Source organism: Variovorax sp. LjRoot130 (assembly GCF_964253755.1).
Taxonomy (GTDB): domain Bacteria; phylum Pseudomonadota; class Gammaproteobacteria; order Burkholderiales; family Burkholderiaceae_C; genus Variovorax.
In genome coordinates, this window is record NZ_CAXURM020000001.1 from 5,236,778 (window position 1) to 5,459,284 (window position 222,507).

General features: G+C 67.7%; 211 protein-coding genes and 2 pseudogenes (2 of these 213 only partly in view). 116 read left to right on the forward strand and 97 right to left on the reverse strand.

Annotated elements, in window-relative coordinates; translation table 11 throughout:
• On the reverse strand, positions 1-488 hold the 5' portion of the coding sequence (argE, locus tag ACSQ86_RS25990; RefSeq protein ID WP_436309882.1) for an acetylornithine deacetylase. 721 nt of this gene lie to the left of the window's left edge; 488 of the gene's 1,209 nt are visible here — the first part of the coding sequence; it begins with the start codon at positions 486-488; the stop codon falls past the left edge of the window.
• A gap of 107 nt (positions 489-595) precedes the next feature.
• Between argE and ACSQ86_RS25995 the strand changes: the two genes are divergently transcribed.
• The 3 genes from ACSQ86_RS25995 to ACSQ86_RS26005 are packed head-to-tail and all read left to right on the forward strand — an operon-like array spanning position 596 to position 4,162.
• Positions 596-1,798: a glycerophosphodiester phosphodiesterase gene (locus ACSQ86_RS25995; RefSeq protein ID WP_436309883.1), complete on the forward strand. Its 1,203-nt coding sequence runs from the start codon at positions 596-598 to the stop codon at positions 1,796-1,798.
• A 58-nt stretch (positions 1,799-1,856) separates the two neighbouring features.
• Positions 1,857-3,071 (forward strand): M20 aminoacylase family protein, encoded by a 1,215-nt coding sequence (locus tag ACSQ86_RS26000; RefSeq protein WP_436309884.1) that lies wholly within the window; start codon positions 1,857-1,859, stop codon positions 3,069-3,071.
• Positions 3,068-4,162: a M14 family metallopeptidase gene (locus tag ACSQ86_RS26005; RefSeq protein WP_436309885.1), complete on the forward strand. Its 1,095-nt coding sequence runs from the start codon at positions 3,068-3,070 to the stop codon at positions 4,160-4,162. The genes ACSQ86_RS26000 and ACSQ86_RS26005 overlap by 4 nt, the downstream gene beginning before the upstream one ends.
• Here the strand turns inward: ACSQ86_RS26005 and ACSQ86_RS26010 are convergent.
• Positions 4,159-4,932, reverse strand: a complete 774-nt coding sequence (locus ACSQ86_RS26010) for a type III pantothenate kinase (RefSeq protein ID WP_093108502.1) — start codon at positions 4,930-4,932, stop codon at positions 4,159-4,161. The two genes, ACSQ86_RS26005 and ACSQ86_RS26010, sit on opposite strands and share 4 nt — an antisense overlap.
• 118 nt (positions 4,933-5,050) lie before the next feature.
• Here ACSQ86_RS26010 and lysM point away from each other — a divergent pair, with 118 nt between their 5' ends.
• Positions 5,051-5,515 carry a peptidoglycan-binding protein LysM gene (gene lysM / locus ACSQ86_RS26015; protein ID WP_093108445.1) on the forward strand — a complete coding sequence of 155 codons (465 nt, stop codon included), beginning with the start codon at positions 5,051-5,053 and terminating at the stop codon, positions 5,513-5,515.
• 4 nt (positions 5,516-5,519) lie between these two features.
• Here the strand turns inward: lysM and ACSQ86_RS26020 are convergent, their stop codons facing one another.
• Complete coding sequence (locus tag ACSQ86_RS26020) at positions 5,520-5,984, reverse strand: rhodanese-like domain-containing protein (protein ID WP_436309886.1); 465 nt, start codon at positions 5,982-5,984, stop codon at positions 5,520-5,522.
• Positions 5,985-6,165: 181 nt separating this feature from the next.
• Here ACSQ86_RS26020 and ACSQ86_RS26025 point away from each other — a divergent pair, with 181 nt between their 5' ends.
• The 8 genes from ACSQ86_RS26025 to ACSQ86_RS26060 all read left to right on the forward strand — a co-directional run bounded on the left by ACSQ86_RS26025 (position 6,166) and on the right by ACSQ86_RS26060 (position 17,220).
• Positions 6,166-7,275 (forward strand): TRAP transporter substrate-binding protein, encoded by a 1,110-nt coding sequence (locus tag ACSQ86_RS26025; RefSeq protein WP_436309887.1) that lies wholly within the window; start codon positions 6,166-6,168, stop codon positions 7,273-7,275.
• An 82-nt stretch (positions 7,276-7,357) separates the two neighbouring features.
• Complete coding sequence (locus ACSQ86_RS26030; RefSeq protein ID WP_436309888.1) at positions 7,358-8,017, forward strand: TRAP transporter small permease subunit; 660 nt, start codon at positions 7,358-7,360, stop codon at positions 8,015-8,017.
• Positions 8,014-9,927, forward strand: coding sequence for a TRAP transporter large permease (locus ACSQ86_RS26035; protein WP_436309889.1), 1,914 nt, complete (start codon positions 8,014-8,016; stop codon positions 9,925-9,927). The genes ACSQ86_RS26030 and ACSQ86_RS26035 overlap by 4 nt, the downstream gene beginning before the upstream one ends.
• 10 nt (positions 9,928-9,937) lie before the next feature.
• Positions 9,938-10,897 carry an extracellular catalytic domain type 1 short-chain-length polyhydroxyalkanoate depolymerase gene (locus tag ACSQ86_RS26040; protein WP_436309890.1) on the forward strand — a complete coding sequence of 320 codons (960 nt, stop codon included), beginning with the start codon at positions 9,938-9,940 and terminating at the stop codon, positions 10,895-10,897.
• Between the two features lie 126 nt (positions 10,898-11,023).
• Positions 11,024-13,078, forward strand: coding sequence for a DUF6600 domain-containing protein (locus tag ACSQ86_RS26045; RefSeq protein ID WP_436309891.1), 2,055 nt, complete (start codon positions 11,024-11,026; stop codon positions 13,076-13,078).
• Positions 13,079-13,156: 78 nt separating this feature from the next.
• Positions 13,157-14,512 (forward strand): glutathione-disulfide reductase, encoded by a 1,356-nt coding sequence (gene gorA / locus ACSQ86_RS26050; RefSeq protein ID WP_436309892.1) that lies wholly within the window; start codon positions 13,157-13,159, stop codon positions 14,510-14,512.
• Positions 14,513-14,552: 40 nt separating this feature from the next.
• Positions 14,553-16,070: an AMP nucleosidase gene (locus ACSQ86_RS26055; protein ID WP_436305680.1), complete on the forward strand. Its 1,518-nt coding sequence runs from the start codon at positions 14,553-14,555 to the stop codon at positions 16,068-16,070.
• A gap of 139 nt (positions 16,071-16,209) precedes the next feature.
• Positions 16,210-17,220, forward strand: a complete 1,011-nt coding sequence (locus ACSQ86_RS26060; protein ID WP_436305681.1) for a Bug family tripartite tricarboxylate transporter substrate binding protein — start codon at positions 16,210-16,212, stop codon at positions 17,218-17,220.
• A 9-nt stretch (positions 17,221-17,229) separates the two neighbouring features.
• Here ACSQ86_RS26060 and ACSQ86_RS26065 read toward each other — a convergent pair whose 3' ends face one another.
• The gene (locus ACSQ86_RS26065) at positions 17,230-17,922 is read right to left on the reverse strand and encodes an ArsR/SmtB family transcription factor (RefSeq protein WP_436309893.1); all 693 of its coding nucleotides are present in this window, start codon (positions 17,920-17,922) and stop codon (positions 17,230-17,232) included.
• A gap of 51 nt (positions 17,923-17,973) precedes the next feature.
• On the opposite strand from ACSQ86_RS26065, the gene ACSQ86_RS26070 reads away from it, so the two are divergent.
• A complete protein-coding gene (locus ACSQ86_RS26070) occupies positions 17,974-19,128 on the forward strand; it encodes a cytochrome P450 (RefSeq protein WP_436305683.1) in 1,155 nt (384 codons plus the stop codon).
• A 6-nt stretch (positions 19,129-19,134) separates the two neighbouring features.
• On the opposite strand, the gene ACSQ86_RS26075 is transcribed toward ACSQ86_RS26070, so the two are convergent.
• Both ACSQ86_RS26075 and ACSQ86_RS26080 read right to left on the reverse strand, forming a co-directional pair.
• Positions 19,135-20,097 (reverse strand): flavin-nucleotide-binding protein, encoded by a 963-nt coding sequence (locus ACSQ86_RS26075; RefSeq protein ID WP_436309894.1) that lies wholly within the window; start codon positions 20,095-20,097, stop codon positions 19,135-19,137.
• Positions 20,094-20,735: a glutathione S-transferase family protein gene (locus tag ACSQ86_RS26080; protein WP_436309895.1), complete on the reverse strand. Its 642-nt coding sequence runs from the start codon at positions 20,733-20,735 to the stop codon at positions 20,094-20,096. The genes ACSQ86_RS26075 and ACSQ86_RS26080 overlap by 4 nt, the downstream gene beginning before the upstream one ends.
• A 109-nt stretch (positions 20,736-20,844) precedes the next feature.
• Between ACSQ86_RS26080 and ACSQ86_RS26085 the strand changes: the two genes are divergently transcribed.
• The 4 genes from ACSQ86_RS26085 to ACSQ86_RS26100 all read left to right on the forward strand — a co-directional run bounded on the left by ACSQ86_RS26085 (position 20,845) and on the right by ACSQ86_RS26100 (position 25,278).
• Complete coding sequence (locus ACSQ86_RS26085) at positions 20,845-21,729, forward strand: LysR family transcriptional regulator (RefSeq protein ID WP_093108431.1); 885 nt, start codon at positions 20,845-20,847, stop codon at positions 21,727-21,729.
• Positions 21,729-22,703: an ATP-binding cassette domain-containing protein gene (locus tag ACSQ86_RS26090; RefSeq protein WP_436305686.1), complete on the forward strand. Its 975-nt coding sequence runs from the start codon at positions 21,729-21,731 to the stop codon at positions 22,701-22,703. Before ACSQ86_RS26085 ends, ACSQ86_RS26090 begins: the two co-directional genes overlap by 1 nt.
• Before the next feature lie 15 nt (positions 22,704-22,718).
• Positions 22,719-23,561 carry an ABC transporter permease gene (locus ACSQ86_RS26095; protein ID WP_436305687.1) on the forward strand — a complete coding sequence of 281 codons (843 nt, stop codon included), beginning with the start codon at positions 22,719-22,721 and terminating at the stop codon, positions 23,559-23,561.
• 79 nt (positions 23,562-23,640) lie between these two features.
• Entirely contained in the window at positions 23,641-25,278 is a 1,638-nt protein-coding gene (locus tag ACSQ86_RS26100; protein WP_436309896.1) for a hypothetical protein, read from the forward strand.
• Here the strand turns inward: ACSQ86_RS26100 and ACSQ86_RS26105 are convergent.
• Complete coding sequence (locus ACSQ86_RS26105; RefSeq protein WP_436309897.1) at positions 25,275-26,186, reverse strand: LysR family transcriptional regulator; 912 nt, start codon at positions 26,184-26,186, stop codon at positions 25,275-25,277. The two genes, ACSQ86_RS26100 and ACSQ86_RS26105, sit on opposite strands and share 4 nt — an antisense overlap.
• A 91-nt stretch (positions 26,187-26,277) precedes the next feature.
• On the opposite strand from ACSQ86_RS26105, the gene ACSQ86_RS26110 reads away from it, so the two are divergent.
• The 3 genes from ACSQ86_RS26110 (at position 26,278) to ACSQ86_RS26120 (ending at position 29,395) form a co-directional block, all read left to right on the forward strand.
• Positions 26,278-27,309, forward strand: coding sequence for an NAD-dependent epimerase/dehydratase family protein (locus ACSQ86_RS26110; RefSeq protein ID WP_436309898.1), 1,032 nt, complete (start codon positions 26,278-26,280; stop codon positions 27,307-27,309).
• A 117-nt stretch (positions 27,310-27,426) separates the two neighbouring features.
• Entirely contained in the window at positions 27,427-28,188 is a 762-nt protein-coding gene (locus ACSQ86_RS26115; RefSeq protein WP_436309899.1) for an MHYT domain-containing protein, read from the forward strand.
• Positions 28,189-28,234: 46 nt separating this feature from the next.
• The gene (locus tag ACSQ86_RS26120) at positions 28,235-29,395 is read left to right on the forward strand and encodes an acyl-CoA dehydrogenase family protein (protein ID WP_436305692.1); all 1,161 of its coding nucleotides are present in this window, start codon (positions 28,235-28,237) and stop codon (positions 29,393-29,395) included.
• On the opposite strand, the gene ACSQ86_RS26125 is transcribed toward ACSQ86_RS26120, so the two are convergent.
• Positions 29,390-30,631 (reverse strand): DEAD/DEAH box helicase, encoded by a 1,242-nt coding sequence (locus tag ACSQ86_RS26125; protein WP_436309900.1) that lies wholly within the window; start codon positions 30,629-30,631, stop codon positions 29,390-29,392. The two genes, ACSQ86_RS26120 and ACSQ86_RS26125, sit on opposite strands and share 6 nt — an antisense overlap.
• A gap of 39 nt (positions 30,632-30,670) precedes the next feature.
• On the opposite strand from ACSQ86_RS26125, the gene ACSQ86_RS26130 reads away from it, so the two are divergent.
• The 4 genes from ACSQ86_RS26130 (at position 30,671) to ACSQ86_RS26145 (ending at position 33,662) form a co-directional block, all read left to right on the forward strand.
• Positions 30,671-30,886, forward strand: a complete 216-nt coding sequence (locus tag ACSQ86_RS26130; protein WP_436305694.1) for a DUF3820 family protein — start codon at positions 30,671-30,673, stop codon at positions 30,884-30,886.
• 185 nt (positions 30,887-31,071) lie between these two features.
• Positions 31,072-31,476, forward strand: a complete 405-nt coding sequence (locus ACSQ86_RS26135) for an RNA recognition motif domain-containing protein (RefSeq protein WP_436305695.1) — start codon at positions 31,072-31,074, stop codon at positions 31,474-31,476.
• Between the two features lie 172 nt (positions 31,477-31,648).
• Positions 31,649-32,137: a tripartite tricarboxylate transporter TctB family protein gene (locus ACSQ86_RS26140; RefSeq protein ID WP_093108420.1), complete on the forward strand. Its 489-nt coding sequence runs from the start codon at positions 31,649-31,651 to the stop codon at positions 32,135-32,137.
• 13 nt (positions 32,138-32,150) lie between these two features.
• Positions 32,151-33,662, forward strand: a complete 1,512-nt coding sequence (locus ACSQ86_RS26145; protein ID WP_093108419.1) for a tripartite tricarboxylate transporter permease — start codon at positions 32,151-32,153, stop codon at positions 33,660-33,662.
• On the opposite strand, the gene ACSQ86_RS26150 is transcribed toward ACSQ86_RS26145, so the two are convergent.
• Both ACSQ86_RS26150 and ACSQ86_RS26155 read right to left on the reverse strand, forming a co-directional pair.
• Positions 33,625-34,512, reverse strand: a complete 888-nt coding sequence (locus ACSQ86_RS26150) for an alpha/beta hydrolase (RefSeq protein WP_436309901.1) — start codon at positions 34,510-34,512, stop codon at positions 33,625-33,627. The genes ACSQ86_RS26145 and ACSQ86_RS26150 overlap by 38 nt on opposite strands.
• A gap of 14 nt (positions 34,513-34,526) precedes the next feature.
• Positions 34,527-35,231 carry a TetR/AcrR family transcriptional regulator gene (locus ACSQ86_RS26155; RefSeq protein ID WP_436309902.1) on the reverse strand — a complete coding sequence of 235 codons (705 nt, stop codon included), beginning with the start codon at positions 35,229-35,231 and terminating at the stop codon, positions 34,527-34,529.
• A 172-nt stretch (positions 35,232-35,403) separates the two neighbouring features.
• On the opposite strand from ACSQ86_RS26155, the gene ACSQ86_RS26160 reads away from it, so the two are divergent.
• The 17 genes and pseudogenes from ACSQ86_RS26160 (at position 35,404) to ACSQ86_RS26240 (ending at position 52,473) form a co-directional block, all read left to right on the forward strand.
• Entirely contained in the window at positions 35,404-36,270 is an 867-nt protein-coding gene (locus tag ACSQ86_RS26160) for a fumarylacetoacetate hydrolase family protein (RefSeq protein WP_436310305.1), read from the forward strand.
• A complete protein-coding gene (locus ACSQ86_RS26165) occupies positions 36,271-37,068 on the forward strand; it encodes an alpha/beta fold hydrolase (RefSeq protein WP_436309903.1) in 798 nt (265 codons plus the stop codon).
• Between the two features lie 2 nt (positions 37,069-37,070).
• Positions 37,071-38,360, forward strand: a complete 1,290-nt coding sequence (locus ACSQ86_RS26170; protein ID WP_436309904.1) for an amidohydrolase family protein — start codon at positions 37,071-37,073, stop codon at positions 38,358-38,360.
• Between the two features lie 10 nt (positions 38,361-38,370).
• On the forward strand, positions 38,371-39,654 hold the full coding sequence (locus ACSQ86_RS26175) for an amidohydrolase family protein (protein ID WP_436309905.1): 1,284 nt from the start codon (positions 38,371-38,373) through the stop codon (positions 39,652-39,654).
• Positions 39,651-40,598: a branched-chain amino acid ABC transporter permease gene (locus ACSQ86_RS26180; protein ID WP_436309906.1), complete on the forward strand. Its 948-nt coding sequence runs from the start codon at positions 39,651-39,653 to the stop codon at positions 40,596-40,598. Before ACSQ86_RS26175 ends, ACSQ86_RS26180 begins: the two co-directional genes overlap by 4 nt.
• 79 nt (positions 40,599-40,677) lie before the next feature.
• A complete protein-coding gene (locus ACSQ86_RS26185; RefSeq protein ID WP_436309907.1) occupies positions 40,678-41,811 on the forward strand; it encodes a branched-chain amino acid ABC transporter permease in 1,134 nt (377 codons plus the stop codon).
• Complete coding sequence (locus ACSQ86_RS26190) at positions 41,808-43,061, forward strand: ABC transporter substrate-binding protein (protein WP_436309908.1); 1,254 nt, start codon at positions 41,808-41,810, stop codon at positions 43,059-43,061. Before ACSQ86_RS26185 ends, ACSQ86_RS26190 begins: the two co-directional genes overlap by 4 nt.
• A gap of 13 nt (positions 43,062-43,074) precedes the next feature.
• The gene (locus ACSQ86_RS26195) at positions 43,075-43,863 is read left to right on the forward strand and encodes an ABC transporter ATP-binding protein (protein WP_436309909.1); all 789 of its coding nucleotides are present in this window, start codon (positions 43,075-43,077) and stop codon (positions 43,861-43,863) included.
• Positions 43,863-44,360 (forward strand): annotated as a pseudogene (locus ACSQ86_RS26200) (ABC transporter ATP-binding protein); the annotation flags it as partial. The gene ACSQ86_RS26195 and the pseudogene ACSQ86_RS26200, both read left to right, overlap by 1 nt.
• 516 nt (positions 44,361-44,876) lie before the next feature.
• Positions 44,877-46,115: a Tm-1-like ATP-binding domain-containing protein gene (locus tag ACSQ86_RS26205; protein ID WP_436310306.1), complete on the forward strand. Its 1,239-nt coding sequence runs from the start codon at positions 44,877-44,879 to the stop codon at positions 46,113-46,115.
• A gap of 17 nt (positions 46,116-46,132) precedes the next feature.
• The gene (locus ACSQ86_RS26210) at positions 46,133-46,963 is read left to right on the forward strand and encodes a phosphoenolpyruvate hydrolase family protein (RefSeq protein ID WP_436309910.1); all 831 of its coding nucleotides are present in this window, start codon (positions 46,133-46,135) and stop codon (positions 46,961-46,963) included.
• A gap of 15 nt (positions 46,964-46,978) precedes the next feature.
• Entirely contained in the window at positions 46,979-48,673 is a 1,695-nt protein-coding gene (locus ACSQ86_RS26215; RefSeq protein WP_436309911.1) for a flotillin family protein, read from the forward strand.
• Positions 48,674-48,676: 3 nt separating this feature from the next.
• Positions 48,677-49,117, forward strand: a complete 441-nt coding sequence (locus ACSQ86_RS26220) for an SRPBCC family protein (protein ID WP_436309912.1) — start codon at positions 48,677-48,679, stop codon at positions 49,115-49,117.
• 85 nt (positions 49,118-49,202) lie between these two features.
• Positions 49,203-50,669: an SRPBCC family protein gene (locus ACSQ86_RS26225; RefSeq protein WP_436309913.1), complete on the forward strand. Its 1,467-nt coding sequence runs from the start codon at positions 49,203-49,205 to the stop codon at positions 50,667-50,669.
• A gap of 16 nt (positions 50,670-50,685) precedes the next feature.
• Positions 50,686-51,063, forward strand: coding sequence for a VOC family protein (locus tag ACSQ86_RS26230; RefSeq protein WP_436305700.1), 378 nt, complete (start codon positions 50,686-50,688; stop codon positions 51,061-51,063).
• 73 nt (positions 51,064-51,136) lie between these two features.
• Positions 51,137-51,628, forward strand: a complete 492-nt coding sequence (locus ACSQ86_RS26235; protein WP_436294054.1) for an H-NS family nucleoid-associated regulatory protein — start codon at positions 51,137-51,139, stop codon at positions 51,626-51,628.
• A gap of 56 nt (positions 51,629-51,684) precedes the next feature.
• A complete protein-coding gene (locus ACSQ86_RS26240; RefSeq protein WP_436305702.1) occupies positions 51,685-52,473 on the forward strand; it encodes a class I SAM-dependent methyltransferase in 789 nt (262 codons plus the stop codon).
• Between the two features lie 678 nt (positions 52,474-53,151).
• Here the strand turns inward: ACSQ86_RS26240 and ACSQ86_RS26245 are convergent.
• The 4 genes from ACSQ86_RS26245 to ACSQ86_RS26260 all read right to left on the reverse strand — a co-directional run bounded on the left by ACSQ86_RS26245 (position 53,152) and on the right by ACSQ86_RS26260 (position 61,370).
• Positions 53,152-53,637 carry a hypothetical protein gene (locus ACSQ86_RS26245; protein ID WP_436305704.1) on the reverse strand — a complete coding sequence of 162 codons (486 nt, stop codon included), beginning with the start codon at positions 53,635-53,637 and terminating at the stop codon, positions 53,152-53,154.
• A gap of 501 nt (positions 53,638-54,138) precedes the next feature.
• A complete protein-coding gene (locus tag ACSQ86_RS26250) occupies positions 54,139-55,194 on the reverse strand; it encodes an adenylate/guanylate cyclase domain-containing protein (protein ID WP_436309914.1) in 1,056 nt (351 codons plus the stop codon).
• Positions 55,187-55,528, reverse strand: coding sequence for an Hpt domain-containing protein (locus ACSQ86_RS26255; protein ID WP_436305706.1), 342 nt, complete (start codon positions 55,526-55,528; stop codon positions 55,187-55,189). The genes ACSQ86_RS26250 and ACSQ86_RS26255 overlap by 8 nt, the downstream gene beginning before the upstream one ends.
• Before the next feature lie 13 nt (positions 55,529-55,541).
• The gene (locus ACSQ86_RS26260) at positions 55,542-61,370 is read right to left on the reverse strand and encodes a GAF domain-containing protein (RefSeq protein WP_436309915.1); all 5,829 of its coding nucleotides are present in this window, start codon (positions 61,368-61,370) and stop codon (positions 55,542-55,544) included.
• A 220-nt stretch (positions 61,371-61,590) separates the two neighbouring features.
• On the opposite strand from ACSQ86_RS26260, the gene ACSQ86_RS26265 reads away from it, so the two are divergent.
• Complete coding sequence (locus ACSQ86_RS26265; RefSeq protein ID WP_436305708.1) at positions 61,591-62,118, forward strand: hemerythrin domain-containing protein; 528 nt, start codon at positions 61,591-61,593, stop codon at positions 62,116-62,118.
• Positions 62,119-62,132: 14 nt separating this feature from the next.
• On the opposite strand, the gene ACSQ86_RS26270 is transcribed toward ACSQ86_RS26265, so the two are convergent.
• Both ACSQ86_RS26270 and ACSQ86_RS26275 read right to left on the reverse strand, forming a co-directional pair.
• The gene (locus ACSQ86_RS26270) at positions 62,133-63,110 is read right to left on the reverse strand and encodes a Bug family tripartite tricarboxylate transporter substrate binding protein (RefSeq protein WP_436309916.1); all 978 of its coding nucleotides are present in this window, start codon (positions 63,108-63,110) and stop codon (positions 62,133-62,135) included.
• A 17-nt stretch (positions 63,111-63,127) separates the two neighbouring features.
• Complete coding sequence (locus ACSQ86_RS26275) at positions 63,128-64,285, reverse strand: pyridoxal-phosphate dependent enzyme (protein WP_436305710.1); 1,158 nt, start codon at positions 64,283-64,285, stop codon at positions 63,128-63,130.
• A gap of 103 nt (positions 64,286-64,388) precedes the next feature.
• Between ACSQ86_RS26275 and ACSQ86_RS26280 the strand changes: the two genes are divergently transcribed.
• From ACSQ86_RS26280 to ACSQ86_RS26295, 4 genes and pseudogenes are all read left to right on the forward strand, one after another.
• Positions 64,389-65,309: a LysR substrate-binding domain-containing protein gene (locus ACSQ86_RS26280; protein ID WP_436309917.1), complete on the forward strand. Its 921-nt coding sequence runs from the start codon at positions 64,389-64,391 to the stop codon at positions 65,307-65,309.
• Between the two features lie 35 nt (positions 65,310-65,344).
• Positions 65,345-66,292, forward strand: coding sequence for a pseudouridine-5'-phosphate glycosidase (locus ACSQ86_RS26285; RefSeq protein ID WP_436310307.1), 948 nt, complete (start codon positions 65,345-65,347; stop codon positions 66,290-66,292).
• Positions 66,293-66,299: 7 nt separating this feature from the next.
• A pseudogene (locus ACSQ86_RS26290) lies at positions 66,300-66,452 on the forward strand (DUF4124 domain-containing protein); the annotation flags it as partial.
• Positions 66,453-66,503: 51 nt separating this feature from the next.
• Positions 66,504-66,833, forward strand: coding sequence for a hypothetical protein (locus tag ACSQ86_RS26295; RefSeq protein WP_436310324.1), 330 nt, complete (start codon positions 66,504-66,506; stop codon positions 66,831-66,833).
• A 12-nt stretch (positions 66,834-66,845) separates the two neighbouring features.
• On the opposite strand, the gene ACSQ86_RS26300 is transcribed toward ACSQ86_RS26295, so the two are convergent.
• The 9 genes from ACSQ86_RS26300 to purT all read right to left on the reverse strand — a co-directional run bounded on the left by ACSQ86_RS26300 (position 66,846) and on the right by purT (position 76,584).
• Positions 66,846-68,018 (reverse strand): ABC transporter substrate-binding protein, encoded by a 1,173-nt coding sequence (locus tag ACSQ86_RS26300; protein WP_436294043.1) that lies wholly within the window; start codon positions 68,016-68,018, stop codon positions 66,846-66,848.
• A 37-nt stretch (positions 68,019-68,055) separates the two neighbouring features.
• The gene (locus tag ACSQ86_RS26305) at positions 68,056-69,933 is read right to left on the reverse strand and encodes an AMP-dependent synthetase/ligase (protein WP_436305713.1); all 1,878 of its coding nucleotides are present in this window, start codon (positions 69,931-69,933) and stop codon (positions 68,056-68,058) included.
• Between the two features lie 4 nt (positions 69,934-69,937).
• A complete protein-coding gene (locus ACSQ86_RS26310) occupies positions 69,938-70,711 on the reverse strand; it encodes an ABC transporter ATP-binding protein (protein ID WP_436309918.1) in 774 nt (257 codons plus the stop codon).
• The gene (locus tag ACSQ86_RS26315; RefSeq protein ID WP_436294040.1) at positions 70,708-71,520 is read right to left on the reverse strand and encodes an ABC transporter ATP-binding protein; all 813 of its coding nucleotides are present in this window, start codon (positions 71,518-71,520) and stop codon (positions 70,708-70,710) included. Before ACSQ86_RS26315 ends, ACSQ86_RS26310 begins: the two co-directional genes overlap by 4 nt.
• Positions 71,517-72,593: a branched-chain amino acid ABC transporter permease gene (locus tag ACSQ86_RS26320; protein WP_436305714.1), complete on the reverse strand. Its 1,077-nt coding sequence runs from the start codon at positions 72,591-72,593 to the stop codon at positions 71,517-71,519. The genes ACSQ86_RS26315 and ACSQ86_RS26320 overlap by 4 nt, the downstream gene beginning before the upstream one ends.
• On the reverse strand, positions 72,594-73,469 hold the full coding sequence (locus ACSQ86_RS26325) for a branched-chain amino acid ABC transporter permease (protein ID WP_436294038.1): 876 nt from the start codon (positions 73,467-73,469) through the stop codon (positions 72,594-72,596).
• An 11-nt stretch (positions 73,470-73,480) separates the two neighbouring features.
• Positions 73,481-74,224, reverse strand: a complete 744-nt coding sequence (locus ACSQ86_RS26330) for a helix-turn-helix domain-containing protein (protein ID WP_436306361.1) — start codon at positions 74,222-74,224, stop codon at positions 73,481-73,483.
• A gap of 190 nt (positions 74,225-74,414) precedes the next feature.
• Positions 74,415-75,356 (reverse strand): alpha/beta hydrolase, encoded by a 942-nt coding sequence (locus ACSQ86_RS26335; RefSeq protein ID WP_436305715.1) that lies wholly within the window; start codon positions 75,354-75,356, stop codon positions 74,415-74,417.
• 25 nt (positions 75,357-75,381) lie between these two features.
• The gene (gene purT / locus ACSQ86_RS26340) at positions 75,382-76,584 is read right to left on the reverse strand and encodes a formate-dependent phosphoribosylglycinamide formyltransferase (RefSeq protein ID WP_436305716.1); all 1,203 of its coding nucleotides are present in this window, start codon (positions 76,582-76,584) and stop codon (positions 75,382-75,384) included.
• Positions 76,585-76,643: 59 nt separating this feature from the next.
• Between purT and ACSQ86_RS26345 the strand changes: the two genes are divergently transcribed.
• The 6 genes from ACSQ86_RS26345 (at position 76,644) to ACSQ86_RS26370 (ending at position 81,597) form a co-directional block, all read left to right on the forward strand.
• Positions 76,644-77,492, forward strand: a complete 849-nt coding sequence (locus tag ACSQ86_RS26345; RefSeq protein ID WP_436305717.1) for a 3-hydroxybutyryl-CoA dehydrogenase — start codon at positions 76,644-76,646, stop codon at positions 77,490-77,492.
• 7 nt (positions 77,493-77,499) lie between these two features.
• Complete coding sequence (locus ACSQ86_RS26350) at positions 77,500-78,315, forward strand: crotonase/enoyl-CoA hydratase family protein (RefSeq protein WP_436305718.1); 816 nt, start codon at positions 77,500-77,502, stop codon at positions 78,313-78,315.
• Between the two features lie 89 nt (positions 78,316-78,404).
• Complete coding sequence (locus ACSQ86_RS26355; protein ID WP_093108396.1) at positions 78,405-78,857, forward strand: MarR family winged helix-turn-helix transcriptional regulator; 453 nt, start codon at positions 78,405-78,407, stop codon at positions 78,855-78,857.
• A gap of 63 nt (positions 78,858-78,920) precedes the next feature.
• On the forward strand, positions 78,921-79,349 hold the full coding sequence (locus ACSQ86_RS26360) for an organic hydroperoxide resistance protein (protein ID WP_436294033.1): 429 nt from the start codon (positions 78,921-78,923) through the stop codon (positions 79,347-79,349).
• Positions 79,350-79,445: 96 nt separating this feature from the next.
• Entirely contained in the window at positions 79,446-80,561 is a 1,116-nt protein-coding gene (locus ACSQ86_RS26365) for a DUF2855 family protein (RefSeq protein WP_436309919.1), read from the forward strand.
• A 13-nt stretch (positions 80,562-80,574) separates the two neighbouring features.
• Positions 80,575-81,597: a serine/threonine protein kinase gene (locus tag ACSQ86_RS26370; RefSeq protein ID WP_436305720.1), complete on the forward strand. Its 1,023-nt coding sequence runs from the start codon at positions 80,575-80,577 to the stop codon at positions 81,595-81,597.
• A gap of 16 nt (positions 81,598-81,613) precedes the next feature.
• Here the strand turns inward: ACSQ86_RS26370 and ACSQ86_RS26375 are convergent, their stop codons facing one another.
• Both ACSQ86_RS26375 and htpG read right to left on the reverse strand, forming a co-directional pair.
• Positions 81,614-82,915, reverse strand: coding sequence for a cytochrome P450 (locus tag ACSQ86_RS26375; RefSeq protein WP_436309920.1), 1,302 nt, complete (start codon positions 82,913-82,915; stop codon positions 81,614-81,616).
• 2 nt (positions 82,916-82,917) lie between these two features.
• Positions 82,918-84,960, reverse strand: a complete 2,043-nt coding sequence (gene htpG / locus ACSQ86_RS26380) for a molecular chaperone HtpG (protein ID WP_436305722.1) — start codon at positions 84,958-84,960, stop codon at positions 82,918-82,920.
• 270 nt (positions 84,961-85,230) lie between these two features.
• Between htpG and ACSQ86_RS26385 the strand changes: the two genes are divergently transcribed.
• The 6 genes from ACSQ86_RS26385 to ACSQ86_RS26410 all read left to right on the forward strand — a co-directional run bounded on the left by ACSQ86_RS26385 (position 85,231) and on the right by ACSQ86_RS26410 (position 90,556).
• Positions 85,231-85,872, forward strand: coding sequence for a hypothetical protein (locus ACSQ86_RS26385; protein ID WP_436305723.1), 642 nt, complete (start codon positions 85,231-85,233; stop codon positions 85,870-85,872).
• A gap of 103 nt (positions 85,873-85,975) precedes the next feature.
• A complete protein-coding gene (locus ACSQ86_RS26390) occupies positions 85,976-86,623 on the forward strand; it encodes a hypothetical protein (RefSeq protein WP_436305724.1) in 648 nt (215 codons plus the stop codon).
• Positions 86,620-87,090 carry a hypothetical protein gene (locus ACSQ86_RS26395; RefSeq protein ID WP_436305725.1) on the forward strand — a complete coding sequence of 157 codons (471 nt, stop codon included), beginning with the start codon at positions 86,620-86,622 and terminating at the stop codon, positions 87,088-87,090. The genes ACSQ86_RS26390 and ACSQ86_RS26395 overlap by 4 nt, the downstream gene beginning before the upstream one ends.
• Positions 87,087-87,914 carry a hypothetical protein gene (locus tag ACSQ86_RS26400; RefSeq protein WP_436309921.1) on the forward strand — a complete coding sequence of 276 codons (828 nt, stop codon included), beginning with the start codon at positions 87,087-87,089 and terminating at the stop codon, positions 87,912-87,914. Before ACSQ86_RS26395 ends, ACSQ86_RS26400 begins: the two co-directional genes overlap by 4 nt.
• Positions 87,911-90,028: an SdrD B-like domain-containing protein gene (locus ACSQ86_RS26405; protein ID WP_436309922.1), complete on the forward strand. Its 2,118-nt coding sequence runs from the start codon at positions 87,911-87,913 to the stop codon at positions 90,026-90,028. The genes ACSQ86_RS26400 and ACSQ86_RS26405 overlap by 4 nt, the downstream gene beginning before the upstream one ends.
• A gap of 240 nt (positions 90,029-90,268) precedes the next feature.
• A complete protein-coding gene (locus ACSQ86_RS26410) occupies positions 90,269-90,556 on the forward strand; it encodes a hypothetical protein (protein ID WP_436305728.1) in 288 nt (95 codons plus the stop codon).
• Positions 90,557-90,562: 6 nt separating this feature from the next.
• On the opposite strand, the gene ACSQ86_RS26415 is transcribed toward ACSQ86_RS26410, so the two are convergent.
• From ACSQ86_RS26415 to ACSQ86_RS26435, 5 genes are all read right to left on the reverse strand, one after another.
• Positions 90,563-90,901, reverse strand: coding sequence for a hypothetical protein (locus ACSQ86_RS26415; protein ID WP_436294023.1), 339 nt, complete (start codon positions 90,899-90,901; stop codon positions 90,563-90,565).
• 77 nt (positions 90,902-90,978) lie between these two features.
• Positions 90,979-91,275 carry an SDR family NAD(P)-dependent oxidoreductase gene (locus tag ACSQ86_RS26420; RefSeq protein ID WP_436294022.1) on the reverse strand — a complete coding sequence of 99 codons (297 nt, stop codon included), beginning with the start codon at positions 91,273-91,275 and terminating at the stop codon, positions 90,979-90,981.
• Positions 91,276-91,294: 19 nt separating this feature from the next.
• Positions 91,295-92,323, reverse strand: a complete 1,029-nt coding sequence (locus ACSQ86_RS26425) for an MBL fold metallo-hydrolase (protein WP_436305730.1) — start codon at positions 92,321-92,323, stop codon at positions 91,295-91,297.
• 66 nt (positions 92,324-92,389) lie between these two features.
• Positions 92,390-92,761: a DUF4148 domain-containing protein gene (locus ACSQ86_RS26430; protein WP_436306362.1), complete on the reverse strand. Its 372-nt coding sequence runs from the start codon at positions 92,759-92,761 to the stop codon at positions 92,390-92,392.
• Positions 92,762-92,975: 214 nt separating this feature from the next.
• The gene (locus ACSQ86_RS26435) at positions 92,976-93,929 is read right to left on the reverse strand and encodes a LysR substrate-binding domain-containing protein (protein ID WP_436305731.1); all 954 of its coding nucleotides are present in this window, start codon (positions 93,927-93,929) and stop codon (positions 92,976-92,978) included.
• A 99-nt stretch (positions 93,930-94,028) separates the two neighbouring features.
• Between ACSQ86_RS26435 and ACSQ86_RS26440 the strand changes: the two genes are divergently transcribed.
• Genes ACSQ86_RS26440 through ACSQ86_RS26455 form a run of 4 tightly spaced genes read left to right on the forward strand, consistent with a single transcriptional unit; the run spans position 94,029 to position 97,992 of the window.
• Positions 94,029-94,406 (forward strand): c-type cytochrome, encoded by a 378-nt coding sequence (locus ACSQ86_RS26440; RefSeq protein ID WP_436309923.1) that lies wholly within the window; start codon positions 94,029-94,031, stop codon positions 94,404-94,406.
• A 16-nt stretch (positions 94,407-94,422) separates the two neighbouring features.
• Positions 94,423-95,265, forward strand: a complete 843-nt coding sequence (locus tag ACSQ86_RS26445; protein WP_436309924.1) for an SDR family oxidoreductase — start codon at positions 94,423-94,425, stop codon at positions 95,263-95,265.
• Positions 95,262-95,735: a (2Fe-2S)-binding protein gene (locus ACSQ86_RS26450; protein ID WP_436305734.1), complete on the forward strand. Its 474-nt coding sequence runs from the start codon at positions 95,262-95,264 to the stop codon at positions 95,733-95,735. Before ACSQ86_RS26445 ends, ACSQ86_RS26450 begins: the two co-directional genes overlap by 4 nt.
• Before the next feature lie 10 nt (positions 95,736-95,745).
• The gene (locus tag ACSQ86_RS26455; RefSeq protein ID WP_436309925.1) at positions 95,746-97,992 is read left to right on the forward strand and encodes a molybdopterin cofactor-binding domain-containing protein; all 2,247 of its coding nucleotides are present in this window, start codon (positions 95,746-95,748) and stop codon (positions 97,990-97,992) included.
• 5 nt (positions 97,993-97,997) lie between these two features.
• Here ACSQ86_RS26455 and ACSQ86_RS26460 read toward each other — a convergent pair whose 3' ends face one another.
• The 14 genes from ACSQ86_RS26460 to kdpF form a co-directional block, all read right to left on the reverse strand.
• Complete coding sequence (locus ACSQ86_RS26460; protein WP_436309926.1) at positions 97,998-99,203, reverse strand: OmpA family protein; 1,206 nt, start codon at positions 99,201-99,203, stop codon at positions 97,998-98,000.
• Entirely contained in the window at positions 99,200-100,810 is a 1,611-nt protein-coding gene (locus ACSQ86_RS26465; protein ID WP_436305737.1) for a serine/threonine protein kinase, read from the reverse strand. Before ACSQ86_RS26465 ends, ACSQ86_RS26460 begins: the two co-directional genes overlap by 4 nt.
• 98 nt (positions 100,811-100,908) lie before the next feature.
• Positions 100,909-102,282, reverse strand: coding sequence for a sensor histidine kinase (locus ACSQ86_RS26470; RefSeq protein WP_436309927.1), 1,374 nt, complete (start codon positions 102,280-102,282; stop codon positions 100,909-100,911).
• On the reverse strand, positions 102,279-102,938 hold the full coding sequence (locus ACSQ86_RS26475; RefSeq protein WP_436305740.1) for a response regulator: 660 nt from the start codon (positions 102,936-102,938) through the stop codon (positions 102,279-102,281). The genes ACSQ86_RS26470 and ACSQ86_RS26475 overlap by 4 nt, the downstream gene beginning before the upstream one ends.
• A 57-nt stretch (positions 102,939-102,995) precedes the next feature.
• Entirely contained in the window at positions 102,996-105,233 is a 2,238-nt protein-coding gene (locus ACSQ86_RS26480; protein WP_436305741.1) for a molybdopterin cofactor-binding domain-containing protein, read from the reverse strand.
• On the reverse strand, positions 105,230-105,727 hold the full coding sequence (locus ACSQ86_RS26485) for a (2Fe-2S)-binding protein (RefSeq protein WP_436305742.1): 498 nt from the start codon (positions 105,725-105,727) through the stop codon (positions 105,230-105,232). Before ACSQ86_RS26485 ends, ACSQ86_RS26480 begins: the two co-directional genes overlap by 4 nt.
• A 62-nt stretch (positions 105,728-105,789) precedes the next feature.
• The gene (locus tag ACSQ86_RS26490; RefSeq protein WP_436294010.1) at positions 105,790-106,557 is read right to left on the reverse strand and encodes a pseudouridine synthase; all 768 of its coding nucleotides are present in this window, start codon (positions 106,555-106,557) and stop codon (positions 105,790-105,792) included.
• A gap of 10 nt (positions 106,558-106,567) precedes the next feature.
• Positions 106,568-107,260 (reverse strand): two-component system response regulator KdpE, encoded by a 693-nt coding sequence (kdpE, locus tag ACSQ86_RS26495; RefSeq protein WP_436305743.1) that lies wholly within the window; start codon positions 107,258-107,260, stop codon positions 106,568-106,570.
• Between the two features lie 3 nt (positions 107,261-107,263).
• Positions 107,264-110,023 (reverse strand): DUF4118 domain-containing protein, encoded by a 2,760-nt coding sequence (locus ACSQ86_RS26500; RefSeq protein WP_436305744.1) that lies wholly within the window; start codon positions 110,021-110,023, stop codon positions 107,264-107,266.
• A 15-nt stretch (positions 110,024-110,038) separates the two neighbouring features.
• Positions 110,039-110,176: a hypothetical protein gene (locus tag ACSQ86_RS26505; RefSeq protein ID WP_170855629.1), complete on the reverse strand. Its 138-nt coding sequence runs from the start codon at positions 110,174-110,176 to the stop codon at positions 110,039-110,041.
• A gap of 16 nt (positions 110,177-110,192) precedes the next feature.
• Positions 110,193-110,765, reverse strand: coding sequence for a potassium-transporting ATPase subunit KdpC (kdpC, locus tag ACSQ86_RS26510; RefSeq protein WP_436305745.1), 573 nt, complete (start codon positions 110,763-110,765; stop codon positions 110,193-110,195).
• 16 nt (positions 110,766-110,781) lie between these two features.
• A complete protein-coding gene (kdpB, locus tag ACSQ86_RS26515) occupies positions 110,782-112,950 on the reverse strand; it encodes a potassium-transporting ATPase subunit KdpB (protein WP_436305746.1) in 2,169 nt (722 codons plus the stop codon).
• 11 nt (positions 112,951-112,961) lie between these two features.
• Entirely contained in the window at positions 112,962-114,764 is a 1,803-nt protein-coding gene (kdpA, locus tag ACSQ86_RS26520; RefSeq protein WP_436309928.1) for a potassium-transporting ATPase subunit KdpA, read from the reverse strand.
• Between the two features lies 1 nt (position 114,765).
• The gene (gene kdpF / locus ACSQ86_RS26525; RefSeq protein ID WP_436294005.1) at positions 114,766-114,864 is read right to left on the reverse strand and encodes a K(+)-transporting ATPase subunit F; all 99 of its coding nucleotides are present in this window, start codon (positions 114,862-114,864) and stop codon (positions 114,766-114,768) included.
• 272 nt (positions 114,865-115,136) lie between these two features.
• Here kdpF and ACSQ86_RS26530 point away from each other — a divergent pair, with 272 nt between their 5' ends.
• From ACSQ86_RS26530 to ACSQ86_RS26550, 5 genes are all read left to right on the forward strand, one after another.
• On the forward strand, positions 115,137-117,011 hold the full coding sequence (locus ACSQ86_RS26530) for a potassium transporter Kup (protein WP_093108365.1): 1,875 nt from the start codon (positions 115,137-115,139) through the stop codon (positions 117,009-117,011).
• Between the two features lie 138 nt (positions 117,012-117,149).
• A complete protein-coding gene (locus tag ACSQ86_RS26535) occupies positions 117,150-117,362 on the forward strand; it encodes a hypothetical protein (RefSeq protein ID WP_436309929.1) in 213 nt (70 codons plus the stop codon).
• A 149-nt stretch (positions 117,363-117,511) separates the two neighbouring features.
• Positions 117,512-118,474: a Bug family tripartite tricarboxylate transporter substrate binding protein gene (locus ACSQ86_RS26540; protein ID WP_436309930.1), complete on the forward strand. Its 963-nt coding sequence runs from the start codon at positions 117,512-117,514 to the stop codon at positions 118,472-118,474.
• Positions 118,475-118,476: 2 nt separating this feature from the next.
• Positions 118,477-119,328: a helix-turn-helix domain-containing protein gene (locus ACSQ86_RS26545; RefSeq protein WP_436309931.1), complete on the forward strand. Its 852-nt coding sequence runs from the start codon at positions 118,477-118,479 to the stop codon at positions 119,326-119,328.
• 64 nt (positions 119,329-119,392) lie between these two features.
• Complete coding sequence (locus ACSQ86_RS26550; RefSeq protein ID WP_436305751.1) at positions 119,393-120,097, forward strand: B3/B4 domain-containing protein; 705 nt, start codon at positions 119,393-119,395, stop codon at positions 120,095-120,097.
• A gap of 17 nt (positions 120,098-120,114) precedes the next feature.
• Here ACSQ86_RS26550 and ACSQ86_RS26555 read toward each other — a convergent pair whose 3' ends face one another.
• Complete coding sequence (locus tag ACSQ86_RS26555; RefSeq protein WP_436309932.1) at positions 120,115-120,879, reverse strand: SDR family NAD(P)-dependent oxidoreductase; 765 nt, start codon at positions 120,877-120,879, stop codon at positions 120,115-120,117.
• 97 nt (positions 120,880-120,976) lie between these two features.
• Here ACSQ86_RS26555 and ACSQ86_RS26560 point away from each other — a divergent pair, with 97 nt between their 5' ends.
• Positions 120,977-121,624 carry an SOS response-associated peptidase family protein gene (locus ACSQ86_RS26560; protein WP_436305753.1) on the forward strand — a complete coding sequence of 216 codons (648 nt, stop codon included), beginning with the start codon at positions 120,977-120,979 and terminating at the stop codon, positions 121,622-121,624.
• 4 nt (positions 121,625-121,628) lie between these two features.
• On the opposite strand, the gene ACSQ86_RS26565 is transcribed toward ACSQ86_RS26560, so the two are convergent.
• A complete protein-coding gene (locus ACSQ86_RS26565; RefSeq protein ID WP_436305754.1) occupies positions 121,629-122,369 on the reverse strand; it encodes a Crp/Fnr family transcriptional regulator in 741 nt (246 codons plus the stop codon).
• Positions 122,370-122,454: 85 nt separating this feature from the next.
• On the opposite strand from ACSQ86_RS26565, the gene ACSQ86_RS26570 reads away from it, so the two are divergent.
• The 12 genes from ACSQ86_RS26570 (at position 122,455) to ACSQ86_RS26625 (ending at position 134,927) form a co-directional block, all read left to right on the forward strand.
• Complete coding sequence (locus ACSQ86_RS26570; protein WP_436310308.1) at positions 122,455-124,407, forward strand: AMP-dependent synthetase/ligase; 1,953 nt, start codon at positions 122,455-122,457, stop codon at positions 124,405-124,407.
• A gap of 58 nt (positions 124,408-124,465) precedes the next feature.
• Positions 124,466-125,254: an ABC transporter ATP-binding protein gene (locus tag ACSQ86_RS26575; protein WP_436305755.1), complete on the forward strand. Its 789-nt coding sequence runs from the start codon at positions 124,466-124,468 to the stop codon at positions 125,252-125,254.
• 1 nt (position 125,255) lies between these two features.
• Positions 125,256-126,185, forward strand: coding sequence for a branched-chain amino acid ABC transporter permease (locus ACSQ86_RS26580; protein WP_093108355.1), 930 nt, complete (start codon positions 125,256-125,258; stop codon positions 126,183-126,185).
• A 2-nt stretch (positions 126,186-126,187) separates the two neighbouring features.
• Positions 126,188-127,264, forward strand: a complete 1,077-nt coding sequence (locus tag ACSQ86_RS26585; RefSeq protein ID WP_436305756.1) for a branched-chain amino acid ABC transporter permease — start codon at positions 126,188-126,190, stop codon at positions 127,262-127,264.
• Positions 127,265-127,331: 67 nt separating this feature from the next.
• Positions 127,332-128,660: an ABC transporter substrate-binding protein gene (locus tag ACSQ86_RS26590; RefSeq protein ID WP_436305757.1), complete on the forward strand. Its 1,329-nt coding sequence runs from the start codon at positions 127,332-127,334 to the stop codon at positions 128,658-128,660.
• Between the two features lie 13 nt (positions 128,661-128,673).
• Entirely contained in the window at positions 128,674-129,486 is an 813-nt protein-coding gene (locus tag ACSQ86_RS26595) for an ABC transporter ATP-binding protein (protein ID WP_436305758.1), read from the forward strand.
• Positions 129,483-130,730, forward strand: a complete 1,248-nt coding sequence (locus ACSQ86_RS26600; RefSeq protein WP_436305759.1) for a phenylacetate--CoA ligase family protein — start codon at positions 129,483-129,485, stop codon at positions 130,728-130,730. Before ACSQ86_RS26595 ends, ACSQ86_RS26600 begins: the two co-directional genes overlap by 4 nt.
• A 112-nt stretch (positions 130,731-130,842) precedes the next feature.
• Entirely contained in the window at positions 130,843-132,177 is a 1,335-nt protein-coding gene (locus tag ACSQ86_RS26605) for a cytosine deaminase (protein ID WP_436305760.1), read from the forward strand.
• Between the two features lie 133 nt (positions 132,178-132,310).
• Complete coding sequence (locus ACSQ86_RS26610; protein ID WP_436305761.1) at positions 132,311-132,784, forward strand: ferritin-like domain-containing protein; 474 nt, start codon at positions 132,311-132,313, stop codon at positions 132,782-132,784.
• A gap of 84 nt (positions 132,785-132,868) precedes the next feature.
• On the forward strand, positions 132,869-133,609 hold the full coding sequence (locus ACSQ86_RS26615; protein ID WP_436309933.1) for a helix-turn-helix transcriptional regulator: 741 nt from the start codon (positions 132,869-132,871) through the stop codon (positions 133,607-133,609).
• Positions 133,610-133,649: 40 nt separating this feature from the next.
• Entirely contained in the window at positions 133,650-134,531 is an 882-nt protein-coding gene (locus ACSQ86_RS26620) for a DMT family transporter (protein ID WP_436305763.1), read from the forward strand.
• Between the two features lie 111 nt (positions 134,532-134,642).
• Positions 134,643-134,927 carry a hypothetical protein gene (locus tag ACSQ86_RS26625; protein WP_436305764.1) on the forward strand — a complete coding sequence of 95 codons (285 nt, stop codon included), beginning with the start codon at positions 134,643-134,645 and terminating at the stop codon, positions 134,925-134,927.
• A 53-nt stretch (positions 134,928-134,980) separates the two neighbouring features.
• Here the strand turns inward: ACSQ86_RS26625 and ACSQ86_RS26630 are convergent, their stop codons facing one another.
• Genes ACSQ86_RS26630 through hglS form a run of 5 tightly spaced genes read right to left on the reverse strand, consistent with a single transcriptional unit; the run spans position 134,981 to position 140,230 of the window.
• Positions 134,981-135,661: an aspartate/glutamate racemase family protein gene (locus ACSQ86_RS26630; RefSeq protein WP_436305765.1), complete on the reverse strand. Its 681-nt coding sequence runs from the start codon at positions 135,659-135,661 to the stop codon at positions 134,981-134,983.
• A gap of 15 nt (positions 135,662-135,676) precedes the next feature.
• Positions 135,677-136,138: an Lrp/AsnC family transcriptional regulator gene (locus ACSQ86_RS26635; protein WP_436305766.1), complete on the reverse strand. Its 462-nt coding sequence runs from the start codon at positions 136,136-136,138 to the stop codon at positions 135,677-135,679.
• 58 nt (positions 136,139-136,196) lie between these two features.
• Positions 136,197-137,390 (reverse strand): PLP-dependent aminotransferase family protein, encoded by a 1,194-nt coding sequence (locus ACSQ86_RS26640; RefSeq protein ID WP_436309934.1) that lies wholly within the window; start codon positions 137,388-137,390, stop codon positions 136,197-136,199.
• A 9-nt stretch (positions 137,391-137,399) separates the two neighbouring features.
• Positions 137,400-138,836: an FAD-binding oxidoreductase gene (locus ACSQ86_RS26645; protein ID WP_436309935.1), complete on the reverse strand. Its 1,437-nt coding sequence runs from the start codon at positions 138,834-138,836 to the stop codon at positions 137,400-137,402.
• Positions 138,837-138,841: 5 nt separating this feature from the next.
• Positions 138,842-140,230 (reverse strand): 2-oxoadipate dioxygenase/decarboxylase HglS, encoded by a 1,389-nt coding sequence (hglS, locus tag ACSQ86_RS26650; RefSeq protein WP_436309936.1) that lies wholly within the window; start codon positions 140,228-140,230, stop codon positions 138,842-138,844.
• A 163-nt stretch (positions 140,231-140,393) separates the two neighbouring features.
• Between hglS and ACSQ86_RS26655 the strand changes: the two genes are divergently transcribed.
• Complete coding sequence (locus ACSQ86_RS26655) at positions 140,394-141,341, forward strand: LysR family transcriptional regulator (RefSeq protein WP_436306364.1); 948 nt, start codon at positions 140,394-140,396, stop codon at positions 141,339-141,341.
• On the opposite strand, the gene ACSQ86_RS26660 is transcribed toward ACSQ86_RS26655, so the two are convergent.
• The 4 genes from ACSQ86_RS26660 to ACSQ86_RS26675 all read right to left on the reverse strand — a co-directional run bounded on the left by ACSQ86_RS26660 (position 141,309) and on the right by ACSQ86_RS26675 (position 144,204).
• Entirely contained in the window at positions 141,309-141,683 is a 375-nt protein-coding gene (locus ACSQ86_RS26660; protein WP_436309937.1) for a GFA family protein, read from the reverse strand. The two genes, ACSQ86_RS26655 and ACSQ86_RS26660, sit on opposite strands and share 33 nt — an antisense overlap.
• Complete coding sequence (locus ACSQ86_RS26665) at positions 141,680-142,468, reverse strand: amino acid ABC transporter ATP-binding protein (RefSeq protein ID WP_436305770.1); 789 nt, start codon at positions 142,466-142,468, stop codon at positions 141,680-141,682. Before ACSQ86_RS26665 ends, ACSQ86_RS26660 begins: the two co-directional genes overlap by 4 nt.
• A 1-nt stretch (position 142,469) precedes the next feature.
• The gene (locus tag ACSQ86_RS26670; protein ID WP_244503918.1) at positions 142,470-143,177 is read right to left on the reverse strand and encodes an amino acid ABC transporter permease; all 708 of its coding nucleotides are present in this window, start codon (positions 143,175-143,177) and stop codon (positions 142,470-142,472) included.
• Positions 143,178-143,283: 106 nt separating this feature from the next.
• Positions 143,284-144,204 (reverse strand): transporter substrate-binding domain-containing protein, encoded by a 921-nt coding sequence (locus ACSQ86_RS26675; RefSeq protein WP_436305771.1) that lies wholly within the window; start codon positions 144,202-144,204, stop codon positions 143,284-143,286.
• 445 nt (positions 144,205-144,649) lie between these two features.
• Here ACSQ86_RS26675 and ACSQ86_RS26680 point away from each other — a divergent pair, with 445 nt between their 5' ends.
• The 6 genes from ACSQ86_RS26680 to ACSQ86_RS26705 all read left to right on the forward strand — a co-directional run bounded on the left by ACSQ86_RS26680 (position 144,650) and on the right by ACSQ86_RS26705 (position 152,645).
• Positions 144,650-145,786: a saccharopine dehydrogenase family protein gene (locus tag ACSQ86_RS26680; RefSeq protein ID WP_436305772.1), complete on the forward strand. Its 1,137-nt coding sequence runs from the start codon at positions 144,650-144,652 to the stop codon at positions 145,784-145,786.
• A 72-nt stretch (positions 145,787-145,858) separates the two neighbouring features.
• Positions 145,859-147,610: a thiamine pyrophosphate-binding protein gene (locus ACSQ86_RS26685; RefSeq protein ID WP_436305773.1), complete on the forward strand. Its 1,752-nt coding sequence runs from the start codon at positions 145,859-145,861 to the stop codon at positions 147,608-147,610.
• 54 nt (positions 147,611-147,664) lie between these two features.
• Entirely contained in the window at positions 147,665-149,170 is a 1,506-nt protein-coding gene (gene amaB / locus ACSQ86_RS26690) for an L-piperidine-6-carboxylate dehydrogenase (RefSeq protein WP_436309938.1), read from the forward strand.
• Positions 149,171-149,233: 63 nt separating this feature from the next.
• On the forward strand, positions 149,234-150,064 hold the full coding sequence (locus ACSQ86_RS26695) for a transporter substrate-binding domain-containing protein (protein ID WP_436305776.1): 831 nt from the start codon (positions 149,234-149,236) through the stop codon (positions 150,062-150,064).
• A gap of 68 nt (positions 150,065-150,132) precedes the next feature.
• The gene (locus ACSQ86_RS26700) at positions 150,133-151,248 is read left to right on the forward strand and encodes an enolase C-terminal domain-like protein (protein WP_436305777.1); all 1,116 of its coding nucleotides are present in this window, start codon (positions 150,133-150,135) and stop codon (positions 151,246-151,248) included.
• Between the two features lie 140 nt (positions 151,249-151,388).
• Positions 151,389-152,645, forward strand: a complete 1,257-nt coding sequence (locus tag ACSQ86_RS26705; RefSeq protein ID WP_436305778.1) for an NAD(P)/FAD-dependent oxidoreductase — start codon at positions 151,389-151,391, stop codon at positions 152,643-152,645.
• Between the two features lie 37 nt (positions 152,646-152,682).
• Here the strand turns inward: ACSQ86_RS26705 and ACSQ86_RS26710 are convergent, their stop codons facing one another.
• Genes ACSQ86_RS26710 through ACSQ86_RS26750 form a run of 9 tightly spaced genes read right to left on the reverse strand, consistent with a single transcriptional unit; the run spans position 152,683 to position 160,584 of the window.
• On the reverse strand, positions 152,683-153,372 hold the full coding sequence (locus ACSQ86_RS26710; RefSeq protein ID WP_436305779.1) for an alpha/beta hydrolase family protein: 690 nt from the start codon (positions 153,370-153,372) through the stop codon (positions 152,683-152,685).
• Positions 153,373-153,417: 45 nt separating this feature from the next.
• Positions 153,418-154,401 (reverse strand): dihydroxyacetone kinase subunit DhaK, encoded by a 984-nt coding sequence (dhaK, locus tag ACSQ86_RS26715; RefSeq protein WP_436305780.1) that lies wholly within the window; start codon positions 154,399-154,401, stop codon positions 153,418-153,420.
• On the reverse strand, positions 154,398-155,030 hold the full coding sequence (dhaL, locus tag ACSQ86_RS26720; protein WP_436305781.1) for a dihydroxyacetone kinase subunit DhaL: 633 nt from the start codon (positions 155,028-155,030) through the stop codon (positions 154,398-154,400). The genes dhaK (ACSQ86_RS26715) and dhaL overlap by 4 nt, the downstream gene beginning before the upstream one ends.
• On the reverse strand, positions 155,027-156,058 hold the full coding sequence (locus ACSQ86_RS26725; protein ID WP_436305782.1) for an ABC transporter ATP-binding protein: 1,032 nt from the start codon (positions 156,056-156,058) through the stop codon (positions 155,027-155,029). The genes dhaL and ACSQ86_RS26725 overlap by 4 nt, the downstream gene beginning before the upstream one ends.
• Positions 156,045-157,157: an ABC transporter ATP-binding protein gene (locus ACSQ86_RS26730; RefSeq protein ID WP_436305783.1), complete on the reverse strand. Its 1,113-nt coding sequence runs from the start codon at positions 157,155-157,157 to the stop codon at positions 156,045-156,047. Before ACSQ86_RS26730 ends, ACSQ86_RS26725 begins: the two co-directional genes overlap by 14 nt.
• 1 nt (position 157,158) lies before the next feature.
• Positions 157,159-157,329 (reverse strand): hypothetical protein, encoded by a 171-nt coding sequence (locus ACSQ86_RS26735; protein WP_170855626.1) that lies wholly within the window; start codon positions 157,327-157,329, stop codon positions 157,159-157,161.
• Positions 157,326-158,273 (reverse strand): carbohydrate ABC transporter permease, encoded by a 948-nt coding sequence (locus ACSQ86_RS26740; protein ID WP_093108327.1) that lies wholly within the window; start codon positions 158,271-158,273, stop codon positions 157,326-157,328. Before ACSQ86_RS26740 ends, ACSQ86_RS26735 begins: the two co-directional genes overlap by 4 nt.
• Complete coding sequence (locus tag ACSQ86_RS26745; protein ID WP_093108492.1) at positions 158,270-159,220, reverse strand: carbohydrate ABC transporter permease; 951 nt, start codon at positions 159,218-159,220, stop codon at positions 158,270-158,272. The genes ACSQ86_RS26740 and ACSQ86_RS26745 overlap by 4 nt, the downstream gene beginning before the upstream one ends.
• A 23-nt stretch (positions 159,221-159,243) precedes the next feature.
• Complete coding sequence (locus tag ACSQ86_RS26750) at positions 159,244-160,584, reverse strand: ABC transporter substrate-binding protein (protein WP_436305784.1); 1,341 nt, start codon at positions 160,582-160,584, stop codon at positions 159,244-159,246.
• Between the two features lie 165 nt (positions 160,585-160,749).
• Between ACSQ86_RS26750 and ACSQ86_RS26755 the strand changes: the two genes are divergently transcribed.
• The 10 genes from ACSQ86_RS26755 (at position 160,750) to ACSQ86_RS26800 (ending at position 169,799) form a co-directional block, all read left to right on the forward strand.
• On the forward strand, positions 160,750-161,781 hold the full coding sequence (locus ACSQ86_RS26755; RefSeq protein ID WP_436293976.1) for a LacI family DNA-binding transcriptional regulator: 1,032 nt from the start codon (positions 160,750-160,752) through the stop codon (positions 161,779-161,781).
• A 58-nt stretch (positions 161,782-161,839) separates the two neighbouring features.
• A complete protein-coding gene (gene dhaK, locus ACSQ86_RS26760; protein WP_436305785.1) occupies positions 161,840-162,826 on the forward strand; it encodes a dihydroxyacetone kinase subunit DhaK in 987 nt (328 codons plus the stop codon).
• 27 nt (positions 162,827-162,853) lie between these two features.
• Positions 162,854-163,885, forward strand: a complete 1,032-nt coding sequence (locus ACSQ86_RS26765; RefSeq protein WP_436305786.1) for a LacI family DNA-binding transcriptional regulator — start codon at positions 162,854-162,856, stop codon at positions 163,883-163,885.
• A gap of 120 nt (positions 163,886-164,005) precedes the next feature.
• Positions 164,006-164,992 (forward strand): Bug family tripartite tricarboxylate transporter substrate binding protein, encoded by a 987-nt coding sequence (locus tag ACSQ86_RS26770; RefSeq protein WP_436305787.1) that lies wholly within the window; start codon positions 164,006-164,008, stop codon positions 164,990-164,992.
• An 8-nt stretch (positions 164,993-165,000) separates the two neighbouring features.
• The gene (gene gudD, locus ACSQ86_RS26775; protein WP_436305788.1) at positions 165,001-166,335 is read left to right on the forward strand and encodes a glucarate dehydratase; all 1,335 of its coding nucleotides are present in this window, start codon (positions 165,001-165,003) and stop codon (positions 166,333-166,335) included.
• A gap of 22 nt (positions 166,336-166,357) precedes the next feature.
• Positions 166,358-167,149, forward strand: coding sequence for an HpcH/HpaI aldolase family protein (locus tag ACSQ86_RS26780; RefSeq protein WP_436309939.1), 792 nt, complete (start codon positions 166,358-166,360; stop codon positions 167,147-167,149).
• Positions 167,150-167,164: 15 nt separating this feature from the next.
• Positions 167,165-168,049, forward strand: a complete 885-nt coding sequence (locus ACSQ86_RS26785; RefSeq protein WP_436305790.1) for a 2-hydroxy-3-oxopropionate reductase — start codon at positions 167,165-167,167, stop codon at positions 168,047-168,049.
• Positions 168,050-168,095: 46 nt separating this feature from the next.
• Positions 168,096-169,148, forward strand: a complete 1,053-nt coding sequence (locus ACSQ86_RS26790; RefSeq protein ID WP_436305791.1) for an SMP-30/gluconolactonase/LRE family protein — start codon at positions 168,096-168,098, stop codon at positions 169,146-169,148.
• Between the two features lie 91 nt (positions 169,149-169,239).
• Positions 169,240-169,542, forward strand: coding sequence for a hypothetical protein (locus tag ACSQ86_RS26795; protein ID WP_436309940.1), 303 nt, complete (start codon positions 169,240-169,242; stop codon positions 169,540-169,542).
• Between the two features lie 8 nt (positions 169,543-169,550).
• Positions 169,551-169,799, forward strand: a complete 249-nt coding sequence (locus tag ACSQ86_RS26800; protein ID WP_436309941.1) for a hypothetical protein — start codon at positions 169,551-169,553, stop codon at positions 169,797-169,799.
• A 9-nt stretch (positions 169,800-169,808) separates the two neighbouring features.
• Here ACSQ86_RS26800 and ACSQ86_RS26805 read toward each other — a convergent pair whose 3' ends face one another.
• The 4 genes from ACSQ86_RS26805 to ACSQ86_RS26820 form a co-directional block, all read right to left on the reverse strand.
• Positions 169,809-170,810 (reverse strand): S1C family serine protease, encoded by a 1,002-nt coding sequence (locus ACSQ86_RS26805; RefSeq protein WP_436309942.1) that lies wholly within the window; start codon positions 170,808-170,810, stop codon positions 169,809-169,811.
• Between the two features lie 64 nt (positions 170,811-170,874).
• The gene (locus ACSQ86_RS26810) at positions 170,875-171,714 is read right to left on the reverse strand and encodes a pirin family protein (RefSeq protein ID WP_436309943.1); all 840 of its coding nucleotides are present in this window, start codon (positions 171,712-171,714) and stop codon (positions 170,875-170,877) included.
• Entirely contained in the window at positions 171,711-172,298 is a 588-nt protein-coding gene (locus ACSQ86_RS26815) for an NADPH-dependent FMN reductase (RefSeq protein ID WP_436293965.1), read from the reverse strand. Before ACSQ86_RS26815 ends, ACSQ86_RS26810 begins: the two co-directional genes overlap by 4 nt.
• Before the next feature lie 38 nt (positions 172,299-172,336).
• On the reverse strand, positions 172,337-172,714 hold the full coding sequence (locus tag ACSQ86_RS26820) for a DoxX family protein (protein ID WP_436309944.1): 378 nt from the start codon (positions 172,712-172,714) through the stop codon (positions 172,337-172,339).
• Between the two features lie 129 nt (positions 172,715-172,843).
• Here ACSQ86_RS26820 and ACSQ86_RS26825 point away from each other — a divergent pair, with 129 nt between their 5' ends.
• Positions 172,844-173,764, forward strand: a complete 921-nt coding sequence (locus ACSQ86_RS26825) for a LysR family transcriptional regulator (RefSeq protein WP_436309945.1) — start codon at positions 172,844-172,846, stop codon at positions 173,762-173,764.
• Here the strand turns inward: ACSQ86_RS26825 and katE are convergent.
• Complete coding sequence (katE, locus tag ACSQ86_RS26830; RefSeq protein ID WP_436309946.1) at positions 173,761-175,941, reverse strand: catalase HPII; 2,181 nt, start codon at positions 175,939-175,941, stop codon at positions 173,761-173,763. The genes ACSQ86_RS26825 and katE overlap by 4 nt on opposite strands.
• Positions 175,942-175,990: 49 nt before the next feature.
• Positions 175,991-176,137, reverse strand: coding sequence for a hypothetical protein (locus ACSQ86_RS26835; RefSeq protein WP_436309947.1), 147 nt, complete (start codon positions 176,135-176,137; stop codon positions 175,991-175,993).
• 303 nt (positions 176,138-176,440) lie between these two features.
• Between ACSQ86_RS26835 and ACSQ86_RS26840 the strand changes: the two genes are divergently transcribed.
• A complete protein-coding gene (locus ACSQ86_RS26840; RefSeq protein ID WP_436305801.1) occupies positions 176,441-177,256 on the forward strand; it encodes a transglutaminase-like domain-containing protein in 816 nt (271 codons plus the stop codon).
• Between the two features lie 4 nt (positions 177,257-177,260).
• Here ACSQ86_RS26840 and ligD read toward each other — a convergent pair whose 3' ends face one another.
• The 13 genes from ligD to ACSQ86_RS26905 form a co-directional block, all read right to left on the reverse strand.
• Positions 177,261-179,801 carry a DNA ligase D gene (gene ligD / locus ACSQ86_RS26845; protein ID WP_436309948.1) on the reverse strand — a complete coding sequence of 847 codons (2,541 nt, stop codon included), beginning with the start codon at positions 179,799-179,801 and terminating at the stop codon, positions 177,261-177,263.
• Between the two features lie 8 nt (positions 179,802-179,809).
• Positions 179,810-180,763: a Ku protein gene (locus ACSQ86_RS26850; RefSeq protein ID WP_436293959.1), complete on the reverse strand. Its 954-nt coding sequence runs from the start codon at positions 180,761-180,763 to the stop codon at positions 179,810-179,812.
• An 80-nt stretch (positions 180,764-180,843) separates the two neighbouring features.
• Positions 180,844-181,668 (reverse strand): amidohydrolase family protein, encoded by an 825-nt coding sequence (locus ACSQ86_RS26855; protein ID WP_436309949.1) that lies wholly within the window; start codon positions 181,666-181,668, stop codon positions 180,844-180,846.
• The gene (locus ACSQ86_RS26860) at positions 181,665-182,663 is read right to left on the reverse strand and encodes a hydroxyacid dehydrogenase (protein ID WP_436309950.1); all 999 of its coding nucleotides are present in this window, start codon (positions 182,661-182,663) and stop codon (positions 181,665-181,667) included. The genes ACSQ86_RS26855 and ACSQ86_RS26860 overlap by 4 nt, the downstream gene beginning before the upstream one ends.
• Positions 182,660-183,757 (reverse strand): LacI family DNA-binding transcriptional regulator, encoded by a 1,098-nt coding sequence (locus tag ACSQ86_RS26865; protein WP_436309951.1) that lies wholly within the window; start codon positions 183,755-183,757, stop codon positions 182,660-182,662. The genes ACSQ86_RS26860 and ACSQ86_RS26865 overlap by 4 nt, the downstream gene beginning before the upstream one ends.
• 17 nt (positions 183,758-183,774) lie before the next feature.
• Positions 183,775-185,646, reverse strand: a complete 1,872-nt coding sequence (locus ACSQ86_RS26870; protein ID WP_436309952.1) for a TRAP transporter large permease — start codon at positions 185,644-185,646, stop codon at positions 183,775-183,777.
• 4 nt (positions 185,647-185,650) lie between these two features.
• Positions 185,651-186,679 (reverse strand): TRAP transporter substrate-binding protein, encoded by a 1,029-nt coding sequence (locus tag ACSQ86_RS26875; RefSeq protein ID WP_436305809.1) that lies wholly within the window; start codon positions 186,677-186,679, stop codon positions 185,651-185,653.
• A 128-nt stretch (positions 186,680-186,807) separates the two neighbouring features.
• Positions 186,808-187,092 (reverse strand): hypothetical protein, encoded by a 285-nt coding sequence (locus tag ACSQ86_RS26880; RefSeq protein ID WP_436309953.1) that lies wholly within the window; start codon positions 187,090-187,092, stop codon positions 186,808-186,810.
• Positions 187,093-187,160: 68 nt separating this feature from the next.
• Positions 187,161-187,841: a response regulator gene (locus ACSQ86_RS26885; protein WP_436309954.1), complete on the reverse strand. Its 681-nt coding sequence runs from the start codon at positions 187,839-187,841 to the stop codon at positions 187,161-187,163.
• The gene (locus ACSQ86_RS26890) at positions 187,838-189,385 is read right to left on the reverse strand and encodes an ATP-binding protein (protein WP_436309955.1); all 1,548 of its coding nucleotides are present in this window, start codon (positions 189,383-189,385) and stop codon (positions 187,838-187,840) included. The genes ACSQ86_RS26885 and ACSQ86_RS26890 overlap by 4 nt, the downstream gene beginning before the upstream one ends.
• A 57-nt stretch (positions 189,386-189,442) precedes the next feature.
• On the reverse strand, positions 189,443-190,183 hold the full coding sequence (locus tag ACSQ86_RS26895) for a response regulator (RefSeq protein WP_436309956.1): 741 nt from the start codon (positions 190,181-190,183) through the stop codon (positions 189,443-189,445).
• Positions 190,184-190,202: 19 nt separating this feature from the next.
• A complete protein-coding gene (locus ACSQ86_RS26900) occupies positions 190,203-190,934 on the reverse strand; it encodes a nuclease-related domain-containing protein (protein WP_436309957.1) in 732 nt (243 codons plus the stop codon).
• A complete protein-coding gene (locus ACSQ86_RS26905) occupies positions 190,935-192,059 on the reverse strand; it encodes a hypothetical protein (protein ID WP_436309958.1) in 1,125 nt (374 codons plus the stop codon). It abuts the gene before it with no gap.
• A 344-nt stretch (positions 192,060-192,403) separates the two neighbouring features.
• Between ACSQ86_RS26905 and ACSQ86_RS26910 the strand changes: the two genes are divergently transcribed.
• A complete protein-coding gene (locus tag ACSQ86_RS26910) occupies positions 192,404-193,561 on the forward strand; it encodes a porin (RefSeq protein WP_436309959.1) in 1,158 nt (385 codons plus the stop codon).
• Between the two features lie 154 nt (positions 193,562-193,715).
• Here the strand turns inward: ACSQ86_RS26910 and pilQ are convergent, their stop codons facing one another.
• Positions 193,716-195,758, reverse strand: a complete 2,043-nt coding sequence (pilQ, locus tag ACSQ86_RS26915; protein WP_436310309.1) for a type IV pilus secretin PilQ — start codon at positions 195,756-195,758, stop codon at positions 193,716-193,718.
• 416 nt (positions 195,759-196,174) lie between these two features.
• Between pilQ and bamA the strand changes: the two genes are divergently transcribed.
• Both bamA and ACSQ86_RS26925 read left to right on the forward strand, forming a co-directional pair.
• A complete protein-coding gene (gene bamA, locus ACSQ86_RS26920) occupies positions 196,175-198,535 on the forward strand; it encodes an outer membrane protein assembly factor BamA (protein ID WP_436309960.1) in 2,361 nt (786 codons plus the stop codon).
• Positions 198,536-198,564: 29 nt separating this feature from the next.
• Positions 198,565-199,386 carry an intradiol ring-cleavage dioxygenase gene (locus ACSQ86_RS26925; protein WP_436309961.1) on the forward strand — a complete coding sequence of 274 codons (822 nt, stop codon included), beginning with the start codon at positions 198,565-198,567 and terminating at the stop codon, positions 199,384-199,386.
• Here the strand turns inward: ACSQ86_RS26925 and ACSQ86_RS26930 are convergent.
• The 3 genes from ACSQ86_RS26930 to ACSQ86_RS26940 all read right to left on the reverse strand — a co-directional run bounded on the left by ACSQ86_RS26930 (position 199,364) and on the right by ACSQ86_RS26940 (position 201,337).
• Positions 199,364-199,639, reverse strand: coding sequence for a hypothetical protein (locus ACSQ86_RS26930; protein ID WP_436309962.1), 276 nt, complete (start codon positions 199,637-199,639; stop codon positions 199,364-199,366). The genes ACSQ86_RS26925 and ACSQ86_RS26930 overlap by 23 nt on opposite strands.
• Positions 199,636-200,262: a sensor histidine kinase gene (locus tag ACSQ86_RS26935; protein ID WP_436309963.1), complete on the reverse strand. Its 627-nt coding sequence runs from the start codon at positions 200,260-200,262 to the stop codon at positions 199,636-199,638. The genes ACSQ86_RS26930 and ACSQ86_RS26935 overlap by 4 nt, the downstream gene beginning before the upstream one ends.
• Positions 200,263-200,347: 85 nt before the next feature.
• On the reverse strand, positions 200,348-201,337 hold the full coding sequence (locus ACSQ86_RS26940) for a succinylglutamate desuccinylase (RefSeq protein ID WP_436309964.1): 990 nt from the start codon (positions 201,335-201,337) through the stop codon (positions 200,348-200,350).
• Between the two features lie 92 nt (positions 201,338-201,429).
• On the opposite strand from ACSQ86_RS26940, the gene ACSQ86_RS26945 reads away from it, so the two are divergent.
• Complete coding sequence (locus tag ACSQ86_RS26945) at positions 201,430-201,693, forward strand: hypothetical protein (protein WP_436305820.1); 264 nt, start codon at positions 201,430-201,432, stop codon at positions 201,691-201,693.
• Here ACSQ86_RS26945 and rpe read toward each other — a convergent pair.
• Complete coding sequence (gene rpe / locus ACSQ86_RS26950; RefSeq protein ID WP_436309965.1) at positions 201,683-202,378, reverse strand: ribulose-phosphate 3-epimerase; 696 nt, start codon at positions 202,376-202,378, stop codon at positions 201,683-201,685. The genes ACSQ86_RS26945 and rpe overlap by 11 nt on opposite strands.
• A gap of 156 nt (positions 202,379-202,534) precedes the next feature.
• Between rpe and apaG the strand changes: the two genes are divergently transcribed.
• From apaG to ACSQ86_RS26980, 6 genes are all read left to right on the forward strand, one after another.
• Positions 202,535-202,930 (forward strand): Co2+/Mg2+ efflux protein ApaG, encoded by a 396-nt coding sequence (gene apaG, locus ACSQ86_RS26955; RefSeq protein WP_436305822.1) that lies wholly within the window; start codon positions 202,535-202,537, stop codon positions 202,928-202,930.
• A 64-nt stretch (positions 202,931-202,994) separates the two neighbouring features.
• Positions 202,995-204,263 carry a cation:proton antiporter gene (locus ACSQ86_RS26960; RefSeq protein ID WP_093110025.1) on the forward strand — a complete coding sequence of 423 codons (1,269 nt, stop codon included), beginning with the start codon at positions 202,995-202,997 and terminating at the stop codon, positions 204,261-204,263.
• A 74-nt stretch (positions 204,264-204,337) separates the two neighbouring features.
• Entirely contained in the window at positions 204,338-205,462 is a 1,125-nt protein-coding gene (locus ACSQ86_RS26965) for a YbdK family carboxylate-amine ligase (RefSeq protein ID WP_436310310.1), read from the forward strand.
• A gap of 7 nt (positions 205,463-205,469) precedes the next feature.
• Positions 205,470-206,450, forward strand: coding sequence for a thiamine-phosphate kinase (gene thiL / locus ACSQ86_RS26970; protein ID WP_436309966.1), 981 nt, complete (start codon positions 205,470-205,472; stop codon positions 206,448-206,450).
• Between the two features lie 119 nt (positions 206,451-206,569).
• Positions 206,570-207,487, forward strand: a complete 918-nt coding sequence (locus ACSQ86_RS26975; RefSeq protein WP_436305824.1) for an aspartyl/asparaginyl beta-hydroxylase domain-containing protein — start codon at positions 206,570-206,572, stop codon at positions 207,485-207,487.
• A gap of 111 nt (positions 207,488-207,598) precedes the next feature.
• Positions 207,599-208,435 (forward strand): HDOD domain-containing protein, encoded by an 837-nt coding sequence (locus ACSQ86_RS26980; protein ID WP_436309967.1) that lies wholly within the window; start codon positions 207,599-207,601, stop codon positions 208,433-208,435.
• A gap of 19 nt (positions 208,436-208,454) precedes the next feature.
• Here the strand turns inward: ACSQ86_RS26980 and ACSQ86_RS26985 are convergent, their stop codons facing one another.
• The gene (locus tag ACSQ86_RS26985; RefSeq protein ID WP_436309968.1) at positions 208,455-210,236 is read right to left on the reverse strand and encodes an ATP-binding response regulator; all 1,782 of its coding nucleotides are present in this window, start codon (positions 210,234-210,236) and stop codon (positions 208,455-208,457) included.
• Between the two features lie 32 nt (positions 210,237-210,268).
• Positions 210,269-210,892, reverse strand: a complete 624-nt coding sequence (locus tag ACSQ86_RS26990) for a response regulator (RefSeq protein ID WP_436305827.1) — start codon at positions 210,890-210,892, stop codon at positions 210,269-210,271.
• A gap of 147 nt (positions 210,893-211,039) precedes the next feature.
• Between ACSQ86_RS26990 and ACSQ86_RS26995 the strand changes: the two genes are divergently transcribed.
• The 5 genes from ACSQ86_RS26995 to ACSQ86_RS27015 all read left to right on the forward strand — a co-directional run bounded on the left by ACSQ86_RS26995 (position 211,040) and on the right by ACSQ86_RS27015 (position 213,265).
• The gene (locus tag ACSQ86_RS26995; RefSeq protein WP_093110019.1) at positions 211,040-211,315 is read left to right on the forward strand and encodes a hypothetical protein; all 276 of its coding nucleotides are present in this window, start codon (positions 211,040-211,042) and stop codon (positions 211,313-211,315) included.
• Between the two features lie 104 nt (positions 211,316-211,419).
• Positions 211,420-211,953, forward strand: coding sequence for a phosphatidylglycerophosphatase A family protein (locus ACSQ86_RS27000; protein ID WP_436292192.1), 534 nt, complete (start codon positions 211,420-211,422; stop codon positions 211,951-211,953).
• Positions 211,954-211,960: 7 nt separating this feature from the next.
• Positions 211,961-212,458: a CinA family protein gene (locus tag ACSQ86_RS27005; RefSeq protein ID WP_436309969.1), complete on the forward strand. Its 498-nt coding sequence runs from the start codon at positions 211,961-211,963 to the stop codon at positions 212,456-212,458.
• A 16-nt stretch (positions 212,459-212,474) separates the two neighbouring features.
• Positions 212,475-212,960 carry a nuclear transport factor 2 family protein gene (locus ACSQ86_RS27010; RefSeq protein WP_436309970.1) on the forward strand — a complete coding sequence of 162 codons (486 nt, stop codon included), beginning with the start codon at positions 212,475-212,477 and terminating at the stop codon, positions 212,958-212,960.
• Positions 212,957-213,265 (forward strand): GNAT family N-acetyltransferase, encoded by a 309-nt coding sequence (locus tag ACSQ86_RS27015; RefSeq protein ID WP_093110016.1) that lies wholly within the window; start codon positions 212,957-212,959, stop codon positions 213,263-213,265. The genes ACSQ86_RS27010 and ACSQ86_RS27015 overlap by 4 nt, the downstream gene beginning before the upstream one ends.
• On the opposite strand, the gene ACSQ86_RS27020 is transcribed toward ACSQ86_RS27015, so the two are convergent.
• Positions 213,255-214,439: an MFS transporter gene (locus tag ACSQ86_RS27020; protein WP_436310311.1), complete on the reverse strand. Its 1,185-nt coding sequence runs from the start codon at positions 214,437-214,439 to the stop codon at positions 213,255-213,257. The genes ACSQ86_RS27015 and ACSQ86_RS27020 overlap by 11 nt on opposite strands.
• Before the next feature lie 25 nt (positions 214,440-214,464).
• Positions 214,465-215,250, reverse strand: a complete 786-nt coding sequence (locus ACSQ86_RS27025) for a UPF0149 family protein (protein WP_436305831.1) — start codon at positions 215,248-215,250, stop codon at positions 214,465-214,467.
• Between ACSQ86_RS27025 and ACSQ86_RS27030 the strand changes: the two genes are divergently transcribed.
• Complete coding sequence (locus ACSQ86_RS27030; RefSeq protein WP_436309971.1) at positions 215,240-215,395, forward strand: hypothetical protein; 156 nt, start codon at positions 215,240-215,242, stop codon at positions 215,393-215,395. The genes ACSQ86_RS27025 and ACSQ86_RS27030 overlap by 11 nt on opposite strands.
• A complete protein-coding gene (locus tag ACSQ86_RS27035) occupies positions 215,392-216,309 on the forward strand; it encodes a hypothetical protein (protein WP_436305832.1) in 918 nt (305 codons plus the stop codon). Before ACSQ86_RS27030 ends, ACSQ86_RS27035 begins: the two co-directional genes overlap by 4 nt.
• A gap of 25 nt (positions 216,310-216,334) precedes the next feature.
• Here ACSQ86_RS27035 and ACSQ86_RS27040 read toward each other — a convergent pair whose 3' ends face one another.
• The 3 genes in view from ACSQ86_RS27040 to ACSQ86_RS27050 are tightly spaced (at most 32 nt apart) and all read right to left on the reverse strand, a layout consistent with a single transcriptional unit that may run on beyond the window.
• Positions 216,335-217,672 carry an HlyD family type I secretion periplasmic adaptor subunit gene (locus tag ACSQ86_RS27040; protein WP_436305833.1) on the reverse strand — a complete coding sequence of 446 codons (1,338 nt, stop codon included), beginning with the start codon at positions 217,670-217,672 and terminating at the stop codon, positions 216,335-216,337.
• On the reverse strand, positions 217,669-219,381 hold the full coding sequence (locus ACSQ86_RS27045; protein WP_436309972.1) for a type I secretion system permease/ATPase: 1,713 nt from the start codon (positions 219,379-219,381) through the stop codon (positions 217,669-217,671). The genes ACSQ86_RS27040 and ACSQ86_RS27045 overlap by 4 nt, the downstream gene beginning before the upstream one ends.
• Before the next feature lie 32 nt (positions 219,382-219,413).
• Positions 219,414-222,507, reverse strand: partial view of a VCBS domain-containing protein gene (locus ACSQ86_RS27050; RefSeq protein ID WP_436309973.1) — the 3' portion only. The gene runs 2,912 nt beyond the window's last position; the window shows 3,094 of its 6,006 coding nt (coding positions 2,913-6,006); the start codon falls outside the window, past its right edge — the gene reads right to left on this strand; it ends in the stop codon at positions 219,414-219,416.

Sequence of the window (222,507 nt, forward strand, 5' to 3'; positions counted from 1 at the left end):
ATTTCCTTGACGCCGAAACAGCCGACCTCCTCGTCGTAGCTAAAGGCGAAGTGCACCGCGAACGGCGACTCGCTTTCGATGAAGCGCTCGGCATTGGCCAGCGTGATCGCGATGAAGCTCTTCATGTCGGCCGACCCGCGGCCATAGAGGCGCGGCTCGGCATGCACCGCCTCGCCGTCATGGCCGTCCTGCGGCCAGTCCTGCACGGTGGCGGAGAGCGGGTCGACGCTCCAGTCCTGGCCGTCCCAGGGCACGGTGTCGGTATGGCCCGAAACGATGACGCCGGCCTTCTTGCCGGCGCCCAGCGTGGCGAACAGGTTGGCCTTGGTCTTGTCGGCGTTGTAGGTGAGCCGGCTGCGCACGCCCAGGCCGGCGAGGTGGTCGCGCGCGAAGTCGATCAGCTCCAGGTTGCTGTTGGCGCTCACGGTGTTCATGCGCACCAGCGTTTGCGCGAATTCGAGGCTGCGGGTGGAAAGCACATGGGACATGCGGACGATTGTCCCGGAAGTCCGGCCAGCCCGCCGCTGCCGCCGGGAAACTGTCACCGCATGGGAGTAGGCTGCGCTTTTTTTCAAACCGGATGGAGAAGAAGCTCATGACGCTATCGAAGATCGCGGCGACCGCACTGGCCGCAAGCGCCGCCCTCGGCCTGGCCGCCTGCAGCCTGCCGGGCACCGGCCCGTCGGGCAAGCTGCCCACGCTCGACGGCCAGCCGCCGCTGGTGGTGGCGCACCGCGGCGCCTCGGGCTTGCTGCCCGAGGAAACGCTGGAAGCCTATGCGCGCGCGATCGAACTCGGCGCCGACATGATCGAGATGGACCTGGTGTCGACCAAGGACGGCGTGCTGATCACGCGCCACGACCCCAACCTCGCGATCAGCACCGACGTCGCCAAGCGCCCCGAATTCGCGGCGCGCAAGAAGACCATCCAGGTCGACGGCGAAACCCAGACCGGCTGGTTCAGCAACGACTTCACGCTGGCCGAGATCAAGCGCCTCGGCGCGATCTCGACCGATGCCGAGCGGCCGCAGCAGTTCAACGGCCAGTACAAGGTGCCGACCTTCCAGGAAGTGATCGACCTGGCCAAGGCCAAGTCGCGCGAGACCGGCCGCACCATCGGCATCTATCCCGAGACCAAGAACCCGACCTACTTCCGCGACCTGGGCATGCCCATGGAAGACAAGCTGATCGCCATGCTCGAGGCCGCTGGCTGGAACAGCCGCACGGCGCCGGTGCTGGTGCAGTCCTTCGAGCCCGGCAGCCTCAAGTACATGAAGAGCAAGGGCCTGAAGACCCGGCTGATCCAGCTGATCGACGGCGACGGCATCGACATGAAGACCGGCGCCATGACCTACGCGGTGCCGGTGGACCGCCCCTACGAGTGGACCAAAGCCGGCGACAAGCGCAACTTCGACGTCATGGTCACGCCCGCGGGCCTGGCCGAGATCAAGACCTATGCCGACGGCATCGGCCCGTGGAAGCGCTACATCGTGAGCATCAAGGGCACCGTCGGCGCCGACGGCAAGCCGGTCGACGTCAACCGCGACGGCAAGGTCAACGATGCCGACGCCACCTCCACCGCGCCGACCAGCCTGGTGGCCGACGCGCACAAGGCCGGCTTGTTCGTGCACCCCTTCACCTTCCGCAACGAGTCGCGCCGGCTGGCAGCGGATTACAAGGGGGACGCGGCCAACGAGTACCTGGCCTACTACCGGCTCGGCGTCGACGGCGTCTTCACCGACTTCACCGACACCGCGTTGGCAGCCCGCCGCAGCTGGCTGAAGGAAACCGGCCGCTGAGTCGGATGAGGGGGCACGGTCTTTGCGAGCCTCTTGCGCAAAGCCTAGACTCGTGCCCATGAAACTCATCGATTCCCTCGTCACCGAGGCGGCCGGCATCGCCGCGGTTCGACGTGACTTGCATGCCCATCCCGAACTCTGCTTCCAGGAAGTGCGCACCGCCGACGTGGTGGCGGCCAAGCTCACCGAATGGGGCATCCCGATCCACCGCGGCCTCGGCACCACCGGCGTGGTCGGCATCGTCAAGAACGGCACCTGCACACGCGCCGTCGGCCTGCGCGCCGACATGGATGCGCTGCCGGTCACCGAGCTCAACACCTTCGCGCATGCGAGCAAGCACCCCGGCAAGATGCACGCCTGCGGCCACGACGGCCACACCGCGATGCTGCTGGCGGCGGCGCAGCATCTCGCCAAGCACCGCAACTTCGACGGCACGATCTACCTGATCTTCCAGCCCGCCGAAGAAGGCGGCGGCGGCGCGCGCGAGATGGTCAAGGAAGGGCTGTTCGAGCAGTTCCCGATGGAAGCCGTGTTCGGCATGCACAACTGGCCGGGCATGAAGGCCGGCCAGTTCGCGGTGAGCCCCGGGCCGGCCATGGCCTCGAGCAACGAGTTCACCATCACCATCCGCGGCAAGGGCGGCCATGCGGCGCTGCCGCACACCGGCATCGACCCGGTGCCGGTGGCCTGCGAGATGGTGCAGGCCTTCCAGACCATCATCACGCGAAACAAGAAGCCCACCGACGCGGGCGTGATCTCGGTCACGATGATCCATGCGGGCGAAGCCAACAACGTGATTCCCGACAGCTGCGAGCTCAAGGGCACGGTGCGCACCTTCACGCTGGAGGTGCTCGACCTGATCGAGGCGCGCATGCAGAAGATCGCCGAGCACGTGAGCGCGGCGCACGACGCGCAGTGCGAGTTCCGCTTCCACCGCAACTACCCGCCCACCATCAACACGGCCGACGAAGCGAACTTCGCCCGCCGCGTGATGGCCGGCATCGTCGGCGCGGACAACGTGCTGGTGCAGGAACCAGCGATGACGGCCGAGGACTTCGCCTTCATGCTGCTGGCCAAGCCGGGCGCCTATGCCTTCATCGGCAACGGCGACGGCAGCCACCGCGACATGCACCACGGCGGCGGGCCCTGCATGCTGCACAACGCGAGCTACGACTTCAACGACGATCTGATTCCGCTGGGCGCGACCTGCTGGGTCCGGCTGGCCGAAGAGTTCCTCCAGGGGCCGAAGGCGCCTGAAGAGACGGCCGCATGATCGGCGTCGGCGAGGCCTTCTCCCCTCGCTACGCGCAGGCACGCCAGAAGTTCCTGCAGGGTTGCGCGAGCGCGGGGCTGGCCATGCGCTCGCATGCCCATCCGCTCGAGGGGCGCGACGGCGAAGCGCTCGCGATGGATGTGGCGCTGGATGGCGAAGCGAAGGCCGAGAACCTGTTGATCGTGAGCAGCGCCTGCCACGGCGTCGAAGGCCACTGCGGCAGCGGCGTGCAGGTCTTCGCGCTGCACGATGCCGAGTGGCGCGAAAAGGCGCGCGACCAGGGCGTGGCCGTGCTGTACGTGCATGCGCTCAACCCGTACGGCTTCTCGTACAGCCGGCGCGTGACGCACGAGAACGTGGACCTGAACCGCAACTTCCTCGACTTCTCGCAGCCGCGGCCCGTCAACGAGGCGTACGCCAGCCTGCATCCGCTGCTGCTGCCGGACGAATGGCCGCCGACGCCGGCCAACCAGGCCGAGATCGGCAGTCTCATCGAACGCGAGGGCCTGGGCTTCTACCAGGCCGCCGTGACGCGCGGGCAGTACCAGTTTGCCGACGGCTTGTTCTACGGCGGCGTCGCGCCGACCTGGAGCAACAGGACCTTGCGCGAAGTGCTGCGCACCCACGCCGGTGGCGCGCGGCGCATCGGCTGGATCGATTTCCACACGGGCCTCGGCCCCAGCGGCATCGGCGAGCGCATCTTCGCCGGCAGGGACGACAAGGCCGCCTATGCGCGCGCCAATGCCTGGTGGGGCACGGCGGCGGCGCCGGTGACTTCGATGTACGACGGCTCGTCCACCTCCGCCTTTCTGACCGGCTTGATGTGCTATGCGCTCGACGACGAATGCCCGCAGGCCGAGCACACCTCGATCGCGCTCGAGTACGGCACCTTGTCCATGCTCGAAGTGACGCAGGCCCTGCGGGCCGATCACTGGCTCCACAAGCATCCGGAGGCGCCGGCCGAACTGGCCGCGGCCATCCGGTCGCAGATGCTGGAGACCTTCTACACGGACACGGATGCCTGGCGAGGGCAGGTCATCAGCCAGGCGCGCCAGGCGATGTTCCAGGCGGTGGACGGGCTGGCTTCTTAGGACGCCAACAGGCGCTCCTGCGCAATCACCAGCAATCCGTCCATGATCAACCCATCCACGAGCTCGAATTCCCCGTTCATGCTCGGCGCCATCTTCCAGGCCGCCCCGCCCGTCATGTAGCAGGCCGGCTCCACGCCGCAATGCGAGCGCACGTGCTGCACCATGCGCTCCACCGCCCCCGCGATCGCATAGGTGCCGCCGCTGGTCAGCGCATCGCTGGTGTTGGTGGGGAATTCGCGCACTTCACCGGTCGGCACGTGCAGGCCCGCGGTGCCCGATTCGAGTGCGCGCAGCATGATGCCGTGGCCCGGCAGGATCAGGCCGCCGAGGAACTTGCCGTTCGCATCCACGCCCTCGACCGTCACCGCGGTGCCGATCATCACCACCACCATCGGACGCGTCGGCCCCTGCGAGAGCATGCGGTGGCGCGCGCCGATCATCGCGACCCAGCGATCGGAGCCCAGGCGCGTCGGATGGTCATAGCCGTTCACGATGCCGGCTTCGGCGGCGCTCGAAACCACCCAGCGCGGGGAACAGTCGAAGCGCTCCACCACCTGCTCCTCGGCCCGCCGCCGCACCGTGTCGCCGGCCACCACGCAACCGAGCATCGAGGCCGGCGCGGGCAGGTCCGCCCAAGGGCCGTCGGCCAGCCGCTCGATATGGTCGAGAAACTCGGCACCGTGCGCCAGCAGCGACGCGCCCGGCCGCGCCGCATCGTAGAGGGACCACTTGAGGCGGGTGTTGCCGATGTCGATCGCGAGGAATGCCATGCGCGGCATTATTGCGAGTTCTTACGGGAGCTTGCACATGCGGCCGCAGCCTACGCGCGGCGGTCACTTTCCGACGGTACAGTGCCCTTCCGATCAACCAAGGCGCAAGGAGAACACCATGGGTTTGCTGAGTTTCATCAAAGAGGCGGGGGAAAAACTGTTCGGAGGCTCCTCGGCCCAGGCGGCGGAACCGGATGCCAACCAGAAGGCAGCCGCCGCGATCAAGACCTACATCGAGACCCAGAACCTGGGCCTGACCGGCTTGGAAGTGACTTACGTCGCCGCCTCGGGCGTGGTCACGCTCGCGGGCAACGCCCCCTCGCAGGAGGCCAGCGAAAAAGCATCGCTCGCGGCGGGCAACGTGGCCAACGTGAGCCAGGTCGACAACAAGCTGGTGGCACCCGCGGCCGATCCGGCGCAGTACCACGACGTGGTCAAGGGCGACACGCTGTCGGCCATCTCGAAGAAGTATTACGGCGATGCCAACAAGTACAACGCGATCTTCGAAGCCAACAAGCCGATGCTGAGCCACCCGGACAAGATCTACCCCGGTCAAAAACTCCGCATCCCTCCCCTCAAGTAAACGGTCAGTTCTGCTTCCAGGGCAAGCCGCGCAGGCGCCAGCCGCCTTTGCGCCCGCGATGGCCCTCGGCGTCGGCGTCGCCCTCGAAGCCTTCGAGGATGTTGTAGGCCTCCAGGCCTAGTTCGGTGGCGCGCCGCGCGGTCGAGATGGAACGCACGCCGCTGCGGCACAGCATCACAACCTTCTTGCCCGCCGGCACGGCAGCCTTGAGACCCTCGTCGAAACCGGCATTGAGCGCCATCCCCGGCCACTGCTTCCAGGCCAGACCCACCCCGCCGGGCACATAGCCCACCCATTCGCGCTCGGCATCGCTGCGCACGTCGACCAGCACCGCCTCGCCACCGGCGACCCACGCGTAGGCCTGCTCAGGCGTCACGTCGCCGGCATAGCCCTCGGCCGGCCGCACGCCCGCTCGTTCACCGGCTGGTGCGCTGCCTGCGCTGGTTGGGTTCGGGTCCGGCTGGGTCATGGCACTGTCATCCTTCTGTTCGCTAGGGTTACTGCTTAGAAGCGGGCGGTCTTTGCGTCAGAAGTCCGTTCCGCATCCCACGATTTTTCACCAGTTCGTGAAAACCCTCTTTGTCGCGAATGTTCACGTGTCAAAGATGGCAGTCTGGGGTTTTCCAGACATATCAACGGAGAAATACGCAATGACCGAGAACAAACCGAACCGCCGCCGCAGCCTGCTCAAAGGCGCAGCCGTGGCGGCCGGCGCCATGTCCGCGCCCATGGTCAGCATGGCGCAGACCGCGTCCTTCCGCTTCCAGAGCACCTGGCCCGCAAAGGACATCTTCCACGAGTACGCACAGGATTTCGCCAAGAAGGTCAATGACATGGCCGGCGGCCGCCTCAAGATCGAGGTGCTGCCCTCCGGCGCGGTGGTACCGGCCTTCCAGTTGCTGGAGGCGGTGAACAAGGGCACGCTCGATGGCGGCCACGGCGTGGTCGCCTACCACTACGGCAAGAACTCGGCACTGGCGCTCTGGGGCTCGGGCCCCGGCTTCGGCATGGACGCCAACACGGTGCTGGCCTGGCACAACTACGGCGGCGGCAAGGCGCTGCTCGACGAGATCTACAAGAGCCTGAACATGGAGGTGGTGTCCTATCTCTACGGCCCGATGCCGACGCAGCCGCTGGGCTGGTTCAAGAAGCCGGTGGCCAAGGTGGAAGACATGAAGGGCCTCAAGTTCCGCACCGTCGGGCTGGCGGTCGACGTGTTCACCGAGATGGGCACGGCCGTGAACCCCTTGCCGAGCAGCGAGATCGTGCCGGCGCTCGACCGGGGCCTGATCGACGCGGCCGAGTTCAACAACGCCTCCAGCGACCGCGTGCTCGGCTTCCCCGACGTGGTGAAGAACTGCATGCTGCAGAGCTTCCACCAGTCGAGCGAGCAGTTCGAGATCCTGTTCAACAAGGCGAAGTACGGTGCGTTGCCGCAGGAGCTCCGCTCGATCATCGACTACGCCGTGCAGGCGGCCAGCGCCGACATGAGCTGGAAGGCCGTGCAGCGCAATTCGCAGGACTACGCGGACATGAAGAAGGCCGGCATCAAGTTCTACAAGACGCCCGACGCCGTGCTGCGCGCCCAGCTCGCGGCCTGGGACAAGACCATCGCCAAGAAGGCCGAGGAGAACCCGCTCTTCAAGAAGGTGCTCGATTCGCAAAAAACCTTTGCCGAGCGTGCCCTGCAGTGGCAAAACGACTACAACGTCGACTTCAAGATGGCCTACAACCACTACTTCAGCAAGAAGAAGGCCTGAGCTTCAGGGGCCGCCGCTGCCATCAGCCATCCGGGCGTTTCCGGGTGGCTGATTTTTTTGATATGTGAATCTTCCGCGTTCCATGACCATTCAACGATTTCTCCACACCGTCGACCGCTTCAGCATGGTGGTGGGCAAGACCTTCTCCTGGCTCATCGTCGCGCTGATGCTGCTGGTGTGCGGCGAGGTCTTCAAGCGCTATGCGCTCAACGCGCCGACCGCGTGGATCTTCGACGCCAACAACATGCTCTACGGCACGCTCTTCATGATGGGCGGCGCCTACACCCTCGCGCAGGCGGGCCATGTGCGCGGCGACTTCTTCTACGGCAGCATGAAGCCACGCACCCAGGCGGCGCTCGACCTGGCGCTGTTCGCGCTGTTCTTCCTGCCCGGCGTGGTGGCGCTCACCTGGTCGGGCTGGACCTATTTCAATGACTCGCTCGCGATGCGCGAGCAGACCTTCAATGCCGACCCGATCCCGGTCTACCCCTTCAAGTTCGTGATTCCGGTCGCCGGCATCGTGCTGCTGCTGCAGGGCTTCGCCGAGATGGTGCGCTGCGTCGTCTGCCTCAAGACCGGCGAGTGGACGCCGCGCCTGAAGGATGCCGAGGAGATGGACGTGGTCGGCGAACAGCTCGCGAGCAGCAGCTACGTCGACGAGGCGGCCAAGCGCGAGGTGATGGAGCGGGCGAAGGACATCGAACACGCGGCCCAGCAGCGCAGCGCCGGGGGCCAGTCATGAGCGAAGCGGCACTCGGCCTGTCGATGCTGGGCCTGATCGTGGTGGTGATCATGCTCGGCTTCCCGACGGCGTTCACGCTGATGGGGCTGGGCATGTTCTTCGGCTTCATCGCGTTCTACGACCCGTCCGTGCCCTGGCTCGACAACAAGGTGTTCGACCTCATGGTGCAGCGCGCCTTCGGCGCGATGACCAACGAAACCCTGCTCTCGATACCGCTCTTCGTGCTGATGGGCTACGTGATGGAACGCGGCGCGCTGGTGGACAAGATGTTCCACAGCGTGCAGCTCGCCTTCCGCCGCGTGCCGGGCTCGCTGGCGGTCACGACGCTGATCGTGTGCACCTTCTGGGGCATCGCGAGCGGCCTGGTCGGCGCGGTGGTCGTGCTGATGGGCGTGATCGCGATGCGGCCGATGCTGAACGCCGGCTACGACACGCGGCTGGCGGCCGGCGTCATCACGGCCGGCGGCACGCTGGGTATCCTGATCCCGCCCTCGGTGATGATCATCGTGTACGCGGCCGTCGCCGGGCAGTCGGTGGTCAAGCTCTATGCGGCCGCGATGTTCCCGGGCTTCTTCCTGGCCTTTCTGTACCTGATCTACGTGATCGGCTGGGCCATGCTGCAGCCCAAGGTCGCGCCCAAGCTGCCGATCGACCAGCAGCGCGCGCCGGTCTCGCCCTGGGTCGCCCACCTCGCGGCCAGCTATTCGCCGCGCATGCTGCCGGCCCTGTTCGCCGCCGTGCTGGCGCCGGCGCGCGCCCTGCGCGGCAGCGTCGAGGGCATGAAGATCACCTGGGCGTTGCTGCTGCGCAACCTGCTCACCGCGCTGGTGCCGCTGGCGCTGACCGCGGTCATGCTGGGCGCCGTTTGGTGGTACGTGACGATCTATTCGCAGCAGGACAGCAATCCGGCCAGCCCGCCCGTCGCCACCCAATCGGCAGAGGCCGCGAAGGCCGGCGCGGGCGCATCGCTGCCCGAGCCGTCCGGCGGCGGACTGGCTGAGCCGCCCACGACCGAAGGCGCGCAGGAGCCGGAATCGTCCGGCGGCGTCGAGGAGCCGCCCGGCAGCGAAAGCGCCGCGCCACAGGCCCAGGAGGGCGGCCTGCAGCAACTGGGCGAAGCCGTCGACGCGCCGAAGACGGCGGCCGTGCCAGAGGCCTTCTACATCGGCTTCGCGGTAGCCTGCGCCTTCGCGCTCGTGCTTCTGGGCTGGTACTACTGGCGAATGGACGCGGAGCAGTTCGAGATCCTGCGCATGCTGGCCTCCTCGGTCATGCCGCTCGCGACGCTGACGCTGGTGGTGCTGGGCGTGATCCTGTTCGGCATCACGACCGCCACCGAATCGGCCGCGGTGGGCGCAGCAGGCGCCTTCCTGATGGCGTGGCAGGCCGGCACGCTGAACTTCAAGAAGATCAAGGAGGCGGTGTTCCTGACGCTCAAGACCACCTCCATGGTGTGCTGGCTGTTCGTCGGCTCGGCGCTGTTCTCGGCGGTCTTCGCGCTGCTCGGCGGACAGCGGATCATCGAGGAATGGGTGCTCGGGATGAACCTGAGCCCGCTGCAGTTCCTGCTCCTGTCGCAGGCGATCATCTTCATCCTGGGCTGGCCGCTCGAGTGGACCGAGATCATCGTGATCTTCGTGCCCATCTTCCTGCCCCTGCTGGCGCACTTCCAGATCGATCCACTGCTGTTCGGCGTGCTGATCTTCGTGAACCTGCAGGCGGCCTTCCTGTCGCCGCCGGTGGCGATGTCGGCCTTCTATCTGAAGGGCGTCTCGCCGCCGCATGTCACGATCAACCAGATTTTCGCGGGCATGATGCCGTACATGCTGATCGTGATCCTGTGCATGGTGTTCATGTACATCTGGCCGGGCCTGACGCTGTGGCTGCCGCAATACCTCTACGGGGGTTAGCCGACGCCTGATGGCTTCCCTGTTCGAAGAATTCAAGCGCCGCCTCGCGCAATGGGCCGGCGCCGTCCCGCACGCGCTGCGGCGCGCCGGGCTGCTGGTGCCTGCGCGCGAAGCCGAGGCCGACCAGTGGCTCGACGGCAGTTTCACGCACCAGCACCGCAGCATCGCCTACAAGCTCTTCGTCCCGGCCCGGAACACCGGCCAGCGGCGCCCGCTGCTGCTGATGCTGCACGGCTGTACGCAGGACCCGGATGACTTCGCAGCCGGCACGCAGATGAACCGGCTCGCCGCCGAGCGCGGTTTCCTGGTGCTCTACCCGACGCAGACGAAGCAGCACAACGCCGCGAGGTGCTGGAACTGGTTCCTGCCGCAGCACCAGCAGCGCGAGCGCGGCGAGCCGGCGCTCTTGGCCGCGCTCACGCGAGCGGTGATGGCGGAGCAGGCGGTCGATCCGGCGCGCGTCTACGTGGCGGGCCTCTCGGCCGGCGGCGCGATGGCCCACATCCTCGCTCGCACCCATCCTGAGCTCTTCGCCGCGGTCGGCGTGCACTCGGGCCTGCCGATCGGCGCGGCGAAAGACCTGATGTCGGCAATGGCCGCGATGAAGAACGGCGCGGCGGCCGCGACGGCGGGCCCGGTGCGGCCGACCATCGTCTTCCATGGCGATGCCGACGAGACGGTGCATCCGCGCAACGGCGAAGAGGTGGCGACGGCCGCGCTCGCCGCCGAGGCCGGCGGCGGCAGGCCGCAAGCGCACGAGACGCAAGGCCGGTCGAAGCAAGGCCGCGCCTATGCCCGCCGCACCTACGCCGATACCCATGGCCGCATCACGGTCGAGCACTGGCTGCTGCACGGCGCCGGCCACGCCTGGGCCGGCGGCAGCGCGGAGGGCTCGTTCACCGATCCCACCGGGCCGGACGCGAGCGCCGAAATGCTTCGCTTCTTTCTCTCGCATCCGCAGACGCCCTAGCCCGCCACCCGGCTCGCGCTTACATCAGGTTGCGCACCGGGCGCGATATTTCCAAAGCTTTGCAAAGCGGATGCCAGCGCCGGGCCCGCTCGCGCGTTAATAGGGACGTCACGAAGGGAACGACCCATGAAACACCGCACCACCTCGACGTCCGGCCGCCGCGCGGCCGGCTGGCTGCTGGGTCTGGCGCTGCTCTTCACCGGGCTTGCGGCCTTTGCCCAGCAGGATCCGCCGGGCCGCGTGGCCCGCCTCAATTTCCATCAAGGCACCATCAGCTTCTCGCCGGCCGGCGACGACAGCTGGTACGACGTGGTCCCGAACCGGCCGATCACCACCGGCGACCGCCTCTGGACCGACCGCAATGCCCGCGCCGAACTGCACGTGGGCTCCGCCACGCTGCGCCTGGACGACCAGACCAGCATCGCGGTGTCCGAACTCGACGACGACACCGCGCGCATCACGGCGCAGCAGGGCCGCCTGCAGCTGCGCGTGCGCGACGAGCTGGCGGGCCAGCGCCTCGAGATCGACACCGGCAACCTTGCCGTGGTGATCGACGCCCCCGGCGACTATCGCATCGAGGCCGACCCGGCTGCCGGCACCACGCGCGTGGCCATTGCCGCCGGCAGCGCCACGCTCTATGGCGAAGGCGGCGAATCGATGCCGCTCGGCGCGCGCCAGCAGCTCACGGTATCGGGGCGCAATCTGGCGACGGTGAGCGGTGGCCCAGTGCGCGCCGGCAACGACGCCTTCGAGCGCTGGGTGGCCGAGCGCGATCGCATCGAAGAGCAGTCGATCTCGGCGCGCTACGTCTCGCGCGAAGTGGTCGGCTACCAGCAGCTCGACAACTACGGCGACTGGCAGAACGTTCCCGAATACGGCAACGTCTGGTACCCGCGCAATGTGGACGCCGACTGGGCGCCCTATCGCGACGGCCAGTGGGTCAATGTGGCGCCCTGGGGCTGGACCTGGGTCGATGCCCAACCGTGGGGCTTTGCGCCTTCCCATTACGGCCGCTGGGCCCGCATCGGCTCGCGCTGGTGCTGGGTCCCGGGGCGGCCGAATGTGCGGCCGATCTATGCGCCGGCGCTGGTCGGCTTCGTGGGCGGCGCCAACATCGGCGGCGGCCGCAACGGCGTGGGCTGGTTCCCGCTCGCGCCGGGCGAGCCCTGGCGGCCGGGCTACCGCGCCAGCCAGCGCTACATCGACGAGGTCAATCGCGCGATCGCCTACCAGCAGCAACTGGCGCGCGCTGAGTACCTGCACCGCAACACGCCCGGTGCGCTCTCGCTGGTGCCAGTGGATATCTTCGGCCGCGGCCCCATCGCCCGGCGCGACTTCTTGCGCATGCCCGAGGACCGCATCGCGCACATGCAGGTCGCACCGGCGGCACCGATCCCGCCGCGCGGCGATCGCCACTTCGGCGGCTTCGGGCGCCCCGCCGCTTCGCTGCCGCCGCCTGCTTTTCAGGCACGACAGCAGCAGCAATTCCAGTTCGAGCAGGCACGGCAACAGCCCCAGGCACAGCAAGCGCAGCAACAGCTCCAGCAGCGCGCAGCACAGGCGCAGGCGCAGCAGCAACTTCAGTCGCAGCAGGCACAGCGCTTCCAACAGGCCCAGCAGTTGCAACAGGCGCAACAGGCGCAGCAACTCCAACAGGCGCAGCAACTTCAGCAGATGCAGCAACGCGACGGGCTGCGCCAGCAGCAACAGGAGCGCGCCGCGCAGGCACAGGCACAGGCACAGGCACAGCAGCAGATGCAGTTGCAGGCCACACGCCAGCAGCAGGAGATGCAGCAGCGTGCCGCTGCCCAGGCACAGGCCCAACAGATGCAACAGCAGCAGGCCTTGCGGGCACAGCAGCAAATGCAGGCGCAGCAACAGGCTCAACAGATGCAGCAGCTGCAACAGCAGCAGGCCCTGCGGGCACAGCAGCAGATGCAGGCGCAGCAACAACAGGCCCAGCAGATGCAGCAGTTGCAACAGCAGCAGGCCTTGCGCGCGCAGCAGCAGGTGCAGGCGCAGCAGCAGGCCCAGCAACACAACGCGATGCGCCAAGCGCAGGAAGCCCAGCAGCGTGCCTTGCAACAGCAACAGCAGCAGTTGCAGCAGCGCGCCGGCGATCCGCGTGTGCAGCAGCGCTGGACGTCGCGGGACTCCGCTCAGCAAGGCGATCGCCCCTGAGTGGGCCGCGGCCGATCACGAAACCCGCGCGCAGCAGCCGCTCCTTCGGCCGGCTACAGTCGGCCGCAAGGAGCACCCATGCGCACATTCGACTTCGACCTTTTCGTGATCGGCGGCGGCAGCGGCGGCGTGCGCGCGGCGCGCATGTCGGCCCAGCGCGGCGCTCGCGTGGCGCTGGCCGAATGCGCCGAGCTGGGCGGCACCTGCGTCAACGTCGGCTGCATTCCCAAGAAGCTCTACAGCTACGCCGCCGGCTATGCCGAATCCTTCGAGGAAGCCGCGGGCTTCGGCTGGCGGCTCGGTGAACCGCGCTTCGACTGGAACCGGCTCAAGGCCAATCGCGCACGCGAAATCACGCGGCTCAACGGCGTCTACCGCAGCCTGCTCGAAGGCGCCGGCGTCACGCTGATCCAGGGCTGGGCGCAACTGGCCGACGCCCAGACAGTGCAGATCGGCGAGAAGAAGCACACGGCGCGTCACGTGCTGGTCGCCACCGGCGGCATGCCCTTCGTACCGGAGGTGGCGGGGCGGGAGCACTTGGTGGTCTCCGACGCGATGTTCGACCTCGACCCTTTTCCGAAGCGGCTTCTGGTGGTGGGCGGCGGCTACATCGCCTGTGAGTTCGCCTCCATCTTCAACGGGCTGGGCGCCCAGGTCACGCAGCTGTACCGCGGCGCGCACCTGCTCAACGGCTTCGACGAGGACCTGCGCCAGTTCCTGGCCAAGGAGATGACGCGCACCGGCATCGACATCCGCTTCAACTGCGAGATCGACATGATCACGCGCACGGACAGCGGCCTGTGCGCGCTGCTCTCGCGCGGCCAGCGCGTCGAGGCCGACACCATCCTCTACGCGACCGGCCGCGTGCCCAACACGCAGGGCCTGGGCCTCGAAGCCGCCGGCGTTGCGCTCGACGAGCGCGGCGGCGTGGTGGTCGATGCGCATTACCGCAGCTCGGTGCCCTCGGTCCTTGCGGTGGGCGACGTGTCGACGCGGCAGCAGTTGACGCCGGTGGCGCTGGCCGAAGCCATGGTGGTGGTGGACACGCTCTTCGGCAAGGGACCGCGGCAGCTCGACTACGAATTCACGCCGACGGCCGTCTTCACCCATCCGAACATCGGCACCTGCGGCTACACCGAGGCCGCGGCGCGCGCCAAGTTCGGCAAGGTCAGCGTATTCAGCAGCGAGTTCAAGGCCCTGCGCCACACGCTCTCGGGGAGCGGTGAGCGCACCTTCATGAAGCTGATCGTCGACCGTGCCAGCGACCGCGTGGTCGGCCTGCACATGGTGGGCCCCGACGCGGGCGAGATCGTGCAGGGCTTCGCGGTCGCGATGCGTGCCGGCGCCACCAAGGCGATGTTCGACAGCACCATCGGCATCCACCCCACCGTTGCAGAGGAGTTCGTCACGATGCGGGAACCCATGCCAGGCTAGCCCCGCGCAAGTCGCCGCCGGCACGCTGCACAATGAGCGGATGCCCTACATGCCCGCCTTCGTCGCACCCGCCCGCTTCACCGACCCCGACGCAGCCCTCGAACAGGTGCGGCTCATCTACAACGGCGGCCTGCAGCACCTGCGCGACGCGATGCAGCGCTTCGTGGCCGGCGACAGCCTGGCCGGCCGCGTGCGCGCCTGCTACCCCTTCGTCCGCGTTCATACGCACACGGTCTCGCGTCGCACGCCGGCGGCCAACGCCTGGCTGAGCTACGGCTTCGTTGCCGGGCCGGGCCGCTATGAAACCACGCTGACGCGGCCCGATCTGTTCCACCGCTACTACCGCGAGCAGTTCCGGCTCTTGCTCGAGAACCACGAAGTCGAGCTCGAAGTCGGCACCAGCACGCAGCCGATCCCGGTCCACTTCTCCTTCGCCGAGAACGACCACATCGAAGGCACGATGAGCGCCGAGCGCCGCGCCCTGATGCGCGATGTCTTCGACCTGCCCGATCTCGGCGCCATGGACGACGGCATCGCCAACGGCACCTTCGAGCCCAAGCCCGGCGAGGCGCAGCCGCTCTCGCTCTTCACCGCGGCGCGCGTGGACTACTCGCTGCACCGGCTGCGCCACTACACCGGCACCGCGCCCGAGTGGTTCCAGAACTTCGTGCTCTTCACCAACTACCAGTTCTACATCGACGAGTTCGTGCGCCTCGGCCACGAAGCGATGACCGACGAGCAGAGCGAATACATTGCCTTCATCGAGCCCGGCAATGTGATCACGCGCCGGCGCGGGCTCGCGGCGGGTTCGAGCGGCACCTTCGGCGTGCTGCTCGACGGTACGCAAGGCACGCCGCCGGGGCGCCTGCCGCAGATGCCGGCCTACCACCTGGTGCGCGAGGACTACAGCGGGATCACGATGGTCAACATCGGCGTCGGCCCGGCCAATGCCAAGACCATCACCGACCACGTGGCGGTGCTGCGCCCGCACGCGTGGATGATGCTCGGCCACTGCGCCGGCCTGCGCCAGGGGCAGCAGCTCGGCGACTACGTGCTGGCCCACGCCTACGTGCGCGAGGACCACGTGCTCGACGAGGAGCTCCCGCTGTGGGTGCCGATCCCGGCGCTGTCCGAAATCCAGCTCGCGCTCGAGAAGGCGGTGGCCGACGTCACCGGCATGCAGGGCACGCAGCTCAAGAAGATCATGCGCACCGGCACGGTGGCCAGCACCGACAACCGCAACTGGGAGCTCTTGCCCGGCAACCAGCCGCAGCGGCGCTTCAGCCAGAGCCGCGCGGTGGCGCTCGACATGGAAAGCGCCACCATCGCGGCCAACGGTTTCCGCTTCCGCGTGCCCTACGGCACCCTGCTGTGCGTGAGCGACAAGCCGCTGCACGGCGAGATCAAGCTGCCCGGCATGGCCAACCAGTTCTACCGCGAGCGGGTGGAGCAGCACCTGCGCATCGGCATGGCCGCAATCGACGTGTTGCGCAGCGAAGGCTCGAGCCGGCTGCACAGCCGCAAGCTGCGCAGCTTCGCCGAAGTGGCCTTCCAGTAGGCGAAGCGCCGCTTTTCGAGATTTTTGTTGGCGCGAGACTGGCGTTTCCTCGCGACAGTCGTCACCGAACTCTGCGGGTCGTGGGCTAGGATTCCACCTGTCAGCAACAAATTGACACAATCTGTGTCCCCACTCCACCATGGTTGACCCGACGCGGCGCATCTTCACCTCGTGGCTCGCCGCCACCGCAGCCGGCGCCCTGCCGGCATCCGCATGGGCCCAGGCGGCACGGCCCGCGCCCGCCGCCGCAGCAGCAGCGACCGCCGCAGCAATCCCGCGCCTGCGCATCGTCATCCCGGCCAACGAAGGCGGCGGATGGGACCAGACCGGCCGCGCCCTCGGCGCCGCGCTGATCGCCGCCGGCGCGGTCGGCCAGATCGAGTACGAGAACATCGGCGGCAAGGGCGGCACCATCGGCCTCGCGCGCTACGTCGAGAAGTACGACGCCGACCCCGACACCCTGCTGATGAGCGGCATGGTGATGGTCGGTGCCGTGGCGCTGCAGAAGCCCCCCGTCGACATGAACCGCATCGCACCCGTGGCGCGGCTGACCAGCGACTACGAGATGGTGGTGGTCAAGAGCGACTCGCCGATCAAGACCGCGAAGGACCTGATCGCGAAGATGCGCGCCGAGCCCACCAGCGCCGCCATCGCCGGTGGCTCCGCCGGCGGGGTCGACCACATGTTCGCCGGCCTGCTGGCACGCGCGGCTGGCAACACCGCGGCACTCGTCTACCAGCCCTTCCCCGGCGGCGCCCAGGTGGTGTCGGCGGTGGAGTCCGGCCAGGCCGTCGCCGGCATTTCGGGCTACAGCGAGTTCAGCGAGCACATCGCCAGCGGCAAGCTGCGCGCGATCGGCGTGTCGTCGAAGAGCCCGTTCCAGGGTGTCCCGTCGGTACGGCAGCAGGGCGTGGACGCGGATCTCGCCAACTGGCGCGGCGTCTTCACCGGTCGCGCGGTGCCGCCGCAGCGCCAGGCCGCGCTGCTGGAAGCCGTGCGGCGCGCGGTGGCCACGGACGCCTGGCAAAAAACCATCAAGCGCAGCAATTGGGACAGCTACTGGATGGAAGGGAAGGACTTCAAGTCCTTTCTCGAACTGGACGTGGCAACGGCCGGCGTCCTGACCTACATCCTCAAGCTCAAAGCCTGAAGAAGTCCCTCACGCCAGGCCGAAGAGCTCCGGCATTTCGCGCTTTGCCTTGGGCGTAAGCGCGAGGGCCCGGCCGTCCAGTTCCTGGCGCACCCAGCCGCGCCGCAGCGACAGTTGCAGCCAGGCCGCGCCGAGCGCGCCGCCCAGGTGCGGCCGCCGCTCGCTCCAGTCGAGGCAGGCGCAGGCAAAACGCCGGCGCGAGCTGCGCGCGTTCTCGATGTCCAGCCCCAAGCTTTCTAGCGCCACCGCGCCTTCGGCCGTGAGCTCGTAGGCGCCGCCCTCCGCCGTCGCCTGCAGCCAGCCCTGCGCATGCAGCCGGTCGTGCAGCGCGACGCCGGCCGTGCCGGCCATGTGGTCGTAGCAGGTGCGCGCCGCACGCAGGCGGCTTGGTGCGGTCGGCTGGAATTCGCTGCGCGGCGCGCCGGCGACCACCAGCAGGCCTTCGAGCACGGCGGCGACCTCGCTGCCCGCAAGCCGGAAATAGCGGTGCTTGCCCTGCGCCACCGACTCCACCAGCCGCTGCTCCTTGAGCCGCGCCAGGTGCGCGCTCGCGGTGGAGGCCGCGACCTCGCCCACGGCCGCCAGCTCGGTCGCGGTGCGGGCGTGGCCGTCGAGCAGGCAGCACAGCATGCGCGCGCGGGCCGGTTCGGCGATGGCGCCGGCCAGGCGCGCCAGGTAGGTGTCGGCCGTGGATGCATCCATACTTCGATGCTAAGCGAAGTGTGTGCGTGCGGGAAGCATCACACTTCGGACATGAACCACGACATCGCCCCGCCAGCCGACGCCATCGCGGCCGTCACCCACCCCGACCCCTACCCCTGGTACGCCGTACTGCGCCAAGGACCCGCGCTGATCTACGACGAAGGCCTTCGCCTCTGGGTCGCGAGCCGTGCCGAGACCGTGCGCGAGCTGCTCGCCAACCCTGCGCTGCGCGTGCGGCCCGCGGCCGAGCCGGTGCCGCGCGCGATCGCGGGCACGCCGGCCGGCGAAGTGTTCGGCCGTCTCGTGCGCATGAACGACGGCGCGCCGCATGCCGCGCACAAGCCGGTGCTGCAGCGCGCGCTGGCCGGGCTCGATCTGCAGTCGGCGCACTCGGGCGTTCTGGAAGTCGCGACGCGAATGCCCGCCGCGTCGCTGTCCGACGCCTGCTTCGCGTTGCCGGTCGCGGGCGTTGCGCACCTGTTGGGCTTCGCCGACGAGGAGTTGCCGCGCATCTCGGACTGGATGCGCGACTTCGTCGCCTGCCTGTCGCCGCTGTCCACCGCGGCGCAGCTGCAGGCCGCGAGCGAGGCCGCGCAAGCGCTGATGGCGCGCTTCGAGCAGCTCGTCGCCGCGCAGCCCGCGCGCGACGGCAGCTTGTTGGCTGCGGTGCGCGCCCAGGCGCCGGACGACAACTCGCGCGCCCTGCTGGCCAACCTGGCCGGCCTGCTGTCGCAAACCTGCGAGGCCACGGCCGGCCTGCTGGGCAACAGCCTGGTGGCGCTCGCACGCGAGCCGGGGCTCGGCCGCACGATCGAATCGCAGCCCCAACTGTTGAACGCCCTCGTGCAGGAAGTCGCGCGACACGATCCCTCGGTGCAGAACACGCGCCGCTTCGTCGCCGAAACGACCCTCGTGGCAGGCACGGCACTCGCACCGGGCGATGCGGTGCTGCTGGTGCTGGGCGCCGCGAACCGCGACCCGGCGCTGAACCCCTCGCCGGCGATCTTCGAATTGGCGCGCCCCGATCGCCAGACCCTGGGTTTCGGCCATGGCCTCCACAACTGCCCCGGCCAGGCGCTGGCCTGCACCGTGGCAGCGGCGGGCGTGCAGGCGCTGCTGGCAGGCGGCGCCGACACCGCATCGCTGCGTGAACGCGGCTGGGATTACCGGCCCTCGGTCAACGCCCGCATCCCTGTCTTCCACTGAGCTGCTTCACACGGCTGCCGGCCAGCGTCCCGTCGCCTCCAGATGCGGCGACAGGGCCGCGGGCCCGAAGCGCAGCGGCAGCGCGGCCGGCGCATGCTGCGCGGCCACCACCTGCATGCGCAGCAAGCGCTTTGCGCCGGCGAATACAGCGACCTCTGGCCCGTCCCAGACGATCTGGGCCTTGACGAAGAGCTGCAGCAAATCGCCGGTCTCGAAATCGATGAACAACAGGCCGGCGACCGGATTGATCGCGATGTTGCCCAGGGTGTTGAAGAAGGTGTTCCCGACGAAGTCCGGCACCGTGAGCGTGTCCTCGCCGCTCAGCTGCACGAAGCCGGGGCGGCCGCCGCGGTGCGAGACGTCGATGCCATGGGCCGGCGAGCCTGCATCGCCGGCCGAAGGATGCGCAGTGGCGATGAAGAAGGTGTCGGCCGCGCGCACCATGCGCTTCGCCTTCATATCGAGCCGGTCGCTGCGGGGCCCGACATGCGCGTCCTGCGCACCGCCGACGAACAAGGGCTCGCGCGCCTGGATGTACTTGGGGCAGTTGCCGAAGCTCTGGCCCACCGCGACCGAGAAGCCCCGCGCGTCGACCGCGTCGACCACGCCGTTCATGCGATTGCGCCGGCGCGTGTGCGGCTCGATGCCGAGCAAGCCGATCGGCGCGCCGGGCGCGAGCGCGGCGCCCAGCGGGTCGTCCCGCAGCGGCCGCGCATCGATACGCAGGTGCATCGGGTCGGGCGAATGCGCAAAGCCCGGCGGCGCCGCCAGCGCGCTGGCCCAGGGACGGCCTTCGGCATCCAGGCTGCCCGCGATCAGGAAGGGCAACTGCGCGAAGAAGCTGCGGTGCTGGTCGGGCATGTGATCGCGGACCACGCGCGGGCCGATCTCGGCCATGCGTTGGCCGATGCCGGCGCGCGACTGCAGCGCACGCTCGCCCTCGTGCCAAGTGACGGCAGCGGCGTTCATGCTCTCAGCCCAATGCGCGACGCCACCATCGGCACGAAGCCCGGCAGCGCCTCGATGCGTGCCAGCCATTCGCGCACCTTCGGATAGGGCTCCAGCGACACATTGCCTTCGGGCACATGCGCGACGTAGCTGTAGTTGGCGATGTCGGCGAGCGTCGAAGCGTCGCCTGCGAGGAAGGGGCGGTCGCAGAGTTCGGCCTCCATCACTTTCAGCAGGTTGTGGGAGCGCGCGATCACGTCGGACGGGTCGGTGGCCAGGCCGAACAACACGATCACGCGCGCCATCGAAGGGCCTTGCGCCAGCGGCCCGGCCGCGACCGAGAGCCAGCGCTGCACCCGCGCCGCGCCGAGCGCGTCGCGCGGCAGCCAGCGCGATGGATCGGGTGCGTAGCGTTCGTTGAGGTAGAGCAGGATCGCGTTCGAATCGGCCAGCGTGACCTCGCCGTCCTCGATCACCGGCACCTGGCCGAAGGCGTTGCGGCGCAGGAACTCGGGGCTGCGCTGCGCGCGCGCTGCGAGATCGATCTCGACGACTTCGAAAGGCAGCCCGAGCAGTCCGAGGAACAGACGCACGCGGTGCGAGTGGCCGGAGATCGACGAGCTGTAGACCGTGATGGGGCGGGCGGGACGGGTGGGCATGGCTTTCTCCTGTCGGGTGGGTGGATGAAGCCGATTCTTCTTTGATACGTCCTTCGGAGTAATAGGCTTTCCAGTATTTCACTGCTGCGATTTCCGGTCTAATCGCCTCATGGACCGCCTCAAAGCCATGCAGACTTTCGTGCAGATCGCCGACCAGGGCAGTCTGACCAAGGCCGCCGATGCGCTGGACAGCTCGCTGCCCGCCGTCGTGCGCTCGCTGGCTGCGCTCGAAGCGCACCTCGGCGTGCGCCTGTTCCACCGCACGACGCGGCGCATCTCGCTGACCGAGGAAGGCCGTCGCTACCTCGACAGCGCACGCGAGGTGCTGGCCGCGGCCGATGCCGCCGACCGCGCGCTCACGGTCGATGCGGCTGAACCCGCCGGGCAGCTCACGGTCACTGCTCCGGTGTTGTTCGGCCACATGTACGTGGCGCCGGCGATCGTTCGCTTTCTCCAGCGCTACGACAAGATGCGCTGCAGCGTGCTCTTGCACGACCGCAATGTGAACCTGCTGGAGGAAGGTATCGATGTCGGCATCCGCATCAGCCCGCTCGAAGATTCGTCGCTGGTCGCGCAGCAGCTCGGCAGCATCCGCCGCGTGGTGGTCGCGAGCCCGGCTTACCTGCGGCAGCACGGCATCCCGCGGCATCCGCGCGAGCTGCTGAAGGCCAACTGCGTGCGCATCCATCCGAGCGCCCCGGTTCACTTCCGGGAGAACGGCCGGAGCTTCGCGGTCGCGGCCAAGGGCAACCTGGAGTTCAACCACATCGCGCCCGCGGTCGAGGCCTGCGCCGCAGGCATGGGTTTCGGCATGTTTTTCTCCTACCAGGTGCAGCCCTTCGTGGCGCAAAGGCGGCTTGCGATCGTGCTCGAGGAGTTCGAGCTGGAGCCAAGGCCGGTGAGCGTGATCTATCCGCACGCACGGCTGCTGCCGGCACGCACACGCGCCTTCATCGACTGGATGAAGAAGGAGTTCGAGGGGTTGCATCTTTGATGCGCGAAGGCGCCGCCCGCTTGCGCCACAATGCCGCGGTGCCCAGCCCTGCTTCCCCTCTTTTCCACGCCAGCCACCTGCACAAGCGCTACGGCGCGACCACCGTGGTCGACGACCTGTCCTTCGAGATCGCGCCCGGCGAGTGCCTCGGCGTGATCGGCCCCAACGGCGCCGGCAAGACCACCACCATCCGCATGTGCCTGGGGCTCACCACGCCCGACGGCGGCACGATCGATGCGCTCGGCGGGCTCTCGATGCCGCGCGATGCGCGCGCCATCAAGGCGCAGCTCGGCGTGGTGAGCCAGTTCGACACGCTCGACCCCGACTTCAGCTGCGCCGAGAACCTGATGGTCTACGCGCGCTACTTCGGCATGCGCCGCGCGCAGATCGCACCGCGCATTCCGCAGCTGCTCGAATTCGCGGCGCTCTCGCACAAGGCCGATGCGAGGCCGGGCGAGCTGTCCGGCGGCATGCGGCGGCGCCTGTCTCTCGCGCGCGCGCTGGTCAACGATCCGAAGCTGCTGATGCTCGACGAGCCCACCACCGGCCTCGATCCGCAGGCGCGGCACCTGATGTGGGAGCGGCTGCAGCTGCTGCTGCAGCAGGGCAAGTCGATCCTGCTCACCACGCACTTCATGGACGAGGCCGAGCGCCTGTGCTCGCGCTTGCTGGTGCTCGACCACGGCCGCAAGATCGCCGAAGGGCGGCCGCGCGACCTGATCGCCGAGCACCTGGAGCCCGACGTGGTCGAGGTGTACGGCAACGGTGCGCTCGGGCTCGCGCAATCGCCGCTGAAAGAGTTCGCGGCCCGCGTCGAGGTCAGCGGCGAAACGGTGTTCTTCTATACGCAGGATGCGCGCGGCCTGCTGGCAGCCTTGGCGAGCCACAGCGGCTTGCGTACCTTCCATCGACCTGCCAATCTGGAGGACCTGTTCCTCAAATTGACCGGCCGCCAGATCCGCGAAGACGGCTAGTCGGAGCACATCATCATGTCGAGTCCAGCTTCTTCTCTGCCGGGCGCTTCCCCCACCCCTCGAGCGCCGTCGGTCTGGCGACCGCCCGAGCTCTCGATGCGCTGGTGGCCCGTGTTCCTGCGCAACCTGCTGGTATGGCGCAAGCTCGCGATCCCGAGCCTGATCGGCAACATCGCCGAGCCGCTGATCTGGCTGGTGGCCTTCGGCTACGGCATGGGCGCGCTGGTCGGCCAAGTCGAGGTGGGCGGCAGCAGCGTGCCCTACATCCTGTTCCTCGCCAGCGGCTCGATCTGCATGAGCTCGATGAACGCGGCCTCCTTCGAGGCGCTGTACTCGGCCTTCTCGCGCATGCACGTGCAGAAGACCTGGGACGGCATCATGAACGCGCCGGTGGGGCTCGACGACGTGGTGCTGGCCGAGATGCTGTGGGCCGGCTTCAAGGCCATCTTCACGACCACCGCGATCCTGTTCGTGATGCTGGGGCTCGGCATCAGCCACAGCCCCAAGCTCCTCGTCGCCTGGTTCGTGCTGGCCGGCGTGGGGGTCACCTTCTCGTGCATCGCGCTGATCTTCAATGCGCTGGCGAAGGGCTACGACTTCTTCACCTATTACTTCACGCTCTTCATGACGCCGATGATGTTTCTCTCGGGCGTTTTCTTTCCGCTGGAGCAGTTGCCGGGGGCGGTGCGCGCAGTGGCTGGCTGGCTGCCGCTCGCCAGCGCGGTGGAGCTGGTGCGACCGCTGTTCATGGATCAATGGCCTGTGGATTGGTGGCGGCATGCGGTGGTGCTTGTGGTCTACACCGTGGTGTCGTTCTGGGTGGCACTGGCCTTGACGCGCAAGAGGTTCAGGGCCTGATCCTTGTCCCGAGGGTGACTGCAAAGCCCCCCTCGTCTTCTCCTAGACTCCCCCGGCGACCAAGAAAAGGAGACAACACATGCCGCGAATCCTCGACGCAGCGCTGCTCGCCTCGCTACTCATCCTCGGCGCCTGCACCACCACCGCCCCGCCCACCCGCCCCACGGGCTGGGCTCCGCCCGAAACGCTGGTCGCTCCCTCCTCCTTCAGCGGCGTCCACGGCCTGGCCGTCGACCGCCAGGGCCGCTTGCTCGCGGGCTCGGTGGTCAGCAACACGATGTGGGAAGTCGACCGCAACAGCGGCGCCGCCCGCGTACTGATCGAGGGCCTCGAAGGCCAGGCCGACGACATCGCGGTCGGGCCCAAGGGGGAACTCGCGTGGACCAACTACCTGATGGGCATGGTCCGCTACCGCGAGAGCGACGGCGCTCCGATGCGCGTGCTCGCCAAGGACCTGCCCGGCATCAACTCGCTCGACTTCGACCGCCGCAACGGCAAGCTCTACGCCTCGCAGGTGTTCCTCGGCGACGCGCTGTGGGAGATCGACATGGCGGGCCAGAAGCCGCCGCGCCTGATCAAGAAGGACATGGGCGGCTTCAACGGCTTCGAGGTCGGACCGGACGGCATGCTCTACGGCCCGCTGTGGTTCAAGGGCCAGGTCGTGAAGATCGATCCGGCCGACGGCCGGCTCACGGTGATCGCCGAGGGCTTCAAGATCCCGGCCGCCGCCAACCTCGACGGCAAGGGCAATCTGTGGGTGGTCGATACGAGGAGCGGCGAACTGGTGCGCGTCGATCTCTCGACCGGCCGCAAGACGGTCGCCAAGCAGCTCAAGCCCTCGCTCGACAACCTCGCCATTGCGCCCGACGGGACGATCTACGTCTCGAACATGGCCGACAACTCGGTCGAGGCCTTCAGCCCGGCGACCGGCGAGGTGCGCATGCTGACCAGCGGCAAGCTCGCGGTGCCGGCCGGCCTCAAGATCGACGGCAACGACTTGTGGGTGGCCGACATCTTCGGCTTCCGCCAGGTCGACGCGAAGACGGGCGCGGTGCGCGACATCTTCCGCATGCAGCGCGATCCGGAGCTCGAATACCCGTTCGGCGTGGGCCTGTCGGCCACCCACTTCGCGCTGTCGTCGTGGTTCACCGGCTCGGTGCAGCTGGTCGATCGCAAAACCTTCAAGACCACTGCGATGCTGCATGGCCTCAAGGCGCCGGTGGATGCAATTCCGATGCCCGACGGCAGCCTGATCTATGCCGAGATCGCGACCGGCAGCGTGACGCGCGCGAGCGGCCCCAAGTTCGAGACCCGGCAGGTGCTGGCCAGCGGGCTCGGCGGGCCGGTGCAGATGATCCTCGGGCGCGACGGCGCGCTCTACGTTACCGAAGCCGCGGGCAAGCTGACGCGCATTCCGCTCGACGCCAGCGCGCCGCTGCGTGCCATCGCTGATGGGTTGGCGCTGCCCGAAGGCCTGGCACAAACGCCCTGGGGCAGCTTCATCGTGGCCGAGAGCGCGGCGCGGCGGCTGGTGGAAATCGATCCCGCGAACGGCACGCGCCGCACCGTGGCCCAGAACCTGCCGATCGGCCTGGCCGGCGGGCCCGGCATGCCGCCGCCCTACGTGCCGACCGGGGTGGCGGTGGGCAGCGACGGCACCATCTACATGACGGCCGACCGCAACAACGCGCTCTACCGGATCCGGCCGCAGCGCTAGAGCGGGCGGCCTTCACCGCCGCTGCAGTAGGCGGACAGCGCTTTCACCAGGTGGCCGAAGGTCGTGCGCACGCGCCGCACGCGCCGCAGGTCCTCATGCATCGTGACCCAGGTTTCGAGATCGTGGGTGAACAGCTCGGGAAGCACCGGCACCAGCGCCGGGTCGCGCCTCGCCAGCGCCTTCTGGCAGATGCCGATGCCGAGTCCGGCCCGGATGGCGCCCAGTTGCGCCAGCTGGTTGTCGGCGCGGCAGCTGAACATCGCGCGGCGCAGATCCAGGCCCCGGGCTTGCAACGCGCGCAGGACACCGGTGTCGCGGTCGGGCCCGATCAGCGCGAAGCGGCCGAGCTCTTCGAGGGCGCGCGGCGTGCCGTGCTTCTCCAGATAGGCGGCCTTGGCAAAGAGGCCGAGCTGCACCGCGCCCACGTGCGTGGCGACGACCGCCGCCTGCGTGGGCCTCACCATGCGCACCGCGATGTCCGCCTCGTGCCGCAGCAGATCTTCGGTGCGGTTGGTCAGGCTGAGTTCGAACACCAGCCCCGGCTGCGCCTCCTGCAGCTCGGCCAGCACCGCGGGCAGCACCTCGGCGCCCATCACATCGCTCGCGGTGATGCGCACCGTGCCGAAGACAGCATCGGTGTCGGCTGAGGCCGCTCGTGCGAAGGCATCCGCGGCGGCCGCCATGGTTTCGGCATGGGCGCCAAGTTCGCGTGCGGCTTCGGTCGGCGAAAGACCGCTGGGCGAGCGCGTGAACAGCGCGACCCCGAGGGAGCGCTCCAACGCATCGAGCCGACGCCGCACTGTCGGTTGAACGACGTTGAGTGCTCTTGCCGCCGCGGAGAGGCTTCCTTCGCGCAGTACAGCGAGGAAGGCGCGCTGGTTTTCCCAGTCGAGATGACTTGTGCTCATACATTTGATACTAGCTGATAGCACCGCTATGACAATTGTGTTTAGTGCGAGCCGCCTCAAGAATCGAATCCTCGACGAAAGGAACAGCGAAATGGAACAAGGTACGGCATTGGTGCTCGGTGCGACGGGCGGTATCGGCGGCGAAACGGCGGCGGCCTTGCTGCGGCGCGGCTGGCAGGTGCGGGCGCTGGCCCGCGACCCGGTCCAGGCTGCGGCGCAATGGCCGGCCGGCCTGGCACAGCCGGAATGGGTGGCAGGCGATGCGCTCGACGCCGCGAGCGTGGTGGCGGCGGCGCGCGGCGCGGCGCTGATCGTCCACGCGGTCAATCCGCCCGGCTACCGCAACTGGGAGACGCTGGTGCTGCCGATGCTGGAGAGCACGATCCGGGCGGCCGAGGCTTCAGGCGCCCGCATCGTGCTGCCGGGCACGGTCTACAACTACGGGCCGGATGCATTCCCCGACATCGCCGAGAGCGCACCACAGCGTGCGCTGTCGCGCAAGGGCGCGATCCGCGTGCAGATGGAACAACGCCTGCGCGAGGCGGCGCAGCGTGGTGTGCGCACACTCATCGTTCGCGCCGGCGACTTCTTCGGGCCCAGGGCCCGCAACAACTGGTTCTCCCAGGGGCTGGTGAAGCCCGGCCAGGCGCTCGCGGCGATCAGCGACCCCGGACGACGCGGCGTCGGCCACCAATGGGCCTACCTGCCCGACGTGGCCGAAACCATCGTTCGCCTGGTCGAACGCGAAAGCGCGCTCGCGGTGTTCGATACCTTCCACATGAACGGCCACTGGGACGCGGACGGCACACAGATGCAGGCCGCTATCCGGCGCGCCAGCGGACGGCCGGAGTTGCCGGTCAAGCGCTTTCCCTGGTGGCTGCTGACGCTGGGCTCGCCCTTCGTGCCGATGTTTCGCGAGCTGCGTGAAATGCGCTACCTGTGGCAGCAGCCGGTGCGCCTGCGCAACACACGGCTGCTGTCGGTCCTGGGGACCGAGCCTCACACGCCGCTCGACCTCGCGGTCGGCGCCACGCTGGCCGGCCTGGGCTGTTTGCAAGTCGACGGCGTCAAGGCTCGAGCGCATCAAAAAGCGGCAATAAGTCACACGTCGGCATCGATCTGAATAACAAGCGCTTAATTTACTTACAGAAATAGCTGTTACAGACTGGCGCAGCCCTCGGGCGCCGCGTCGGTCTTCTCACGGGGCCGGCCTTTCTTGGTTTTTCTTGGAAGGAAAGTCATGGACCCCCTCATCGGCCAATTGCTGACCCCGAAATACGCCCTCGGGACGGTGGTGCTCTCCTACGTGATTTCGTTCTTCGGCTCCTTGCTGGCCCTCTTGTGCGCGAGAAAGATGGTCCGTGCCGACGGCACCGTGGACTTCGCCATGCTGGCCTCCGGCGCCGTGGCCCTGGGCGGCATCGGCATCTGGTCGATGCACTTCATCGGCATGGTGGCCTACCGCCTGCCCGTTCCCATTGCCTACAACGTGCCGCTCACCGTCATTTCCCTGGTGGCTGCGATCGTCATCTCCGGCATCGCCCTGTACCTGGCGGGCGGCAAACGCTTCAACGTCAAGGGCTGGGTCGCCGGCAGCCTGCTGGCGGCGGTGGGGGTCTGCGTGATGCACTACATGGGCATGTTCGCGATGAGCATGCGCGCGACGATGAGCCTCGACTGGAACGTCGTGGCGGGCTCGTTCGCCATCGCCGTCATCGCCGCCGCCTCGGCCCTGTGGCTGGCCTTCAACCTGACCGAGCTGACGCACCAGGTGGTGGCCGCCGCAGTGATGGGCGTGGCCGTCTGCTCGATGCACTACGTCGGCATGATGGCGGCCAGCATGGTTTGCATCGCACCCACGGCCCCGAGCGCCTTCGCCATCGGCGGCAGCAACATCGGCCTGGGCGTGTTCGGCATCGCGGGCACCGTGCTGATCTTCATCCTCTGGGTGGTGACGGGCCGCGCGATCGACAACTCGCCACGGGGCGCGGCGCACGCATAGCCAGTTTGCGCAAGCGGCGCGCCGCGCTGCGCGCCTAGAGTGGGGCATGCAGTACACCCACGAACACCTCGAGATCCAGAAGACGCTGCGGCGCTTCATCGACGAGGAGATCAACCCGCATGTCGACGCGTGGGAAGCGGCGGAGAGTTTTCCCGCGCACGAGGTGTTCAGGAAGCTCGGCGCGCTGGGCTTGCTCGGCCTGAACAAGCCGGAGGAATACGGCGGCGCCGGGCTCGACTACTCCTACGCGATGGCGCTGGCCGAGGCGCTCGGCCATGTGAGCTGCGGCGGCGTGCCGATGGCCATCGGCGTGCAGACCGACATGTGCACGCCGGCGCTCGCACGCTTCGGCAGCGACGCCCTGAGGCGCGAGTTCCTCGCACCCGCGATCGCCGGCGAGACGGTGGGCTGCATCGGCGTCAGCGAACCCGGCGCCGGCAGCGACGTGGCCGGGCTCAAAAGCCATGCGCGCAAGGACGGTGGCGACTACCTGATCACTGGGCAGAAGATGTGGATCACCAACAGCCTGCAGGCCGACTGGATGTGCATGCTCGTCAACACCAGCGACGGACCGGCGCACCGCAACAAGTCATTGGTCATCGTGCCGATGGACAGCCCCGGCATCGAAAAGGCGAAGAAGATCAAGAAGATCGGCATGCACTCGAGCGACACCGGCCTGATCTACTTCGACAACGTGCGCGTGCCGCAGCGCAACCGCATCGGCGAGGAAGGCCAGGGCTTCGTCTACCAGATGCAGCAATTCCAGGAGGAGCGCCTGTGGTGCGCCGCCAGCTCGCTCGAACCGATGGAAGCCTGCATCGCCGACACCATCGAGTGGGCGCAGCAGCGCAAGCTCTTCGGCGGCACATTGGCCGACCAGCAGTGGGTGCAGTTCAAGCTGGCCGAGCTCCAGACCGAAGTGGAGGCCTTGCGCGCGCTGACCTACCGCGCCTGCGACCTCCATGTGCAGGGCGAAGACGTGACCGCGCTGGCCTCGATGGCCAAGCTCAAGTGCGGGCGCCTCACGCGCGAGGTGGCCGACACCTGCTTGCAGTTCTGGGGCGGCATGGGCTTCACCTGGGAGAACCGTGTGTCGCGCCTGTACCGCGACGGCCGGCTGGCCTCGATCGGCGGCGGCGCCGACGAGGTGATGCTGGGCATCCTGGCCAAGACCATGGGGATCGCAAAGCGGCCACCGCAGTCATGATGCGGATGCTTTGGCCGCCCTCAGCTTGTCTTTCTTGCTCGGCCTCTTTCCCTTGACGCCGCCGTTGCTGTCCGGCGCTCTTGCAGGCGCTTGGGTTTCCACCGGCTCGAAGCCCGCCACCCGCTCCCGCGGCACGTTCAGGCCCTGGCGCTTCTCGATGAGCCTGAAATGCGCCTCGCTGTCCGCGCTCACGAAGCTCAGCGCCACGCCGCTCTCGCCGGCACGGCCCGTGCGCCCGATGCGGTGCACGTAATCGACGGCCGAGCGCGGCAGGTCGTAGTTCACCACCGCCGGCAGCTGCACCACGTCGATGCCGCGCGCCGCGAGGTCGGTGGCGACCACCACCTTCACCCTCGAAGCCTTGAAGTCGGTCAATACCTGCGTGCGCTTGCCCTGGCTCAGCACGCCGTGGAAGGGTTCGGCATCGATGCCGGCCTTGCGCAGCTTGTCGGCCACGATCTCGGCCGCGTGCTTGGTGGCGACGAAGACCAGCACCCGCGCCCAGCCCTCGTGCTGGACCAGGTGGCGCAGCAGCTGCGTGCGCCGTCCGGCATCGACCTCGATCGCGCGCTGCAGGATGGCGGGCGCTTCGGCCGGTTCGGCCTGCACCTCGACGCGCACCGGCTCGCGCAACAGCCCCTCGGCCAGCGAACGCACCGCCTGCGGGAAGGTGGCCGAGAACAGCAGGTTCTGGCGCTCTGCCGGCAAGAGCGCGAGGATGCGCGCGAGCTCGTCGGCAAAACCGAGGTCCAACAGCCGGTCGGCCTCATCGAGCACCAGCATCGACACCGAGGAGAGCTTCAGCGCGCGATGGTCGACCAGGTCCAGCAGCCGGCCCGGCGTGGCGACCATGACATCGGCGCCGCCGCGCAGCGCCATCATCTGCGGATTGATGGAGACACCGCCGAACGCGACCGCGATCTTGAGCGACGACGCCAGATGCTGCGCCAGGCCACGCATCGACTCCCCGACCTGCGCGGCGAGCTCGCGCGTCGGCACCAGGATCAGCGCCCGCAGCCGGCGCGGCGCGGTCGGGCGCTCGCTCGCGAGGCGCTGCAGCAGCGGCAGCGAGAAGGCGGCCGTCTTGCCGGATCCGGTCTGGGCCGCGCCCAGGATGTCGCGTCCCTGCAGAATCGGCGGAATGACCGCGGCCTGGATGGCGGTGGGTGCGGCATAGCCCTTGTCGGCCGCGGCGCGCGCCATGGCAGGATCGAGGCCCAGAGAGCTGAATGGCATGAATGAGAAAGTTGGAGCGAGTGAAGGAGCATAGCCAGCATGACGCCCGATGACCTCGAACGCCTGGTCACGCTCGAAATGCCCTTCGGCAAGCACAAGGGCTGCGTGATCGCCGACCTGCCGGGCAACTACCTCCAGTGGTTCGCGCGCGAGGGCTTTCCCAAGGGCGAGATCGGCCGCCTGCTGGCGCTGATGCACGAGATCGACCACAACGGGTTGAGGGCCCTGCTGGCCCCGCTGCGCAGGCCGCGTTAACCCTTAATAAAAGCATTTCTGACAAATTCAGAATAGTGAACGACAATACCGGGGCGTCCTGGCATTTTTTCTGCCAAAGACGTGATCCGGTGATCGGTCAGTTTCGCGCCACAGCGCTGTTTTAGTTTGTTGTGATACAGGGACTCCATCGCTTTGTTTTGTTGGTTTGAATTAGGAGTCCTTCCATGGGCAAGAAACTTTACGTAGGCAACCTCGCTTACTCCGTGCGCGACGACACACTCGAACAGGCTTTCGGCCAGTACGGCTCGGTCGCCAGTGCCAAGGTCATGATGGAACGCGACAGCGGTCGCTCCAAGGGCTTCGGCTTCGTCGAAATGAGCAGCGACGCGGAAGCGCTCGCAGCCATCGAAGGCCTGAACGGCCAATCCCTCGAAGGCCGCAGCCTGACCGTCAATGAAGCCCGTCCGATGGAGCCCCGTTCGCCCGGCGGCTTCGGCGGCGGCGGTGGCCGCAGCGGCGGCGGTGGTTACGGCGGCGGCGGTGGTGGCGGCTACGGCGGCGGCGGTGGCGGCAATCGCAGCGGCGGTGGCGGCTACGGCGGCGGTGGCGGTGGCCGCGGCGGCTACTAAGCACATACCTCACGCTTCACAGCGTCGATGAAAAGGCTCCTTCGGGAGCCTTTTTCGTTGCGGCCGCGACAGGGAGAGAAGGGCCGATACGTGGAAGTCCGTACAGTACTGGTCAGCAAGCAGTCAGGCACGGGCGACGACCCTCGGGTGCACATCAACGAGGGTCGAGACAATGCGCATCAAGAGTCAGGCTGACTTCTATTCGGGAGTCATGTTCACCGCGGTGGGAGGGGCCTTCGCCATCGGCGCCACCACCTACAACATCGGCGACGGCGCCCGCATGGGGCCCGGCTACTTCCCGCTCATGCTGGGGATTCTGCTGGCGATCCTGGGCGCCGCGATCATATTCCAGGCGCTGGTGGTCGAGACCAACGACGGCGACAAGATCGGCAAATGGGCCTGGAAGCCACTCGCCTTCGTGCTCGGCGCCAACCTCGCCTTCGGCGTGCTGCTGGGCGGCCTGCCCAGCATCGGGCTGCCGGCGATGGGAATGATCCTCGCGATCTACGCGCTGACCATCATCTCCAGCCTGGCCGGCGCGCATTTCAAGCTGCGCGACGTGCTGATTCTTTCGACCATCCTGGCGGCCGGCAGCTACGTGGCCTTCATCTGGGCGCTCAAGCTCCAGATCCAGGTCTGGCCCACTTTCATTTCGGGCTGAGGACCGGCGCACCATGGATCTGATTCACAACCTGGCGACCGGCTTCGGCGTCGCCTTCACCTTCACCAACCTGCTGTACTGCCTGGTGGGTTGCATCCTGGGCACGCTGATCGGCGTGCTGCCCGGCATCGGCCCGGTCGCGACGATCGCGATGCTGCTGCCGGCCACCTACGCGCTGCCGCCCGTGTCGGCGCTGATCATGCTGGCCGGCATCTACTACGGCGCACAGTACGGCGGCTCGACCACCGCGATCCTGGTCAACCTGCCGGGCGAGTCCTCATCGGTCGTGACCTGCATCGACGGCTACCAGATGGCGCGGCAGGGCCGCGCCGGTCCGGCGCTGGCGGCCGCGGGCCTGGGCTCCTTCTTCGCGGGCTGCGTCGGCACGCTGATCCTTGCGGCCTTCGCGCCACCCTTGACCGAGCTGGCCTTCAAGTTCGGCCCGGCCGAGTACTTCTCGCTGATGATCCTGGGCCTGATCGGCGCCGTGGTGCTGGCCTCGGGCTCGCTGCTCAAGGCGGTCGCGATGATCGTGCTGGGCCTCCTGCTCGGCATCGTCGGCACCGACGTCAACTCGGGCGTGGCGCGCTACAGCTTCGACATTCCGGAGCTCACCGACGGCATCGGCTTCGTGGTGATCGCCATGGGCGTGTTCGGCTACGGCGAGATCATCGGCAACCTCTCGCAGCCCGACGACGAGCGCGAAGTGTTCACCTCCAAGGTCAAGGGCCTGTGGCCGACCAAGGAGGACTTCAAGAACATGGCGCCCGCGGTGCTGCGCGGCACCACGCTGGGCTCGGCGCTGGGCATCCTGCCGGGCGGCGGCGCGCTGCTGGCGGCCTTCGCGGCCTATGCGCTCGAGAAGAAGATCAAGATGCGCCCCGGCGAAATCGCCTTCGGCAAGGGCAACATCCGCGGCGTGGCCTCGCCCGAGTCGGCCAACAACGCCGGCGCGCAGACCTCCTTCATCCCGCTGCTCACGCTGGGCATTCCGCCCAACGCGGTGATGGCGCTGATGGTCGGCGCGATGACCATCCACAACATCCAGCCCGGCCCGCAGGTGATGACCAGCAACCCCGAGCTGTTCTGGGGCCTGATCGCCTCGATGTGGATCGGCAACGCGATGCTCATCATCCTGAACCTGCCGCTGATCGGGATGTGGATCAAGCTCTTGACCGTGCCCTACAAGTTCCTGTTCCCGGCCATCGTGCTGTTCTGCGCGATTGGCGTGTACTCGACCAACAACAACACCTTCGACGTCTGGATGGTCGCTATCTTCGGCTTCGTCGGCTACCTCTTCCTCAAGCTGCGCACCGAGCCGGCCCCGCTGCTGCTGGGCTTCATCCTCGGCCCGATGATGGAAGAGAACCTGCGCCGCGCGCTGCTGCTGTCACGCGGAACCTGGAGCGTGTTCGTCACGCGGCCGTTGTCGGCCGGGTTGCTGGTGGCGGCGCTGGCGCTGCTGGGCATCGTGCTGCTGCCCTCGATCAAGGCGAAGCGGCAAGAGGCTTTCGTCGAGGACTGAGCAGTCCCAGCAGTTGCAAGGCCCGCCGATGCGTTGGCGAGTGCGGGTCCGCCAGCTCGTTGAGCACGTCCATGTGGTTGCGCTGCGGAACGCGTTCTGCAGCGATGACGACGCGCGGACCCCAAGCCTGCGAGATCAGCGCCGCCTGCCGCAGAAACTCCTCACTCTCGTCGCCGCCGACCACCGTCACCAGCGATCCGCGCGACGGCGGTGGCATCGCGGCCGGGCTCAGGCGCTGCGCCGATGCTGCGCTCAGGCATAGGTCTGGAGCCAGGAAGGGCGCGTGCCGCAGCGGTTCGAGCTCGTACAGCCCCGAGATGGCCAGCGCCGACTTCACCAGGTCCGCAGGCAGGTCGGGCGCCACGGCGCGCCAGTCGCAGGCCAGCAGCATCGTTGCCAGGTGTCCGCCCGCGGAGTGGCCGGCCACCACGATGCGCTCGGGATCGCCGCCGTGTTCCGCCGCATGCCGATAGACCCAGACCAGTGCCTGCACGAGCTGCAGCGGGATGTGCTCGATGCTGACTGCCGGGCACAGCGCATAGTTCGCCAGCACCACCATCGCCCCGGCATCGACGAAGGGCGGGGCCACGAAGCTCTGGTCGCGCTTGTCCAGAGCACGCCAGTAGCCGCCGTGGATGTACACCAGCACCGGCGCACCGGGACGCACGGCCGGATGCACATCAAGGCGCTCGCTGGCGTCGTCGCCGTATGCGAGATCGCACACCCAGCCGGGCAGCTCGTAGGCCCTGGCCGAGGCATCGGCCCAATGCTTCAGGATCGAAGGATGCTCGGGAATGCGCGCGCGGTTGTTGTATTGCGCATCGAACCAGGCAGGCGATGGGCGGCGCACGACGGTCCCCGCGCTCAGCGCCGCTTCGCGGTGGCCGCGACGGCCTTCGCGCCGTTCACGCGGACTGCGCGCGGCGCGGGCTTCTGGTCGGATTCGCGCAGCGCCGCATCGATCAGCGCATCGGCCATCCACAGTGCCGTGCGCTCGACTTCGCGATCGCGCAGGCCCCAGATGTCCTTCAGGATCACATAGGGCTCGATGCCGTAGACCACCGAGAGCGCATGGTGCAGCCGGTCCCGCACAGCCGGCCGCAACTGTGGCGCGAGCGGCTCGATCGCATGCTGGAGGATGCGCACGCGGTGGCCGCGGCGATAGGGCTCCTCCTCCAGCAGCCCGGCGCGCTCGAGCGCCCACTGCTCCAGCGACAGCTGCGCGGCCGCGCGCAGCTGGGCCTCGAATTCCTTGAAGCGCGGAAAGGTCTGCGCGAACAGTTCGTGCACCCGCTCGCGGCCGCTCGGGTTGTCGGAGGCGAGCTTGCGCACCGGCCCGAGCGAGCTGTCGATCACCGCGGTGATCAATGCACTGCGACTCGGAAAGTAGCGGTAGGCCGTGGCGCGCGACACCTTCGAGCGCGCCGCCGCCTCGGCGACCGAAGGGATGTGGCCGTTCTGGCGAATGATGTCCATGGCGGTGTCGAGCAGGAGCTTGAAGGTGGCCGCCTTGACGCCGCGCTCGGGCGGCAACGGGGGTTCGCTCAGCTTGTGCTTCAGTCGCGCCATGGGGTTTGTACGGAGTGCCGAAGGGCTGGGCTTCGCTTGTGGAGGTCTGAGGTCGGCACGTATGATGCACCGATCCCGATTTGAGACGCAAGTCTCAAAATGGGCAGTTCCCTGATCTCGAGGCGGCCGGTGCCACCGGCAAGAACCGCGAGACATGATGGAGACAAATGCGATGCGCTTGGCCAGCTGGAGTTGGGGCGGACGCGATCACGTGGGCACGATCTCGCCGGACGGGCGTGAGGCCACGCCGCTTGCCGTGCGCGACGCATCGCTGGGCGCCCTGCCGCTGATCCAGGCGCTCGCGCGCCACGAGCCGCTGCCGCAGCCTTCCGGCGCGCGGCTGCCGGTCGAGGTGCTCACGCTGCGCGCGCCGCTGCCGCGCCCGCTGCGCAGCCTGTTCTGCATCGGGCGCAACTACCGCGCGCACGCCACCGAACTCGCGAGCACGGTGTTCCGCGAGACCATGCCCGAGAAAGACCCGTGGCCGATCGTCTTCGGCAAGCTGGGCGAATGCGTGGTCGGGCCGCATGACGTGGTGCGCCTGCCCTCGCCCGCCACCTCGGTGCAGATCGACTACGAATCGGAGCTGGCCGTGGTCATCGGCCGCGGCGGGCGCGACATCCCGCGCTCGCGCGCGATGGACCATGTGTTCGGCTACACGATCGTCAACGACGTGACCGCGCGCGACGTGCAGATGCGCCACCAGCAATGGGAGCTGGGCAAGAGCTTCGACGGCTTCTGCCCGATGGGACCGTGGATCGTGACCACCGACGAGGTCGACGGCCGCGCGACGCGCGTGCGCGGCTGGGTCAACGGCGCGCTGCGCCAGGACGGTCTGACGAAGGACATGATCTTCGACATCCCCACGCTGATCGAGACCTGCTCGCGCGGCATCACGCTGCATGCGGGCGACGTGATCGCGACCGGCACGCCGGCCGGCGTGGGCATGGGTCAGACGCCGCCGCAGTGGCTGAAGTCCGGCGATCTCATGCGCATCGAGATCGACGGCCTGGGTGTGATCGAGAACAGGTTCGAATAGATGACCTTCCAGTTGATCGACCGCATCGCGGTGGAAGAGGAAGGCGAAGGCCCTGCCGTCGTCTGCGTGCACGGCCTGGGCGGCAGCTCGAACACTTACACGCCGCTGATGCCGGCGCTGGCGCGGCATCGCGTGATCCGCGTCGACCTGCCGGGCAGCGGACGCTCGCAGCGGGCCGAGGGCGCGCTCTCGATCGAGCGCTATGTCGAAGCGCTGCTCGCCGTTTGCGAGCGGCTGAAGGTCACGCGGGCCCACTGGATCGGGCATTCGATGGGCACCATCGTCTGCCAGCACATCGCCGCCGGCCATCCGAAGCTGGCGGCCAGCGTCGCGCTGTTCGGGCCGCTGATCGCGCCACCGGACGCCGCCCGTACCGCCATGCAGGCCCGCGCGGCGAAAGCACGTGAGGGCCCGGCCGGCATGCACGAGATCACCCAGTCGCTGCTGCAGGCGGCGATCTCCGCGGACACGCGCCAGCGCCTTCCGCTGGCCGTGGCCTTCGTGCGCGAGAGCCTGATGCGGCAGGACGGCGAAGCCTATGCGCGCAGCTGCGAGGCGCTCGCCGGCGCGCAAGCCGCGGCGGTGGAGCGCATCGAAGCGCCCGTGCTGCTGGTCACCGGCAACGAGGACGGCGTGGCGCCGCCGCAGGCGGTGCGCGCTATGGCCGACAAGCTGCACAACGCGGCCAGCAAGCGCGTGGTGGTGCTGCCGCGCTGCGGCCACTGGACGCCGGTCGAGCGTCCGGAGGAATGCCAGCGCGAGCTGCGCGACTTCCTGGCAGACAACGCGAGGAGCTGAACATGGCCGATGTGATGTTCACCAACGTGCGCATCTTCGACGGCGGCGGCGAGGCCCCCTTCACCGGCGACGTGCTGGTGCAGGGCAATCGCATCGCGCGCGTCGTGCCGACCGGCTACGGCGCCCGTTCCGCGCCGGTGATGGGCGCGCAGTTGATCGACGGCGCCGGTGCCTTCCTGATGCCGGGCATGGTGGAGGCGCACACGCATTTCTCGTGGAACGACCAGCCCAGCCTCGACGCGATCCAGCGCATGCCGCCCGAAGAGCACATCCTGTGGTGCGCCGAAGTCGCGAAGCGCTACCTCGACATGGGCTGGACCAGCTGCGTCGGCGCCGCGGCGGCCAAGCCGCGGCTCGACGTGGTGATCCGCAACGCGATCGCCGACGGCACCATCGTCGGCCCGCGCTACCTGGCCGCCAGCCAGGAAATCACCGTGCCCGGCGGCCTCGGCGACACCACGCAGCCGCACCTGCCGCAGCCCGAGTTCGCCTTCGGCGCGGTGGTCAGCGGTGTCGAGGAGATGCGGCGCTGCGTGCGCATGTTCGTCAAGTACGGCGTCGACTCGCTGAAGATCAATCTCTCGGGCGAGTCGATCACCGGCATGCCGAGCGAGATGAGTCAGTTCACCGAAGAGGAGATCGCGGTCTGCGTGCAGGAGGCCAAGGCCTGGGGCAAGCGCGTCGCGGCGCATGCGCGCTCCACCTGGTCGATCAAGCAGTGCGTGAAGCAGGGCATCGAGGTGATCTACCACGCCAGCTTCACCGACGAAGAAGCGCTCGACATGCTCGAGGAGCACAAGTTCGAGCACTTCATCGCGCCGGGGCTGGCCTGGCTCATCAACACCTGCCATCACGCGAGCGAATGGGGCCTGACGCCCGAGGTCACGCGCAAGATGGGCTACCACCGCGAGCTCGAAGCCGCGGTCGAGAGCATGCGTGCGATGCGCAAGCGCGGCATCCGCATCCTGCCCGGCGGCGACTACGGCTTCGCGTGGACGCCGCACGGCACCAACGCGAAGGACCTCGAGTACTTCGTCAAGTACGTCGGCATGAGCACGATGGAAGCGCTCTTGTCGGCCACCGCCTGGGGCGGCCCGATGATGCGCATGGGCAAGGTGCTCGGCTACATCCGCGAGGGCTACCTGGCCGACATCCTGCTGATCGACGGCGACCCGCTGGCCGACATCAGCGTGCTGCAGGACAAGACCCGGATCCTGGCCGTGATGAAGGACGGCGAGTTCCACCGCGCGCCGCCGGTGCGGCGCACCCAGCCGACGCGCTGGGCTGCCTAGGAGAACCACGATGGCCGATGTCGTCTTCACCAACGTTCGCATCCTCGACGGCACGGGCCAGAACCCCTACACCGGCAGCGTGCTGGTGCGCGGCAACCGCATCCGCCAGGTCGGCCGCAGCACGGCGCCGATCGCGCCGGGCGGCGCCATGGTGGTCGACGGCGCCGGCGCCACGCTGATGCCCGGCCTGTGCGAGGCCCACACGCACTTCTCGTGGAACGACGCGGCCACGCTCGCAGCGATCCAGCGCATGCCGCTGGAGGAACACGTGCTCTGGTGCGCCAAGGTCGCCAAGCGCTATCTGGAGGCCGGCTTCACCTCCTGCGTCGGCGCGGCCTGCGCCAAGCCGCGGCTGGACGTGGTGATCCGCAACGCCATCAACGCCGGCCAGATTCCCGGGCCACGCTATCTGGCCGCGAGTCAGGAGATCACCGTGCCCGGCGGCCTCGGCGACGAGACCTTGCCGCACCTGCCCTTCCCCGAATTCAGCTTCGGCGTGAACGTGAACTCGGCCGACGAGATGCGCAAGGTCGTGCGCATGTTCCTCAAGTACGGCGTCGATTCGATCAAGCTCAATCTCTCGGGCGACAACTTCACGCCCGACTCGCCGGCCGAGACCACCTGGATGAGCGATGCCGAGGTGCACGCCGCTATGGAGGAAGTGCGGGTGCGCGGCAAGCGCGGCACCGCGCATGCGCGCTCGGCGGCCTCGGTCAAGCAGGCGCTGCGCCACGGCATCGACGTGATCTACCACGCCAGCTTCACCGACGAGGAGACGCTCGACATGCTCGAGGCCGCGAAGGAGCGCGTCTTCGTCGCGCCGGGCATCGCGATCATTTACGCGATGCTGCACGAGGCCGCGCCCTACGGCATCACGCACGAGAAGGCGGTCGCCATGGGTTACCAGATCGAGTGGGATGCGGCGCTCGAATCGCTCAAGGCCATGCACCGGCGTGGCGTGCGCATCCTGCCCGGCGGCGACTACGGCTTCGCCTTCACGCCGCATTGCCAGAACGCGCGCGACCTGGAGTTCTTCGTCAAGTACCTGGGCTTCACGCCGGCCGAGGCGATCCGCTCCGCCACGGTCTACGGCGGCCAGATCATGATGCGCGGCCACGAGCTCGGCGCCATCCAGGACGGCTACCTGGCCGACCTGCTGCTGGTCGACGGCGACCCGCTCGCCAACCTCGCCATCCTGCGCGATCCGAAGCGCATCCTCGCGGTGATGAAGGACGGCGAGTTCGCCAAAGCGCCGGAGATCGCGTCGCAGCGGGCGTGGGAGCGCGCTGCATGACGAAGAAGGCCCGCTGGCTGCTCTGGCTGCTGGTAGGCGGCCCGATCCTCGCGTTTTCGCTCTGGGCGCTCATCGACAACGCCCGCCTCTACCTCGTCACGCTACTCAACGGCTTGACGCTCGCCTCGCTGTACTTCATCGTCGCCAGCGGTTTCACGCTGGTCTTCGGGCTGATGCGCAACGTCAACCTCGCGCACGGTTCGCTGTACCTGCTCGGCGGCTATGTCGGCTACGTGGTCGCGAACCACACCGGCTGGTGGATCCTCGCGGTGGCGGCCGGCTTCGCCGCGGCGGCGATCGCCGGGCTCCTGATCCAGTGGCTGATCCTGCGCCACATGCAGGGCCAGGAACTGCGCCAGACGCTGGTGACGATCGGCCTCTCGATCGTGATCGCCGACGTGCTGCTGTGGATCTTCACCGGCCAGGTGCACCAGCTCGAAGCGCCGGCCTGGCTGCAGGGGCCGATCCGCGACATCCCGCTGATCCGCGCGTATTCCGCCTACCGGCTCAGCCTGCTCGGCTTCGGCATCCTGATCGGCGTCGGGCTGTGGTGGCTGCTGAACCGCACGCGGGTCGGCATGATGATCCGCGCCGGCGTCGACGACCGCGCGATGCTCGCCGCCGCCGGCGTCAACGTGAACCGCGTGTTCGCGATCACCTTCATGCTCGGCGCCGGGCTGGCCGGCTTCGGCGGCGTGATCGGCGCGGTCGAGCTGTCGATGGTGCCGGGCGAGGACATCCGGCTGCTGCTCGCCTCCTTGATCGTCGTGATCGTCGGCGGCATGGGCAGCGTCGTCGGCGCCGCGATCGGCGCAGTGATCCTCGGCCTCGCGGAAACCTACGGCCTGGCCTACGCGCCGACCTACAGCGTGGTCTTCACCTTCGGCATCCTGATCCTCGTGCTCGCCTTCCGGCCGCGCGGGATCATGGGGAGGGCGTCATGAGTGCCGCGCCGGGCCGCCCCAAGCAAGCGAACGTCCCCTTGGGGGACCGGCGCCGGTACTCCGGCGACGAGGGGCTCACATGAGTGCCGCGCGCTGGCGGCGGGCGATGAATGCGCGCGGCACCGTGGCGCCGCCGCCGCGCCCGGCGCCTGCCGTGTCCCTCCGGACCGTTCCCTCGCAGCCCATCGACAACGCACGACGCTGGATCGATGCGCTGCGCGAGCACATCGGGCCGCACCACATCGTCGTGCTCGCCGGCCTGCTGGTCCTCCCGTTCGTCGCCTCGCCCTTCTTCACCTTCCAGGTCGCCGCGCAGGCGCTGGTGCTCGGGCTGATCGCGCTGTCCCTGACCTTTCTGGCCGGCTACGGCGGCATGGTGTCGCTGGCGCAGATGACGGTGGCCGGCATCGCCGGCTATGCGCTCGCGGTGCTCGGCACCAGCAGCAGCGCCGAGATCAGCCTCGGCTGGCCGTGGTGGGCCGCAGTGCCGTTCGCACTCCTCATCGCCACCATCGCCGCGACCTTGATCGGCTGGCTCTCGGTGCGCACCGAAGGCATCTACACGATCATGATCACGCTGGCGATCGGTGTCGCGTTCTACTACCTGGTGCTGCAGAACTACAGCCTCTTCAACGGCTTCCAGGGCCTGCGCGAACTGAAACCGCCGACCGTCTTCGGCATCACCTGGCGCGACCCGCTGCCCTTCTACTTCCTCGCGCTGGCCTGGTCGCTCGGCGGCTACCTGCTGGTGCGCTGGATCGTGCGCACGCCCTTCGGCATCGCGCTGCAGGGCATCCGCGACAACCCGCGGCGCATGCGCGCGCTCGGCTTCCACGTGGTCGCGCACCGCGTGGCCGCCTATGCGCTGGCCGGCGCGATCGCGGCGGTCGGCGGCATCCTGCTCGCCTGGTACAACGCGCTGATGTCGCCGGGTTCGGTCGGCACCTCCTGGCTCATCAACATCCTCGTGATCGCGGTGCTCGGCGGCATGCGGCACCCGATCGGCGCCTTCCTCGGCGCGCTGGTCTTCGTGCTCTTGCAGACCTTCGCGATCGACCTGATCGACCGCGAGCGCTTCAACCTCGTGATCGGCGGCGTGTTCCTCGCCATCGTGCTTTTTTCCCCCGACGGCCTGCTCGGACTGTGGGCGATGTTGCGCTCGCGTTTAGCACCGAGACCAGGCTTGACTTCCAACCAAAGGAGACAACCGTGAACGTGAACAAGCGACTCTGGGTTCGTTCGATGTTGGGTGCGGCCGCCGCGGCGGCGCTGGCCGGTGGCGCATGGGCGCAGGGCCAGCCGGTCAAGATAGGCCTGCTGGCCACGCTCGAAGGGCCGTTCGCGGCCGGCGGCGCGGACGGCATGCGCGGCGCCGAGCTGGCGGTCAAGCAGCGCGGCGGCACGGTGGCCGGCCGCAAGATCGAGGTCATCAAGGCGAGCTCGGACGCCAAGCCCGACGTCGCGGTCAACGCGACGCGCAAGCTCGTGGAGCAGGACAAGGTCGACATCATGGTCGGCCCGCTGTCGGGCGGTGAAGGCATCGCGGTCAAGGACTATTCCAAGACCCAGCCGCAGGTGACCTTCATCAACGGCGCCTCCGGCGCGCAGTCGACCACGCTGGTCAACCCGAGCCCGAACTTCTTCCGCTTCAACACCGAGGGCGCGCAGTGGATGGTGGGCCTCGGCAAGGCGGCGCTGGCCAAGGGCTACAAGCGCACGATGGTGATCGCCGAGGACTACGCGTTCCCCTACTCGCAGGTGCAGGGCTTCATGGCCGAGTACTGCAAGGCCGGCGGCAAGGTGCCCGAGAAGGCCTGGGTGCCGCTGGGCGGCAAGGACTACTCGTCGGTGATCGCGAAGATCCCGAAGGACGTCGATGCGCTGCTGGTCGTGCTCGGCGGCGCCGATGCGGTCAACTTCCTGACCCAGTACGAGAACGCGGGCGGCGACAAGCCGATACTCGGCGGCTCGATCACCGTCAGCCAAGACATTCTGAACTACAAGGGCAAGCGCCGCGACTCGCTGATCGGCACGCTGTCGGCCGGACCGCTTGCCGACGCCTACGACGGCGCGGACTGGAAGGCCTTCGTCTCCGACTATCAAAAGAACTACCCGGTATCGGCCGGCGGCTACCCGAGCCCGAGCCTGTTCGCCTACGTCTACTACGTCAACATGAAGGCGGCGCTCGACGGGCTGGCCGCGGTCAACGGCGACCTCTCGAACAACCAGGCGAAGTTGCGCGATGCGCTGGCCAAGATGACCTTGAAGACGCCGAACGGCGACGTCAAGCTCGACGCCAACCGCCAGGCGATCGGCACCACCTTCGTCACCGAGGTGGTGAAGGACGCGCAGGGCAACCTATTCAACAAGGTGCACAGCAAGGTCGACAACGTCAATCAGCTGCTGGGCATGAAGCCGGACGAGTTCAAGATCGGCTCGCGCGACGTGCCGAGCTGCCCGTAAGCGAAAGGCGCCGGTGGCTTCCGTCACGTCCATCGCCAGGCCGCCCGCACCGCTCGCGTCCAGCGACGCGCTGGTGTTGGCCGGCGTCACGCGGACCTTCGGCGCGCTGCGGGCGGTCGACGACATCTCTTTCGCGGTCGCCGCAGGGCAGAAGTACGCGGTGCTCGGCTCCAACGGGGCCGGCAAGACCACGCTCTTCAACGCCATCACCGGCGACTTCCCGCCCACCGCCGGGCGGATCCGCTTCTTCGGTGAGGACATCACCGAGCTGCCGCCCTACGAACGCATCCGCAAGGGCTTGCGGCGCACCTACCAGTCCTCGTTGCTGTTTCGCGAGCTGACGGTGCGCGACAACCTGTTCCTCGCAGTGCGCGGGGTTGCCAGCGGCCGCTTCAGCTGCTGGCGGCCGCGCGCGACCGACGCGTCCATGGTCGCGACACAGGACCTGCTCGAACGCTCGCGCCTGGCCCACATCGCGAACGAGCGCGTCGCCAATCTGGCCCATGGCCAGCAGCGCCAGCTGGAGATCGGCATGGCGTTGGCCGGCGCGCCGCGCCTGATCCTGTTCGACGAACCGGCCGCGGGCCTGTCGCCGGCCGAGCGCCGCGAGCTCGTCGCGCTGCTGCGCTCGCTGCCTGCGCACATGAGCTTCGTCCTGATCGAGCACGACCTCGACATCGCCTTGCGCGTGGTCGACAGAGTCACCGTGATGCACAACGGGCGCGAGCTTCGCACCGGCAGTCCCGGCGAGATCGAGAACGACGCGCAGGTGCAGGCGATCTACATGGGGAGCCGGCACTGATGACCTGGTTCCGCGCCAAGCACGACAACGCGAGCAGCGGCAGCGCGCCGGCGCTCGCGATCGAATCGCTCGACGTCTTCTACGGCCGCGCCCATGCGCTGCAGGGCGTGAGCCTGACGCTGGAACGCGGCGTGCTCGGCATCGTCGGCCGCAACGGCATGGGGAAGACCACGCTGTGCAACGCGCTCACCGGGCTGGTGCCGGCGCGCGGCAGCATAAGGCTCGCGGGCGAGGAGATCCTCGGCCTGGCGCCGAACGAGATCACGAAGCGTGGCATCGCCTACGTGCCGCAGGGACGACGCGTGTGGCCCTCGCTCTCGGTCGACGAGACGCTGCGCCTGGTCGCCGTCCGGCGGCGCGAAGTCGACCGCATCTACGCCATGTTCCCGCGCCTCGCCGAACGCCGCGGCCACGGCGGTGCGCAACTCTCCGGCGGCGAGCAGCAGATGCTCGCGATCGGGCGCGCGCTGCTGCTGGACCCGAAGCTGCTGGTGATGGACGAGCCCACCGAGGGGCTGGCGCCGGTGATCGTCGAGCAGGTGGCGCAGGCGCTGCGCGATCTCGCGACCGAAGGCAGGATCGCGGTGCTCCTGATCGAGCAGAACCTCGGCGTGGCGATCTCGGTGGCCGACCGGATCGGCGTGATGGTCAACGGCCGCATCGCGCAGCAGATGCCGATCGCCCAGCTCGCCGGCGATCGCGAGCTGCAGGAGCGCCTGCTCGGCGTGCGCTCGAACGGCCATGACGAGGAAGCCGGGCTCGGCGCCGCGGACGGCGGCATCGAGCAGCCCGCGCCCACGCAGGTGTTCACCGTGCGCCGCGCGCATGGCGAGGGCGCGCCTTCGCTCGACGATCTGGCGCCCAGCAGGGTGCGCGGCTTCACGCGCTGGAACGCCGGCGGCACGGCCGCGCCCGTGGTCGACATCGCGCGGGTCGCGCCACTACCGCCCGCAGCGCCGGCATCGGCCATTGCGCCGCCCCCGCCTCCGGCCGCATCGCCCCGGGTCTTCGACTTGCCCGTCGCCGCCAGCAGCGCTCGCGCGGCCTACGTGGCCGGCACCTTCGACACCAAGGGCCGCGAGCTGTTCTTCCTGCGCCAGTGCCTGGAGCGCTCGGGCCTGCGCGTGGTCACGGTCGACCTGTCGACCTCCGGCCGGACCTCGTCGGCCAGCGTGCATCCGCGCGAGGTGGCGCGCCACCACCCGCAAGGCGAGTCGGCCGTTTTCAGCGGCGACCGCGGCAGCGCGACCGCTGCGATGGCGCTCGCCTTCGAAGCCTTCGTGCAGACGCGGCGCGACCTCGGCGGCATCATCTCCGCCGGCGGTTCCGGCAACACCTCGATGGCCACCCAGGGCATGCGCGCACTGCCGATCGGCGTGCCGAAGATGATGGTCTCGACCATGGCCAGCGGCGACACACGGCCCTACGTGGGTCCGAGCGACATCTGCATGATGTACTCGGTCACCGACGTGCAGGGCATCCATCGCATCAGCGAATGCGTGCTTGCCAACGCCGCGAACGCGCTGGCCGGAATGATCGCCCACCCGCCGGTCCGCTCGACCTCCAGCAAGCCGGCAATCGGCCTCACGATGTTCGGCGTGACGACGCCCTGCGTGCAGGCGGTCACGAAGCGCCTCGAGGACAGCTACGACTGCCTGGTGTTTCATGCCACCGGCGTCGGCGGCCAGTCGATGGAAAAGCTCGCCGACTCGGGCATGCTCGCCGGCGTGATCGACGTCTCGACGACCGAGATCGCGGACGAGATCGCAGGCGGCGTGCTCTCGGCCGGCGCGGCGCGCATGGACGTGTTCGCGCGCCATGCGCTGCCCTATGTCGGTTCCTGCGGCGCGCTGGACATGGTGAACTTCGGCGCCTGGGACACGGTGCCCGAGCGCTTCAAGGCGCGCAAGCTTTACCGCCACAACCCGACCGTGACGCTGATGCGGACCACGGCCGACGAATGCCGCGCCATCGGCGAGTTCATTGCCGCCAAGCTCAATGCGATGCGCGGACCGGTGCGCTTCCTGATTCCCGAGGGCGGCGTCTCCGCGATCGACCGGCCGGGTCAGCCCTTCCACGACCCGGAGGCCGACCGGGCGCTGTTCGCCGCGATCGAGCAATCCTTCCGAAGCGGCATCGACCGCAAGCTGCAGCGCTTGCCGCTGCATATCAACGACGAGGCCTTTGCCGACGCGCTGGTCAGTGCGTGGTATGAGGTGTCCAGACCCACGGCCGGCGCACGGCGCGCCTGATCACACACGACCCGACCATGCCCCGCATCGCCAGAACGACACTGCTCGAACGCTTCCGCGCCAAAATCGCCGCCGGCCGGCCGATCATCGGCGGCGGCGCCGGCACCGGCCTGTCGGCGAAGTGCGAGGAAGCCGGCGGCATCGACCTGATCGTGATCTACAACTCGGGCCGCTACCGCATGGCCGGCCGCGGCTCGCTCGCGGGCCTGCTGGCCTACGGCAACGCGAACCAGATCGTCTGCGAGATGGCGCACGAGGTGCTGCCGGCGGTGAGGAACACGCCGGTGCTGGCGGGCGTCAATGGCACCGACCCGTTCATGATCCCGGAGGAGTTCCTGCAGCGGCTGATCGGCCTCGGCTTCTCGGGCGTTCAGAACTTCCCGACCGTCGGGCTGATCGACGGCACCTTCCGAGCAAACCTCGAAGAAACCGGCATGGGTTACGCGCTCGAGGTCCAGATGATCGAACGTGCCCGCGCGCTCGACCTGCTGACCACGCCCTATGTGTTCAGCGAGGCCGATGCGCGCGCAATGGCCGCGGCCGGCGCGGACATCATCGTGTGCCACCTGGGGCTCACCACCGGCGGATCGATCGGCGCGCAGACCGCGCTCACGCTGGACGACTGCGTGGACCGCATCAACCTGTGGGCCGCGGCAGCGCATGCAGTGAACCCGGAAGCGATCGTGCTGTGCCACGGCGGCCCGATCGCCACGCCCGAGGACGCACGGCACGTGCTGGCGCATTGCCCCGCATGCCACGGCTTCTACGGCGCGAGTTCGATGGAGCGGCTGCCGGTCGAGACGGCGCTCACCGAGACCACCCGCCGCTTCGTTCAGATCACCCGATAACAGGAGAGCAGATCCATGTCAGGCGCTCAATTCGGCAATTTCATCCTGGGGCTGATCGTCGTCGCGATCGTCGTCGCGATCGCGGTCTGGCTGCTCCACTGGCTGTACCTGCGCAGCTCCAAGGAGCGGGCCTTCGTGCGCACCGGCCTCGGTGGCCAGAAGGTGGTGCTCGACGGCGGCGCCTTTGTGCTGCCGATCGTGCACGACGTGATCCCGGTCAACATGAACACGCTGCGCCTCGAAGTGAGCCGCGGCCGCGACAAGGCGCTGATCACCAAGGACCGCATGCGCGTCGACGTGATCGCCGAGTTCTATGTGCGCGTGGCCACCAGCGCCGATGCGGTGGCCGCGGCGGCGCAGACACTGGGCCTGCGGACGATGGAGCCGGACCAGTTGAAGGAGCTGGTCGAGGGCAAGTTCGTCGACGCGCTGCGCACCGCTGCCGCCGAGATGACGATGGAGGAACTGCACGAGAAGCGCGGCGCCTACGTCAGGCGCGTGCGCGAAGCCGTGGCCGAGGATCTGACGAAGAACGGCCTCGAACTCGAAGCCGCCTCGCTGACGCAGCTGGACCAGACCGGCATGGAGTTCTTCAACCCGAGCAATGCCTTCGACGCCGAGGGCCTGACGCGCCTGACCGAACAGATCGAGCACCGCAAGAAGCAGCGCAACGACGTCGAGCAGGACACGCTGATCGCGATCCGTAACAAGAATCTCGAGGCGGAGAAGCTCTCGCTCGAGATCGATCGCGAAGGCGAGTACGCGCGCCTGACGCAGCAGCGCGAGGTCGAGATCGCGCGGGCGCGCCAGCGTGCCGAGGTGGCCACCGAACGCGCGCAGCGCGAACAGGCGGCCGAGGGTGCGCAGATCACGGCCAAGCAGAGCATCGACGCGGCGCGCATCCGCTCCGAGCAGACCATCGAGGAGGAGCGTATCGGCAAGGAGCGCGCGATCCAGAGCGCCGAGATCGAACGCCGCATGTCGCTCGAACTCGCCGAGCAGCAGCGCGCGATTGCGGTCGCGCGCGAGAGCAAGGCGCAGAGCGAGGCCCAGGCCGAGGCCGAGACCGCCCGTGCGCTGGCGGTCTCGGCCGAGGAGAAGGTGTTCACGGCGCGCGAGGTCGAGATGGCCGAGCGCAAGAAGGCCATCGAGCTGATCGGCGCGGCGCAGATCGCCGAGCGCGACGCGCTGCGCCTCACTTCGGCGGCGCAGGCCGAGAAGGACGCCAGCGCCGACCGCGGCGCGGCGGTGCGCGCCCAGGCCGAAGCCGACGCCGATGCCGAGAAGATCAAGTCGATGGCGATGCGCGTGCGTGCCGAGATCGAAGCCGAGGCGGCGCGCATGATGAACGAGGCGCACAACATGCTGTCGCCCGAGGCGCGCATGTCGGCGCTGCGCATGAAGCTGGTCGAGAAGGCCGAAGCGATCATCCGCGAGTCGGTGCGGCCGATGGAGCGCATCGAGGGCATCAAGATCCTGCACGTCGACGGCCTGGGCGGCTCGTCGGGCGCGGGCGCCCAGAACGGCGACGGCGGCGGTTTCGCCGACGGGTTGGTCAACTCCGCGTTGCGTTTTCGCGCGCAGGCGCCGCTGGTGGATCAATTGCTTCGCGAGATCGGCATCGAAGGCGGCGACATTCAGCGCCTGGTGGGTGATGTCAGCGGCGCCCACGTCGCGCTGCCTTCGGGCACTGGCAAGGCCAAGGAATAACGCATGGTGCAGGTGTACGTTTCGAGCGTCATCGACGCCAGTGCCGACAGCGTGTGGTCGCGCATCCGCGATTTCAACGGCCTGCCGCAGTGGCATCCGCTGATCGCGGACAGCCGGATCGAGAACAACCAGCCTGGCGATCGTGTCGGCTGCATCCGCCACTTCCACCTGCGCGATGGCGGCATGGTTCGCGAGAAGCTCTTGGCCCTGTCGGACTACGAGTACAGCTGCACCTACGAGATCCTCGAAAGCCCGATGGCGGTAGAGCACTACACCGCCACGCTCAAGCTGACGCCGGTGACCGATGGCGCGCGCTGCTTCGCCGAGTGGAGCGCGGAGTTCGATTGCGATGAAGGCCGCGAGCGTGAGTTGACGGAGACGATCGGCGGCGGCGTGTTCCAGGGCGGCTTCGATGCCCTGAAGCGCCACTTCGGGGGTCGGTGATGGGCCCCCACGCTCATCACTTCGTGTATTCGCTGCCCCCCGAGGGGGCGCAGGCCTCCCTGGGGGCGGCCCGGCGGGAGTCCTGATGCTGCAAAGAGTCGTGCGCTCGACCATCATCGACGCGCCGATCGAGCGCGTGTGGGCGGTGCTGCGCGACTTCAACAGTCATGAAGCGTGGCATGAAGTGGTCGAGACCAGCCGCATCGAGGGCGGCGAGCGCAGCGACCAGGTCGGCTGCGTGCGCAGCTTCACGCTCCGAGACGGCAACCGCATCCGCGAGCAGTTGCTGACACTGTCGGACACCGAGCACAAGAGCACCTACTGCATCGTCGAGGCCACGGTGCCGCTGCAGCGCTACGTGGCCACCGTCACGCTCAAGCCGGTGACCGACGGCAACCGCACCTTCTGGCATTGGGAATCGACCTTCGCCACGCCCCCCGGCATGGAACGCGAATTGCGCGACATGGTGGCGCAAGGCGTCTACGAGGCCGGCTTCGAGAACCTGCGCCGGCATTTGCGGCGAGGCAGCGATCTGCAACCGGCGGGCCGCGCCGCGGCGATGCCCATGGCCCTCGCCGTGCCCGCGCGCCGTGTCGTCGTCGAGCGCTACGGCGGGCCCGAGGAGCTGCGCCCGCAAGAGGCCGAAGCCCCGGCGCCGCGCGAGGGCGAGGTGCGCATCCGGCAGCGCGCCATCGGCGTCAACTTCATCGACGTGTACCTGCGGCGCGGCTGGGTGCCGTCCCTGCTTCCCCTTCCCGGCGTGCCCGGCATGGAGGCCGCCGGCAGCGTGCTCGATGTCGGGCCGCAGGTCAGCGGCCTCCTGCCCGGCGACCGCGTGGCCTACCTCGGCCCGGTGCCCGGCGCGTATTGCGAGGTGCGCTGCGTGCCGGCCGCTTGGGTGGTGCGGCTGCCCGCGGCAGTCGCGGACGAGCTCGCCGCCGCGCTGCTGCTCAAGGGCATCACCGCCGACTACCTGTTGCGCGACCTCGGGCGCGTTCAGCGCGGCACGCGGCTGCTGGTCCATGCGGCAGCCGGCGGCGTGGGCCTGCTGGTCTGCTCCTGGGCGCGCCGTCTCGGCGCGGTCGTGCTGGGCACCGTGTCGAGCGAGGAGAAGGCCCGCGTCGCGCGCGAGCACGGCTGCGATCACGTGATCGTGACCCGCGACTACCGTTTCGCCGATGCCGTGCAGCGCGCCTGCGGCGGCGCCGACGTGGTGATCGACGGCCTGGGCGACGCGGCCCGCGACGAGAACCTCGCCGCCCTCGCGCGCCGCGGCCACTGGATCAGCCTCGGTCAGGCCAGCGGACCGCTGGCGCCATTGCCGGCCGACGCGCTGCTCGCCAAGTCGCTGAGCTTTTCGCGGCCCGTGGTGTTCGACTACGTGGCGACGAACGAGCAGCTCGCGGAGCGCGCGCAACGGGTCTGGGACGCGCTCGCCGACGGCACGATCAAGGCGCCGCCGATCGAACGCTATTCACTGAACGCCGCGGCAGAGGCGCACGCGCGGCTCGAATCGCGCGCCACCATCGGCGCGCTGGTGTTGCTGCCATGAACAAGGAGAGAGCGAAATGATCGTCGGGATGAATCACTTCACCGTCACGGCCGAGGACGAGAAGAAGACCCTGGATTTCTACACGGGCCTGCTCGGGCTCACCATCGGCCATCGACCGGACCTCGGCTTTCCCGGCGCATGGCTCTACGGCGAGGGGCCGCAGGCGGTGCTGCACCTTTACTTCGAGCGGCCGGTGCCGGCGCAGCGCACCGGCGTCATCGACCACATGGCTTTCACCGCACGCGACCTGCGTGCCGTGAAAGCCCGCTTCGACCAGAGCGGCACGAAGTACGAGCTGCGGCAGCAGGCGGGTGCGGGCACCTGGCAGCTGTTCTGCCACGACCCCAACGGAGCGAAGGTCGAACTCGACTTCGACGCCTCCGAGAAGCCGTAGCGGCAGTCGCGTTTTGGCAAGGCTTGTCAATGAGACTAAAGTCGAGTCTTTCCAAATCTCGGAACCAAGGTCAATGACTCAAAGCTACAAGCAGATCCAAAAGCAAATCGAGACTCTCCAGCGCCAAGCTGAGAAGTTGCGCAAGCAGGAGGTCGATGGAGTAGTTGCGCGCATCAAGGTGGCCATCGCCCACTACGGGCTCACTCCAGAGCAGTTGGGCTTCGGAGCGACTGCCGGCAGTGTGAAGGCGAAAGCAGGAAAGACTGCCCCAACTCGGTCAACGAAGTACAGCGACGGTCAAGGCAATTCCTGGTCAGGCATTGGGAAACGCCCGTACTGGCTGCGTGACGCTCTCAATGCTGGCAGGGCGCTTGAAGAGTTCGCCACCGCGGCTTCGTCGTCGGGCGCGTCGAGCGCAAAAAAGCTCAATAAGTCCAAGAAGCGGAAGTCCAAGGTTGTGTATCGAGATGAGGCTGGACACACATGGTCGGGAATGGGCCCGCGGCCGCGCTGGTTGAAAGAGGCGCTGGATGCGGGAAAGACACTCGAGGAGATGACTGCCTGAGACACGGCTGACGCGCCGCACCGGAAGTCTGCAATGCAGGTTCTGAGGAGTTTCAAATGGCAGTGTTCGTAGCGACCGACCCTGAGGGCTATGAAGCATATGTCGGTCGAGGAAGCCAACGCCTTGCACCGTCCGTTGTTCGATTCGCGGGTGTTTCGGCAAACGAGGCCGTCCTTGACGTGGGTTGCGGCACAGGCCATCTGACGCGTGCCATATCGCTCGCCGGGGCGCGCGCAACCGGCGTCGATCTGTCTCCCTCTTACGTTGAATTTGCACAGCGTGTGACCGCAAGGCAGGACGTGGTCTTCGAAGTCGGCGATGCCCTTAACCTTTCGTACCAGGATGGAGTTTTCGACCGCGCCCTATCCATGCTCGCGCTGGACGTGCTTCCGGACTCCGCCCAGGGCCTGCGCGAGATGAAGCGGGTCACGCGCAAGGGCGGCATGGTCACTGTGGTCGTCAACAATTTCCGCTGCGGCTGGACGCCATTCAGCCTGGTTTGGGACGCCGCTGCCGTCCTCGATGCAGACGGCGCTGCAATGCGCGACGAAATGGTCTCGAAGGCGCTCGGTTGGCCCGGAGGACTCGCGGACTTGTTCGAAGCTGCGAGCTTCACCGCCGTCGTGGAAGACCAACTTGCCGCCCTATTCGAGTACCAATCGTTTGATGACTACTGGTCTACGTTCCTCACCGGGCAAGGAAAGACGGGCAGCTACGTGACGCAGCTTGCAATGTCGAAACGCGACGAACTGAAGCATCATGTCCGAGCAGCGTATCTCTGCGGCTTGCCTGACGGACCACGCGCCCTGACAACGTCGTTTTGGGCTGTACGCGGAGTTGTCTAGGCGCGTTGGAGCAAGAGCAATGTCTGTTTAGGGCCAGAAGCTCGCCGGCCGCGGCCGGCGACAGTCGGCCAACAGATGCTATGGACTACCCGAGTCATCCCCGTTTAGTTAGAGTCAAGGCGCAGGCGCCCCTAACTCGCAATCAGGACGCGAACAAGAACGACGAGGAACCCCACAGCAACGAGCGCGGTGACTGCCGCCGTCACGGGGTGGGGCGATCCGTCGTCCGCGTTTTGTCGTGTCGACGTGGCGTAGGCGTGAGGTGTTGACGCGGCCATGTCAAAAGCGGTGCTGAACGGGCTGTAGAGCGCGCCGCCATGGCTTGCCAAGCCAGACTCGTCGGCCTGGACTTCGACGCCGGCTGATTGTTCGATCCGATCGGCTTCAGTGGAGGAAGGCCGTCGAGCTTCGGCTGCGAACAGCGGTGCACCCGCGGTTGCCGACAGGGCTGCCAGGCAAATACCTGCAAGCGCTAGGCGCGCTCCACGTTGTCCATGCACCACGACGATGTCCTTGGTGTTGGCCGAGATGGCCGTTACTACTTGCTGCCGGTTGCCTGGTGCGCTTGATAAGTGTCGAAGATCAGGACGCTGGCCCGATCACATCCGGGCACGGCGAAACCGCAATGGGGAAAGGGCCCCGAGCTTGCCCAGGGTCCCTTCCGACGCGGCCTCTTGCTTAGTTGGGGCAAGAGCCTGGGATGCTGAAGAAGTTTCTCGCGAAGGTGCCAGTTGGCACGATCGAGACACCGTTGGTCAAATCAGTGAGCAGCACGTCTGTGTATCTGACGCATGCGATGATGAGATCTTGACCGGATGGGCAGGCAAAGTTGCCCTCGTCCGGAGGGCCGGCTGTCAGGCTCCCCCTGACTCGGCCGTTCTTGGTGGCCGGGAATGTGTCGTCAGCCCGAACGGCTCCCGTGACGGTGGTCTTGTTGCTGGCGCTCGGATTCTTTCCCCCGTGGTTGATGCACGCGTACACCGCCGTGCCCTGAGCTGTAAGGCTTTCGAGCACTGTTGCATTCCCCACTCCGGCTTCATCAAAACTGACCACTAGGGCCCCATTCGAATTCACGGATGCGTCGGCACTGAAGAAGTGTGCCGCGGCGAGCGCCTGTCCGGCTCCAAACGTCAGCATTGCCGCTATCAGTAGTGTCTTCTTCATATTAAGCCTCCAAGTAAGATTGAAAATCATCTGTTCTTGGGTGCGTCTCGGTGCTGGCGATGAGGTCAACATCGCGGCGCCCTGAGAACACATGGCATGCTGAACTTAATAATAAAGTTTGACATTAGACAAACGAAATAGGCGAAGGCGGAACTTATCCCCGTTGAAACACGCAACAGGTTCCGAACACAATTTCCTCGGATGAGCAAACTCATTGGCCTGCGAGACGGGTACCGTTTCGCTGTACTGCCCTCTATGGCTTCAACAGAAAGCCTTGCGGCTCGATACCCTTTTGGCGACGGTGTCGGAATGCGCTGACATGTTGGCCCCTCCTATGGCCAGTTGCACCCGTTGTAGCTGGTTACGATAGTTTCGTTTGTCAGTTACGAATTGATGCCTGCCATTTCGGAAAGCTACAAGTCGCAAAAGCGGTCGTTTACGTTGGCACGTTCGAAAACTCGATTTATGGACGCTGCCTCTTTGCAGCCGCACGGCGACCCTTCACTCTGATGCGTTGCTGCCAGTGACGGCGTACACCTCGACCGGCGCCGCCTTGCCCCGGAACGACGCCGCCCCGAGGGGCTCGACCGGAATGCGTCCACCGAGAGCCATGCAGGTTGCCAGATCGATCAGGATCGTCCGCTTCGCAAGCTTGGTGTGCGCCTCGAGTCGTGCGGCAAGGTTCACCGTGTCGCCGATGCAGGTGTAGGTCGCGCGCTGCTGCGTGCCGGTGTAGCCCGCCACCATTTCGCCGCTGGCGATTCCCACGCCGATGCGGATCGCAGGCTTGTCCGCAGCGATGCGCTCTGTGTTCAGCAGCTCGATCATCTCGACCATGTCGAGCGCCGCGCGCACCGCGGCCGCGCTGTGGTCGGGCAGCGGCAGCGGGGCGCCGAAGATGGCCATCAGCCCGTCGCCGATCATCTGGTTCACCACGCCGCCATGGCCGTTGATCGCGTCGAACATCAGCGTGTAGTACGTGTTCAGCAGTTCGATCGTCTCTTCGGGCGGCTGCGACTCGACCAGCGCGGTGAAGCTGCGAATGTCGGAGAACATCACCGCGCCTTGCACGCGTCGCCCGCCGAGCGCGAAGCCGGATTGCTGCAGGTCCTGCGCGACCTCGGAGGTGGCGAAGCGGCGCACCAGCTCCTTCTGCTGGTCGCGCAGGCGCTTCTTCTCGAGGCTGGCGCCGATGCGCGCCTTCAGCAGTACCGCATTGACCGGCTTGTGCAGGTAGTCCTCAGCGCCGAGCTCGATGCAGCGCACGATGGTGGCCACGCCCTCGAGCGACGAGGTCACGATCACGGGCAGGTCGCGCAGCTTCGGATCGGCGGTCAGTTGCTCCAGCACCTGGAAGCCGTCCATCTCGGGCATTTCCATGTCGAGCAGCAGCAGGTCGTAGGTGTCGCGCCGCAGCAGCTCCAGGGCGACACGTCCGTTCTCGGCGCTTTCGACGCGGTGGCCCTGCAGTTCGAGGCTGCGGGTCAGCAGCAGGCGGTTGACCTTGTTGTCGTCCGCCACGAGGAGGTGGGCCGGCGCGTGGCGCAAGTCAACCATGGATCAGCTCCGTCAGAGCCGCGGCGACCCGGGCGTACTCCAGCGCCAGCGCGTCGAGTGCATTCGATTGCTGCGCGGCCGCCAGGCCCCCGAGTTCCTGTTCGCGCGCCATCGCGCCCAGCGTATGCGCGCCGAAGGTGAGACTGTTCGACTTGAGCGAATGCGCAGCGCGGCGGAAGTCATCAGCATTGCCCGAGTCCATCGCGTCGCGAAGCTCCTTCAGCATCGCCGGTGCCTCTTCGAGAAAGGTCTGCACCAGTTCCTTGACAAAGTCGGCTCCCGCGGTGTCTTGCAGTTCCGTAAAGGTCGCGAGGTCGATGGTCGCAGCGCTCATGTCATCGCTCCTTTCATCGGTCCTTTCGTGCGAGCACGCTGTTCAGCGCTTCGACCAGCCGATCGACGCGGATCGGCTTGGTCAGGTAGTCGTCCATGCCTGCGGCCATGCACATCTCACGGTCGCCCTGCATGGCGTTGGCCGTCATCGCCACGATGCGCGGCCGTTGCGGCGCCTCCAGCAGCTTGCAGATCTGCCGCGTCGCGTCCAGTCCGTCGAGTTCGGGCATCTGCACATCCATGAGCACCACATCGTAGGCCTGGCGCTGCACCGATTCCACCGCCTCGATGCCGTTGGAGGCGAGGTCGGCCCGGTAGCCCATCTGCTGCAGCAGGCGCATGGCGAGCTTCTGGTTCACCGCGTTGTCTTCGGCGAGCAGGATGCGCAGCGGGTGGCGTGCTGCCATCGTCGGGTCGATCTGCGGCTTGGCCGCATCGGCGGCTGCAGGTTTCGCAGGCGTGTCGTGCGCGAGCAGGCCCATCAACGTGTCGAACAGGTGCGACTGGCGGATCGGCTTGGCCAGGTACGCATTGAAGAACGATTCGGTGGCATGCGTCTCGTGCCGCCCCAGCGAGCTGAACAGCACGAGCGGCAACACGGCGTGGCTCGCCCGGATGCGTCGCGCGAGGTCGATGCCGTCCATCTCGGGCATGTGCATGTCGAGGATCGCGAGATCGAAGCGCTCGCCCTGTTCGAGCCAGCGCAAGGCTTCGAGCGGCGATTCCGTGTCGCGCGAACTCATGCCCCACTTGCCGGTCTGCAGCGAGAGCACGCGCCGGTTCGTCGCGTTGTCGTCGACGATCAGCACGCGCTTTCCCTGCAGTCCGGCCTGCACGCCGACATGGTCGCGGCGCCGGCTCGGCGGCAGGTTCGCGGTCGGCGCCTCGATGGTGAAGAGGAAGGTCGAGCCTTTGCCCACACCCTCGCTTTCCACCCACATGCGTCCGCCCATCAGTTCGGCCAGCCGCCTGCTGATCGCCAGGCCCAGGCCGGTGCCGCCGTACTTGCGCGTGGTGCTCGAGTCGGCCTGCGTGAACGACTGGAACAGCCGGCTCATGCCTTGCGGCGACAGGCCGATGCCGGTGTCGCGCACGGCGAAGGTCAGCGCGACCTTGCCGGCGGAGGCGGCCTCCGAACTCACCGTCAACACCACCTCGCCGGCCTCGGTGAACTTCACCGCATTGCTCAACAGGTTCAGCAGGATCTGCCGCAGCCGCGCGAGGTCGCCGCTCACGGCCGCGGGCACGTCACCCTCGAACACATAGGCAATGTCGAGCTGCTTCTCGGTCGCGCGCGTGCTGACGAGGTCGAGCGCCGCCTCCACGCAGTCGCGCAGGTCGAACGGGTGCGATTCGATGTCCATGCGCCCGGCCTCGATCTTCGAGTAGTCGAGGATGTCGTTGATGATGGTCAGCAACGCATCGCCCGAATCGCGGATGGTCGCGACGTAGTCCTGCTGCTCGGTGTCGAGCTTCGTGTCGAGCAGCAAGCCGCTCATGCCGATCACCGCGTTCATCGGCGTGCGAATCTCGTGGCTCATGGTCGCCAGGAACGAACTTTTCGCGTCGTTGGCGGCCTCGGCCGCGGCACGCGCCTCCTGCGTCTGATTGAACATTCGGGCGTTCTGTATGGCAATCACGGCCTGGTCGGCGAAGGTCTTGAGAAGCTCCACCTGGTGGCTGGAGAACGGCCCGGCCGCGCTGCGGGTCACGCTGATCATGCCGATGGGAACGCCCTCGTGCACCAGCGGGACGCCGGCCTGGCCGCGCCATCCCCTGCGGCGCGCCAGCGCTCGCAATGCATCCGAGACCTCCGCATTCGCCTCGATGTCTTCCATGACAAGCGGCTTGCCCGTCACCAGGGGCTGGTAGATATAGTCCGAGGCCACCGGGGCGGGAAAGTAGTTCTTCAGCGCCTGGTCGCCCTCCTCGCTGGTGGGCGTGTATGCGGCCAGATGGATCGAATCGTCGATGAGCCGCAGCAATGTCGCGGAGAACCCGCCAACCAACTGCCGCGCGCTTTGAACGATGGCGCTGAAGACAGGTTGCACGTCGGCGGGCGAACTTGCAATGACCTTCAGGATTTCCGCTGTCGCCGTCTGCCGTTCCAGCGCTTCCTGGGTCTCACGGAACAGGCGCGCGTTCTCGATCGCGATCACGGCCTGACTGGCGAAGGTCTGCAGCAGGGCGACAGACTTGGCGGGGAAGGTACCGGGCTGCTCACGCGCAACGCCGACCGTGCCGATGGGGCGGCCCTCGCGCAGCAGGGGCACCGACAGCACACTGCGAAAGCCCGCTTGCCTGGCCTGTTCATTCAGTTCGTAATCAGCGTCCGCGTGCACATCGGGAATCTGCACTGGCGCGCGTTCCATGATGGCGCGGGCGTTGCTGGAGCCGCGCCCGAGCTTCATCGGAAATGAGGCGCGCATGGACGCCTCCGCTTCCGGTGTCGTGCCGTGGTAGCCCACCATGTGCAGCAGTTGGCCGTCGAAACGCGTGGCCGTGCCGATGGTCGCGCCGCACAACGCCCTGGCGCGCTCCGCGATCGCTTCGAACACGGGCTGCGCATCGGTGGGCGAACTGCTCATCACGCGCAGGATCGCCGCCGTGGAGGTCTGCTGCTCCAGTGCCTCCTTGGTCTCATTGAACAGTCGCGCGTTCTGGATCGCGATTACGGCCTGGTCGGCGAAGGTCTTCAGCAGCCCGGCCTCCTGCTCGCTGAAGGGCACGGGCGGGTTGCGGGTCACGTACAGCATGCCGATGCCCCGCCCTTCCCACTGCATCGGCGCGAAGACCTGCGAGTAGTTGCCGGTCCCGAGCATCACCGCGGCGTTGCGCACGCTCTTGGGTGTGTCGGCCCCGTTCATCACGTCGGCGTAGCGCAGCACGCGGTTTTCGCGGATCGCCTGGTGGACCGGCTCCTCGCGCAGCGGGAGCGGAAAGATGCGCGCCACCGCCGGCGCCGACTCGCCGCGGTAGGCCGCGGAGCGCAACAGCTGCTGCTCCTCGTCGATGATCACGATGCCGAGCTCGGAGCTGCGGAACAGGCGGGCGCAGCTCTCCAGGATCTTATCGAACACCGGCGCGGTGTCGGCCACCGAGCCGCTGATGACCTGCAGGACTTCGGCGCTTGCCGTCTGCCGCTCCAGCGCCTGCCTGGTTTCGTTGAACAGACGCACGTTCTCGATGGCGATCACCGCCTGGTCGGCGAAAGTCTGCACCAGGGCGATCTCCGCTGGCGCAAAAGGCCGTACCTGGTTGCGCAGCAGCGCGATCACGCCGATCGATTCGCCATCGCGAATCATCGGCACGGCCAGCACCGTGCGAAAGCCGTTGCGCGCCTGAAGTTCGCGCACGTCCGGATATTCGGTGTCGAGAAGGGGGACGACGTCTTCGACATGCACGCTACGGCGCTCCAGGAACGCACGGCCGCCGATCGAGCTGGCGCGCAGCGGCAGTTCCGCGCCCAGCGAGTAGTCGCCGTACGCCGGCCCGTAGCTCGTCATCGCGCGCAGGTGCTCTCCGACGGCCAGCCACACCCGGCTGCCGTCGGCCCGGCACAACAGGCCGGCGCGCTCGGCCACCGTGTCGAGCACCGGCTGCACGTCGGTCGGCGAGCCGCTGATGACCTTCAGCACCTCGGACGTTGCGGTCTGGCGCTCCAGCGCCTCCCGGGTCTCATTGATCAGCCGCACGTTCTCGATCGCGATCACGGCCTGGTCGGCAAACATCTTGAGCAGGTCGAGCTGCCGTCGCGGCGTCTTGCCGGGTTCCAGCCACGCGGTGACGATCACGCCGATCGGCGCGCCATCCTTGAGCATCGGTGCAGCGATCATCCGGCGCCAGTTCCCGGTCTTCGCCATCGTGCGGTCGTAGTTCGGGTCCGACCCCGCATCCTCGTTGCTCAGGGCCCTTCGCTCGATGATGGCGCGACCGCTCATCAGGTGCGAATCGGGAGGCGCCGGGTACAGCGTGCGTGCCGCCTCCAGCGCCGGTGCAGCCCAGTTCCGGGTGGCTGCCAGATGAACCAGGCGCCCGTCGAAGCTCAAGATCGCGGAAGTCGGGCTGCCGAGCAGCCGCGTCGCGCAATCCAGGATCGCCTCGAACACGGGCGCCACATCGGTCGGCGATTCGCTGATGACGCGCAGCACCTCGCTGATCGCGGTCTGGTACTCGAGGGACTCTGTCAGCTCGGCGGTGCGTTCCTCGACCTTGTGCAGCGCCTCCTGGGTCTCGTTGAACAGCCGCGCGTTCCGGATTGCGATCACCGCCTGGTCGGCGAAGGTCTTGAGCAGAGCGCGCTCACTGGGCCTGAACGGACCCACCTCGCCGCGCTGCATGCTGAGGATGCCGATGCCGCGGCCCTCCCACATCAGCGGAGCGGCCAGGTTCGCGAAGCTTCTTCCCAGATGCTCGGCGTTGCGGCGCAACACCAGTGGCGCCCCGACGTCGTTCAGCACGTCGGCAAACTCCACCAGGTCTCCGGTGCGGAACGCGGGTTCGGCAGACGTATCGGCCAGCGGCATCGGGTAGTTCGACTGCATCAATGGCTCGAGCTCGGCAGCGCGTGCCTCGCCGATCGCGGCGCGGCCGGCCGCCGTCATCCGCCAACGCGTCAGCGCGAGCTGGCCCTGAGCGTCGACCATCAACAAGGCGAAGGAACCGGCGTCGAACAAACGGTCGCAGCACTCGAGGATCTTGTCGAACACGGGCCCGGTGTCGGCCACCGAGCTGCCGATGACCTGCAGCACCTCGGCGGTCGCGGTCTGGTGCGCCAGCGCCTCCTTCAATTCGCGGGCGCGGCGCTGCGTCTCGTCGAACAGGCGGGCGTTCTCCAGCGCCAGGCCCATGCTCGCCGCCACCGTTTCGAGCAGCCGGACCTCGTTGCTCCCGAAGGCGTATTCGCGCTCGTGGTTCTGCAGCACGATGGCGCCCAGAGCGCGATCGCTGCCGATGATGGGGACCGCGACGATCGAGTGCGCCCAATCGGTTCCCGGTGCCGGGCTCATGCCGATCCGGGTCTGTTCCTCGCGCGTGTTCGCCACGCCGGTCCGGCGTTCGCGGAGGATTCGTTCTGCCGCCTCGCCGGGCTTCAACGGCCGCGCCGGCGGGAGCGGCAACGGCACGTTGTGTTCGTAGCGATACAGCGCCTGGATCAGGTTGGTCTTGTCGTCCCACCACACGATGTTCAGGTCGCCGGTGGCAAACACTTCCCGCAGCTTGTCGCCCACCAGGTTGATGATGGCCTGAAACTCCAGCCTGGCGGCCACGCCTTGCTGGATGCTGTTGATGAGTGTGAGCTCCCCGGCGCGTTGCGCGAGCTCGGCCATGCGCTCAGCCACCTTGCGCTCCAGGCCCTCACGGAAGCGGATATTGGCCAGGGCCATGGAGGCCTGGCTCGCAAGCATGGCCAGCAGGTCGCGGTCCGCGCCATGGAAGCGACCGGCCGCGCCTTCGATGTCGGCGTAAAGGTAGCCGATCAGCTCGCGCCCCGCGATCAGCGGAGCGATGAGGCACGAGCGCTGGGCGGCGGGTTCGGCACCATCGGGCCCGTGCCGCAGGCTCACGGCGCGGGTGCGGCGGGTTTCGGCGAGCCAGGGTCCAATGGCGCTGAGCAGGCCGGCGGCGTCTTCGCCCTGCGGCAGCATCGAGGCGACGATGCGCGGGCCGTCGTCGCTGTCGAGCACCAGCAGCACGCGCTGCGCGCCGCTGAGTTCGATCGCCTCGTCGATCAGGAATTCGTGCAGCTCACTCTCGCGGTGCAATTCATTCAGGCGCAGCCCGCTGTAGACCAGGCGCTCGAAGGGCTCGCGCCGGTGGGTGTCGGCGCGCAACGCGCGCATCAACAGTGGCCGGGACCGGGACCTTGCCATATGGCAATTGCCTCCTGCGATCAGGGGGTGATGCGCGAGTGGCGCACACGGCGTGGAGTCTAACGGCGAAGCGGCGAGCGGGTGTGAGGCCCTATGGCCGGTGCTTCAATTGCTTGAAACCCCAATGCCCACGCGGCCAGACCTTCAAGGCAAACGCACAGGAGTAAGCTGGCACAAAGGGGACAAGAACATGCTGGCGGCCGAATGCGCGTGGATCATCTTGCGTGCCGAGCACACTCGCATTCGTGAGCTGTTGGCGCTTGTCGACGGCACGCTGAAAACAGGGGATTGGACACGACCGGGGCCGCAGGCGGCGTCGCTCGTCGAACTCATCGAACGCCTTCAGGCATTCGACGAAACGACGCATCGCCCGAAGGGCGTCGTCCTGCTCGAGATACTGCGCGGCAGGTCGGCAGAGGCCGACCAACTGCTCGATGAGCTCGAACTGGAAAGCAAGCACTGTGACGGCCTGCTCTCACGGGCAAAGGCCATGTTGAAGCCTGCCGAATCGGGGGAAATGGGCAACGCCGGGACCGTCGAAGCCCTGTTGCAAGAGCACCGCCAGCTGATGCATGCCCATCTGGACCGAGAAGACACGCTGCTCCATTCCCAAACGGCGCTGTTGCTGACGGGCGAGGAGTGGGCTGCCGTGGTGTCGTCGATGTCCGCGGCCATGGAGGCCGCGAAAGAACGCGACCGTGGTCGCCCGCCCTCCTGAGGATCGCGCCGCCGCTATTGCGGCTGCAAGCCGATTTCCTTCGCCACCTTCTGCCAGCGTTCGGCTTCCGCGCGCATGAAGGCGCGCAACTCGCCGCTGCTGGACGCTTTCAGTTCCACGGCCAGGGCCGACAGCCGCTCCTTGACGGCCGGCTGAGCCAGGGCTGCCGCGGCCTCCTTGCGCAGGTGTTCGGTCACCTCGAGCGGCGTGGTGGCCGGCGCCACCATGGCCCACCACTGGTCGATCTCGACGCCCTTGATGCCGGCCTCCGACAGCGTGGGCACGCCCCGCAGCGCCGGCAGGTCCACACGCTGCGGGCTGGCCACGGCCAGCGCGCGGATCTTGCCGGCCGCGAGCAGGCTGGAGCCGCTTGCCAGCGTGGCGAAGTGGCCCGCCACCATGCCCGCCGCCACGTCGTTGAGCGCAGGCGCCGAACCTCGGTACGGCACCATGTTGAACCTGATCCGGCTGCGGGTCGCCAGCAGCTCCGCGGCCAGGTGGCTGACGGTGCCGGCGCCGCTGTGCGCGATGGCGGGCGGCGACGCAGCAGCGGCCGCAGCCGCCTTCATGAAGCTCCTGAAATCCTTGCTGTCGGCACCGGTGCCGCCGAAGAAAACCAACGGCGAGGTGCCGATCATCGTCATCGGCGTGAAGTCGCGCAGCAGGTCGTAGGGCAGGCGGGTCATCACCGCCGGCGCGATGGCATGCGGGAGTTCCACGATGGCGATCGTGTAGCCGTCCGGCGCGGCCCGGGCGGCGGCTTCGGTGCCGATCTGGCCCGCGGCGCCGGGCCGGTTGTCCACGACGACCGAGATGCCCATCGCGCTGCTCATGCCTTGCGCCATGGCGCGCGCAATGGCATCGGTGCTGCCGCCGGGAGCCCAAGGCACGATCAGCTTGATCGGCTTGTCGGGAAAGGCGGCCCAGGCCTTCGGCCCGGCGGCCATCAGCGCGGCTGCGCTCAGGAAGGTGCGGCGATGCATCGGCGACATGGGAAGCTCCTTGAAACTCAAACAGGATCGGGCCAGCTCGGATCGCACGAGGCGTCCGCGGTGAGCATCAGCAGCACGTGTTCGTCCGCCGCGATCGCGCTGCGTTCGCGCAATTGCGAAAGCGCAGCCAGGCCGCCCGCGGCGCAGAGCTCCGCGCTGACGCCCGCCTGCGCGAGCAGGCGCCGGGCCGCACGCGCCTGGTCGTCGCCCACGACCACGGCGGCGCCGCCGGTGGCGGCGACCGCCTGCCATTGAAGATACGTGACGGTAGCGCCGGCCGTGGAGAACTGCGCGGTGCGGCCGGGGTAGTCGGCATCCAGCGCGCCGCCTTCGAGCACGCGCGAGAGCCGCGCGAAAGGCTCGACCGCCCAGATGCGCGGCAGCTTCGCGATGCGGCCGGCGGCCAGCAGATCGCGAAAGCCGGCAAAGAGGCCCCACGCCAGATCGCCGCGCGCCGTCGGCACCAGCACATGGTCGGGCAGGCCGCCCTGCTCCAGGCATTCGTCGGCGATGGGCTTGTAGCCTTCGATGGCCAGCGGCGCGCTGCCGAGCGCCGGCAGGCTGTAGTTGGTGAGCGCGAAATAGCCCGCGAGCGGCGCACGCTCGCGCACGAAGGCCCAGCGGCCGGCGTTGTCGGCGAAGGCGAAACGCCTGGCGCCCGCGGCGTCGAGTGCGCGCGCGTAGGCGGCTGGCATGCCGTCGTAGGTCGCGACCTCGCAGGCCAGGCCCGCCGCCTGCGCGTAATGCGCGGCCGACACCGCGGCGTTGCCCGAGGAGGCGAGCACCAGCGTGTGAGCGCCGAAGTCCAGCGCCTGCGTGACGCCAATCGCGGTCATCCGGTCCTTGTGCGAGCCGGTCGGATTGCAGGACTCGTCCTTGAAGCTGAGGCGCGCGACGCCGAAGCGACGTGCGAGATCGGGCATCGCGTACAGCGGCGTGCCGCCCTCGCCCAGGCTGAAGCCCCGTGCATACGGCATGAGAGGCGCTGACGTCGCGTCGGCCCGGTAGCTCGCGCGCAGGCCGACATGCACGCCCTCCGCGCGGCAGGCTGGGCAGCCCTCGTGCGCAAGGCGGATCGGATACTCGGCGTCGCAGCGCAGGCATTGCAGGCCGCGCAGCAGCGGATTCCTGATCGGCCGGATCGGCTGGGCCAGGGCGCAAACCGGGTGGGTCATCTCTTTGGCTTCTGTCTTGTCGCTGAAATCGATGCCCGAATGCTAGGCGCAGATAAATAAAATAAAGTCGATCGATCTATTCATCCGATAACCAAACTTATCAATGCGATTCACCGAGATCGAGACCTTCCGGGCCCTGATGCGCAGCAGCACCACGCGCAAGGCGGCGGCTCAGCTGCATGTGACGCAGCCCGCCGTCAGCCAGTCGCTCAAGCGGCTCGAGGCGCAGGCGGGCATGGTGCTGTTCCAGCGCACCGGCGGGCGGCTGGTGCCGACACCGGAGGCCCGCGCGCTCTGGACCGAGGTGGAGCGCGTGTTCATCGGCATGGACGCCATCGAGCACCGGCTGCGCAGCCTGCGCGACTTCGGCGTCAACCAGCTGGAACTCAGCTGCTATCCGGCCTTCGGGCTCAGCTTCATGCCGCGCGCGCTGGCGCGGCTGAAGGCGCAACGCGGGGACGGCGCATGGCCGCAGGTGTCGCTGCAGGTGCTGAGCTCGAAGGACGTGCGCGACCGCGTGGCCATGGGCATTTCGGATTTCGGGCTCATGGCCGACGAGCTGTCGCTGGAGGGCATCGAGCATTCGACCTTTGCGCGCATGCCCGGCGTGATCGTGATGCGAGAGGGCCACGCGCTGGCTCGCTTCAAGACCGTCAAGCCCCAGCAGCTCGCGGAGCTTCCCTTCCTGGCCTTGAACCCCGAGGACCCGGCGCATCGCCGGCTCGAGACCGCCATGGCGCAGCAGGGCATCGCGCTGCGCGTGGCCGCGCAGACGCCTTATGCGGCCAGCGTCTGCGAGATGGCGCTGCGCGGCCTGGGCGTCGGCCTGGTCAATCCGATCACCGCACTCGACTACGCCGAGCGTGGGCTGGTCGTGCGCAAGCTGTCGATCGACGTCTCGTTCGCCTGCCTGCTGGCCCTGCCTGCGGGCAAGGTGCTGTCGGCCACGGCCAGGGAATTCCTGTCCGTCATGCGCCAGCAGCTCGCCGAGGATAGTCAGCGGCTGCAGCGCCATTTGCGCTGAACCGCCGCGTGAACCACACTGCCGGAAGCATCGACATGGTGACCGAACTTGCCCACTCCTGGTTGACCCGCAGCGCACCCGTGGCCGCTGCGCAGGCCGCCGGCCGCCCGCTGGTGGCGCTGGAGTCGACCATCATTGCCCACGGCATGCCCTATCCGGAGAACGTTCGCACGGCACGCGAAGTGGAGGCCTTGATCCGCAGCCTGGGCGCCGAGCCCGCGACCATCGCGCTGATCGGCGGGCGGATCCGCGTCGGCCTCGCGGACGACGAGCTCGAACTGCTGGCCCGCTCGGGCGATGCGTACAAGGTCAGCCGCCGCGACCTGCCGGCCGTGCTCGCGAGCGGCGAACTCGGCGCCACGACGGTGGCCGGCACGATGATCTGCGCGGCGCTGGCCGGCATCGAGGTCTTCGTCACCGGCGGCATCGGCGGTGTGCACCGCGGTGCGCCGGAGAGCTTCGACATCTCGGCCGACCTGCAGGAACTGGCGAAGACCTCGGTGGCCGTGGTGTGCGCCGGTGCGAAGTCGATCCTGGACATCGGGCTCACGCTGGAATACCTGGAAACGCACGGCGTGCCGGTGCTCAGTTGCGAGCAGGACAACTTCGCCGCGTTCTACACGCGCGACAGCGGCTTTCGCGCGGACTTCAGGCTGGACGACGCCGCGGCGCAGGCACGCTTCATCCGCACCAAGTGGGACCTGGGCCTCGCGGGCGGCGTGGTGTTGAGCACGCCGGTGCCGGAAGCGGCCGCGATGCCGTGCGAGGAGATCGACGCGCTGACCCGGCAGGCGCTCGCCGAGGCCAAGGCGCAAGGCATCACCGGCAAGGCGGTGACACCCTTCCTGCTGGCTCGCATCAAGGCGCTGACGGGCGGACGCAGCCTGGCGACCAACATCGCGCTCGTCAAACACAACGCCGAGGTGGGGGCCAGGCTGGCGCTGGCGTTGGCACGTGCGGGACGGGGAGCAGGCGCACAATGAGTGCCTCATGCGCCAGCTCCTCTTTCTTGCCATCCTGAGCACGCTCGCTCCCCTCTCCAGCGCGGAGGTGATCCGCTGTGCAGACGCGGCCGGCAACGTGAGCTATACCGACGGCACATGCCCGCCGGGCGCCAGGCCGGTGGGACGCGTGTCGGAACCCCCGCCTGCGCTGCGAGACGGAGCCGAACGTCAGCGTGAGGAGCGCGGCCCGATGGCAGCGGCCCCGAACCCGTCTCAGGCGCCGGCAGGCCCGGCCATCATCGACTCTCGCGGCGCCAGCAGCAACGAGCGGCCCGGCGATTCGCGCTGGAGCGAGCGCGGCAGCGATCCCGTGGCGATCGACGATGGATATCCCTACCCCGGCACCTATCGCCAGCCCATGCCGCGTCGCGACATGCGCCCGCGCATCCGCAACTGCGATGCGGCGGGCTGCCAGGACACGCAGGGCAACCATTACAACCGCTCCGGCCAGCTGGACCGCTACCAGACCCCCGATGGAAAGACCTGCCGGCCGGTGGGTACCACCACGATCTGCCGCTGAGCCGGCGACGCCTCAGGGCGCCACGTAGTCCGACACCACCTTCCACTTGCCGTCCACGATCTGCGACAGGCGCGACTGGTCGTTGCCCAGGCGCTTGGTGGCGGTGTAGCTGCTCTTGGGGCCGCCGAACATGTCGGGCTCGAAGGTCATGCTGTCCATCGCCTTGATGAAGCTGTCGGTCGTGAGGTTGGGGCCGGCTTTCTGCGCGGCCCTGATGAACTGGTCGATGATGGTGTAGCCGTAGACCGAGAACACGGTCGGGTCCTCGTTGAACTTGGTCTTGTACTTGTTGGCCCAGAAGCGGATCGGTTGCGACTGCTCGTCCGTGTAGGGATTTTGCGCGGTCATGGTCGCGTAGAGGCCGTCCATCGCCTTGCCGCCGAGCTTGTGGATCAGGTCGGTGTAGGCCGCGCTGGAGCCCAGGAAGGTCGGGTTGAAGCCGGTCTTGCGCGCCTCGCCGATGGTGCCGATGGTTTCGCGGATGATGGTGCCCATCACCACGAGATCGCAGTTGGCCGCCTTCATCTTCGCGACCTGCGAGGAGAAGTCGGTCGCGCCGCGCTTGAATGAAGTCTTCTCGGTCAGCTCCATGCCGGCGGTCTTGAGGCCGGCTTCGGCGCCGCGCTGCACTTCGAGCCCGAACTCGTCGTCCTGGTAGATGGTGCAGACCTTCTTGGCGCCCTTCTCCTTGATCATCTTGGGCAGCGCGTTGCGGATCTGGTCGTAGTAGGTGGCGGCGAACGAGTACTTGAGCCGGTGGAAGGGCTCGTACATTTCGCGCGCCGCTGTGATCGGCATGAAGTTGATCACGTTCTTGTCGAACTGCACCGGCATCGCCGCCATGTTCTGCGCGGTGCCGATGTGGCCGGCCATGATGAAGATCTTGTCCTGGTTGACCAGCTTCTGCGCCGCCAGCACCGCCTTCTTGGGGTCGTAGCCCGAGTCCTCGACGAAGAGCTTGAGCTTGCGGCCATGCACGTTGCCCTGCTCGTTGAGCTCGTCCACGCGCAGCTGCATGCCGTTGCGCGACTGTTTGCCGAAGCCCGCGATCGGGCCCGAGAGATCCTGGATGGTGCCGATGCGGATCTCGTCCTTGGTGACGCCCTGCGATTGCGCGCCGGCCAGGCCGGAGCCCAGCGCGAGACCGGCGACTGCGGCCAGGGGAAACAGTGTCTTGATCTTCATACAGGAATCTCCTTGGTTGACGAACTGAACGAGTCGGCTATCGGTACATGGCCTCGATGCGGGGGGAGTATTTGGTCTGCACCAGCTTCCGCTTGAGCTTCATCGTCGGCGTGAGCTCTTCGTCCTCGGCGCTGAGCTGCGTTTCGAGCAAAAAGAACTTCTTGATCTGCTCCACCCGCGCGAACTTGGCGTTGACGCGGTCGATCTCGCCCTGGATCAGGTCCTGCACTTCCTGTGCGCGCGTGAGGCTCTCGTAGTTGCTGAAAGGCACGTCGTGGTCCTGCGCGAATTTCTCGACGTTCTCCTGGTCGATCATGACGATCACCGTCAGATAGGGCCTGGCATCGCCGATCACCACGGCATCGGTGATGTAGGGGCTGAACTTGAGCTCGTTCTCCAGCTCGCTCGGCGTGATGTTCTTGCCGCCTGCCGTGATGATGATGTCCTTCATGCGGTCGGTAATGCGGAAATACCCGTCCTCGTCGACGGTGCCGACGTCGCCGGTGTGCAGCCAGCCGTCGGCGTCGATGGTCTCCGCCGTCTTCTCGGGCAGGTTGAGGTAGCCCATGAAGACGTTGGTGCCGCGCACCAGGATCTCGCCGGTGGCCGGATCGAGCCGTACCTCGTTGTAGCCGGCGGCCGGCCCGATGGAACCCGGCTTGATGCGCGCGGCCGGCACGCCGGTGGAAGCGCCGCAGGACTCGGTCATGCCCCAGACCTCGAGCATCGGCACACCGAGCGCCAGGTACCACTTGACCAGCTCGGGCGAGATCGGCGCCGCGCCGGTGACCAGGAAGCGCGCGCGGTGGATGCCGATCAGCTTGCGCGCGTTGTCGAGCGCGAGCCAGCGCGCGAGGCGGAACTTGAAGCGCAGCAGGCCGCCCACCGGCTGCCCCGCGAGCACGCGCTCGGCGATGGCGCCGCCCACGCCGATGCTCCAGCGGTAGGCCGCCTGCTGCAGGCTGCTCGCTTCCTTCAGCGCGATCATCACGCCCGAATAGAACTTCTCCCACACGCGCGGCACGGCGGTGAACACGGTGGGCGCGATCTCGCGCACGTTCTCCGGCACGGTCTCCGGGTTCTCGACGAAGTTGAGGATGGCGCCGGTGTACATCGCGAAGTACTCGCCACCCATGCGCTCGGCGATGTGGCACAGCGGCAGGAAGCACATGCGCTCGTCGTGCTCGTCCTGCGCAACCAGCATGTTGTAGCCGCGCATGGTGTGGACCAGCCCGCGATGGCTGTGCATCGCGCCCTTGGGCTTGCCGGTGGTGCCCGAGGTGTAGACCAGGATCGCCAGGTCTTCGGGGCGGCAGGCGGCGATGCGCTGTTCGAGTTCCTGCGGGTGGCTCTGGAGATAGTCGCGGCCCAGGGCGCGCAGCGCATCGAGGCTCATCACGCCCGGATCATGAAGCTCGCGCAAGCCTTCCATGTCGAACACGATCACGCGGCGCAGGAGCGGCAGCCCGGCGCGCACTTCGAGCGCCTTGTCCAGCTGCTCGTCGTCCTCGACGAAGAGCACGGTGGTGCGCGAGTCCTCGCACAGGTACTTCACCTGCGAGGCCGCGTCGGTCGGATAGATGCCGTTGGCCACGCCGGCGCAGCTGAGCACCGCCAGGTCGCACAGCACCCATTCGACGACGGTGTTGGCCAGGATCGATGCGCACTCGCCGGGCGCGAAGCCGATCGCCATCAGCCCGCCGGCGATCTCGCGCACCGCCTCGGCGGTCTGCCGCCAGCTCCAGCTGCGCCAGATGCCGAACTCCTTCTGCCGCATCCAGACCTGGTCGCCACGCGCGCGCTCGGCGTTCCAGAAGACCGCGGGAACGGTGTCGCCCTGCACCACGATCTCCTGCCGCGGCTGGATGTGAGAGAGGTCCCAGAGTCCTTGCTGCTGCTGATGCTGCTTGGCCATGGTCTTACCTCCAGGTCTTCTTCTTTTTCCAGCGCCGCTCGCCGCGCACGCCCTCGTCCTTCAGGCCGAGGTAGAACTCCTTGATGTCCTCCTTTTCGCGCAGGCGCTCGCAGGTGTCTTCCATCACGATGCGGCCGTTCTCCAGCACGTAGCCGTAGTCGGAGGCGTTGAGCGCCATGTTGGCGTTCTGCTCCACCAGCAGGATGGTGGTGCCGCGCTCGCGGTTGATGCGCACCACGATCTCGAAGATCTCGCGCGTGAGCTTGGGCGAAAGGCCGAGGCTGGGCTCGTCGAGCAGGATGAGCTTGGGCGCCGCCATGATGGCGCGCGAGATCGCGAGCATCTGCTGCTGGCCGCCGGAGAGCAGGCCGGCGTCCTGCGTGGCGCGCTCGCGCAGGATCGGGAAATAGCCATAGACGGTTTCGATGTCGCGCGCGACGCCGTCGCGGTCGGTGCGGGTGTAGGCGCCCATCAGCAGGTTGTCTTTCACCGACAGCAGCGGGAACACTTCGCGGCCTTCGGGGACGTGCGAGAGGCCTTGCTGGACGATATGGGCAGGATCCTTGGCGGTGATGTTCTGACCTTGGAATTCGATGCTGCCTTTTCTCGGATCGATGATTCCGGAGATCGTTTTGAGGATGGTGGTCTTGCCGGCGCCGTTGGAGCCCAGCACGGTGGCGATCTCGCTCTGGCGCACCTTGAGGCTGACACCCCGGATGGCCTTGATGGGGCCGTAGGCGCTTTCGACGTTGAGGAGCGCAAGGACGATGTCGCTCATGCCGTCCTCCTCAATCCGCTCACATCCCCCACAGTCCCCAGATAAGCCTCGATAACCTTCACATCCGACTGCACCTCGCGCGGCGTCCCCGAGGCCAGCGCCTCGCCCATGTTCATCGCCAGCACGCGGTCCGACACCTTCGACACCAGCGACATGTCGTGCTCCACCATCAGCACCGAGATGCCGAGCTCCTGCTGGATGTCCTGGATCCAGAAGGCCATGTCCGCCGTCTCCTCGACATTGAGCCCGGAAGACGGTTCGTCGAGCAGCAGCAGCTTGGGCTCGGTGCACAGCGCGCGGGCGAGTTCCACCACCTTGCGCACGCCGTAAGGCAGCCCCGCCACCATCGAATCGCGGTGATGCTGCAGGTCCAGCAGGTCGATCACCCGCTCGGCCTTTTCGCGCGCCTCGATCTCGGCGCGGCGCGTGGCGGGCGTGAAGAAGACTTCGCTCCAGAAGCCGGTCTGGCGATGCGTGTGGCGGCCGATCAGGAGGTTGTGCAGCACGGTCGCGTGCTCGAACAGCTCGATGTTCTGGAAGGTGCGCGCGATGCCGAGTGCGGCAATGGCATGCGGCGCCTGCTGCGTGAGCGAGAGCGCCGCGCCCTCGCCGTGCCAGACGATCTCGCCCGTGGTCGGCGTGTAGATGCGGCTGATCAGGTTGAAGACCGTGGTCTTGCCGGCGCCGTTGGGCCCGATCAGCGTGAACACCTCGCCGCGCCGCACGTCGAAGCTCACCTTGTTCACGGCCAGCACGCCGCCGAAGCGCACGCTCAGGTCCCGGGCTGCAAGGAGTACATCGCCACTCATCTCAGGCGATCCGACTTGGTGAAGGACTTCTGCCGCCTGAACAAGCCCCGGCGGTAGAAAGGAAAGAGCTGCAGGTAGGTGCGGATCTTGAGCCAGCGCCCGTACAGGCCCAGCGGCTCGAACAGCACGAAGCCGATCAGCACCAGCCCGTAGACCAGCCCCTGCAGTCCGGGCGCCTGGCCGATCACCGGCGGCAGCCAGTCCTTGCCGAGCGCGATCAGCTGCGGCATCGCGATCAGGAAGATCGCGCCGAGAAAAGCGCCGTGCACCGAACCGAGCCCGCCGATCACCACCATCAGCAGCAGGTCGATCGATTGCAGGATGTTGAACTGGTCCGGCGAGATGAAGCTGAGCTTGTGCGCATAGAGCGCCCCGCCGAGCCCCGCCAATGCGGCCGAGATCGCGAAGGACATGGTCTTGTAGCGCGCCAGATGGATGCCCATGCTCTGCGCCGAGATCTCCGAATCGCGGATGGCGACGAAGGCGCGGCCGGTCGGCGAGCGCAGCAGGTTCAGGATGGCCAGCGTGCAGACCACCGCGATCACCAGGCACACGATGTAGAAGCCTTCGCTCGAACTGATGTCCAGCCCGAAGAGCTTGGGCGACTTCACGTGCAGTCCCGAGTTGCCGCCGGTGACGCTCTCCCAGCGCGCGAACACCTCCTCGACGATGAAGCCGAAGGCCAGGGTCGCGATGCCGAGGTAGATGCCCTTGACGCGCAGGGCCGGCAGCGCGACCATCACGCCGACCGCGGCCGAGAGCGCAGCGGCCGCCACCATCGCGATCGGAAAGGGCACCCCCATGTTCGCGAGCACGGCCTGCGTGTAGGCGCCAGTGCCCAGGAAGGCCGCATGCCCGATCGAGAACTGCCCGGTGAAGCCGGCCAGGAGCATCAGGCCGAGGCCCACGATGCCGTAGATCAGCACGAAGGTCAGCTGCGCGAGCCAGTACTCGGGCAGCAGCCATGGCGCCGCGATCAGCGCCGCACCGAGCAGGCTGTACCAGAACACGTGGCCGCCGTGCTTGGCCAGGCCGATGTCCTGCGCGTAGGAGGTCTTGAAGATGAAGCGCATTCAGACTTTCTTGCGCAGCTTCTCGCCGAACAGGCCGTTGGGCTTCACCATCAACATCACGAGCACCACGATGTAGGGCGCCGTGTCCTTGAACCCGTCGGGCAGATAGAAGCCGGCGAAGGATTCGACGATGCCGATCACCAGCCCGCCGACGATCGCCCCCGGCAGGCTGCCGAAGCCGCCCACCACCGCCGCCGGAAAGGCCTTGAGGCCGATGAAGCCCATGTTGGCGTGCACGAAGGTGATCGGCGCGAGCAGCATGCCGGCGATGGCGGCCACCGCGGCCGCGAGCCCCCACACCAGCCCGTTGAGCCGCTTGACCGGAATGCCCATGTAGTAGGCCGCCAGCTGGTTCTGCGACGAGGCCTGCATCGCGATGCCGAGCTTGCTGTAGCGGAACATCGCGAACAGCAGGCCGCACAGCACCGCGGTGGAAAGGATGATGGCCATCTGCTCCACGTTGACCACCAGCTCGCCCAGCTTCCAGATCTGGTCCTTGTAGGGCACAGGCAGCGTGTGCGTCTCGGTGCCGATGGCGGGAATCATGGTGATCAGCCCGCGCGCCACGTAGCCGATGCCGATGGTCAGCATCACGATCGAGAACTGCGGCTGCCCGAGGATCGGCCGGATCACGACCAGCTCGAGCAGCACGCCGAAGGCGGCCATCGCCGCCACGGCCAGCAGCGCCGCCAACCAGAAGGGAAGGCCGAACAAGGACATGCCGGCGAAGGCACAGAAGGCGCCCAGCATCATGAGCTCGCCCTGGGCGAAGCTCACGGTTTCGGTGGCCTTGTAGATCAGCACGAACCCCAGCGCGATCAGGCCGTAGATGCAGCCTTGCGCAATGCCTGAGAGTAGGAGCTGGAGGACTTGCAATCAGGCCTCTTTCATTGATACACGGCGAGTCGTCGCGAGCCGGCGAGGATGTCGCTGGGACGCAGGCCGTAGACCTGGCGGATCGAGTGACTGAAATGGGTCGAATCGGGATAGCCGGTGTCGAGCGCGATGTCGGTCAGCGTGGCGGACTCCCGCACATGGCGCAGCAGGCTGCGGGCCCGCTTCCAGGCGCGGAAGGCACGGAAAGGCACGCCGATCTCCTGCTTGAACAGATGTAGGAAGCGCGAGAAGGAGAGCTGCACCGAGGCCGCGCATTCCTCGGCCGAGGCCGGCAGCGCCGGGTCGGCGACGATGCGCTCGACCACCTGGCGAATGCGCGCGTCGATCGGCCGCACGACGAGCGGCTGGCCGAAGAACAGCGTGTCGAAGTCAAGGGCGTCGAAGCCGTCGCGGCCGGCGGCGGCAAGCAGTTGCGCGTGGGCCGCGCGAACGCGCTGGACGAAGTCCGGCGCCTCGACCGCGCCGCAGTGCTGCAGAAAGTTGGGCAGCTGCGCTGGATCGACCGACTCCGATTCGATCAGCAGGTTGAGGATCAGCGGCTCTTCGCTCACGACCTGGTGCGGCACCTGCGGCGGCACCACCAGCAGCTCGCCGCTTTGCCAGGCGCCGCCGCCGATGCGGATGCGCATCGGCTGTCCCGTGGGCGACACGTAGACGCCATGGCCTCCCAGGCTGCGCTCGGCCGCCGCGCCCAGCAGGCCGGCGTAGAAAACGCGCTCGCGGGTCAGCCACATGAGGCGCTCGCCCCTGCTGCCGTTGCCGCTGCGGTCGGTGTCCGTCCTGGTGCCCAAGATGAATGTCTCCTGCGCTCGCGTCGCGCTCGCAGGATCGTAGCGGCGCCGCAGCGGCGCGGCGATGTCGAGGTGCGGGGACTTTCCCTACATGCGCCCTGACTTCGACAAGCTCAGTCCGAACGGTTCCTGGTCATGCCGCCAGCGCCCGCCGCAGTTCGCCGGCGCACAGCGCCACCGCCGCGTTCGCCTCGTCGAGCAGCCGGCCCATGGTGATGAAGCCATGGATCTGGCGCTCGAAGCAGACGTAGACCGCGCGGTTGCCGGCCGCAGTCAGCGCCCGCGCGTAGTCCAGCCCCTCGTCGCGCAGCGGGTCGTAGCCGGCGGTGAGCACCAGCGCCGGCGGCAGGCGCGACAGGTCGGTGTGCAAGAGCGGCGAGGCGCGCCAGTCGAGGTCGTGCTGCGGGTCGGTGATGTAGTGGTCGTGGAAATACTTGATCGTGTCGCTGGTCAGCACATAGCCCTGACCGTTGCTGGTGTGCGAAGGGTGCACGCAGCGCATGTCGGTTGCCGGGTAGATCAGCAACTGGAAGGCGATGGGCAGATCGCCCGCATCGCGCGCCGCGATCGCCACCACCGCCGCGAGGTTGCCCCCGGCGCTGTCGCCGCCGACCGCGAGGCGATTCGCGTCCACGCCGAGCGAATCCGCTTCCTTGCGCACCCAGTAGGTGGCGGCGAGCACGTCGTCCACCGCGGCCGGGAAGCGATGCTCCGGGCCCATGCGGTAGTCGACTGCGATCACCGCGCAGCCCGAGAGGTTGGCAAGCTCGCGGCACAGCGTGTCGTGGGTGTCGAGGTCGCCGATGGTCCAGCCGCCGCCGTGGTAGTAGACCAGCACCGGCACCGAGGCGCCGGCCGTGCTGCCCAGTGGACGGTAGAGCCGCAATGGGATCGCGCCGTGCGGGCCGGGCGCGCTGAGCTCGCGCACCTCCTCCACTTCGCCGGGCTCCGGCTGCGTGACCGCGCGCCGTTCGCGGTAGAACTTGCGCGCATCGGTCGGCGTCAGCGTGTGGGTCGGCGGCACGCCGCGCTGCACCAGCAGGTCGATGAAGGCTTGGGCTTGGGGATGCAGCATGGCGGACTCCTGGAAGGGCCGGAACTCAGGCCTTGCGCGGCTTGACGCGCGAAGCGGCTTCCTTCGCGTTGCGGCGCGCCGTCTCCACATCCGCCGCATGCGCCAGCGCCACGCCCATGCGCCGCTTGACGAAACTTTCGGGCTTGCCGAACAGGCGCACCTCGCTGCCCGGCACCTGCAGCGCGTGGGCCACGCCTTCGAAGGCAATGCCGGTCGCGTCCACGCCGCCATAGATCACCGCGCTGGCGCCCGGGCTCTTGAGCGCGGTGTCCACCGGCAGGCCCAGGATGGCGCGCGCATGCAGCTCGAACTCGTTCTGCCACTGGGTCGCCATGGTCACCATGCCGGTGTCGTGCGGCCGCGGGCTGACTTCGCTGAACCAGACCTCCTCGCCCTTCACGAACAGCTCGACGCCGAAGAGCCCCTGGCCGCCGAGGTCGGCCGTCACCGCCTGCGCGATCTGCTGCGCTTTTTGCAGCGCAGCCGGCGCCATCGGATGCGGCTGCCAGCTCTCGACGTAGTCGCCGCTCACCTGCACGTGGCCGATGGGTTCGCAGAACTGCGTCTGGACCCGGCCTGCCGCGTCGAGCGCGCGCACGGTCAGGAGCGTGATCTCGTAGTCGAAATCGATGAAACCCTCGACGATCACGCGGCCGTGGCTCACGCGGCCGCCGGCCATCGCGTAGTCCCAGGCCTTCTGCACGTCGGCCGGGCCGTCGATCTTGCTCTGGCCCTTGCCCGAGCTGCTCATCACCGGCTTGACGATGCACGGATAACCGATGCCGGCGTCGATCGCCGCCTGCAACTCGGCCAGCGAATCGCAGAACTTGTAGGGGCTGGTCGGCACACCCAGCGTTTCGGCGGCGAGGCGGCGGATGCCCTCGCGGTCCATCGTGAGGCGCGCCGCGCGCGCGGTCGGGATCACGCGCACCGTGCCCGCGTCTTCCAGCTGCTGCAGCATGGGCGTGGCGATGGCCTCGATCTCGGGCACCACGAGCTGCGGCTTCTCGGCTTCGATCAGCGCCTTCAGCTGATCGGGGTCGCTCATCGTGATGGTGCGCGCATGGTGCGCCACCTGCTGGCCGGGCGCGTTCTCATAGCGGTCGACGGCGATGGTCTCCACGCCGAGGCGCTGGAGCGCGATCAGCACCTCCTTGCCGAGTTCGCCTGAGCCGAGCAGCATCACGCGGGTTGCAGAGGGGGAAAGAGGGGTTCCAAGGGTCGTCATGGTGACGACTTTAAATCACGGGCTGACCCACAATGGCGGATTTTCAAGGAGCATTCGAAATGGCGATTCAGACGGTCGGGATCATCGGCGCGGGGACGATGGGCAACGGTATCGCGCAGGCCTGCGCGGTCGCAGGCGTGAAGGTGGTGATGGTCGACATCGCGCAAGCCGCGGTCGACAAGGGTCTCGCCACCGTGGCCGGCAGCCTGGACCGCCTGATCAAGAAAGACAAGCTCACGGCCGCCCAGAAGGATGCGGCGCTGGCGCTGATCAAGGGCTCGACGAACTACGAGGACCTGAAGGCCGCGGAGCTGGTGATCGAGGCCGCGACCGAGAACCACGAACTCAAGCTCAAGATCCTGAAGCAGATCGACGCCATGCTGGCGCCGGAGGCCATCATCGCCTCCAACACCTCGTCGATCTCGATCACCCAGCTGGCAGCGGCGACCTCGCGGCCCGACCGCTTCATCGGCATGCACTTCTTCAACCCGGTGCCGATGATGGCGCTGGTGGAGATCATCCGCGGCTACCTCACCAGCGACGCCACGCACGATGCGGTGAAGGCGCTGGCCGAGCGGCTGGGCAAGTCGCCGATCACCGTGAAGAACGCGCCGGGCTTCGTGGTCAACCGCATCCTGGTGCCGATGATCAACGAGGCCTTCTTCGTGCTGGCCGAAGGCATTGCGAGCGCGGAAGACATCGACGCCGGCATGAAGCTCGGCTGCAACCAGCCCATCGGTCCGCTGGCGCTGGCCGACATGATCGGGCTCGACGTCTGCCTGGCGGTGATGGAGGTGTACCTCGAGCAGTTCGGCGATTCGAAGTACCGGCCCTGCCCGCTCTTGAAGGAGATGGTCGCGGCAGGCCAGCTCGGCCGCAAGACGGGTCGCGGCGTCTACACCTACTGAGCCCGCCATGACCGCCATCCCCACCACGCCCCCGCCCGAAGGCTGCATCGACACACAGGTGCTCGACCACGTGCTCTTGATCGGCATCAACCGCCCCGCCAAGCGCAACGGCTGGACGCCGCGCATGTTCCGCGAGCTGGCCGAGGCCTATACGCGGCTCGACGACGACCCGGCCCTGCGCGTGGGCGTGCTGCATGCCTTCGGCGATCACTTCACGGCCGGGCTCGACCTGCCGGCCGTGGCCGAGTACATGAAGCGCGGCGAGAAGGCGATTCCCGAGGGCCTGGTGGAGCCGCACGACTTCGGCCTGCCCGGCTACCGCCGCCGCGAGAAGCCGATGGTGGTCGCGGTCAAGGGCATCTGCTTCACGGTCGGCATCGAGCTGATGCTGGGCGCCGACATCGTGGTGGCGGCCGACAACTGCCGCTTCTCGCAGATGGAGGTGCAGCGCGGCATCATGGCCACCGGCGGCGCCACGCTGCGCATGGCCGAGCGCGCCGGCCTGGGCAATGCGATGCTGCATCTGCTCACGGCCGACGAGTTCGACAGCGCCGAGGCTTATCGCCTGCATTTCGTGCAGAAGGTGGTACCGGCCGGGCAGGAGCTGGACGAGGCGCTGCGCATCGCCCAACGCATCGCGGCCCAGGCGCCGCTCGCGGTGGTCGCGACCCGGCTCAACGTGATGAAGGCGATCGAACAGGGGCCGCTCGCGGCGGTGGCGGATTTCATTCCGGTCCAGCAACGGCTCGCCAACAGCGAGGACGCGGCCGAGGGCGTGCGCTCCTTCGTCGAGCGGCGGCCGGCGCGTTTCAGCGGGCGCTGAGCACGGCGGCGCAGGATGCCGCCTTTTCCGGCAACATGCGCTTACCATTTAGATTGCACACAATTCAATTGACAGCTACAATTCTGCCCATGCCTTCCACGCCCTCCGCCGACGACATGCTGCGGCTCGACAACCAGCTCTGCTTTGCGGTCTATTCCGCCTCGTTGGCGATGACCAAGCTGTACAAGCCACTGCTCGACAAGCTCAAGCTCACCTATCCCCAGTATCTTGTGATGCTGGTGTTGTGGGAGCGTGACGGTCTCATGGTGTCGGAGCTGGGCGAGCGGCTCTCGCTCGATTCGGGCACGCTGACGCCGCTCCTGAAGCGCCTCGAAGCCAACGGCCTGGTGGCGCGCATCCGCGACGTGGCCGACGAGCGGCGCGTGCACGTCAGTCTCACGGCCGCCGGCCGCAAGCTCAAGGCGCGTGCGGCGAGCGTTCCGGCCTGCCTGATGGCCGCCTCCCAGTGCTCGGTCGAGGAGCTGGTGGCGCTCACGCAGCAGATCCAGCAACTGAGGGATCGCGTCAAGGCCGCCGCATAGGTTTTCCCCCGCTTCGGCCCACCGAAGCATTTTTTCTCCCCCAACCAACCTGAAGGAATCACCATGGCCACGAAGCTCGACAAAGTCCTGTACACCGCCCAGTCCCACACCACCGGCGGCCGCGACGGCGGCGCCGGCAAGTCCAGCGATGACGCGCTCGACGTCAAACTGAATCCGCCCGGCTCCGGCAAGCCCGGCACCAACCCCGAGCAGTTGTTCGCGGTCGGCTACTCGGCCTGCTTTATCGGCGCGATGAAGGCCGTGGCGCCCAAGATCAACGTCAAGGTGCCGGAAGACGTGGCGGTGGACGCCAGCGTTTCGCTCGGCCCGATCAACGAGGGCAAGGCCTACGGCATCGCGGTCAAGCTGGCGATCACGCTGCCGGGCCTCGACGACGCGCAGAAGAAGCTCCTGGTCGACACCGCCCACCAGGTGTGCCCGTACTCGAACGCCACGCGCGGCAACATCGACGTCGAACTCTCGATCGTCTGATCGCTCCCGTCGGAACTGCGGCCGGCGTCACGCAGGTGACGCCGGCCGCAGCTTTAGACATGACAGGCGTCATGCGCCTGCGCTAAGGTGGTTTCCATGAACACCACCACCCTCCTGATCCGCAAGGACGATCTCTCTGCCACTCGCGTGCGCGCCGACGACGACGCGCCCCTGGCCGACGGCCAGGTCCGGGTGCGCATCGACAGCTTCGCCCTCACCTCCAACAACATCACCTACGCCGCCTTCGGCGAGTCGATGAACTACTGGCAGTTCTTCCCGACCGGTGAAGAGGGCTGGGGCTCGATCCCGGTCTGGGGTTTCGGCTCGGTGGTGCAGTCGCTGCACCCGGGTGTCGCGGTGGGCGAGCGGCTCTACGGCTATGTGCCGATGGCATCAAGCGTGGTGCTGACCCCCGAGCGACTGTCTGCCGCCCGCTTCACCGACGGCGCGCCGCACCGCGCGGCGCTGCCGGCCGTCTACAACCAGTACTTCCGCGCCGCGAGCGATCCGCTCTACAGCGCCGACACGGAAGACCTGCAGGCCCTGCTGCGGCCGCTGTTCATCACCTCCTGGCTGATCGACGACTTCTTCGAGGACAACGATTTCTTCGGCGCCAGGCCGGGCATCGCCCTGCTTTCGAGCGCGTCGAGCAAGACGGCCTACGGCACCGCCTTCCAGATGCATCAGCGCCCCGGCATCGAGGTGATCGGCCTCACCTCCTCTGCCAACAAGGCTTTCTGCGAAAGCCTGGGCTGCTACCACCGCGTGCTGGCCTACGAGGAGCTCGACCAGGTCGCGGCCGACGCGCCCTGCGTCTACGTGGACTTCGCGGGCAACGGCGAACTGCGGCGCGCCATCCACACGCGCTTTACCCAGTTGAAGTACAGCTGCTCGATCGGCGGCACGCACGTCGAGCAGCTGGCCGCGAGCGGCAGCGGCAAGGACCTGTCCGGCGTGCGCGCGACGCTGTTCTTCGCGCCGGCCCAGATCAAGAAGCGCACCGGGGAATGGGGCGGCGACGAATTCGGACGGCGGATGGTCGAGGCCTGGCGCAATTTCATCGCGCAGGTGACCCGGCCCGCCACGCCGTGGCTCGTCGTCCAGCACCACGAGGGGCCCGAAGCGGTGCAGGCCGCTTACGCGCAGGTGCTGTCGGGCCGCGGCGATCCGCGCACCGGGCACATCTTGTCGCTTTCCAGGGCTTCGAGCTAGCGACAATGGGCGGATGACCTCATCCGCCGAGAAAGCCAGCGCCCATCCCTACGAAAGCCTCACGCCCGACGTGGTGCTGGACGCGCTCGCCGGGCTCGACCTGCATGGCGACGGCCGGCTCATGGCGCTGAACTCCTACGAGAACCGCGTCTACCAGGTGTACCTGGAGGACCGCAGCGCGGTGGTGGTCAAGTTCTACCGGCCCGGCCGCTGGAGCGATGAACAGATCGCCGAAGAGCACGCCTTCTCCACCGAGCTCACGGCCGCCGAGGTGCCGGCCGTCGCGCCGCTCGAGTTGCAGGGCGCCACGCTGCACCACCACGGCGGCTTCGCCTTCAGCGTCAGCCCCTACCGCGGCGGGCGCGGGCCCGAGCTCGACGACTTCGAGGTGCTCGAATGGGTGGGCCGCTTCCTGGCGCGCATCCACACGGTCGGCGCCGCGCGGCCCTTCGAAGTGCGGCCGGCGCTGGACCTGCAGAGCTTCGGCATCGCCTCGCGCGACTGGCTGCTGGGCCACGAGATGATCCCGCTCGACGTGCAGCGCGACTGGGAGAAGGCCTGCAACACCGCCTTCGAGATGATCGAGGGCACCGCGCTGGGAACGGCCGCCGATACCGACCTGAAGAAGCTCCGCCTGCATGGCGACGTGCACCCCGGCAACATCCTCTGGACCCCGACCGACCGTCCCGACGGCGGCCCGCACTTCGTCGACCTCGACGACGCGCGCACCGGCTTCGCGGTGCAGGACTTGTGGATGCTGCTGTCGGGCGAGCGCCCGCAGCGCACCGCGCAGCTGAGCGGCCTGCTCGAGGGCTACGAGCAGTTCCGCGAATTCGACCGCCGCGAGCTGGCGCTGATCGAGCCGCTGCGCACGCTGCGCCAGATCCACTACAGCGCCTGGCTCGCACGGCGCTGGCGCGACCCGATCTTCCCGATCAACTTCCCCTGGTTCGGCTCGAGCGACTACTGGAAGGAGCAGATCCAGATGCTGCAGGACCAGTGCGAGGCGATGGCGGAGGAGCCGCTGTACGCCTGAAAGCGCGCCGACGCGATCAGGACTCGATCGGCAGCCCCAGGCTCAGCGGCACATGCAGGTAGCCGCGAAAGCGCGCACGGCCGCCACGCACCACCGGCCCGCAGAGCCCGTAGTCGGGAAAGCGCGCCAGGAAGGCCGCGATCGCGACCCGGCCCTCGAGCCGCGCGAGGTTCATGCCCACGCACTGGTGCGTGCCCGAGCCGAAGGCCAGATGCCGGTTCGGCGAGCGCGTGATGTCGAGCCGATCGGGCGCATCGAACACCGCCGGATCGCGGTTCGCCGCGCCGATGGCGAGCGTGATCTGCGTGCCGGCCGGCACCTCGATGCCGCCGACCTTGGCGGCGACGGTCGTGATGCGATTGCCCAGCTGGTTGGAGCTCTCGAAGCGCAGGAATTCTTCGATCGCGCTTCGGATGAGCGAGGGGTCATCCAGCAGACGATGCTTCTCCTCGGGCCATTCGAGCAGCGCAACCAGGCCGTTGCCGATCAGGTTGGTCGTGGTCTCGTGGCCGGCGTTGAGGATGAAGATGCAGTTCTGGTAGAGCTCGTTCTCGCTCAACTTGTCCTGTCCTGAGCCTGTCGAAGGAGCCTGTCCTGAGCCTGTCGAAGGGTCCTCCTCGCCCTGGATCAACCGCGTGAGCACGTCGTGCGCCGGATCGCCGGGATGGCGCCGCCGCTCGGCCACCAGCGCGCGCAGATAGGCCACCATCTCGGTCACGGCGCGGTTGCCGGCTTCCATCTGCGCCTCGGTCAGCCGCGGCTCCAGCGCGCCGAGGATCGCGAGCGACCAGTTGCGCAGCGGCTCGCGCTCGTCGCGCGGCACGCCCAGCAGGTTGCCGATGATCTCCACCGGAATCGCGGCCGCGAAGTCCTCGATCAGGTCGACCTCGCCGCCGGCGCGCTGCCGCTCTTCCATGCGGTCGAGCAGGCCGTTCACCAGGTGCACGAGCCCATCCTCCAGCGACTCGATGGCCTTGGGCGTCAACGCACCGGCGATCAGCCGGCGCACGCGCGTGTGCAGCGGCGGGTCGTTGAACACCAGGCTGGTCGTGTGATGCGCGTAGAGCGGACTGCCGGCGCCGTACTTGGGCGCGTACTCGGCGCGCTTGTCGGAGCTGAAGGTGTGCGTGTCCTTGTAGACCGCCACGCAGTCGGCATGCCGCGTCAGCAGCAGCGAACCGTCGGGCATGCGCCGCACCGGCGTCGATTCGCGCAGCGCGGCGTACCAGGGATAGGGGTTCTCGTAGAAGGCCGGGCCGAGGCTGCGCAAGTCGAAGCCCGACAGGTCGGGCGCTTGCGAGGACTCGGCCGGGCTCATGACTACACCAGCAAAGCGTTGACGCGCCGCACGTACGCGGCCGGGTCGGCCGGCAAGCCGCCCTCGGCCAGGAGCGCCTGGTCGAACAGGATGTTGGCCAGGTCCTCGAAGTGCTCGGAGCCATCGAGCTTCTTGACCAGCGGGTGCTCGGCATTCACTTCCAGCACCGGCTTGAGTTCCGGCGCCGGCTGGCCGGCCTGCTTGAGCATGCGCGCGAGCTGGGTGCTCATGCCGCCGTCCTGAACCACCAGGCAGGCCGGCGAATCGACCAGGCGCGTGGTCACGCGCACGTCTTCGGCCTTGTCCTTGAGGGTCAGCTTGAGCCGTTCCAGCATCGGCTTGAAGGATTCGGCCGCCTCTTCCGCAGCCTTCTTCTCGGCCTCGTCCTGCAGCTTGCCGAGGTCGACCGCGCCCTTGGCCACGCTCTGCAGCGTCGTGCCATCGAACTCGGTGAGGTAGTTGAGCGCCCACTCGTCGACGCGGTCGGTCATCAACAGCACCTCGATGCCCTTCTTCTTGAAGATCTCGAGCTGCGGGCTGTTCTTGGCCGCGGCCGGGGTGTCGGCCGTGATGTAGTAGATCGCTTCCTGGCCTTCCTTCATGCGCGACTTGTAGTCCGCGAAGCTGACGCTCACGGTGTCGCTGGTGCTCGATGCGAAGCGCAGCAGCTTGGCGATGCGCTCGCGGTTGCCGAAGTCTTCGCCCAGGCCTTCCTTGAGCACGGCGCCGAACTCGGCGTAGAACTTGGCGTACTTGCCCGATTCGTCGCTGTACTCGGCCGCGGCTTCGGCGGCCAGCGTGGTGTCCGCGTCCTTCTTGTCGACCGCATCGGTCACACCCTCGCCCGGCTCGGGCGCCGGCACGCTCTCGCCGGAGCCGACATCGAGCTTGCCCTCGTGGCTCTGGCCGGCCGCCTTCTGCTTTTTCGCTAGGTCCTCCAGCATGCCGAGCACGCGCTTGGTGCTGCCTTCGCGGATCGCCTTCACGTCGCGGCTTTCCTGCAGCAGTTCGCGGCTCACGTTGAGCGGCAGGTCGGCCGAATCGATCACGCCCTTGACGAAGCGCAGGTAGCTCGGCAGCAGCGCCTCGGCGTCGTCCATGATGAAGACGCGCTTGACGTAGAGCTTGACGCCCGCGCTCTTCTCGCGGTTCCACAGGTCCATCGGCGCCTTGGACGGCATGTAGAGCAGCTGCGTGTACTCGGTCGTGCCCTCGACGCGGTTGTGGCTCCAGGCGAGCGGTGGCTCGAAGTCGTGGCTGATGTTCTTGTAGAACTCGACGTACTGCTCTTCGCTGATGTCCTTCTTCGGCCGGCTCCACAGCGCATTGGCCTGGTTGACCGGCTCCCATTCGCCGGTCTTGACCATCTGGCCGCCCTTGTTCTCCTCACCCTCCTTCCATTCCTCCTTCTCCATCAGGATGGGCAGCGAGATGTGGTCGGAGTACTTGGAGATGATGGACTTGAGCTTCCACAGGTTCAGGTATTCCTCGGCATCCTCGCGCAGATGCAGCGTCACGCTGGTGCCGCGCTGTGCTCGCGCGATGGTGTCGACTTCGAAATCGCCAGCGCCTGCGCTGACCCAGCGCACGCCTTCCTCGGCGGGCAGGCCCGCGCGGCGCGACTCGACCGTGATCTTGTCGGCCACGATGAAGCCCGAGTAGAAGCCCACGCCGAACTGCCCGATGAGCTGGGCATCGGCCTTCTGGTCGCCCGAGAGCTTGCTCATGAACTCCCGGGTGCCGCTCTTGGCGATGGTGCCCAGGTGGTCGATGGCCTCCTGCTGCGAGAGGCCGATGCCGTTGTCGGCAATCGTGATCGTCTTGGCTTCCTTGTCGAAGGAAACGCGCACATCCAGCGTGGGCTGGTCTTCATACAGGGCCGACTGGTCGATGGCCTCGAAACGCAGCTTGTCGCAGGCATCCGACGCGTTCGAGATCAGCTCCCTCAGGAAGATTTCCTTGTTGGAGTAGAGCGAATGTGTGACCAGGTGAAGCAGTTGCGCGACTTCGGCCTGGAACGGGAGTTTGGTCTTGGAAAGGGTCATGGCACGAGAAGAAAAAGGACGGTCGCCTCAGGCGAATCGACAACTTTACAAGACCCCGCCGCGGCGAGCCATCCGAAAGAAATGCCCGGCTCCGCAGATGGAATGCTGCACGGTGCGTGGCAAAGGCACGACAGACCCCAAAGTACTACATCGTAACTATTTAACGAAAGTTCTCTTCTCGTTATTCATGAGAACTAAATAGCGCCCGAACTTGTAGGCCATCGCCTACATTTCACCCGGCACCGAAACCAACCACTTACTCCACCGCTCATGAAAAAACTTATTCTGGTCACCGCGCTTGCCGCCATCGCTCCCCTGGCCGCGCAAGCCGAATCGAACTTCGTCACCGGCTCGGGCGCCCAGAGCGCCGCCGCGAAGCTCGACTTCAAGGTCGTCGTTCCGAAGGTGCTCTTCCTGCAAGTCGGTACCGGCACCAATCTCGCCAACAACGCGACCGTGGACAACGTCACCTTCGACGTGCCGGCAGGCGCTATCGGCAACGGCACTGCCGTGGCCGGCACCGGCGGCGACCTGGCCGGCGGCGGCGTCACGGTGCGTGTGCTCGGCAACAGCGGCACCGTCAGCCTGACCAACGCGACCACGGGCCAACTGAGCAGCGGCGTCGCCGGCAACCCGACCGTGCCGTGGGCCGACATCGTCGTGACCGCAGGTGCACTGGCAACGACCACCGCCGGCTACACCAACGCGGCCATCGCCCACCCGCCGTTCAACGACGCAGCCGGCGGCGGCGCGTCGGCGACGGCCACCACGCTGGCCGCCTCGGCAGGCCTCGTGCGCCGCGAAGGCAGCTGGACCTTCGCCTATGCCAACACGGCTACGCTGCCGGCCGGCACCTACGGCGACACCGTGGGCAACAACGGCCGCGTGACCTACACCGCGACCGCGCCCTGATCGCCAACACGACTGTCCGGGACGCGCGGCTTTCGAGACGCGATGAAGGAAGGCAGGCCCGTCCTGCCTAAGCCGTCTAGGAAAAAGCCGCATGGAACCTTGGTTGTCACCACCTTCCCGCGCCCGGCGCGCCGCGCTGGCGCTTGCCGTGCTGGGCGGCGTCTGGCTGCCTGCGGCACACGGCTTCACGATCGGCATCACACCCGGCACCCGCGCGCTTTTTCTTCAGGTGGGCGCCGGCACCATGTCGGGCGGCAATTTCAGAACCGGCGGCACGCCCGGCAACAACACGACCGTCAACTCCGTGTCGGTCACCGTTCCGGCGGGCCAACTGGGCTCGGGCACGGCCCAGGCCATGACGACCGACAGCACCGTCACGATCAGTCCATGGGACGGCTTCGCGTTCTGCAATTCACCGGCCACCACGGGGCAGGTGTACGTGGGCGGCTTCTATCGCATGCCGGGTTCGAGCACCGCCGGCGCGGCGACCCTGTCCGTCACCACGCCGGCGAGCCTGACCGATGGCGGCAACACGATCCCCTTCAATAGCATCGCGTGGACCTCTTCGGGCAACGGCGACACGGGAACAACGATCCCCAGCGCCACCTTCGCGGGCGGCGCCCAGACCTTGCTGTCGGTCACCCGCAACACCTGGTTCGAAAGCTGCCTGGCCTTCCGCTACCTCAACACCCAGCTGGTCCCCGCCGGCACCTTCACCGGCAGAGCGACCTACACGCTCACCGCGCCATGAAGGCCCGCGCTTCGCTTGCCATGCTGGCCGGCCTGCTGGCCCTGGCCACGCCGCCGACGGCCGGCGCCGCGACCTTTCGGGTCGACGACACGGGCACCTACGTGAGCCAGCCGGTCACACCGATGCGCTGGCGCCAGCTGGCACCCGGCCGCGCGGGCGACCACACGATCGAAGGCCGCGTGGCCGTGGCGCTGCGGCTCAACCTGTCGCCCTGGCTCAACCGGCCGGCGCGCATCTACATGTCGCTGGCACCGACCGAGGGCGAGCAGCTGATCGCCACGTGGCGCACGCAGGGCCGGCTGCTTCCGGGCACGGTCCGCGGCGGCAGCCGCACGCTGGTGTTCGAAGGCGTGGCACGCGACGCTTTTCTGCAGGAAAGCATCGTGCTCGATCTCACCGCCGATGGCCGGACGGTGGAGCGCGCGCAATCCCTGCAATTCTTCTTTGAGATCGAGGTATCGCCGTGACGCGCCGTGCCGCACTTTTCCGCCGCGTGCACTCCGCGGCCTTTCTGCTTGCGACCGGCATTGCCGCCCTGACGACCGGCGCGCCGGTGCAGGCACAGTTTTCGCTCGCCGTATCGCCGCCGCGTTTCGAACTGTCGGCGAAGCCCGGCGAACGGGTGCGCGAGGTGATCGAGCTCACGCACCGCGACACGCGCGCCGGCGCCTACAAGCTCAAGACCACCGACTGGACCTTCAGGCCCGACGCCTCGGTCGACTTCAGCGACGAGCTGCTGTCGGGCAGCTGCCGGCCCTGGGTCGCGATCGAGCGCCGCGAACTCAGCATCACGCCCGGACGCCCCTACCGCTTCCGCTTCGAAGTGACGCCGCCGGCCGGCACGCCGCCGACGGAATGCCGCTTCGCGGTGATGATCGAAGGCCAGCAGCCCGCGGCGGCACCGGGCGTTCCGGTTGCACTGGGGGCGCGCATCGGCGTCATCGTCTATGTCGCCGTGGGTGACGTGGCGCCGGTGCTGGAGCTCGCAGGCAGCTCGGTCCAGACGGTCGACGGCCAGGCCACGCCGATGCTCAAGATCCGCAACACCGGCACCGCCCACGGCCGGCTGGCCGGCTTCCTCTCCGGTACCGATGCAAGCGGCACGGCCTTGGAGCTGCAGGCCAGCACCACCCCCATCATGGCCGGCGAGACACGCGACATCGCGCTCGTGGCCAACAAGCCCGGCGACACCGAAACGGCCGTCGCCGTGCGCTTCCCGATCACGATCACCGGCAAGCTGGAGTGGGGCAAGAACGGCTCGATGCCGATCCATCAACGCTTCGCCCCATGAGACGCTGGCTCCGATGCAGCGCCCTCGGACTGTGCGGCGCGGGCCACGCGCTGGCCGGCGCGCCGGCATGGGCACAGGCCGCGCCCGCTGCCACGGTGGTGCAGCCCGAGGCGGCCGGCTATGCCGACCGCGTGCTGGACGACAGCCAGCAAGCCGAGCCGGCCGATGAGCCCCAGGTCCGCGACACGGGCTGGCCGCGCGGCTGGAGCATCGAAGGCCAGTCGACCCAGCAGAGCGGCATCGTGCGCCAGCGCAGCCAGTCGCTGTTGTTCTCCGGCTACCTCGACACGCCCGACTACGGCACCTTTTCGGCCAATGCGAACCTCAACCGCGACGCCGCGCCGGTGAACGGCCTCGGCCTGGTGGGCACCACCGGCACGCCGTATAGCGTGGTGCCCTACAGCTACCGCACCGGCAGCACCTGGCGCATCGACCAGCGCGGCATGCCTTTCGACGGCGGCTGGTTCGGCAACAACAGCGTCGGCAACATCAACATGGCGGCGACGCCGCTGGCGCGCGGCGTCGGCCGCGTCTACCTGCCCAGCCTGCCGATCGAGGGCGTTGCCGCCAGCCTGGAGCAGCCGGGCAGGACCACCTTCAATGCCTCGGCCGGCCGGCTCGGCTTTTTCGACGGGCTCTCCTTCCAGGGTTTCTCGGCCAACCAGGGCACGGCCACGAGCGCCGGCGCCCAGACGCAGCTGACCGGCGGCAACGGCCCGCTCGCGCTGGGCCGCACCGATGCAGCCGTCCAGCTGATCGAGACGCGCGACTTCAACGCCAACGGCGTGCCCGGCTTTGCCCAGAATACACGCTCGCTCTGGACCGCCGTGTCCTGGCAGGGCCTGGCGCCCTGGGCCGATTCGCTAGGAACCGGCTTCGGCGGCGTCGCCGACAAGGTGGGCGGCCTGCGCGTCCAGGCCAATCTGGCGCAAAGTTCCGGCCGGCCTTCGGACGCGTCCTCCTTCGCCCCGCGCGATTCGGCCACCGGCGCTTGGGTCGATGCCGCCTGGCGCACGAAGCTGATGCAACAGGCCGCCTCGGTGTTCTATTTCGAGCCCTCGCTGCGCTGGGGCGGCGATTCGCTGCCGAGCGATCTGCGCGGCGCCTCGTGGCGCGGCGACATCTCGACGCGCCAATGGCAGCTCGGCACCAACCTCGAAGTGAGCGACAGCGTGAGCGGCCTGCGGCGCAGCTCGGTGTTCGGCAACCTGTTCGGCCGCTATCGCTTCGACTCGCGCGACGCGCTCTCGGCCACCCTCGCCGCGCGCACCGGCACTTTCGCCGCGCAGTCGGCCCAGCTGACCTGGGAGCACAAGTCCGACTGGGGCTACACGCAATGGCGCACCGACGCGGCGCACGGCACCGGTCTGCGCGTGCTGCGCACCGGCGTCGACCATGCCTGGAGCGTGAGCGAGACGCAGACCCTCTCGACCTCGCTGGCGGTCGAGGAGTCGCGCGAGATCGGCCTCAGCAAGCGCACGGTCCACTGGGGCGTGCTCGGCACCACGCCCCTGGTCGCCGGCGCCCGGCTCGACCTGAGCCTGCGCGGCAGCAACGGCATCGGCGGCAACGACTCGCGCTTCCTGAGCGCCAATGCGCGCCTGACCTGGCCGCTCGGCCTGGGCTGGTCCTTCATCGCCCAGTACACGGCGGCGCGCGGGCAGGAGTCGCTCAATCCGGCGGTGGTCTCGGCGCTGACGGCGGCGACGCTGCAGCCGGTGCTCGTCACGCCTTACAGCAGAACCTTCATGGTGGCGCTGCGCTACGAGAACCGGGCCGGCCTGGCCAGCGCGCCCATCGGCGGCGCACCCGGTGCCGGCGCGGGCCGGCTCGAAGGCCATGTGTTCTTCGACCAGGACAACAACGGCCGGCGCGAAGCGAACGAGGGCGGCGTAGCCAACGTGACGGTGGTGCTCGACCGCCGCTACGTGGCGCGTACCGACGCCCAGGGCTTCTACAGCTTCCCGTCGGTGGCGGCCGGCAGCCACGAGATCGAACTGATCCAGGACAACCTGCCGCTGCCCTGGAGCAGCGCGGGCTCGCCTTCGCGCCGCGTCGACGTGTACGTGCGCGACACCGCCTCGGCGGACTTGCCCGTGCAGAAAGAGCGCTGAAGCGCGGCCTTTGTCTCGCGGCGGCGCGTTGCGCACGCGTCCTACGACTTAAGTCGGTTGCGCTGCGCCGCGGCAGGGTATTTACTGGCCGGCAACGGAGGCCACGGATCCCGCCGACCCTTCATTTTTCCGTGACTCCGCCGATATCCAAAGGACCGGTCGTCGATGCGACGCCTGCCTGTCCTGTTTTTTCTTGGGTGCCGCCATATGTACGGAAGCGCGTTCTCAACGGGGGTTTGCATGAAAAGCGCCCTCACCGCCCTGCTGCTGCTGCCGCTGGCCTGCACAGCCGAGACCACGCTCGGCGTGAACAGCGCGACCGGAGGCCTGAACTTCACGGTGATCATTCCGCCCGTGTTCCGCGTGCTGCAGGTGACGCCGGTGACGGACGGGTACGAGTACCGCGTCTGGACCAACAGGCCCAGCGTGATGCTCAACGGCCGCGAATACCGGTTCCACCGCGTCGGCGAGACAACGCTGAAGATTCCGACGCCGCCGCAGGGCCTGTTGCTGGTTCACGGCCTCTGAGCGGGCTCAGTGGCTGCTGCCCGAGGGCGGCATCGGCGAGGTCGACTGGCCCGGCAGCTCGGTGCCGCTCGCATGGGAAGCGGCGAGCGCGCCGGCATAGACCTCGGTCTCGGACACCTTGGAGCTCATCGCCGGCGCAGCCGTCGACTGGCCCTCGACCTCGGTGCCGGCCGGATGCGCGGCCGCCACCGCGCCGGCCTGCACCTCGGCGCTCGGCGGCGAGTTCATCATGAGCGGGTGGTAGTCGGAACCGTCGGTGATCTCCTGCGCCTGCGCGAATGCAGCGCCGAAGGATGCGAGCGCGGCGACCGCGGCGAGCGCCATCCAGCGTGTGGAAGCATGCATGGTTGTCTCCTCGACAAGGATGGGCCGATCGCGCCGCGGGCGCGACATGCGCCGCGACGGATCGTCCATCGAGGACTCTAGGAAGCCACGCTTAGGACAAGCTGACCTCGCTCGACGAAGGCCTTGAGCTCTTCTTCCCTCAGCATGTCGGCGCGCACGCAGAGCGCCTCGCCGCCGGCCGCCCGGATGGCGGCCTCGACCTCGGGGCCCAGCGCTTCGCCGCGGCCGCAGAAGAGCACGCGGCCGCCTTCGACCGCGAAAGCGGCCCCCACGGCGCGGCCGATGCCCGAGGCGGCGCCGGCCACGACGATCAGCTTGCCTTCGAAACGGCCCGCGCGGCCGATCGTGCTGCGATCCCAGTTCGCTTGCGACATGGCTTGGCTTCTCGTGTCCTCAGTCGACCCGCGCCCACCAGGCGGTCACCACCGACGGCGCCTTCATGTCGACCGCCTGCCCGATCTGGGGTGTCATCAGGTCCACGCCGCGCGCCGCGGCGAGGGTGGCGATGCGCGCCAGCGGGTCGTGCCAGTCGTGCAGCGCCAGATCGAAGGTGCCGTTGTGCACCGGCAGCAGGCGCTTGCCGCGCAAGTCCAGATGGGCCTGCAAAGTCTCTTCGGGCTGCATGTGGACGCCGGACCATTGGCGGTCGTAGGCGCCGCACTCGATCAGCGTGACGTCGAAGGGCCCGTACTTCTCGCCGATCGCCTTGAAGCCGTCGAAGTAGCCGGTGTCGCCGCTGAAGAAGAGCCTGAACGATTCCGACTGGATGACCCACGAGGCCCACAGCGTGGGGTTGTCGCTGAACAGGCTGCGCCCCGAGAAATGCTGCGCCGGCGTCGCGACGAAGCGGATGCCGTCCACCGTGGTGGATTGCCACCAGTCCAGCTGCCGGACCTTGGCCGGATCCACGCCCCATTCGACGAGCAGGTCGCCGACGCCCAGCGGCGCCAGGAAGTGATCGACTCTTGCCGCCAGCTGCAGGATCGCGGCACGGTCCAGATGGTCGTAGTGGTCGTGCGACAGCACCACGCCCCTGATCGGCGGCAGCCCGTCGATCGAAATCGGCGGCGCATGAAAGCGCTTCGGCCCGGCCCACTGTACCGGCGAGGCGCGCTCGGAGAACACGGGGTCGGTCAACCAGAAGGCGCCTTGCAGCTTCATGAGCACGGTCGAGTGCCCGAGGCGCACCAGCGTCTGGTCAGGCGCGGCCAGCAGCTGCTCGCGCGTAAGGCTGGCCACGGGCAAGGGCGCGGCAGGCGAGGCCTCGGCCGGCTTGTCGAACATGAAGCGCCAGAGGACCCTGGGCATCTCGCGCCAGCCGACGGTCTGGGGCGTCACGGGGTTGCGAAAACTGCCGTCGCGGAACTGCGGCGATTCGGGATAGCGGGCGGTCCCGCAGGCGCTCAATCCGAGGGTGGTCATGAAGGCAATCAGAATGAAAAGCAGCGCGGCCGCAAGCGGCCGCGTTCGGTGGACGGGCGGCGCCAATCAGAGCCTGCTCGCGCCGGCCGCGGTGCGCCGGTCCATCGGATTGCGCATCGTCGAGATCACCTTGCTGTTCACGCGCGAACCGGAGGACACGTTCTGGTCCGGCGCGTAGGCTGCGCGCATCGCTTCCTGGGCCACGGCGGAACGGTCGGCGACCGCCTTGAAGGGTTCCGCGCCGCGCGAGCCGCGCACCACGTTCTGATTGGGCGCGACGGCGCTGCGAACCGCTTCCGCGTCCACATCGGCGCGGCTCAGGGCCGACACGTGGCTGTGCACGCCGTCATAGCTTTCGGCCTGGGCGGCGACCGAGCCCAGCGCGGCAAGGGCGCTGAAAGTGGTGACGGCGAGAAACTTCAGGGAGGCTGCTTGCATGGTGATGAACTCCAAGACTGGGATGACCGGCAGGTCTCGCGCCGCATGCGACATGCATCGCGGCTGACCTGGGCTTCACTCTAGGCAGGCAGATTGAGCCGATCGTTAGCGAAGAGTTAGGCGAGAGTTAGGCGAGTCCACCCCACCACCGCTTCAGCCGGCGCAGCAGCTGAGCCGGGCGCTCGCCTTTGCCGACACCGGCAAGTTGGTCGAGTTAGTGCGCGCGCTGCATGCTCAATGCCGCCTTGAGCGCGGCAAGATTGTGTTCCGTGCAGGACGTGCGCCGGCTGACGTACTCGATCAGCGCCTTCAGTTTCGAAGGCTGGTCGTGCCTGCTGGGGTAGTACAGGTAAAAGCCAGGGAACGTCGGCGAGAACGAAGTCAATACGCGCTTCAGGCGCTTGGCTCGGATGTAGGGCCGCGCCAGCTGCTCGAAGGTGTAGGCCAATCCGACGCCTTCGAGCGCAGCTTCCAGGCCGAACATCGTGTCGCTGATGGTGAGGTTGCCCGTGATCTCGTAGTCCACCGGGCGACCGTCCACCTCGAATTCCCATTTGTAGATTGCACCTGTGGCCGCAAAGCGAAAGCGCACGCAGTTGTGACGCACAAGGTCATTCGGATGACGAGGCGCGGGAATCCGCCGCAGGTACTCCGGTGACGCAACCACCGCGACGGCGACCGGTCCGCCGATGGGCACTGCGACCATGTCCCGGTGGATGCTCTCGCCAAAACGGATTCCAGCGTCGAAACCTTTCTCGACGATGTCTACGAAGCCCTCATCGTTGGTGAGTTCAAGCTGAACGTAGGGGTGCTCTTGGAGGAAGCCGGCCAGTATGGGTTGCAGGACCAGCGCGGTGGAAATCCGCGCGGCGTTCAGGCGCAATGTGCCGGCAGGCCGCCCCTGAAGGACGTGCAGTTCCTCCCCCGCATCGATGACTTGACCGAGGGCGGGGCCGATCCGGGCGAGGTAGGCCTGGCCGGCTTCAGTCAGGCTGACGCTTCGCGTGGTCCGATTCAGCAGGCGCACGCCCAACCGTGTCTCCAGCTGCCGGATAGCCTGGCTCAGGGCAGAAGGTGATACCTCCAGGTCCGCAGCAGCAGCGGTGAACCCGCGATGTTCTGCCACTTTCCAGAACGCCATCAATCCATCCAGTTGGCTGAGTTTCATACCTTGAAGCTTAGCTTCACAAGGAATTCAGCATTGACCACTTTTTCTTTTTTATGCCAGCTCCTAGAGTCGACCCACCCCATAGAGGATGAAACAGAAATGACGCAAGACTGGAAACAGCAACGCAGCACTGACCACGGCACGGCCACCCACGGTTCCTTGGCGGCCTCTCTCGTTGTGGTTCTGGGTATCTGTGTGAGCGTCGCGTGGCCGACCCGCGTAGTGGCCAGCCAGGCGCTGGCGCAGAAGTACGCGTGCGTCGCATGCCACCAGCCCACGGCCAAAGCGGTTGGCCCATCCTGGAAAGACATCGGGGCACGGTACGGCGAGGGAAAAGGAACTGCCGCACAGCTGGCTGCAAGCATCAAGGCCGGCAGCTCGGGAAAGTGGGGCGCAATGCCCATGCCGGCGCAAGCCCAGATCCCCGATGCCGATCTGCAGTCGCTTGCGCAATGGGCGCTCGACGGCGCCAAGTAATCACAAGGAACACATCATGCGCAAAGTCTGGTTCATCACCGGTGCGGGAAGCGGTATCGGTGCCGGCACTGTCAAGGCCGCATTGACGGCCGGTGATCGCGTCGTCGCCACCGGCAGGAACATGCAGAAACTGCGCAATGCCCTGCGCGACGTTGCGAGCGACGACCTGGAGATTCTCCAGCTGGACGTCTCCGATGAGGCGCAAGCATCGACTGCCGTCGACCAGGCGGTGAAAAGGTTCGGCCGCATCGACGTGGTGCTGAACAATGCCGGCTACAGCCTGCTTGGCAACTTCGAGGAGCTGAGCACGCAAGACATCGAGCGCCAGTTCGCAACCAATTTCTGGGGCGTGAGCAACGTGATGCGGGCAGCGCTGCCGGTCATGCGCAAGCAGCGCTCCGGTCACATCATCAACATGAGTTCCGTTGCCGGCGTTGTCGGGCTGAAGCACTGCAGCGCATACGGCGCGAGCAAGTTCGCCGTCGAGGGCCTTTCACTTGCGGTGGCCGAGGAAGTCGAGAAGTTCGGGATCAAGGTCACGGCTGTAGAGCCGGGCTTCTTCCGCACGGACCTGCTGGACGCGGCCAATGTCAAATGGCCGAGCGGCCGCATCGACGACTACGCTGCCGCGGAGCAAGGCGCCCAGGAGATGTGGTCCCCCTACGCTGGCCAGCAGCCGGGCGATCCCGAGAAGCTCGGCCAAGTCCTGGTGAAGCTCTCGGGCATGGCGATTCCGCCGCGGTTGTTCGTGGCGGGGGGTGACGCGATAGCAGTGGTTGCGCCGGCCGTGGAGGCTCGACTGAAGGCAGTGCACGCCCTCGAGGACCTTTCCACGTCGACCGACGGGAGCTTCCAATGAGCGCGCTCAACATCAACGGCCGTGAGCGCACGGTCGACGCCGACCCCGGCACCCCCATCCTCTGGGCCCTGCGCGACACGCTGGGCATGACCGGCACCAAGTTCGGTTGCGGCGCCGCGCTGTGCGGCGCCTGCACCGTGCATCTGGATGGCCAGGCCATCCGGTCGTGCGTCACGCCCATTTCCGCCGCCGAGGGCAAGAAGATCACCACCATCGAAGCAACGACCGATGGCAGCGACCGGGTCGGCGCAGCGGTACACACCGCATGGGTCAAGCACGACGTGGCGCAGTGCGGCTACTGCCAGAGCGGCCAGATCATGAGCGCGACGGCCTTCCTCAAATCGCTGCCTCGGGGCAAGCAGCCCAGCGCTGCGGAGATCGATTCGGCCATGGCCGGCAACATCTGCCGCTGCGGCACCTACGCCCGCATCCGCGCCGCGGTGGCCGATGCCGCCAAAACCCTCGCCTGAAGGAGGCGCCATGTTGCCCAACATCGACTATCGCGAACTGCCACGCGCCATGCAGCGCCTGATGGCCGTAGGCCCGGCCGACGAAGCCGCCACGCTGCCTCGCCGCAGCTTCCTGAAGCTGGCCGGTGCCGGCGGCCTGGCGCTCGGCGCCTTTCCTCACCTGGCAACGGCGCAGGCCAACGGCGCCGGCCAGGCGGCCAGCGCCCTCAAGCCGACGCAGCAGCCCTCGGCCTTCGTGCAGATCGCACCCAGCGGCGAAGTCACGGTGACCATCAACCGGCTGGAGTTCGGCCAGGGTGTGCAGACCGGCTTGCCGATGATCCTGGCCGAGGAACTGGATGCGGACTGGCGCCTGGTGCGCAGCCGCAACGGCTCGAACGACGCCGCCTACCTCGACCCGGCCTTCGGCATTCACCTCACCGGCGGCTCGAATTCGATCAAGAACAGCTTCACGCAGTACCGCGAGCTCGGTGCGCGCGCCCGGGCCATGCTGCTGGCGGCGGCGGCGGCGCGCTGGAACGTCGACGCGGCCACGCTGCGCACGCAGGCCGGCACGGTGCTGGGCCCGGGTGGCCGCAGGCTGGGCTACGGCGAGCTGGCCGAAGCGGCCATGGCCCTGCCGGTGCCCGAGAAGGTCACGCTGAAGGACCCCAAGGACTTCCGCCTCATCGGCCGCCCCACCACGCGCCTGGACGCGCGCGCCAAGAGCAGCGGGCGCCAAGACTTCGGCATCGACGTCAAGCATCCCGGCCAGCTCACGGCGGTCGTCGCCCATCCGCCGGTGTTCGGCGCCCGCCTGGCCTCGGTGGACGACAGCGCGGCGCGTGCCGTCAAGGGTGTGAAGGCCGTGCTGCGCGTGCCGCTGGACCGCGGTGCCGAAGGCGTGGCCGTGGTGGCCGACGGCTACTGGCCAGCCAAGCTGGGGCGCGACGCGCTGAAGCTGCAGTGGGACACGGCCGCCGTCGAGAAGGTGGACAGCGAAAAGCAACTGGCCCAGTACCGCGAGCTGGCGGCTCAGCCCGGTCCGCGCAAGTTCGACGCCGACATGGCGCCGCTGGCCACGGCGCCCCGGCAACTGGAAGCCGAGTTCGTGTTTCCCTACCTGGCCCATGCGCCCATGGAGCCGCTGAACTGCACCGTCAAGCTGTCCGAAGGGCGCGCCGAGGTGTGGACCGGCTCCCAGTGCCCCGGTCTGGACGCTGCCGCGGTCGCGCGCGTGCTGGGCCTCAAGCCCGAGCAGGTGGCAGTGCATGTGCAGACGGCGGGCGGCGGCTTCGGCCGGCGTTTCTCGAGCACGAGCGACTTCGTGGTCGAGGCCTGCGAGATCGCCAAGGCGGCACGCGCCGCCGGCCTGAACGTGCCGGTGCGCCTGCTGTGGAGCCGCGAGGACGACATCAAGGGCGGCTACTACCGCCCTATGCACCTGCACCGCGCACGCATCGGCTTCGACGAGCGCGGCAAAGTGCTGGCCTGGGACCACGTCATCGTCGGCCAGTCCATCACCACGGGCTCGGTGTTCGAGCCCTTCCAGGTGAAGAACGGCATCGACGCCACGGCCACGGAGGGCATGCGCGATCCCTACGCGCTGCCGATGCGGCTGACCGTGCATCACCCCAAGCTCAACGTGCCGGTGCTGTGGTGGCGCAGCGTGGGTTCCACCCACACCGCCTTCGTGATGGAGACCTTGATCGACGAGATCGCCCGCAGCACCCAGCAGGACCCGGTGGCCTACCGGATGCAGCTGTTCGGCGACAAACACCCGCGGCACCGCGCCGCGCTGCAACTGGCGGTGGACCAGAGCGGCTACGGCAAGAAGCAGCTGCCGGCCGGCCGGGCCTGGGGCGTGGCAGTGCACGAGTCCTTCAAGTCCGTGGTGGCCTACGTGGCGGAAGCCTCTGTACGCGACGGCCAGCCGGTGCTGCACCGGGTCACCGCCGGCGTGCACTGCAACCTGGCAGTGAACCCGCGCAGCGTGGAGGCGCAGGTGCAGGGCGCGGCGGCCATGGGTCTGTCGATATGCCTGCCCGGCGGCGCCATCACATTGAAGGAGGGCGTTGTGCAGCAGAGCAATTTCGGCGATTTCACCGTGGCCCGCATCACCCACATGCCGGAGTTCGATGTCCACATCGTGCCCAGCGCTGAGCCGCCCACCGGCATGGGCGAGCCCGGCCTGCCGCCGCTGGCCCCCGCGTTCGCCAATGCCGTTGCGCGACTGACCGGCAAGCCGCTGCGCCAGTTGCCTTTCGACCTGGCGTGACCGTATCAGCCGCAGCCCACGATCCTGAACTCGACCCGGCGGTCCAGCGCATCGACCGCATCGTCGGTGCCGCTGCCGATGATGTTCTCGCGAAAACCCTTGCCGCTGGGCGTGGTGCGCTCGCCCAGCACGGTGGATTCGCCGACCAGCCGCTGGCGGATGTAGCGCGCGCGCTGCATCGACAGCGTGTCGTTGAACGCCACCGAGCCGGTGCGGCTGGTATGGCCGACGATGTCCATGCAGACCCTGGCATCGGCGCTTGCCCTGGCGATCTCGCGCAGCCACATGGCGTAGGGGCTGCTGATCTTGGCGTCCGACCAGAACGCGGTGCCGCCCGGATTGAACAGGAACTTCACGCCGAGCTGCCGGTTGGCAATGCCGTAGGCGACGATCTTGCCGAAGGCCTGCTCGGCCTCGGCCGTGCGGCCCAGCTTCGCCGAACTCAGATAGATGCCGTTGAGCACGCGCAGCTGTTCGCCGTTGGACGTTGCGCCGGCGGCGCTGTACCGGGTCAGCGCCTCCTCATAGCGCTCGGCGTTGTAGTGCGTGGTGGCCTCCTTGATCACCGGTGCCACCGCGAGGCGCTCCAGGTAGTACGGATCGGCGCGCTGGCCGGGCGGCGTGGCGGTGGTGCGCACGTAGCTCTCGATGACCAGGTCCTTGGTGGGCACGGGCGTGTCGCGGTCGTAGGGCAGCGGCGTGTGGTCCAGGCCATCGTCGCGCGCCACGGCCGAGGACTGGGCGGCCACGATGCCGGTGGCCAGTTCGGTCAGCGCGAGATCGATGCGCAGCGGGCTGCGCGCCTCGCTCACCGACAGCCGCGTCATGGTGCCCGTGAGCAGGTAGCGGGCCTTGCCCAGGTTGGCGCTCCGGAAGGGCAGGATCTCGATCGCGTCGTACTTCGAGCCCAGCCGCTCGCCGACCCGCTCCTGCAGCAGTTGCGTGGCCACGGTCTGCTGCGCGCTGCCGGCATCGATCATCGGATCGAGCACCACGCCGCGCTTGGCGCCCATCCTGGCGATGAAGGCCGGCTGCTTCTGCGTCTGCACGACGAGGCCGTCAGTGACCTGCGCGACGGCCTGCTCGAAGGACAGTTCGCCCTTGGACGGAGCGGCAGGCGGCGCGGCGCAGCCGGCCAGCCCCCAGACGAGCAGCACGGCGCCGGACCCGAACACGGCCGGCAGCCAGCGAGCGAAGGTCGTGGTGATCATTCGCATCCCCTTCTCAGTAAGGCAGCCTCGCCGGGCGACAGGGGTTCGAGCGAGGCCCGTTGAAGAATCTCGGCGCACCGGTTGTCCTGCGGCACGGCTTCGGTCCGGGCGACCTGGGCCGGGGCCGGACGCGGGGCTTGCTCGAGCTCCGGCGCCGGCGCCGGTGCCCGCGCCTCGCGCCTCGCCTCACGCCGCGCCTCGCGTCGTATCTCGCGCCGCGCGGGGGGTGGTGGCTCGATGGACACGCTCGTCGTCGGCTGCGGCACCGGCTGGATGCCCAGCGCGCGCAGCGCGGCTTCAGCCGCGCCGGACGGCTCTTCCAGCGTGTCGAGCGGGGCCGGGGGCCATGCAGCGATCGCGCGCGTCGGTGCCTCCGGCGTCGCCCGCTGGGGACTGGCCGGCATCACGCGTGCCTGCACCGGTTTGGCCGGCGCGGGACTGGTCGCCACGGGACTCGCTTGCAGCGAACTCGCGGGCAGGGCCGCGAGCGAGGCCTGCGGCGCCGTGCGGATCGGATCGCCGAAGCGGGAATAGCCGGCCGCAGCCAAGCCGACCACCAGCACCGTCGCCGCCAGCGCGGCGATCTTGCCCTTGCTGCCGCGCCGCTTCGACGGGCGCGGCGCGGCGCGGGAAGCTCGCGCGCCATCACCGCCCAGCTGCGCCCAGAACTCGGCCACGCTCTGCGGACGGTTGTGCGGGTGCAGTGCCATCGCGGCGTCGATGGCGGCCAGGAAAGACACACTGTAGCGGCCGCGCGCGAGTTCGGACAGCGGCTGCAGCGGGGTGCCCATGAGGCGCTCGATCGAGGGGACCGGCGGCCGCCCGCTGATCGCCATGTACACCACGCTGGCCAGCGCGTACAGGTCGGTCCATGCGCCTTGCTTCATCGAGGCGCCGTCTCCGCACTGCTCGATCGGCGCGAAGCCGGGCTTGAACACCACCGTCGGCGAGGCCCCCATGCCGTCGATCACGCGACGCGCCGCGCCGAAATCCAGCAGCACCGGGCCGTCGTCGGTCAGCAGGATGTTGTCGGGCGCGATGTCGCGATGGAAGCAGCTCAGCGCGTGCATGGTGCCGAGCGCGTCCACCAGCGGACGCAGCCAGCCGAGGATTTCGTCCTCGTCGGGTGCGCGGCCCATCTCGGCCAGCGCGCGCGCAAGCGTGGGCCCCGCGTAGTACGGCATCGCCATGTAGGCCGTTGCGTTGCCTTCCCAGAAGTGCAGCACCCTGACCAGCGCCGGATGATCGAAGCGCGCCAGGATCCGCGCCTCGTTGACGAAACTGCGCAGGCCGATGCGAAAGCTGTCGCCATGGCGCTGCGACTTGAGCACCACCCCGGGCGAGGCGCTGGCGCGCGAAGCCAGGACGGCCGGCAGGTATTCCTTGATCGCGACATGCCGCTCGCGGACATGGTCCCAGGCCAGGTAGACGATGCCGAAGCCGCCCTCGCCGATCGGGCCGACGATCTCGTAGTCGAGCAGCCGTGTGCCCTCGGGCAGGATGTGCGCGCTGTCCCGGTTGGGGGCGTCCCAGGCCGGTGCCGGCGTGTCGTGTGCGCCCAAGCCCGTCACCGGGCCGGGCACGGTGCGCATGTCGAGTGTGATCACGGAGGACCCCCAGTCGTGAGCGCCCACTCTACTGCGCACGGAGTACGAAAGCATTCACCGGAAGCACTAGCCGAAAGGAGGCCCCGGACGCCAGGCCCCTATCCCGTCAGGTACACGCGCGCCACCAGCCCGGTGCCGCCCCGCGCGTCGTCGCTGCGGTTGCTCAGTGCAATGCGCAGGCCGTTGCGCAGCGCCGCGGTGCGCGCAATCGCGAGGCCGAGGCCGCTGCCGCCGGCGGAGGTGCCGGGCACGCGGAAGAAGCGGTCGAAGACGCGGGCCATGAATTCCTCCGGGATGCCGGGCCCGTTGTCCATCACGTCGACCACCGGCTGGCCCTGCACCTCGTGCAGCCGCACGTCGACCACGCCGCCTTCGGGCGCATGGCGCAGCGCGTTGTCGATCAGGTTGTCGAACACGCTGCGCAGCTCGGCTGCCGGGGCGCTGACCACGGGCGCCACCTCGCCGTCGAAGCCGACGTCGATGCGGCGCCGGTCGGCCACCACCATCAGCTGGCCCAGGCTTTCGCGCAGCAGCGCCGCAACGTCGACCTGCTCGGGCGCCGCGGCCGGCGCCGCGCTCTCCTGCCGCGACAGGCGCAGCAGCTGCTCGATCAGGTGCTGGGCGCGCGTGACGCCGGCCTCGAGCTGCCCGAAGCGCTCGGCCGCATCGCCGGGCGGCACGTGCGCGCGCAGGTTCTCGAGCTGCAGCCCGATGGCGGCGACCGGCGTGCGCAGCTCGTGCGCGGCGTCCTGCACGAAGCGCCGCTGCGTCGCGAAGGCTTCGCGCAAGCGGGCGAGCAAGCTGTTGAAGGCGCTCACCAGCGGCGCGATCTCGTCCGGCACGCGCGCAAGCGAGAGCTCCGACAGGCTGCGCTCGTCCTGCGCCGCCACCTCGCGCGCCACCGCGTGCAGCGAGTACGAGGTGAGCCACACCACGAGCCACAGTACCGCCAGCGAGACGGGCAAGAGCAGCACGATCGGCAAGGCCGCGAACAGGGCGCGGTGCTTCACCTCGTGGTGCAGGAAGCTGCCGCTCTGCGCGATCTGCACGCGGGATTGCCCGGCCCGCGTGCCCGGCGCCGCGGTGTAGACGCGCCAGACATCGTCGTGGCGGGTACCGGTGCGCACGTCGCGCAGCCCGGGCTCGGCTTGCAGCGGCACGGCCAGCTTCGGCCACGAGCTCGCGAGCAGGCGGCCGTCGGGGCTCCAGATCTGCACGATGAAGGCGCCCCACTTGAAGACGCTCTGGTCGCCGAGCGGCTGCAGGTCCGGCGTGCTGTCGTTGGCCGCATAGGAATTCGCCAGCAGCTGCATCTGGTCGTCCATGAAGGTATGGACCATGCGGCCGTAGCTCATGTACGAGGTCCAGGCCGCCGCGCCGGCCGCGATCAGGTGCAGCGACACCAGCCACAGCAGCAGCTTGCCGCGCAGCGAGCAGGGCATGTACCAGGGACGGGGATAGGCTTTCTTCATGCCGCCGCCACCCGCCATCCGAGCCCGCGCACGTTGCGGATCGCCTCGGGCCCGAGCTTGCGCCGCATGCCGTGGATCAGCACGTCGACCGCGTTGCTCGTGACTTCTTCGCCCCAGCCGTAGATGCGGTTTTCCAGCTGCTCGCGCGAGAGGATCGCGCCGGGCCGTTCCAGCAGCGCGTGCAGCAGCGCGAACTCGCGCGCCGTCAGCGCTTCGCGCGTGCCGTTGCGCAGCACCTCGCGCGTGGTCAGGTCCAGCTGCAGCCCGCCGCTGCCGATCACCGAATGCGCGGCGCCGTCGCGGCGCCGGATCACGGCGCGCATGCGCGCCAGCAGCTCGCGGAACTCGAAGGGCTTGAGCAGGTAGTCGTCGGCGCCGAGGTCCAGGCCCTGGATGCGGTCTTCCAGGCCGTCGCGCGCGGTGAGCACCAGGACCGGCGTGGTGTCGCCGCGCTCGCGGGCGCGGCGCAGCACCTCGGTGCCGTCCTGCTTGGGCAGCCCGAGATCGAGCAGCACGCAGGTGTAGCCGCCGTCGGCAAAGGCGCTCTGGGCCAGCGCGCCGTCGCGCACCCAGTCGACCGACCAGCCTCCACCCTCGAGCGCCTGCTGCAGGCTGCGCCCGATCATTTCATCGTCTTCCACCAGCAGTACACGCATTGCTTTTTCTCTCTGGCCGCGACGGTAGCACGGCCCTCCCGATCGTTTCGACAGGCCCTATGACGTCGTGGCCTTTGCGAGCCGCCGCGCCGAAGCGCTGGCTGCCAGCTGCGGCAGCACCGGCAGCGCGCGGATGCGCAGGCCGGTCAGCGCGAACAGCGCATTGCCGAGCGCCGGCGCCACCGGCGGCACGCCGGGCTCGCCCAGGCCGCCGAGCGGCCCCTCGCTGGCCAGGAAGTGGATGTCGAGCTCGGGCGGCACCTGCGCCATGCGCAGGATCGGGTAGTCGGTGAAGTTGCGCTGCTGCACGGCGCCGCCCTGCACGGTGATCTGCTCGCCGAGCGCCGCGCTCAGGCCCATGAGGATCGCGCCCTCGACCTGCTGGCGCGCCGTGTCCGGATGGATCACGCGGCCGCAATCGACCGCCGAGGTGATGCGGTGCACGCGCGGCACGCCCTCGTCCGACAGCGACAGCTCCAGCACGTGCGCCACGGCGGTGCCGAAGCTTTCCACCAGCGCGATGCCGCGGGCCCGCCCGGCCGGCGTCGCGCTGCGCCAGCCGGATCGCCGCGCGGCCTCGTCGAGCACGCGCGCGAGGCGCGAGCCGGCCGGCAGCAGCGCGCGGCGGTATTCGACGGGATCCTGCCGAGCGGCATGCGCGAGCTCGTCGATGAAGGTCTCGGTATAGAAGCCGTGCTGCGTGTGCGAGACGCTGCGCCAGGCGCCGGTGCGGATCGGGTGCGGGTGGTCCACCGCTTCGATCGACTGGTTCGCGATGGCGTAGGGAATCTCGAAGGCCTCGTTGCGGCCCGCGGTGTCGATGTAGCGCTGCTCCCAGCTCAGGGGCCGCCCGTCCGCGTCGAGCACCGCCTGCACGCGGCTGCTGAGCGCCGGCCGGTAGGCGCCCTGCGCGAAGTCTTCTTCGCGGCTCCAGATCATCTTGACCGGATGCGGACTGGCCTCGGCGGCCAGGCGCGCGATCTGCGGGATGTGGTTGGACATCTCCGGCAGCCCGTGGCGGCCGAAGGAGCCGCCGAGCGGCATCGGGTGCATCGTCACCCGCTCGAGCGGCAGGCCGGCGAGCTTTGCGAGTTCGCTGCGCGCCCACAACAGGTTCTGCGTGCCGCCCCAGTAGCTGAAGCGGCCTTCGGCCTGCTGCGCCGTGGCGTTCATCGGCTCCATGGCCGCATGGTGCAGAAAGGGCACCTGGTAGTGCGCATCGACGCGCCGCCGGCCGTCCACGGAGGCCTGCACCACGTTGCCGATCGCAACCCGGCTCTTGCCTTCGCCCTCCAGCGCCGCACGCTGGCCCGCGAACAGGCGTTCGCTGGAGAGACTCTCGTCGCCGCCCTCGAAGCGCGGCCGCAGCGCCGCCAGCGCGCGGCGCGCGGTGGTGTAGCGCGTCGCGATCACCGCCACCGCATCGGGCAGCGAGACCACGCGCTCGACGCCGGCCATCGCGAGCGCCGGCGCGGGATCGACCGCCACCAGCCGGCCGCCGTGCCGCGGCGTCGCCAGCACCGCGGCATAGCGCATCTCGGGCAGGCGCACGTCGATGCCGTATTGCGCACTGCCGTCCACCTTGGCCGGGATGTCGAGCCGCGGCACGGAAGTGCCGACCAGCCGGTAGTCACCGGGCTGCTTGAAGCGCGGCTGCGACGGCAGCGGCAGCCGTGCTGCTTCTGCGGCCAGTTCGCCGTAGCGCAGGCTGCGGCCGCTGGCGGCGTGCAGCACCCGGCTGGCCGCCGTGCTCAGTTCGCCGGCGGGCACGCCCCAGCGCTGCGCCGCCGCCTCGACCAGCATCATGCGCGCCAGCGCGCCGGTGATGCGCATGCCGCTCTGGCCGGTGAAGCGCACGGCGGTGGAGCCGCCGGTGATCTGCAGCTTGATGAAGCCCGCGATGGTGCCGAAGGTGGTGTCGATGACGCCGTCGAACAGCGCCGGGATCTGCCGGTTCTGCAGCACCCAGCCGCGCGCCAGAAAGCGGTTGGCGAAACGCGCGTCGCCCGGCGCCGGCTCGGTGCGCACGCGCGGCCAGTCGGCGTCGAGCTCCTCGGCCAGCATCATCGCGAGAGCGGTGCCGACGCCCTGTCCCATGTCGGCGTGCGGCAGGTAGACGGTCACGCTGTCGTCCTCGCCGATCTTGACCCAGCCGGCCAGGATCGCTTCGCCGGGCGCCGCGGCCGAGGCCGGCAAGCCGCGGCCGCGGCCCATGGCCGCCATCCCGACATAGCCCAAGGCCAGCCCGCCGGCCGTCGCGGCGGCCGAGCCGATCAGCAGCGTGCGGCGCTTCATGCAAAGGCTCCGGCCGCCACCGCGTGGATGGCCTTGCGCACGCGCGGGTAGGTGCCGCAGCGGCAGATGTTGGTGATCGCGCCGTCGATCTGCTCGTCGGTCGGTTTCGGCGTGTGCGCCAGCAGCGCGGCAGCGGCCATCAGCATGCCGGACTGGCAGTAGCCGCATTGCGGCACCTGGTGGGCGATCCAGGCGCGCTGCAGCGGATGCAGCAGCGCCTTGCCGCTTCCGCCCTGCGCCGCCGCCAGGCCTTCGATGGTGAGAATCTGGTGCCCGGCCGCCGCGGCAACGGGCAGCGCGCAACTGCGCACGGCCTGGCCGTCGAGGTGCACCGTGCAGGCGCCGCAGGCCGCGACGCCGCAGCCGAATTTGACGCCGGTATGGCCGAGGTCCTCACGCAGCACCCACAGGAGCGGCTCCTCGGGCGCGACCGCCACGCGATGGCGCGTCCCGTTGACCTGGAGTTCGAGGGTGGCAGTAGATGGGGAATTCATGTGGGGCCCCTGCATGAAGGAGTCCCCGAGCCTAGGCCGCAAGTATTAGCGGCGCATTAGAGTCAGAAGCGCTCGTGCGGCCCCAGGTAGCGCCACAACCCCACCGGCAGGTTGCCCAGCACCACGCGGCCGATGCGGATGCGCTTCAGGCCCACGACCTTGAGCCCGACCAGCTCGCACATGCGCCGGATCTGGCGCTTCTTGCCTTCGGTGAGCACGAAGCGCAGCTGCTCGGGGTTCTGCCATTCGACCTGCGCCGGCTTGAGCGGCTGGCCGTCGAGCGCGAGGCCATGGCGCAGGCGCGCGAGCTGCTCGCGCGGAAAGGCGGCCTGAGAATTCTGAGCGACCGGCCCGTAGGAAACGCGCACCAGGTATTCCTTCTCGATCTCCGAGTCCTCGCCGATCAGCTGACGCGCCACGCGGCCGTCCTGCGTGAGCACCAGGAGGCCCACCGAATCGATGTCGAGCCGGCCGGCTGGCGCCAGGCCGCGCAGCTGCGGCGGCGAGAAGCGGTGGCGGCTCGGGTCCTCGCGCCAGTGGGTGCGCGGGTTGATCAGCACCACGGCCGGCTCGTGCCCGTCCTCGGCCTGGCCGCTCACATAGCCCATCGGCTTGTTCAAGAGGATCGTGACCTGTTGCTGCTGCTGGTTCTGCGCCTTCCTGTCGACCTCGATGCGGTCGGCCGGCCCCACCTTGACGCCCATCTCGGCCACCTGGCCGTTGACCTTGACCCAGCCCTGCGCGATCCAGTCGTCGGCTTCGCGGCGCGAGCACAGGCCGAGTTCGGCCATGCGTTTGTTGAGGCGTGAAAGTACAGGCGCGTCGGTCATCCGGCGATTGTCACGGCATCAAGCGGTAACCCACCGCGGTCTCCGTCAGCAGGTGCCGTGGCTGCGCCGGGTCGGCCTCGAGCTTCTGCCGCAGATGGCCCATGTAGATGCGCAGGTAGTGGCTCTGCTCGCCGTGCGACGGGCCCCACACCTCGCGCAGCAGCTGGCGCTGCGTGAGCACGCGGCCGGCGTTGGCGACCAGCACCGAGAGCAGCCGGTATTCGGTGGGCGTGAGGTGCACCTCGGCGCCGGCGCGCCGCACCAGCCGCGCCGTGCGGTCGACCTCGACCTCGCCGAAGCGGAACACCGGCTCGGGCTCTTCGGCGCCGCTTGCCGTGCGCGGCCGGCGCAGGTTGGCGCGCACGCGGGCCAGCAGCTCGCCGGTGCCGAAGGGTTTGGTCAGGTAGTCGTCGGCGCCGGCATCGAGCGCGGCGACCTTGTCGGCCTCGTCGGTGCGCGCCGAGAGCACGATGATCGGCACGCTCGACCAGCCGCGCACGTCGCGGATCAGCGAGACGCCGTCGCCGTCGGGCAGGCCGAGGTCGAGCACCAACAGGTCCGGCTGGCGCGTGCCGGCCGCCGCCAGGCCCTCGCGCAGCGTCGCGGCCTCGTGCACCTGCCAGCCCTCGGCCTCGAGCGCGCCGCGCACGAAGCGGCGGATCTGCGGCTCGTCCTCGATCACGATGGCGGTGGGGTTGGGCATGGTTCAGGCGGCAAGGTCGCTCGACTCTGCCGGCTCGGGCGGTTCCCGGCGCGGCAGCGTGACGGTGAATTCTGCCCCGCCGCCGGCCGCGTTGGCCGCCGCGATCTCGCCGCCATGGGCGCTCACCACCGCCTTGCAGATCGCGAGGCCGAGGCCGACGCCCGGGGTGGCCGATTCGGCCTGGCCGCGCGTGAACTTGTCGAACAGCGTCTGCTCGCGGCCGTGGAGCGCGGCCGGCAGACCGGGGCCGTGGTCGCGCACGCTGAGCGCCAGCGCGCGCTCGGTGGCGCGCGCACCGACCTCGATCGGCGCCGCGCCGTACTTCACAGCGTTCTCGAGCAGGTTGACCAGCACGCGCTCGATCAGCACCGCATCGAACTCGACCAGCGGCAGCTCGGCCGGCAGCGCGGTCTGCACCGCCATGTCGCCGAGCGCGGGGCGCGCGGCGCGGATGGCCGAGCCCACCACCTCCTCCACCGACTGCCACTCGCGCCGGAGGTTGACCGTGCCGCCGGCGATGCCGCTTTCGAGCCGCGCCATGTCCAGCAGGTTGCTGACCAGCGCATGCAGCTGGTGCGCCTGCGCGACGATGGCGCGCGCGATATCGCGCTCGCGTTGATCGCCGGGCGCCGGCGGCAGCGCCTGCAGCGATTCGGCCAGCGCGATCAGCGCGGTGAGCGGCGTGCGCACGTCGTGCGAGATCGCGCCGAGCAGCGCATTGCGCAGGCGCTCCGATTCCATCTCGACCACCGCCTGCTGCGCCACGTCGACATAGTGCACCCGCTCCAGCGCGATCGCGATCTGCCGCGCCAGCGTGTCGAGCTGCTGCGCCTGCTCGGGGATCATCAGCCAGCGCGGCTGCGCGGGCTCGAGCGCGAGCACGCCGCGCACGCGCATCGGCGCCTTGAGCGGCACGTAATGCCAGGGCTGCGCGGCCAGCGTGGCGGTCGCGAGGCCGGCCGGCTGGCCTTGCCTGAAGGTCCAGTCGGCCACGCTGGCATCGAAACCGGGCGGTGGCTGGGTGGGCATCACCAGGCGGTCGGACGCGTCGGGCACCAGCACCAGCGCATGGCCGCCAAAGTGGCCCTGCACCGCGGCCGCGCCGAGCGCCACGACCTGGTTCGTTTCGAGCGCCGCCGAGAGCTCGCGCGTGAGCTCGAACAACGACTGCGCACGCCGCTCGCGGCTGGTCGAGACGCCGGCCGCGAAGCGCAGGCCCGCGGTAAGTTGCCCGACCAGCAGGCCAACGCCCAGCATGACGGCGAAGGTCACGACGTACTGCGCATCGCTGACTGCGAAGGAGAAGCGCGGCGAGACGAAGAAGAAGTCGAACGCCGCCACGTTGAGCGTCGCGGCGAAGGCCGCAGGCCCGCGCCCAAAACGCATCGCCACGCCGACCACGCCCAACAGGAACAGCATCACCATGTTGGCCAGCTCCAGCACGCCGACCAGCGGCGCGGCGAGCAGCGTGATCGCGACGCTGCTGGCGGCCGCCCAGGCATAGCCGGGCCAGCGCGCATGCGGACGATCGCTGTCCTCCACCTCGGGGTCGCCGCGCCGTCCGCCCGGACGCACCTGCGCGATGCGGCGCGAGCTGTCGGCGCGCGCGACCTCGACGATGTCGATGCCCGGCGCATGGCGCGCGAGCTCGCGCGTGAGCACGCGCTGCGGCCACCAGCGCTGCCAGCCCTGGGCCGGCTCGGCGCGGCCCACCACCAGCGTCGCGCAGTTGAGCCGCCGGGCCTGCGCGGCGAGCTCCTCGGCCACATCGACACCGGTCAGCACCGCCGTCTCCGCGCCCAGTTCCTCCGCCAGCTTGAGCACACCGAGGATGCGGTCGCGCTGCGGCGCATCGAGCCGCTGCAGGCGCGGGGTTTCGACGTAGGCCGCATGCCAGCGCACGTTGAGCTGGCCGGCCAGGCGCGCCGCGGTGCGCACGGTCTGGCCCGCACCCTCGTGCGGGCCGACGCAGGCAAGGAGCGCGCCCGAGGTGTTCCAGGCCGGCGGCCCGACCTCGCCTTCGCGGCCGGACTGCTCGATGCGCCAGCCGCGCACATCGTCTTCCACGTGCTCGGCGGTGCGGCGCAAGGCGATCTCGCGCAGCGCGATCAGGTTGCCCTTGCGGAAGAAGTTCTGCGCCGCTCGATCGGCCTGTTGCGGGATGTAGACCTTGCCGGCCGCGAGCCGCGCGGTGAGTTCGTCCGCGGTGACGTCGACCAGCACCACCTCGTCGGCCTCGTCGAGCACCGTGTCGGGCACGGTCTCGTGCACGCGCACGCCGGTGATCGCGCCGACCGTGCCGTTGAGGCTTTCCAGATGCTGGACGTTGAGCGCCGACCAGACCTCGATGCCCGCGGCCTGCAGTTCCTGCACGTCCTGCCAGCGCTTGGCATGGCGCGAACCCGGCGCGTTGGAATGCGCGAGCTCATCGACCAGCAGCACGGCCGGCTTGCGCGCGAGCGCGGCGTCGAGATCAAACTCGGCCAGCGTGCGGCCGCGGTAGGCCACGTCGCGCAGCGGCAGCGTTTCGAGACCGGCCAGGAGCGCCGCGGTCTCGCTGCGGCCATGCGTTTCGACCACCCCGATCACCACGTCGCGGCCGGCCGCGTGCTCGCTCTGCGCGGCGCTGAGCATGGCCCAGGTCTTGCCGACGCCGGCGCTGGCGCCAAAGTAGATGCGCAGCTTGCCGCGCTGGGCGCGCTCCTCGTCGGCACGCAGCTGGGCCAGCAGTGCGTCGGGGTCGGGGCGGGCGATTTCGTTCATGCGATGCATTGCAGGTTATCGCATCGGCCGCTCCTTGCGCCGATCGCGACGGGCGTGCCGCCGCGCGGTGCGCGACACCATGAACCACGCGAAGCCCATCGGGATGAAGAAGGCTGCGAGGGCGCACAGCGCATGGAGCAGCTCATCGGGCATGGCAGGCGCTCCTTGCTCAGCGTGCGGCGTCGAGCGCCAGGTTGAGCGCGAGCACGTTCACGCGCGCTTCGCCGAGCAGGCCCAGGAGCGGCGTTTCGGTGTGGTCCTCGATCAGCCGGGCCACATGGTCGGCCGGCATGCCGCGCAGGCGCGCCACGCGCGTCGCCTGGTAGCGGGCCGCCGCCGGGCTGATGTGCGGGTCGAGCCCGCTGGCCGAGGCCGTGACCAGATCCACCGGCACCGGCTGCGTGTTGCCCGGGTCGGCCGCGCGCAGTGCCTCGATGCGGCCCTTGACCGCCTCCGTCAGCGCGGGATTGAGCGGGCCCTGATTGGAGCCGCTCGATGCGCCCGCGTTGTAGGGCATCGGCGCGGTGGCCGAAGGGCGGCCCCAGAAGTGCTTGGGGTCGCTGAAGTTCTGCCCGATCAGCGTGGAGCCGACGGGCTTGCCGTCGCGCACGACCAGGCTGCCGGCGGCCTCAGCCGGGAACATCGCTTGCGCGGCGCCGGTCACGGCCAGCGGATAGACGAGGCCGGTGATCACGCTGAGCAGCACGAAGAGCACGAGCGCGGGACGAAGAATGGTTTTCATGATGATGGTGAGGTTCTCAGACGAGATGCACGGCGACCAGCAGCCAGTCGATGAGCTTGATGCCGATGAAGGGCACGACGAGCCCGCCCAGGCCGTAGATCGCGAGGTTGCGGCGCAGGAGCGCCGCGGCGCCCACCGGCCGGTAGCGCACGCCCTTCAGCGCGAGCGGGATCAGGAACACGATGACGAGCGCATTGAAGATCACCGCCGACAGGATGGCCGAGGACGGGCTCGCGAGCCGCATCACGTTGAGCGCACTGAGCTGCGGGTAGGTCGAGACGAAGATCGCCGGGATGATGGCGAAGTACTTCGCCACGTCGTTGGCGATCGAGAAGGTGGTGAGCGAGCCGCGCGTCATCAAGAGGGCCTTGCCGGTCTCGACCACTTCGAGCAGCTTGGTCGGGTTCGAGTCGAGGTCGACCATGTTGCCGGCCTCCTTGGCGGCCTGGGTGCCGGTGCCCATGGCCACGGCCACGTCGGCCTGCGCGAGCGCGGGTGCGTCGTTGGTGCCGTCGCCGGTCATCGCGACCAGGCGGCCTTCGGACTGGTACTTGCGGATCAGCGCCAGCTTGTCTTCGGGCGTGGCCTCTGCCAGGAAGTCGTCGACGCCGGCCTCGGCCGCGATCGCGGCGGCGGTGAGCTTGTTGTCGCCGGTGATCATCACGGTCTTGATGCCCATGCGGCGCAGTTCGGCGAAGCGCTCGCGGATGTCGGTCTTGACGATGTCCTTGAGCTCGACGATGCCGAGCACGCGCGAACCCTCGGCCACCGCCAGCGGCGTGCTGCCGCGGCGCGCGACCTCGTCGGCGGCGCGCAGCACTTCGGGCGCGATCGAGCCGCCGAGCGCTTCCACATGCCGGCGCACCGCATCGACCGCGCCCTTGCGCAGCGGGATCGCATCGGTATCCAGGCTGTTCGGCGCCGCGGGCAGGTTGACGCCGCTCATGCGGGTCTGGGCCGTGAAGGGCACGAAGTGCGCGCCTTCGATGCTCCTGTCGTCGGTGCCGCCGCGGCGGGCCAGCTCGACGATGCTGCGGCCCTCGGGCGTTTCGTCGGGCAGTGAAGCGAGCAGAGCGATGCGCGCCAGCTTGTCCTGCGGGACGCCGGGCGAAGTCAGGAAAGCGCTGGCCTGACGGTTGCCGTGCGTGATGGTGCCGGTCTTGTCGAGCAGCAGCACGTCGACGTCGCCCGCGGCTTCCACCGCGCGGCCGGAGGTGGCGATCACGTTGGCCTGCATCATGCGGCTCATGCCGGCCACGCCGACCGCCGACAGCAGGCCGCCGATGGTGGTCGGGATCAGGCACACCAGCAGCGCGACCAGCGCGGTGAGCGACACCACGGTGCCCGCGCCCATCGCGTCGACGCTGAAGATCGAGTACGGCAGCAGCGTGACGGTGACCATCAGGAACACCAGCGTCAGCGCCACCAGCAGGATGGTGAGCGCGATCTCGTTCGGCGTCTTCTGGCGCTTGGCGGCTTCGACCATGCCGATCATGCGGTCGAGGAAGGACTCGCCCGGGTTGACCGTGATGCGCACCACCAGCCAGTCGGACAGCACGCGCGTGCCGCCGGTGACGGCCGAGAAGTCGCCGCCCGACTCGCGCACCACGGGAGCCGATTCGCCGGTGATCGCGCTCTCGTCGACCGAGGCCACGCCTTCGATCACCTCGCCGTCGAGCGGGATCACGTCGTGCGCCTCGACCAGCACCACGTCGCCGCGGCGCAGCTCCGGCGCCTGCAAGGGCAGCCACTTGCCGCCATGGAAAGGCTCGGTCATCTTCTTGGCCCAGGTGTCCTTGCGCAGGCCGCGCAGCGACGCGGCCTGCGCCTTGCTGCGGCCCTCGGCCAGCGCTTCCGCGAAGTTGGCGAAGAGCACCGTGAACCACAGCCAGATCGAGACCGCGAGCACGAAGGCCGGCGACATGCCCGTGTCTCCGGGGAAGCTCAACGCATGCACCCACAACAGCGTCGTGAGGATGCTGCCGATGTAGACGATGAACATCACCGGGTTGCGCCACTGCACGCGCGGGCTCAGCTTGGCGAAGGCGCCCCAGAGCGCGGGCGTGAGCAGCTCGGCATCGAAGAGCGAGAGCTGCTTTTTCTTCTTGGCAAGGGCCTTGGCTTCGGCCACGGCCGCCGCCTGGGCAGGCTCGCCCAGGGCAATGGGAGAAGGGTTCTTTTTCATGGTCTGCGGTCTCACTTCCAGAGCATCAGGTGCTCGACGACCGGGCCCAGCGCAAGTGCCGGCACATAGTTGAGCAAGCCGACCAGCAGCACGGTGCCGATCAGGAGCGCCACGAACAGCGGGCCATGCGTGGGCATGGTGCCGGCCGTGACCGGCAGGCGCTTCTTGGCCGCCAGCGAACCCGCGATGGCGAGCACCGGCACGATCACGCCGAAGCGGCCGAGCCACATCGCGACCGCGAGCAGCGCGTTGTAGAAGGGCGTGTTGGCCGACAGGCCGGCAAAGGCGCTGCCGTTGTTGTTGCCGGCCGAGGTCAGCGCGTAGAGGATCTCGGAGAAGCCGTGGGCGCCCGGGTTGGCGATGCCCGCCTTGCCGGCACCCGCGATCACGGCGACGGCCGTTCCGGCGAGCACCAGGATGGGCGTGACCAGGATCGCGATCGAGGTCAGCTTCATCTCGTGCACCTCGATCTTCTTGCCCAGGTATTCGGGCGTGCGGCCGATCATCAGGCCGGCGATGAACACCGCCAGCACCGCGAAGATCAGCATGCCGTAGAGGCCGGTGCCGACGCCGCCGAACACCACTTCGCCGAGCTGCATCAGCACCAGCGGCACCATGCCGCCCAGCGGGGTGAACGAGTCGTGCATCGAAATCACCGCGCCGCACGAAGCCGCGGTGGTGATGGCCGCGAACAGCGCCGAGGCGCTGATGCCGAAGCGCACTTCCTTGCCTTCCATGTTGCCGCCGGCCTGCAGCGCGCTGGCGGCCTGGTCGACGCCGAGCGGCGGCAAGAGGGGATTGCCGGCCTGCTCGGCCGGAATGACCGCGACCACCGCGAGCACGAACATCACGGTCATCGCGGCGAGGATGGCGAAGCCCTGCCGCTGGTCGCCGACCAGGCGGCCGAAGGCGAAGCACAGCGCCGCCGGGATCAGGAAGATCGCGATCATCTGCACGAAGTTCGCGAGCGCCGTGGGGTTTTCGTACGGGTGCGCCGAATTGGCGTTGAAGAAGCCGCCGCCGTTGGTGCCCAGCATCTTGATGGCTTCCTGCGAAGCGACCGGACCCATGGCCAGCGTCTGCGTGGCGGTGCTCGCGTCTTCCGCCACCGTGTTGCCCGAAGCGTCCTTGAGCGGCTGGCCGGCGGCGTCCAGCTTGGGGTTCTGGTAGGCGGTGGCCTCGAGGGTGGTGACCGTCTTGTAGGTGTCGAAGTTCTGGATCACGCCCTGGCCCACGAACACCATGGCGATCACGAACGAGATCGGCAGCAGCAGCCAGGCCGTGATGCGCGTCATGTCGACCCAGAAGTTGCCGACGAAGCCCTTGCCGTCCGTGCTGCGCGCCGCGAAGCCGCGCGCCAGCGCGAAGGCCACGGCGACGCCGGTGGCGGCCGAGAGGAAGTTCTGCACCGAGAGCCCCAGCATCTGCGTGAGGTAGCTCATGGTCGACTCACCGGCATAGCCCTGCCAGTTGGTGTTGGAGACGAAGCTCACCGCGGTGTTGAAGGCCGAGTCGGGCGACACGGCGCCCATGCCGGCCGGGTTGAGCGGCAGCACGGCCTGCAGCCGCTGCAGGCCATAGACGGCGAGCGCACCGATGGCATTGAAGGCCAGCAAGCCCAGCGCATAGCTGCGCCAGTGCATCGATTGCTCGGGCGAAACGCCGGCAAGCTTGTAGAGCGGCGCCTCGGCGCGCTGCATCCAGCGCGGCAGGCGGCCGTCGCACAGCGCCGCCAGGTAGCGGCCGAGCGGCCAGGCGAGCACGCCCAGCACGATGAGAAAGAGGCCCAGCAGGGTCCAGGCGGAGGCGTCCATCTCAGAATTCCTCGGCGCAGATCAGCGCGAACACCAGGTAGGCGAACAGGATCACGGCGACGAGGCCCGCGAATCCATAGAGAGCATCGAGGCCGATCACGTGCGCTCTCCCTTGGGTGCGTCAAGCTTGCACAGCCCGACCACGGCCTCGGCCATCACGACCCAAAGCACCGCAATGGCGGCAATCCATACGAAGTCCATTCACCACTCCTGCATCGAGAAACAATGCAGTCAGTGTCCGCACGGTTGCATAAAAGCGGGAAACAGAGTGCGCTGGGAGGCGTAAAGAAAGCATAAAAATCGCAAGCCCCCACCAGCGCATGCCGAGCGCTCGCCTATAACCGCAGTCTCGACAACAAACGGTATCTGCGCATGCATCCACCTCGGCAAGGTCTTGGAATTCTCACGCTGAGCGCGCTGGGGGTCGTCTATGGCGACATCGGGACGAGCCCGCTGTACACCATGAAGGAGGTCTTCAACCCGGCCCATTCGCTCGCCCTCAATGCTGCGAACGTCATCGGCGCCGTTTCGACGATCTTGTGGGCGCTGATGGTCGTCGTCACGCTCAAGTACGTGGTGCTGATCTTGCGTGCCCACAATCGGGGCGAAGGCGGAATCATGGCGCTGACCGCTCTCGCAGCCAAAGCGGCGGGGAGCACGCCCAAGCGTCACACGCTTCTCCTCCTGATTGGCGTGCTCGGCGCAGCACTCTTCTACGGCGACGCTGTCATCACGCCGGCAATATCCGTCCTGGGTGCGATGGAAGGCTTGGAAACCATCACGCCTGCGCTCAAACCGTATGTGCTGCCCATCTCGACGGCTGTCATCATCGGATTGTTTCTTGGGCAGCGCTTTGGCACCGCGGCAGTAGGCAAGCTGTTCGGCCCCATCGTCGTCGTGTGGTTCGCCGTGCTCGCTATCACCGGTGTGGCGCAAATCGTCGAGCATCCGGCCATCCTGGCGGCCCTCAATCCGTTGCGGGCCATTGAATTCATGCAGGCGCGCGGGTGGCACCTGTTCGTCGTCATGGGTGCAATCGTCCTGGCGCTGACGGGTGCCGAGGCCCTTTACGCGGATATGGGCCACTTCGGCAAGAAGCCGATTCGCTTGGCCTGGAACACCTTCGTACTTCCGGCCCTGGCGCTCAACTACATGGGACAAGGAGCCCTGCTCCTCAGCGATGCCAGCGCGCTCGAGAACCCATTCTTTCGGCTCTTTCCGACGTTCTTGCTGATTCCCGCCGTCGTGCTCGCGACGATGGCCTCGGTGATCGCATCGCAAGCCACGATCTCCGGAGCCTATTCGCTGACCAAGCAGGCCGTCCAGTTGGGCCTGCTTCCACGAATGCAGGTGCTGCACACCTCAGAGAAGGAATTCGGGCAGATCTACGTGCCTTTCGTCAACTGGGTCGTGATGGTTGCGGTACTGCTCGCGATGGTGGGCTTCGGAAGTTCTTCTGCGCTCGCGTCCGCATATGGAATTGCGGTCACGGTAACGATGTTCATCACGACCTTGCTCACCTTCTTTGTTGTTCGGCATGCGTGGGGGTATCCACTGCCGCTTGCTTGGGCAGCGACCGGAGCATTTCTGTTGGTCGATGCTGTGCTCGTGGTTTCGTGTGCGCTCAAGTTCTGGCAGGGCGGTTGGTTTCCGATCGTCCTCGGCAGCGTCATATTCGCGATCATGGCGACCTGGCGGCGTGGCCGCGAACTCCTGATCGAGCACATTCAAAAAGACGACCCGGACCTGTTGCCCTTCATCACGGAGCTGGCAGCCGACGAACATGTGCGCCGCACTCCCAGAACTGCGGTCTATGCCGTGGCCAATCCGGACACGGTGCCACAGGCCCTTCTGCACAACATCAAGCACTACCAGGTGCTGCACGAGCAGAACGTGATCCTCACCGTGCGCTTTCAGGAGGTGCCGTGGGTGCCAGAGGAAGAACGCCTGCAAGTGGAGCCCCTGGTCGATGGATTCTGGAGAGTGCGAGTGAACTACGGTTTCAAGGACGAGCCCGACGTGCCGCGCGCATTGCGCCTGTGCATGCGCGAGGGGCTCAAGGTCGACGAGGCCGCGATTTCATACTTCCTCAGTCGTGAGATCGTGATTCCGACGCGCGGACCCGGAATGGCCCATTGGCGCGAAGCCCTGTTTGCCACGATGTCGCGCAATGCCGGCAGCGTGGGGGATTTCTTTCGACTCCCCCACAACGCTGTGGTCGAACTGGGGACGCGAGTGCAAATATGAATGAAAGCACTGCCCCGTGCGTATTGCACACATGCGCGGGCTTTTTGCGACCTCGGGTGTCTTCCTGTGAATTCGTTGCTAGCGATTCGTCCTCTCACTGCGTACAACCCGACGCATGGATTGAAAGATGAGGACACCATGGACACGGAAGCCATTTCACTGATCGTCGACGAGCCGATCGCCGGCCATTTCTACTGGGTGCTGCAGAAGCAGGACGGCTCGGACTGCCGCCCCGTCGATGCCGCCGAAGGGCCGATGCCGACCTACGGCGCGGCGATGATGGCCGGCATCGCCGCACTGCAGCGCCGCAGCGATGCGCGCACCAACCCCGGCGCGCAGACCCTGCACTGAGCCCCGGCTTCCCGCGCCCCGCTCGCGGGAATTCGCGATTCGAGAAGGCAGCCATCTCGAATCGCGTACTCTTCGTTGCCCCCGATCCGGCACACTCGCCGGCCCATCGCGCAGCATTCAGGCTGCGCCTGAAACGAAGAGACAACCCCATGATCCGAAAGCTGCTGACTTCCGCGGTCCTGGCACTGGCGTTCGCCGCCGTGCAGGCCCAGCCCTATCCCGCCAAGCCGGTGCGCCTGATCGTGCCCTTCCCGCCCGGCGGCGGCACCGACATCCTCTCGCGGCTGGTGGCGACCAAGCTCACCGAAGTCAGCAAGTGGACGGTGGTGCCCGACAACCGCGCGGGCGCCGGCGGCACCATCGGCATCGCCGAGGCCGTGCGCGCCGCGCCCACCGGCTACGACATGGTGATGGGCCAGAAGGACAACATGGTCGTCGCACCCTGGCTCTACAAGAACCTCAGCTACGACTCGACCAAGGACCTGACGGCCGTGGCCCACGTGGCCTACACGCCGGTCGTGATCGTGACCCGCGCCGAGTCGAAGTTCAAGACGCTGGCCGATGTGGTGAACGCCGCGCGCGCCGCGCCGGACAGCATCACCTACGGCTCGCCCGGCAACGGCACCACCATCCACCTGGCCGGCGAGATCTTCAAGACCGCGGCCAACATCAAGATGCGGCACGTGCCCTACAAGGGCTCCAACCCCGCGATGATGGACGTGCTGGCCGGCAACGTCGACCTCATGGTGTCCTCGCTGCCCTCGGCCATGGGGCAGATCAAGTCCGGCAAGCTGCGCCCGCTGGCCGTGACCTCGGCGCGCCGCAGCAGCTCGCTGCCCGAGGTGCCGACCGTCGCCGAGCTGGGCTACAAGGACTTCGACGTCAGCACCTGGTACGGGCTCTTCGTGCCGGCGGGCACGCCGAAGGAGATCATCGTCACGGTGAATGCCGAGGTGAACAAACTGCTGGCCACGCCCGAGATGAAGGCCGCGATCATCGCCCAGGGCGCCGAGCCGCAAAGCATGACGCCCGAGCAGTTCGGCACGCTGCTGAAGAACGACTACCTGAAGTGGCGCGACATCGTGAAGGCTTCGGGCGCGACGATCGAGTAGTGATGTCCTCCTCCGCGCCCCGCCATCGGTGCCGCGTGATCGCCTCGCCCTGGCCGGGCGTCCATAGCGTCCACACCGACAGCGCGCGCAGTTTCGTCAGGCATTCGCATGCGAGCTTCGGCATCGGCGTGCTGGCACAGGGGGCGCACAAGTCCGCCAGCGGACGCGGGCAGGTGGAGGCCTGCGCGGGCGACCTGCTCGCGAGCAATCCCGGCGAAGTGCATGACGGGCGGCCCGCGCAGGGCCAAACGCCCCGGCGCTGGCACATGGTCCACCTGGAGGCCGAGGTCCTGGTGTCGATAGGCGGGCCGGAGCGGCCGGCCGGCGATGTGGAATGGACACGCCCCGTGATCCGCGACGCGCAGCTGCGCGCGGTGCTGGTCCGCCTGCTGCGGCGGCTGGACAACTGGGACGCGGGCCGGCGCACGGATGCGGATGCGCTGGCGTGCGAGGAATCGCTGGTGCAGGCCTGCGGCCTGATGCTCGCGCACCACGCCAACGTCGCGCCGCCCCCGGCGGATGTGGATCGCGGGCTCGCGCAGGTGCGCGAGCGCATCGCCGACGACCTGCTCGCGCCGCCCTCGCTCGCCGAACTCGCGGCCATGGCCGGGCTCGGCAAGTACCAGCTGCTGCGCCGCTTCGCCGCCGCCTACGGCATGCCGCCGCACGCGTGGCTGCTGCAGCAGCGCGCGGAGCGTGCGCGGTGCCGCATCCGCGCGGGCGACACGCTGGCCGCGGCCGCGCTGGCCAGCGGGTTCGCCGACCAGAGCCACATGACGCGCGTGTTCGCGCGGCAGTTCGGCTTCACGCCGGGCGCCTGGCAGCGCGCCGCCACCCCGGGCCGGCTGCAATAACGTTCAAGACGCGATCGGGTGCGCGGTTCGAGACTCGGCGGCTGATCAACTCAGGACAAGCGCCGTGCCGAATGCTTTCTTTCATCGAGACGAGATCTGGTCCGCGCATCCCGCGCTCGTGCCTTGCGCATGGGTGGTCGATGGCGTGACGCCCCGGCTGGCCGTGGCCGCGCAGGTCGAGGCGCAGCGGACGATCGCGCGTGCGCGCCTGGCCGCCAGTCCGGAAGGCGAGTTTCCGGAGATCCAGGCCTGGCGACGCGTGTTCTCGTCCATGGGCCTCAAGCCCACGCAGGTGCGCTGCGCGGCGGAATCGCTGCTGCGCCGCTTTCGCAAGGAGGACGCCTTGCCGCCGCTGCATCCGCTGGTGGATCTGTGCAATGCCGTCTCGATGGCCTTCGCCACGCCGATCGCGGTCTTCGACCTCGCGCACATCGCCGGATCGCTGGAGGTGCGCTTCGCAAGCGGCAGCGAAAGCCACGAGGATTTTGCGGGCGTGCACGAGGCGCCCGGCGCCGGCGAGATCATCTTCGCGGACGCGCATTCGCATGCGCACGCGCGGCGCTGGTGCCACCGCCAGAGCGCGCGCTCGGCCGTGCGCGGCGAGACGCGGCAGGTGCTGATCGTGGCGGAAGCCATCCACGCGTCGGCCGGCGCGGACATCGCGCGCCTCAAGGACGTGCTCTCGCGCGCGCTCGGCGATGCCGGCTGCGCGGTCAAGGCGTGCAGCCTGCTGAGCCGCGCCGCACCGCGCATCGCGCTGTCCGTCTGAAAGCCGGTTGCGGCGGGTCAGCCGGCGTCCCGGACGTCGGCCACCGGCTGGGTGCCGAAGTCCGCACGCGCCAGGTACTTGAGCACCTTCGCCGCCGCGGTGGCCGGCGTGTCGAGCTGGCCCTCGGCCTTCAGCCGCTCGAAGCGCGCGCGGTCGGGGAACATCTCGGCCTCCGCCCCGCGCAGCTGCACCTGCATGTCGGTGTCGATGACGCCGGGCGCGAGCGAGACGATCTTCGCGCCGCCGCCCAGCGCCGCCTCCTCCAGCGCCACCGCGCGCGAGAAATGGTCCATGCCGGCCTTGGCCGCGCAGTAAGGCGCCTGGCTGGCCATCGCGTTGCGGCCGAGGCCCGAGGAGATGTTGAGCACACGGCGCTCGGCGTGCCAGCCCTGGGTGGCGGCGAGGAAGGCGGAAGTCAGCAGCATCGGCGCCTCCAGCCCCACGCGCAATGCGTGCGCCAACTCCGCTGCGATCGCTTGCGACAAGGGGCGCGGGCGGCCGATGGTGCCGGCGTTGTTGATCAGGGTGGCGCTGTCGAAAGCCTTCGCATCCAGGTTTTGCAGCCAGGCGGCCAGCCGCGCCGCGGCCGCGACCGGGTCGGCCAGGTCCTGCTGCCACTGTTCGAGCTCGGCGCCGGCCTCGCGGGCGCGCGCGGCGAGCTGCTCGTCGGCCTGGCGCGAAATGCACAACAGGCGCTGTCCGGGCTGCAGCAATAGTTCGGCCATGGCGCGGCCGAGGCCGCGGGAAGCACCGGTGATGACGGTGAGCTGGGATGAATTCATGCGATCTCGTGAAATGGTTCATTGACGGCGAAGCGCCGTGCGGCATTGATGCTAAAGGCGAGTTGACTAAACGCGCGTCGGCTTTCTAAAGTCACCCATGCCGATCCAATACGAGCCCAGCCGCGATCAGCGCCACTACGCTGCGCACTTCGGCCTCGCGTGTCCCGTGCAGGCGCCGCTGGTCCGGCCCGGCGGGCAAGGGCTCTTCATCCGCCGGCCGCGCGCCGACCGCGAGGGCAGCGCCGCGGCGGCGCGATTCGAGATCGCCCCGGGTCGCTGGGGCCTGATTCCCCTCTTCGCCAAGGAGCGCGAATACCCCTTCACCTTCGAAGCGCGCGGCGAGAGCGCCGCGAGCGAGCGCAATTTCTACCAGCCGTGGAAGCGCGGGCATCGGTGCGTGATCCTGGCCGATGCGCTGTTCCGCCGCGGCGACAGCGAAGACTCGGTGGTGCGCGTCTCGCGTGCCGACGGCCAACCGCTGGCGATGGCGGGACTATGGAACGGATGGCGCTCGCCGGAGGGCGAGTGCGTGGAGAGCTTCGCCTTGCTGACGCTGCCTGCGCTGGATCAGCGCGAGCTCCGCTGGGTGGTCTTTCTTCGCGAGGCGTGGATCGACGACTGGCTGCACTGCCCGGTCGAGGAAACGGCCGCCTACCTTCGGCCCTACGCCCTCGACAAGCTGGTGCGCCGGACCATCGTGCACGACCCGAGCATTCCCCTGCCGGAGCGGGCGCCCGCCGCCTGAGGCCTCAGGCGGCGCCCTTGCCTCCCACCGCGCCCTCGCGCAGGGCCGCGAGGTCGAGCACCCGAAGCCCGCCGTATTCGACACGGATCGCGCCCTGCGCCTGCAGCGTGCGCAAGGCCTCGTTGACGCGCTGGCGCGAGAGGCCGATGAGGTAGGCCAGCTCCTGCTGCGTGATGCGCAGCAGTTCGCCCACGCCGGGGAACAGCACCGGGTTGAACAGCGCAGCGAGGTTGCGCGCCACCCGCGCATCGGGGTTGTTGAGCCGGTCGGCCTCGCGCGCGGCGATGAACTGGCCGAGCCTTTCGTTGAGCTGATTCATCACGAAGCGGTTGAAGCCGATCGAGTGGTCGAGCAGCCAGTGGAAGTCGTCGATCGGCAGGCCCGCCACCACACTGCGGCGCAGCGCCTGGATGTTGTAGCGGTAGGGCTCGCGCTTGAGCGCCGTGCCTTCGCCGAACCAGCCGCCCGGCGGCAGGCCGCTGTAGGTCATCGAGGTGCCGTCGGCGTTGTCGTTGCTCATCTTGAGCAGCCCTTCGACCACGCCGAACCAGTAGGTCGGCGCGCGGCCGATGCGGCACACCAGGTCGCCCGGCTCGGCCTCGCCGACCACCACGGCCGCCTCTGCGCGGCGCCGCTCGGGGGGCGTGAGCGTGCGCAGCCAGGGGATGTTGGCCAGCTCTTCGAGCGTGGCCGGCCGCACGCGATCGCGTATCGACGAAGTGCCGCTGGAACTGCCGGGGGTCATCGGGAAACTCCGGGGAGGGGTGTCCCTAGGATTGTCGTTGAAACGACAAGATGACGACAAGCTTGGTTCTACAGTCCGGCCCATCGTGCAGACCAAAGCCACCACTTTTCCCCGCCTGCTGCTGGCCCATGCCCAACAGCAGCCCGACGCGCCGGCCGTGCGCGAGAAGGACCTCGGCATCTGGCAAACCTGGAGCTGGGCGATGGTGGCGCGCGAGGTGCGCGAGATCGCCTGCGGGCTCGCCAGCCTGGGCTTCAAAGCCGGCGACAACCTCGCGATCGTCGGCGCCAATCGCCCGCATCTCTATATGGCGGTGCTGGCAGCGCAGAGCCTGCGCGGCGTGCCGGTGCCGCTCTACCAGGACGCGGTGGCCGGCGAGATGGTCTTCATGCTGGAGGACGCATCGATCGAGTTCGTGATCGCCGAGGACCAGGAGCAGGTCGACAAGCTGCTGGAATGCCGCGAGCTGAAGAAGCAGGGTGCCGGCATCGGCCACATCGTCTACGACGACCCGCGCGGACTGCGCCACTACGACCAGCCGGGCCTGCTGGGCTACGACAAGCTGCGCGAACTGGGCCGCGCCTTCGATGCCGCCCACCCGCGCTTCTTCGACGAAAGCGTGGCGAGCGTGGAGCCCGGCGATGTCGCCGTGATTCTCTACACCTCCGGCACCACCGGCCGGCCCAAGGGCGTGTGCCAGACGCATGCAAGCTTCATCGCGGCGGGCCGCGGCGGCGTCGAGACCGACCGTCTCGGCCCCGGCGACAACGTCATGAGCTACCTGCCGATGGCCTGGGTCGGCGACCACCTGTTCTCGGTGGCGCAATGGCTGGTCGGCGGCTTCACGCTCAACTGCCCCGAGTCGAGCGAGACGGTGATGAACGACGTGCGCGAGATCGGGCCGAGCTACTACTTCGGCCCGCCGCGCACCTTCGAAGGCCTGCTCACCGCCGTGTCGATCCGCATGGAAGACGCGGCCGCGCCCAAACGCTGGCTCTATGCGAAGTTCATGGCGCTGGCGCGGCGCGTGGGCTCCGACATCCTCACCGGTGCGCAGGTCGGCTTCGGCGACCGGGCGATGTATGCGCTCGGCAACCTGCTGGTCTACGGGCCGCTGCGCAACGTGCTGGGCATGAGCCGCATCCGCGTGGCCTACACCGCGGGCGCGGCGATCGGGCCCGACCTGTTCCGCTTCTACCGCTCGATCGGTGTCAACCTCAAGCAGCTCTACGGCCAGACCGAGACCTGCGCCTACGTGTGCCTGCAGCAGGACGGCAAGGTCAAGCTGCAGACCGTGGGCAGCGCGGCGCCGGGCATCGAGCTGCGCATCGCCGACGACGGCGAGGTGCTGGTGCGCGGCGTGTCGGTGCTCAAGGAGTACTACAAGCGGCCCGACGCGACGGCCGAAGTGCTCGATGCCGACGGCTACTTCCACACCGGCGACGCCGGCGTGATCGACGCCGAGGGCCACTTGCGCATCATCGACCGCGCCAAGGACGTCGGCCGGCTCGCCGGCGGCGCGATCTTCGCGCCCAACTACATCGAGAACAAGCTCAAGTTCTTCCCGCAGATCAAGGAAGCCGTGTGCTTCGGCAACGGGCGCGACGAGGTCTGCGCCGCGATCAACATCGACTTCGAGGCGGTGGGCAACTGGGCCGAGCGGCACGGCCTGGCCTATGGCGGCTACGTCGACCTCGCGGGCAAGCCCGAGGCCCTGGCGCTCATCGGCGAATGCATCGCCAAGGTCAATGCCGATCTCGCGAGCGAGGACGGCATGGGCGAGACGCAGATCGCCCGCTTCCTGGTGCTGCACAAGGAACTGGACCCCGACGACGACGAACTCACGCGCACGCGCAAGGTGCGGCGCGGCTTCATCGCGGACAAGTACCGCGTGCTGGTCGATGCGCTCTACGGCGGCAAGACCGAGCAGTACATCGAGACCCAGGTCAAGTTCGAGGACGGGCGCACGGGTGTGGTGAATGCCACGCTGAAGATCGTGGAAGCGAACACGTATCCGATCTTGAAGGCGGCAGCATGAGACGCCGGGCCGCTCCCAAGTTGAATAGCACCGCAGCGCATGGCGCGGAGGTTACCCAGTGAGCAGCGCACGCAAGATCGGCGAGGTCATCCTCGACGTGCAGAACATCTCCTTGAGCTTCGGCGGCGTCAAGGCGCTGGCCGACATCAGCTTCGACGTGCGCGAGCACGAGGTGCGCGCGATCATCGGGCCCAACGGCGCGGGCAAGAGCTCGATGCTCAACTGCATCAACGGCGTCTACCAGCCACAGCAGGGCTCCATCACCTTCCGCGGCCAGACCTTCCATCACATGAACTCGCGCCAGGTGGCCGAGATGGGCGTGGCGCGCACCTTCCAGAACCTGGCGCTGTTCAAGGGCATGAGCGTGCTCGACAACATCATGACCGGGCGCAACCTCAAGATGAAGAGTGGCCTGCTCGCCCAGGCACTGCGCTGGGGGCCGGCCGAACGCGAGGAGATCGCGCAGCGCGAGTTCGTCGAACGCATCATCGATTTCCTCGAGATCCAGCTGCACCGCAAGACGCCGGTGGGCCGCCTGCCCTACGGCCTGCAGAAGCGCGTGGACCTCGGCCGCGCGCTCGCGATGGAGCCGCAGGTGCTGCTGCTCGACGAGCCGATGGCCGGTATGAACGTGGAAGAGAAGCAGGACATGAGCCGCTTCATCCTGGATGTGAACGACGAGTTCGGCACCACCATCGTGCTGATCGAGCACGACATGGGCGTGGTGATGGACATCAGCGACCGCGTGGTGGTGCTCGACTACGGCAAGAAGATCGGCGACGGCACGCCGCACGAGGTGCGCAACAACGAAGACGTGATCCGGGCGTATCTCGGGACGGAGCACTAGCATGGCCTTCTTCCTCGAGACATTGTTCGGCGGCCTGATGGTCGGCATGCTCTATGCGCTGATCGCGCTGGGCTTCGTGCTGATCTTCAAGGCTTCCGGCGTGTTCAACTTCGCGCAGGGCGCGATGGTGCTGTTCGCCGCGCTGGCGATGGCGCGCTTCGCCGAATGGGTGCCGGTCTGGAGCGGCATCGCCAACCCCTGGTTCGCCAACATCGCGGCCTTCGTGCTCGCGGGCGCGCTGATGTTCGCGCTCGCCTGGGCAATCGAGCGGCTGGTGCTGCGTCACCTGGTCAACCAGGACGGCGCCACCCTGCTGATGGCCACGCTGGGCATCGCCTATTTCATCGACGGGCTGGGCCAGACGATCTTCGGCAGCAACATCTACAAGATCGACATCGGCATGCCCAAGGATCCGATCTTCGCCTTCGATTCGGTGTTCCAGGGCGGCATCCTGCTGAGCAAGGAAGACCTCATCGCCGCCGCCATCGCAGCCGCGCTGGTGGCGCTGCTGTCGCTCTTCTTCCAGAAGACCGGCACCGGCCGCGCGCTGCGCGCCGTGGCCGACGACCACCAGGCGGCGCAATCCGTCGGCATTCCGCTCGCGCGCATCTGGGTCACCGTGTGGTGCGTGGCGGGCATGGTGGCGCTGGTGGCCGGAATGATCTGGGGCAGCAAGCTGGGCGTGCAGTTCTCGCTGGCGACGGTCGCGCTGCGCGCGCTGCCGGTGGTCATCCTCGGCGGGCTGACTTCGGTGCCCGGCGCCATCCTCGGCGGGCTGATCATCGGCGTGGGCGAAAAACTGTCCGAGGTCTACCTCGGCCCTTACGTGGGCGGCGGCATCGAGATCTGGTTCGCCTACGTGCTGGCGCTGGTGTTCCTGCTGTTCCGGCCGCAGGGATTGTTCGGCGAGAAGATCATCGATCGGGTCTGAGCATGCTTTATAGAGAAAACGGCCAGTTCAAGACCACCTACCGCGCCGACCAGCAGGTCTTCCCGATCCTGCAGGACCGCGTCTTCGTCGCCCTGGTGCTGGCTTTCGCCTTCGTCGGCGTGCCGCTCATGGCGAGCGACTACCTGTTCCGCGCCATCCTGATTCCCTTCCTGATCTTCTCGCTGGCGGCCGTCGGCGTGAACATCCTGGTCGGCTACTGCGGCCAGATCTCGCTCGGCTCGGGCGCCTTCATGGCCGTGGGTGCCTACGGCGCCTACAACTTCTTCGTCCGCGTGCCGGGCATGCCGCTGATCCCCGCACTGATCCTGGGCGGGCTGTGTGCCACCGCCTTCGGCATCCTGTTCGGGCTGCCCAGCCTGCGGGTGCGCGGGCTGTACCTGGCGGTGGCGACGCTGGCGGCGCAGTTCTTCGCCGACTGGATGTTCCTGCGCATCAAGTGGTTCACGCTCGACACGCCTTCGGGCTCGGTCGCGGTGTCGAACCTGCAGGTGTTCGGCCTGCCGCTGGAGAGCGCGCTGAGCAAGTACCTGTTCTGCCTGGTGGTGTTGGTGATCATCGCGATCCTGGCCAAGAACCTGGTGCGCGGCGCCATCGGCCGCGAATGGATGGCGATCCGCGACATGGACGTGGCCGCCGCGGTGATCGGCATCCGGCCGATGTACGCCAAGCTCAGCGCCTTCGCGGTCAGCTCCTTCATCATCGGCGTGGCCGGCGCGCTGTGGGCCTTCGTGTACCTCGGCGCCTGGGAACCCTCGGCCTTCTCGGTGGACTACTCGTTCCGCCTGCTGTTCATGGTGATCATCGGCGGGCTGGGATCGATCATGGGCAGCTTCTTCGGCGCCGCCTTCATCGTCGTGCTGCCGATCGCGCTCAACCAGTTGCTGCCGATGTTGGCCGGCGTGTTCGGCATCGAAATCTCCACCGCCGGCATTGCGCACGCCGAGTTGATGATTTTCGGCGGCCTCATCGTTTGGTTCCTGATCGTGGAGCCGCATGGCTTGGCCAAGCTCTGGTCGACCGCCAAGCAGAAGCTGCAGCTATGGCCGTTCCCCCATTGACGCCGCCGCGCATGTTTTTCTGTTGACCGGGTAGTGCTTCGTTCATTCATTCGACTAGGAGACACACATGAAAAAACTTCGCAAACTGATGATCGCCCTGGCTGCCGGCGCTGCCTGCCTGACGACGACGGGCGCCTTGGCCCAGGACAAGGAGCAGTTCATTCCCGTGCTGTCCTACCGGACCGGCGCCTACGCCCCCAACGGTGCGCCATGGGCCAACGGCTTCGTCGACTACATCAAGCTGGTCAACGCGCGCGGCGGCCTCAACGGCGTGAAGCTCACTTTCGAGGAGTGTGAAACCGGCTACGACACCGCCCGCAGCGTCGAGTGCTACGAGCGCCTGAAGGGCAAGGGCGGCGGCGCCTCCTTCGTGCAACCGCTGTCCACCGGCGCGACATTCGCCATCACCGAGAAGGCGCCGGTCGACAAGATTCCGGTGGTGACCGTGGGCTACGGCCGCAGCGAGAGCGCCGACGGCACGGTGTTCAAGTGGAACTTCCCGATCGGCGGCACCTACTGGGTGGCGGCCGATGCCATCCTCCAGGCCATCGCCAAGAAGGAAGGCGGGCTCGACAAGCTCAAGGGCAAGAAGTTCGCGCTGCTCTACCACGACAGCCCCTACGGCAAGGAGCCGATCCCCCTGCTGCAGGAGCGCGCGAAGATGCACGGCTTCGACCTGCAACTGCTACCGGTGACGGCGCCCGGCGTGGAGCAGAAGGCGACCTGGCTGCAAGTGCGCCAGAACCGGCCCGACTACGTGCTGCTGTGGGGCTGGGGCGTGATGAACTCCACCGCACTGAAGGAAGCGCAGGCCACGGGCTACCCGCGCGAGAAGATGTATGGCGTGTGGTGGTCGGGCGCGGAGCCCGACGTGAAGGACGTGGCCGACGGTGCCAAGGGCTACAACGCGGTGGCGCTGCAGCATGGTGCGGAGCCGCAATCCAAGTTCGTCAAGGACGTTCTCGCGCTGGTGCACGACAAGGGCCAGGGCACGGGACCGAAGGGCGATGTCGGCCAGGTGCTCTACATGCGCGGCGCCATAAGCGCCATGCTCGCGCTGGAAGGCATCCGCTCGGCGCAGGAGCGTTTCGGCAAGGGCAAGATCATGACGGGCGAACAGGTGCGCTGGGGCCTGGAGAACCTGAACCTGACGCAGGCCAAGCTCGACGCGCTGGGCTTCGCGGGCGTGATGCGGCCGATCAGCACCTCGTGCGTCGACCACATGGGTGCATCGTGGGCGCGCATCCACACCTGGGACGGCAAGGAGTGGAAGTTCACCTCCGACTGGCTGCAGGCCGACGAGCAGGTGATCAAGCCGCTGGTCAGGAGCACGGCCGCCAAGTACGCCGCCGACAAGAAGCTCACGGCGCGCACGCCCGCGGAATGCCAGTCCTGACGAAGCACAGCCCATGAGCGCAGCGAACATCGTTCTCAACGTCAACGGCATCGAGGTCATCTACAACCACGTGATCCTGGTGCTCAAGGGCGTTTCGCTCCAGGTGCCCGAGGGCGGCATCGTGGCGCTGCTCGGCGGCAACGGCGCGGGCAAGACGACCACGCTGCGCGCGGTGTCGAACCTGCTGGCCGGCGAGCGCGGCGCGGTGACCAAGGGAACGATCGAGCTGCGCGGCGAGCGCATCGAGGCGCTCACACCGGCCGAGCTGGTCAAGCGCGGACTGATCCAGGTGATGGAGGGGCGCCACTGCTTCGCCCACCTGACGATCGAGGACAACCTGATGACCGGCGCCTACACGCGCACCGATGGCAAGGCCGCCGTCGCCGAGACGCTGGAGAAGGTCTACGCCTACTTCCCGCGGCTGAAGACGCGCCGCGCTTCGCAGGCCGCCTACACCTCGGGCGGCGAGCAGCAGATGTGCGCCATCGGCCGCGCGCTGATGGCCAACCCGAACATGGTGCTGCTCGACGAGCCCTCGATGGGCCTGGCGCCGCAGATCGTCGAAGAGGTGTTCGGCATCGTGAAGGACCTGAACGAGAAGGAGCGCGTGACCTTTCTTCTGGCCGAGCAGAACACCAACATGGCGCTGCGCTATGCCGACTACGGCTACATCCTCGAGAACGGCCGCATCGTGATGGACGGCGAGGCGCAGAGCCTGCGCGAGAACGAGGACGTCAAGGAGTTCTATCTCGGCGTCGGCGGCGCGGACCGCAAGAGCTTCCGCGATATCAAGAGTTACAAGCGGCGCAAGAGGTGGCTCGCATGACCGATTTCTATGACAAGCTGGAAGTGCGCGATCCAGCCGAACGCGAGCAGGACTTGCTGGCCGCGCTGCCCAAGCAGATTGCGCAGGCGCAGACCGCGGCGCCGGCCTTCGCGAAGATCCTCGACGGCATCAAGGCTCGCGACATCACGAGCCGCGACGCCTTGGCGAAGCTGCCCGTCACGCGCAAGTCCGAGCTGCTCGACTTGCAGAAGGCGCACCGCGCGAACGATCCCTTCGGCGGTTTCGCGGCGATCCACTTCGGGCCGCGCATGACGCGCGTGTTCGCCAGCCCCGGCACCATCTATGAACCCGAAGGCGAGGCGCGCGACTACTGGCGCACCGCACGCGCGCTGCATGCCGCGGGCTTTCGCGGCGGCGAACTGGTGCACAACTGCTTCAGCTACCACATGACGCCGGCCGGCGCGCTGATGGAGAGCGGCGCACACGCGCTCGGCTGCACCGTGTTCGCGGGCGGCACGGGACAGACCGAGCAGCAGGTGGAAGCCATCGCGGACCTCAAGCCCGCGGGCTATGTGGGCACGCCGAGCTTCCTGAAGATCATCCTCGAGAAGGCTGCGGAGAAGAACATCGCATTGCCCTCGCTGACCAAGGCGCTGGTGTCAGGCGAGGCCTTTCCGCCCAGCCTGCGCGAATGGATCGCCGAGCGCGGGGTGGCCGGCACGCAGTGCTACGCGACGGCCGACCTGGGCCTGGTGGCCTACGAGACCTCGGCGCGCGAAGGCCTGGTGCTCGACGAGGGCGTGATCGTGGAGATCGTGCGCCCGGGCACCGGCGACCCGGTGCCCGAGGGCGAGGTCGGCGAGATCGTCGTCACCACGCTGAACCCCGACTACCCGCTGATCCGCTTCGGCACCGGCGACCTCTCGGCCGTGCTGCCGGGGCATTGCCCCACGGGCCGCACCAACACGCGCATCAAGGGCTGGCTCGGCCGCGCCGACCAGACCACCAAGGTGCGCGGCATGTTCGTGCATCCGGGCCAGGTGGCGGAGATCGCACGGCGCTTTCCGGAAGTGCAGCGCGCACGGCTGGTGGTCGAAGGCGAGATGGGCGACGACCGCATGACGCTCAGGCTCGAATGCGCCGCGGCCGCGCAAGGCCTGGCGGAGCGCGTGGCCGAGGCCATCCGCGATATCACCAAGCTGCGCGGCACGGTCGAATTCGTGGCGCCGGGCAGCCTGCCCAACGACGGCAAGGTGATCGAGGACGCGCGCAGCTACCGTTGATACGGAACGCCCGGCGACGCTGCGCCCGGCTTGCCGACATCGACGAAGGCGCGGCGGCGCAACCCTCGCGGCATGCTCCTTGCAACGCCGGGAGCTCGCTACGATTCTTTCGATGACCCACGCCTTCTTTCATCCGCCCACCAGTCCGCGCTTCGCGCTGCGCAATCTGCGTGCGCCCCGCTGCCTCGTCCAGGCCGATGTGCCGGCCGGGGCCGACGATGAACTCGCACCCGTCGACCTGCTGGTGGACCACGGCCGCATTGCCGCCATCGAGCCCGCCGGCACGCTGCCGGCCGAACTCGGCCCCGATCTCGACGCATCGATGCTGCTGCCGGGCATGGTCGACTGCCACACGCACCTGGACAAGGGCCACATCTGGCCGCGCCAGGCCAATCCCACCGGCGATGGCGCTGGCGCCTCGATGGCCACGCAGCGCGACCGCAACGCGCGCTGGCATGCCGAGGACGTGCGCCGGCGCATGGAGTTCGGCCTCGCCACCGCCTATGCCAAGGGCGTGGTCGCGATTCGCACGCACCTCGATTCGCTGGCGCCGCAGGCCGCGATCTCGTTTCCCGTGTTCCGCGAGCTGCGCGAGCGCTGGGCCGGACGCGTCGAGCTGCAGGCGTCGTCGATCGCGCCGCTCGACATCTTCCTGACCGAAGAAGGCCGCCAGCTCGCCGACATCGTCGCCGAGAGCGGCGGCCGGCTTGGCTGCGTGACGCGTTCGGGCGCCTACCCCGGCGACCCGATGCCGCCGGACCTGGACGCGGCGCTGGTGCGCGTGTTCGAACTCGCCGCGGAGCGCGGGCTCGACCTCGACCTGCACGTCGACGAATCCACCGATCCGCGCTCGCGCGCGCTGATCCGCGTCGCACGCACGGCCACGGCGCAGGATTTCGCCGGCCGCATCCTGTGCGGCCACTGCACCGCGCTCGCGCTGCAGACCGACGAGTTCATCGAAGAAACCATCGCGGCCTGCAAGGACGCCGGCATCGACATCGTGAGCCTGCCCACGGTCAACATGTACCTGCAGGACCGCAGCCAGGAAGCGCGCACGCCGCGCTGGCGCGGCGTGACGGTGCTGCACGAGATGAAGGCGCGCGGCCTGCGCGTGGCGGTGGCCGGCGACAACTGCCGCGATCCCTTCTATGCCTACGGCGACCACGACATGCTCGACACCTTCACCCAGGCGGTGAAGATCCTGCACCTGGACCATCCGCTTTCCGATTGGATCCGCGCCGCCACCGAGACGCCGGCCGCGATCATGGGCACCGCCCACGGCGTGCTGAAGGCCGGCGCTGTGGCCGACCTGCTGGTCCTCAAGGCGCGCAGCTATTCCGAGATGCTCGCGCGCGCACAGTTCGACCGCACGGTGCTGCGCGCCGGCCGCGCGATCGACACGCGCTTGCCGGACTACAGGCTGCTCGACGACCTCGTGCGCGCCTGAACAGCGGCCCGCCCCAGGGCGGCGAAACCCTACACGCGCCGTCAGGCGGCACTGACGTTCCCGGCACGGTGCGGCGCAATCATGAAAGCTCCAGCAACCCTCCTCGCGGAGGCAACCAAGGAGTATTTTCATCATGGCAATGGACACCGACATTCTGGCCGCCGACGAGGTGGTCGACGTGCTGAACGACCTGGTCGAGAACGCGCGCGACGGCGAATACGGCTTTCGCACCTGCGCCGCGGAAGTGAAATCGGCCAGCCTGAAGCAGCTGTTCAACGACCGCGCCGCGTCCTGCGGCCAGGCGGCCAGCGAACTGGCGCAGTTGATCCTGGGCTACGGCGGCAAGCCGGCCGAAGGCGGCACCGCCAGCGGCGCGGTGCACCGCGGCTGGGTGCATGTGAAGGGCCTGGTGGGCGCCAACAGCGAGCTCTCGATGCTCGAGGAATGCGAACGCGGCGAAGACGCGGCCGTGGCGCGCTACCGCAAGGCCTTGAAGCAAAACCTGCCGGCCGATGCGCGCGCGGTGGTCGAGCGCCAAGCCGAGGGCGCCCAGCGCAACCACGACCAGATCAAGCTGCTGCGCGACGAGGCGCGCGCGCGCCGCTGACCGACGGGGCTGCACGGCGCGCCCAAGGCGCTCCACAATGTCGGCGCCATGGCCTATTCGCGCCGCATCGTTTTCGAGAGTGCCTTGCTGAGCTGGCAGCAGCTGACGCTCGCCGCGCCCGACCCTGCGTGGAGCGACAGCTACCGGGTCGACGGCCCGCGCCTGCTGCTGCCGCTATCAGCCTGCTTCGAGTGCCGTATCGGCGCCCACGGATTCGTTTGCGATCCGGCGTCCGCTCTGTGGCTCTCCCCGTCGCAGCGCTACCGCCTCCGTCGGCCCTGGGCGGACAAGCGCAGCGCGCTGCTGATCGTCGGCGAGGACCTCGGCCCGTCGGGCCGATCGCCGCTTCCGCTCGCGGTGCATCTGCAGATGGCCGGCTGGTCGCAGGCGCTGGCGGCGCAGCAGCTCGAGCGGCTGGATTTCGAAGAACCGCTGGCCGCCGTCGTGCGCGCGCTGGTGCCCACGACCGGCGAGGCGTCGATGCGGCGTCCGCACCGCGCCGTCGAACGGGCTCGCGAATACATCGCCGCCGAGCCGCAGCGAGACGACGCCCTCACGGAGATCGCCAGGGCGGCAAACTGTTCGGCATTCCACCTGGCGCGGCGCTTCCGGCTGCAAACCGGCCTGAGCCTGCACGGCTTTCGCACGCGGCTGCGGATGACGCTGGCGCTCGACCGGCTGCGGAAGGGCGAGCGCAACCTGAGCGCACTGGCCGCGGAACTCGGCTATGCCAGCCACAGCCACTTCACGGGCGTGTTCCGCCGCAACTTCGGCCTCACGCCGAGCCGAATGCGCACGAATCTGGCAGCGCCCGCACTTCGCTGACCCGACACTGCCGGCTTCGCAGCTGCCTGTGGAGCCGATCTTGTTGCACCCTTCCCGTCTCGCTGCCGGCATGCTGGCCGGCGTCGCCGCCGCGCTGGTCGGCGGCGCATGGCAGGTCGTGACCCGCCAGTCGACGACGACCACGATCGCTCCGCCCGACCTGGCGATCCTGCGCTACGGCATCGCCGCGCTGATGCTGCTGCCGCGCGGCGTGCCGCGCCGGTTGCTGGCCGGCATGGTGATCGGCGCCGGGCTGCCCTTCGGGCTCATCGCGATGACCGGAACGATGTTTGCGCCCACTGCCCACATGGGCGTTCTGATGGCGGGCGCCTCGCCGCTCTTCGCCGCCGTGTTCGCGTGGGTTCTCTGGCGCGAACGCCCCGACCGCTGGCGCACGCTCGGCCTCGCGTGCATGGCCCTGGGCGTGGCCCGGCTCGGCAGCAAGTTCGGCACGGCGGGGCACGCCGGCGCATGGCAGGGCGATCTGATGTTCCTGCTGGCCGCCGCGTTGTGGGCCGGCTTCACGCTCTCGTTCCGGCAGAGCGGCCTCGGCGCATGGCAGGGCGCCGCGCTGGTCAACGCCTGGTCGACGCTGCTCCTGTTGCCGTGGCTCGGGTGGCGCGGCAGCGAGATCCACCTCTTCGATGCGCCGGTTCGCGATCTGCTGTGGCAGGCCCTGTGGCAGGGCGTGCTCGCCGGGCTGCTGGGGCTGTGGTTTTTTTCCGCCGCCATCGTCCGGCTGGGCGCTGCACGGGCGGCGGCCTTCGGCGCGCTGGCGCCCGTGGTCTCGGCGCTAGGCGGGTGGTGGTGGCTCGGCGATCGGTTGACTGCGGTCGATGCCCTGGCGGTGGCCAGCGCCGTGCTGGGCGTCGCGCTCGCCAGCGGCGGGATTCCCGGCCGGGGGGATGTGCCACGTCAATAGCGTGAATGCGCGTCGGCCTGATTACGACGGACGGCCGGGTAATACCAATGGCCACTACCGACAGCAGACAGGCCTGAACACAATCGCCGCAGCGAACTCTGGGAGAAAGCGATGCAACCTGCCGTTGAAATCACCAAGCGCGGCGAAAGAAACTTCAACTCGTATGTCGGGATCGGCGACGGCACACGGCGCTACGAGCGCGAAGGCCTGCCCTCGGTGGCCGAATGCCTGCAGGACGCGGCGGCTGCGCTGGGCGCCGAATTCAGCTACGCCACCATCACCTACGACAACGTCATGATCGGCAGCTATCCGGTCGCGGTCATGGGACACCGCGCCGTCGAGGTTGCCGACGAACTCCTGGTGAAGCGCTCCAACCGGCGCATCCAGTACGCCTGAGCGCGCTTGCGCGGGTGCGTCGCGCGTCCAGGACATCTCTTTTCGCCCACCTGCTATGACGACGCGGTGGAGATCCTCCACCGGGCAACCACCAAGGTTTCGATGTCATGCACGTGGCGCCCCGTCGCTCGCGCAACAGCCTCGCGGTAGGGTGGCATGTTGGTGCACTCGAGCACGATGTCTTCGACCGAGGGAAACAGATTCACAAGGCGCCGTGCGGCGTCGACCACGTTCCTGCGCGCTTCGACAAGATCGAGCCGATCTTCGTTGTTGAGTATGCGCCGGTGGAACTCGCATCCTGGCTCCACGCCCTGCACAGGCGTCGCCTCCGGAACGCCGACCGCCTTGAGAATGCTTGCGTTCAACGCAGCCGCGTCGAAGGTGACGATACCGGGACGCGCGAACTCCCGGCAATGCAACAGGCTCGAGGTGAAGACCGGCACGGGCACTGCTTCGGCCAGCGTGTTCTGGTAGGCGGCCAGGAAACCGCAACTGGTCGTGATCATCGCGGCACCCTCCTCGACCAGCTGCAAGGCGGCGTCGACGAATGGTCGAAGCAACGCGGGATCAGCCTCCTTCACGATCCGTCGGGGTGACGCGCCCTCGACAACCCGGAAACGAACCGGAATGCCGTTGCGGCTGAAGGTCTCCGGATTGCCGATGTCGCCAGGCGGCCGCGGGAACCGCGTATCGAGCATCAGAACACCGAGGAATCTGTCAGGGCTGGGGGTCATTTCTGGCTGGGATGGCTATGCGCTTTTCGAGACGGTGCTGCGACGATCGATCTTTCGACTGAGCACGATGGAGGTGTGTGTCTGGTTGATGCCGTCGATCTGACCCAGCTGATCGAGCAGCTTGTCCAACTGTTCAGGCGTTTCGCACCGGAGAAGGACCATGTAGTCGAACTGGCCGCTCACGGCCCAGACCTCCTCCACCTCGGGCAGACGCTCGAGCGCCTTGATGACCGCGGGCGCAGCCTTGGCGTTGACGCTGAGCCCGCAGAACGCTCGAACCGCCGCTTGCTCGAGCCGCTGGCCGAGGCGAACCCCATAGCCCGAGACGACGCCCTCCCGCTCCAGTCGCGCGATTCGCGCGACCACCGTGGTCCTGGCTATCTTCAGCTTGCGCGCCAGGTTGGCCGCCGGCTCGCGGGCATTGGCCTGCAGCAAGGTCAGAAGGTGGCGATCAAGGTCATCGAGTCGTAGGTCCATGGGCGGCCTTGCAGCGGAGATCAGCGATTGTGGCGCGGCCGAGTAGGTGCTCGTGGGTCTACAGGAAGCGCAGCGCCTCTTCGAGGCGCGACACCCCGATCGCGATGCCCGCCTCGTCCTGGCTGGCGAACGAGAGTCGAAAGGTCGCGTTGTCCGCTTCTTGCGCATAGAAGGCAGCCCCCGGCACAAAGAGCACACTGCGCTCGATGGCCGCCTTGAGCCATTCAGCCGTATCGACCCCCGGCGCACGCCCCCAGACGAACATGCCGCCGCCCGGCGCGGTGAACTCGATGCGGTTGCCCAACTGCAGGTTCAAAGCGCGCACCAGTGCCTTAGCGCGCTTGCCGTAGATGGAGCGCAGCCGGGGCAGGTTCTCGGCGAAGAGGCCCTGGGCCAGGTACGCAGCCGCGGCCGCCTGCGTCAGCGTCGACGCGTGCATGTCGTCGGTCTGCTTGGCGAGCACGCACGCGCGTCGCAGCTCGGCCGGCCCCAGCATCCAGCCGAGCCTCAGACCCGGCGCCAGCGTCTTCGAGAGGCTCGACAGGTAGGTCAGCACGCTTTCGGCGCCATCCACCGTGTGCCGCATCGAGTAGAGGGGCTGCGGGGGCGCCTGGTCGAACCAGAGATCCCCATACGGGTCGTCCTCGATCACGAGGCATCGATGCCGAACCGCCAGTTTCAGCAGTTCGCGCCGCCTGCCCTCGCCGAGGGTGCGGCCGCTCGGATTGCCGAACGTGGGTACGGTGTAGAGGGCCTTGGGCTTCAGCCGGATCAGCGCCCGTTCCAGATCCTCGAGAACGAGTCCCTCGTCATCGGTGGCGACCTGATGGATGGCTGCGCCTGCGAAGCGAAAGGCGGAGATCGCGGCCGGGTACGTAGGCGCCTCGACCAGGACAGTGTCGTCCTTGGACAAAAGCGTGCGCGCCAGCAAATCGATCCCTTGCTGCGAACCGCTCAAGGTCAGGACTTCGCCGGGTTCCACGGTGATACCGCGCGAATTGGACAGCCGCGCCAGTTCCGTGCGGAGGGCAATGGCGCCCTCGGTGCCGCCGTATTCGAGCGCGCTTGCGAATGCAGCTCCCGTCAGACTGCCGAAGATCCTCTGCAATCCGCCGGAATCCATCAGTTCCGGAGCCGGGTATCCGCCGGCCAGCGAAATCATCCCCGGCAGTTCCGTGAAGCGCTTCAACTCGCGTATCGGGGACCCCGGCGCATTGGCGTAGCGATCGTTGACGAATGAGATGTGGGGCATTTGCTTCCTTCAATCGAGCCGAACGTTCCCGAGCCGCCCTTGGGGGTCGAGCTGGGCATGAAGAGCGCCAGCCAGCGCGCGCGTCGGCTGATCGGTGAAGCACCGGTAGAACGCCTGGTTGTAGGGGCCGACTCCATGCTCGGCGCTGAAGCTTCCGTCGAACTCCTCGACGACAACTTGGTACAGCTTCGAGCGCAGCCGAACAATGGCATCGGCGCTGGTCTCCGGAGCAACGACGATGTTGAGATGCACCCCGCCGTCGCCCAAGTGACCGAAGTCGCACACAAGGGCGGACGCAACTTCGGCGGCGATCAGCTCCACGGAACGCGCGCGAAATGCGGCAAAGCGCGAGCGACTGACGGACACGTCGAAGGCGACGAGCTTCCCGAGCGCCTGCACCGATTCGCTGATGGCATGGCGGATCCGCCAAAGACGTTCTGGCTTGTCCACCACGGCGTCCAGCATCCCTGGGCGCTCGATCTGCGTCTCGAGCCAGCCCATAAGAATCGACTCCAGGTCGAGCCCGGAGGCCTTCGATACCGCGCTCGACACCTCCAGCAGGACGGCATACGGCGGCGCGACCGGGAAAGGGGCAGACACGCCCGGAAGATGCTCGACGGCTGCAGTCAACGCGCTGCCGGACATACCTTCGAACGCGCTCACGAACTCGCCGAGCGCATCCTCGAAAGAGCAAAGAAGCTCCATAGCCACTTCCGCGGAATCGACCGCAACGAGCGCAGCGGCGGTTTGCCGCTGAACAGGATGGAGCTTCAGCGTGGCATGAGTCACGACGCCGAAGGCACCGAAGGTGCCCGTCATCAGCTGGGTCCAATCGAGACCGGTATTGTTCTTGCGTAATCCGCGCGTCGATCCGAAACGTGCGCCCGGCGGATTCGCGAGAACCCCAGCAATGGCCAGCACGTTCTCGCGAACACCGCCATAGCGGATCAGTCTCGAACCTCCAGTGTTGGTGGCCGCCATCCCGCCAATGGACGGATCCGCACCGAGATCGATTGGAAAGGTCAGACCATGCTCGGCGGCGGCGCGGTTGACGTCCGACAGCCGGTACCCGGCAGCCACGACCGCGCTTCGATTGACCGGGTCGATCTCCAATCTGTCTCGCAAGCGCTTTGTGGACAGCACCCATTGCGTGCCGCTGCCGCTCGGCGTAGCCGCTCCGACGAGGCCCGTGGCAGCGCCCTGGACAACGAAGGAAGCATCTGCGCCGACGAGTTCCTGGACCACCCATGCCAGCTCTTCGGCGCTTGCCGGCCGCACCACGGCACGCGCGATGCCCCGCCCGTGTCGAGCGGAGGCTTCAAATGGCGCCTTGTCGCCCGCGTCCGTCAGAAGTCCCTGCGCACCCAATCGGCTGGCCAGCCTGTCGATGAGGCCATGGTCCGGTGCTTGCGCCGCAACGGAAGAATGATGGGTTTCCGAGTTCATGGCGTTCAGTTCGACGCCATGACCGGTACGTTGGCCAGTTCGCGCCTGCACTCTTCGAGTGAGGCTGCTTGCGCGGCCTCGTACAAGGCGAACTCGTTCATGACGCTCGTGCCCAACGCGGTTTCGAAAGCTTCCCGGTTGCCGCCGGCGACGTAGTGCGCGGCTCCTTCCGATCCCAGGTTCGAGCGGAAGATGCCTGCGGCGCTGACAGGGAGGAAGTCTTCATACACAAGCGGCTCCGCACGCACCAGGCTCTGGTCCAGAAGCTCGTCGACGCTCGCGTTCGCCGATACCGGCCTCGAACGGACCAGGTTGCGTCGGTCGACCGAATAACGGAAATATGCAAGTCCCGCCCGCTGCAGCGCCCGTGCATCATCCGGGAAGGCTTCGAAGACTCGCGCCAGAGCCGATGCCCTCGACCCTGCATCGCGCCCGGCCTCCAAAGAAGCTTTCAATAGATCGTCATAGAGCGCACGCCCTTTGGGCGTGAGCGCGCAACCGCGCTGTTCGATCTCGCCGAACCGGGCCGTGTGGGTGCCGTCAGCGCCTTCGGCTCCCTGGAAGCGGATCGGCTCTTCCAGGGCGAGAAAGCTCGTTTGGCGCAACAGGATCGGGCACTTGCGCTTCGGCGGACCTTCGATCGCGTCTTTCGCACGGATGCCCTTCTCCAGCATCGCCGCCTGCGCCTGGTCGATGTCGAGCACGCGGGGGGTCAGATGGTTGATATGCGGCCCCTTGAAACACACCACATCGGCGATGAGCGGATGCGACGCTCTCAGCTGCCGATAGGTCTCGATGTCGACGGTCGCCTCGCTGTGCCAGCGAAAGGTCTCGAGCGCCTGCGCGACGAACTCTTGCGTGTCCCGGCCGGACAGGCCGCCATCGCGCTCCGCGCGGTCAATGAGCTCGAGGCAACGCGGCGTGAAGATGCTGCGCCCGACGAGGATCTTCGCGGCACGCTCGCGCAGTGCGGCGTCGCCGATCAAGTCCAGGCGCAAGAGCGACGTGAACACCCGGAAGGGGTTTCGCTTGAGCGAAGAATCTTCGACGGGACGGAAGGCTGTCGCGTGCACCGGAACGCCGGCCACCGAAAGGTCGTAGTAGCCGACCGCTCGCATGCCCATGACGGCGAACAAGCGGCGCATGACCGCGAGTTCCTCGACGGTCCCGAGACGAATCGCGCCGTGACGCTCCACGTCCAGGCGATCGAGCTGGCCGGCCTCACGCAGGCGGTCGGCGAGCTCTTTGCTCTCTTGCAGCACCTCGGCATTGATATCGGCGACGAGATCGAGCAGAGCACCGTACTGAGGCACCTCGGTCTTGTACATGCCGGACAGTGCCCGCGAAAACAATGTACGGATGTCGTCGGGTTCCACAAAAGCGTTCGTCTTCATGGGCGGTTCCTGTGAAGAATTCGGAGGGGCAACTATCGTCAAAAGGGCGAGCGATTGATAGCGATATGTTGGAACGATTTCATGTCAAAATGGAATCAACTCGCTCGGAAGGCGCGCACGCTGTATATGGGGCAGCCCTTCAACCTATTGCGCATTGATCATCATGTTCAGACGAGAATTTCTTCCCTCCATGGGGCAGCTCATGGCGTTCGAAAGCGCTGCGCGCCATGCAAGCGTTTCGCGCGCAGCACAGGAACTCCATCTCACGCAAAGTGCGATCTCGCGCCAGATCAAGCAGCTGGAGGATCAGCTCGGCACAGCACTCTTTCATCGCGTGCGTCAGCGCATCGTGCTGACGGATGCGGGCCGCGTCTATGCGGCGGAGCTGCGCGCAGGCCTGGAGACAATGTCGAACGCCACCCAGCGCGTGATGACCATGGGCGGCATCGGCGAGGTTCTCAATCTGGCCGTGCTGCCGACGTTCGGGACGCGATGGCTCATTCCCCGGATGAGGCGCTTCGCTGCGCTGCAGCCTGGCGTCACGGTCAATTTCGCGTCAAGAACGGAACCCTTCGACTTTGCGCGCGAGCCCTTCGACGCGGCCATCCACTTCGGCGTCGACTTCTGGCCGGGCGCCTCCTGCGATTACCTTCTCGGCGAAAGCGTCGTCCCTGTTTGCAGTCCTGAGTTCAAGCGCCGCAGCGGCATTCACACCCGCGAGGATCTTGCGGGTCAGTGCCTCCTTCACCAATCGTCGCGGCCCATGCAGTGGGCGGAATGGTTCGAGCAGGTCAAGATCGCGGCGCCGCATGCCATGCGCGGCCCGCGCTTCGAGCAATTCGCAATGCTCGCGCAGGCCGCGGCGAATGGACTCGGGGTGGCGCTGGTACCCAAGTTTCTCGTCGAGGAAGAGCTCGCATCCGATCGATTGATCGTCCTGTTCCGTGAGGCGCTGATCACCCAGCGGGCCTACTACGTCGTCGTTCCAGAGACCGGCGCAGAAAATCGCCTTGTGCTGGCATTTCGGGACTGGCTCGTTGGCGAGGCCGCCGCGGCGCGGCCGCGCGGCCAGACGAAATCACGCGAGCCAGCTGCGGCCGTCGTACGCTGAAACCTCGATGGCGCGGCCCGCTGTCGCGACCTCGTCGACGCAATTCAGGTTCACGTTCACCTGTTCAGGCGCCGAGCGCGGGTTGCAGTGCGTGTGGATGCCACAGCGCCGACAGAAGTAGTGATTGGCGCGTAGCGTGCCGAAGCGATACACGGACAGCTCGTCTGCTCCCGACTTCAGAACGAAGCGCTCCGCCGTGACCCGGTGATGCAGTGCAGCCTTGCGCACGCAATAGCTGCAGTTGCAGCGCACACCCTTGGTGAGATCCGAAGAAAAACAGAAGCGGACCGCACCGCAGTGGCATTGTCCAGGGTGCCAGGACAGTCGCGCCTCCACGCTCATGCCAACGCAGCGTTGGCAGACTCCGACGCCTTGAATCGCCCGAGAAAGGCGCGCGTCGATTCCTGCCGCGGGTTGTCGATCACAACGCTCGGCGGGCCGCATTCCGCGACAACGCCGTCGCGCATGAAGATCACCTGATCGGCGACCTCTCGCGCGAAGCCGATCTCGTGCGTCACCAGGATCATCGTCATGCCTTCTTTGGCCAGGGCCTTGATGACGTTCAAGACTTCCCCGACCAGTTCCGGATCCAAGGCCGAAGTGGCTTCATCGAACAGCATGACCGTTGGCTTCATGGCGAGTGCTCGCGCGATCGCGACGCGCTGCTTCTGTCCGCCGGAAAGCTTGTCCGGGTAGTAGTCCGCTCGGTCCAGCAAACCCACCTTGGCCAGCAGCGCGCGCGCCTCGGACTCGGCTTGCGCCTTTGGCGTCTTGAGGACGGTGACCGGGCCTTCCATGACGTTCTGGAGGGCCGTCATGTGCGGAAAGAGATTGAAGTGCTGGAACACCATCCCCGTAGACGCCCTGAACCGCGCGAGCTTTCGCTCGTTGGGCAGCGCCGTGTGCGCGCCGTTGAACTCGATCGTCTGCTCGCCCACCGTGATGCGGCCACCGTTCGGGATCGACAAAAGATTGATGCAGCGCAGAAGTGTCGACTTGCCGGACCCGGACGGCCCGATCATCGCGACCACCTGACCACGCTCGATCGCGAGCGTGATGTCCTTCAGGACCACGTTCTGTCCAAAGGCCTTTTTCAAGTTGGAGATTTCGATCAGGGGACGGGACACTTCACACCTCCTTCGGGCCAGCGCCGAATTCCATGCGTTTGGCCCAGATCGTGATGGGCAGCAGAACCGCGAAGTACGTGATCGCGATGAAGGTGTAGATCTCCAGAGGACGGTAGGTGTCGTGTGCGATCACCTGACCTTGATACAGCAGGTCGGGGACGGCCAGTACGGAGAGCAGCGAAGTATTCTTCAGTTGCATGATGGATTGGTTCATCAGCGGCGGGACCATCTTCTTGAACGCCTGAGGAAGGATGACGCGTCGCAGCAGTTGCAGGCGCGTCATGCCGAGCGCCTTCGCTGCCTCCGTTTGTCCGGCGTCGATCGAGATGATCCCCCCGCGAACGATCTCCGAGTAGAAGGCGCCGCCATAGAGCGTCAGGCAGAGCGTGGCGGCCACCATGGCCGACATCTCGATGCCGGTCAGAACAGGCAAGGCGTAGTAGAACCAGACAAGCTGAACGAGCACGGGCGTGCAGCGGAACACCTCGATGTAAGCGCGCAGTGGCGCGGTCAGCAAGGGACTGCTGGAGAGCCGGCCCAGGCCGGTCACCAAGCCAACCAACAGCCCCAGGATGACGCAGACCACCGTGAAGATCAGCGTGTACATCAGGCCGCTGAGCAACAAGCCCCGGTACTTCCACAACACGGCGAAGTCCCAGTCATACCCTGCTGCCCCGGGGACCGGACCACCGCCGGAGAAGTGCTTCATGGCCGCCCAGATGCCAGCAAGGGCGAAAAGCACCAGGAGCGCTATGCCAAGTTGAGAACGGCTCTTCGGCTCGTTCGAGGTGTCCGCGTAGTCCATGAGAGTCTCCTCAGAACTTGATTTCAGGCGGGAATGCGCTTGCGGGAACGCCTGCGAGCTTCTCCATGTTCTTGAGGATCACGCCGCGGACTTCGCCCTTGCCGCGAACTTCGGACAACCAGGCGTTGACCGCCTTCTGCATGCCCGGATCCGACTCCTTGCGCAGGCCGATGCTCACCGGCGCGGTGTAGACGGGCTGCGGGATGTGCATGGTGCCGATGGAGCCGCGCTTCGCGAGCAACGGCTGCGCCAGCAAGATCACGAGAATCTGGCAATCAGAGCGTCCCGCTTGCAGGGACATCGTGGCGGCGCCCGAGTTTTCCAGGCGCGTGACCTCAGCCTTGGGCAGCACGCGCGTCGCCAGTTGGTCATGACTCGAGCCGACGTCCACGACGATCTTCGTCTCGGGCGTGTTCAGCTGCTCCCAGGTCTTCTGCGGAACGCCCTTCTTGCAAACCACGGTGTAGGTGTTGTCGAAGAGCGTCTCGGAGAAGTTCACAACTTCCTTGCGGGCCGGCGTCGGCGCCATGCCGAACATGGCATCGATCTTGTTGGATTGCAGGTCGAGCACGGCGTTGCCCCAGGTGGTCTCGACGTACTCGACCTTGGCCCCGAGCTTTTGTGCAAGGCTTTCCGCGAAGTCCGGTCCGAAGCCTTCCCACTTGCCACTGCTGATGTCCTTGGCGAAATACGGAACGGCGCCGGCAACCGCACCGACGCGCAGGACCTTGGTTCGTTGCACCCTTGCCAACGAGCTTTCAGGCTCTTGCGCGGAAGCCGAACCGAAAGCGCAGACGGTAGACACGGCCACGAGAGCGCGGAAGAAGTTTCGTTTGGTAAACACGGTATCTCCAAGCAAGAAGCTCGCCATTGAAAAAAAGGAAAGAACGCTTTCCAGCTCGGGATGAAGTCTAGAAGTCAGTGCTGTCACAAACAACGTGGCACATCGTCAATACGACGAAAATCTATCGTCATACCGACAGCGTTCTCGGCGAAACGTATGCTATCTCGCCTTTCCGCGGTTTCTTAGCCGCTGACTGCCGCAACGGGCGCGCAGGCCGACTTCAGACCTAAAGCTCATTAGCCTCGGCGATCTTGCGTTCGGAATGCGTCTGCGATGGACAACTTGAGGCGCGTGGTGCACCAGTTGCAAGCGGCACGAGGATCTCAACCGCGACGCATCCAGCCAATCGGGAAAAACGCGAGTGGGGCGCTGCGTGCTCACACACGCTCAACCTCGCACGCTGGCAACTCGACGAACACCCTCGTCAGTTTGACGAAGCGGCTGGCTCTTTCGACGATCTGCTCTCTACCATCTGTCAAGACTCGCTTCTACATTTTCATTCAACGGGCACACATGCTCACTGGGGAATGAAATGACGAAGCTGCAGATCGACAACGTTCTGGTTCTGGGTGCTGGCAAGGTCGGCAGCACGGTGGCGGACATGATCGCGGAGTACCACCGCTTGCCGGTCACGCTCGCCGATGTGAAGCCGGGTCGCGGTGTTGAGAGCGACACGTTGGTACGCCGAATCGCGCTCGACGTTGAGAGCGCGAAGGATCTGGGTGCGGCGCTCTCGGCCCATTCGGTCGTGATCAACTGCCTGCCCTTCTACCTCGCGCAGCGCGTGGCCACCGAGGCTGCAAGGCGCGGCGTCCACTACTTCGACCTCACCGAGGACGTGGCTGCGACAAAGGCCATCCGAGAGATCTCGAAGGATGCGACTTCGGTCCTCATGCCGCAGAGCGGCCTGGCGCCCGGCGTGATCGGCATGCTCGGAGGCTACCTGGCCAGCCGCTTCGACGAGCTCTACGACCTGCGTCTGCGCGTCGGCGCCCTGACGCGCAACGCAACGAACAGCCTGCGGTACAACTTCACGTGGAGCATCGACGGCGTCATCAACGAGTACTGCAACCCGTGCGATGCCATTGTCAACGGCCAGCTCGTATCGGTGCAACCGATGGAGGGACACGAGACCTTCACGCTCGACGCAGAAGCGTTCGAAGCCTTCAACACGTCGGGCGGCCTGGGTACGTTGTGCGAGACCCTGAAGGGGAAGGTCAGAAACCTCGACTACAAGACCATCCGCTATCCGGGGCACCGCGCGGCGATGGACTTCCTCTTGCACGACCTGCGCCTGATCGAGCGCCGCGACCTGCTGCGCCAGGTGCTCGAGCACGCCGTCCCGCACAGCCGTGAAGACGTCGTGATCCTGTTTGCCTCGGCGTCCGGCCTGCGCGACGGCCGCTTCGAACAGGAGACGCGCGTCGGACGTGTGTTTGGTGCTCCGCTGCGCGGAAAGGACCGCACAGCCATCGAACTCACCACCGCCGCTGGCGTTGTCGGCGTGTTCGAGTTGCTGCAGCAGGGAAAGCTTCCGGCGCGCGGCTTCGTCGGCCAGGAGCAGGCCCCGCTCGAACAGTTCCTCGCGACCAGGGTCGGTCACTACTACAAGGGCCTCGGCGTCTCGTCCGCCGCCAGCGCGGCCACAGGCGAACCCGCGCACGCCTGATCAGTTCTTCGGCGGTGCCGGCATCGGGTCGGCACCGCTGCCCTCTTTCGCAATCCAAAAGTGGAGCTTCCCATGCGTGGTGCAGATGTGCTCGTGCAAATGTTGATCAACTACGGCGTCGACGTTCTCTTCGGCGTCCCCGGGGACACGAACGTTCCCTTCTATGAGGCGCTCCAGCGCCGCACGGGCGATATCGAACACGTGATGGCGCGCGACGAGCGCTCCGCCGGGTACATGGCCGACGCATACGCGCGCCTGACCGACAAGCCGGGCATCTTCGAGTGTCCGTCGGGAGCCGGCGCGATGTACTCGCTTCCTCCGGTTGCCGAGTCGAACGCCTCCTCGGTGCCTGTCATTCTCCTGACGATCGACCTCCCGCTGCCGGGCGAAGGCCGCGGCATGATCACCGAACTCGATTGCGCGAAGCTGTTCGAGCCGGTGACGAAGATGTCGGTGCAGATCAAGTCGGCGGACAAGCTCCCCGAGATCATCCGGCGCGCGTTCCGTGTCGCCTGCTCCGGAACCCCCGGTGCAGTGCACCTGCAGATCCCGGAGGACATGCTGCTCGCCGAGATCGACCCGAACACGATCTCGCTGCACGCCGAGCCCGAGTGCAAGACCTTCCCTGCATTTCCGATGGCGCCGGCTCCTGGAAAGCTGGACGAACTCTTCGGCCTGCTCAAGGCGGCGCGCAAGCCGCTGTTCGTCGCAGGCGGTGGCGTGAACCGTTCGTGCGCCGGAAGCGCTCTCACCGACATCGCGGCCAGGCTCAACGTTCCGGTCGTCAACACGATCACCGGGCAGGGCTCCTTGCCGGACGACCATGTCCTGGCCATCGGCGTCATCGGCGACAACGGCTTCCACCCCCACGCCAACCGCGCCCTGGAAGAGTCCGACCTGGTGATCTTCGTCGGCTCGCGGATGGGCTCCGTGGTCACGGTGGGGTGGACCTTCCCGAAATCGACGCTGAACAAGCGCGTGGTGCAGATCGACATCAATCCCGAGCGTCTCGCGAACAACTACGAGAACCTGCTGTCGATCGCCGGCGATGCGCAGCTCGTTCTGCAGCAGATGTTGAAAGAGACTCCCGTGGACTTCGACACGTCGAAGCACCAGAAGTGGGTCGACCACCTCAACGAGTACCGTTCGAATTTTTGGGAGCATGCCGAGTCGGTGCTGTCCCTGGACGACGTGCCGCTGCGGCCCGAGCGCGTCGTTCGCGAGTTCAACAAGCGCCTGGAGAAGTACGGCAAGGCCGTCCACATTCTTTCGGACGCCGGCACGCCGACCCCCTACATGACCCGCTTCCTGCGGATCGGCGATCGTCGCACTCGTTTCGTGATTCCCCGTGCATTCGGTGGCTTGGGTTCGGCCATCCCGGCGGTGGTCGGCGCCTGGTACGCGGACAAGAACCGGCGGCCGATCGGCATGTTCGGCGACGGCTCCTTCAACATGACCGTAGGCGAACTCGAGACGCTGGTGCGCAAGAAGGTCCCCGCGCTGATGATGCTGTTCAACAATGGCTGCTTCGGCTGGATCAAGGGGCTTCATCGCCTGAAGGGTCACGACGAGTGCTTCGGCGTCGACTTCCTGCCGCCGCGCGGCCAAGCCATTGCGGAGGCCTTCGACATCAAGGCCTGGACCGTCACGACGCCGGACGAGTTGATCGCGGCGCTGGACGAAGCTTTCGAATACGACGGCCCTTGCCTCATGGACATCCGCGTCGAATCGCTCGCCGATCGAGTGCCGCCAGTCTATTCCTGGCTCACCAAGAAGGGGCTCGACCCCCTGGCGCTGCAACCCGAAGACGTCGCCTACCTGTAGACCCGTGGGCGCGCGCAGCCGCACGCCCAGTTGCCAATGAGTCGAGGAAATACCATGAGTGAACTGCTGTCCTTCTTCCAGCGCTGCGGCATCGAACCGGGCGAATACCAAGGCGGCTCGCTTGCCGTGCGCTCTCCCGTTGACGGCGCCGAGCTGGCCCGCCTGCACGAGACGCCAGCGTCGCAGATGAACGAGATCATCTCCAAGTCCAAGGCCGCCTTTCTCAAGTGGCGCACCGTGCCGGCCCCCGTGCGCGGCGAACTGGTGCGCCTGTGGGGCGAGGAGTTGCGCCAGGCGAAGAAAGACATCGGCTACATCGTCTCGATCGAGGTCGGAAAGATCATCGAAGAAGGCCAGGGCGAGGTTCAGGAAGGCGTCGACATCTGCGAGTTCGCGCTGGGCCAATCGCGGCAGCTTTGCGGCAAGACCATCGTGTCCGAGCGTCCTGGCCATCGGATCATGGAGCAATACCATCCGCTGGGCCCGGTCGCGGTCATCACCGCGTTCAACTTTCCGAGCGCGGTGTTTGCGTGGAATGCAGCGCTCGCCCTGGTGTGCGGCGATCCGGTGATCTTCAAGCCGTCGGAAAAGGCACCGCTGTCGGGGCTCGCCACATTCAAGGCGCTCGAGCGCGCCATCGCCCGCTTCGGCAACAAGGCGCCTGAAGGACTGGCCCAGATCGTGATCGGAAAGGCGCCACTGGCCGAAGCCCTGGTCGAAAGCCCATCGATTCCGCTCATTTCGGCGACTGGATCCACGCGGATGGGTCGCGCCGTCGGCCCCAAGGTCGCCAGCCGGTTCGGCAAGCGCATCCTTGAACTCGGCGGCAACAACGCCATGGTCGTCACGCCGGCGGCAGACCTTGACATGGCGCTGCGTGCCATCCTGTTCGGCGCTGTCGGCACCGCGGGGCAGCGCTGCACGTCGCTGCGCCGCCTGATCGTTCATCGCTCCGTCAAGGACGCGCTCCTCCAGAAGCTGTTGAAGGCCTATTCGACACTGCGGATCGGAAATCCCCTGACATCCGGCACCTTGGTCGGCCCGCTGATCGACGAAGACGCCTACAACGCGCTGCAGAAGTCGATCGCGGCCGCCAAGGAGCAAGGCGGCAAGGTGTTGATCGGCGGAGAGCGCACGCTCGAGCAGGAGTTTCCGAAGGGGTTCTACGTGCATCCAGCCATCGTCGAGATGCCAGAGCAAACTGCCATCGTGCGTCACGAGACCTTCGCCCCCCTGCTCTATGTGCTGACCTACGACGACTTCGACAACGCGATCGAAGTGCACAATGATGTGCCGCAGGGCCTGTCATCCTGCATCTTCTCGAACGACATGCGCGAGGTCGAGACCTTCATCTCCGCAGCCGGCTCGGACTGCGGGATGGCCAACGTCAACATCGGGCCGAATGGCGCCGAGATCGGCGGCGCCTTCGGTGGGGAGAAGGAAACCGGCGGCGATCGTGAAAGTGGCTCCGATTCCTGGAAGCAGTACATGCGTCGCACCACCAATACCATCAATTACTCGACCGAACTGCCTTTGGCCCAGGGCATCAGCTTCTTCTGAGCTCAACCGGCGCTGCGCCCCTCTTCCTTCCCTTTCCTCAACGCATCCGAAATGGAGTCGATCATGAAGCGTCGCAATTTTGTTGCTGGTTCGATGTTGGTGGCCTCCGCCGCCCCGTGGACGGCGGCGTTCGCGCAAGCGAACGAATCGACTTGGGAGCGTGTGACGCGCACCAAGGTCATGCGCGTCGGCGCCGTGGATGGCGGACTCCCGTACTACAAGAAGGATCTCGTGAGCGGTGAGTGGCTCGGCTGCATGGCCGACCTTTACCGCGGTCTGGCGAAAAGCATGGATGCAAAGCTCGACATCACACCGACCAGCTGGGGCAACTCCGTGCTCGAACTGCAGTCGCAGAAGATCGATATCTTCTTCGGCCTGAATCCGACGCCCGCACGCCTGGCGGCGATCGACTTCACAGATCCGATCCTCAATATCGCATTCACCGCAGTGTGCAGAAAGGGCTTCACGCCCAAATCCTGGGCAGATCTCGATCAGCCCAACATCAGGATCGTGGTGGACAAGGGCTCTTCGCATGACACCCTCGTCACGCGGCTACTCAAGAGCGCGAACATCACGCGCCTGGAAAGCGCGGTTGATGCGACGCTCGCGTTGCAGGTCGGTCGCGCTGACGCTCAGATCCTTGTCTTGCCGTTGGCCCTGAGCCTGGCCAGCAAGAATCCCGCGGTGGGTCAAGTGGTCATACTGACGCCCGAAGAAAATGCGACCTCTAACGGCGGCGTTCGCAAGGAGGCCGACTCGAGGTGGCTCAAACATGTCAATGGTTGGCTTGCCGCCGAACGCGCAAGCGGCAACATTCGCAAGATCTTCATCTCGAACCTCAAATCTGTCGGGGGCGTCAGCGAAGACAAGATTCCGCCCCAGATCAAGGTCTGACCGTCGGGGCCCATGGTCTCAGCAGAAAACGGACCGCGTTTGACCTTTAAAGATCACGATCACACATCATGAAAATCCAAAACATTGAGGTACACCTGCTCGAATCGCCCATCAAGATGAAGCGTTCGCAAGGTGTCGGAAGCATTGCCGCCTCCATCAAACGCGTGGTGGTCCGTGTTCGAACCGACCAAGGCATCGATGGCATCGGCGAAGGGCAGGCATGGGAGGTTTTTTCGGGAACCAACGAGAACCTGTTCCATGGGATCGCGCAGTACTTGCGGCCCGTGCTCTTGGGCAAGGATCCACGCGATATCCCACTGCGCATGATGGAGTGCGACCGCGCGCTGGTCGGTAGCCCAGAAGCGAAGGCGGCCGTGGAAATGGCGCTGTTCGACATTTGCGGCAAGGCGGCTAGCGTGCCCCTGTACGCGTTGATCGGCGGCAAGGTAAGGGACAAGATTCCCTTTTCCTTCTCCATCGCCAATCCAGACATCGACGCCGACATCGAGCTGGCAAAACAGATGCTGTCCGATGGACATCACATTTTCAAGATAAAGACTGGCTTCGCATCGCATGCCGAAGACATGCGCAGGCTCTCGCTACTTAGAGAACATCTTGGCTTCGAATTCGATCTCCGGATCGACTACAACCAGGGTCTTCAGCCCTACAACGCGCTTCAGCAGCTGCGCGATGTCGAACAGTTTAAGCCCACTTTTATCGAGCAACCGGTGCCGCGAGATGCCATCGCGGCGATGACGCAGATCGCGGCGGCATTGGACACGCCTGTCATGGCCGACGAAAGCGTATTCTCGCCGGCCGAGGCGCTTCGCACTATCGTGGAGCGCGCCGCCGACATCATCAGCATCAAGCTCATGAAAGCCGGCGGAATTGGCAAGGCCATGAAGGTGAATGCGGTGGCCGAAGCTGCAGGTCTTCCATGCTACGGCGGCACGCTATGGGAGGGCGGCGTCGCGCTCGCTGCGGCTTCTCATTTCATTGCCGCGAGCTCCAACGTGTCTTTGGGCTGCGAGTTCTACATGCCCAAGTATGTCTTCCAGGAGGACATTCTTGTGCAGATGACACCGGCCGAAGCAGGGCACGTGCATGTGCCGAGCGGCCCGGGAATCGGCGTCGAGATCGATTGGAAGATCGTAGAAAAGCAACGCATCGCGCTCGCCGCGTAAATGTGGATATCAGCGCACGCAGCGAGATCGCGCCATCCGGCGCCATGGACCGGCTGCCGCTGGCGCAGGCCATCACGGTCGATTGATCCGACTGCGCCCTGCGCCGCCGGCATGCAAACTCGGATGGATCTGTTCACCCGATGAAAAACACCGTTGCCATTCTGGGCGCCGGCATCGTTGGCGTGTCATGCGCGCTCGAGCTGCAACGGCGGGGCCACGACGTGACGATCTTCGATCGCGTGGCGCCAGGTCGCGAGACCTCGTACGGAAACGCCGGCGTCATCGCACGCAGCTCGCTGATGCCCTTCAACAATCCCGGGCTGTGGGCATCTCTTCCAAAGCTGTTGAAGAACAATTCGGCGCAGTTCCGCTACGACCCACTGTTCCTGGCAAGGAACCTGCCTTGGGCGCTGGGCTTTCTTTCCAGCGCGCGCTCGAGTGTCTTCAACGAGACCACCGCCGCGCTCGACGCATTGATCCAGCTCTCGACCAAGGAGCACCAACGCTTGCTCGCCGAGGCGGGAGCCGCACACCGATTGCGCGCCAATGGCTGGCTTTTTCTCTATCGAAGCGAACAGGGCTTCGACGGCAGCCGGCTGTCTCGCGACACCTTCGACAAGTTCAGCATCTCGACACAAGCGCTCGATGCGCAAGAGCTTTCGGACCTCGAGCCTGATCTGAAGCATCTTTTTCCCCGTGCACTCTGGATCAAGGACACGTCCTCTGTCGACAGTCCCGGCCGAGTGGTGGAAGCGTACGCGAAGCTTTTCGTCTCACGAGGAGGACGGATCAAGCAGGCACTCGTCGGCGGACTTCGCCGGGCGGCTGCAAATGACGCGTGGCAGATCGTCGAGGAGGACGGCAGAGCCCATGAGGTCTCTCGGGTCGTGCTCGCCCTAGGACCATGGACCAAGGAATTTGCCAGGAAGTCGCTCGGCATATCGGTGCCGATGGCGTTCGAGCGTGGCTATCACATGCACTATGGCGCCGCCGGCGGCGCCACGCTCGGTCGCCCGATCTACGACACCGGAGGCGGGTATGTGCTTTCACCCATGGAGCAAGGCTTGCGCTTGTCCACCGGTGTGCAACTCACCGCGCGCGATGCGCCGAAAAACCTGATCCAGCTCGAACTCGCAGAACGATCGGCACGGGAAGCTTTTCCCTTGGACGGACGGCTCGAAACAGACCCTTGGCTCGGGAGCAGACCCACGCTTCCGGACAGTCGGCCGATGATCGGTGAATGCCCTCGACATCCCGGCCTGTGGCTCGCGTTCGGCCATCAGCACATCGGCTTCAGCACCGGCCCCGGCACCGCCTCCTTGCTGGCGTCCATGATGGTCGGCGAAGCTTGCGCCTTCGACCCGGCGCCATTCCGGCCTTCTCGTTTCATTCACTGAGGACAAGTGCGGGCCCTGCGCTCGCACGCCCGGTCTTCTATGGCATTGCCGGGTGCCAAGCCTGCATCCAGATCGCCATCCCGTCGAGCAGCTCTTCCATCACCTCGCCGTCGTCGCGGCCGGAGCGCCGGGGCACATGAAAAGAGTGGTCCGCATGGGCGACCTCCATCAGCGACCCGCAGTCTCCCAGTTCCTCGACTACCGAGCGAATCCTGCCGAGCTCGGCGAGCTTGTCCTCGGTGCCTTGAATGAACAGCATGGGCAACTGCACGTCGAACAGATGCGCCGCGCGTTCGGTCGAAGGCGCCCCTGCCGGATGCAGTGGAAAACCCAGAAAGACGAGGCCGGCCACGCCGGGCAGCGGCGCCAGCGCTTGCGCCTGCGATGTCATTCGGCCGCCGAATGACTTGCCGCCGGCGAAGAGGCGGAGCGCGCCGAACATCTCGGAGGCCCGCGTGGCAGCGGCCCGAACCGCGGCATGGGCAACGCGAGGTGAATCGGGACGCTTGCTGCCGAGCTCCATGTAGGGGAACTGGTAGCGCAAGGTTGCGATCCTTCGTGCGGCCAAGCCGTCCGATACCGCGCTCATGAACGGATGCGCCATGCCCGCACCCGCGCCGTGAGCGAACACGTAGCAGGCAGTCGGATCAGCCGGCGCCTGCACGAGCGCGGAGACGCTCACGCTGCCGTCGACGGGAATGGAGATCTTCTGCGTTTCAGGCGTCATGCAGAGTGGGAGGGAGTTGAACCCCAAGTATGCAGCGCACCGCCCCTACCAGCGCAGCGCCGCCGTATGAACCGGCGCATCCCACAGCGACACCAGCTCGTCGTCGAGCAGGGTCACGGTCAGCGAGGCGCCCGCCATGTCGAGCGAGGTCGTGTAGTTGCCCACCAGCGATCGAACGGGCTTGAGCCCCTCGGCAGCGAGCCGCCGGTTCGCCGCATGGTGCAGCAGATAGAGCTCCATCAGCGGCGTGCCGCCGAAGCCGTTGACGTGCAGCAGCACCTGGCGCCCGGCCTGGGCCTTCAGATCGCCGAGGATCGCATCCATCAGCGTGCGCACGATCTCGTCGGCCGGCATGTGGGCCGCACGCCGCCGCCCCGGCTCGCCGTGGATGCCGACGCCGATCTCGATCTCGTCGGGTCCGATGTCGAAAGTGGGCCGCCCGGCCGCCGGCACCGTGCAACTCGTGAAGGCCACGCCCATCGAAGCCGTGGCCGCGTTCACGCGGTCGCCTAGCGCCTTGCACTCGGCCAGCGTCGCGCCCTGCTCGGACAGCGACCCGACCATCTTCTCGACGACCAGCGTGCCGGCCACGCCGCGGCGGCCGGTGGTGTGGGTTGAGTTCTCCACCGCCACGTCGTCGTTGACCAGCACGGTCGCGTTCTCGGTCTCGAGCATCTCGCTCGCCATCTGGAAGTTCATGCCGTCGCCGGCATAGTTCTTGACGATGAAGAGCACGCCCTGGCCGGCTTCGGTGGCGGCCGCGGCGGCCAGCATCTGGTCGGGCGTGGGGCTGGTGAACACCTGGCCCGGGCAGGCCGCATCGAGCATGCCGCGGCCGACGAAGCCGGCGTGCAGCGGCTCGTGGCCCGAGCCGCCGCCGGAGATCAGCGCCACCTTGTTCGCGCTGCGCTCGCGCCGGGCGACGAAGGTGGGCTCGAACTCGACGCGCAGCAGCTGCGGATGCGCCTCCACCATGCCGGCCAGCGCCTCGCGCAGCATCGCGTCCACGTCGTTGACGAACTTCTTCATGCGATTTCCTTCCATGTGTCGCACACCGCGGTAATGGCGACTTCGCAGGTCTTCGAGCCCGGGTCGATGTGGCCGAGCGCGCGTTCGCCGAGGAAGGAGGCGCGTCCCTTGGTGGCGGTCATGTCGCGCGTGGCGAGCATGTTGCGGTGGGCCTCGGCCGTGAGCTGCTCGCACACCTGCGGCAGCGGCGTGTTTTCTTCGGCGAGGCGTTGCAGCAGGCGCGAGACCGGGATCAGCACGTCGAGCATGGTCTTCTCGCCGAGGTCGGCCTTGCCCCGGCTCTTGATGGCCTCGACGCCATCCGCGAAGGCGGCGGCGAACTGCCGGCGGTCGGGCTCGTCGATGCCGGCGAGGATCTTGCCCATCGCGATGAAGAAGCTCGAGATCAACGGACCCGAGGCGCCGCCGATGGTCGACAGCAGCTTCAGGCCGATCTTGCCGAAGGCCGCACCGGGCGCGAGCGGCGCCAGCTCGTCGCGCATCGCCATCAGCACATCGCAGCCGCGGCGCACGTTGATGAAGTGGTCGCCGTCGCCGATGGCGCGGTCCAGCGATTCGATCTGGCTCTCGTTGGCGAGGATCGCCGCCTGCACGGCTTCCAGCGCGTCGATGATGTGTACCGTTTTCATGAGACTTCCTGGATTCGGGGTGCGGCGATGCGGCATCCGGCCGCATCGAAGAAAAGACAGCGCTCGGCGGGAAAGCCGAAGCGCGCCTCGGAACCCGGCGCGAGCGGCGCGTCGAGCATCACGCGCGCATGCACCTCCACGCCCTGCCGCTCGGCCACCAGCTGGTGCTTGACCAGCGAGCACTCGATGACCTGGAAGCCGGCCGCCTCGCCCTCCGGCGAGAGCAGCACGTCCTCGGGGCGGATCGCAACGTGCGCGGTGCCGGCCGGCGAGCGGCCGTCGAACCATTGCGCCGGCAGCACGTTGATGGCCGGCGAGCCGAGGCGCTGCGCCACCGGCAGCGTGTGCGGGTCGCCGTAGACCGCGAGCGGCGTGCCCACCTGCTGCAGCACGCCGCGTTCGAGGATGCCGATGCGGTCGGCCATGGTGGTGGCCTCCACGTGGTCGTGCGTCACGTAGATCACGGTAGCGCCGGTGCTGCGCTGCAGGCGCCGGAGCTCGACGCGCAATTCCTCGCGCAGTTGCGCATCGAGCGAGGAGAGCGGCTCGTCCATCAGGAACACGCGCGGCCGGCGCACCAGCGCGCGGCCGATGGCCACGCGCTGCATCTCGCCGCCCGAGAGCTCGGTGGCGCGGCGCGTGAGCTTGGCCTCGATGTGCAGCATGGCCGCCACTTCCTCCACCCGGCGCTTGACCTCGGCCGGCTCGCTGCGCCGCAGCGGCGAGCGCAAGGGGAAGGCGAGGTTGTCGAAGACGGTGAGATGCGGGTAGAGCGAGTACTGCTGGAACACGAAGGCGCAGTCGCGGCTCGCGGGCAGGCTGTCTGTGATGTCGTGGCCGTCCATGCGGATGCGCCCGGCATCGGGACGCTCCAGGCCGGCGATGAGGCGCAGCGTGGTGGTCTTGCCGGCGCCGCTGGGGCCCAGCAGCACGAGGAATTCGCCGTCGGCGACGTGGAGGCTCAGCTCCGTCACCGCCTTGACCTCGCCGAAGGCGCGGCTCACGCCGCTAAGTTCAATGCTGGCCATGGCGCAAGGCCTCCCGGTGGTGGCGCGTGGTCGCGCTGGCAAGCAGCTGCTCGGTGCCGGCGTCGAAGAGCACGATGCGCGCGGTGTTGAAGCCGATGGCGACACGGTCGCCCAATGCCGGCCGTTGCGACTTGTCGATCAGCGCCTTCAGCGCGCCGGCCGCGGTGGCGAGCTCGGCGATCCAGTGGGAGCCGAAGTACTCGACATGCCGCACCTCGGCCGCGAGCCCTTCGCCCGGCGCGCCGACCTGAACGTGCTCCGGCCGCACGCCGAGGACCGCCGCGCCGGCGCCTTGCTCGATGCGCGGCACCGTCACCGGCAAGCCGGCCAGCGAGACCGCGTCATCGCCCGAGCGCACCGCGCCCGAGATCGGCACGAAGTTCATCGGCGGCCGGCCGATGAAGCGCGCGACGAACATGCAGCTCGGAAAGTTGTAGATGCCGCCCGGCTCGTCGGCCTGCAGGATCTCGCCCTGGTTCATCACGACGATGTGGTCAGCCAGCGCCATCGCCTCGTTCTGGTCGTGCGTGACGAAGACGGTGGTGGTGCGCAAGCGCTCGTGCAACTTGCGCAGCTCCACGCACATCAGCTCGCGGAACTCGGCGTCGAGTGTGCCCAGCGGCTCGTCCATCAGGAAGGCCTGGGGCTGCCGCACGATCGCGCGGCCCAGCGCGACGCGCTGCCGGTCGCCGCCCGAAAGCCCGCCCACCCGCGCGCCGAGCAGGTGCTCGATGCGCAGGATGGCCGCGACATCGGCTACGCGCCGATCGATCTCGGCGCGCTTCAAGCCTTCGTTGCGCAGCGGGAACTCGAGGTTGCCGCGCACGCCCAGGTGCGGGTAGAGCGCGAAGAGCTGGAACACCATCGCGATGTCGCGTTCGCGCGGGCGCAGGTAGGTCACGTCCTGGCCCGCGAGCGTGATCGAGCCGGAGGTCGGGAACTCGAGGCCGGCCAGCATGCGCAGCGTGGTCGTCTTGCCGCAGCCCGAGGGGCCGAGCAGCACGACGAACTTGCCGTCTTCCAGCGTCAGTGTGGAGTCGCGCACGGCGACGAAATCGCTGAAGCGCTTGTGCAGCTTTTCGATGCGGATCTCGGCCATGTCAGTGCAGCTTTCCGGCGACCGTGTAGCCCGCGACCCCGGCCAGCAGAACGGCGAAGGACCAGCTGTAGATCTCGAGCGACCAGGGCTGCATCAGCATCGCGAGGCCGAGCCCGATGAGGGCGATGCTGGCGGGCTCCCAGCGCGCGCGGGACAACCAGTTCTTCTTCATTTCCGAATCGCTCCGAAGGTGATGCCGCGCAACAGGTGCTTGCGCAGCAGCACGGTGAACACCAGCACCGGCAGCAGGAACAGCGTGGTGCCCGCGGCCATGGCCGGCCAGTCGAGGCCGCCCTCGCCGATGATGGTCGGGATGAAGGGCGGCGAGGTTTGCGCCGTGCCGCTGGTGAGCAGGAGCGCGAATGCGTACTCGTTCCACGCGAAGATCAGGCAGAAGATCGCGGTGGTCGCGATGCCGGTGGCGGCCTGCGGCAGCACCACCTTGATGAAGGCCTGGAAGCGCGTGTAGCCGTCGACCATGGCGGCCTCCTCGTACTCGCGCGGGATCTCGTCCATGAAGCCCTTGAGCAGCCAGACCGAGAGCGAGAGATTGACCACCGTGTAGAGCAGGATCAGCCCGAGGTGCGTGTCCGACAGGCCGACCGCGCGGTACATCAGGTAGATCGGGATCGCCACCGCGATCGGCGGCATCATCCGCGTCGACAAGATGAAGAACAGCAGATCGTCCTTGCCCGGCACGCGAAAGCGCGAGAAGGCATAGGCCGCGAGCGTGCCCAGCACCACCGACAGCAGCGTCGAGCCGAAGCCGATCAGCACCGAGTTGAGATAGCGGTCCGAGAAGCGCGAGGGCCCGGCCAGGATCATCTGCTGCTCGCGCACCAGGCCTTCGTACCAGGTGGCCGGTGGCGGCAGCGCGGCCAGCTCCTGCGCGCCCACGCGCGAGCGGGTGGTGAAGAGGTTGACGTAGCCGATCAGCGAAGGCTGCGTGATGACCTGCGGCGGATAGGCGATCGCATCCTGCGGCGTGCGAAAGCTGGTCAGCAGGATCCACACCAGCGGGATCAGCGAGATCAGCGCGTAGCCGATCACGACGATGCCGGCGAAAGCCTTCGCGCGCGGCGTCGGGTCGAGCGGGCTGTGGACGGCGTTCTTCATCGCTGCTTCACCCGATCGAGGAATCGCACCGTCACGAGCGAGAGCCCGTAGATGGCCACGAAGAGGATGATGGCCAGCGCCGAGCTGTAGCCGGTGCGCCATTTCTCGAAGGCCTCGCGCTTGAGCTTGATCGACGCCAGCTCGGTCACCGAGCCCGGGCCGCCGTTGGTGAGCTGGTCCACGAGGTCGAACATCTTGAAGTTCTCGATCACGCGGAACAGCACCGCGAGGATGATGAAGGGCATCACCATCGGCAGCGTGATGCGCCAGAACTTGGTCCACTCGCTCGCGCGGTCGATCTCGGCGGCTTCGTAGAGATAGGGCGGGATCGAGCGCAGGCCAGCCAGCAGCAGCAGCATCACGTAGGGCGTCCACATCCAGGTGTCGACCAGCACGATGGCCCAGGGCGAGAGCTTCGTATCGCCGAGCATGGTGAAGGTGCCGGGCCCGCCGAAGAAGTTGACGATGTAGTTGAAGATGCCGTACTGCGGCTCGAAGAAATACTTCCAGAAGGTGCCGACCACGGCCGGCGCCAGCATCATCGGCAGCAGGATCGCGGTGCTCCAGAAGCTGTGCGTGCGAAAGCGCCGGTTCAGCATCAGCGCCAGGCCGAAGCCGAGCAGCAGCTGCAGCGTGATCGAGCAGGTGAGGAAGTGCGCGGTGGCGCGCATGTTCTCCCAGATCGACTCGTCGTTGAGCACCCGCGAGTAGTTACCGATGCCGACCCACAGCACCTCGGCGCCCGGCCGGTTGGCGCGGAAGTTGGTGAAGGACAGCCAGATCGTCCAGATGAGCGGGAAGATGTTGAAGGCCAGCAGCAGCAGGATCGTCGGGCCGACGAAAAGCCATGCCAGCGCGCGGTCGGAGAGGCCTTGGCCGGGCACCCTGCCGCGAACGGCGATGCCCGGCTCGGCGCGAACGGTGGTGGCCAACGGTAGGGCGCTCATGGTCGGCTCCGCCGTCTCACGCTTCAAGGCTTGATCTTCCCGTCTTCCTTGAAGACCTCGGTCCAGTCCTTGAGCAGACCGTCGAGCGCTTCCTGCGGCGTGCCCTTGCCGGCCACCACGTAGTCGTGCGTGCGCTTCTGCATCGCCAGCAGCAGTTGCGCATAGCTCGGCTCCTGCCAGAAGTCACGCACGATCTTCATCGAGTCGAGGAACACCGGCGCGTACGAGGTGCTCTTCTCGAAGCCCGGCTTGCCGAGCACCGCGTTGTGGCACGAGAAGCCGCCCGCGTCCCACCATTTCTGCTGCACCGAGGGCTGCGCGAACCACTTGATGTAGTCGAGCGCGAGCTCCTTCTTGTCGGAGTACTTGACGACCGAGATGCCCTGGCCGCCGAGCTGCGCCGCGGCGACCTTGGCCTTGGGCATGGTGAAGAAGCCGGTCTTCTCGCCGCCCACGTTCGGGTCCTTCGCGATGCCGGGGAAGAAAGCGATGAAGTTCATCTGCATCGCGACCTGGCCCGACTTGTAGGAGTCGAGGTCCTCGGTCATGTAGGCGTTGGAATGCCCGGGCGGCGTGCAGCAGTCGAACAGCTCCTTGTAGAACTTGAGGCCGGCCACGGCCTCGGGCCCGTTGATGAAGCCTTTCATGTCGTACGGCTTCTTCGGGTTGTCGTACTGCATGCCGTGGGCGTACAGGGTGTTCGTCACGCCCATCGTGATGCCCTCGGAGCCGCGCTCGGTGTAGAGCGCCGCGCCATAAACCTTCTTGCCGTCGATCGTGCGGTTCTGGAAGAACTGGCCGATCTGCTTGAACTCGTCCCAGGTCTTGGGCGGCGCGAGCTCGCGGTTGTACTTGGTCTTGAACTCCGCCTGCAGCTCGGGCCGGGCGAACCAGTCCTTGCGGTAGGTGAAGGCCACGGCATCACCCATCGCGGGCAGCGCCCAGTAGTTCTTCGTGCCCTTGGGCCAGGTCGAGTAGCCCTCGACGGTGGCGGGCATGAAGTCGCTCATCTTGATGCCGTTCTTGTCGAAGAACTCGTTGAGCTTGATGTAGTGGCCCTCGGTCGCGGCCGAGCCGATCCACTGGCTGTCGCCAATCAAGAGATCGCACAGCTTGCCCTTGGAGTTGAGCTCGTTGAGCATGCGCTGCGCGAAATTCGGCCAGGGCACGAACTCGTACTTCATCTGCACGCCGGTCTGGGCGGTGAAGTCCTTCGACAGCTCCACCAGCGCGTTGGCCGGATCCCAGGCCGCCCAGCACAGCGTGAGCTGCTTGGTCTGGGCCTGCGCGGCACCGGAGGCCAGCGTCAGCGCCGCGAGGAGCGCCGTGCCGAAAGTCGATCGCTTGTTCGTCAACCACTTCATTGCTTTATCTCCTGTTGGTCATGGGACGATTGAAGAATAAAGATGGCAATAAATAAATCAATCAACGCAAACCCTAAGACCTCAGACGGATCGGGATAGTCCGGTGAAGCCCGGCGATCGACATCGGCGACACTCCTGATTGATTTATTGAGGCGCTTTCCGCACTTGGCCACTACCGTCACCATCACCCAGATCGCCGAAGCGGCCGGCGTCAGCACCGCCACCGTCGACCGCGTGCTGAACAGCCGCCCCGGCGTCAACCCCGTCACCGTGCAGCGCGTGCGCGACGCGATGAAGGAACTGGGCGGCGCCGTGCCGATGCGCGGCCGGCCGCGCTCGACCGAGAGCTACCGTTTCGCCTTCGTGCTGCCTTCGACCCGGCGCGGCTTCTTCGACCTGGTGGATCGCGTGATCGCGCAGGCGGCCGGCGATTTCCGGCACCAGCACATCACCGAGGTGACGCGCCGCCTGCCGGCCCACGATGCGGCGGCCTTCGCCGAGGAGCTCGCGCGCCTCTCGGACATGGACGGCGTGGCCCTGCTGGCGCCCGACACGCCGGCGGTGAAGCTGGCCGTCAACGAGCTGGTGCGCGCCGGCGTGCACGTGGTCACCTTGTTCTCCGACGTCGCGGGCTCGATGCGCGAGACCTTCATCGGCGCCGACAACCGCGCCGCCGGCCGCACCGCGGGCCTGCTGCTCGGGCGCGAGGCGCCGGCCGGCCAGGGTCACTGCGCGCTGCTGTCGCCGGCCACGCGCTATGCGGCCGAGATCGATCGCGGCATCGGCTTCGCGCAGGTGCTGGAAGAGCGCTTCGCGGGCGCCCGGCTGCTGCGCGTGGACGACATGCCGGAATCGGAAGACGAGGCCTACCGGCGCGCGCGCGAGGCGCTGGACCCCCAGGCCACCGGCGGGCGTCTGACCGCGGTCTACAACGTCGGCCCCGGCAGCCACGGCGTGCACCGCGCGCTGGCCGAGCACGGCTACGACGCCTCGCTCGGCGTGATCGCGCACGACCTGCTCGACATGCATCGCGCCATGCTGATCTCCGGTGCGCTGAGCTTCGTGCTGCACCAGGACGTGCACTACGTGGTGACCACCGCGGCGCGCGTGCTGCGCGCGCTGTGCGAAGGCGTGCGCGGGGCGCTGGCGGTCAGCAATCCGCGGGTCGACATCCTCACTGCGGAGAACCTCGCATGACAGCCGCCCACGATCGCCCCACGATGCGCTCTTCATGTTCGCCCCGCGAGGACACGCGATGAAGAAATTCATCAACTACGTCGACGACGCGGTCGTCGAAAGCCTGTCGGGCCTCGCGTCGGCGCACGAGGCGCTGCTGGCCGTCGAGTTCGACCCGACCTTCGTGTGCCGGCGCGTGCCCAAGAAGGACGCGGTGGCCGTGGTGTCCGGCGGCGGCTCGGGGCACGAGCCGCTGCACACCGGCTATGTGGGCCGGGGCATGCTGGACGCGGCCTGCCCGGGGCAGGTGTTCACCTCGCCCACGCCCGACCAGTGGATGGCCGCGGCGCACCGCGTGAACGCCGGCCGCGGCGTGCTCTTCATCGTCAAGAACTACGCCGGCGACCGCCTCAACTTCCAGATGGCGAGCGACATGCTGGTCGATCTCGACCACCTGATGGTGGTGGTCGACGACGACGTCGCGATCGACCATTCGACCCACGGGAGCGGCCGCCGCGGCGTGGCGGGCACCGTGATCGTCGAGAAGATCGTCGGCGCCGCGGCCGAGGCCGGCGCCGACCTGTTCGACTGCAAGGCGCTGGGCGACCGCATCAACAGCTGCACCGCCTCGATGGGCGTGGCCTTCAACAGCTGCATCGTGCCGGCCTCGGGCGTGGCGACCTTCGAGATCGGCGAGCAGGAGATGGAGCTCGGCGTCGGCATCCACGGCGAACCGGGGCGCCAGCGCATGCCCTTCGCGCCGGCGGTCGAGATCGTCGACCTCTTGCTCGACCCAATCCTCAAGGATCTTTCGCTCGCGCGTGGCCGCGAGGTGCTGCTGCACGTCAACGGCCTGGGCGGCACGCCGCTGATGGAGCTCTACCTGCTGCAGCACCATGCGCGCCGGCGGCTCGCCGCCGAAGGGCTGACAGTGGCGCGCACGCTGGTGGGCAACCACACGACCTCGCTCGAGATGGCGGGCGCCTCGCTCACCGTCACGGCGCTCGACGACGAGGCCAAGCGGTTGTGGGACGCGCCGGTGCACACGCCGACACTGCACTGGTAGCGCTATCGCGGCGCTAGAATCCGGCCCATGAACCCCGAAGCCACCCCGGCACGCCGCACCCGCCGCGGCAGCGGCGCCGTCACGCTGCACGACGTCGCCAAGCTCGCCGGCGTGGCGCCCATCACCGCGTCGCGCGCGCTCAACACGCCGGCGCAGGTGTCGGCCGAGGTGCTGAAGAAAGTCACCGACGCGGTGGCCCGCACGGGCTATGTGCGCAACGGCCTGGCCGGTGGCTTGGCATCGACGCGCAGCCGGCTGGTGGCCGCGGTGGTGCCGACCATCGCCGGGCCGGTGTTCCTGCAGACCGTGCAGGCGCTGACCGAGGCCCTCGCCGAGAGCGGATACCAGCTCATGCTGGGCCAGAGCGGCTATGCCGAATCGCGCGAGGATGCGCTGCTCGAGGCCATCATCGGCCGCCGGCCGGATGGCATCGTGCTCACCGGCATCATGCATTCGGCCGAGGGACGCAAGCGCCTGCTGGCCGCGGGCATTCCGGTGGTCGAGACCTGGGACCTCACGCCCACGCCGCTGGACATGCTGGTCGGCTTCTCGCACGTCGAGGTGGGGCGCGCGGTGGTCGACTTCCTGCGCAGCAAGGGGCGCAGCCGGCTCGCGGTGGTGGCGGGCGACGACGAACGCTCGCGGCGGCGTCACCAGGCTTTCCAGGATGCGGCGCGCGCCGCCGGCCTGCGCGAGGTGCGCCTGATCTACGTGCCGGCGCCCACCACGATGAAGAGCGGCCGCCGCGCGCTGGCCGAACTGCTCGCGGTCGCGCCGGACATCGACGCCGTGTTCTGCAGCTCCGACCTGCTCGCGCTCGGCGTGATGACCGAGGCGCAGGCGCGCGGCATCGCGGTGCCGGCGCAGTTGGCGGTGGTCGGCTTCGGCGATCTCGAGTTCGCGGCCGACCTGAATCCGGCGCTGAGCACGGTGCGCATCGACAGCAAGGCCATCGGCCGGCAGGCCGCGCGCTTCATCGTGGACCGCGCGGAAGGCCGCCAGGTCGACCCCCGTGTCGTCGACATCGGCTTCTCGATCGTCGACCGCGACAGCGCCTGATCCGTATAAACCCCTAGATTCGGCTGCTTGACGCCGCAGTTGGTAGCGCTATCATTCAGACCATTAAATGGTAGCGCTACCTAAGCCATCGACCTCTTTCAATTTCAAGGAGACAAACCCATGAAGAAGCTACTCGGCGCCCTCGCCATCGGCCTGGCCGCCAGTGCAGCCGCCTACGCCCAGGCCACTTCGACAAGCTCAGGACAGGATTGGCCTCAAAAACCCGTGACGCTGGTCGTCCCGTTCCCGCCCGGCGGCTCCACCGACATGGTGGCACGCGCCATCGGCCCCAAGCTCACGGAGAAGCTCGGCCAGCCCTTCCTGGTCGACAACAAGGCCGGCGCCACCGGCACCATCGGCGCGACGCTGGTCAAGCGCGCGGCACCCGACGGCTACAGCTTCCTCGTCACCTCGCTCGGCCCACTGGTGATCGCACCCCACCTCATCAAGGGCATGCAGTACGACGCGCTGAAGGACTTCGACTTGATCACGGTGGCCGTGCAGGCGCCCAACGTGCTGGTGGTGCCGGCCAGCTCGCTGCACAAGACGGTGGCCGACGTGATCGCGCACGAAAAGAAGAACCCCGGCAAGATGACCTTCGCCTCCTCCGGCAACGGCTCCAGCGACCACCTCACGGCCGAGCTGTTCTGGCAGCAGACCGGCACCACCGGCCTGCACGTGCCCTACAAGGGCGGCGCGCCGGCCATGACCGACCTGCTCGGCGGCCAGGTCGATGCCTCGTTCCAGAACGTCAACGCGGTGGTGCCGCACATCAAGTCCGGCAAGCTCAAGGCGCTCGCGGTCACCGGCGACAAGCGTTCGCCGGTGCTGCCCGAGGTGCCGACGATGAGCGAAGCCGGCGTGAAGAACGTCGAGGTCTATTCCTGGCAGGCCGTCGTCGCGCCCAAGGGCCTGCCGACGGCGCTGCGCACCAAGGCCAGCGAGTCGGTGGTGGCCGCGCTCAACGACCCGGCCATCAAGCAGCAGTTCACTTCCATCGGCCTCGAGGTGGTCGGCAACACGCCGGCACAGTTCGCGACTTTCCAGCAACAGGAGTTCGCCCGCTGGAAGAAAGTCATCGAGACCGGCAAGATAACCATCGACTGAGCCAGCCCATGCCCCTCAACGCCACCCCCCTGATCACCGAACTGCGCGTGATCCCCGTCGCCGGCCGCGACAGCATGCTCTTGAACCTGAGCGGCGCCCACGGCCCCTTCTTCACCCGCAATTTGCTGATCCTGACCGACAACGCCGGCCGCACCGGCGTCGGCGAGGTGCCCGGCGGCGAGAAGATCCGCCAGACGCTCGAAGATGCACGGCCGCTGGTCGTCGGCCAGCCGATCGGCGCGCACCAGCGCGTGCTGCAGCACATGGGCAAGCAGTTCGCCGATCGCGATGCCGGCGGCCGCGGCCTGCAGACCTTCGACCTGCGCACCACGATCCACGCGGTGACCGCGGTCGAATCGGCGCTGCTCGACCTGCTGGGCCAGCACCTGGACGTGCCGGTCGCCGCGCTGCTCGGCGAAGGCCAGCAGCGCGAGGCGGTCGAGATGCTGGGCTACCTGTTCTACGTCGGCGACCGCGACAAGAGCGATCTGCCCTATGCGCGCGAAGCCGATGCCGGCAACGACTGGTTCCGCCTGCGCCACGAGAAGGCGATGACGCCCGAGGCCATCGTGCGCTTGGCCGAAGCGGTGCGCGAGCGCTACGGCTTCAACGATTTCAAGCTCAAGGGCGGCGTGCTGCGCGGTGAGGAAGAGATCGAGGCCGTGACCGCGCTGCACGAGCGCTTTCCGCAGGCGCGCGTCACGCTGGACCCCAACGGCGGCTGGCTGCTGAAGGACGCGATCCGGCTCATGCGCGACATGCGCGGCGTGGTCGCCTATGCCGAAGACCCCTGCGGCGCCGAAGAAGGTTTCTCCGGCCGCGAGGTGATGGCCGAGTTCCGGCGCGCCACCGGCCTGCCGACCGCCACCAACATGATCGCCACCGACTGGCGCCAGATGAGCCATGCGCTCGCGCTGCAGTCGGTCGACATCCCGCTGGCCGATCCGCATTTCTGGACCATGGCCGGCTCGGTGCGCGTGGCGCAGACCTGCCGCGACTGGGGCCTCACCTGGGGTTCGCATTCGAACAACCATTTCGACGTCTCGCTCGCCATGTTCACGCACGTGGGCGCCGCCGCGCCCGGCCGCGTGACCGCGATCGACACGCACTGGATCTGGCAGGACGGCCAGCGCCTCACCAAGGAGCCGCTGCAGATCCAGGGCGGCCTGGTGCAGGTGCCGAAGAAGCCGGGCCTGGGCATCGAGCTCGACATGGCCGAGGTCGAGAAGGCGCATCAGCTCTACCAGCAGCACGGGCTGGGTTCGCGCGACGACGCCGTCGCGATGCAAGCCCTCATCCCCGGCTGGAAATTCGACCCCAAGCGGCCGGCCTTCGACCGTTAGCCAAACCAACCAAGGACGCCCCATGAGAGAAAACCGCCTGCGCACGCTGTGGAAATCCGGTGGGGCTGCCGTCAACGGCTGGCTCGCCATACCGAACAGCTTCTCCGCCGAGACCATGGCCCACCAGGGCTGGGACTCGCTGACCATCGACCTGCAGCACGGCGTGGTCGACTACCAGGCCATGCTCCCCATGCTGCAGGCGATCTCGACCACCAACACGGTGCCCGTGGTGCGCGTGCCGTGGCTGGAGCCGGGCATCCTCATGAAGACGCTGGACGCCGGCGCCTACGGCGTGATCTGCCCGATGGTCAACACGCGCGAGGACGCGCAGCGGCTGGTGGCCTACACACACTACGCGCCGCGCGGCACGCGCAGCTTCGGCCCGGTGCGCGCGCTGCTCTACGGCGGCGCCGACTATCCGCAGCATGCCAACGACACCATCGTGACCTTCGCGATGATCGAGACGGCACAGGCGCTCGACAACCTGGACGACATCCTCTCGGTCGAAGGGCTGGATGCGGTGTACATCGGCCCGTCGGACCTCTCGCTCGCGCTCGGCTGCCGTCCCGTCTTCGACGACGTGGACCCGCCGGTCGCGCAGGCCATCGACCACATCCTCGAACGGGCCAAGGCGCACGGCCTGGTCGCCGGCATCCACAACGGCAGGCCCGACGTGGCGCTGGCGCGCATTGCCAAGGGCTTCCAGTTCGTCACCGTGAGTTCGGACGCGCGGCTCATGGCCGCGGGCGCCCAGCAGATGCTCGCAGCGATGCGGGCCACGCCGGCGCCTGCGGCATCTTCTTCCACCTACTGAACCAAGGAAATCGAAATGAAAGTCGGATTCATCGGCCTCGGCATCATGGGCGCGCCGATGGCGCAGAACCTCCTGGCCGCCGGCCACGAGATGTTCGTGCGCACGCGCAGCAAGGTGCCCGAGGCGCTGGCCAAGGCCACGCAGTGCAAAACCAACGCCGACGTCGCGCGCGCCGCCGATGTCATCGTGCTCATGCTGCCGGACACGCCCGATGTCGAGTCGGTGCTGTTCGGCAAGGACGGCGTCGCCGACGGCCTGAGCGCCGGCAAGACGGTGATGGACATGAGCAGCATCTCGCCCATCGAGACCAAGGCCTTCGCCAGCAAGATCAACGCGCTCGGCTGCGAGTACCTCGACGCGCCGGTCTCCGGCGGCGAAGTCGGCGCCAAGGCCGCCAGCCTGACCATCATGTGCGGCGGCTCCGAAGCCACCTTCGACAAGGTGAAGCCGCTGCTTGAAGCCATGGGCAAGAACATCACGCTGGTCGGTGGCAACGGCGACGGCCAGACCACCAAGGTGGCCAACCAGATCATCGTCGCGCTCAACATCGCCGCGGTCGGCGAGGCGCTGCTGTTCGCGAGCAAGGCCGGCGCCGATCCGGCCAAGGTGCGGCAGGCGCTGATGGGCGGCTTCGCGGCCAGCCGCATCCTCGAAGTGCATGGCGAACGCATGATCAAGCGCACCTTCAACCCGGGCTTCCGCATCGCGCTGCACCAGAAGGACCTGAGCCTCGCGCTTGCCGGTGCCAAGTCGATGGGCGTCGCGCTGCCGCAGACGGCTTCGGCCGCGCAGCTGATGCAGTCTTGCGCCGCCCACGGCTGGGACCAGCTCGATCATTCGGCGCTGGTCAAGGCGCTGGAGCAGATGGCGGCGCACGAGGTAGCGAACCCGCAGACCTGAAGCCGCATCGCGCCGCCGACGAAGAACAACAACCCTGGAGACGAGCATGCAAGAACAACAAGGCGCGAGCGCGCGCCGCGCTTTCCTGAAGACGGCCGCGGGCAGCACGCTGGCCGCGCTCGGCGGCACCGCCGCCGCGCAGGCCTTCGACTTCAAGCCCAGCCAGCGCTACCCCGATCCGGCGGTGCAGGTGCTGGACCCGAGCTTCGGCAAGTACCGCATCTACAGCAGCACGGTCGAACAACTGGGCACCGGCATGCGCTGGGCCGAAGGCCCGGTGTGGTTCGGCGACGGACGCTATCTGCTGGTGAGCGACATCCCCAACAACCGCATCATGCGTTTCGACGAGGCCACCGGGACTTTCGGCGTGTTTCGCCAGCCGTCCAACTTTTCCAACGGCCTGGCGCGTGACCGGCAGGGGCGGCTGCTGGCCTGCGAACACCTGACCCGGCGCATCACGCGCACCGAGTACGACGGCAGGATCACCGTGCTGGCCGACAGCTTCAACGGCAAGAAGCTCAACTCGCCCAACGACATCGTGTGCAAGTCCGACGGCTCCATCTGGTTCACCGATCCGCCCTTCGGCATCGGCGGCAACTGGGAGGGCGACAAGGCCGCCTCCGAACTGCCGCACTCCGTCTACCGCATCGCGCCGGACGGCAAGATCGGCCTCGTCACCGCCGACCTGAACGGCCCCAACGGCCTGGCCTTCTCGCCCGACGAGAAGAAGCTCTACATCGTCGAGGGACGCGCCCAGCCCCACCGCGTGATCTGGAGCTACGACGTCGGCAGCGGCGCCAGCCTGTCCAACAAGACCCGGCTGGTGGACGCCAACGGGCCCGGTTCGATCGACGGCTTCAAGGTCGACGTCGACGGCAACCTGTGGTGCGGCTGGGGCAGCAACGGCGCGCCCGGCGCAAACCCAGCGGACCTGGACGGCGTGATGGTGTTCAACCCGCAGGGCAAGGCGATCGGTTTCATCCGCCTGCCGGAGCGCTGTGCGAACCTCAGTTTCGGCGGGGCCAAGAACAACCGGCTTTACATGGCAAGTTGCCACTCGCTTTATGCGCTCTATGTGGAAACGCATGGCGCGGCTTGAATGGCGACCGGAGCAAGTCTTCGTTAAGAAGTAAGTAAAAAGCTCTTGAAATACCTTGTTACGGCGTGCACAGATAGGCACAATGTATTACATGAAACGTCAAAACCTCTCCCAACCGCGGTGGTCCCCCGAGGGGCTGCTCAGTCTCTTGCGCGCCAGCCTGCCGCCTGCGGGGTCCGGGGCGACCCCACTCCCTGCGCCCCCGGCGCGCCTCGACAGCCGTCAGCTGACCGAGGTGGCCAGCCAGTGGCGCAGGCGTTCGGAGTCGGGCGACGAAGGGGCAGAATCCGTGGCGGCCGCACTGGACTACATCGCCACGCGCCGCGCGCGGGAAAGAGGCGAGCGGATCCAGGCGATGGGAAAGCGGCTTTCGCAACTGATGCAACTGAGTTGAGGCGCGCCATGAAGACCCAGGCCGAAGCCATTCGCGAAGGCTACGAAGTCGATCTGTCCGGACCCGGCCGGCCGTTGGGAGCGCGAGGTAGATACCCCGACTACGAAATGATCCCCTTGCTGACCGACATGGAAGCGGAACTGCTCAACACGCTGAGCCTGGTGCGCGAGATGCTCGCCGAAGGCCCGCCCAGCAAGGATGCCCAGCAGGGCGTGGTGCTCGCGATCGACGGCCTGCTTTCCGTCGCGCGCGCCTGAGCGGCACCCTCAGCGCCGCGCGGCCGCCGACTGCACGCGCTCCTGCGCCGTGACCGTGCGTGTCACGAGCCGCCCTTCCCGCAGCAGCGACACCTGGACCGGCCGCCCGATGCGCTCCGCATTGAGCAATCGCAAGAGATCGTCCGCACCGGCGATCGTCACGCTTTCCAGCGCGACGAGGATGTCGCCCACCCTCAGCCCTGCCAGGTCCGCGGGGCCGCCGGCCTGCACTTCGCCGATGCGCACCGCGTTGGCGCCCGCATGAATGGCCAGGGCCACGCGCCGCGCCAGCGGCACCGTCTGCGCCGCGATGCCGAGATGCGCGCGCCGAACCCGGCCATGGGCGATGAATTCGCCGATCACGAAGCGGGCCGTGTTGCTGGAGACGGCGAAGGCGAGCCCCTGCGCGCCAGCGATCATGGCGGTGTTGATGCCGACCACCTGGCCCGACGCAGCCACCAGTGCGCCGCCGGAGTTGCCCGGGTTGAGCGCCGCGTCGGTCTGGATGACATCGTCGATCAGGTGCCCGCTTTGCGAGCGCAGCGAGCGGCCCAGCGCCGAGACGATGCCGGCCGTGACGGTGGATTCGAAGCCCAGCGGATTGCCGATGCCCACCACCAGGTGGCCGCGCTTCAGCACCTTCGAATCGCCCAGCGTCGCAGTCGCGGCGCCGCGCGGGAGTTCGACGCGCAGCAGCGCCAGGTCGGTGGCCGGATCGTCGCCGAGCACCTCGGCCTCCCGGTCGCCGCCTTCGGCCAGCCCGACACGCACGCGCCGCGCCGCTGCCACCACATGGCTGTTGGTGAGCACCAGCCCGTCGCCGGCGATGACCACGCCGGATCCGAGGCCGCCGCCGCGCCGGCCGGGCGCTGCGCTTTGCACCCGCACGACGGCCGGTCCGGCGCTGTCGGCCACTGCGGCGACCGCGCGCGAGTAGGCGTCGATCAGGGCGTCCTGGGCCGGCTCGGGGCCGGTGCCTTCCGTGTTGAGCATGGCTTCAGATGGCTTCATTGTGTGAAGCCACAAGGGGCTGAAGCCACTGCCCGGATGGGCAGGTACCCGCTCGCAGCGTCGATCAGCCCAGCCGCCCCTCCTCCCGCAGCCGCGCGCCGATGCGTCGGATCCCGGCCTCGCCCTGATCGAGCGCCGCCTTGCTCGTGTGCACCGAGTAGTAGCCCATCACCAGTTCGTGCGGATGCTTCACGGCCGAGCCCAGAACGAAGGCCGTGTCGCCGTGGGCCACGAAGTCGATGGCGTCACCGGATTCCTCGAACATCGCGAGCTCGCCGGTAACGACCGGTCCACCCGCATCAAGCCCGCCCGCATTGACCGCGACCCAGCCCACCGTGTGGCCGGCGGGCGGCGTGTAGCGCCAGCGCTCGCCGTCTTTCAAGCGCACGGCCAGATAGTTCATCGACGCCGGCGCCGGAATGGCGCTTTGCGCCTTGCCGTAGCGCCCGAGGAGCACGCGCACCGGGCCCTCTTGCGGCACCTGCGAGGGCGCGAGGTAGAGGCTCTGGGCCGGTGCGTTCTCTTCCGAAGCGGGCAACGCCACCCAGAGCTGGAAGCCCAGGACCGGCGAGTTGCCGACCGGCGCGCCGGTGTGCCACACGCCGTTGCCGGCGCGCATCCACTCCACGCCGCCAGCGGGCAGCACACCCTTCTTGCCGGTCGTGTCTTCATAGCCCACTTCGCCTTCGATCATGAAGGTCAGCGTCGCGATGCCCGAGTGCGGGTGCATGCCGAAGCCCTTGTAGCCGGGCTCGGGCTGGAAGCCGAAGAGGTCGAGAAAGACGAAGGGCTTGAGAAACTCGCCGAGGTCGCCCGGACTCACGAGCCGCGTGATCGGCCCGTGCGTGCTGCCGCTTGTGCGGTAGACGATGGCACGGGCTTCGGTGGCAACGTCGGTCGTCATACCGCTTCCCTCGCCGACTTCAGCGCCTTCGCCCACCAGGCCATGTCGTCCAGCAACCCGTTGGCGGCCTGCGCCAGGTGCGGAAAGTCTTCGAAGCTCTTGCCCTGCTGCCAGATGCCGAGGAACTCCACCATGCCGATGTGAACGGCATTGCGCACCGGCGCCATCTGAAGCTCGGTAGCCACCAGCCGAAGCTGCTCGACGGCACGTGCCGCGCCCACGCCGCCATAGCCCACGAAGCCGATCGGCTTGCGGATGAATTCCTTGTACGCGTAGTCGAAGGCGTTCTTCAGCACCGCGCTCGGGCCGTGGTTGTACTCGGGCGTGACCACGATCAGGCCGTCGGTTGTCGCGAGCTTGTCGGCCCAGCGCCGCGCGGCCTCGTTCTTCGCCGGCGCCCAGGCCGGCGACATCGGCTCGTTGAAGAAAGGCAGCGGGTGATCGCGCAGGTCGATCAGCTCGAAGGCGAGGTCGGTGCGCTGCCTGGCGATCTCGTGGATCCAGTGCGCGGGCTTTTCGCCGAAGCGGCCTTCGCGGGTCGAGCCGATGACGATGCCGATGCGGGGTTGTTGCTGTTGGGTCATGGGTACTTCTGACAAATTGATGAGGGGAAATGAAAGGGTCAGCCCGCCGCCAAGAGCGAGACGGGCCGCAGCCGCCAGGCCACGAAGGCAGCGAGCGCACCGAGCACCACGGCCGGCGCGGGATTGCCGCCGATCAGCACCACGTGCGTCGCCGCCGCACCGACCATGGTTGCGGCGAGCAGCAGGCCGCCGAAGAAGCCGGTTGCAGGTACGAGCAGCAGCACGGCGCCCACGACTTCGACCGCGCCCGTCAGGTAACGAAACCACTGGCCGAAGCCGATGGCATCGAACACCTGGACCATCTGCGGCACGCCGGCCAGCTTGGAGAGGCCAGCCGCGCCGAAAGCCAGCGCCAGAAGAATGCGAACGCCCCAGACGATGCGGCGCTGCGTGGGGGAAACCGGAAAAAAAGCCATGGAAAGAGGTGTCCTTGCGTGTGCGTTGAGGCGTGGGAGCCCGATGCGCAGAAGATTAGGGTCGCACCCATTGATCGACTAGACGGCACAATCGGATTGCACTCGTCCACAGATAGAAGGAATCGCCTCGTGTTCGACCTGAACGACATCGCCATGTTTGTGCAGGTGGTGCGCTGCGGCAGCTTTGCCGAGGCGGCGCGGCGGCTGGGCGTGCCGCCCAACACCGTGAGCCGGCGCATCCAGCAGCTCGAAGCCCGGCTCGGCACGCGGCTGATGCAACGCTCCACCCGCAAGCTCACGCTCACCAGCGCCGGCCAGGCCTTCCACGAGCGCTGCGCAGGTGCGGTCGACGGGCTGGTCGAAGCCGGCCAGGCGTTGTTGACGGGCAGCCAGGAACCCAGTGGCCTGGTGCGCGTGGCGGCGACAGCCGATTTCTTCGACTTCTTTCCGATGGAGTGGGTGGCCGACTTTCTGGCCGCGCATCCGCTGGTGCGGCTCGACTTCGTGCTCAGTGATGCCAAGGCCGATCTGATTGCCGAGCAGATCGACGTCGCGTTTCGCGGCGGCCCGCTGCGCGACTCGGGCTATGTCGGCCGCCGGCTCCTCGGCGCCCGCAGCGGCGGCATGGTGGCCAGCCCCGCCTACATCGCCGCGCGCGGCGCGCCCGCCACGCTGCAAGACCTGGCGAACCACGACTGCGTGAGCGCCGCCCACCCCAGCGGCCGCACCACCTGGCGCCTGGCCGGCCCCGATGGGGTGCAGGAGGAAGTGCAGGTCGCCGGCCGCTTCAGCGGCAACACGGCCCAGGCGCTGCGCAAAGCCACCCTGGCCGGCCTCGGCATCGCGCTGCTGCCGCCCGCCATGGCCAGGCTCGACATTCAGGCCGGCCTGCTCGTGCCGGTCCTGCCGCAATACCAGCGCACCAGCCAAGGCCTGAGCGTGCTCTACCCGAGCCGGCGGCACCTGCCGCTGGCGGTGTCGGCGTTCATCGGGTTGGTGTTGGAGAAGCTGAGTGCGGTAGAGACGTTGCCGGAGGTGCTCCGGTCCTAGGCCGGCACGCCGTCCACGTTCGCCCGGTCCCAGTGCCGGTGCTTCGCGATCGCCGCAATGAAGTCCTGCGCGATCTGCGTGGCGGCGCTGGTGTCGCCCAGGTTGGTGGTGGGCGTCGCGGCCACCACCACGCCGGCCGGCGCCTTGCCCGGGTCGGCGCCGACGCCCAGCGTCGCCAGCAGCTTCACGCCCTCGCCCACCGTGCAGATGGCCTTGCAGTGCTTGTAGGCCTCGAGCACGAAATGCAGCGCATCGCCGTTGCGCGCCAGCGCCTCGGCGCCCTGCGCGCCGGCCGGCACGAGCACGGCGTCGAACATCACCGAAGGCATATTGGCGAAGGTGGCATCGACACCGAGCTGGCGCCTGGATGCGCTCGCGACAGTGCCGAGCCGCGGGCCGACCACCTTGCACTGCGCGCCAGCCTGTTCGAGGGCTTCGCGGATCGGCTTCAGCGAGGCCGAGTCGATGCCGTCCATCACCAGGATCGCCACCTTGCGCGTCTTGATCGAGCCATCGCCGGTGTCCGCCATGCTGAGCGCGCGCGATTCCTCGATCGGCAGCGTCATGCGGTGTTCGCGATAACCGGCCCGGCCCGCGGCCGCCTTGGCATCGGGGGCGTCGATGCCCAGCGGCTCGGCCACGCGGCGCGCGAGCTTCTCGTCGACGTGCGCGAGGTTGTCCACCATGCGCTGGCGTATCGCCGGCGCCTCGACCTTCGAGAGCTCGAAGCGGAAGGCCGCGATGATGTGCTCCTTCTCGGCCGCGCTCTGGCTGTTGAAGAACAGCCGCGCCTGCGTGAAGTGGTCGTCGAAGGAGGGGCTGCGGCGCCGCAGCTTGGGCGGGTCGATTTCCTCGGGAAAGGACTGGAAGCCGCCGCTCGCGCCGTCGATGCGGAACTCCTTGCCGTCGAGGAGCGAGTGCGGTTCGTAGGCCACCTTGCCGCGCGCGATGGTCTGGCGGTGCATGCCGTCGCGCTGGAAGTTGTGGAAGGGGCAGACGCTCCTGTTGATCGGCAGCTCGTGGAAGTTGGCGCCGCCCAGGCGCGAGATCTGCGTGTCGGTGTAGGAGAACAGGCGGCCCTGCAGCAGCGGATCGTTCGTGAAATCGATGCCCGGCACCACGTGGCCCGGGTGGAAGGCCACCTGCTCGGTCTCGGCGAAGAAATTGTCGGGGTTGCGGTTGAGCACCAGGCGGCCGATGCGCTGCACCGGCACCATCTCCTCGGGCACGATCTTGGTCGGGTCGAGCAGATCGAAGCCGAAGGCATGCTCCTTGTCCTGCGGAATCAGCTGCACGCCCAGCTCCCACTCGGGGAAATCGCCGCGCTCGATGGCCTCCCACAGATCGCGCCGGTGGAAGTCGGCATCCTTGCCGGCGATCTTCTGCGCCTCGTCCCAGGCCAGCCCGTGGATGCCGAGCTTGGGCTTCCAGTGGAACTTGACGAAATGGCTCTCGCCGCGCGCATTGATGAAGCGGAAAGTGTGGACGCCGAAGCCTTCCATCATGCGCAGGCTGCGCGGGATCGCGCGATCCGACATGATCCACATCAGCATGTGGGTGGTCTCGGGCATCAGCGAGGCGAAGTCCCAGAAGGTGTCGTGGGCGCTCGCGGCCTGCGGCATCTCGTGGTGCGGTTCGGGCTTGACGGCGTGGATCAGGTCGGGGAACTTGATCGCATCCTGGATGAAGAATACCGGGATGTTGTTGCCCACCAGGTCGTAGTTGCCCTCGCGCGTGTAGAACTTGACCGCGAAGCCCCGCACGTCGCGCACCGTGTCGGCCGAGCCGCGCGAACCCGCCACGGTCGAGAAGCGCACGAAAACGGGCGTGCGGATCGCCGGGTCCTGCAGGAAATCGGCAGAGGTGAACTGCGACATCGACTTGTAGACCTCGAAGTAGCCGTGCGCCGCCTCGCCGCGTGCATGCACCACGCGCTCGGGAATGCGCTCGTGGTCGAAGTGCGTGATCTTCTCGCGCAGGATGAAGTCTTCGAGCAGCGTCGGCCCGCGCGCGCCCGCCTTCAGCGAGTTGTGGTTGTCCGGGATCTGCAGGCCCTGATTGGTGCTGAGCTGCGGGGTGTTGTCGCTCGTGAAGGCAGCCAATTGTTCCTGCTTGGCATTGCTGCCGTCCCCCGGCTTGGGGCGACGGGCGGCGGCCGCCTTGTTCTGTGGCGTCATCGAGATTCCTTCGTTCTCTTGGAATGCGGCGCCTCGAAGCGCCGCAGGATCAGCGGGCTTCCGCGTCGAAGAGCACGTCCAGTGCGCTGACCACCGCCACGAGTCCGACGACGCCGGCCGCAGCCGCTATGGCCCAGAACAGGACATCGTCGATCCAGGCATCTCCGAGCGCGCCAAACAGTGAGGAAAGCTCCATGATTCGCTCCAGATCATCGTTGCGGGACGGTTCGACAGGCGCTGCATGCCGGCTGCGAGCAAGCCATGAGCTTAGATTTGGCACCGCGCAAACCCCGTAGTGGCCGCGCGCTCCGGCGTGTGGGAGCGGCGAGGAGTACACAGTAGGACCGCGCTGACGGCTTTGTGGGCTTGCCTACGCCGCTTCGCGTACCCATCTATGCCCGCCAGCCGCGGCGGGCTATAGGATGAAGCGGCTGCGCTCGGCACCAAACCTGCTTGTGCGGCATCACACTTCTGACCTTCGCAACCGGCCCGCGCCACCATGCTCATCAAAATCGGTTTCGACATCGAACTCGGCGTCACGGCGCCCACGGCGTTGCTCTACATGCTGCAGGTGCATCCTTCGCGCGCCGCCGACATCGCGGACGGCGAGCACATCACGATCAGTCCGCCGCTCTACACCGACCACTACCGCGACGCCTTCGACAACCATTGCGCGCGCGTGCAGGTGCCCGCCGGCGTGAGCAGCGTGCGTCTGCGCAACGAAGCGGTGGTCTTCGACACCGGCTGGGCCGACCCGATCGACCTGGGGGCCGTCGAGCACATGCCGGCCGATCTGCCGGTGGAAACGCTGCCCTTCCTGCTGCCCAGCCGCTACTGCGAGGTCGACAGCGAACTGCTGCAGTTCGCATGGAACACCTTCGGCCAGGTGCCCAAGGGCTGGCCGCTGGCGCAAGCCATCTGCGACTACGTGCACCAGCACCTGCGCTTCGACTACCAGCGTGCACGCGCCACGCGCACCGCACTCGAAGCGTGGCGCGAGCGCGTCGGCGTGTGCCGCGACTTCACCCACCTGGCGATCACGCTGTGCCGCTGCATGAACATTCCGGCGCGCTACGTGACCGGCTACCTCGGCGACATCGGCATTCCGCCCGTGCCCTACCCGATGGATTTCAGCGCCTGGTTCGAGATCTACCTCGGCGAGCGCTGGCACACCTTCGATGCGCGCCACAACACGCCGCGCATCGGCCGCATCACCATCGCGCGCGGCCGCGACGCAGCCGATGTGCCGATCACGATGGTGTTCGGGGAGAACACGCTGCAGCGCTTCGAGGTGACCACCGAGGAGGTGGTCTGAAGCTTCAGTCCGGCGCCGGCGCGTAGCCCAGCGTTTTCATCGCCGCGCCCAGGCCCTTTCGGCTCTTCTCCATCGCAGCCCACGGCTTGTTGCCGATGGCGATGCGCTCGCCGATGTTCCTGATCGTCCATTGCGAGGCGCTCTTCAGCTCGGGCAGCTCGTCCCATTCGAGCGGCACCGACACGCCCAGCCCCGGCCGCGAACGCGCCGACCAGGCGCTGACCGTGGTGGCGCCGAAGCCGTTGCGCAGGTAGTCGACGAAGATCTTGCCGACCCGGTTGCGCGGCCCGCTCTTGGCGACGAAGCGATCGGGGATGGTCTGCGCCAGGTGCTGGACCGCCGCCTGCGAGAAACCCTTGACCGCATCCCAGCCGTATTGGCGCCGGATCGGCACCAGCACGTGCAGGCCCTTGCCGCCGCTGGTCTTGAGGAAGGCCGGCAGGCCGAGTTCGGTGAGCAGCGTGCGCACCAGCATCGCGGCCTCCAGCATCTTCGACCAGTCGACGCCCTCGCCCGGGTCCAGGTCGAAGGTCATGCGGTCGGGCCGGTCGATGTCGTTGGAGGTGGCGTTCCAGGTGTGCAGCTCGATCACGTTCATCTGCGCGGCCGAGAGCAGGCCGCGCGCGGCATCGATCTGCAGCAGCGCTTCGTGCTCGGGATCGAGCGCCGGGTCCAGCAGCTTCACGCCCGGCAGCTCGCTCTGGTTGGCATGCTTCTGGAAGAACAGCTCGCCGCCCACGCCCTCGGGTGCGCGCACCAGTGCTACCGGCCGGCCCTTCAGATGCGGCAGCAGGAGCGCCGACACCTCGTGATAGAAGGCGACGAGCTCGCCCTTGGTGGTGCCGCTCTTCTTGTCGATCACGCGTTCGGCATGGGTGATGCGCAGGTCCATGGTGGGGCTCGCTCCTTTGTTGCTGCTGCTGCCGGCGCGCGCGGCGGCAGCCAGCTTGGGCGGCGCCTGCGCCTTCTCGCGGCGGATCTCGGTGGCCGGCTTGTCGGTGCGCAAGCCCAGGAAGACGGCCTGGCGCACGCGACCATCGCGCGTCCACTCGCCGAAGGAGATCTCGGCCACCAGCTTCGGCTTGACCCATTGCGCCTTGACGCCGGCGGGTCGCTCGTCGAAGGGGCAGTCGTCGCTCGCCAACTTGTCGAGCCGGGCCTTGATGTCCGCCAGGCGATCGGCGTCGAAGCCGGTGCCGACGTTGCCGCAGTACTTGAGCGCGCCCTGGTCGTCGCACACGCCGAGCAGCAGCGCGCCGAAACCCGTGCGCGCGCCCTTGGGTGCGGTGTAGCCGCCGATCACGAACTCCTGCCGCTGCTGGTTCTTGAGCTTGATCCAGGTCGGCGAGCGGCGCGAGACATAGCCCGAACCCTTCAGCTTGCCGATGATCCCCTCGAAGCCGAGCTGCGCGGACGACGCCAGCAGAGCGCGCGGCGCGGCCTCGAAGGCCTGCGAGAGCCGCAGCGACGCCGGCGGCTTCTTGCCCAGCAACTTCGCCAGCAACGCGCGGCGCTCTTCCACCGGCGTCTCGCGCAGGTCGCGGCCGTCGAGGAAGGGCGCATCGAAGAGCCAGTAGACGATCGATGAGGTGGCGCCGCGTTCGAAGGCGTTCTGCAGCGCCTGGAAATCCGGCGCACCGTTCTCGCCATGGACCACGATCTCGCCGTCCAGCCAGGCCGAACGCGTGGGCAGCTTCGCGAGCGCCTTCACCAGGCCGGGAAGCTTCGCGCTCCAGCCGTGGCCGTTGCGCGTGATGCATTGCACCTTGTCGCCGTCGATGCGCGCCAACAGGCGGTAGCCGTCGAACTTGAGTTCATAGAGCCAGTCGTCGGCCGCAGCGGGCGGCGCCGCGACCAGCGTGGCGAGCTGGGGTTCGAGGCTGCGCGGCGGCGCGGCCTTGGGTGCGGCTTTCGCCTTCTTCGCTGCAGGCGGCTGCTTCGTCGTCGTCTTTGCGACCGGCGGCACCGCGTCGTCGACGCCGCGGCCGCTCAGCACGCTGTCGGGCAGTTCTTCCACCACGTCGAAGTCGGCCAGCGGGCGCGCTTCATCGTCGTTCTCCTTGATCAGGAGCCAGGGCTCCTGCTTCTCGTCCTTGCCGCGCATGCGCACCAGCGTCCAATGGCCGCGCAGCTTGTCGCCGTACAGCTCGAACTTGAGCTTGCCCTCGGCCAGCCCCTGGCGCGCATCCCCCTCGGCCGCCCACTCGCCGCGGTCCCAGACGATCACCGTGCCGGCGCCGTACTGCTTGGGCGGAATGGTGCTTTCGAAGTCGGCGTACGAGACCGGATGGTCTTCCACGTGCACCGCCATGCGCTTGACGCTCGGATCGAGGCAGGGGCCCTTGGGCACGGCCCAGCTCTTGAGCGTGCCGTCGAGCTCGAGCCGGAAGTCGTAGTGCAGGCGGCTCGCATGGTGCTTCTGGACCACGAAGGAATGCGCGCCTCGGCTGCCGCGGCCGAGCTTGTGCGGCTCCGGCGTCTTCTTGAAATCGCGCTTGCCGTGATAGCGCGCCAGCGCTTCGCGCGCACTCGGTTTGCTCGCCACGCGCTGCCTCAGGCCGCCTTGTGGCGCGATGCGGACTTGCGGGCCGGCGCGCGCTTGCGGGCCGTGGCCTTGGCGGCCGGCTTGCGGGTCGGCTTGGCTTCTTCCGGCTCTTCCTCCTCGTCTTCAGCCGCCGCCTTGCCGCCCTTGCGCAGGCTGCGCTGCAGCAGCTCGGTGAGGTCGAGGATCTTCGCGCCAGAACGCCCTGCCTGTTCCTCGATCGGCTCGAGCTTCGTGACCTCCTCGGTCTGGCCCGCTTCGACCTTCTGGTCGACCAGCCGCATGATCTCGTCCTTGAACGAGTCCTTGAATTCATCGGGGTCCCAGTCCGAGCTCATGTCCTTGACCAGTTCCCCGGCCATCTTGAGTTCGCGCTCCGAAAGGCCCACCTGCTTGGCGCTTTCGGAAGGCAGGGGCAGGTCTTTCCATGGCCGGATGTCGGCACCCCAGCGCAGCAGGTTCAGCACCAGCCCCGGCCCCACCGGCACCAGCGCCGCGAGATGCTGCTTGGTCTGGATCACGACCCGGGCGACGCCGATGCGGCCGGCGCGCTTGAGCGTTTCGCGCAACAGCGCGTAGACCTTGCCGCCGCGGTTGATCGGCGCGACGTAGTAGGGCCGCTCGAGGTAGACGAAGGGAATGCTGTCGGCCGGCACGAAGGTCTCGATCTCGATGGTCTGCGTGGTCTTGGGGTAGGCGTCGGCGATTTCCTTGTCGCTCAGCACCACGTACTCGCCGTCCTCGTACTCGATGCCCTTCACGATCTGCTCGCGCGCGATCTCCTTGCCGGTCTTCTTGTTGACGCGCTTGTAGCCCACCGGGTCCATGGTGCGCTTGTCGAGCCAGTCGAAGTCGATGCTGTGGTCGACGGTGGCCGAGTACAACGCCACCGGGATGTGGACCAGGCCGAAACTGATGGCGCCCTTCCACAGGACGCGCGGTGCGGGGGTTTTGGATGTGGGCATGACGGCGATCCTCCGGAGCGCCACCGTAGGGCGGGCGGCCGGCGCCGCATGTAGGAACGCGGCGTTGCGCGTCGTAAGGCCTAGGCGGCGAAGCCGTAGAGCTCGGCCGGGTTGTCCACCAGCAGCTTGCGGCGCGCGGCTTCGCTGTCGAAGAGCGCCAGCGCCCAGTCGAGCAGGGCCGCATTGGAGGGCTCGGGCTTGACGTTGGGATGCGGCCAGTTGCTGGCCCAGACGCAGCGCTCGGGATAGCGCCGGGCCAGCAGGCGCGCGAGCGGCACTGCGTCGGCGTACGCGGGCGGGCCGCTCTTGGAGGTCTCGTAGGGCGCGGCCAGCTTGATCCAGCAGTTGCCCTTGTCGAGCAGGCGGCAGAGCGCGCCCACGGCCTCGCCGTCGAGCGCCACGGGTCCGAGGAACTTGCCGATGTGGTCAATGACGAAGCGCCCCGGCAGGCGCTCCAGCATCACCATGTGCTGCGGCAGCTCGCGCCCGTCGAGCTGCAGGTTGATGTGCCAGGCGAGCGGCGCGATCCGCGCGGCCATGCCCTCCAGACTGGACCAGGGCAGCAGGCCGCCCGACAACATCATGAAGCGCACGCCGCGCATGCCGGCACGGTGCAGGCGCTCGAGCTCGGCATCGGCCACCTCGGGCGGCACCACCGCGATGCCGCGCGCCTCGGCGCCCAGCTGCTCCAGCGCCGACAACGTGCAGCGGTTGTCGAAGCCGTAGCCCGTGGGCTGGACCACGATGGTGCGCGTGAGGCCGAGCGCCTGCTGCACCTCGCGGTAGGCCGAGGCCGGCGCATGCGGCGGCTTGAAGGTCGCGGTCGGCGCGAGCGGCCAGGCGTCTTCGTAGATGTGGACATGGCAATCGCAGGCGCCGGCGTAGTCGATGGGAGCAATCGTCATGCGGCAAGCCTCCATTGCGCAATCCGCGTGGCATGCGCCGCATTCACGGCGCCGGGCGGCATCTCGCCGCGCATCAGCGCGGCGATCTGGGACACGGTCTCGAGCGCCTGGTGCTCCACCGCCGGCAGCGTGAGCCCGCCGATGTGCGGCGTGGCGACGACGCGCGGATGGCGCGCGAGCGCCGGCGCGGGCATCTGGTCGGGCGCGCGCCCGACGTCGAGCGCGGCGCCGGCCAGGCGGCCGGATTCGAGCGCGGCCAGCAGGGCCTCGTCGTCAACCAGCTCGCCGCGCGCCGCATTGATGAAGAAGGCGCCCGCCTTCATGGCCGCGAAGGCTTCGGCGTTCATGAGCTTCTCGGTCTGCGCGTTGGCCGGCGCCAGGCAGACGACGAAGTCGGACTGCGCCAGCAGCGCCGGCAGCGCGACCTGCTCGCGCATCGGCTGCCTGGCGATCGGCTGCGGATCGTTGACCAACACGCGCATGCCGAATGCCTGCGCCAGGTCGCCGAGATAACGGCCGATCGCACCGAAGCCGATGATGCCCAGCGTCGACGCGCGCAACTGCCGGCCCATGAAGGGCGCCGGCGGCTCGCCGCGGTGATAGGCATGCGTGTAGCGCCCGATGCCGCGGGCGAGGTCGACCATCGCGGCGACGATCCACTCGGCAACCGCCGGCACGAAGCCCGGGCTGGCCTGCGTCACCAGCACGCCGTGCCGGCTCGCGGCCTGGACGTCGACGGTGCGGATGTCGACCGCGCACCGCACGAAGGCGGCCAACTGCGGCAGGTCGCGGAAGAGCGATTCGGGGCCGGGCGTCTGCCGGTACGCGATCAGCGCATCGCAGCCCTGCGCCGCGGCCACCAGTTCGGGCGTCGAGAGCTCGCGCGCCTCGGGATTGAAGCGCACTTCGGCGATCGCCTCCAGCGCCTGGGTGGCCTTGGGGCCGAAGTACTGCGCCAGCTTGTCGGCTGGATGCGTCACGAAAACGGTCGTCATGTGGCTGCCTTCTCGGGCTTGGTTTTTCTTGTGCTGCGGGGCCGGCCGGCCGCGGGCGGCGGCGGCGCGACGGACTCGCGTTCGATCAGTTGAACTTCGGTGAAGACCTGCTCGCGTTCGTCCTCGCCGGCCTCGCTCGGGTGCTGCATCACGCGCTCGACCATGGCGCGCGCCATCTCGCGCACCGGCAACTGCACCGTGCTCAGCATCGGGTTCGACAAGGTCGCGAGGAACAGGCCGTCGATGCCCACCACCGAAACCTCCTCCGGCACGCGCAGGCCGGCTTCGCGCAGTCCCGCCATCAGCCCAAGGGCCATCAGGTCGTTGAGCGCGACGATGCCTGTCGGATGCTCGGGCAGGCCTGCGATCTGCAGCGCGGTCGCGCGGCCGACCTCGGCGATCACCGAATCGCCGTATTCGTTGAGCGCGCCGCCGTCGAGCACCTGAGCACTCGCACGCAGGCCTGCGGCCTCGGCGGCGGCGAAGAAGCCGTCGATCTTGGCGCTGCGGCTCATGGTCATGCCGGCCACGGTGGCGAAGGCCAGGCGCCGGTGGCCCTTGTCGATCAAGTGCTGCGTCGCCAGGCGCGCGGCCTCGAAGTTGTCGGGCATCACGTGGCCCACCTTCGAAGGCTTGCCCGGCGTCGCGCTGCGGTCGTAGCTCACCACCACCATGCCGCGCTCCACCGCCGACTCGAAGTGGCGCTCGTCGGCCAGCGAGGAGATCACGATCACGCGCCGCACGCCGTGCGCCAGCAGGTCTTCGAAGAAGGCGCTTTCCTTCTCGCGGTCGCGGTAGGTGCTGCCGATCAGGAGGCGAAAGCCGAAGCGCTCCTGCGCGATGCTTTCGATCTCGCGCGCGATGTAGCCGTACATCGGGTTCGCCATCGACGGCACCAGCAGGCCCAGGAGCGGCGTCTGTCCGGTCTTCAGCTGCTGGGCCAGCTTGCTGGGCCGGAACTGCAGCGCCTGGATCGACGCCTCGACGCGCGCCAGCGTTTCGGCGCGCATGCGGTCGGTGCGGCCATTGAGCACGTTGGACACGGTGCTCACCGACACGGCGGCATGGCGGGCGACGTCCTGGATGGTGGTCATGAATTCGGTCTTCTCGGCTACAGCCCGAGCCGGTTCGGGAGCCACAAGGAGAACGACGGGACGAGCACCAGCACGACCAGCGTCACCAGGAGCACTGCCAGGTATTTCATCATGGGCCGGGCCACGTTCTTCACCTCGGTGCCGGTGATCGCGCAGGTGGCGAACAAGCCGAGACCGATGGGCGGCGCGAACAGGCCCAGGCCCATCGCGATCACCATCACCGTGCCGAAGTGCAGCGGGTTGATGCCCAGCTGCTGCGCGATCGGCGTCAGCAGCGGGCCGAAGATGATCAGCGCCGGCGCGCCTTCGAGCACGGCGCCGAAGACGATCATGATCGCCACCGACAGCAGGATGAACATCACGCTGCCGTACTGCTGCGCGAAGGCGATCATGGTGGACGACACCAGCTGCGGGATCTGCTCGATGGTCAGCGCGAAGGACACGCTGGACGCGGCCGCGACGATGAAGAGGATGCTGCCCGCCATCGAGGCCGAGCGCACGAAGAGCTGCGCCATGGCGCGCGCGCTGAGCTCGCGGAAGGCCAGGCTGCCGACCACCAGCGCATAGACCACGGCGAAGGCCGAGACCTCGGTCGAGGTCGCGACGCCCGAGGTCACGCCTTTGCCGATCATGCCCACCATGACGATCGCGACCAGCGCGCCGCCGAGCAGCTTGAAAAGCGGCGTGCGCTTTTCGAAAGCATCGTCGGGATTGATCTTGCGCCCGACGATGATCGCCAGCGCGCCCAGCGCCAGCGCCATCACGGCCGCGGGCACCAGGCCGGCCATGAAAAGGCCGGCGATCGAGATGTTGGCCACGAAGCCCATGATGATCATGTTGATGCAGGGCGGGATGGTCTCGGCCATCACGGCCGTGCAGGCCAAGAGGCCCGCGGCTTCGTTCGGGTCCTGCTTGGTGCGGCGCACCGCCGGCATCACGATGCCGCCCACCGCGGCGATGTCGGCCAGCTTGGAGCCCGACACGCCCGAGAAGAAGGCGGTCGCGGTGATGGTGATCAGGCCCAGCCCGCCGCGCACGCGGCCGAAGATGCGCAGCAGCAGCTCGATCAGCCGCGAGGACATGCCGTTGGACTCCATCAGCAGGCCGGCCAGCACGAAGAAGGGAATGGCCAGCAGCACGAAGTGGTCGGTGCCGGCCATGACCTGCTGCGAGTAGATCAGCATCGGCAGCGAAGGATCGGAGAGAAAGTAGAGCAGCGCCGAGAAGGCCAGCACGAAGCCGATCGGCACGCCCAGCACCAGCCCGCCGATGAAGCCGGCCGCCAGCAGCAGGCCGCTCGGGATCGCATGCTGCGGCACCAGCGCGTTCCAGCCGAAGACCGTCGCCGCGAGCAGCACGCAGGCAGCCAGCGTACCGAGCACCACGCGGCGCGGACCGTTGAGCGCATTGGCCAGGCCGAACAGCGTCATGAACAGGCTGCCGATCACCACCGGATAGACGTAGAGCCATTGCGGCAGGCCGATCGAGGTGGTCTGTCCGTAGGTGTCGACGAGCAGCAGGGTCGACGAGACGAAGAGGCTCGCGGCCACGCCCGCGATGATCCAGTGGCTCACCTGCATCAGCGCCGGCTGCCAGTGCGCGGGCAGCAGGTGGCGGAACAGGTCGATGCCCACGTGCTGGCTGCGCGCGAGCACGGTGGCAGCACCGAAGAAGACCAGCACGATCATCAGCGCACGTGCGATCTCCTCGGCCCAGTCCACCGGGTCGTGCAGGAAGTAGCGGAACACGACCGAGAGGAAGACCACGACCACGTCGGCCGCCAGCACGACGGCCGACAGGATCTCGGTCCAGCGGTTCAGTGCGCTGAGCCAGCCGCCCGAGACGGTGTCGTGGCGAAAGCCCAGCGCGGGTGCGGCGAGCGCGGACATGGTCTCAGACCCGCGCCGCGTTGACCGCGGCGAAGAGGGGCGCCGTCGCCGGGTACTGCTTGGCGAAGTCGGCCCAGAGCCTGCTTTCCATCTCCTTGCGCACAGCGGCGCGGTCGGCCGCAGCCATCGGGAAGAAGCTCATGCCCTTGCGCTGCAGTTCCTCGATCGCGGCCTTGCCCTTGTCGCTCGCGATGGCGCGCTGCTGCGTGGTCGCATCGTGGACCGCCTTCAGGAAGGCCGGGCGCAGGCTGGCGGGAATCTTGTCCATGCCGCGCTTGCCGATCACCACCACCATCGGGCTGAACAGGTGCTCGGTGAGCCAGCAGGACTTGACCACCTCGTTGAGCTTGCTGGCCAGCACCGTGGCCGCATCGTGCTCGAAGCCGTCGACCACGCCGGTCTGCGCCGCCATGTAGAGCTCGCCGAAGGGAATCGGGGTGGGGATCGCGCCCATCAGCTTGAAAGTCTCGATGAAGGCCGGCGTGGGCAGCACGCGCAGCTTCACGCCCTTGATCTCCGCCAGCGACTTGACCGGTGCCTTGGTGTAGACGCTGCGCGCGCCGAAGTGCGAGGCCCAGGTCAGGATGGTGCAGCCCGAGCGCTTCTGCAGCAGTTCGTTGAGGGTTGTCCCGGCCGGGCCTTCGAGCGCCTTGCCGGCATGGGCGTAGCTGTCGAACAGGTAGCCCAGGTCGAGCATGCCGATCTCGGGCGAGATGGTGGCGAAGATGGAGGAGCCGGTCACCATCATGTCGACCGAGCCGACCTTGACCTGCTGAACCACGTCGCTTTCCTTGCCCAGCTGGTTGTTGGGGAAGTAGTCGATGCGGATGGCGTCGCCGACGGCCGCCTTGAGATTGGCCTGCAGGCGCTGGCACCACACGTAGTGGGCGGCGTTGTCGTCCGCCAGCATCGAGGAGGAGAAGCGCAGCGCAATGGTCGATTGCGCGCGGACGAGGGCAGGAAATCCTGCAAGGGCGGCCAGCGATGCGGCAGCGCCCGCATGCACGAATCGGCGGCGTGGGATCGAAACCATGCTTTGTCTCCAGTCTTGTATCGAAAGAGTGCACAGAATCGCGGTGTATCGATTTACTGTACCGGTTTACTATATCGATATACAAGCTGGCTGCCGATCAGGGTTTTCCCGCCCTCCGCGGGGAAATGTCAGCGCGAACCGTCCGGCCTCAGGATCAGCCTGCCATCGGGAGCTCGCTCGCAGGTGCCCGAGAGGGTGTCGCCGCGCCGCCCCGGCATCTCGAAGCGCGCGCCTTCGGCTTGGCCGGCGCAGGCGTCCGACACTTCCGGAGGCGGTCCGCGGTAGGCGAAGGGCGGCATCGAAGCGCCGGGCCGGGGCGGCGGCGCGAACGGTGCAGGCGGGGGCGGCAGCATGATGCAACCCGTCAAGGTCGCGGCCAGCAGAAGGGCTGTGCAGGCGTGTGTCGTTTTCATTCGTTCATCCAGTCGAGGGATGGGACGAAGTGTGCGAATCGACTTGGGAGAAATCTGGGAAGCGTTCCCTATTCGAGCGGCGCCTCGAACGCGAATCCCACACCGTAGACGGAGCGGATCCAGTCGTGCGAGGGTGCGGCGCTCGAGAGCTTGCGGCGCAGGTTCTTGACGTGGCTGTCCACGGCCCGTTCGGACACGTCGGCGTCGTCCTCGTAGGCCAGTTCCAGGAGCCGGGCGCGCGAGAAGATGCGGCCGGGGTGCCGCGACATCGCCTGCAGCAGGCGGAACTCGCGTCGCGTCAGGTTGAGCGCGGTGCCGTTCAGGGATGCGCGCCAATGCACGTCGTCCAGCTGCAGGGACGACGTCGCCTGGTCCGCCGCGGCCTCGCCTTGAACGCGCCGGAGAACTGCCTTCACGCGCGCGACGACTTCGCGCGGCGAGAAGGGCTTGCACACGTAGTCGTCGGCACCCAGCTCCAGGCCGAGCAGGCGGTCGACCTCTTCGATGCGCGCGGTGAGCATGATGATCGGGTGCCGGGTGTGCACGCGGGCCTGCCGCAGCACGCTCAGGCCGTCGAGACCCGGCAGCATGATGTCCAGCAGGCTGAGGTCGGGCGGCGCCTCGAGCATGCGGGCCAGCGCGCTGTGGCCATCGGCCACGTGCTCGGTCTCGTAGCCGGCATGGCGCAGGTAGTCCTGCAGCACCGAGGCGATGTCGGCTTCGTCTTCGACGATGAGGATCCGGCTCATGACGTTGGCGCCAGCGGGAGCCACAGCGTGATCCGCACGCCGCCGAGGGGAGACGCCAAGGCGTCGATCTCGCCGCCGTGCGCCTCGATCGTGGCGCGGCAGATGGACAGGCCGAGGCCGGAGCCGCCCAGCGCGCGGCTGCGCGACCCTTCGGCGCGGAACAGCCGCTCGAACAGCCGCGGCAGCTCGTCGGCCGCGACGCCCGGCGCGCTGTCGTCGAAGCGCAGCACCAGCCGCTGCGCGCCGCTGCTTCCCTCGACGGCGGCGCCGATGCGCAGGGCGCCGCCCGCATCGGTGTAGGAGAGTGTGTTTTCGAGCAGGTTCATGAAGACCTGGTGCAGGCGATGCGCATCGCCGTCGACCACCGGTTGCGATTGTGCCGCCAGGGCCTCGATAGCCTGCGCATCCACCGCAATGCGGTGCTGGGCGAAGCGATTGCGCGTCATGGCCAAGGCCTCCTTCAGCAAGGTGAGCGGAAAGACGGGCGCCTTCGTCAACGATTCGGCCGGCGGATCGCGCATGCTGCTGCGCAGGTCGTCGACCAGCTGGCCCAGCCGCATGACCTGCCGGTGCAGCCGCAATGCGGTGCGGTCGTCGAAGCTGCGCACGCCATCCTGCAAGGCCTCGATCTCGGCGCGCATGGCGGCGAGCGGCGTGCGCAGCTCGTGCGCCACGTCCGCCAGCCAGGCGCGCCGCGAGGTCTCGACCGTGTCCAGGCGCTCGGCCATGTTGTTGAAGGTGCGGCCCAGCAAGGCCAGTTCGTCCGAACCGCGCACCTGCACGCGGATGCCGAGCCGTCCGCGCGCCACGTCCTGCGCACCCTGCGTGAGCGCATCGATCGGGCTGAGCCAGCGCCGCGCCAACTGCCAGGACAGCACCAGCGCGAAGACCAGGCCGACCAGGCCGGTCAGCACGATGACTCCCGACTGGCGCGCGAAGAACGCCCGGTCGGCTTCGCTGTCGAGTCCTTCGACGGGCGCCAGCACCAGATGGCCGATGACCAGGCGGCCGCTGCGTATCGGCAGCTGGGCGGCCGACGCCATATCGACGCTGGCGCCGGCGACCCGTGCGCCGGATGCGTCCACCACGCCCAGCCGCTGGTAGATCGAATCTGCCGCTTCTCGCGGATCGGCGAAAAAGCCGGGCGGAGGCGGAGGCATGAAATGCCTGGGCAAGAGCTCCAGCTGCGGCGCGAAACCAGGCGGAGGACGGTCTTCGAAGCGCCGCGGCCGTGCGTACCACGGCGGCAGCCGGGCATCGTCCTTGTCGCGGGTCTCGACCTGCGCCGTGCCCGGATCCCCCATCTGCAGCCGATGCCAGGCGCCCTCGTCCTTGCGCAGCTTGTCCCAGCTGCCGTTGGCGGCGTAGTGCTTCTGCAGCAACTGCGCCAGCCAGTCCATGCGGCGGATCTCGATCTCCGCGACATAGGGGCCCAGGCCGCGCTGCAGCGCAAAGATGGAAAAGGCCGCGGAAAGCAGCAGCAGGACGACCAGCAGGGTGGCCAGGGCGAAGAAGATCTTTCTGCTGAGCGTCAGGCGTGGCATTGGTGGGGAGGTCGGCGCATGGCCGCATTCTGCGGCACGCGCGTGGCGGCAGTTCCATCACGCGCGGCGGGCGGATGTTGGAAGCCGAATTGGGAGGAAATTGGGAGAAGGTCCGAGCGGAGGCTCCCACGCAAACCCTGCGCCATAGATCGATCGGATCCACTCGTGCGTGGGCGTGACGACGCCAAGTTTGCGCCGCAGGTTCTTGACGTGGCTGTCGATCGCGCGATCGGTCACGTCGGCTCCGGCGCTGAACGTGAGTTCGAGCAGGCGTGCTCGCGAATAGATGCGGCCCGGATGCCGCGACAGCACCTGCAGGAGGCTGAACTCGCGGCGCGTCAGATTGAGCGCTGTACCGTCGAGCGAGGCTCGCCAGTACACGCCGTCGAGCACCAGGCCTGGCAGGTGCTGCCCGGTTCGGGTCCTTGCATCGTTGGGGGAAAAGCGCCGCAACACGGCGCCCACGCGTGCGACCAGCTCGCGCGGAGAAAAGGGTTTGCACACATAGTCATCGGCACCGAGCTCGAGGCCGAGCAGGCGGTCGACCTCCTCGATCCGGGCAGTGACCATGATGACCGGGTGGTCGGTGTGCTCGCGCGCGCTGCGAAGTACTTCGATGCCATCGAGGCGTGGCAGCCCGATATCGAGCAGAGTCAGGTCGGGCGGCGATTCGACGATGTGCTCGAGCGCACCTTGGCCATCGGCGAAATGCGTGGTTTCGTAACCCGCAGCGCGCAGGTAGTCCTGAACGACCGATGCGATGTCGAGTTGGTCCTCGACGATGACGATGCGGGCCATCAGGATGCCGGGACGCGACTCATTGAGTCGTCAGGGCCGAGGCTCCTTCCCTGCCTTCCCGGCAGTTGTGCATGTGGTCGTCGATCGTCAGCTCGCCCTGGATGTCCCCCAGCAATTGCACCGTCCGTTCGATGGCATCGGCATTCAGCAGCGGATAGCTTCGCGCGGTACGGCCGTTGTTGCGTGCCAGGCGCGCGATATAGGACAGGTCCTGATGCGTGACGATGGCGGCCGGCATCACGCCTTCGAGCTCGACGCCTTCGCAAGGCAGCAGGACGAAATACTGCAGCCTCAGGTCGTCGGGCAGCAGGCTTCGCAGTTGCGTGGTCTTGCGGCCGCCCTGCAAGGCAGGGTCCGAGACCTCGCGAGCCCTGCTGCACCCATGGAGGCGCAAGAACCAGCGCGGCGGCGCCTGGTCGGAGTTCTTCCGGTAGACAAAGGCATTTCGCCAAGCCTTGATCTCGAAGAGATAGACGCCGGTTTCGCACACGATCACGGCATCGATCCTGGCGGTGCGCACCGGGCAAGCTGCGGGCATCGGGATGACGAGGTCCCGCAAGATGCGCATGTGGGGGAACGCAGGACCGAATGTACGGACGAGCTGCTGCACGCCCAGCGATGCCGCCAGCTCGTGGAAAGACGCTGTGCCGGGGATGCGGTATGGGCTCTGGACCGGGTCCGATGTCGGGTATCCGTGGCGGGGCCACATGGACACTGCGCCGCCGTGCGTTCTCTGCAAGGAAATGGTCATTCAGGGCTCCTTCGAATCCCGAGGATCACGCGTCTTTTGGGAGACTTTAGGTAGAGCATCGAGCAGCGCCGATCTCGAAGCCGAGCTGCCGTCGATCGACGTTCCGTTGCCCAGCCGAGCGAAGAGTGCGATCCAAGCGACCGCGAGATCGCCGTTGGCGACGGCGACCATTTGCAGATGCTGCAACAGACCCAGGAAATCCTCCATGAGCTGGACTTCCGACATTTCGCCCCGATCGCGGCGCTTCTTGGCCGCCTCGAATTCGGCATTCGCGTCGCGCATCCGGTTGTATGCGGCGTTCGCGATATCGCTTTGCGTTTGCAGGCGCTGCAAGGCCTCGGACACTTCGTTTCGCGCCTGGGCCACGATGGCGAGATAGAGGGGATGGCCGAGGAGCGCCGCCTGAGCCTCATCGTTCGCCGAGCGCCCGCTCGACGCATCCGTGGCCTCGATCGCGTAGGCGAATGCTGCCGCCGAGTCGATGCCGTAGAGCGCCGCAGCGAGATTGACATCGTCGCGGTTTGCGAGCAACGCCTCCGGCAGCGCGCTCGGCACCGGCGCAAGGAACTTGGGAAGCGTTCTCGTCCGGTCTGCGAGGGCGGCGCCGATGACGTCGGTCAGGGCCGCTTCCGACATGCCGCACTGGGCGGCAAGAAACGCGATATGGATTTCGCGCTGCGCCCTGATCTTCCTGATCGCATCGTCAGCCTTGGTCTTGCGGCCGACGAGTTCCTTGATGAAGTCATCGTGCTCCGGATTGCTCGCAATCATCAGCTGCAACTGCCGTGCGGCGGCGGACCGCGCGTTCTCCAGGTACGTCAGGCTGAAGGCCTGTACCCTGAGCGAGACGTATGCGGCGGCAACACCGATCTCGACAGGCACTGCATTCAGCGGCCTCGCAGCGCTCGTCGAAGCGGAATGCCGGCGTGCCATCCCGATCAGCTCGTTCATCGTCTCGTCGTCAAAGCCGGACCACCAAGACTGCGAACGGGAGGGCATCGCGCCGTCGAGGAACGATCCGATTTCGAGGGCCGAATTGGAACTCGTCGTAGCGCGGCTTGTGTCGGCGCAGCCAAGCGCGAGCGTGCCGCAGATCACTGCCATCAGTGGCCAGGAGCGAATCATGTGTGTGGATCTCCAGCAGTCGGTCTTCAACCGCTCGCGCTTTCGCGTTGCGACAGCGGGCGATGCCGACATCATTTCGTGCGAATGGGGAGAAATCTAAGCGGCTCGTTGAGACGAGGTTCCAAGCCGACGCTTTGCAGATGGTGTGTACAAACAACGGGCAATGCGATGCATCCCGCACTTACCAGATTCCTCCAACTTTGAACGAGACCATCCGACCAGCTGCCCGATGAGGGCGGTCGCGATGTTGTCCAGGATCGCCTCGCACCTGGACCAATTTCGGCCTGTTGAGCGGGTCATGGCTCGAAGAGGTCGTGCCTCGTTCGAAACCGGAGAAAACCTGAATGAAAAAATCCCTTACGGCAATCGCCGCTCTCGCTGTGACCGGCCTGGCCGCTGCGCAGTCGTCCGTCACGATGTTCGGCGTCGTTGACGCCGGCGTCAGCTATCAATCTGCGACTTCACGAGATGCGGCGACCGGCGCCAGCTCCAAGCAGACCAGGACGACGCTCTCCAATTCCGGCTACAACTCGAGCCGCATCGGTTTCCGCGGCACCGAAGACCTCGGCGGCGGCCTCGCCGCCAGCTTCTGGCTCGAAGCGCCGATCACCAACGACGACGGCGCGACGGGCATCTCCACCTTCAACCGCCGCTCGACGGTGAGCCTGTCCGGCGGCTTCGGCGAACTGCGCCTGGGCCGCGACTACACGCCCACCTTCTGGAACGACACCGTGTTCGACCCCTTCGGCACCAACGGATCGGGCACCAACGTGATCAGCTCCGTCAACGGCAGCACCGGCTTGAACAACACGAACTACGTGCGCGCCAGCAACTCGATCGGCTACTTCCTGCCGCCGAACCTGGGCGGCTTCTACGGCCAGCTCCAGTACAGCCTGCACGAGAACACCGACAGCAGCACGGCGGGCGACACGGCGTCGACCAACAGCAACGCCGGGCGCTACATCGGCGGGCGCTTCGGCTGGGCGAACGGGCCGCTGGACGTCGCAGTGTCGGCGGGCCAGAACATCGCCGTCGACACCCTGGCGCTCACGCGCAAGGTGCAGACCATCAACCTCGGCGCGTCCTACGACTTCGGGCCGGTCAAGCTGTTCGGTGAACTCTCGAACGTGCAGAACAAGTTCGATACCGCGCTCGGCAACACTTATGACAGCTACAACGGCTACCTGATCGGCGCGACCGTTCCCGTGGGTGCAGGCCTGATCCGCGCGTCGTACTCCACGGTCCGCTACAACGAAGGCGCCGCCGGCATCACCGGCGAGGATCCGCGCGTTCAGAAGTTGGCCCTGGGCTATGTGCACAACCTGTCCAAGCGCACCGCGCTGTACGCCACAGTCGCGCGCGTGAACAACCGCAACGATGCGGCCTACACCGGCAGCCTGAGTTCGGCGATCACCACGGGCTACAGCAGCAACGGCGTGAGCTACACGGGCCTGCCGCGCTCCTCCACCGGCTACGACTTCGGCATCCGCCACGCTTTCTGATAGCGCACTGTGAGTCGCGACGGGACTCTGCCCCGTCGCGACCCGGTCTTGTCATCAACCTGGCGCCCTGAGTGGCGCCATTTGCCGTGCCTGGCATCACGGCTTCCCTGCCGATTGCCAAGGCGAGAAACCCCGGAGGTTTCGGGCTGGATGCCTACCTGGCCGCGTTGCGGTCGGCAATCATCTTCGGCGTGATGAAGATCAGGAGCTCGGTCTTCTTCATCTCGCGCGTGCGCGATCGAAACAAGGTGCCGACGACCGGGAGTTCGCCCAGCACCGGAACGCGCGACTCGTCGTTGTTGTCCGTCTGTTCGAAGATGCCGCCAATCACGACCGTCCCGCCGTTGTCGACCAGCACTTCGGTCTGCACATGCTTGGTGTTGATCGCGTAGCCGGCGGTTGTCGATTGCCCGACGGAATCCTTGTTCACGTCCAGCGTCAGGATGATGTTGCCTTCCGGCGTGATCTGCGGCGTGACCTCGAGCTTGAGGTTCGCTTTCCTGAACGCGACCGAGGTGGCGCCGCTCGAAGTGGCCACCTGGTAGGGAAGCTCGGTGCCCTGTTCGATCAGGGCCTTGGTCTGGTCGGCGGTGACGACGCGCGGGCTCGCCACGACCTTGCCCTTGCCATCCTCTTCCAGCGCGGATATTTCGAGGTTCAGGATCTTCGACATGCTGGCGTTGTAGAGAGAGACGGCAAAGCTTCCCACCGAGGCGCCGCTTGAGCTGCTCGCCGGCAGGTTGACGAAATTGCTGGTGGAGGTCTCCGAAAAGGAGGCGGTGCCGTCGCTGCTCGTCGTGGGCTGGGTGCCGATCGAACTGCGGCTGCCCCTGGACGACCCGCCGAACTTGACGCCCAGCGATTTGCTGAAGGTGTCCGAAGCCTCGACGATGCGCGCTTCGATCAGCACCTGGCGCACGGGGACGTCGAGCCTCTGGATCAGCTCGGCGACCTGCGCGAGGCGCGAGGGGATGTCCGAAACGAAGAGCTGGTTGGTGCGCGATTCGGCGATCACGCTGCCGCGCGGGCTCAGGATGCGCGTCGTCGTTCCCGAACCGCCGCCACCGCCGCTCGATGCGCCGGTGCCGGTCAGGCCCTGTGCGATCGCGATGGCCTTGGTGTAGTTCAGCTGGAAGGACTGGGTGCGCATCGGCTCCAGGTTCTGGATCGTGGCCTGCGCCTCGAACTTGAGTTTCTCCTTGGCGTTGATCTCGTCCTCGGGTGCGATGCGCAGCACGCTGCCGCTCTTGCGCATGCCCAGGTTCTTGGCCTCCAGGATGATGTCCAGCGCCTGGTCCCAGGGCACGTCCTTCAAGCGCAGCGTGAGCGTGCCGGTGACGGAGTCCGAGGTCACGATGTTGAAGTTCGTGAAGTCGGCAATCACCTGCAGGAGCGAGCGGATCTCGATGTTCTGGAAATTCAGCGAGAGCTTCTCGCCGCTGTAGCCGGCGCCCTGCGTGAGCTTGGTCGGGTCGACCTTGCGCGGGCGCACCTCGACGACGAACTGGTTCTCGCTCTGGTAGGCGCTGTGCTCCCAGTCGCCCTTGGGCTCGATGGTCATGCGCACGCGGTCGCCGGACTGCTGCGTCGTCACCAACTGGACGGGGGTGCCGAAATCGGAAACGTCCAGACGGCGGCGCAGGCCCTCGGGCAGGGTCGACTTGGTGAATTCGACCACCAGGTTCTTGCCTTGCTGGCGAATGTCGACGCCCACCTGGTTGTTGGCCAGGTCGACGATCACGCGGCCGGTGTTGTCCGAGCCCAGGCGGAAATCGACGTCGCGCAGCGGCAGCGTGGCGCGGCTGCGGTCTTCCGCGAAGGCCGAAGAAGTGGACGCGACCAGCGCCGCGCCGGGCGCCGGCTCCAGCGACACCAGCAGCGACTTGCCCTGGATATCCATCTTGTACGCGGTCGCCTGCTTCAGGTTCAGCACCAGGCGCGTTCGCTCAGCCGCCTGCACCACGTTGACCGAGCGCAGATTGCCCTGGTTGATCTCGATGGCCGATCGGCCGACGGCGTTCGCGACCTCCGGGAAATCGAGCGCAATGCGCGCCGGCGACTGGACGGAAAAGCCGTTCGGCAGCGCGGCCAACGGCTGCGCGAGATCGACACGGATGATTTCCGAGCCGGATTGCATCGAACTCGTGACCGATTCGATCGCGTTCTGCGCCTGGGCTGCGACGGCGGCACCGGCCATCGCGAGCAGAAGAGATGCGGTGCGCAGCAATGGCGCAATGGGCGAGTTTTGTTCGTTCACTTGGAGCTCAAGTTGGCAGCGGTTATGGACAGCCAGTGCCGGCATTGATTGGGTGTGACCCCTCTCCAGCGCACTGGTCTTCGCCCTGTGACTTTGTGTGTCAACTGCGGAGACATTGAGGAATTCGCAAATCGGCGCCGTCAGCCTTCGATCGCTGTTGCCGCGGCCCCACGCCGGCGGTGCGGAGCAGCTCCCAGATTTCTCCGAACTCGGCATCGATCATCGGTGCCATGAACTTCGCTCGGCATGTGCGCCGCTCACCCGACGGCACCGCCCCTGCGGTGCCGTGCTTCGCCCCATTCATCCCTGCAACAGGTACTCGCTTCCGCCTCCGTCGCGTGGCGGCGTTCATCGGCATGGCCGTGTCCGCATGCGCCGCCTGGGCCGTCGAGCCCTTCACGGTACGCGACATCCGGGTCGAAGGCCTGCAACGCGTGGAGCCCGGCACCATCTTCGCCTCGCTGCCGTTGCGCGTGGGCGACACCTACAGCGACGAGCGCGGCACGGCTGCCATCCGCGCGCTGTTCGACCTGGGCCTGTTCAAGGACGTGCGCATCGACGTCAGCGGCAACGTGCTGGTGGTGATCGTCGAGGAGCGCCCCACCATCGCCGACGTCGACTTCGTGGGCACCAAGGAGTTCGACAAAGCCGCGCTGCAGAAGGCGCTGCGCGAGGTCGGCCTGGCCGACGGCCGCCCCTACGACAAGGCCCTGGCCGACCGCGCCGAGCAGGAGCTCAAGCGCCAGTACGTCAGCCGCAGCCTGTACAACGCCCAGGTCGTCACCACCGTCACGCCGATCGAGCGCAACCGCGTCAACCTGACCTTCACCGTCACCGAAGGCGAGGCCGCGCGCATCCGCGAAGTGCGCATCGTGGGCAACAAGGCCTTCAGCGAAGGCACGCTGCTGGATCTCTTCGACCAGGACGCGGGCGGCTGGATGAGCTGGTACACCAAGAGCAACCAGTACTCGCGCGCCAAGCTCAACGCCGACCTGGAGACGCTGCGCTCCTACTACATCACGCGCGGCTACCTGGAGTTCCGCATCGACTCCACGCAGGTGGCGATCTCGCCGGACCGCCAGGACCTCGCGATCACGGTGAACCTCACCGAGGGCGAGAAGTTCGTGGTGGCCGGGGTCAAGATGGAGGGCAACTACCTCGGGCGCGAGGAGGAGTTCAAGTCGCTGGTGACGATCCAGCCCGGGGAGCCCTACAACGGCGAGCAGGTGACGGAGACCACCAAGGCCTTCACCGACTACTTCGGCACCTTCGGCTACGCGTTCGCGCGGGTGCAGGCGGAGCCCGAGATCGACCGCACCAACAACCGCGTGTCGCTGACGCTGAAGGCGGAGCCCTCGCGGCGGGTGTACGTGCGGCGGGTGGCCATCGGGGGCAACAACCGCACGCGCGACGAGGTGATCCGGCGCGAGTTCCGCCAGTACGAGGCGTCCTGGTACGACGGCGACAAGATCAAGCTGTCGCGCGACCGGGTGGACCGCCTGGGCTTCTTCACTGAGGTGAATGTGGAGACGCAGGAGGTGCCGGGCTCGCCGGACCAGGTCGACCTGACGATCAACGTGGCCGAGAAGCCCACGGGCGCGCTGCAGCTCGGCGCGGGCTATTCGAGCACCGACAAGATCTCGCTCAGCTTCGGCATCACCCAGGAGAACGTGTTCGGCTCCGGCAACTACCTGGGGCTGCAGGTCAACACGAGCTCCTACAGCAGGACCGTCTCGCTCACCGCCACCGACCCCTACTTCACGATGAACGGGATCTCCCGCACGATCAATCTCTTCCACACCTCGACCCGCCCGTACTACGAGGCCGACGGCAACTACAAGCTGGTGAGCCAGGGCGGCTCGGTGAAGTTCGGCGTGCCCTTCGGCGAGCTGGACACGGTCTACTTCGGCGCCGGCCTGGAGCGCTACGTCTTCACGCCGGGCAGCAATGGCAGCTACACGCTGGTCAACGGCAGCTATGTCTACACCGCCACGCCGCAGGCCTACCTCGACTACTTCCAGTGCACCGGCACTGCACCCAGCGTCACCTGCGCGAACAACAGCATCTACACCGTTCCCTTCACCATCGGCTGGTCGCGCGACGACCGCGACAGCGCACTGGTGCCGACCCGCGGCAAGCTGCAGAGCGCCAACCTCGAGCTGGGCGTGGGCAAGGACGTGCGCTACATGAAGAGCAGCTACCAGTACCAGCAGTACTTCCCGCTGTCGAAGCAGTACACGCTGGCCGTCAACGGCCAGCTCGGTTATGCCAACGCGCTGGGCGGCACGGACTTTCCCATCTTCAAGAACTTCTATGCAGGCGGCCTGGGGTCGGTCCGCGGCTTCGAGCAGAACTCGCTGGGCCCGCGGGATGCCGTTACGGCCGGCGCGCTCGGCGGCACGCGCAAGGCCATCTTCAACATGGAGTTCAGCACGCCCTTTCCCGGCGCGGGCAACGACCGCTCCCTGCGTCTCTACAGCTTCTTCGACGCGGGCAATGTCTTCGCCGAGCGCACGGCCGGCATGACCGACGCGCAATGGCGCGCGCAGAACCGGATCCGCACCTCCGCGGGGCTGGGGATCAGTTGGATCTCTCCGCTCGGTCCCCTGCGCCTGGCCTATGCGGTTCCGATCAACTACCAGAAGCAGGACGATGCCAACGGCATTGCCGCGGACCGGACTCAGCGAATCCAGTTCCAGATCGGAACCTCTTTCTGAGCATTCGAAACTTCAGCAACAAGAGATCCATGACACAAGACCAACACCCCACGCTGCGCCGCCGCAGCCTGCTCGCAAGCCTGGGCGCCGCGGGCCTGGCCGCCGCCGCCCCCGCCGCGCAAGCCGCGGCCCCGAAGCTGCCGCTGACCGCCGCAACGACCGAGGGCCCCTACTACTTCGACGCGCTCAAAGTCCGCTCCGACATCACCGAAGGCCTCGAAGGCGTACCGCTCGAGGTGCGCTTTGCCGTGCTGGACATGAACGGCAAGCCGCTGCCCGGACTGCGCGTGGACATCTGGCACTGCGATGCGCAAGGCCGCTATTCGGGCTATGACAGCCAGGGCGACGATCGCGGGCTGTCGATGCAGGGCAAGACCTTCCTGCGGGGCAGCCAGACCACCGCCCATGACGGTACCGCCGTGTTCAGCACCATCTATCCCGGCTGGTACGCGGGCCGCACCACGCACATCCACTTCAAGGTGATCAACGCAACGCGCGCCGTGCTCACCTCGCAGTTCTTCCTGCCCGATGCGCTCAGCGAGTTCCTCTACACCCAGCTGCCGCAGTACCGGCGCGCCAGCCTTCGCGATACCTTGAACAGCAACGACGGAATCGCGCTCCAGGCCGGCGGCACGACGATCGGTGCCGTGCGCGAGGAAGGCAAGCAGTACGTGGCCACGCTGACGCTGGTGGTGGATCCGGCGGCCAGCCCGGCGATCGATCGCCCGCCGGTTCCGGGCCGGCGCCCGCCCCGCGGCGCCGGGATGCCCGACATGCCGGGCCCGGGCCGGCCGCAGGCGCTGCAAGGCAGCGCTCGCACGGCCGCGCTTATTCCGTCGGCGCGCCGCTGACGCCGGTTTGCGGCCTGCATTCGCCGTCGGCAGCCGGCGCCGGTTGGGCGGTCGACATCAATGGCGCCAGCGTCGAGGGGTCCGCAGCGGCGCCGTCGCAACGGCGCTCCTCCAGCGCCGCGACGAGGACCGCCAGCAAGAAGCACAGCGCTGCCGCATAGGGCAGAACGGCCTCGAGGATCGCACGCGCATCGAGCCCATCCGGGGGGCCGCTCTTTGCATGCATGGGCTGCCGGGCATCGCCGGCCATCATGACAGCGCACCCCATGGCGCCGGTGCCGCATCGACGTTCGTCAAGGGCATGCGCAAGGTGATCCCGAGACCGCCGAGAGACGAGGGCGCGGCGTACAGGCGGCCGCCATGGCGATCGGCGATCCGCCGCGACAGCACGGCGCACTCGCGGATCTCGCTGTCGGCCGGGTCCGTCTTCTGCCGCGCGGCAGACAGGCGATCGAACATCGGCGCCAGCCGCGGCTGCTGCGACGCGAGGCTCGAATCCATGAAGCTCACCGCGGCCTGCGCGCCTTCGGAACGCGCCAGTATTCGCAGCACGCCGCCGCGCGGCATGGCATCGCAGGCCAGGCGCACGATGTGCGCGAGCATGCGCCGCAACTCCTCCGCGTCGGCCCAGACGCAGAGCGCGCCATCCGGCAAGCGTTGATCGATCTCGATGCCGGCGGCTCGCAGCGCCGCACCGCTCGCGCGGGGCATCTCCTCGAGCAGCTGCCGCAGATCGATGCAGCGGCGCTCGACGGGCTCGAAACGCACGGCGGCGGGACTTGCGGCGCGGGCCTCGCGCCTGGCGATGACGCGCGGCAGCGCAACGAACAAACAGCTCAGGCTGAGGGCAACGCCGACGGCGGGCGAAAGTGCCATGGGAATAGCTCCGAATGGGTGACAGGCACCCGATGCTCGCCGGCAAAAACGGAGGAAATTGGGAGGCGGCGAGCGCTTTCGCGCCTCAGACGCCCGGCAGGGGCCGGCTCAGGTCGCGTTCGCTCTCGACCGCGAAATAGAACCATTCGGTGCCGGGCAGCGCGGCCGAATTCGGGAACACGATGAAGCCGTCGCGATCGGCCTGCACCACGCTGCCGTCGGCGCGCACGCCGATGGGCTCGCCCTTCGCCACCGGATCGAAGGTGGCCCATTCGCGCACGAACTGATCTTCTTCGTCGAGACGATCGGTCACGCTGACCAGCCGCAGCAGGGAGGGTGCCGCCGGCGGCGCTGCCTGAGGATCGGACGCGATCATGCCCAGCAGGCGCAGCGCCGCCAGGATCGCCCGGTGGGCCACCTCGGGCGCGGCCGGGTCCTCGTGCTGCCCGCATTCCAGCGTGACACCATAGCCCCCGCGGCTGCGCATGTACTCGTTGGTGCCCCAGCCGAAGGCCAGCGCCGCATCGTCGGCCGGCTGTCCACCGGCGCGCTGCGCGAGCCCAGCGGCATAGATGTCGAGCCAGCCCTCGACCACGCGCGGGGTGCCCAGGTGCAGCGCGAGCTGGCCCTCTTCGAAAGCGCGCGCGAAGGGCTCGAGCGTGCCGGTGTTGTCGCGCGGGCCGATCATCGCGAAGGCCTCGCCCGCACTCTGGAAGGAATGCAGGTCGAGCAGCACCTCGTGCCGGTCGAGCAGCGGACACAGCAAGTCGGTGATGCGGCCTTCGTAGTCGGCCGGATCGAGGCCCGGCCGGCTCGGACGGAACAGCCGATTGAGATTGCGCTCGCCCTCGCGCCGGCCCAGGCGGCGCGCGAGCGGATTGGCGACCGGCACCATCGTGAGCTGGCCGCGCAGCAGCTGCAGCAACCCGGCGTCGAGCTCGGCGACCACGCGTTCGATGCCGGCGGTGCCGCAGGTCTCGTCGCCATGCACGCCGCCCAACACCATGAGCCGCGGGCCCGATTGCAAGGCCGCGTAACCGTGGATGCGAAGGGTGTCGGTGGGTTGCGGGCTCATCTCGTCGGCCATCCTACAACGCGGCGCATGGCGGTCCTACCGGGCTTGGCACTTCGCCGTGCGACAAGCGATCGATGACAAAGGAGCAAGCCATGGCCCGCAAGCCCAAAGCCCCCGCGAAGACCGATCCGGCGAAGGACGCTGTAGGCGGAAAGACCAAAGTCGAACAGGACGGCGAATCGGCGCCGCGCCTGCCGCACGAGCGCGACCAGTCCTCGGACAGCCAGCAGAACCAGGACGGCAGCGGCGCACCGCGCGTGGGCCGCCAGGCGCTGGAGGACGTGGAGCGCGGCGTGGTCGACACCGACCGCGGGCCGGTGACGGACCGCGTCTACAACGACCAGCTCAAGCCGTGAGCGGGGTCTGGAGTTGAGCGCGCATGGCCGAGATCACGCTCGCGTAGTCCTTGGCATTGAAGATCGCGCTGCCGGCGACGAAGGTGTCGGCGCCCGCGCTGGCGACCCGGGCGATGTTGTCGACCTTGATGCCGCCGTCGACTTCGAGCCGGATGTCGCGCCCGGTCTCTTCGATGCGCTTGCGCGCCAGTTCGATCTTGCGCAGCGCCGAATCGATGAAGCTCTGGCCGCCGAAGCCCGGGTTCACGCTCATGATCAGGATCAGGTCGATCTCGTCGATCGCCCAGTCCAGCGGCTCCAGCCCCGCGCCCGGGTTGAACACCAGCCCGGCCTTGCAGCCGGCCGCCTTGATGGCCTGGATGCTGCGATGCACGTGCGGCGAGGCGTCGGGATGGAAGCTGATGTAGTCGGCCCCGGCCTGGGCGAAAGCGGCGGCCAGCGCATCGACCGGCTCGATCATCAGGTGCACGTCGATCGGCACCGGCGTGCCGTCGGCGGTCTTCGCGTGCGGGCGGAGCGCCTGGCAGACCATGGGGCCGAAGGTGAGGTTCGGCACGTAATGGTTGTCCATCACGTCGAAATGGATCCAGTCGGCGCCGGCGGCGATCACGTCGCTCACTTCGGCGCCGAGGCGCGCGAAGTCGGCCGAAAGAATGGAGGGGGCGATGCGGAACGGGCTGCTCATGGCCTCGATTGTCGCAGGGAGCTTGTCCAGGCCGACGCCGGGCCGCCAGCGCGGCGAAGTCCGCGCTTCGCGCAGACGGGCGGCCTGCAGCTGCACCCTCGGGGGGCAGCGAGTACACGCAGTGACGGAGCGTGGGGGCAAGGTACCATTCCGGCGATGTCCAGCAATCCGATGAACGTTCAGGTGGAGCCCCGCTACCTGCCAGACCAGTCTTCCCCCGAAGACCGGGTCTACACCTTTGCCTACACGGTGACCGTCACCAACACAGGCAAGGAGGCCGCGCAGCTGATCTCACGCCACTGGCTCATCAACGATGCATCCGGACACACGCAGGAGGTCAAGGGCCTCGGCGTGATCGGCCAGCAACCGCTCCTGGCGCCGGGGCAGTCCTTCCGCTACACGAGCGGATGCCGGCTGCAGGGGCCGAGCGGTACCATGCACGGGAGCTATTTCTTCGTGACCGAGCGCGGCGAACGCTTCGACGTCCCGATTCCCATGTTCGTGCTGGAAGCCGACACGGGCGGTGTGCCCGTCTCGCGCGTGCTGCACTGACGCAACTCCTCTCTTCGAACCATGAACGCCGTGCGCGCTCTGGTGTCTTGAATCTGCCCGCCTGATGACGTCCTTCTTTTCCAACGATCTGCTGGGCTTCTGGGCCGAATGGGTGCGGCCCTCGGCCGGCCTGCCCACGGTCCTGTGGTCGCTGCTGCTGGCGGCCGCGGCCGCGGCCGGCCACCTGGTGCAGCGCTACATGGGCATGCCCAAGGTGGTCGGCTATTCGGTGGTCGGCACCGTGGTTGGCTTTGCCGGCTTCGAAGGCGCGATCTGGCCGCTGCAGGGCATCAGCCTGTTCCTGCTCGAGCTCGGCGTGGCGATCGTGCTGTTCGAGGCCGGCGGCCGCCTGCCGCTGCGCTGGTTCCGCCACAACCCGATGGTGCTGGTGCAGAGCCTGCTGGAGGCGACGCTGACCTACTTCTGCGTGTTCTGGGTGCTGCACTGGCTCGACGTGCCCGACCCGGTGGCCAATCCGATCGCGCTGATGGCGATCGTCGCCTCGCCGGCCGTGCTGAGCCGGGTGGTGATGGACACCCGCGCCTCGGGCCCGGTGACCGAGCGCGCCATGACGCTGGCCACGCTCAACACCTTCTACGCGCTCGCCCTCGGCTACGCGCAAGCCGGACTGATCGAGCACGCGCCGCTGGGCCTGCTGCAGAAGCTCTACCCGGTGGCGGTGGTGCTGGGCCTTTCGTTCGTGGTCGGCGCGCTGATGGCGCTCTCGCTGCGCTCGGCGCTGCGCGTGATGAGCCCGGCCAGCGAGAACACCTCCATCCTGCTGCTCGCGATCATTGCCGCCGGCGCCGCGCTGGCCGCGCACTTCGGCGGCTCGGCGCCGCTGGCGGCGCTGATCGGCGGCGTGCTGCTGAAGGCGCTGCATCCCAAGCCCTGGGCCTGGCCGCGCCAGCTCGGCACCGCGGCCTCGCTGCTCACCATGCTGATGTTCGTGCTGGTGTCGATCGTCGCCGCGCAGGCCGACTGGAGCCTGCCGGTCGCCAGCGTGGTGCTGGCGGTGATCGGCGTGCGCACCTTCGCCAAGATCGCGGGCGTCGCGATCGCCAATCCGGGCAGCGGCGCGAGCTGGAAGCAGGCCTTCTGGGTCGGCTGCGCGATGTCGCCGCTGTCCTCGATCGCGCTCCTGATCACCTCCGCCTTCGTCTCGGCATCGCCGCTGCTGGGTGCGATGATCACGCAGATCGCATTGCCGGCGATCCTCTTGATGGAAGTGCTTGGCGCCGTGCTCGCCACCATCGCCATCCACGGCGCCGGCGAGAGTTCCCAACCCTGGACGCCCGAGGCGTTCAGCACGACGGAGGACACGCAACGATGAGCGACGTGACCACCACCACCGACCTGCGCGCCGACGACCCCCCCGCCCTGCCCGCCTCGCCGTCGAGCCGCGTGGTGCCGCTCGAGCCCTTCAACAAGTCGGTCGCGCTCTCGCTCGGCGTCGAGCTCGAGCTGCAGCTGGTCAACACCCACGACTACGACCTCGCGCCCTATGCCGAGGACATGCTGCGCCTGATGGCGCAGACCCCGCTGCCCGGCAGCGTGGTGCCCGAGATGACCTCGAGCATGATCGAGATCTCGACCGACATCTGCCATTCGGCGAAGGACGTGATCGCCCAGCTCACGCCGATCCGCGACGCGCTGGTGAAGAACGCCGACAAGCTCAACATCGCGGTGGTCGGCGGCGGCACCCATGCCTTCCAGCAGTGGCACGAGCGGCGCATCTACGACAAGCCGCGCTTTCGCGAGCTGTCGGAGCTCTACGGCTACCTGTCGAAGCAGTTCACCATCTTCGGCCAGCACGTGCACATCGGCTGCCCCGATGCCGACGGCGCGCTGCTGATGCTGCACCGCATGTCGCGCTACATCCCGCACTTCATCGCGCTGTCGGCCTCCTCGCCCTTCGTGCAGGGGCAGGACACGCAGTTCGACTCGGCGCGGCTCAATTCGGTGTTCGCCTTTCCTTTGTCTGGCCGCGCGCCCTTCACCTTGTCGTGGAAGGAGTTCGGCAACTACTTCGAGCGCATGACCCGCACCGGCGTCGTGCGCAGCATGAAGGACTTCTACTGGGACATCCGGCCCAAGCCCGAGTTCGGCACCATCGAGATCCGCGTGTTCGACACGCCGCTCACGGTCGAGCGCGCTGCGGCGCTGGCCGGCTACGTGCAGTCGCTGGCCGCCTGGTTCCTGCAGGAGCAGCCCTTCACGCCGAACGAGGACGACTACCTGGTCTACACCTACAACCGCTTCCAGGCCTGCCGCTTCGGGCTCGACGCGCTCTACGTCGACCCCGCGAGCGGCGAGCACATGCCGCTGCGCGACCACATCCTCATGACCATGACGCAGCTCGAATGGCACAGCGAGGCGCTCGACGCCACGCAAGCCCTCGGCGAGCTGCGCACCAGCGTCGAGGCCAATCGCAACGATGCGCGCTGGCTGCGCGAACGGCAGGCCAAGGAGCGCCTGCTGGCCGAAGTCGTGCGACAAGCGGCCCTGCGTTTTCGCGGCGGAGCCGAGTGAGATCGGCATGAGCGGCCTCGGCGAATTCGATCTCATCGCACGCTACTTCAAGCGCCCCGCGAAGCGCTCCCCGCTTGGCGTGGGCGACGACTGCGCGCTGCTCGCGCCGGCTGCGGGCATGCAGCTCGCGGTGTCGTCCGACATGCTGGTGGAAGGCCGCCACTTCCTTTCCACCGTCGACCCGGCGCGGCTCGGCCACAAGGCGCTGGCGGTCAACCTGAGCGACCTCGCGGCCTGCGGCGCGAAGCCGCTGGCCTTCACGCTGGCGCTCTCGCTGCCTGCGGTCGACGAGGCCTGGCTCGAAGCCTTCTCGCGCGGCATGTACGCGCTGGCCGATGCGCACGACTGCGAACTGGTCGGCGGCGACACCACGCGCGGCCCGCTCAATCTCTGCATCACCGCCTTCGGCGAGGTGCCGGCCGGGGCGGCGCTGCTGCGCTCGGGTGCAAAACCCGGCGACGAACTCTGGGTCAGCGGCACGCTCGGCGATGCGCGGCTCGCGCTCGAGATCTTCCGCGGCACGCTCGCCTTGCCGGCCGCGCTCTTCGAACTGGCGCGCGCGCGCATGGAGCAACCCGAGCCGCGCGTGGCGTTGGGGCAGGCGCTGCGCGGCATCGCGACGGCGGCGGTCGATCTGAGCGACGGGCTGGTCGGCGACCTCGGCCACATCCTGGCGGCCAGCGGCGTGGGCGCGACGCTCGACGCCGACGCCGCGGCCGCGTTGATCGCCGTCTGCGCCGATCCGGCGAATGCGGCGGTACTCAGCCCGGAACTGCGGCGCGCCTGCGCGCTCGCCGGCGGCGACGACTACGAACTCCTCTTCAGCGCGCCGCAGGACGCGAGCGCCGCGGTGCTCGAAGCCGCCCGCCGCAGCGCGACCCCGGTCGCGCGCATCGGCCGCATCGAGGCCGCGCCGGGCCTGCGCATCGTCGATGCGCAGGGCACGGCGATCGCGCAGCGCTTCAGCGCCTTCGACCACTTCGCCTGAGCGCGCTCCAGGCGACAGCGGCGGCGGCTCGCGTGCGAAAACCGGCCGCAGCAGGTATGCTGGCGCCCGGCCCGCCTGCCGGCCGCCGACTTTCGACGCATCTTTTTGCGTCCCCTCCCATGCCCAGTTTCCTCTCCTACAAACTTCTGATTCCCCTGGCCTTCCTGAGCGCGGGCCTTTACGTGCACTTCCGCGGCCAGGTGCGGCACCGCATCGGCCGCCAGCTGAGCGACCACTCAACCTTCCTGGCCCCTCTCAACGTGCTGATGTACTGGTTCTCTTCGGTGCCGTCGAAGCCCTACATCGACCTCAAGCAGTTCCCCGAACTCGACGTCCTGAAGAACAACTGGCAGACCATCCGCGACGAGGGCCTGAGCCTGTTTGACGAAGGCCATATCCGCGCCGCGGCCGGCTACACCGACATAGGCTTCAACTCCTTCTTCCGCACCGGCTGGAAGCGCTTCTACCTCAACTGGTACGGCGATTTCCTGCCTTCGGCCCGCGGCCTGTGCCCGAAGACCACCGAACTTCTCGCCGGCATTCCCTCGGTGCGCGCGGCGATGTTCGCCATCCTGCCGCCGGGCAGCAAACTGGTGCGGCATCGCGACCCCTTCGCGGGTTCGCTGCGCTACCACCTGGGTCTCAAGGTGCCGCAGGATGCGCCGAGCTGCCGCATCTTCGTCGACGGCCAGTCCTATCACTGGAAGGACGGCGAGGCCGTGATGTTCGACGAGACCTACATCCACTACGCAGAGAACCTCACTGATGAAACGCGGCTGATCCTGTTCTGCGACATCGAACGGCCGCTCAACAACCCCGTCGCTCGGTGGATCAATCGCGAGATCGGCTGGCGCATGATCAAGGCCGCGGCCACGCAGAACGTGGACGGCGAGCCGATCGGCGGCCTGAACAAGGCTTTCGCCCAGATCTACAAGATCCGCGTGCTGGGCAAGCGCCTGAAGGCCTGGAACAAGCCGAGCTACTACGCCGTCAAGTGGCTGATCTTCGGCGGCCTGTTCTACCTGCTCTTCTTCTGAGCGCCGGCGCGGCGCGCCCGAAGTGTGCGTTGTTACGCGTGCGCGAGCGGGCCGGGGCCTGAAATCATTGGAAAATGGAGCCCCCACAAAATCATCCAGGTGCCGCCGAGCATGCACGCGACAACCCTTGACGAGCTGTTTGCCGAGAATCACTCGCTGCCCACGGTGCCGAGGGTGGTGCGCGATCTGATCGAGGTTCTGCAGAACGACAACGCCACGCTGTCGCAGGTGGCTCGCAAGATCGACGTCGACCAGGTGCTCACGGCCAAGATGCTGCGCCTGGCCAACTCGCCGTACTACGGCGTGCGCAAGAAGATCTCGACGATCGAGGAAGCCATCCGCATGCTCGGCCTGTCCTCGATCCGGACGCTGGTGGTCAGCTCGAACCTCGCAGGCGCTTTCAAGCGGATCCCCAACGTCGACCTGCCGACGTTCTGGCGCCACAGCCTGCGCGTCGCTTCCGTCGCGCGCCACTTGGCCGGAACAACGCGCGCCGTCGACCCGAACCTCGCTTTCACCGTGGGCAGCATGCACGCGATCGGCCATCTGATCATGTCCATCGTCATGCCCGAGAAGATGGCCCCGCTCAACGCCTCCTGTCCGATCGATGCCATGAACCGGCTCCAGGCCGAGGAGCAGGCTTTCGGCTACCACTTCGGCGACGTCAGCGCCAAGCTGGCTTCGCGCTGGAATTTCTCCGACGAGTTCATCACGGCCCTCGCCGGCTTCGCGCGGCCCATGGACGTGCAGCCCTTCGATCCGCTCGCCGGCATCGTGCACCTGGCCGTCTGGCGGGTGGCGCTGGATCGCGAAGGCCCGGCGGCGATCGAGGCGCTCGAGGGCTGGCCGTCGGAGGTCGCGGAGGCCGCGGAGGCGTCGCGCGAGATGTTCCAGGAGATGCCGGCGCCGGCCGAACTCGCCGCCGACCTCGAGGTCATGATCGCCTGATCTCGGCGCCCGAGGACGCTCAGCGCGTCGAAAGCGCCAGCGGCGACGTGTCGAGCCCCGCGAACGAAGAATCGAGCTCGCGCCCGTTCAGCACGAAGGTCATCGCGCGGTAGAGCTCGCTCGGCAGCACCGGCTTGTGCAAGAGCGGCACGCCGGTGGCGCGCGCTTCGCGCAGGCGCTGCGGCGCGGTGTCGCCGGTGATCAGGAGCGCCGGCAGTTCGGCGCCGAACTCCGCGCGCAGCGCCGCGATCGCCTCCGCACCGGTGCGCAGCTCGCGCAGGCGGTAGTCGCTGATGACCAGGCCCGGCGGATGGGCGCGCGCAAGCGCCTGCGCCTCCTCGATGGAATCGGCCACATCGCATGCGCAGCCCCAGGCGCCGAGCAGTTGCCTCATGCCGGTGCGCACCGACTCGTCATCGTCGATCACCAGCACGCGCACGTCGAACACGCGCGCGGCGCTGGGCGCGGTGTCGGCACTGCCGGCCACCACGCCGATCAGCGCCACGGGCAGGCTGAGCCTGAAGACGGTGCCGCGCCCCGGCTTCGAGACCAGCGAGAGCTGCTGCTCGAGTGCGCGTGCCAGTCCCTGGGCGATGGCCAGGCCCAGTCCCAGGCCCTTGCGGCGGTCGCGCTCCGCATTGCCGAGCTGATGGAACTCGCGAAAGATCGCCTGGTGCTGCGTGGGCTCGATGCCGATGCCGGTGTCCCACACCTCGACGAGCAGCTGGTCGCCGCGCGCGCGGCAGCCCACCAGCACGCCGCCGCGCTCGGTGTAGCGGATCGCGTTCGACACCAGGTTGCGCAGGATCAGGCCCACCAGCGCCGGGTCCGAGTGCACGGCCGCATCGGTTTCGCGCGAACGGTAGACGATGCCCTTGGCGTCGGCCTGGGGCGCGAGTTCGTTCTCGATCTTGTTGAGCAGGGGCTGCAGGTGGAAGGACTGCATCTGCGGCTCGACCACGCCAGCCTCGATGCGCGAGAAGTCGAGCAGGGTGTCGAGCATCTCGGCCGAGGCCTGCCATGTGGCGCGAGCGTTGGCCAGCGCGTCGTACTGGCCGGCCGAGAGCTTGCTGCGCGCCAGCACTTCGAGGAACAGGCCCTGCGCATGGATCGGCTGGCGCAGGTCGTGGCTGGCCGCGGCGAGAAATCTGGACTTGGCGAGATTGGCTTCTTCAGCCGCGCGGTGCGCCGCCTGCGCATGCTCGGTCTCGACGCGCAGGCGCTCGATCAGCTCGAGGTTCTCGAAGCGCAGCCCGATCGCCGCGCGCGCGGCCCGCGAGCCGTTGCGTGCCTGTCCCAGCAGTGCTGCGGTGTAGAGGATCGCGGCCACGCCCAGCGCGTCGTACGCCGGGTCGTCCATGGTCCACAGCTTCGCCCCCAGCACGATCAGCTCGGCGGCGCCGAAGACGATGAAGACCGGCAGTATCGGCGCCAGGGAGGACATCGAGCTGCCCGCGACGCCCGCGAGCACGGCCACCACCAGGATGCTGCCGGCGACGGTGGTGGTGCCCAGCGCGGCCCAGGCCAGCGCGCCCCAGACCACGCCGTCGATCGCATTGAGCACCATCTTGTGCCGCAGCAGCCGGCGTGCACGCTCGGGACTGATCTCGGAAGCCAGCCAGCGCCGCGCCTCCCACGCCAGGTACAGCTTCAGCACCACGATGGCAGCGCACCAGGCGCGCAGCGCCAATGCGTTGCGCTCGTTGGAGAGCACCCACACCAGCAGCAGCGCGACCAGGATGGTCGGAATGACCGAGCTGCCGATATTGCCCAGCTGCAGCCGCAGCTGCTCGACCAGCATGCGCTCTTCAGGCAGCCGCGACGGTTCTCCCATTAGGAAACCAGGCCCCTGCGCCGCGCGGCGAAGCCGGCTTCCGAGCGGCTCGACACCTGCAGCGCCGCGAGCACCGCCTGCACGTGGCCGCGCACCGTGTTCTCCGAGAGATTGAGCCGGCGCCCGATCACCTTGTTCGAAAGCCCCTGGCACATCAGGTCGAGCACCTCGCTCTGGCGCGGCGTCAGAAGCTGCCGTGAGGCATCGGCTTCGCCTGCCGGCACGAGCATCGAGGACGATGCGGGCACGACCGGCAGGCCGCGCCGCAGTTGATCGATCACGGCGAGGATCTTGTCGGCCGGCTCGGCCTTGGACACGAAGGCGAGCGCGCCGCGCTCCAGGGCCAGCCTGACGTTCTGGTGCGCGACGTCGGAGGAGAGGATGACCACCGCCGCCTCCGGCCACTTGCGCTTGACCAGCGCGATGCCTTCCAGGCCGCTGAGCCCATGCAGCTGGATGTCCAGCAGGACCAGCGCCGGGCCCTCCATCGGCGAGCGCATGGCCTCCTCGAGCGAAGCCGCCTCCGCCACCTCCAGATCGGCAATGCCCGCGGCAAGCACCATGCGCAGCCCGCAGCGGAACAGCGCGTGGTCGTCGATGAGAAGAATTCTGGGTGGCAGCATGAAGGCGGTGCGATCTCGAAAGCGCAATCATTCTGCGTCAGTCCGCCGGGCCTTCGCCCGGTCCAAATGGACTATTTACGCGCCGGGATGTTGCGGCGACCATCGAGTAGCCAAAAGTTCACGACCACCGCCCTTTTCCCCTGTCGAATGAAGCCCCTCATCGAAATCCACCGCATCGGAACGGACGCCTATGGCTACCGCATCAGTGCTCTAGGCACCGATGGGCAGGACAAGAGCGGCAGCGGCGCCTTCGATTCGCTGGAGCACTGCCTGTTCGATGCCGGCGCCTCGCTGGGCACCTATTTCTCACGCGTGGAACTCAATCTCGAGGGCATGTTCCTGGGCTCCTGTTCCACCGACACGCTGCGTCGCAATCCCAAGGGCGTGGCCCAGCGCATCCGGCAGCACTTCCAGCCGGCCTGATCAACTCTCTTTCAGCGCCGAGTCCGGCGGCTTCAGTGGGCGCTCCTGCAGCCGCAGATGCGCGACACTGTCGGTCGATGCAGTCCGCTTCCACTTCCGGTGCCATGCCCGTTCCTTCGCTGCAGCGCCCGACGCTGCGCTTCCTGTTCGCACACCCCGCGCACCTGATCGCGCTGGGCTTCGGTGCCGGCCTGCCGCGGCGCGCGCCGGGCACGGTGGGCACGCTGTGGGCCTGGGTCGCCTTCCTGGTCATGCAGCGCTGGCTGTCGACGCCGGCGATCGGCTGGGTGATCCTCGTTTCGCTGCCGATCGGCTGGTGGGCCTGCACGGTGACCGCGCGCCACATGAACATCGCCGACCCGGGCAGCATCGTGTGGGACGAGGTGGTCGCCTTCTGGCTGATCTTGTGGCTGGTGATGCCGGCCGGCCTGCTGGCGCAGGCCATCGCGTTCGCGCTGTTCCGCTTCTTCGATGCCGCCAAGCCCGGGCCGGTGGGCTGGGCCGACAAGCTGTTCAAGCAGCGCGACAGCGCACCGGGCGCGGTGCGCTGGGGCGCGGCGGGCTTCGGCATCCTCTTCGACGACCTGGTGGCCGCCTTCTGCACCCTGCTGGTGATCGCGGCCTGGCGCGCATGGTAGCTACACGATGAATGAATCCGAACACGGCACGCCTGCGCTGGCGGGCCTCCTGGCCGAGCTGCTGCAGCAGAAGGGCTGGATGCTCGCCACTGCCGAAAGCTGCACCGGCGGGCTGATCGCCGGCGCCTGCACCGAACTGTCGGGCTCCAGCCTCTGGTTCGAGCGCGGCTTCGTCACATATTCCAATGCGGCGAAGACCGAGCTGCTGGGCGTCGACGCGGCGCTGATCGCGGCGCACGGCGCGGTCAGCGAGCCGGTCGCGCGCGCAATGGCCGAGGGTGCGCTGGCGCGCTCGCAGGCGCAGGCCGCGGTGTCGGTGACCGGCGTGGCCGGCCCTACCGGCGGCACGGCCGAGAAGCCGGTCGGCACGGTCTGGTTCGGCTGGTCGGTCGCAGGCCGCGTGCACACCGAACACCGCCACTTCGATGGCGACCGCGCCGCGGTGCGCGCCGCCACCGTGCGGCATGCGCTGCAGACGCTGGTGAACCTGGTTCGCGCAGCCTAGGCTACGATGCCCGCCCATGCACAACGAAGAAACCATCCAGCGCCTCTACCAGGCCTTCGCGAAGCTCGATGCCGAGACGATGGCCGCCTGCTACGCGCCGGATGCGCGCTTCGACGACGAGGCCTTCTCGCTCAAGGGCGTGCGCGAGGTCGGCGGCATGTGGAAGATGCTCTGCGAGGCCACGCGCGCCAAGGGCGCCGATGTCTGGAAGCTCAGCTGGCGCGACGTGAAGGCCGACGCCTCCACCGGCAGCGCGCACTGGGATGCGCACTACCGCTTCAGCACCACCGGCCGCATCGTCGACAACTCGATCGACTCCAGCTTCACCTTCACGCCCGAAGGCCTGATCGCCACCCAGCGCGACCGCTTCGATTTCTGGACCTGGTCGCGCCAGGCGCTCGGCACGCCGGGCCTGCTGCTCGGCTGGACGCCGATGCTCAAGAACAAGGTGCGCGCCGGCGCCGCGAAGAACCTGGCCGCCTACATGGCCCGCAATCCATGACCGACATCACGATCACCAACCAACCCGAGCGGCACCGCTACGAGGCCCACATCGACGGCCAGCTCGCCGGCTATTGCGAATACAACCTGCTCAGCGAAGCGGTGATGTTCACCCACACCGAGGTCATGCCCGAGCACGAAGGCAAGGGCGTGGGCTCGGCCATCGCCAGGCACGTGCTCGACGAGGCGCGGGCCCAGGGCAAGCAGGTGATCCCGGTGTGCCAGTTCATCGCGGGCTGGATCCGAAAGCACCGCGAGTACGCCGAGCTGGTGCGGCCCGACGTTCAGCGCGCCTTCAAGATCTGAGCGCCGCGCCAGGTTTCGGCAGCCAGGCGAAGGCCGCCGCCCCGGCCACCAGCAGGACCGCGATGGTGGCCAGCACCGCCTTGAAGGTCTCGATGCCATAGGCCGCGGCCACCGAGGCCGCCACGCCGGTGAGCCACTGCATCAGCGCCACGCCGAGGAACATCGCCATCGTGAACACCGCCATCGCGCGGCCGGTGAGCGCCGTTGGGTAGGCGCCCCGCACGTCGGCGTATTGCCAGACGATGAAGCCGGAAATGAGGCCGATCAGCATGGTGGCCGCGATGTCGATCCAGGCCGCGTTCAGGAAGGCGATGATGGCGAACAAGCCCGCATACGCGAGGCTGCACGCCACGATCCGGCGGCGCCGTGCCGGGCCGTCGCGGTCCAACCGGCCGAACAGCGGCGGACCGACGAGCGAAATGACGGAAACGATCAACGCCACGTTGCCGCTCTGCACCAGCGAGTAGCCATGGCGCTCGACCAGCAGCGGCCCGAGCCACAGCCCGCGAAGCGAGATGAAGGCGGCATAGGTCACGGCGCCGAGCAGCAGGATGCCCAGCGTGTGCGGCATCGCGAACAGCGTGCCGAACTGGCGCAGCGCCGCCGGCACCGACTCCTTCGGCTGCGAGCCTTCGCGTGCCGGCTCGCGCACCCACAGCAGGATCGCCAGCCAGGCCAGCACCGAAGCCGCGCCGAGCACGACGAAGCCCGCGCGCCACGAATGCGCCTGCACCAGCCACGCGAGCGGCGTGCCGGTCGCGAGCATGCCCACGCCGCCGATGCCAAGCACCAGCCCCGAAACCGAGGCGAAGCGCGCGGCCGGAAAGTGCCGCGCGATGAACACCGTGCACACCAGGAAGGCCGGCGCGCAGCCGACGCCGATCAGCACCTGGCCGGCCACCAGCACGAGGTAGTCGGAGGACAGCGCCGACACCACCGCGCCGACGATGGCGAGCGGAAAGGCCGTCAAGACCGTGCGGCGCACGCCGTACAGATCGATGCCGATGCCCATCAAGAGCTGCATCGCGCCGAAGGCAAAGTGGAAAGAGCCCGAGAAAACGCCCAGCGCCTGCGCCGAGAGCTTGAAATCCGCCTGCAGCTGCCCGGCCATGATCGCGCCCACCGTGCGGTAGGCCTGGCTCAAGGCGAAGGCGGTGCACAGCGCCAGCACCATGCCCCAGGCGCGGCGCGAGGTCAGCTCAACTGGCACCGTGACATTTCTTGTATTTTTTTCCGCTGCCGCAGGGGCAGGGGTCGTTCCGACCAGGAGTCGCTTCCTTGCGGATCGTCTCCACGCGCGGGCCCATGCTGCGCCAGAGCTGGCGCAGGTCGTACACGGCCCAGATCGCGGCACCGAAATCGTCCACGCGCTGCTGGCTCACGCTCGGCGGGCCGTCTTCGCTGTACATCGAAACCTCGGGTTTCGCGCGGTCGTCCTCGGTCAGGGTGACGATGGTGTCGAGCGCCTCGTCGAGCATCTGCGCCGCCTCCTTGTCGCGCGGCGGCGCCCAGTCCTCGGGCCAGTTCTCGACCGCGAACATGAAGCCGAGCGCCCAGACCTGCGCAAAGGACGGGATGGCCTCGCCCTCCATCCCGGCGCGCTCCTCCTCGGGCAGCGACGCGATCGCGCCGCGCGTGTCCAGCACTTCAGGCTGCCAGGTGCGTTCGTCGTCGAGCGACTGCACGTCGGCGTCGAGCCCGGTTTCGATCTCGCGCCAGCGCCGCTTCCAGCGCCAGACGAATTCCATGTGCTGCGCCGGCACGAAGCCCTCGCCCAGCAGAACCGGCCAGTATTCGGCCGGCTCGATGGGCCGGCGCGTGCACACCAGCGCGGCCATGAAGCCCTCGCAGAACTCCCATTGCGGAATCTCGTCGTCGTGCTCGCGCATGGCGTCGAGCGCCTGGTCGAGGGCGTCGAAATCGTCGGGGCGAAGGGGTGCGTTGTCGGGCGAGGAGGCGGGCGTCGGGGAGTCGATGGTCGTCATGGCGTTGCGGCTGCAGCCCTCTATGATGCAGCAAGGCTTTGGGGGACTCACCATTTCAACACCGACGATTCCGTCGTTTCCGACGCGTTACAGCGCCTTTGCGCTGTGCGCGCTCGGCCTGATCGCCAGCCTGCCAGCCTCATGAACCCTGTCAAACGAGGTACGCGCGTGCAGACGCGCAAGGGCCAGGCTTCGGCGCCGGCGCCGCTGGAGGCGAGCACGCCGCCGCTGGAACCCGGCGATTACGCGGAATTCCTGCGCACCATGCTGCCGCAGCAGCAGAAGGCGGTGGCCAGCCATCGTCTCGGCAGCGAGCGCGTCTGGCTCAAGAAGGCCGGCCCGCCCCACGGCAAGCTGGGCTACCACCTGATGGCGGCGGTCGCCGGCCTGCTGCGGCTGGACGTGCTGACGCCGGTGCCCAATCCGGGCGGCGAGGCGGCCATCGCCACCGAGGCGCGGCGCCTGCGCGTGCTGGGCGCGGCGGGCCTGCGCGTGCCGGCGGTGCTGGCCCAGCAGCCCGACGGCCTGCTGATCTCCGACCTCGGCGAGAGCGGCCGGCCGCCGGTGGTGCTGCAGGAACGGCTCGACCAGGCCGCGGCTGCGGGCCCGGTCGCACTGCTCTCGGTCTGGCGCGAAGGCCTGGCCGCCATCGCCACCGTCCATGCGCACGGCGCCTACCTGAGCCAGGCCTTCGATCGCAACCTCGTGCAATGCCCGGACGGCGTCATCGGCTACATCGATTTCGAGGACGATCCGGGCGAGACCTTGCCGCTGGCCGAATGCCAGGTACGCGACTGGCTCAGCTACCTGCATTCCACCGCCATGCTGGTGCGCGCGGCTTCGCCGCAGGCGGCCGGTGCGCGCTGGCACGCGGCGATGGCAGATGAAAGCGACGAGGTGCGCGAGCGGCTGGCCCTGGCGGCACGCCGCATGCGCTGGCTGCGGCATCTGCCGGCCGGCCGGCGCTGGGGCCGGGACACGCAGCGTTCGCGCGCGGTGGCGCGGCTGCTGGCGCGCTGGTACGGCCACGAGCGGCCCGCACCGCCGACGGCGAACTAAGCCGCCGGCAGCCGGCTATTCTTCATCAACGCTCCCGCACGGCGCGGCGCAGCACCTGCGTGACCGGCTCCACCAGGTATTGAAGTGGCGTGCGCTCGTCTCCCTTGACGTAGATCTCGGCCGGCATGCCGGCCAGCAGTTTCAGGTCCCCTGCCGTCGCCAATGAAGCCGGGTCGGCCTCGACCAGCACCGAGTAGTAAGGGGCATTGGTCGCGCGATCGATCAGGCGGTCGGCCGAAACGTAGACCACCTTGCCACGCACCAGCTGCGTGGTGCGGTACGTGAATGCGGTGAAACGGATGTCGGCTGCCTGGCCACGATGGATCCGGCCAATGTCCTCGGTGCGAACGCGCGCATCGGTCACCAGCCGGGTGTCGTCCGGTACAACGTCAGCAATCGTCTCGCGCGGCGGGATCACCGAACCGGGCGTCGAATACTTCAGGTCGATGATTTCGCCGCTGGCCGGGGCCGTGATCACCTGGCGCGCCGACGCATCGAGCGACTTGCGCCGCTCCTGCTCGATCTCGGACAGCCGCGCCGCCGTGACCTTCAGCTGGTCGCTCGCATGCTGGCGGTAGTCGCTCTCGAGCGAGCGGATGCGCAGATCGGCATCGACCGTGCGCTGCTCGGCGCGCGCCAGCTCCGCGCGCCGTTCCTCGATCTTCACGCCGTAGTCGGCCACGGTGCCTTCCAGCTGGGCGATGCGGGTGGCCGAGATGAAGCCGTCCTTGAGCAGCTTCCGGTTGGTCTCGAGATCGTTCTTCTGGAATTTCATCGACTCGCTCGCCTGCGCGATCTGCGCGCGCAGCGCGACGATTTCTTCAGCGACCTTTTCGCGCTGCGAACGCAGCAAGCGCACCTGTCCCACGAGCGCATCGCGCCGCGCATCGAACAGCGAGCGTTCTTTCGCCAGCTGCTCGGCCAGGCGCGGATCGTTTGCCGCGGTCTCGATCACGTCCGGCGGGAAGGTGATCGCGCGCGCCATGGTCTGCTCGGCGTCGAGTCGCGCCAGGCTCGCGCGCTCGGTCTTGACGCGATGGTCCAGCCGGTTCCTGTCGGCATCCACCGACACGTCGCCCAGCACCAGCAACGGCTCTCCCTGCCGCACGCGCTGGCCATCGCGCACCAGTACTTCGCGCACGATGCCCCCTTCGGCATGCTGCACCGGGCGCCGGTTCAGGTCCACCTTCACGTACGCCTGCGCCACCACGGCGGACGACAGCGGCGCGAAGCTCATCCAGGCGGCTGCCGGCAGCAGTCCGCAGACAAGCACGGCCATGCCCCAGTGCGTCAGGCGACGCGCGTCGCGCACATGAAGCGCCAGGGGATCATTGGCCGCGATGGCATGCGCCGCGTTGTTCATGACACCTTCTCCGCAGGGCGCGGCGGCATCGCCACCACCTGGCCACCGCCAGTGTTCTGGCCCGCTCGCTTGATCGTCTGCATGACCTCCGCCACGGGTCCATACTGCTGCACACGACCGGCTTCCAGCACCAGCAGCTTGTCCATGTGCTGCACCAGCGTGCTGCGGTGCGTGACGACGATCACCGTGACCTGCCCGCGCAGCGCCTTCAGCGCCTCACCGAGCGCGAGTTCGCCGGCCCCGTCCAGGTTGGAATTGGGTTCGTCCAGCACCAGCAGTTTCGGGTTTCCATACAGGGCGCGTGCCAGTGCAATGCGCTGGCGCTGGCCCGGCGACAGCATCACGCCCATGGCGTCGATCACGGTGTCGTAGCCCTCGGGCAGTGTCAGGATCAGCTCATGCACGCCGGCACGCTCGGCTGCGTGCACGACCTTGTCCGGGTCGACTTCGCCCAGCCGCGCGATGTTGTCGGCAACGGTGCCGGCGAACAGCTCGACGTCCTGAGGCACGTAGCCGAGCCAGGGGCCGAGTTCCTCGCGCGGCCATTGCGCGAGGTCGACGTGGTCCAGCCGCACGACGCCGGCGTTGGGCTTCCACAGGCCCGTCAACAGGCGCACCAGGGTCGACTTGCCGGCGCCGCTTGCGCCCGTGATGGCCAGCGACTCGCCGGGCTCCAGGCTCAGCGACACGCCGGCAAGAATCATCCGCTCGCTCTGTGGCGGCCGGAACACCAGGCCCCGCGCATCCAGGCGGCCGGTCGGGGCCGGCAGCGTCATGCGTTCCGGCTGGCGCTCGGCGGCGCCCAGCAGCTCCGACAGGCGCGCGAAGGCGAGACGTCCCTCGGCCAGCACCCGCCAGCTCCCCACCACCTGTTCGACCGGCGCCAGCGCCCGGCCCAGCAGGATGGTGCAGGCCACGAGGATGCCGGGCGTGCCTTCGCCCGTGATGACGAGGTAGGCGCCGAGTGCCTGCAGCAGCACCTGGACCGCCTGGCGCGTGGTCCGCGTGAGTGCCGCCATCGCCACCGACTTGCGCGCGGTCGGGCCCTGCAGCGCGGTGACGCCAGCGTTGAGTTGTCGCCAGCGCCCGATCAGCGCGTCGCCCATCCCGAGCGACTGCGCCAGCTCGGCGTTCTGCATCGAGGCTTCGAGGTAGCGCGTGGCCCTCGCAGCTTCCTTTTGCAGCGCTTCGATGTCGCGGCGCGTCGCACGGTCGTTCACCACGGCAAGGACGAGCATCAGCAGCGACGCACCGGCGGCCGCCATGCCCAGCACCGGATGCGCCAGCCAGATGACGGCGACGTAGACGAATGCCCAGGGCGTGTCGAACAGCGCCAGCAAGCCCTGGGCGGAAAACAGGTTGCGCAGTGCCGCGACGTCGCGCAGCCCTTCTGACGGCGCCCGCTCCGCGCGCCGCGCCGAGCGGGCCAGCATGACCTTGGCCACGGTCGGGGACAACTGCTCGGCGACCAGATGGCCGGCGACGCCCTGCAGGCGGCTGCGCAGGTAGTCCAGCATCAGCATCAGGCCGAGGGCCACGGCCACGCCGAGCAACAGGACCAGCAGCGTTTCCTGGCTTTGGCTCGTCAGCACGCGGTCGAATACCTGCAGCATGAACAGCGCGGGGGCGAGCAGCAGCAGGTTGACGAAGAAGGAGAAGCCCGCGACGAAAAAGAGCGGTCGCCTGAGAAGCTGAAAAAGAGGCTTCATGCCACCCGCGCCGGCTGGCGAACGGCAGGAAGTCACGCGCCGACCTTGATGTCGTTGTTGTCGAACGTATCCAGCGGATTGCTCTGCGTCAGCGTCGCCACCAGCGTGCGGTTGGCGGCGCTGAGGCCGTCCGCGTCGTAGTACAGGTTGCCGGTCGCGCTGTCGTAGATCACGTGCACGCCCGAGCCCACTGCGTCTCCGGCACCGCCGCCGTCCAAGGATGCGAACTCGGTCGCCGACAGCGTGCTGCCGCTCGCGGTCGAGAGGGCCGTGAAGGTTCCGAGCGACAGCTCGATCAGGTCGCCGCTCGGTGCCGACCCCGAGGCGTCGAAGTCGGAGATGGCGTCCACGGCGTTCGGCGCCGAGTCGAAGACGAAGGTGTCGTTGTCGGCGCCGCCGGTGAGCGTGTCGGCACCCGTCCCGCCGACGATCCGGTCGTCGCCGCCGAGGCCGTCGATCGCATCGTTGCCGCCGCCGCCGCGCAACTGGTCGGCCAATGCCGAGCCGGTGATCGTGTCGGCGAAGGCCGTGCCGATGACGCCCTCGAAGTTCTTGTAGGTGTCGGAGCCGAGCCCGGCGGCGCTGGCATTGAAGCTCGTCGCGCTGCTGCCTTGTGTCAGCGTGAACGTGAGGCCGGCCGTGCCGTCCGAGAAGTCGAGCAGGTCTCCTGCGCCGCCGGCGCCGTCGAGCGTGTCGCTGCCGGCGCCGCCGCGCAGGATGTCGTTCGAGGCGCTGCCGCTCAGGGTGTCGGCGCTGGCAGTTCCGATGACGCCCTCGATGTTCCGGTAGGTGTCATTTCCGAGGCCGGCCGCTGAGGGTGTATTGAAGGTCGTGTCGCTGCTGGATTGAGTCAGCGTAAAGGTGATGCCGGCCGCGCCGGACGCGTCCGAGAAGTCGATCAGATCCTCCGTGCCGGTCCCGCCGTCGATAGTGTCATTGTTGCTACCCCCACGCAGAACATCGTTGCCGGCACCGCCGCTGAGGGTGTCCACGTTGTCGCCACCAATCAGCAGGTCCGATCCCGCATTGCCGTTCAACCCATCATTGCCACCGCTACCGACGAGAACCGATTGGAACGCCCCGTCGCTCAAGGTATCACCGCCCGCCTTGCCGTCGATATAGGAGCCTTGGTAGCTCGCGACACCTGTGAGGTTGACAATATTCCCACCCGAGGTCGTGTCCAGCACGTTCAGCGTGATAGAGCCGGTCGCAGTTCCACTGGCGCCATCGCCGAGCGTGTAGCTGAGCGTGACGACGGTCGGACTGGCGACGGTGCCACCGGTCGCCCCCGTCGTGAACGAGAAGGTCCCGTTGGGGTTGATGGTGACCGGGGTGGCCAATGTTCCCGTGACAACGCTGATCGCGGTCACGCTGAGCGCGGCGCCGTCGATGTCCGTGTCGTTGGCCAGCAGCATGCTGGTCGGCAGCGTCACGGTGGTGCTGTTCGACACGTAGAGAACATCGCTGGCCGGGATCGGGTTGTCGTTGACGGCCGCCACACTGATGCTGGCCGTGTCGGTGGTGCTCGAGAATGCGGAGCTGCCTCCATTGGTCGCAGTGGTGACCATAGTGCCCGCCGTACCGCTGGTTTGATCCCAGGCGCGGAAGGTGATGCCGTCGCTGACGGTGCCGTTGAAGTTGGAATCGCCCTGAAAGTAGACGCGCGTGTTCGTGTCGGCAGCCAGCAGCAGCGCGGAGGTGTCCGAAACTGCACCGACCGCCGTCCAGTCGCTCCCTCCATTGGTGGAATACCACCAAGTCCCATTGGCGCTATTCACACCCGTCAGCGCAATGCCGGTGATGGCGCCGTTGTCTGCATCGGTCACGTTGTCGAGACCGCCGGCCGGCGGGTTGAGATTCACCAGGCTGGACACGAGCGTGCCGACGGCGCCAGCCGGTGCGCCCGCATCCTCGTTGACCGATGCCAGGACCGGTGTCGCGGCAGCACTCAGGACCGGCGCATCGTTGGTGCCGTTGATGGTGACTGTGACCAGCCGGCTGGCCGTGCCGTCGGACGACGTCGCCGTGAAACTGTCGCTGATCGACTGGCCCGCGCCTAGCTGTTGGATCGCTACTTGGCTGTTGTCAGCCGTGTAGCTCCAGCTGCCATCAGCCAGCAAGCTGAAGCTGCCGTAGCCGTTGCTGCCGGCGGTGCCGGCCTGGGCCTCGAAGCTGGACTGGCCCTGGTCGACATCGGCAATGGTCAGCACCCCGCTGGTGCTCAGGTTGGGCGTCGAGTCGTCCTCGCTCACCGCACTGCTTGCGACGCCACCGATGATCGGCACGTCGTTGGTACCGGTGATGGTCACGGTCACCACTTGGCTCGCCGTGCCATCGGACGAGACTGCGATGAAGCTGTCGCTGATCGACTGGCCGGCACCCAGCTGCTGGATCGCTGCTTGGCTGTTGTCAGCCGTGTAGCTCCAGCTGCCATCAGCCAGCAAGCTAAAGCTGCCATGGCCGTTGCTGCCGGCAGTGCTTGCTTGGGGCGCGAAGTTGGATTGGCCTGTATCGACATCGGCAATGGTCAGCACACCGCTCGTCGCAAGGTTGCTGCCGACCACGCCCACATCTTCCTGCACCGCGCCAATTGCCACCCCACCGATGACCGGCACGTCGTTGGTACCGGTGATGGTCACGGTCACGAGCTGGCTGGCTGTACCGTCTGAGGAGACTGCGGTGAAGCTGTCGCTGATCGATTGACCAGCACCCAACTGCTGAATTGCGCTTTGGCCGTTGCTGGCCGTGTAGCCCCAGCTGCCATCAGCCGCCAGCGTGAAGCTGCCGTAGCCGTTGCTGCCAACGGTGCTTGCCTGAGGCGTGAAGTTGGACTGACCTTGGTCGACATCGGCAACCGTCAGCGCACCACTGGTCGCAAGGTTGCTGCCGATGACGCCCACATCTTCTTGCACCGCGCCGCTGACTACCCCACCGATCACCGGCACGTCGTTGGTTCCGTTGATGGTCACCGTCACCACTTGGCTGGCCGTGCCGTCGGACGACATCGCCGTGAAGCTGTCGCTGATCGACTCGCCGGCGCCCAGCTGCTGGATCGCGGCCTGACTGTTGTTGGCCGTATAGCTCCAGCTCCCATCGGCCAGCAAGCTGAAGCTGCCGTAGCCGTTG

Excerpts from the sequence above, each read along its gene's own strand:
- ACSQ86_RS25995 (WP_436309883.1), top strand. The coding sequence starts at position 596 with ATGACGCTATCGAAGATCGCGGCGACCGCACTGGCCGCAAGCGCCGCC.
- ACSQ86_RS26000 (WP_436309884.1), top strand. The coding sequence starts at position 1,857 with ATGAAACTCATCGATTCCCTCGTCACCGAGGCGGCCGGCATCGCCGCG.
- ACSQ86_RS26005 (WP_436309885.1), top strand. The coding sequence starts at position 3,068 with ATGATCGGCGTCGGCGAGGCCTTCTCCCCTCGCTACGCGCAGGCACGC.
- ACSQ86_RS26010 (WP_093108502.1), bottom strand. The coding sequence starts at position 4,932 with ATGGCATTCCTCGCGATCGACATCGGCAACACCCGCCTCAAGTGGTCC.
- lysM (WP_093108445.1), top strand. The coding sequence starts at position 5,051 with ATGGGTTTGCTGAGTTTCATCAAAGAGGCGGGGGAAAAACTGTTCGGA.
- ACSQ86_RS26020 (WP_436309886.1), bottom strand. The coding sequence starts at position 5,984 with ATGACCCAGCCGGACCCGAACCCAACCAGCGCAGGCAGCGCACCAGCC.
- ACSQ86_RS26025 (WP_436309887.1), top strand. The coding sequence starts at position 6,166 with ATGACCGAGAACAAACCGAACCGCCGCCGCAGCCTGCTCAAAGGCGCA.
- ACSQ86_RS26030 (WP_436309888.1), top strand. The coding sequence starts at position 7,358 with ATGACCATTCAACGATTTCTCCACACCGTCGACCGCTTCAGCATGGTG.
- ACSQ86_RS26035 (WP_436309889.1), top strand. The coding sequence starts at position 8,014 with ATGAGCGAAGCGGCACTCGGCCTGTCGATGCTGGGCCTGATCGTGGTG.
- ACSQ86_RS26040 (WP_436309890.1), top strand. The coding sequence starts at position 9,938 with ATGGCTTCCCTGTTCGAAGAATTCAAGCGCCGCCTCGCGCAATGGGCC.
- ACSQ86_RS26045 (WP_436309891.1), top strand. The coding sequence starts at position 11,024 with ATGAAACACCGCACCACCTCGACGTCCGGCCGCCGCGCGGCCGGCTGG.
- gorA (WP_436309892.1), top strand. The coding sequence starts at position 13,157 with ATGCGCACATTCGACTTCGACCTTTTCGTGATCGGCGGCGGCAGCGGC.
- ACSQ86_RS26055 (WP_436305680.1), top strand. The coding sequence starts at position 14,553 with ATGCCCTACATGCCCGCCTTCGTCGCACCCGCCCGCTTCACCGACCCC.
- ACSQ86_RS26060 (WP_436305681.1), top strand. The coding sequence starts at position 16,210 with ATGGTTGACCCGACGCGGCGCATCTTCACCTCGTGGCTCGCCGCCACC.
- ACSQ86_RS26065 (WP_436309893.1), bottom strand. The coding sequence starts at position 17,922 with ATGGATGCATCCACGGCCGACACCTACCTGGCGCGCCTGGCCGGCGCC.
- ACSQ86_RS26070 (WP_436305683.1), top strand. The coding sequence starts at position 17,974 with ATGAACCACGACATCGCCCCGCCAGCCGACGCCATCGCGGCCGTCACC.
- ACSQ86_RS26075 (WP_436309894.1), bottom strand. The coding sequence starts at position 20,097 with ATGAACGCCGCTGCCGTCACTTGGCACGAGGGCGAGCGTGCGCTGCAG.
- ACSQ86_RS26080 (WP_436309895.1), bottom strand. The coding sequence starts at position 20,735 with ATGCCCACCCGTCCCGCCCGCCCCATCACGGTCTACAGCTCGTCGATC.
- ACSQ86_RS26085 (WP_093108431.1), top strand. The coding sequence starts at position 20,845 with ATGGACCGCCTCAAAGCCATGCAGACTTTCGTGCAGATCGCCGACCAG.
- ACSQ86_RS26090 (WP_436305686.1), top strand. The coding sequence starts at position 21,729 with ATGCGCGAAGGCGCCGCCCGCTTGCGCCACAATGCCGCGGTGCCCAGC.
- ACSQ86_RS26095 (WP_436305687.1), top strand. The coding sequence starts at position 22,719 with ATGTCGAGTCCAGCTTCTTCTCTGCCGGGCGCTTCCCCCACCCCTCGA.
- ACSQ86_RS26100 (WP_436309896.1), top strand. The coding sequence starts at position 23,641 with ATGCCGCGAATCCTCGACGCAGCGCTGCTCGCCTCGCTACTCATCCTC.
- ACSQ86_RS26105 (WP_436309897.1), bottom strand. The coding sequence starts at position 26,186 with ATGAGCACAAGTCATCTCGACTGGGAAAACCAGCGCGCCTTCCTCGCT.
- ACSQ86_RS26110 (WP_436309898.1), top strand. The coding sequence starts at position 26,278 with ATGGAACAAGGTACGGCATTGGTGCTCGGTGCGACGGGCGGTATCGGC.
- ACSQ86_RS26115 (WP_436309899.1), top strand. The coding sequence starts at position 27,427 with ATGGACCCCCTCATCGGCCAATTGCTGACCCCGAAATACGCCCTCGGG.
- ACSQ86_RS26120 (WP_436305692.1), top strand. The coding sequence starts at position 28,235 with ATGCAGTACACCCACGAACACCTCGAGATCCAGAAGACGCTGCGGCGC.
- ACSQ86_RS26125 (WP_436309900.1), bottom strand. The coding sequence starts at position 30,631 with ATGCCATTCAGCTCTCTGGGCCTCGATCCTGCCATGGCGCGCGCCGCG.
- ACSQ86_RS26130 (WP_436305694.1), top strand. The coding sequence starts at position 30,671 with ATGACGCCCGATGACCTCGAACGCCTGGTCACGCTCGAAATGCCCTTC.
- ACSQ86_RS26135 (WP_436305695.1), top strand. The coding sequence starts at position 31,072 with ATGGGCAAGAAACTTTACGTAGGCAACCTCGCTTACTCCGTGCGCGAC.
- ACSQ86_RS26140 (WP_093108420.1), top strand. The coding sequence starts at position 31,649 with ATGCGCATCAAGAGTCAGGCTGACTTCTATTCGGGAGTCATGTTCACC.
- ACSQ86_RS26145 (WP_093108419.1), top strand. The coding sequence starts at position 32,151 with ATGGATCTGATTCACAACCTGGCGACCGGCTTCGGCGTCGCCTTCACC.
- ACSQ86_RS26155 (WP_436309902.1), bottom strand. The coding sequence starts at position 35,231 with ATGGCGCGACTGAAGCACAAGCTGAGCGAACCCCCGTTGCCGCCCGAG.
- ACSQ86_RS26160 (WP_436310305.1), top strand. The coding sequence starts at position 35,404 with ATGCGCTTGGCCAGCTGGAGTTGGGGCGGACGCGATCACGTGGGCACG.
- ACSQ86_RS26165 (WP_436309903.1), top strand. The coding sequence starts at position 36,271 with ATGACCTTCCAGTTGATCGACCGCATCGCGGTGGAAGAGGAAGGCGAA.
- ACSQ86_RS26170 (WP_436309904.1), top strand. The coding sequence starts at position 37,071 with ATGGCCGATGTGATGTTCACCAACGTGCGCATCTTCGACGGCGGCGGC.
- ACSQ86_RS26175 (WP_436309905.1), top strand. The coding sequence starts at position 38,371 with ATGGCCGATGTCGTCTTCACCAACGTTCGCATCCTCGACGGCACGGGC.
- ACSQ86_RS26180 (WP_436309906.1), top strand. The coding sequence starts at position 39,651 with ATGACGAAGAAGGCCCGCTGGCTGCTCTGGCTGCTGGTAGGCGGCCCG.
- ACSQ86_RS26185 (WP_436309907.1), top strand. The coding sequence starts at position 40,678 with ATGAGTGCCGCGCGCTGGCGGCGGGCGATGAATGCGCGCGGCACCGTG.
- ACSQ86_RS26210 (WP_436309910.1), top strand. The coding sequence starts at position 46,133 with ATGCCCCGCATCGCCAGAACGACACTGCTCGAACGCTTCCGCGCCAAA.
- ACSQ86_RS26215 (WP_436309911.1), top strand. The coding sequence starts at position 46,979 with ATGTCAGGCGCTCAATTCGGCAATTTCATCCTGGGGCTGATCGTCGTC.
- ACSQ86_RS26220 (WP_436309912.1), top strand. The coding sequence starts at position 48,677 with ATGGTGCAGGTGTACGTTTCGAGCGTCATCGACGCCAGTGCCGACAGC.
- ACSQ86_RS26225 (WP_436309913.1), top strand. The coding sequence starts at position 49,203 with ATGCTGCAAAGAGTCGTGCGCTCGACCATCATCGACGCGCCGATCGAG.
- ACSQ86_RS26230 (WP_436305700.1), top strand. The coding sequence starts at position 50,686 with ATGATCGTCGGGATGAATCACTTCACCGTCACGGCCGAGGACGAGAAG.
- ACSQ86_RS26235 (WP_436294054.1), top strand. The coding sequence starts at position 51,137 with ATGACTCAAAGCTACAAGCAGATCCAAAAGCAAATCGAGACTCTCCAG.
- ACSQ86_RS26240 (WP_436305702.1), top strand. The coding sequence starts at position 51,685 with ATGGCAGTGTTCGTAGCGACCGACCCTGAGGGCTATGAAGCATATGTC.
- ACSQ86_RS26245 (WP_436305704.1), bottom strand. The coding sequence starts at position 53,637 with ATGAAGAAGACACTACTGATAGCGGCAATGCTGACGTTTGGAGCCGGA.
- ACSQ86_RS26250 (WP_436309914.1), bottom strand. The coding sequence starts at position 55,194 with ATGGTTGACTTGCGCCACGCGCCGGCCCACCTCCTCGTGGCGGACGAC.
- ACSQ86_RS26255 (WP_436305706.1), bottom strand. The coding sequence starts at position 55,528 with ATGAGCGCTGCGACCATCGACCTCGCGACCTTTACGGAACTGCAAGAC.
- ACSQ86_RS26260 (WP_436309915.1), bottom strand. The coding sequence starts at position 61,370 with ATGCGCGCGTTGCGCGCCGACACCCACCGGCGCGAGCCCTTCGAGCGC.
- ACSQ86_RS26265 (WP_436305708.1), top strand. The coding sequence starts at position 61,591 with ATGCTGGCGGCCGAATGCGCGTGGATCATCTTGCGTGCCGAGCACACT.
- ACSQ86_RS26270 (WP_436309916.1), bottom strand. The coding sequence starts at position 63,110 with ATGTCGCCGATGCATCGCCGCACCTTCCTGAGCGCAGCCGCGCTGATG.
- ACSQ86_RS26275 (WP_436305710.1), bottom strand. The coding sequence starts at position 64,285 with ATGACCCACCCGGTTTGCGCCCTGGCCCAGCCGATCCGGCCGATCAGG.
- ACSQ86_RS26280 (WP_436309917.1), top strand. The coding sequence starts at position 64,389 with ATGCGATTCACCGAGATCGAGACCTTCCGGGCCCTGATGCGCAGCAGC.
- ACSQ86_RS26285 (WP_436310307.1), top strand. The coding sequence starts at position 65,345 with ATGGTGACCGAACTTGCCCACTCCTGGTTGACCCGCAGCGCACCCGTG.
- ACSQ86_RS26295 (WP_436310324.1), top strand. The coding sequence starts at position 66,504 with ATGGCAGCGGCCCCGAACCCGTCTCAGGCGCCGGCAGGCCCGGCCATC.
- ACSQ86_RS26300 (WP_436294043.1), bottom strand. The coding sequence starts at position 68,018 with ATGAAGATCAAGACACTGTTTCCCCTGGCCGCAGTCGCCGGTCTCGCG.
- ACSQ86_RS26305 (WP_436305713.1), bottom strand. The coding sequence starts at position 69,933 with ATGGCCAAGCAGCATCAGCAGCAGCAAGGACTCTGGGACCTCTCTCAC.
- ACSQ86_RS26310 (WP_436309918.1), bottom strand. The coding sequence starts at position 70,711 with ATGAGCGACATCGTCCTTGCGCTCCTCAACGTCGAAAGCGCCTACGGC.
- ACSQ86_RS26315 (WP_436294040.1), bottom strand. The coding sequence starts at position 71,520 with ATGAGTGGCGATGTACTCCTTGCAGCCCGGGACCTGAGCGTGCGCTTC.
- ACSQ86_RS26320 (WP_436305714.1), bottom strand. The coding sequence starts at position 72,593 with ATGCGCTTCATCTTCAAGACCTCCTACGCGCAGGACATCGGCCTGGCC.
- ACSQ86_RS26330 (WP_436306361.1), bottom strand. The coding sequence starts at position 74,224 with ATGTGGCTGACCCGCGAGCGCGTTTTCTACGCCGGCCTGCTGGGCGCG.
- ACSQ86_RS26335 (WP_436305715.1), bottom strand. The coding sequence starts at position 75,356 with ATGCTGCATCCCCAAGCCCAAGCCTTCATCGACCTGCTGGTGCAGCGC.
- purT (WP_436305716.1), bottom strand. The coding sequence starts at position 76,584 with ATGACGACCCTTGGAACCCCTCTTTCCCCCTCTGCAACCCGCGTGATG.
- ACSQ86_RS26345 (WP_436305717.1), top strand. The coding sequence starts at position 76,644 with ATGGCGATTCAGACGGTCGGGATCATCGGCGCGGGGACGATGGGCAAC.
- ACSQ86_RS26350 (WP_436305718.1), top strand. The coding sequence starts at position 77,500 with ATGACCGCCATCCCCACCACGCCCCCGCCCGAAGGCTGCATCGACACA.
- ACSQ86_RS26355 (WP_093108396.1), top strand. The coding sequence starts at position 78,405 with ATGCCTTCCACGCCCTCCGCCGACGACATGCTGCGGCTCGACAACCAG.
- ACSQ86_RS26360 (WP_436294033.1), top strand. The coding sequence starts at position 78,921 with ATGGCCACGAAGCTCGACAAAGTCCTGTACACCGCCCAGTCCCACACC.
- ACSQ86_RS26365 (WP_436309919.1), top strand. The coding sequence starts at position 79,446 with ATGAACACCACCACCCTCCTGATCCGCAAGGACGATCTCTCTGCCACT.
- ACSQ86_RS26370 (WP_436305720.1), top strand. The coding sequence starts at position 80,575 with ATGACCTCATCCGCCGAGAAAGCCAGCGCCCATCCCTACGAAAGCCTC.
- ACSQ86_RS26375 (WP_436309920.1), bottom strand. The coding sequence starts at position 82,915 with ATGAGCCCGGCCGAGTCCTCGCAAGCGCCCGACCTGTCGGGCTTCGAC.
- htpG (WP_436305722.1), bottom strand. The coding sequence starts at position 84,960 with ATGACCCTTTCCAAGACCAAACTCCCGTTCCAGGCCGAAGTCGCGCAA.
- ACSQ86_RS26385 (WP_436305723.1), top strand. The coding sequence starts at position 85,231 with ATGAAAAAACTTATTCTGGTCACCGCGCTTGCCGCCATCGCTCCCCTG.
- ACSQ86_RS26395 (WP_436305725.1), top strand. The coding sequence starts at position 86,620 with ATGAAGGCCCGCGCTTCGCTTGCCATGCTGGCCGGCCTGCTGGCCCTG.
- ACSQ86_RS26405 (WP_436309922.1), top strand. The coding sequence starts at position 87,911 with ATGAGACGCTGGCTCCGATGCAGCGCCCTCGGACTGTGCGGCGCGGGC.
- ACSQ86_RS26410 (WP_436305728.1), top strand. The coding sequence starts at position 90,269 with ATGAAAAGCGCCCTCACCGCCCTGCTGCTGCTGCCGCTGGCCTGCACA.
- ACSQ86_RS26415 (WP_436294023.1), bottom strand. The coding sequence starts at position 90,901 with ATGCATGCTTCCACACGCTGGATGGCGCTCGCCGCGGTCGCCGCGCTC.
- ACSQ86_RS26420 (WP_436294022.1), bottom strand. The coding sequence starts at position 91,275 with ATGTCGCAAGCGAACTGGGATCGCAGCACGATCGGCCGCGCGGGCCGT.
- ACSQ86_RS26425 (WP_436305730.1), bottom strand. The coding sequence starts at position 92,323 with ATGACCACCCTCGGATTGAGCGCCTGCGGGACCGCCCGCTATCCCGAA.
- ACSQ86_RS26430 (WP_436306362.1), bottom strand. The coding sequence starts at position 92,761 with ATGCAAGCAGCCTCCCTGAAGTTTCTCGCCGTCACCACTTTCAGCGCC.
- ACSQ86_RS26435 (WP_436305731.1), bottom strand. The coding sequence starts at position 93,929 with ATGAAACTCAGCCAACTGGATGGATTGATGGCGTTCTGGAAAGTGGCA.
- ACSQ86_RS26440 (WP_436309923.1), top strand. The coding sequence starts at position 94,029 with ATGACGCAAGACTGGAAACAGCAACGCAGCACTGACCACGGCACGGCC.
- ACSQ86_RS26445 (WP_436309924.1), top strand. The coding sequence starts at position 94,423 with ATGCGCAAAGTCTGGTTCATCACCGGTGCGGGAAGCGGTATCGGTGCC.
- ACSQ86_RS26450 (WP_436305734.1), top strand. The coding sequence starts at position 95,262 with ATGAGCGCGCTCAACATCAACGGCCGTGAGCGCACGGTCGACGCCGAC.
- ACSQ86_RS26455 (WP_436309925.1), top strand. The coding sequence starts at position 95,746 with ATGTTGCCCAACATCGACTATCGCGAACTGCCACGCGCCATGCAGCGC.
- ACSQ86_RS26460 (WP_436309926.1), bottom strand. The coding sequence starts at position 99,203 with ATGATCACCACGACCTTCGCTCGCTGGCTGCCGGCCGTGTTCGGGTCC.
- ACSQ86_RS26470 (WP_436309927.1), bottom strand. The coding sequence starts at position 102,282 with ATGAAGAAAGCCTATCCCCGTCCCTGGTACATGCCCTGCTCGCTGCGC.
- ACSQ86_RS26475 (WP_436305740.1), bottom strand. The coding sequence starts at position 102,938 with ATGCGTGTACTGCTGGTGGAAGACGATGAAATGATCGGGCGCAGCCTG.
- ACSQ86_RS26480 (WP_436305741.1), bottom strand. The coding sequence starts at position 105,233 with ATGAAGCGCCGCACGCTGCTGATCGGCTCGGCCGCCGCGACGGCCGGC.
- ACSQ86_RS26485 (WP_436305742.1), bottom strand. The coding sequence starts at position 105,727 with ATGAATTCCCCATCTACTGCCACCCTCGAACTCCAGGTCAACGGGACG.
- ACSQ86_RS26490 (WP_436294010.1), bottom strand. The coding sequence starts at position 106,557 with ATGACCGACGCGCCTGTACTTTCACGCCTCAACAAACGCATGGCCGAA.
- kdpE (WP_436305743.1), bottom strand. The coding sequence starts at position 107,260 with ATGCCCAACCCCACCGCCATCGTGATCGAGGACGAGCCGCAGATCCGC.
- ACSQ86_RS26500 (WP_436305744.1), bottom strand. The coding sequence starts at position 110,023 with ATGAACGAAATCGCCCGCCCCGACCCCGACGCACTGCTGGCCCAGCTG.
- ACSQ86_RS26505 (WP_170855629.1), bottom strand. The coding sequence starts at position 110,176 with ATGCCCGATGAGCTGCTCCATGCGCTGTGCGCCCTCGCAGCCTTCTTC.
- kdpC (WP_436305745.1), bottom strand. The coding sequence starts at position 110,765 with ATGAAAACCATTCTTCGTCCCGCGCTCGTGCTCTTCGTGCTGCTCAGC.
- kdpB (WP_436305746.1), bottom strand. The coding sequence starts at position 112,950 with ATGAAAAAGAACCCTTCTCCCATTGCCCTGGGCGAGCCTGCCCAGGCG.
- kdpA (WP_436309928.1), bottom strand. The coding sequence starts at position 114,764 with ATGGACGCCTCCGCCTGGACCCTGCTGGGCCTCTTTCTCATCGTGCTG.
- ACSQ86_RS26530 (WP_093108365.1), top strand. The coding sequence starts at position 115,137 with ATGCATCCACCTCGGCAAGGTCTTGGAATTCTCACGCTGAGCGCGCTG.
- ACSQ86_RS26535 (WP_436309929.1), top strand. The coding sequence starts at position 117,150 with ATGGACACGGAAGCCATTTCACTGATCGTCGACGAGCCGATCGCCGGC.
- ACSQ86_RS26540 (WP_436309930.1), top strand. The coding sequence starts at position 117,512 with ATGATCCGAAAGCTGCTGACTTCCGCGGTCCTGGCACTGGCGTTCGCC.
- ACSQ86_RS26545 (WP_436309931.1), top strand. The coding sequence starts at position 118,477 with ATGTCCTCCTCCGCGCCCCGCCATCGGTGCCGCGTGATCGCCTCGCCC.
- ACSQ86_RS26555 (WP_436309932.1), bottom strand. The coding sequence starts at position 120,879 with ATGAATTCATCCCAGCTCACCGTCATCACCGGTGCTTCCCGCGGCCTC.
- ACSQ86_RS26560 (WP_436305753.1), top strand. The coding sequence starts at position 120,977 with ATGCCGATCCAATACGAGCCCAGCCGCGATCAGCGCCACTACGCTGCG.
- ACSQ86_RS26565 (WP_436305754.1), bottom strand. The coding sequence starts at position 122,369 with ATGACCCCCGGCAGTTCCAGCGGCACTTCGTCGATACGCGATCGCGTG.
- ACSQ86_RS26580 (WP_093108355.1), top strand. The coding sequence starts at position 125,256 with ATGGCCTTCTTCCTCGAGACATTGTTCGGCGGCCTGATGGTCGGCATG.
- ACSQ86_RS26585 (WP_436305756.1), top strand. The coding sequence starts at position 126,188 with ATGCTTTATAGAGAAAACGGCCAGTTCAAGACCACCTACCGCGCCGAC.
- ACSQ86_RS26590 (WP_436305757.1), top strand. The coding sequence starts at position 127,332 with ATGAAAAAACTTCGCAAACTGATGATCGCCCTGGCTGCCGGCGCTGCC.
- ACSQ86_RS26595 (WP_436305758.1), top strand. The coding sequence starts at position 128,674 with ATGAGCGCAGCGAACATCGTTCTCAACGTCAACGGCATCGAGGTCATC.
- ACSQ86_RS26600 (WP_436305759.1), top strand. The coding sequence starts at position 129,483 with ATGACCGATTTCTATGACAAGCTGGAAGTGCGCGATCCAGCCGAACGC.
- ACSQ86_RS26605 (WP_436305760.1), top strand. The coding sequence starts at position 130,843 with ATGACCCACGCCTTCTTTCATCCGCCCACCAGTCCGCGCTTCGCGCTG.
- ACSQ86_RS26610 (WP_436305761.1), top strand. The coding sequence starts at position 132,311 with ATGGCAATGGACACCGACATTCTGGCCGCCGACGAGGTGGTCGACGTG.
- ACSQ86_RS26625 (WP_436305764.1), top strand. The coding sequence starts at position 134,643 with ATGCAACCTGCCGTTGAAATCACCAAGCGCGGCGAAAGAAACTTCAAC.
- ACSQ86_RS26630 (WP_436305765.1), bottom strand. The coding sequence starts at position 135,661 with ATGACCCCCAGCCCTGACAGATTCCTCGGTGTTCTGATGCTCGATACG.
- ACSQ86_RS26635 (WP_436305766.1), bottom strand. The coding sequence starts at position 136,138 with ATGGACCTACGACTCGATGACCTTGATCGCCACCTTCTGACCTTGCTG.
- ACSQ86_RS26640 (WP_436309934.1), bottom strand. The coding sequence starts at position 137,390 with ATGCCCCACATCTCATTCGTCAACGATCGCTACGCCAATGCGCCGGGG.
- ACSQ86_RS26645 (WP_436309935.1), bottom strand. The coding sequence starts at position 138,836 with ATGAACTCGGAAACCCATCATTCTTCCGTTGCGGCGCAAGCACCGGAC.
- hglS (WP_436309936.1), bottom strand. The coding sequence starts at position 140,230 with ATGAAGACGAACGCTTTTGTGGAACCCGACGACATCCGTACATTGTTT.
- ACSQ86_RS26655 (WP_436306364.1), top strand. The coding sequence starts at position 140,394 with ATGTTCAGACGAGAATTTCTTCCCTCCATGGGGCAGCTCATGGCGTTC.
- ACSQ86_RS26660 (WP_436309937.1), bottom strand. The coding sequence starts at position 141,683 with ATGAGCGTGGAGGCGCGACTGTCCTGGCACCCTGGACAATGCCACTGC.
- ACSQ86_RS26670 (WP_244503918.1), bottom strand. The coding sequence starts at position 143,177 with ATGAAGCACTTCTCCGGCGGTGGTCCGGTCCCCGGGGCAGCAGGGTAT.
- ACSQ86_RS26680 (WP_436305772.1), top strand. The coding sequence starts at position 144,650 with ATGACGAAGCTGCAGATCGACAACGTTCTGGTTCTGGGTGCTGGCAAG.
- ACSQ86_RS26685 (WP_436305773.1), top strand. The coding sequence starts at position 145,859 with ATGCGTGGTGCAGATGTGCTCGTGCAAATGTTGATCAACTACGGCGTC.
- amaB (WP_436309938.1), top strand. The coding sequence starts at position 147,665 with ATGAGTGAACTGCTGTCCTTCTTCCAGCGCTGCGGCATCGAACCGGGC.
- ACSQ86_RS26695 (WP_436305776.1), top strand. The coding sequence starts at position 149,234 with ATGAAGCGTCGCAATTTTGTTGCTGGTTCGATGTTGGTGGCCTCCGCC.
- ACSQ86_RS26700 (WP_436305777.1), top strand. The coding sequence starts at position 150,133 with ATGAAAATCCAAAACATTGAGGTACACCTGCTCGAATCGCCCATCAAG.
- ACSQ86_RS26705 (WP_436305778.1), top strand. The coding sequence starts at position 151,389 with ATGAAAAACACCGTTGCCATTCTGGGCGCCGGCATCGTTGGCGTGTCA.
- ACSQ86_RS26710 (WP_436305779.1), bottom strand. The coding sequence starts at position 153,372 with ATGACGCCTGAAACGCAGAAGATCTCCATTCCCGTCGACGGCAGCGTG.
- dhaK (WP_436305780.1), bottom strand. The coding sequence starts at position 154,401 with ATGAAGAAGTTCGTCAACGACGTGGACGCGATGCTGCGCGAGGCGCTG.
- dhaL (WP_436305781.1), bottom strand. The coding sequence starts at position 155,030 with ATGAAAACGGTACACATCATCGACGCGCTGGAAGCCGTGCAGGCGGCG.
- ACSQ86_RS26725 (WP_436305782.1), bottom strand. The coding sequence starts at position 156,058 with ATGGCCAGCATTGAACTTAGCGGCGTGAGCCGCGCCTTCGGCGAGGTC.
- ACSQ86_RS26730 (WP_436305783.1), bottom strand. The coding sequence starts at position 157,157 with ATGGCCGAGATCCGCATCGAAAAGCTGCACAAGCGCTTCAGCGATTTC.
- ACSQ86_RS26735 (WP_170855626.1), bottom strand. The coding sequence starts at position 157,329 with ATGAAGAAGAACTGGTTGTCCCGCGCGCGCTGGGAGCCCGCCAGCATC.
- ACSQ86_RS26740 (WP_093108327.1), bottom strand. The coding sequence starts at position 158,273 with ATGAAGAACGCCGTCCACAGCCCGCTCGACCCGACGCCGCGCGCGAAG.
- ACSQ86_RS26745 (WP_093108492.1), bottom strand. The coding sequence starts at position 159,220 with ATGAGCGCCCTACCGTTGGCCACCACCGTTCGCGCCGAGCCGGGCATC.
- ACSQ86_RS26750 (WP_436305784.1), bottom strand. The coding sequence starts at position 160,584 with ATGAAGTGGTTGACGAACAAGCGATCGACTTTCGGCACGGCGCTCCTC.
- dhaK (WP_436305785.1), top strand. The coding sequence starts at position 161,840 with ATGAAGAAATTCATCAACTACGTCGACGACGCGGTCGTCGAAAGCCTG.
- ACSQ86_RS26765 (WP_436305786.1), top strand. The coding sequence starts at position 162,854 with ATGAACCCCGAAGCCACCCCGGCACGCCGCACCCGCCGCGGCAGCGGC.
- ACSQ86_RS26770 (WP_436305787.1), top strand. The coding sequence starts at position 164,006 with ATGAAGAAGCTACTCGGCGCCCTCGCCATCGGCCTGGCCGCCAGTGCA.
- gudD (WP_436305788.1), top strand. The coding sequence starts at position 165,001 with ATGCCCCTCAACGCCACCCCCCTGATCACCGAACTGCGCGTGATCCCC.
- ACSQ86_RS26780 (WP_436309939.1), top strand. The coding sequence starts at position 166,358 with ATGAGAGAAAACCGCCTGCGCACGCTGTGGAAATCCGGTGGGGCTGCC.
- ACSQ86_RS26785 (WP_436305790.1), top strand. The coding sequence starts at position 167,165 with ATGAAAGTCGGATTCATCGGCCTCGGCATCATGGGCGCGCCGATGGCG.
- ACSQ86_RS26790 (WP_436305791.1), top strand. The coding sequence starts at position 168,096 with ATGCAAGAACAACAAGGCGCGAGCGCGCGCCGCGCTTTCCTGAAGACG.
- ACSQ86_RS26795 (WP_436309940.1), top strand. The coding sequence starts at position 169,240 with ATGAAACGTCAAAACCTCTCCCAACCGCGGTGGTCCCCCGAGGGGCTG.
- ACSQ86_RS26800 (WP_436309941.1), top strand. The coding sequence starts at position 169,551 with ATGAAGACCCAGGCCGAAGCCATTCGCGAAGGCTACGAAGTCGATCTG.
- ACSQ86_RS26805 (WP_436309942.1), bottom strand. The coding sequence starts at position 170,810 with ATGAAGCCATCTGAAGCCATGCTCAACACGGAAGGCACCGGCCCCGAG.
- ACSQ86_RS26810 (WP_436309943.1), bottom strand. The coding sequence starts at position 171,714 with ATGACGACCGACGTTGCCACCGAAGCCCGTGCCATCGTCTACCGCACA.
- ACSQ86_RS26815 (WP_436293965.1), bottom strand. The coding sequence starts at position 172,298 with ATGACCCAACAGCAACAACCCCGCATCGGCATCGTCATCGGCTCGACC.
- ACSQ86_RS26820 (WP_436309944.1), bottom strand. The coding sequence starts at position 172,714 with ATGGCTTTTTTTCCGGTTTCCCCCACGCAGCGCCGCATCGTCTGGGGC.
- katE (WP_436309946.1), bottom strand. The coding sequence starts at position 175,941 with ATGACGCCACAGAACAAGGCGGCCGCCGCCCGTCGCCCCAAGCCGGGG.
- ACSQ86_RS26835 (WP_436309947.1), bottom strand. The coding sequence starts at position 176,137 with ATGGAGCTTTCCTCACTGTTTGGCGCGCTCGGAGATGCCTGGATCGAC.
- ACSQ86_RS26840 (WP_436305801.1), top strand. The coding sequence starts at position 176,441 with ATGCTCATCAAAATCGGTTTCGACATCGAACTCGGCGTCACGGCGCCC.
- ACSQ86_RS26850 (WP_436293959.1), bottom strand. The coding sequence starts at position 180,763 with ATGCCCACATCCAAAACCCCCGCACCGCGCGTCCTGTGGAAGGGCGCC.
- ACSQ86_RS26855 (WP_436309949.1), bottom strand. The coding sequence starts at position 181,668 with ATGACGATTGCTCCCATCGACTACGCCGGCGCCTGCGATTGCCATGTC.
- ACSQ86_RS26860 (WP_436309950.1), bottom strand. The coding sequence starts at position 182,663 with ATGACGACCGTTTTCGTGACGCATCCAGCCGACAAGCTGGCGCAGTAC.
- ACSQ86_RS26865 (WP_436309951.1), bottom strand. The coding sequence starts at position 183,757 with ATGACCACCATCCAGGACGTCGCCCGCCATGCCGCCGTGTCGGTGAGC.
- ACSQ86_RS26870 (WP_436309952.1), bottom strand. The coding sequence starts at position 185,646 with ATGTCCGCGCTCGCCGCACCCGCGCTGGGCTTTCGCCACGACACCGTC.
- ACSQ86_RS26875 (WP_436305809.1), bottom strand. The coding sequence starts at position 186,679 with ATGGTTTCGATCCCACGCCGCCGATTCGTGCATGCGGGCGCTGCCGCA.
- ACSQ86_RS26880 (WP_436309953.1), bottom strand. The coding sequence starts at position 187,092 with ATGAAAACGACACACGCCTGCACAGCCCTTCTGCTGGCCGCGACCTTG.
- ACSQ86_RS26885 (WP_436309954.1), bottom strand. The coding sequence starts at position 187,841 with ATGAGCCGGATCCTCATCGTCGAAGACGAAGCCGACATCGCCTCGGTG.
- ACSQ86_RS26890 (WP_436309955.1), bottom strand. The coding sequence starts at position 189,385 with ATGCCACGCCTGACGCTCAGCAGAAAGATCTTCTTCGCCCTGGCCACC.
- ACSQ86_RS26895 (WP_436309956.1), bottom strand. The coding sequence starts at position 190,183 with ATGGCCCGCATCGTCATCGTCGAGGACCAACTCGACATCGCATCGGTC.
- ACSQ86_RS26900 (WP_436309957.1), bottom strand. The coding sequence starts at position 190,934 with ATGACCATTTCCTTGCAGAGAACGCACGGCGGCGCAGTGTCCATGTGG.
- ACSQ86_RS26905 (WP_436309958.1), bottom strand. The coding sequence starts at position 192,059 with ATGATTCGCTCCTGGCCACTGATGGCAGTGATCTGCGGCACGCTCGCG.
- ACSQ86_RS26910 (WP_436309959.1), top strand. The coding sequence starts at position 192,404 with ATGAAAAAATCCCTTACGGCAATCGCCGCTCTCGCTGTGACCGGCCTG.
- pilQ (WP_436310309.1), bottom strand. The coding sequence starts at position 195,758 with ATGGCCGGTGCCGCCGTCGCAGCCCAGGCGCAGAACGCGATCGAATCG.
- bamA (WP_436309960.1), top strand. The coding sequence starts at position 196,175 with ATGGCCGTGTCCGCATGCGCCGCCTGGGCCGTCGAGCCCTTCACGGTA.
- ACSQ86_RS26925 (WP_436309961.1), top strand. The coding sequence starts at position 198,565 with ATGACACAAGACCAACACCCCACGCTGCGCCGCCGCAGCCTGCTCGCA.
- ACSQ86_RS26930 (WP_436309962.1), bottom strand. The coding sequence starts at position 199,639 with ATGATGGCCGGCGATGCCCGGCAGCCCATGCATGCAAAGAGCGGCCCC.
- ACSQ86_RS26935 (WP_436309963.1), bottom strand. The coding sequence starts at position 200,262 with ATGGCACTTTCGCCCGCCGTCGGCGTTGCCCTCAGCCTGAGCTGTTTG.
- ACSQ86_RS26940 (WP_436309964.1), bottom strand. The coding sequence starts at position 201,337 with ATGAGCCCGCAACCCACCGACACCCTTCGCATCCACGGTTACGCGGCC.
- ACSQ86_RS26945 (WP_436305820.1), top strand. The coding sequence starts at position 201,430 with ATGGCCCGCAAGCCCAAAGCCCCCGCGAAGACCGATCCGGCGAAGGAC.
- rpe (WP_436309965.1), bottom strand. The coding sequence starts at position 202,378 with ATGAGCAGCCCGTTCCGCATCGCCCCCTCCATTCTTTCGGCCGACTTC.
- apaG (WP_436305822.1), top strand. The coding sequence starts at position 202,535 with ATGTCCAGCAATCCGATGAACGTTCAGGTGGAGCCCCGCTACCTGCCA.
- ACSQ86_RS26960 (WP_093110025.1), top strand. The coding sequence starts at position 202,995 with ATGACGTCCTTCTTTTCCAACGATCTGCTGGGCTTCTGGGCCGAATGG.
- thiL (WP_436309966.1), top strand. The coding sequence starts at position 205,470 with ATGAGCGGCCTCGGCGAATTCGATCTCATCGCACGCTACTTCAAGCGC.
- ACSQ86_RS26975 (WP_436305824.1), top strand. The coding sequence starts at position 206,570 with ATGCCCAGTTTCCTCTCCTACAAACTTCTGATTCCCCTGGCCTTCCTG.
- ACSQ86_RS26980 (WP_436309967.1), top strand. The coding sequence starts at position 207,599 with ATGCACGCGACAACCCTTGACGAGCTGTTTGCCGAGAATCACTCGCTG.
- ACSQ86_RS26985 (WP_436309968.1), bottom strand. The coding sequence starts at position 210,236 with ATGCTGGTCGAGCAGCTGCGGCTGCAGCTGGGCAATATCGGCAGCTCG.
- ACSQ86_RS26990 (WP_436305827.1), bottom strand. The coding sequence starts at position 210,892 with ATGCTGCCACCCAGAATTCTTCTCATCGACGACCACGCGCTGTTCCGC.
- ACSQ86_RS26995 (WP_093110019.1), top strand. The coding sequence starts at position 211,040 with ATGAAGCCCCTCATCGAAATCCACCGCATCGGAACGGACGCCTATGGC.
- ACSQ86_RS27000 (WP_436292192.1), top strand. The coding sequence starts at position 211,420 with ATGCCCGTTCCTTCGCTGCAGCGCCCGACGCTGCGCTTCCTGTTCGCA.
- ACSQ86_RS27005 (WP_436309969.1), top strand. The coding sequence starts at position 211,961 with ATGAATGAATCCGAACACGGCACGCCTGCGCTGGCGGGCCTCCTGGCC.
- ACSQ86_RS27010 (WP_436309970.1), top strand. The coding sequence starts at position 212,475 with ATGCACAACGAAGAAACCATCCAGCGCCTCTACCAGGCCTTCGCGAAG.
- ACSQ86_RS27015 (WP_093110016.1), top strand. The coding sequence starts at position 212,957 with ATGACCGACATCACGATCACCAACCAACCCGAGCGGCACCGCTACGAG.
- ACSQ86_RS27020 (WP_436310311.1), bottom strand. The coding sequence starts at position 214,439 with ATGGTGCTGGCGCTGTGCACCGCCTTCGCCTTGAGCCAGGCCTACCGC.
- ACSQ86_RS27030 (WP_436309971.1), top strand. The coding sequence starts at position 215,240 with ATGGTCGTCATGGCGTTGCGGCTGCAGCCCTCTATGATGCAGCAAGGC.
- ACSQ86_RS27025 (WP_436305831.1), bottom strand. The coding sequence starts at position 215,250 with ATGACGACCATCGACTCCCCGACGCCCGCCTCCTCGCCCGACAACGCA.
- ACSQ86_RS27035 (WP_436305832.1), top strand. The coding sequence starts at position 215,392 with ATGAACCCTGTCAAACGAGGTACGCGCGTGCAGACGCGCAAGGGCCAG.
- ACSQ86_RS27040 (WP_436305833.1), bottom strand. The coding sequence starts at position 217,672 with ATGAACAACGCGGCGCATGCCATCGCGGCCAATGATCCCCTGGCGCTT.
- ACSQ86_RS27045 (WP_436309972.1), bottom strand. The coding sequence starts at position 219,381 with ATGAAGCCTCTTTTTCAGCTTCTCAGGCGACCGCTCTTTTTCGTCGCG.